Source organism: Desulfovectis peckii (genome assembly GCF_055391705.1).
On the sequence record NZ_AP042409.1, the window covers coordinates 1,323,206 to 1,553,891 of the forward strand.

Genomic DNA, 230,686 nt, shown 5'->3' on the forward strand with positions numbered 1-230,686 from the left:
CCGACAATGTTGCCGGTACCGACGGTAGCCGCCAAGGCGGTACAAAGGGCACCGATGCTTTTTATATCGCCGGAACCGTCATTTTTAGCAGTGACAATAAGTTTTAATGCCAGCGGCAGTTTACTTACCTGCAGCAGTTTAAGCCTAAATGTAAGTACAATCCCTGTCCCCACCAAAAGAATTAAAAGCGGCGGCCCCCAGATATAAGCGTCGATAGTTTGTAACAAATCCATAATGTTCATTGCCTCATCTCCTACTTTGTTGTTAAAAAATAAAAAAGCCAAATCAGAAATGATTTGACTCTTGAAAGCAACAGGCAAAGAAGCAATTAGTCAGCATTAAATTTACTAACTAATTGTATAGCCTCCTCTGTCCTTTTGCCTGAGAGATTGAACAGCTGTACAGACTGTTTTGCCCCTTCGGCGCCCTTATTATGTAAGGGTCTCTCCAGAGTCCTGTCCGCCGGTGGTTCCGCTTTTTAACAAAGCACCTGAGAGTTTAGCTCCTTCGGTGGGCCTTTCGGCCGCTCTCCCACAGGCATCATTCAGTGTCCATATGCGGTTGTTACGTAGGATATTATAATTCTAACTCTTGGAAATAGCAACAGTTAGAAGTAATATTCTAATATTCTGACTTTTATAAGTCTATAAGTCCCTTTTTGTATCTGCGGATACCAAATATGCTCCCCTCAAAGCCAAGGAGAGCACGGCAATATATTTTAAATAACCGTAACTGCTTATATTCTCTTAATAATTGAAAACATATGGTTTAATATATACCAATTTTGCGGAAAACTGTTATCCAGCTGCCAATAGCTTACCCCTCTTAATTGATATTCGTTAATTAGTTCCAGTTTGGCTTGAATGCTGCGAGCGTCTTCAAACCAAACAACATGGCTGCTTCCCTTTTCATCTGTATAATAAAAGTACGGCGCTTGTGCCTCTTCATCGTATTGAACGGTGGCCCCATATTGAGCGGCTAACTGCAACGCACTTATCGGAGTAACTCTAACCGCCCATTCGCCGCCCGGTGCATAAGGCAGTGTCCAGTCATAACCATACAGCGGTATGCCAAACATTACTTTTTCCGGTGGAATGACTGAAACTGCATAATCAAGCACTTCTCTTACTTCATTAATCGGGGCAACGGCCATGGGTGGGCCTCCGGCATATCCCCAATCATAGGTCATCAACACAACAAAGTCATTAATCCTGCCTTGAGCGGCATAGTCGTGGGCCCCATGCCATTCTCCGGTGGTTATGTCATAGGGTTTGGGAGCTAAATCTGTTGATAGCACATAATTTTCAGAATGTAAAAGGGCATAGGCTTTAGCTACAAAATCATTGTATAATTGCCTGTCTTCGGGCGGAATTCTTTCAAGGTCAAAATTTACTCCGTAATAACCCTTTGCCTTCAAAACCTGCAGGATGTTGCCAATTAAAAGGTCTTGAATGTTTTCATCTGACAAAATAGCATGAGCTATTTGGGGATCAAAGTTCCCTTCCCCTAAGTTCGTTAACACCATTAAACCTGCTACATTATACTCTCTCGCTGCCTCTATTACCGCTAAATCATCTAAAGGCTGTAAGCTGCCGTCCGCATTAACTTGATAACTAAAGGGGCTGATATAGGTTAAGGACGGTGCGGCTTCATCAATTAATCTTGGGTTTTGTTGATAATAACTTGGTTCCATCCAGGCATTAACTTCTATCGCCCGCAATTGATTGCCAGCATCACCGGGAATAATCAAAGCCATGCCGGAAATAAGATGGGGCAATTCATAGATTGCATTTATATCAATAATTCTTTGCATGTTAACTTGATATCTGTTGGCAATCATCTGTACTGTCTCCCCCGGTTGCACCACATGTATCAGCAATGCCCTCCCCCTTTCTCTTTTAAATACTGTATTATATTCATATCAAGGTGTATTGCTTTCGGTAATTGGCTAGGAAAGGAGAAAAGCTTACATGCAGGAAAGAGTTGTTTGCCGCAAATGCCGCTATTTCTATATCACCTGGGACAAGCGTTTTCCCAACGGCTGCAAGGCTTACGGTATCAAAACAAAATACCTGCCGTCCGTGGTTGTGCTCAGAACGACAGGTAAGGGCTGTGCCTGTTATCAGCCGAAATAACGGTTATTATTTAATCTTTTTTCAAACTTTTGTCTGTACTCATGTAGCTGCCGCTACCCTGTTCAGGGGCAAGGTTTTGTTCCGTCAGCCCCTTAACTTTAAAGGTCGGCGGATCATAAGAACTTATTTTTTCGTCATTTGCGCGCTTAACAGGTTTCCTTTTGCTCATCAAATCGCCTCCCGCAAATAGGATAACCGAAAAGCATAATATCTATGAAAACCTGTCTGCACAAAGAAAAGGCCCTGTGCTTTTTATTCCACAGGGCCCGGCAACAAAGATATCAGTGCTGTGTCTGGGATACCGCGCTATACAAGGTGCCAACAACAAACACAATCAAAGCGGGCACTACCCAGCCCAACCCCTGATCGTGCATGGGCAAGTAAACTAAGAGCTTATCCAGCCCAAGCTGAATGCCGAGTCGTTGGCCGATTGATGCCGCCAAGTTTACTAATGCTAATATTGTAGTAATGCCGACGGTAGTTACATAGACGATCTTTTTACCTTTAAATAGGTTGTGTATAATGCCCAGCAATACTAAAGCAATAACGATGGGGTATACTGTTACCAACAGCGGAACCGACACTTCCAAAATAGTGGCTAAACCCATGTTTGCCAGAAGTGCACTAACTAAAGTAGCAATTATACAAATCGTATTGTAGCTCACACGATTATTGGTTAACCTGCTAAAGAAACTGCCGCAGCTGGCAACCAGGCCAATGGCCGTTGTTAAACAGGCCAAAGCCATGCCTATAGCAATGGCAACTTTACCAAAAGAACCAAGTAAGTATTCAGACATGAAGGAAAGCAATTCCCCTTGGTTATCACCGGCATACAATGTACCGGTAGTAGCCCCAATATAGGCCAGACCGATATACACCGAACCTAAACCAACTGCAGCAACAATTCCGGCTATGATGGTTATTTTGGCGATTTCGTTATTATCGGTAACACCCTTGTTTCTAACCGAGTTGACAATAACCAAACCGAAAATTGTCGCCGCTAACGCATCCATCGTATTGTAACCTTCTAAAAAGCCTTGAATAAAGGGTGTGCTATAATTTGCTGCACCGATGCCTGCACCCGGGCTAACAATGCCTTTAAAAATAATAATACCGAGAAATAATAGTAAAAACGGGGTAAGTATTTTCCCCAAATTATGAATAATTTGACTGGGACGTAAAACAAACGCTAAAACAATACCAAAAAATATCACCGTGGTTATTGCTAAAGCCAGAGACGACATGCCGGGGCTTAAGTCACCTAAAAAGGGTGCCACCCCTACTTCATAAGTGGTAGCGCAAGTACGCGGAATGGCCAACAGCGGGCCGATACAAAGTACCACCACGGTAGTAATAATTTTACCGAACAAGGGGTTTACTCTGCTGCCCAGCTTTTCCAAGTCACCGCCTGCCATAGCCACTGCCGTAACCCCTAACAAGGGCAACCCTACACCGGTAACTATAAAACCAAAAACAGCCAGCCAAAGATCTTCCCCGGCCAGTTTACCTAACATTGGCGGGAAGATCAGGTTGCCGGCACCGAAAAACATAGCCAATAAGGCCAAACCGGTAACAAATATCTCTCTGTTACTTAACTTCATGAAAACCCTCCTCCATGCTGCAAAAATAAAGCTTGTCCAGGGTGAGTATCAAACATCTCGGCAGTACAATAACCTATATCCTAAACTAATTTACACCGAGTGTCAATTATTTATATTACTTTTCAAATTGTCTATATTTTTACACAACTTGATTGTGATTTGTACAAAAAATAAATTAAGCTTCATGCCGACGGCAGAAGCTTAATTTTGTTCGCTCGTTTAGTTTTACATGCTGTAAAAAGCTACAAAAGCTTGATAAACATAAAGATGATCTTTTACACCGGCCAATTCTCTTATTGAGTGCATCGCCAGCATGGGGTTGCCGATATCTACGGAACGGATGTTTAAATGCCTGGCTGTAATTGGCCCAATAGTAGAACCGCCTCGTAAATCCGAACGGTTAACAAAGGTTTGATAAGGAATGTTGTTTTCCCGGCAGATAGAAGCAAACACCGCCGTTGAATCACTGTCTGACGTATACCTTTGATTGGCATTGATTTTTATCACCGGTCCGCAGTTGATCCGGGGTTTGTTTACCGGGTCATGCCTTTCCGGACTGTTGGGGTGTACCGCATGAGCCATATCCGCTGAAATGAAAAATGAGTTGGCCACCGCGCGAAAATAATCTTCCCGGTGCTTACTGGATAGCACAATTTTATTTTTGTTCTCGGCTAATACAATTCTCTCCAACACTGTAGCCAGCAGCGGCGAATCCGCTCCCTGCTTGCTACTGCTGCCAACTTCTTCATTGTCAAAGCAGGCCAACACATTGACCCCGGACTTGGGCTTGGCGCCGCACAATGCTTTGAGCCCTGCATGCACCATAGCCAAGTCGTCAATGCGGGAAGCGGATATCAGCTGCTGATCACTGCCAATGATACTTCCCTTTTGATGTTCGTATAAAAACAGGTCAAAATCCAAAATATCCTCTTCCGGTAGGTCTGCTTCCCTGGCTAACAGTTTTAACAAGTAGTTTTGCGGCGTAAGTTGATCATTAATTAGCCTGATTATCGGCAGGGTGTCTTTTTGCGCGTTTAATTTTATCCCGTCGTTAACACTGCGATTTAAATGAACGGCTAAATTGGGAATAACCAGCAGCGGACCCTTGATGTTTACCAGCTTGCTTTCCGGCCACAGCGGATTATTACTGCGCACGGTAATCCGCCCGGCCAGGGACAGCGGACGATCTAACCAAGTGTTAATAATCGGGCCGCCATAGATTTCGGTATTGAGTTTTAAGTAACCGTCCGCCGACATTTCCGGATAGGGCTTAATGCAAAAAGTCGGGCTGTCGGTATGGGCCCCGATTATTTTAAAGCCTGATTCCGCAATACTGCCTTCCCCGATAACAAAGGCAATGCAGGCGGAAGAATTTGCCGTTACATAATATTTCCCCCGCTGCTTTAGGTCCCATTTATCCCTTAAATGCAATTTTTTAAAGCCGTTATTCTTTAAAACGGCTTCCATCTCACTCACGGCATGAAAGGCCGTGGGGCTGCGATCAATAAAATCAATTAATTCCGCAGCCAGCCTTTTTTCTGTCACCACCTGTAATTCTCCCCTCTTAATCATTCTTTGATCATTATAACCGAAACGGTGGTTTAAATGGGTAATTATAGATGTTTCCTTACAACCATGAATGTAACTTTTGCTAAAACATAAGCAGGGAACACCTTGGCCGTCCTGCATATCTGAAGCGGCAGCACTGTCAAGAGCGTTCCCTGCTTTTTAACGAAATATTATCTTTTCACCTAAAGGTGCTTTTCATTACTATCCTGGCGCCAGGCCTCTAACCGAAAGGTAAAGGCCGGCCCCAATTTCCATGCCCCACAGACATGTCCTTTTGTTCACAAATCTGGCTTTAACTAACCGAAAGGTCTTCCGTACACTCATCGGGGCAAAACTGCTTTTCGGACAATCTGATAATGTCATTGTAAACTACAATGCGGCCTAAAATTTTCAGCAGCTCATTTTTGGTGTCTTCGGCAATATCTAACCGCTGGATTCTCTTTTGCAAATGTACACACGAGGCATTGCAAATATTGTTGGCGTCTTCTAAAAATTCATCATCGTCAATGTTCCCGATTACCGTCACTGCGCTAATTGGCAGATTAATCAGCTGCATACAGGAGCAGCGCCACACATCTACGCTATCCTCATGTACCGACACCACCCGGCCGACTTTTTCTTTATGCAGTCCTACTTTTTGCGTAGGCTCCCAGATAACAATATCGTTTTCTTTTATTTTTTTCATGTTAATCCCCCTTTTCTTTGTAATTTTGTGATTGTGAAATCTATTGCAAATAGCATACCACTTATTGCTTAATTTTAAAAGGGGTTTTGAAGATATTTATATTTTAAGTTAATTTTTACAATTCATTATTGAGCATTTTTTGCCATTAAAAAATGCTGCCTGCACTTTCTGATTTTTTGTCCTGCCTAAAAGTTGCCTAGGGGCTAACTAAAAATAAAAATGCCCCTCCCATGGCAGAGGAGCATTTCCGTCATATTACTATGGCCCAAGGGTTTATTCTACCGCTGCCGTTTTTTCCAGCTCATCCAACAGCTGCCCAAACAGATCCAGCGCGTCCTGCACCGGTTGAGGCGAAGTCATGTCTACACCGGCAGCTTTCAGTAAGTTCAGCGGATAATCCGAGCCGCCGCTCTTTAGGAAGTTCAGATATCGGTCAACGGCAGGCTGTCCCTGTTCAATAATTTGGTTTTTCAAGGCGATTGCCGCCGACAGCCCGGTGGCGTATTTGTAAACATAAAAGGCGTTATAGAAGTGCGGTATGCGCGCCCATTCCAAATCAATATTTTTATCAATTACAATATCATTTCCGTAATAATCGACATTTAATTGATGGTAAATGGCACTCATTGATTCTGCCGTCAACGGTTCTCCCGCTTCCGCCTTTTCGTGGATAATCTTTTCAAACTCGGCAAACATCGTTTGCCGGTACAAGGTAGCTCTGATTGTTTCTAAATAATGGTTAATTAAGTACAGTTTTTTCTCTTTGTCATCTATGTTTTTCAGCAGGTAGTCCATTAACAGGGTTTCATTTAAGGTAGAGGCCACCTCAGCGGTAAAAATGGAATAATGAGCGTTGATATAGGGCTGCTGGCGGTAAGCGTAATATGAGTGCATCGCATGTCCCATTTCATGCGCCAGGGTAAAAAGGTCATTTAAGTTGTTATCGTAATTTAACAGCACATACGGATGCACGCCATAGGGCCCCCAGGAATACGCGCCGCTGGTTTTTCCCGGACGGTGATAGACATCCACCCAACCGGAATTCAGCCCGGCGGTTAAGTCCTGAATATAAACCTCTCCCAGCGGCTGCAGCGCCTTGGTAATCAAGTCTACCGCCTCGGGATATTCCACTTTCCACTGCACGTCTTTAACCAGTGGGACGTAAATATCGTACATGTACAGTTTATCTACACCCAGTATTTTTTTGCGCAAAGCAACATAGCGGTGTAACAGATCTAAATTAGCCCGTACCGTTTTAATTAAGTTATCATAAACCCCTGTAGGAACGTTATCGGCAAATAATGCCGCTTCCATGGCCGAAGGATGTTTGCGTGCCCGGGCATAGAAGATGTCCTTTTTTACACTGGTGCTCAATGTTGCGGCCAGCGTATTTTGACGGGCACGATAGGCGCTGTATAAGGCATTGTAGGCGTCTTTTCTCACCCGCCGGTCATAACTCAACATTAAGGTTTGATAATTGCCGTGGGTAATTTCCACATCCTTTCCCTTTTCGTCCTTAATGGTGGGAAACTTCATATCGGCAATGTTGAGCATGCGGAAAATTTTATCCGGCCCTTGCATCACCTCGCCTGCCTGAGCAAGCAGCAGTTCTTCACTTTCAGAAAGGGTATGGGGTTTCTGACGAATTACTTCACTTAAGAAAAACCGATAGTCTGCAAAATCCGGCCGCTGTTTATATTGATTTACGGTCTCCGTAGGCAAGGAGAGTAATTCCGGCAGAAAAAAAGAAATGGCGGCATTTACTCTGGTGTTTAAGCCGACGGCCCGATCCTTTAAGGCCTGGTATTTGGCATTGGTGTTGTCTTCGTCTAGGCGCATGCTGGCGTAGACAAATAACTTCTCGTTAAGCATTTGCAGTTGTTCAATATCCTTTAAGGCATTTAACAGGGTATCCGCCGACTCCCCCAACCTTCCCCGGTAGGCAGTAACTTCACCGATCAGTGCTTCTACTTTTTTAAAGTCCTGTTCCCACTTTTCATCATCGGCATAAATGTCCTCTAAATTCCAAGTGTATCGTTCATCAACCTTGTTCATTTCCGCATCCCCCTTTTTCCAAAAAAATGCATCCGTATAGGGCAGAGCAAAGTTTAACCCTATAAAGGTAAGCATAGCGGTGATAAAGCCTAAAAGAATTAACTTGCTATATCTTCTAATTTTTTTCAGTTTTTCCTGCCACTCCTTTATTTTGGCTTACACAAATAGTTATGCCAAATTCCCCCGATATCATGCAGCAAAAAGACAACAAAAAAGGCACTTCCCTAACGGGAAATGCCTTTCCGGTTTTTCTTCAAAGGTTACTGTATTTATTAAAGTACAACCACGTTTGCCGCTTGTGGACCGCGGTTGCCCTCGACAATTTCAAATTCTACCTTCTGCCCTTCTTGCAGCGTTTTGAAACCGTCCATCTGAATTGCGGAAAAATGAACAAAAACATCGTTGCCTTCATCAGTTTGGATAAAACCATAACCTTTTTCTGAATTAAACCATTTTACTGTTCCTTGCATTAAATTTGGCCTCCTTGAAATTTCTTTAAAAAGGGACTACCACAAAACATCTTTGAAACCTAACCCGCTAAAAGGAGGCCAAAGTGTTTCAGTGAAGTCATCCTTTTTAACAATTTTAATATTAGCATTAAATCTTCTAAATAGCAAGCAAATATCTAAAGGTGAAATTAATAGAATTTACCATATATTTCCGGGTTGGCTAACTTTTCCGGATATAAACAACAATTACTTCTATAATAATATTATTGTTGAAGGAGGTTAGAGCATTGGCAGTACTCGGACAACCCTTGGGCGTGCAATTGTTGGCAGAAATGTGGGATTGCAACCCGGATAAGTTAAACGATGTGAAAGGTATCGAAGAAATGATGATCGCGGCGGCCAAGAAATCTGAGGCCCAAATTTTAAAAGTGGTATTTCACCCTTTTGAACCTCATGGTGTAAGCGGTGTGGTTGTGATTGCCCAATCACATTTAACCATCCATACCTGGCCGGAATTAGATTATGCGGCAGTTGATATTTTTACCTGCGGTGACGATGTAGACCCTTGGACGGCATTAGAGAGTATTGCTCAATACTTAGATGCGGAGGACGCCCATGTAATAGAAATCAGCAGGGGTTTAAAGAATTTAAAGTTGCGGAAAAAAACCGCCGCAAATTAGGCAATAAAAAAGGCTGAAGCACTACGACACTTTAAATCGTTGTGCCACAGCCTTTTTTATTACTGTTCTTCTTGGTTGCCCGGGGCTTCGGCCAATGTTTCTCCCTCTTTGGTTACAGTAAGGGCAACATATTTATGGAAAAAGTACTCTGCCGCGGCAATAACCAAAGAGATAACCAACAGTCCGGTTAGGTTAATCGGATCCCGGGTCAGCACCGAGTTCATCAGCCAAATGGCGATAAACGCTATACCGGCATCCGCTACTGTGGCCGCAGTATTATTAAAGCTGGGCAAAATCCATAAGTCCCCAATCAGGTAAGCGGCAACGGTTAGTACCAATGCCGTAATTAATGATTCCGTTATAGTCATGGTGCTGATCGCCGGTAAAGCAATTGCTGATATTACCGCCAACGCGGCAAATTTAATAAGCAATGCTGTAGCGTGATTGAATTTCCCCAATTTCAATACCTCCTAGAAATATATCTAGGGGTATTATTCCATTTTTTGGTGAAAATAATACATTAAATTGCATTTTTTATATGTTCAAGGTAAGTAACATTGCCCTTGTGATCCAGCCCAATTGCCACTACATCAATGCGGCACTCCCGCTCCCCTTGATTTTCTTTTAACATATAGTACTGCGCTACTTTTCTGATCTGGGCTCTTTTTCGCGCTCCGATTGTTTCCTGCGGCAAACCGTAACCCTTGCTGCGGCGCGAGCGCACCTCCACAAACACCAGCACACCGTTGTCTTCGGCAACTACATCCAGCTCACCTAGCCGACAGCGGTAATTGCGGCAAATAATGCGCATGCCACATCTCTTTAAATAATTAACCGCCTCTTCCTCTCCCCGTTTGCCGGTTGCCTGCCTAAAAACAGTCATTTCCCGTCCCCTCTGCTTTGTTGTTTGCTCAACATTATACTCAAAATTTTCTTATCCGGTTAACAAAATTAACCATAATCAGAGAACCTTTTGGCAGGATTTTACTATAATGAATGCAAATAGGAGGCGATAAAATGCAAAATCATGATCCAATTACCGGTTTACCGCTGTGCAGTGCAACCTATGAAAAAATTGAGCAGGAAATTGCTGCCGCTGAAAGACAAAACTGCGCACTGTCTTTAGTCATGATCAATATCGACAATTTTGACGCTTTCAATCGGCAGTACGGTTATGAAAAGGGCAATAAACTACTGCTCCGTTTAAAAAACTTATTGCACGGTTTTACGCGTAATACAGACTTTATCGGTCGATGCCCACCGGCAGACTTTGTATTGGTGTTACCTTTTACTGACTTAAATGAATCCTACACCGGCGCACAGCGTATTGTTGACATGTTGGAAGCAACCCCCATTGACATTGACGGCTGCAAAGTAAAGTGCACCGCCAGTGCCGGCGTCAGTCAGTACTCTAAAAATATGAATGCAGAAACCTTTTTTAAAATGACAGAAAAAGCCCTGCTTTATGCTAAATACCGGGGTAAAAACCAAGTGCAATGCTAATGACTGCTTTATAGAGAGGATAAAAAAATGACTTGCATCCGGCTTTAAAACCGGATACAAGCCATGTTTTTTGCTTAGTGCAGGAAGAAAGTGCTAGCCGCAGTATTCAATATTTCCGCAAGGGGTTCGGGGTAAATACCGATAAACAGCGTACCAATCAAAGCGGCAATTAATACCACCGTGACGTTACCGGAAAGGGCAATGGGCGCCTCTTCTTTCGGCTCATCCCGATACATTACCAAGCACACCCGCAGATAGTAGTAAACTGAGATCATCGACATCAGCAAACCTAAGAGGGCCAGCCAGAAATAATCGGCAATAATGGTTTGGAACAGGTAAAACTTGCCGACAAACCCTGCCAGCGGCGGAATACCCGCCATGGAAAGCAGGCTGACGGTTAATACCGCCGCCAACAGCGGCGCCCGCTGGGCCAATCCGGCGTAATCCGCAATTTCCTCGCTTTTAATTTGATCATATACCACGGCTATCACAACAAAAGCTCCCATGACGGCAAACACATAAAGGAAGGTATAAAACATTACGCCCTTAATCCCTGCTTCAGTAGCCGCCACCAGGCCAACTAAAATGTAACCGGCTTGAGCAATGCTGGAGTAGGCAAGTAATCTCTTGATGTTTGTCTGCACAATGGCCACTAAGTTACCGATAACCATCGAAAGTGCGGCCAGCAGGGCAATTAACGGCATCCAAGAATCAGCAGTATAAATTAAGCCGCCGATAAACACCCTTAATAATATTGCCAGCGATGCAGCTTTAGAACCAACAGCCAAGTAGGCGGTTACCGGTACCGGTGCACCTTCATAAACGTCCGGTGTCCACATGTGGAAGGGAACTGCTGATACTTTAAAGCCCAATCCGGCAACTAACAATGCCAGTCCAAAGAACAGTACCGGAGATACCTGTCCGGATATAATAATCTCTGCAATGTCATAAATTATGACCGTCCCGGTCATTCCGTATACCAAGGAGATACCGTAAAGCAGCGCTGCCGAAGACAAACCGGCCAAAATGAGATATTTTAAACCGCCTTCCGCACCCTTTTTGTCCGTTTTGCGCAGGGCCACTAAAATTACAAAAGCAATGGTCATTAATTCCAGACCGATATACAAAGTGATAAAGTCACCTGCTGAAGCCATAACGCTCATACCTAATGTAGCAAACACCAGCAGGGAATAGTATTCGCCGGCTGCCCTCAAGCCGTCAACGTACTTGGTGCAGCCCAGGGTTACCAGTAGCGCCGCGGTTAGGCACAGAATTTTAAAGAAGCGAGCATATTGATCAACAACATACATGCCGTCAAATAATGTTCCCTGCTCATTCCACCCGGCAACGGTAACCCCCAGGGTGGCGAGCAATCCGAATATTGTTATCGCCCCCAGGCCGCTACGGGCATTTAAGGGAGCAATTAAGCCTAATATCAACACTGTCAGCCCTAATACAGCCAACATCATTTCCGTTGTCAGCAAGCTGTAATCAAACGGCATTTACAAATTCCCCCCAATCCGCATGGCGTCGGGAATATAGTCAGCAATGTGATTCAATATCGGTGTCACGCCGCTGTCAACCATATCAAAGAGCAGTGCCGGGAAGAAACCGCCAAGTACTAATACAAAGCCCAAAATTGCCAGCGGCACTGTTTCTGCCCCTTTGATGTCCTTTAAGTGATTGTATTCATCGCGCGGCGGCCCAAACAGCGCATTGGCCGCGGCACGCAGAACATACAAGGCGGTGATAATGATCCCGGCAATAGCGATCACCGCCATTGCACCAAAGCGTTCAAAGGAACCGACAAAAATAGTGAACTCGGGGATAAAGCTGATTAAACCCGGCAAACCCAGTGAAGCCATGGCAGCCATCATGAAACCGACAGTCAGCCGAGGAAGTTGGCGTGCCAAACCGCCTAATTCATGCACATTGCGCGTATGAGTTTTTTCATATATAAACCCAATCATGGAGAAGAACAATGCGGCCATCACACCGTGAGCAAACATATTAGCCACCGCACCGTTAACCCCAACTACACTTAATGTTGCTATCCCTAACAGCACATATCCCATATGGCTGACGGAAGAATAACCGACCAGGTATTTTAAGTCTTTTTGGGCCAAGGCCCCAAATGCGGCATAGGCACAGCCGGCCACGCCTAAAGCGGCAATCAGCGGCGCCCAGAAAACCGCACCGGCCGGCATGACAAACAAGGCTATGCGAATTAAACCGTAGCCGCCGATTTTCTTTAATACCCCGGCGTGAATCATCGATACAGCGGTCGGAGCACCGGCGTAACCGTCGGGTGACCAACTGTGAAGGGGAAACATAGAAAGCAGCGAACCAAAACCAATGAGCATTAAAAGGAACATCCAAATTTGGAACTGTTCCGGAAATTCCACCATACTTAGCCCATAAAAACTCATATCCGGGGCACCGGTTATTTCCACCGCCTTGACAAAGGTGGCAATCACTGCCGTCAGCAGAAAGGCCGACCCAATCAGCAAATAAATTGTCAGCTTCATGCCGGCATACTCTTTGGTTACCCGTTTGGAGCTACCCCAAATGATGACCAGAATGTAGATGGGAATAACTACAACTTCATAGAACAGCAGGAAAATAAACAAGTCTTGGGCAATAAAAGTGCCCATTACCCCGGTAATTAAAATCAGCAGTAACACAAAGAACTCCTTTGAGCGGTTGGGAACATTCCAAGAAGCAAATACCGCCGTAAAGCCAATTAAGTTTGTTAACAGCATCATGGGCAGCGATAAACCGTCTACCCCCATGAAGTAAGTTACACCTAGGTCTTCAATCCAGGGAATCCGCTGCACAAACTGCAGCCCGCCCTGTGATTGGTCGTAAGCAATATAGACATAAATACTGATGGCCAATGAAACAAAGGTACCGATGGCAGCAACCGCCTTATGCAGCCCGGCTTCATCTTTTGGTAAAAACATCAGCACAAAGGCTGCAGCCAGCGGAGACAATAACGCAACAGTCAGTATCGGGAAATTCATTATTTTACACCTCCCATGACCAACATAGCTGAGGAGGAATTATTATAAACCAACACTACAGTGATTACCAATACAGCTATAAAAAGTACCAACGCATAGGTCTGCATTTTACCGGTTTGCAGGTAACGTAAACCTGCACCGCTGCCGCGGGTTAACGCTGCCAAGCCGTTGACAATGCCGTCAACCACGTAAATATCAAATAAAGCAATCAGGCGCGCAGTGCCGTCCACAGCTTTGCGATTAAACCACTGATAGATCTCGTCAATGTAAAACTTGTTATACGACAGTTTGTACAAGCCGGGGAATTTGCCGGCTAACTCTTTTGCCAGTGCCTTTTCTTTATCTTTGTAATACATAAGGTAAGCCAAGCCAATACCGGCCACTGCCAGCAGTACCGACAACAACATCACGGCGATATTGACTTCCGGGTGATGCGGCAAGCCGAAGAAAATCCATTCCTGCCACAGGGGCATAAAAGGTGTGCCGACAAAGCCGGCGGTAATGGCGAAAAATGCCAGTACTACCAGCGGTATGGTCATGTTTAAAGGAGATTCATGCGGATGATTGTCCGGTTTTTCTTCGCCAAAGAAAGCCAGAAAAATGAGTCTCCACATGTAAAAAGCGGTTAAAAAGGCGGTAATGGCCGCCAGCAAGAACAGTACATAGTGGCCTTCTGCCCAAGCCGCCAGAAGAATCTCGTCTTTAGACCAAAATCCGGCAAAGGGAGGAATACCGGCAATGGCTAAACCGCCAATAACAAAGGTCCAGCCGGTAACAGGCATCTTTTTAATTAAGCCGCCCATTTCCCAAACGTCCGCCTTATCGTGCAGCGCGTGCAGTACCGAACCGGCAGCGAGAAACATCAATGCCTTAAAGAAAGCATGGGTCCATAGGTGGAAGAATGATGCGGTAAGACTGCCTACACCTAACGCCAGCATCATATAACCTAATTGGCTGACGGTAGAATAAGCTAAAATGCGTTTAATTTGGCGTTGGGTAATAGCAATAAGGGCAGCAAAAATAGCCGTAAAAGCCCCGATGACCGCTATCAGCTGCATTGCCGCGTCCACTTCAACAAACAGGAACATGCAGCGTCCCACCAGATACACACCGGCGACAACCATGGTGGCGGCGTGAATCAATGCGGATACCGGTGTCGGGCCTTCCATGGCATCCGGCAGCCACACGTGCAGGGGAAACTGACCGGATTTGCCAATCGGTCCGATAAACACCAGGACGGCAATCAGGGTCATCATGGCAGCTGTAGTATAATTTTCAAAGTTAGGTGCAATTTCAGCCAATTCTTGGAAATTGAGAGTACCGAAAATTATTTGAATTAACAGCATGCCCAAAATCAAGCCAAAATCCCCAATACGGGTGGTAATGAAAGCCTTTTTGGCCGCTTCCCGGGCAGATATGCGGTGGGAATAGAAACCAATTAACAAGTATGAACAAAGCCCCACCAGCTCCCAGAAGACAAACATTTGCAAAAGACTGCTTGATAAAACCAGCCCCAGCATGGAAGCTGCAAATAAAGATAAATAAGCAAAGAATACCGAGTAACCGGGGTCACCATCCATATAACCGGTGGAATATATCTGAATCAGTGATGCAACCATGGTAACCATAAAAATCATCATGGCTGATGAAGGATCCAACAGGGTACCGACATCAACATTCAGCCCCTCCATGCCAAACCAGCGTATGGTAGATACCAACGCTTCCTGTTTAAAAGCAACGTCGGTAAAAACGCCGTAGGCTGCCAGTGTAGCCACCGCAAATGAAGCCAGCATAAAAGTTATCGACACCGCTGAGCTTAACTTAGGCAGCGGCCGGGTAACAAACACGATCAGCAAAAAGGAGAGGGCAGGCAGTAGAGGCACCAGCCAAACATGATTCATCGCAAACTCTACCATTTATTCAGCACCTACCTCGCTTCAGATTCATAAAAGTTACCATTTAAGCCAATCAAAATCGTCTAAGTTAACCGACAGCTTGTTCCGATAAATTAAAATCAAAATTGCCAAACCCACGCCGATTTCGGCAGCGGCCACGGTAATCACAAATACCGAAAAGATTTGGCCAATAAATGCTTCCGGGGTAATAAACTTGTTAAAAGCCACCAGATTAATGTTTACGGCATTTAACATCATCTCGATACAAATTAACACCATAATGGCGTTTTTCTTGGTCAGCGCTCCAAAAAGGCCAATGCAGAAAAGCACCGCCGAGAGAATAACAAAGGGCAAAAGGCTAGTCATTGGCCTTCACCTCCTTGGCCAGGAAAACCGCTCCTACCAGTGCCACCAGCAGCAAAATTGCCGCCGCCTCAAATGGAATTACATATTTTGTCAACAGCAGCTCCCCAATGTGGGCAACGGTATCGGTAGGTACAGCGGTCCCGGACAGTAGCATGCCGTGAGCACTCAAATAAGCTAAAAGACCGGCTACCACAACAATGAGACCGACAAGGGGGGCGGCAATAAAAATCCGGTAGTTAAAGGGGTTGGTCTCTTTCATATTGCTGCGCTGGGTAAGCATCACAGCAAAGATAATCATAATCGACACCGCTCCCGCATAAATAAGCACCTGGATAACTGCCAAATACATGGCGTCCAGCATTAAAAACACAACGGCAACACCTAAAAAAACAATTACCAGCCACAATGTGCTGTGCACAATATTTTTACTGAAAATTACCAGTAGGGCACAAACTACAATTACTGCCGCCAGTATCCAAAATGCAAGTTGTTCCATTTACTTGCCCTCCTTTTCCCGGAGTTCAGCAGCAGCCGCATCTGCTGCCTTTTTAGCAGCTTTCTTGGCCTCCAGAGCTTTTTGGGCTTCTTCTTCCAAACGCTTCTTTTCTTCCTCCGGCAATGGCTCCCGATCAGCTAACACCAGCGGTATATTTTCTAAACGGTATTGAGACAATTCAAAGTCTTTTTCGCTGGCCAGTGCTTGCGTCGGACAGGCTTCAATACAAAAACCACAGAAAAGGCAGTACCTCAGATCCATCACGTACTTTAACAGCCGCTTTTTACGCGCCACTGTTTCTGATTCCAGCTGGATCACCTTATTGGGGCAGGCCCGGACGCACATTTGGCAGCTAATACACTTATCTTGATCGAGGGTAAACCGCCCCACAAAGCGATCCGGCAGCGGATATATCTCTTCCGGATATTGAACGGTTACTTTTTTCTTAAAAAATTCCCGTATTGTTACGCCTAATCCCTTAATTAAGCCTTCACCGTACATTCACATCACCATCCCATCCATTGAAAAGCCTTCATCGCCACGCCGGTGACGAAGATGTTAGCCAAGGTCAGCGGTACCAGCAGTTTCCAGCCAAAACCCATTAACTGGTCAACCCGAATCCGCGGAAAAGTCCAGCGGGCCCACATTTGAATAAAGATGAGCAAATACACTTTCAGAAGTATCCAAATCCATCCCGGAATAAAGGTCCAGCCAAAAGGTGCCAACCAGCCACCTAAGAATAATGTTGCCGCCAAAAATGATACCAATACCATGTTGGCGTATTCAGCCAAATAGAACATGGCATAAGCCATACCGGAGTATTCGGTAAAGGGCCCGGCAACAATTTCATGTTCCGCTTCCACCAGGTCAAAGGGTGCCCGGTTGCATTCCGCCAGGCTGGCAATGAAATATATTACAAAAGCCACCGGTTGCACAAAGATAAACCAAATATCCTTTTGGGCTTCAATTATTTCACTCATGTTTAATGAACCGGTAATCATTACTACCCCAAGAATGGCCAACAACATCGGCAGTTCATAACTAATCATTTGCGCTACCACACGCATGCCGCCGAGCAGCGAGTACTTGTTGTTCGACGACCAGCCGGCCATCCAGAAAACAACCGTGGACATTGATGCCACTGCCACAAAGTAAAGCACGCCAACGTTGAGGTCGTAAGCAACCATATTGTCCCCAAAAGGCACCACCAAAAATGCGAGAATCGGCGGAACAAAAATTAATATCGGTGCCAGCAGAAAGATTGGTTTATCTGCACATTTAGGAATAATTATTTCTTTGCCCAGTAATTTGATTGCGTCGGCTACCGTTTGCAAAAGTCCCCTGGGGCCGACACGGTTAGGTCCCAGGCGGCACTGGATAAACCCCGATACTTTACGCTCCATATATACCAGCCAAAGCACGTTAAGCAGTACAAATACCAGTATGCCTGCCAGTTTTACCACCATCATTACGGCGTCAGTTAATAACGGGGACAGCCCGGCGTTTTCCAGTACTGCGCGCAGCAAGCCGGCAATATTTACAAACAGGTTTTCCATGCCTATTTCCCCCACTTCAGATTTGTTATGCGTCAACTTCACCAAGCACAATATCAATGCTGCCCAATATGGCCACAAGATCCGCTATCTTCCAACCCCGGCACATTTCATCCAGCAGGGCCAGATTGATAAATGACGGACGGCGAAAGTGTACCCGATAGGGGTTTGTACTGCCGTCACTGACAACATAAAAACCGATAATTCCCTTCGCCCCTTCAATTTCGTGGTATACATCCCCCTTAGGAGGCTTGATTACTTTCGGCACCTTGGCCTTTACCGGCCCGGGAGGAAGTTCTTTCAGCTGTTCTAAAGCCTGCTCAATAATGCGATGGGACTGACGCATTTCTAAAATGCGACAGTAATAACGGTCAAAACAATCACCGTTTTCACCCAGCGGCACGTCAAAATCAAAGCGATCGTAAATACCGTAAGGACGAACCTTGCGCAAATCGTAATTAACACCGGATGCCCGCAGTACCGGGCCGCTGAAACTGTATTTAATCGCGTCTTCAGCCGACAACACCCCAACGCCCTTGGTTCTGGCTAAAAAAATCTCGTTGCCGGTGATTAGATCGTTATATTCATCAATACACGATGGGAATATTTTTAAAAATTTGTCTATCTCCGGGTAAAATTCATCCGGCAGGTCATAGGCAACGCCGCCGATACGCATGTAACTAAAGGTCATTCTTGCCCCGGAGATCATTTCCAGCATGTCCAACAGCCTTTCCCGCTCACGGAAGGTAATTAAAAAGGCGGTAACTCCTCCTAAGTCCTGAACGTAAGCGCCGGTAGCAAGCAAATGACTGGCAATCCTGGACATTTCGGCCACAATAACGCGAATATATTCCGCCCTTTCGGGCACCTCAACACCCATTAACTTTTCCACTGCCTGAACATAACCTAAGTTATTTAACATGGAAGCCAAATAGTCTAAACGATCGGTATAAGGAATCACCTGAGAATAAGTCCTTGATTCCGCCAGCTTTTCAATGCCCCGGTGCAGATAGCCCAAAATCGGTTCAACTTTTACCACCGTCTCTCCGTCAAGCTGCACAAGCAGGCGCAACACACCGTGAGTTGATGGGTGCTGTGGCCCCATGTTAATGGTAAACTCTTCAGTTTTCAGCAATACCTTACACCTCTCTTTCCAGCCGTTAATCCCGCCCGCCAACCCATGTAAAGTCCTTGCGCAGCGGGTAACCTTCAAAATCGTCATCTAGCAGTATCCGCCGCAGATCCGGGTGGCCGGTAAATTTTATGCCAAACAAATCAAAAATCTCCCGCTCCTGCCATAGGGCACCGGGCCACACTGCAAAAACTGACGGTACTTCCGGCTGTTCACGGTTAATATTTGTTTTTACCGTTAAAGTATTGCCGTCAGGCACCGCACAAATGTTGTAAACCAACTGAAAGTACTCCTTGTAATCTACGGCCGTTTCATTCGTCAGGTAATTAAAGCCATACTCCTCCCGCAGTTCTTTGAGCACGCATATCAGCTGCTCTGTCGGCACCAACAGGCAATCCCCGTCAACTTCCACGGCAGGGTATTTACTTTTTATCTGCTGCATTATTTGATTGCTTTCCATGGTTTTTCATCCACCACCTTGGGATTGGTTACCTTTTTCTTCAAAAGCAACATCCCCTGAATTAATGCATCCGGTCGCGGCGGGCAGCCGGGAACGTAGACATCAACCGGAACTACTTTGTCTGCCCCGGCGACAACGGAATATGAGTCAACAAAAGGTCCGCCGGAAATGGCACAGCTGCCCATGGCCACAACCCACTTAGGTTCCGGCATTTGCTCATAAATCCGCCTAATGTAGGGAGCCATCTTTTTGGTAATGGTTCCGGCAATGATCATTACGTCAGCCTGCCGCGGTGAAGCGCGAAAAACCTCATAACCAAAGCGAGACAAGTCATAACGCGGTCCGGCTGCGGCCATCATTTCAATGGCACAGCAGGCCAGTCCAAAAGTCATCGGCCAAAAAGAATTGGCGCGACCGATATTTAACAATTTTTCCAAAGGAGCCAGAAAAACGGTTCGCTTAACCTGTTCAGCCAGTGCGGCGTCATCTGTCAGCTCATCAATTGGGTGTTTTCCAGCGTCTGTGTTCTTTATTTCCATTCCAACGCTCCCTCCTTCCAGGCATACCAGAGGCCGACTACTAAAATAAAGATAAAAATTATCATTTCTAGAAATGCAAACAAGCCCATACTGTTAAACTTAACCGCCCATGGGTACAAAAATATTGTTTCCACGTCAAAAATCACAAACAGTAAGGCAATGATAAAATATTGAACTTTAAACCGTACCCATGTCGGTCCCTGAGTCGGCGGGCCACACTCAAATGTTTCTTCTTTAATTGCACTTTTACGGCGCGGATGAATTAAAAGTGAGGCTAATATACCCCCTAAACCAAAGATTAATCCGAGTACAAGAAAAATAAAAATAGCACCACCGGTGGAAAGCATACCTACTTACCTCCTTCCCATACTAATAATTATTATTTAATATTGTTTAACATAAAGAAACAAAAAAATATTACATCTTAATCCAAATCTTGTTTCAAAGTGTTATTATTAACTAATCTACTAGTAAATTGTATCAAAGTTTAATATTGTATATATTTTATTTATTGTTTGAATAATTATTTATTTTGGGTAATATTATAACATACTGTTTAAGCAATACAAAATGATATATATCAATTTTTGTTTTACATTTTGTGAATATTTTATTTAACATCTTTAGCTATAAATATTTTCAACTTACATTCAACTTTTGTTATCTAGTTATTTATATAACTTGGTACTTCAATACATTTCTGAAAAAATACTAAATTATCTATATAATTTATTACTTTGATACATCCTTGGGGAATAATAAACTATCTATATAATTTAGCACTTTAATACATCCCCGGATTTGGTACTTTAGTATATCTCTGGAAAATAATAAATTATTTATATATTTTGTCACTTTAATACATTTCTGGAAAATAATAAACCTGCAAGATTTACTTGCAGGTTTATCTTTGAATATATTTTTAAAACAATTTTAAATTAACAACTTGTTGTACCGGTGCAAAGCCGGTACGGTGAATGCTACATGGGCCATGCTTGGCAAGTGCTTCCAGATGTTCTTTGGTGGGGTAGCCTTTGTGTTTGTCAAAACGATATTGGGGGTATTTTTGGTGATATTCATTCATCAGGCGATCCCTGGTAGTTTTGGCAATGATGGAAGCGGCGGCAATAGAGGCACTGATACCGTCACCGCCCACTATTGTTGTACAGGGTATCGCCAGCTTCGGGCTGCCGCTGCCGTCAACCAGTGCGTGATCGGGCTTAAGGCTTAGGCTATCAACGGCTCTTTTCATCGCTAACAGGGATGCCTGATAGATGTTGTGCATGTTTATTTCTTCTACCGATGCCAGGCCTACTGACCAGCACAGTGCATATTGCTTGATTTTATCGGCCAGTTTCTCCCGTTTGGCGGCAGACAACTTTTTAGAATCATTTAACCCATAGAGCTTTACATTTGCCGGCAGTATTACCGCAGCGGCCACTACCGGTCCGGCAAGGGGACCTCTTCCCGCTTCATCCACCCCGGCAATGTAGCGCACTCCTTCACTGTACAGTTTTGCTTCGTATTTAAAGAGTTTTTCCAGCCTCATTCTTTCGCAGAGATCTTTTTCTCTCTGCCGCATTAAATCCTGATAAATTTTTTGTACACCGATACGTGAATCAGCGGCTAAAGCCTGCAGCAAGTTCCCGTCAACACTTTCAGCATCCAGCTCTTTGAGCAAATCCTTTATTTGTGAAACGGTAAGTTTGGAGATATCCATATTATTATTCACCTATATTGTTTATTTCCACGTCCTTTGGCCTTTCTAAGGATATGCGGCCAATTAAACCGGATTGAAATTCTTTGAGCAACAAAACTGCCGCCTTCTCGGTGTCCACAACCCCGCCGCTCTGCAGCAGCCCGCGCTTAAAGCCAATGTTTTCTAACAATACATAGGGATCTTCGGGCAAAGACTCTAACTTATATCTGGCGGCAATGCCGTTGGCTTGGCTTTGTTTCAGCAGGGTTTTTAGTAAATAAACCGTTACTTCTTCCGGGTTAAAAATAGTGTCTTTAATTGCTCCGGTAGCTGCCAGCCTGAAACCTACTTCCGGATCTTCAAATTTCGGCCACAGGATACCGGGTGTGTCCAGCAGCTCTAAATCCTTATGTATTTTGATCATTTGCTTGCCTTTGGTCACACCCGGTTTGTTGCCGGTTTGGGCCGATTTGCGGCGGGATAAGCGATTGATAAATGAAGATTTGCCGACGTTGGGTATCCCTACTACCATACAGCGCACCGCCCGCGGGCGGCGGCCGGATTTAATCAGTTTCTGCATTTTATCTGCGGCCAGCATTTTCACCAGTTTGGGCACTTCAGAAAAACCTTTGGCTTTTGTCGAATCCAGGCCAATGGCATTTATGTAAGGGCTTTTGAAAGTATGTATCCATTGTTCGGTTACTGTCGGATCCGCAAGATCCGCCTTGTTGAGCACCACTAACCGGGGCTTGGTGCCCAATATCTTGTCGATCATCGGGTTGCGACTGCTATAGGGTATTCTGGCATCCAGCAGTTCGATCACTACATCCACCAGTTTTAGGTTCTCTTGCACTAAGCGCCTGGCTTTAGCCATGTGACCGGGATACCACTGAATGACGCTTTGCTGCTCCAAAACCCTCACCACCGTATCAGTTGGCTAGGCCAACTCTGTTTATAGGCCAATAGATTAATACTGCTTTGCCGATAATGTTGTCTTCCGGCAAGGTACCCCAAAAACGGCTGTCCTCGCTGAAGTTCCGATTATCCCCCAGCATAAAGTACTCGCCTTCCGGCACCTTCAGCGGGCCGTAGTCCACATACTCCATCCCTTCCGGCAGGTAGTCTTCTTCTATCAGTTTACCGTTTATGTATAATTTACTGTCGCGCAGCTCTACCACTTCTCCCGGCTTGGCAATTAAGCGTTTGACAAAGTTCCGCGAAGGGTCTTTAGGGTATTTAAACACAACAATGTCACCCCGTTCGGGTTCGCCAAAGTTATAAGCCAGTTTGTTGACAATAATGCGGTCATTAATTTGCAATGTCGGTTCCATTGAACCGGAAGGGATATAGAAAGGTTCAATGATAAACATGCGAATGATTACCGCCAATATTACCGCTATGGCGATAGACTCAATTAGTTCCCGCAAAGAAGATAGCTGTTTTTTGGTATCTTCCCCATCTGTCGGTTCTTTTATATTTTTATCAAAGTCTCCCATTTTGACCCCCTTGCCCGCAGTTGGCGTTTTTTTATGTTTACCGGCTTAAACCGCCTGCGGTCATTTTATACCGGCATTTAGTTAAGTATAACAAAAAGAGGACTGCCTGCAAAAGCCAGTCCCCTTTGATTATTATTTTTTTCTGAGTTCTTTAATGCGGGCTGCTTTACCCTGTAACTTGCGCAGATAGTACAGTCTAGCCCTTCTTACGCGACCGCGGCGCACAACTTCGATTTTATCAATTTTTTGGCTATGCAGCGGAAAAGTTCTTTCTACGCCTACACCGTAGGAAACGCGACGAACGGTAAAGGTTTCGCTTAAACCGGAGCCTCTGCGCTTAATAACAACCCCTTCAAACACCTGAATCCGCTCGCGGTTACCTTCAATAACTTTATAGTGCACTCTAACAGTGTCACCGGCTCTAAATTGAGGAATATCATTTTTTAAGTATTCCTGTTCCAATGCTTGTATGAGGTTCATCATTGTCCCTCCTTCCGGCTGGACGTTCATACCTTCTATAAATTTTAAGGTAGCGGACCGCCCGTAGTCAAACAACGCTTATTATAACATAACCGGCATAAGCAAATCAACTTTTTCCCATATAATAGATAATATCCTTTAACTTTTCATACACTTCCTGCAGAATCTTTTTATCTTCGTCGGTTAGCTCCGCTTTTTGCAGTAATTCCGGGCGCCTTTCCAGTGTACGCAATATCGACTGGCGGCGCCGCCAGCGAGCGATATTTTGGTGATGGCCGCTCAGCAGCACTTCCGGTACCTTTAAGCCTTGATATTCCCGGGGTTTGGTGTAATGGGGGTGCTCCAATAAGCCGTTATAAAAGGAATCCTGTTCCGCAGAGGCCTGCTCTCCCAGCACACCGGGAATCATGCGTGCTACGGCATCAACCACCACCATAGCCGGCAGTTCACCGCCGGTAAGTACGTAGTCGCCAATCGATATTTCGTCAGTGACGTGTTTTTCAATAAAGCGCTCGTCAATGCCCTCATAATGGCCGCACACCAGCACCAATCTTTCCTCTTTAGCCAGTTCCTTTGCCAAGTTTTGACTAAAGGGAATCCCTTGCGGCGTCATTAAAATTACCCGCCCTAAATCCCCCTGCCGCTTTAGATGTTCAATTGCTTTAAACAGGGGTTCGGCCTGCATCACCATACCGGCACCTCCGCCGTAGGGGGTATCGTCTACGGTACGGTGTTTGTTTTGCGAGTAATCTCTGATGTTGTGCAAGTAAATTTCCAATATTTTTTTATCCCGGGCGCGTTTAATAATACTGGCATCAAAGGGCCCGACAAACATTTCCGGAAACAAGGTCAATATGTCAATACGCATTATTCCAGCAACCCTTCCGGTAATTCTACAACCATGCGGTTGTTGTCAATGTCAATTTCTTTAACTACCTTCTTCAAGGCCGGGATAAGAATTTCTTTGCCGTTTTCCGGCTGCACCACATATACATCGTTGGCACCGGTGCGCAGCACATCCCGCACCCGGCCCAGTTTTGTGCCTTGACCGTCATATACCTCTAAACCGACGATGTCAAATATATAGTATTCCCCTTCCTGCAAGGGCCAAAGCTGTTCCCGGGTTATTTGCAGTAAAGCGCCTTTCAGCTTCTCGGCGGCATTCATATCCGGAACTTCGGCAAACTTAATCACCACAAACTGCTTGTGCCGACGGACACTTTCAATGTGATAAACTTCTCGCCTGTCATTTAATAAAACATTGACTGCCCTTAGTGCGGCAAAACGTTCCGGAAAGTCGGTAAGGGGGAGTATGCGCACCTCTCCCTTATGCCCTTGTGTGTTGACAATTTCACCGATGGTAATGTATTCTTCTTTCATTTACGCTGTGCTACCTCCGTCGCTATCCGGCCGGCCTTGCCTGATCTCGATCACCACACCGTCCTCTACCAGTATTTCTACATTCATTACTTGGTTCCAGTTATCCCCCACTTTTATTTCCGTAAAACTCTCCACCCGGCCGTGAACAATTTCCGTTCCCGGTGCCAGCGCACCTATCTCTTTAATTCTGGCGATCAGTCTTTCTTTTTTTTGCCGGCGTTCGTATATTTGGCTTTCCAACTGTTGTTCGATGTAGGCCGGCGCCTGGGGGTTTTTTTTGGCTGCCTCGGCCGCCAATTTTTTCTTATGAAACTCTAAGCGCTGCAATTCTAAGTCCAGCTGCTGTACCGCCTTTTGCAATTCCGTCACGACAATTTTTTTATAGCGCTCGGTAACCTTTACTTTGACGACCACCGGCCTGGTTACTGTAATGCCCCGCATTGCTCAACACCTCATAATAATGAAATACTAAGGGGGCTTTCTGCCCCCTTAGATGATTTCTACCATTACTTTTTTCTGCTGTTTAGTTGCCGCCGCCTTCACCACCGTGCGAATGGCACGGGCAATGCGGCCTTGTTTACCAATGACCTTGCCCATATCTTCTGGAGCTACTCTTAATTCTATCACTACCATTTTTTCCTTTTCAATCATTCTTACGTCTACTTTGTCAGGCTGGTCAACAAGGGATTTGGCTAAAATCTCTACCAATTCTTTCATAATTATGAAAAACCCTCCCTAGTTATTACCCCCAATGGGCGTTACTTCTCCAGTATCCCAGCCTTTTGGAACAGCTCTTTAACAGTATCCGAAGGTTGAGCGCCTTTTTTCAGCCAATCCAATGCCTTCTCTTTGTTAATGTTGATCACAGCCGGTTTTTTGAGAGGGTCATAATAACCGATTTCTTCAATAAAACGCCCATCGCGCGGGGAACGGGAATCCGCCACTACCAGGCGATAAAACGGAGCTTTTTTAGCCCCCATTCTTTTTAAGCGAATTTTAGTTGCCATATTGTGTCACCTCCTCCTAAAGTCATGCCTTAATGTCAATCAGCTATTAAAAAGGAAAGGGTATTTTTAACTTTTTACCTTTTTTCAGGTTCTTCTCCATATCGCCAAACTGTTTGAACATTTTACGGGTTTGCTCAAACTGTTTTAAAAGCCTGTTTACTTCTTGCACGCTGGTACCGCTGCCTTTGGCAATCCGTTTGCGCCTGCTGCCGTTAATTTTCTCGGGATGCCGGCGCTCATAGGGGGTCATGGAATTGATAATTGCCTCGGCATAAATCAACTCTTTTTCGTCAATCTGTTCTTGAATGTTTTTAATTTTGCTCATCCCGGGAATCATCGCCAGGATTTGATCTAACGGCCCCATTTTCTTAATTTGATGCAGTTGATCCAAAAAGTCTTCTAAGGTAAAGGTGGCGGTTTTTAACTTTTTGCGCAGTTTTTCCGTTTCTTCGGCATCCAAATTCGCCTGGGCCTTTTCAATCAGCGTCAGCACATCACCCATACCTAAGATGCGATCTGCCATGCGGTCGGGGTGAAACACTTCCAAAGCATCCAGTTTTTCTCCCATGCCGACAAATTTAATCGGCGTACCGGTAACCTTGCGCACCGATAAAGCAGCCCCGCCCCGGGTATCTCCGTCCAGCTTGGTCATCACAATGCCGTCGAGACCAAGGCGTTGGTTAAAACTGTCCGCCACATTCACCGCATCCTGACCGGTCATCGCGTCAACGACCAATAAAATTTCATGGGGTTTAACGGCTGCCTTAATGCTTTCCAGTTCATTCATTAATTCTTCGTCAATGTGCAGGCGGCCGGCGGTATCAATGATAACCAGGTCGTGCCCCGTTTTATTGGCGTGGGCCACCGCCCCTTTGGCAATATCTACCGGATTTTGCTGCCCCATGGTAAAGACGGGAATATCCAGTTGCTTGCCCAGCACCTCTAACTGCTTAATGGCTGCCGGGCGGTAAATATCGGCGGCAACCAGCAGCGGACGCCGTCCCTGCTTGCGCAGCAAGTTGGCCAGTTTGCCGCAGGTAGTAGTTTTACCGGAACCCTGCAGGCCAACAAGCATCACAATTGTCGGCGGCTTAGGAGCAAGATTGATTTTGCTTTGTACGCCGCCCAGCAGTTCAATCAGCTGTTCGCGAACAATTTTAACAACCTGCTGGCCGGGAGTTAAGCTGGTCATTACGTCTTGCCCGACTGCTTTTTCCTTGACTTGAGCAACAAACTCTTTCACTACTTTATAGTTAACATCGGCCTCTAAAAGTGCCACCCGCACTTCGCGCATAGCCTCATTAACGTCAGCTTCGGTAAGGTTGCCCTTTCCTTTTAACTTCTTAAAGGTTTCCTGCAACCGTTCGGAAAGATTTTGAAACAAGGGGACACCTCCTGCCCACTGAGATTATTCGCTAAACTGCTTGTAAATCTCAGTCAGTATTTCTTCGATCCGATTTAGCTTATCGGGATTTTGGTCCTGGCGGAAATCCCTTAACAGTTCCAGCGCTTCAGTAACTTTTTTTCTTTCAGCCATGAATTTCTTGACTAGGCCCAGCTTTTGTTCATAATCGGTAAGAATCTTCTCTGCCCGTTTTAAGGTATCGTGTACCGCTTGCCGGGTAACATTGTATTCATCGGCAATCTCACCTAGAGATAAATCTTGGCCGTAATAAAGTTCAATGAAGCGCTGCTGCCGCTCGGTCAGCAGTTGGCCGTAAAAGTCGTACAACAAAGTAACCCAGATGACTCTTTCCATTTAAGGATGGCCCCCGTGCCTTCTTACTATAAAGGTAATCAGCTTTACAGAGAAGATTTTACTGAATAATGCTATCGCTGTCAAGTGCTTAACTATGACAATGGGGGTTTGAAACAAATTAAAAGCAGGGTATAATTTCTTTGGGAGGGTGAAAGATGGAACGACTAAATGAACAAGTCAATGAAAACAGCTTACCGGCGGGTGTTTTAACTTTAGACGAAGCGTTAAGTTTGAGCAGGACGGAGGTCAGGGAATATCATAAGAAATACATAAATTCCAGCTTGGCTACCATGCTGGGACTGTTGAATTTCGATAACCATTACGTTAAAGCGGCCGGTGCTTCCGTTTGGGACAGTGAAGGCCGGGAATATTTAGACTTTCTCGGCGGTTACGGTTCCCTTAACTTAGGCCACAACCACCCGAAAGTAATTCAGGCATTGGAGAAAGTCAACCAACTGCCTAATTTGCTGCAGGCTTCACTGGGCACATTGGCCGGTGCTTTGGCCGCCAACTTGGCTAAAATTACGCCGGGCAACCTGCAGCGCTGTTTTTTTTGCAACAGCGGTGCTGAGGCAGTAGAGGGAGCATTAAAATTAGCCCGGGCGGCAACGGGCAGACAGAAAGTGATTTACTGCCAAAATTCCTTCCACGGCAAAACTTTTGGCGCTTTGTCGGTAACCGGCAGGGAAAAATACCAAAAGGCCTTTCAACCGCTGCTGTCCGGTTGTATATCGGTGCCCTTCGGTGATTTAGATACATTAGCCGGGCTGCTCAAAGGTAATGACATCGCCGCTTTTATTGTTGAGCCCATTCAAGGGGAAGGGGGCATTCACCTACCCCCGCCCGGTTATCTAAAAAAAGCTTTAGAGCTATGCCACCGGTATGGTACGCTGTTCATCGCCGATGAGGTGCAAACCGGCATGGGCCGCACCGGTTACATGTTTGCCTGCGAAGGTGAGGACCTGGTGCCGGATATCATGTGTTTAGCCAAATCTTTGGGCGGCGGTGTTATGCCGATGGGTGCCTACATCACCACCGATGAAATTTGGCAGCGGGCATACGGCAGTTTAGAGAAGGCATATTTACACACTTCCACTTTTGGCGGAAACACTCGCGCCTGTGCAGCGGCCTTGGCGACCATAGAAACTATTTATAATGAAAATTTAATTGCCGCGGCCAAGGAAAAAGGCGAGTATTTCCTCAATAGACTTAACGAATTAAAAGAAAAGCACCCCCTGCTGGCCGATGTGCGCGGTCGGGGCTTGCTCATCGGCATTGAGTTTGCCCAACAAAAAGGTTTGGCTTATAAGGCCACTTTGGGCGCCTTAACCAAACTTTCTGAGGAATATATGGGCAGCCTGGTTGCCGGCGAACTGCTAAACAAATACGGCATTATTACCGCCTTTACCCTGAACAACCCCAACGTCATCCGCCTGGAACCGCCGCTTATTGTCAGCTACCGGCAGCTTGACCGGGTAATTGATGCGCTGGATGAAATTTTAAGCAGCCATAAAGGCTTTATCAGCATTGCCGCTTCCAGTGCCAAGACTATTCTAAAAAGCTTGAAAAAGAAATCGTAAAAAATTTTAAGGGCTGAAGTACAGCGCACCCTTAGTTGCGCAGTACTCCGGCCCCTTTTTTACTGTCTTTTTAGCAGCTTGGCGGCACATTCTTCCGTTTTCCTCATCACTTCTTCCTCATCAAGGGTCAGCACCCGGCGATCTTTCATCACCAGCTCGCCGTCAATGATTACCGTTTGCACATCCGCACTGTGGGCGGCATAAACCAGGTGAGCGTAGTAATCATGACGCGGGTAGAAGTGCGGCGCTTGGAGATTTACCAAAATAACATCCGCCAGCAAGCCCGGTTTTAACTGGCCTATTTTTCCTGCCATGCCCAACACCTGGGCCCCGCCGTAGGTGGCCATTTCCACCGCCCGATAGGCTGGCATGACGGTGGGATCCATATTGGCTAATTTGTGCAGCAGGGCGGCGGTGCGCATTTCTTCCAGCATATCCAAGTTGTTGTTGCTGGACGCTCCGTCTGTGCCCAAGCCCACTTTCACACCGGCATTGAGCATTTTGGGTACCGGTGCAATACCGCTGGCCAGCTTCATGTTGCTCTCCGGATTGTGAGCCACGCCGACCTTGTTTTCCGCCAAAATTTGAATGTCACGGTCATCTACATAAACGCAGTGGGCGGCCAGGGTGGGGTATTTAAACAAACCGAGATCGGCCACATGCTGAATGGGCGTTTTGCCGTATTGTTTTAGCATGTCGTTGTACTCCGTCTGGGTTTCCGCCAAGTGAATGTGCAAGCCTACTTTTAGCTCCTCTGCCGCCTCCATTACCTTCTCCAAATAGTCCGGCGGGCAGGTATAGGGGGCATGGGGCCCCAACATCGCGGTTATCCGCCCATTGGCGGTATTGTGGTACTGTTTAACAAACTCTTTGCTTTCCTCCAGCGCCTGCCGGCCGTTAGGGTTAACACCGATTAAACCGCGGGATAACACAGCCCGCATACCGCTTATTTCTGCGGCTTTGGCCACCTGCTCCATCATGTCATACATATCCACAAAAGTGGTGGTGCCGGATTTAATCATTTCCAGGCAGGCCAGCAGGCTGCCGTAATAAATGTCTTCCGGTATCATTTTGGCTTCTATCGGCCAGATTTTGTCATTCAACCACTCCATTAACGGCAGGTCGTCGGCATAACCGCGCAGCAGCGTCATCGCCGCGTGGGTGTGGCAGTTAATAAAGCCGGGCATAGCCACCATGCCGCTGCCGTCAATTTCTATTTCCGGGGCAAAGTCAGGCGGAATACAGCCTTGTTCCCCCACCGCCAGCAGCTTATTGCCGGAAATGGCTATCTCACCCTTGGCAATCACTGTCTTGTCACCGGTCATGGGCAGGATATCTACATTGCGTATAATTATTTTGGACACGGATCCACCTCCGCAGATTACTCTTTCTTTTGACCGTATTTATGCACATAAAAATCTCTCAAGCTGTTAACGTCCTGCTCACTTAGCGCAGCCGGGCTGCCGGCCTGTTTGGCCAGCAGATATATTTGCGCACAGCGTTCCACCATTTCACAAACCGCCAATGCTTCTTCCAGGGTCCTGCCTACACCGACCAGGCCGTGGTTAGCCATTAATACCGCATTGCCCGTTCCCAAAGCTTTTACGGTATTAATTGCCAGCTGCTCAGTTCCCGCCAAGGCATATTCCGCTACCGGCACTCCGCCGCCAACCAGTGCAGCCATGTCTTCCAATATCGGCGGCAGTGCAGAGCGGGCAACCGCCAGTGCGCAGGCATAAATACTGTGGGTGTGTACTACCGCCTGTACATCCGCTCTCCCTCGGTAAATTGCCAGGTGTACTTTCAGTTCGCTGGAGGGCTTTAAGTCACCCTGAACCACTTCACCCTGCATATCCACTACCACCGTCATATCCGGCCTAATGTGGGCGTAATCCACTCCACTGGGTGTAATTACCAGCAGTTTTTCTTTCGGCACCAGGCAGGAAAGGTTGCCCCAGGTACCCGGCACCAGTTGAGCGGCGGCCATCTTTTTTCCGTAGGCTGCCACGAGCCTGCGAGCTTTTTCTACGCTAAGGCCTGTCATAAAAGTCAGTCTCCTTATGGCTTATTCGGCGTGATTCCAGGCATTGATGTACTGCTTTTGCTCCGGTGACAGCTCATCGATCTTGATCCCCAGGGATTTAAGTTTAATGTTGGCCACATCGGCGTCAATTTCTTGCGGCACATTGTAAACCTGCCGTTTTAGTTTACTCCCATTTTCTAAAACGTACTTTGCCGACAGGGCCTGCAGGGCAAAAGACAGATCCATGATTTCCGCCGGGTGACCGTCACCGGCAGCCAAGTTTACCAACCGGCCTTCAGCCAGTAAATACAACCTGCGTCCGTCCGGCAGGGAATATTCTTGAATGTTGTTGCGCACGCGCCGGTTGCCGGTAGAAAGCCCCTCTAAATCGGGTTTGTTTATTTCTACGTCAAAGTGCCCGGCATTGCACATAATTGCTCCGTCTTTCATTACTTGATAATGTTTGGCGGAAAGCACGTCCTTACAGCCGGTGGCGGTAATAAAGATATCGCCGATTTTAGCGGCCTCAATACTGTTCATTACCTGAAAACCGTCCATATGTGCTTCGATGGCTTTGATGGGATCCACTTCGGTAACAATTACCTTTGCCCCCAAACCCTTCGCCCGCATGGCGATACCTTTGCCGCACCAGCCGTAGCCCATCACCACAACATTTTTGCCGGCGGCAATCAAGTTGGTGGTGCGCATAATGCCGGACCACACCGACTCCCCGGTGCCGTAGCGGTTGTCAAATAAGTGTTTACAGTAAGCGTCGTTTACCGCAATCATGGGAAACTTTAAGGCACCGTCACGCTCCAGTGCACGTAGGCGCAGCACACCGGTAGTGGTTTCTTCACAGCCGCCGATAACATTGGCCGCCAAGTCCTGCCGCTCGGTGTGGAGCAAATGAACCAAGTCACCGCCGTCGTCAATGACGATATCCGGCCCGTTGTCTAAAACGCGCAGCAAGTGGTCTTTATATTCCGCAGCGGTGGCGTTGTACCAAGAGTAAACCTGAATCCCTGCCGTTGCCAGGGCGGCGGCTACATCGTCCTGGGTGGAAAGGGGATTTGAGCCGGTGATGGAAACATCCGCCCCGCCTGCGGCCAGCACTTCCGCCAAATAAGCGGTTTTTGCCTCCAGGTGAATGCTTACCGCTATTTTTACTCCTTGAAAAGGTTTTTCTTTTTCAAAATCTGCCCGAATGGCATTTAATACCGGCATGTGCGCCCTTACCCAATCTATTTTCAACCGACCTTCCGGGGCCAGGTTGATGTCCCGTACCAAGTAATCAGTCATGTTTTATCCCCCTATTCTTGCATTGTTCTTGAGGCGACGGCTTTTGCACAATTTTTTTCAGGTTCTCAGTATAAGGCGGTTTAACTACCCCGCGCTCGGTAATAATGGCGGCAACCAAATTGTTGGGTGTGACGTCAAAAGCCGGGTTCCACACTTTCACACCGGCCGGCGCCACCTGCATTCCTCCGAATTTGGTCACTTCTTCTACATCCCGCTCTTCAATGGTAATCTGATCACCGGAAGGCAGACTTAAGTCCAGCGTTGATATCGGTGCCGCTACATAGAAAGGAATGTTATGGGCATGAGCCAGCACGGCCAATCCATATGTACCGATTTTATTGGCTACGTCTCCGTTGGCGGTAATGCGATCCGCGCCCACGATTACCAAATCCACCTTGCCCAAAGACATCAAATAACCGGCCATGTTATCGGTAATTAAGGTGACGGGAATTCCATCCTGCATTAATTCCCAGGCGGTAAGCCGCGCCCCCTGCAGCAGCGGGCGGGTTTCATCGGCATAAACTTGAATTTCCTTACCCGCTTGATGGGCGGCACGAATGACGCCTAACGCCGTACCGTAGCCGGCCGTGGCCAGTGCACCGGCGTTGCAGTGGGTAAGTATGGCCGCTTTTTGCGGCACCAGCTGCTGACCGTATGCACCCATTTGCCGATTGGCTTCCAGGTCTTCGCAAAAAATGGTATGCGCCTCTTCCAACAGCAGCTTTTTTATATCGGCAAGGTCTAAATCTCCACTTTCCCGGGCTTTGGCCAACATGCGGTCAACCGCCCAGCGCAGATTAACCGCCGTCGGCCGGGTTGTTGTCAGCTGATAGCCAATCCTGCCCAGTTCAGCTAAAAACTTTTCTCTGTCGGTGGCGGTAATGCTGTTGGCGCCCAGTACCATGCCGTAAGCGGCAGCCGCGCCGATTGCCGGTGCTCCCCGCACACTGAGCCGTTTAATGGCCTTTGCCACCGTTTCTACATCTTTAGCTTCGATATATTCAACACTGCCGGGAATTTTGGTTTGATCGAGAATATATAGCTTGTCGTCCTCCCAGTACATTGTTTTCATTTAGCGAATCATCCTTTCAACAGTTCATCCATCCGTCCTTCAATTGCTGAATGGCAGCGGCAGGTACGGTCAACAGACAGCTTGGCAATTGTACCCATTGCCAACTTGCGCAGGTTTGCCGAGTTTTGCGCCATCACATCCAGTACCTCTTTGTGGGTTAAAGGATATTCCGATATGCCGGCGGCAAAATTGGTTACCATGCAAACGGTAGCATAGCACATTTCCGCTTCTCTTGCCAAAACCACTTCCGGCACACTGGTCATGCCAACCAAGTCGCCACCCAGCAAACGGAACATTTTGATCTCCGCCGGTGTTTCGTAACGTGGGCCTTCAGTGGTGACATAAACACCGCCCTTATGATAGCTTAAATTCAAGCCGGATGCTACTTCAACCATTACTTTGCGCAGCTCGGGGCAGTAGGGGTCTGTTACGTCCACATGCACTACCCCATGCTCGCCACCTTCAAAAAAAGTGGACTTGCGGTTTTTGGTAAAATCTAAAAACTGATCTACAAAAACAAAATCACCTGGCTTCATGCTCGGGTTTAAAGAACCTACTGCCGCCGTGGCAATAATGCTTTTAACACCTAATTTTTTCAAGCCGGCAATATTAGCCCGATAATTCACCAAATGTGGCGGCACGGAATGGCCGGCACCGTGGCGATTCAAAAAGGCCACCGCCTTGCCTTGATATTCGCCTATTTTTACGGTGATATCACCGTAAGGGGTGCTTACACTTTCATCACGAATATTTTCTAGGATATTGGGGTCATATACCCCAGTGCCACCGATAATCGCCATTGAAACGGTCATTTTAATTTTCAACCTCCAATCTAATAGTAGTTACAGGCAAGCACATGCACCAATTATTCGCCTTATTGGCGGGAATTTCCTTTGCGCCAGATCCAAATTATGCACTATTTAACCCTCTTTCCGCCTCAAGGCAGGTTAGTCGGTTTTAAAGGCATTCCGTCGGTATAATACACCAATGCCGCCTGCTCTATACATATTAAAAAATGCCGGGAATTTAATGCTTACTAATTCGTTAAGAAAAAGTACCCAAACAGCATGGAAACGACAATTAAAAAGATGGGGTGCACTTTAAAATAAAAAAGCAGTACGAAGGCTACTAAGGCAATTACCCAGGTAACCGGTATGGGAAAAGATTTCAAGCCCATCTCCCACGCTACCTGAATCAACAAAACCACTACCACCGGGCGCACTGCCTTCAGCATTCCCGCCATTTGCGGGGTATCTTTGTATTTCATGTATATACCGGCCAAACCAACCATCGCAATGGCGGTGGGCAGTACGGTGCCGGCCAGTGCCGCCGCCGCCCCCAAAAATCCGGCCATTTTATATCCGACATAAGCCGACATTTTGGTGGCAATCGGGCCGGGCAGGGAGTTGCCCATCGCCAGGGCATCGGTAAACTCTTCGGTAGTAAGCCACTTATAATGATCTACCACCTCTTGCTGAATTAAGGGAATGGCGCTCGGCCCTCCCCCAAAGGCAAATATGTTTGCCCGGGTAAAGGCAATAAACAACTGCCAAATTAAAATATAAAAGGGTACGGCCGCCACGGCAGCAACTGCCGCCGTTTTTACTTCTTTTTTTCTGCCCTTGTTTTCATTACTTTGTTGTTCCACTTGATTGGCCATTGTCTTCATTCCTCCCTAACTCATCATCAGTAACACTGACAAGCTTTTTTATTTCTCTAAAATAAGCCCGTTTTGAATTTTCAATGTGTTCTCTGGCTACCCGCTCGGCCAGATCGCCGTCACGCAACTTAATTGCCTCCAGCAACTGGCGGTGTTCGTTGTTTGCCTGCCTTAGCCGCTCGGGATTGGAATAACCGATGTTGGCATACCTGATTACATAATCTGCCAGCGTGGTTACCATGTTATATAGGCGGGGGCTGCCGGCAGCCCGATAAATCAAATCATTAAATTCCCGGTGCACTTTATCCACATTAGCGGGGTCTTCAACGAGAGTTTTTTGCATTTTTTCATAAAGCAATTCCAACTCTGTTAGCCCTTCCGGTTCTATTCTTTCTGCGGCCATGCGGGCAGCCAAACCCTCCAGCACCGCCCGTATGCGGTATATTTCCAGTACTTCAGAATCGTCAATTTCAGCAACAACTGCCCCAATGCGCGGTTGATGGTATACCAAACCTTCCAATTCCAACATGCGGATTGCCTCCCGCACCGGCGTGCGGCTAACCCCTAACTGTTCGGCCAGTTTCCTTTCTACCAGGCGTTCTCCAGGCTTTAACCGCCCTTGAAAAATCGCCCGGCGCAAGCGCTGATAAACTTGATCCCGCATCTGCTGGGCATCGGTGACCGGTTTTAACTCCTCTTCCGCCACCTTGCCACCCTCCTTTTTTGGTATATGGTATACCACAATTTTAGCGGCTTTATTTTACCTGAGCAAGAGTTATACCGGCAAAATTTTCACTAAAATATCCCTCCAAAAAACATAAGGCCCGACAAAGCCGGCAAACTCCCCTTATTGTATGATTTTTCTTAATTACATTTAACCCACTTTATGTTTAAATAATATTAGTTGATTGCTATTACATTATGATTTTAAGACAGGAGGTAAAGATTTTGTCTGCATGCCGTTGCCATGATCAGGATCCGAAGCAGTTGGCAATGCAAACTGCTTTGCAAAAATACAAGGGCGAACCCGGGGCATTAATTCCGCTGTTACAGGAAGCGCAAGAAATTTACGGTTATTTGCCGGAAAGGGTAATAAGGCAAATAGCCCGAGAACTTAAACTGCCCCCCAGCAAAGTCTTTGGGGTAGCTACCTTTTACGCCCAGTTTCACCTGCAACCCCGGGGTCGCCACGTCATTCGCGTTTGTACCGGCACTGCCTGTCATGTGCGCGGTGCTGAACGGCTGTTAGAAAGCATTGAAAAAGCCTTAGGCTTGAAAAGCGGCGGCACCACTGAAGATTTGCGTTTTACGTTAGAAACGGTGGCTTGTCTTGGTGCCTGCGGACTTGCTCCCGCCATGATGGTAAACGACGATACCTACGGCCGTCTCACCCCGGACAAAGTGAAAGAAGTCCTGAAACAATATAAGTAGGAACGGAGGTTTTTTTGTTGCCGAACCCAACCGAACAATACCGACATACCCTATCCGTTTGTGCCGGCGGCTGTTCATCATCCGGCTCTTTAAAGGTACTGGAAAGTCTGCAAGCAGAAGTAGCAAGGCGCGGTTTAGACGGTCAAATTTTAGTTAAGCCAATTGGCTGTCACGGATTTTGTGAGCAGGGCCCCATTGTTACGGTGCAGCCCGGCAAAATATTTTACACCCGTGTCAGCGAAAATGATGCCGCAGAGATTATAGACGGGCTGCTTTGCGGCCGGCCGGTGGACAGGCTGTTATACACTGATCCGGAAACGGAAAATAAAATAAGATCCTATGATCAGGTGCCCTTCTACGCCCGCCAGCAAAAAATAGTGCTCAGCCGCTGCGGCATAATTAACCCTGAGGATATTGAAGACTGCCTCGCCCACGGCGGCTATCAGGCGCTGGAAAAAGTGCTGCACACCATGACCCCGCAGCAAGTGGTAGATGAAATAAAAAAATCCGGGCTGCGGGGACGGGGCGGTGCGGGATTCCCCACCGGCATTAAGTGGCAGGGTGCTTTAAATGCCCAAATCACTGATAAAAGATATGTCATTTGCAATGCCGATGAAGGCGACCCCGGGGCATTTATGGACCGCAACTTGCTGGAGGGCGACCCCCATGCGGTACTGGAAGGCATGGCCATCTGCGGTTATGCCACCGGATCCGATGAAGGATACATTTATGTGCGGGCGGAATACCCCGTTGCCATTAAAAGGTTAAAAATCGCCATTGAACAGGCGGAACAAAAGGGACTGTTAGGTAACAACATATTAAATTCCGGCTTTAATTTTCATGTCAAAATCAAAGCCGGGGCAGGTGCCTTTGTGTGCGGCGAAGGCACGGCACTGATGAGCTCTATTGAGGGCAATCGCGGTATGCCGCGGGTGAAAGTCGCCCGTTCCACCGAAAAAGGTTTATGGGGTAAGCCCACTACTTTAAACAACGTAGAAACCTTTGCCAACGTACCGATAATATTGTTAAAAGGTGCGGATTGGTATTCCGCCATCGGTACCGAAAACAGCAAAGGCACGAAAATATTTTCCCTCACCGGCAAGGTAGTGAATACCGGTTTGGTGGAAGTGCCAATGGGCACTACGTTAAGAAAAATTATTTTTGATATCGGCGGCGGTATTCCCAATAACGGCAAATTTAAAGCGGTGCAGGCCGGCGGGCCGTCCGGCGGCTGCATCCCGGCGGAGTACTTGGATTTGCCCATTGATTATGATTCTTTAAGTAAGGCAGGTGCCATGATGGGCTCCGGCGGCCTGGTGGTAGTGGATGACAGCACCTGTATGGTTGATTTGGCGCGGTTTTTCTTAAATTTTACCAAGAACGAATCCTGCGGCAAGTGCACCCCCTGCCGGGAAGGCACGTTGCGCATGCTGGAAATTTTAACTAAAATTTGTGACGGCAACGGTGAGCCGCAGGATCTTAATGACTTAGAGCGGCTGGCCAAGACGATTTGCAGTGCATCACTGTGCGGTTTGGGCAAAAGCGCCCCCAATCCGGTGCTCAGTACACTGCGCTACTTCCGGGATGAATACGAAGCCCATATCTACCAAAAACGCTGTCCGGCCGGCGTCTGCCCCAACCTGCTGCAGTATACCATCAACCCGCAATTATGCAAAGGCTGCGGTGCTTGCGCTCGCTCTTGCCCGGCCAATGCCATCACCGGGGAGCGAAAACAAGCCCATGTCATTAACACCGCAAGCTGTATTAAGTGCGGCAACTGTATCAGCACATGTAAATTCGGTGCCGTAATGAAGAAATAAACGCACCAAAGGAGTGGAAAATGTTGTCCAACGTTACTTTAACTATCAACGACCAAAGGGTCACCGTTCCCGCCGGAACAACAATCTTAGAGGCAGCTGAAAAACTGGGGATTTTCATTCCCACCCTTTGCCATGAGCCGGAATTAAGCAAGCCCGGTTCCTGCCGCCTGTGTGTTGTCGAACTGGCGGGGTCAAATAAACTGACTATCTCTTGTGCCACCACTGTAAAAGAGGGAATGGTGGTTTACACCGAGTCGCCTGCGGTGGTAGAAACTCGCAAAACAATCCTCGAACTTTTATTGGCCAATCATCCTCAGGACTGTCTTACCTGCGGCAAAAGCGGCGACTGCCGTCTGCAGGATTATGCCTTTAGATACAAAGTGGGCGGCCCGGGCTTTTCCGGTCAGCGCCACCAATATGAAATTGAAGAGGACAACCCCTTTATTGTGCGGGATATGAATAAATGTATTTTATGTGGAAAATGCGTGCGCATGTGTGCCGAGGTACAGGGCAAATATGTTTTAGACTTTGCCCACCGCGGCTTTCACACTAAGGTAACCACGGCAATGGATAAACCGCTGTCGCAATCGGAATGTGTGTTTTGCGGCAACTGCGTTGCCGTCTGCCCTACCGGAGCACTGCAGGAAAAAGAGTTGCGCAGCAAAGCCCGCAGCTGGGAAGTAAAAAAGGTAAAAACCATCTGCCCATACTGCGGCACCGGCTGTGGCATCGAGTTAAATGTTAAAGACAATCAGGTAGTGGGCGTTACTTCCGGCAGCGGTGAAGTCAACGGCAAAGCCCTTTGTGTGAAGGGACGCTTCGGTTATGGCTTCATTCACCACCCTGAGCGGTTAAAAAAACCGCTGGTGAAGAAAAAGGGCCAATTTGTGGAAATTGACTGGGATGAAGCCATAAAACTGCTAGCCCAGGGTTTTCGCACCGTTAAAGAGCGGCACGGCAGTCACGCTTTCGCGGTATTAAGTTCCGCCCGCTGCACCAACGAAGAAAACTACCTGCTGCAAAAATTTACCCGGGCGGTATTGGGCACCAACAACATCGATCACTGTGCCCGCCTGTGACACGCCCCCACCGTCGCCGGTCTGGCGGCTTCTTTGGGTAGCGGGGCTATGACCAACAGTATCGAAGAAATCACCGGTAGCGATTTTATCCTGGCCATCGGCACCAACACAACTGAAACCCACCCGATTATCGGGCTGAAAGTGAAAAAGGCATTAAGACAAGGTGCCCTCTTGGCGGTTGTCGATCCCCGACAGACGGAAATCGCCCAATTGGCCGATTATCACCTGCAGCTAAATGCCGGCACCGATGCCGCCCTTTTGAACGGTTTTGCCCGGGTTATTATCGCAGAAGGGCTTTGGAATAAAGAGTTTGTCGACACACATACGGAAGGCTTTGCCTTATTGCGCCAGGCGGTGGAAAAATATACTCCGGAATATGTAGAAGCAATCACCGGAGTGCCGGCGGAAACAATTGTTCATGTGGCCCGCAGTTACGCCCGGGCAAAAAATGCCACCATACTTTACACTATGGGTGTTACCCAGCATACCACCGGCACCGACAATGTGCTGGCGGTGGCTAACTTGGCAATGCTCTGCGGTCACCTGGGCAAAAAGCACAGCGGTATTTATCCGCTGCGGGGCCAAAATAACGTGCAGGGAGCCTGCGATATGGGTGCCTTGCCGGATGTTTACACCGGTTACCAAAAGGTTGCCGATGAAAATATCAGAATGAAAATGGCGGCAGCCTGGAATGTACCTGAATTGCCGGCCACTCCCGGTTTGACCGTCGGTGAAATGTTCGAACAGGCTGCCATGGGTAAAATTAAAGCGATGTATATTGTGGGTGAAAACCCGCTGCTCTCCGATGCCGACGCCAATCATGTCAAGGCGGCACTGAAAAAACTGGATTTTCTGGTGGTGCAGGATATTTTCCTTACCGAAACCGCCCAGCTGGCTGACCTGGTACTGCCGGCAGCAAGCTTTGCGGAAAAAAGCGGCACCTTTACCAATACCGAACGGCGCGTACAAAGAGTGCGGCAAGGGATTCCGCCCCTAGGGGATGCCAAGCCCGACTGGCAAATCATCTGCTTAATTGCCAAGGCATTGGGCTACCCGATGAATTACAGTTCACCTAAAGAGATTATGCAGGAAATAGCGGCCCTTACTCCCTCTTATGCCGGCATATCTTATGAACGCTTAGAAAAGGGCAGTTTGCAGTGGCCTTGTCCCAGTGCGGACCACCCCGGCACACCAATCCTGCATCAAGGCGGTTTTATGCGTGGCAAGGGCAAATTTCACCCGGTAGAGTACCGGCCGCCGGCGGAGATGCCCGACGAGGAATATCCGCTGCTGTTAATTACCGGCCGCCGCCTGCCCCACTATCATACCGGTACCATGACCCTGCGCACCAATGCCTTAGAAAAACAGTATGGGGGAGACTTTCTGGAAATCAATCCGACAGATGCCGCCCGGTTACAGTTAACGGACGGAGATACCGTTAAGGTAAGCTCCCGCCGCGACGCAGTCACTCTTAGTGTTAAAATTACGGATAGCATACCGGCAGGCACGGTGTTTACCTCTTTTCACTTTCCGCAAGTGCCCATTAACCGGCTGACCAATCCGCAGCGGGATCCGATAGCTAAAATACCGGAGTTGAAAGTGTGTGCGGTTAAAGTGGAAAAGATCAATTAAAAGCTTGGCAGCCTTTTCCGGGCTGCCGGGCTTTTTATGCCGGTTTAGATGCGCTTTTTAAACCTTATAACAGTGGTTGGAAACGGGAGGGAAAAATGGAGCTTTATAAGATTAACGGCAGCACGTATTACATTAGCGCCGCTACCAACATTGGGGTGTTTATCTTTAAAGACAAGTACACTTTGCTGGTGGATACAGGCGGCAACAATCAGCAAGGGAGAAAAATCAGCAACTTGATAACCGACAACGGTTATTTGATCAAATATATTTTTAATACGCACAACCACATAGATCATACCGGAGGCAACATCTTTTTTAAGGAAAATTACCCCGGCTGCGTACTGCACTGCTCAGAGCAGGAAAAGCTGTTTATTGAAAACAACTATCTTTTTCCGCTGTATTTATATGGCGGCCATCCGGTGAAAGAGCTGGCAAAAAACTATGTGAAAGCAAAAAAACAATCTATTGATTTGGTCGTGGCACCGGGGGTAAGTAAAATTAACAACGAAAAATTTACCTTCATCCCGCTGCCCGGCCACTCTCCCGGGCAAATGGGCGTGGCCACAAAAGATCGGGTTTGTTTCTTGGGCGACGCTTTGTTCAGCGAAGAAATAATTGCCAAATATTCCTTCCCCTTCTTGTTTGACATCGCAGAACAGCTGCAAACTTACCAAGTTATTGCCGAGCTGGACTATGATTACTTTGTTTTAAGCCACGGCAATAAAATTTACCGGCGGGATGAACTGGAGCAACTGATTGAGTTAAATAAGGACAACTTAAACAAGTATTTAAACTTGGCCTGGGAATTACTGGCCCAGCCGAAAACTAAAGAAGAATTATTAGAAGAAATGGCAATATTGACGGATCTGGCCCTTGATTTTAAAGAATATTATTTTAGCCTCTCTACAACCGGGGCCATGATTACCTACTTTTACGACCGGGATCTGCTGGACAGTCAAATTGAAAACGGCAGGCTTTACTATTACCGAAAGTAAGGTAAATAAAAAAGCACCAATTGCTCTGTCAGCCGCGGAACAGAATAATTGGTGCTTATTTTTTTAATTTGTCTTTTCCTCTAAGCCATACAGCGCGGCCACAAATTCTTTCGGATCAAAGGGCCTAAGATCGTCGATGCCTTCGCCGACACCGATCATTTTCACCGGAATGTGCAAGCCGGTCTTAATACCGATTACCACGCCGCCCTTAGCGGTCCCGTCCAGCTTGGTCAGGGCAATGCCGGTAACATTAACCGCTTCACTAAACAGCTTGGCTTGGCTGATCCCGTTTTGCCCGGTGGTTGCATCCAGCACCAATAAAGTTTCATGAGGGGCACCGGGCATTTCTCTTGCTACTATGCGGTGTATTTTCTTTAACTCCTCCATCAAGTTGCTCTTGGTATGCAGCCTGCCGGCGGTGTCAATGAGCAAAATATCCGCCTTTCTGGCCCGGGCAGCCTGCATGGCATCGTAGGCAACGGCACCGGGGTCGGAGCCTTCGGCATGCTTAATTACATCCACACCGACGCGTTCGCCCCAAATTTCCAGCTGATCAATTGCCGCCGCCCGGAAAGTGTCCCCCGCCGCCAAGATCACCTTTTTGCCCTGCTGCTTATAATAATGGGCCATTTTGCCGATGGTGGTGGTTTTACCCACGCCGTTGACACCGACAACCAGGATTACCGTCAAGCCGTCAGGGTTAATATTGATGGGCACCGTTTTATCGCCAATCAAATATTCAATCTCTTCTTGAAAGATATCTTTTAGTTTCGCCGGATCACTGACGTTGCGCAGTTTTACCCCTTCGCGAATCCGTTCCACCAATTCTAATGAAGTATTAACCCCCACATCTGCCTGAATCAGCACTTCCTCCAGTTCTTCATACAGCTCTTCATCAATTCCCTTGCGGTTGATTACCACTTTTTCCACTTTTTCTATCAAGCCCTTGCGTGTTTTGGCTAAACCCTTTTTTAGCCGGTCAAAAAATCCCATATTATTACCTCCTGTCATCTAGGATCAATTTGTTGCTGCCGCATCATTTTTGGCCAAGTCAATGGAAAACAGCTGAGATACACCGGAGCTACCCATAGTCACCCCATACAAAGTTTGGGCATGTTCCATCGTCCCTTTGCGGTGGCTGACCACAATAAACTGGGTAAGTTCGCTGAATTTAAGTAAATAGCGGGCAAACCTGTTGACATTTGTTTCATCCAGGGCGGCATCAATTTCATCCAAAATGCAAAAGGGGCTGGGGCTTACCCTTAAAATGGCAAAAAGTAAGGCAATGGCAGTCAGTGAACGCTCGCCGCCCGAAAGCAAGTTGATATTCTGCAACTTTTTGCCCGGCGGACAGGCCTCTATTTCAATGCCGGCGGTAAGGGGATTGTCACCTACCATGCGGATGACTGCCGACCCGCCGCCGAAAAGTTCTTTAAATACGTTGGTAAATTCTTTTTGAATTTTTTTAAAGGCCGACATAAAGTCTTTAGACATCCGCGCATCTAATTCAGAAATTAAGTTTAACAGCGACTTTCTTCCTTCGTCTAAGTCCTGCTTTTGTTTTTGCAGGTAGTTGCAGCGGTTGAGCACTTGGTTATACTCTTCCTCGGCACCCGGATTTACCGTGCCGATTTCCGCCAGCAGCCCATTTAATTCATTAATTCTTTCTTTGCATTGTTTAACATTAGTTACCGGCGGCAGGTTAATTTCTTCCGGCGAAGTTATGCCATACTCCTGCTTAAGGCGATTGATTAGTCCCTGATATTCCGTTTCTAAGCGCGCCTGCTGCAGTTGCAAAGCGTGCATCTTCTGCAGCTGTTTTTGCAATTCTTCCTCCGCCTGTTTTACCGCCAAGCGCAGCTCGTCCCGGCGTTTTTGAATAAAAAAACGCTCCTTTTTTACCTCTTGCATCCGGAGAAGGGATTGGTGCAGTAATTTTTCCAGCCTTTCCAACTCGCAAGTTTTATCAGTGATTTGCTGCTTCAGTTCCTCTTCTTTTTGGCGGATATTGATTAAGTCCTGTTCAAAGTTTTTAATTTGTGTCAAAAAGTTGTTTTTTTCACCCTGTAAACGGTTGATTAAACTTACCGTTCCGGCTTTTTGCTGCTCGCTGCCGGCGAGATCCACTCTGGCAGCGGTAAGTTTTTGCTCTAAATTTAAGCGCCTTTCCTTGAGCGCATTTAACTTTTGCTGCTGGGCCAAAATTTTTTCTTCCACCAGTTTTCGCTCAGCTTCCGCCTTTGCTACCTGACGGGCAAGGGCCAGCTGATATTCATCCTGGTCCTTTATTTCTTGCTGTAAATTAGTTATTTCATAATCATTTTCCTGGCTGCTTTGGCCGTAACGCTTGGCTGCGTCCTCTAATTGAACCGCTTCTTGCCTTTTTGTCGCCAGCGTCACTTGATATTCAACCACCCGGTCTCTTATCTCCGCCAACTGCCCTTCAGTTTGCTGTAAGCGCTCGCTGATTTCTTTCTCTCTTGCTAACGCTTCTTTTTCTCTTTTCTTCAGTTCATTTATTTTCCGCCCATATTCTTCTAATTCTCTTTTTGCCTTTAGCAGTCCGCGATTTTGACCGGCTGCCGTTCCCCCGGTCAGTGAACCGCCGGGATGAATATATTCACCTTCCAAGGTCACTAAGCGCAAGCGCTGTCCACTGGCTTTCGCCGCTTGCAGGGCCTGCTCGATATTTTGTACAATCAGCACTTTGCCTAACAGAAATTCCACTACCACTTGATACTGCGGATGACATTGAACTAAATCCGCCGCAACTCCAATCACACCCGGCATCGTTAAAGCTCGCCTTTCGATATCAGTGCGAGCCGCCGGGCGCAAAGTATTTAGGGGCAAAAAGGTAACCCGACCCAGCTTGTTTTTCTTGAGATATTCAATCACATTTTTCGCATCTATATCGGTACGGGTAACAATGTTTTGCAGCGCTCCCCCCAGGGCCGTTTCCACGGCGGTCTCCAGCTCGGCGGGCACGGCAATCAATTCCGCCACGCTACCGCAGATACCTTTTAAATCTACTTTGCCCATTTTTAAAGCCAGCAGGATCTCTCTGACACCCCGCTGATAGCCGATATAAGCATCTTGGCTTTCTACCAAGGAACGATGCCTGGACTGGGCAATGGTTAATTCTTCTCTAATTTTGCGCAGCAATTCCTGCTGCTTAGCCTTAAGGGCGCCAGTCTCCCGCCGCCGCTGTTCGGTGGCGACTAATTTTTTTTGCGTTTCTTCTAATTGCCGATTAAGCAGACTTATCTGTTTCTTTGTTTCATTGAGTTTATCTTTCAGCCTGGACTGTTCTAAAGCCGCATCTTGGGCGGCTTGGCGCAATTTAGAAAGCCGGCGCTCCGCCATGCTTTTTCGTTCTTCAGAGCGCTGCAGTTTGCTGCGGCCCTGGGCTTCCGCATTCATCAGCTCAATAACCTGTGACTTATCCTTGTCCAGTTCTGTTTCACACTCGTTGATTTCATTTAAGGTATCGGTTAGCTTGCGCTCAAGCTCGGCAAGCTGTTTTTTCTTCTGACTTATAGTGTCATTTAATTGCTCCAGCTTAGCCCCTTCCTGTTTGGCCTCATTTTCAATACTTTGCTGTCGCTCAGCCACTTCTTTTTTTTGCCCGCTGATGCGGTGATATTCTTGCCGGCAATTTTTCAGCCGTTCCCGGCTTAAATTTAAATCATTTTCTAATTTCGACTGTTGCGTTTTCAGCTCGTTAATTTGTTCGTTTAATTTTTCCAGTACGGCATCTTTTTCTGTTATTTCCTCTTCTAATTGCTGCAAAAGTTGGGCCTTTTGTTGTTCAGCCTGCAATTCCTTGGTGTCCAACTTGCTTAGCTGCTCGCCCAGAACTGTTAACTTTTCTTCTAAGCGTGCCAGTTCCCGGGCCAACAGCCCTAACTCCAACTCTTTGCGCTCGTCGTTATACTTCCGCCAGCGGCGCGCTTTTTCTGCCTGCTCAGCCAGCTGCTCCAGCCGGCCGGAAAGCTCATTGATGATATCATTTAAACGCAGTAAGTCCTGTTCGGTATCATTGAGCTTGCGCAAGGCCTCTTCCTTGCGATAGCGGTATTTCACAATACCGGCCGCTTCCTCAATAACCTGCCGGCGCTCATGGGGCTTGCTTTGCAAAATTTCTTCCACTTTCCCCTGACCGATGATCCCATAAGCGCCGCGGCCAATGCCGGTATCCATTAAAAGATTGTGAATATCCTTCAACCGGCAGGGTACTTTGTTGATCATAAACTGACTTTCTCCGGAGCGAAATATCCGGCGGGTAATGGTTATTTCCGAATAATCCAGCGGGAATATTTTTTTCGAGTTGTCCAGCGTTACAGACACATCGCACATGCCCACACTGCGCCGTTGATCACTGCCGGAAAAAATTATCTCCTCCATGCGGGCACCACGCAGTACACTGGTTTTTTGTTCACCCAGAGCCCAGTTAATGGCATCGGCAATATTGCTCTTGCCGCTTCCGTTTGGCCCGACAATTACCGTTAGGCCGGGGTTAAACTCAATTTGTACTTTATCTGCAAAGGATTTAAAGCCATGAATTTCCAGTCTTTTGAGCACCGTCCCGGCTCCTTTCAAGCTAAATCTGTTCTGCTTATCTGCCCAAGCTGCAAAGGGCAAAGAGCCTTCTACAGCAAGCCTGCAATTGATATGGCTGAAGCACTGTAATTTTACCGCGCTTCAGCCAAGCAGGACACATTTAATGCAGTGGCAGCAGTTAACTTTGCTTAGGTGGAATAAATCTCCTCATCTTTCGCTGGTGACCTTTACAGTAGTGAGGCCAGGCATGAGAGATGTACTGCAGCGCTTCTTTGGCAGCCTGCTGTTCCGCCTCTTTCTTTGAATGACCGGTGCCCCGGCCGATTTCTTTTCCCCGGTAAATCACACCGGCGGTAAATGTTTTGTCGTGATCCGGCCCTTCCTCTTTTAAGATCACGTAGTTTATCGGTTCGGGCGAATGCTGCTGCAACAGCTCCTGCAGTTCGGTCTTATAGTCCTTTTCTAAGCGTCCGGCAACCACATCATTAATTATCGGCTCCAGTTCCCTTAAGATTATTTTTCGGGCCACCTCTAAGCCTTTATCCATGTATATTGCACCCAAGAGCGCTTCAAAGGCATCGGCCAAAATACTGGGACGTTCCCGACCCCCGGAGCGCTCCTCACCTCGGCCCATACGCAGGCAGTATCCCAAGGCAAGTTTACGTGAAACCTTGGCTAAGGAGGGCTCACACACAACCGCCGCCCGGAGTTTAGTTAATTCTCCTTCGCTGCAATGTGGAAATTTACGGTACAAATATTCACTGATCACTAATTCCAACACCGCATCGCCCAAGAATTCCAGGCGCTGGTTGTGAGTTAGCCCTAAGTGTCGGTTTTCATGGGCACAAGAACTGTGGGTTAATGCTTGATAAAACAAGCTCGGGTCTGACCAGTCAATGCCCAGCCTTTGCTGCAAGCGGGCAATAAACATACTGGATTTGTACAACATTTTTCACCCGACCTTTAACCTTCATATTTTTTAAAGGCAATGGTTACGTTATGACCGCCAAAACCAAAGGAATTGGATAATGCCACTCTGACCTCTTTTTCCCTGGCTTTGTTTGGCACATAATCCAGGTCGCAATCCGGATCCGGTGTTTCATAATTAACGGTAGGATGGATGACACCGGTGACAATGGTTTGTATAGTAGCTATTGCCTCCACCCCACCGGCAGCACCCAACAGGTGTCCGGTCATTGACTTGGTAGAACTGATCGGAATTTTATAGGCATAATCGCCAAATACACGCTTAATGGCCATTGTTTCTATTTTATCATTAAGATCTGTCGACGTACCATGAGCATTGATATAATCAACTTCTTCAATACTGAGATTTGCGTCTAGCAGCGCTTCTTTCATCGCCCGTACCGCTCCGTTGCCATCCGGATCCGGCGCTGTGATATGGTAGGCATCACAAGTGCTGCCATAACCCACTATTTCTGCATAGATTTTTGCGCCACGATTTAAAGCGTGCTCTAATGTTTCTAAAATTAATATACCTGCTCCTTCCCCCATGACAAAACCGTCCCGCTGAGCGTCAAAGGGTCGACTGGCTTTTTGCGGTTCGTCATTGCGGGTGCTCAGTGCTCTCATGGCACAGAAGCCGGCTACACTTAAAGGAATAATCGGGGCTTCCGTTCCGCCGGTAACCACTATGTCTGCACCGCCGTGCTGCAGCAGTCTAAAGGCGTCACCAATGGCATTATTACTGGAAGCACAGGCGGTAATCGCGGTAATGTTCGGGCCCTGTAACCCGTAGGCAATTGCTACCTGACCCGCCCCCATGTTGGCAATCATCATGGGAACAAAAAAGGGACTTACCCGATCCGGCCCGCGGTTTAACAGTACCTGCGTTTGTTCCCACAATGTTTCCATGCCACCGATACCGGAACCGATAATTACACCGATGCGTTCCCTTTTTTCCTTTTCCAAATCCAAGCCGGCGTCTTTAATCGCCATGCCGGTGGCAGCAACGGCAAATTGCGTAAATCTGTCCATCCGCCGGGCTTCTTTTTTATTAATAAATTCCGTCGGATCGAAATCCTTTACCTCTCCCGCTATTTGAGATTTATACCCAGACGGGTCAAATTTTGATATTTTGCCAATTCCGGAGCTTCCGGAAACCAATGCTGACCAAAAATTATCCACTCCTATACCTACCGGCGAAATTACCCCCATGCCGGTAACTACAACCCGCTGTTTGCTCAAAGCTGCACCTCCAAGAAGATATATTTTTCTAAAAAAGTCCCGTGGAAAACCCCGGGACTTTTTGCTTCAGGTTATCGTTTTTATATAGCATCCTGAATATACTTAACAGCATCGCCAACAGTGCGAATTTTCTCTGCCTCTTCATCCGGAATTTGTAAATCATACTCTTCTTCCAAAGCCATTACTAACTCCACAATATCTAACGAATCAGCGCCAAGATCGTCAACAAAAGTACTGTTCATTGTAATCTGGTCGGCATCAATACCCAGTTGATCGGAAATAATTTCTCTTACTCTATCAAAAACTTCTGCCAACAGATTCACCCCCTCTCCAAAGTAAGTCCGCTGTTATTATTTCATAATTGTAGTTAAGCCGCCGTCGACAGCAATTACCTGCCCGGTAATGTAACCGGCCGCCGGGCTACACAAAAATACAACCAGCTCGGCAACTTCTTCAGGAGTCCCCAATCGCCCCAAAGCTATGCGGTTTAATAAATTATCTTTTACTTCCTGCGGCAAGCCAGCCGTCATCTCGGTGGTAATAAAGCCCGGAGCAATGGCATTAACGGTTATGTTGCGGGAGCCGACTTCACCGGCCAAGCTTCTGGTTAAGCCGATTATTCCTGCCTTAGCTGCCGAATAATTTACCTGCCCGGCATTGCCTCTTAACGCCACTACCGAACTGATATTGACTATTCGACCGCTGCGGGCTTTAATCATCGGACGCATCGCTGCCCGACAACAATTAAATGTCCCTTTTAAATTGGTATTTAATACCGCGTCCCAGTCTTCATCTTTAAGTCGCATAATTAGATTATCTCTGTTAATGCCGGCATTATTCACTAGAATATCCAACCGACCAAACTCTTTTACCGTTTGATCAATCATTGACTTTACCTGTTCGGCATCCGACACATCTGCTTGGATTACCAAAGCACGGCGCCCATTTTCCCTCACCATGGCGGCTGTTTGTTCAGCGGCTTCTGCCCGACCGGCATAGTTAACAACCACATCTGCACCGGCCTTAGCCAATGCCACAGCTACTGCGCGTCCGATACCGCGGGATGAACCCGTAACGACAGCAACTTTTCCATCAAGAACCATTTTAGCCAACCTCCTCAAGTTCCGCAAGAGCTTTTTCTAATGAGGATCGATCTTCCAAGTTTAGCGCAGTCGCACTCTTGACGGTTCTTTTAATCAATCCGGTCAGTACTTTCCCCGGACCGACTTCTATAAAAACATTGCATCCATCATTAAACAGCCGCCGCACACTTTCCTCCCAGCGTACCGGGCTGTACACTTGTTCAATTAATTTTTGTCTGACATCGGCCGCCTGTCGCACGTAGTCTGCTGTCACATTGGCCACCACATCAATTTGCGGATCATGAAATGTAATATTTTTCATCGCCTGGGCTAAATTCTCTCCGGCTGCACGCATATAACTGGAGTGAAAGGGCCCGCTAACCGCCAAGGGCACTACCCGCCGGGCACCGGCTTCCTTAGCCAACTGCATCGCGGCTTGCAGGCCGCTTTGACTGCCGGCAATTACCACCTGTCCCGGACAGTTGTAATTAACGGCTTCTACCCTGTGCCCGCCGGCAGATGCCTGAACACAAAGGTCATTTACGGTATCGGCATCCAAGCCCAACACGGCAGCCATACCGCCCGTTCCTTCCGGTGCCGCCTCCTGCATATACTTTCCTCTCAACCGCACCAGCTTTACCGCATCCGCAAAAGCCAATGCTCCGGCACAAACCAAAGCGGAATATTCGCCTAAGCTGTGGCCGGCGGCAGCTTGAGGAGTAACTCCCCGGGCCATAACCACCTTTAATGCCGCCGTACTTACCGTCAACAGCGCCGGCTGCGTATTTACCGTCTTATTTAATTCCTCTTGCGGCCCTTCAAAACAAAGCTTGGTAATATCAAACTGCAGTGCTTCGTTAGCTTGTTCAAATATCTCCCGGGCCTCGGCAAAGTTTTGATACAAATCTTTGCCCATGCCGACATACTGGGAACCCTGGCCGGGAAACACAAACGCCAGTGACAAATTGTTACCTCCCTTGAGACAGGTTCATTAGCACTTGATTTGCCCCGTCAATGATATCTTTAATAATGTCTGCGACCGGTTCTACTTTTTTAATCATTCCGCAAACTTGACCGGCCATTACCGAACCATATTCAATATCGCCGTCCACCATCGCCGCCCGCAGCTTGCCAACACCCAGTTTTTCCAGTTCCTCCGGAGGAGTGCCTAAGCTCTCCAATTCGATGAACTTCTTGGCCAGCTTATTTTTAACTACCCGCACCGGATGCCCGGTGCTGCGGCCGGTAACAACAGTATCACGGTCTCTGGCTTTGATTAAAACTTGTTTTACGTTGTCGTGAATGGTACATTCTTCAGCACTCATAAATCGCGTGCCCATTTGTACGCCTACCGCACCTAAAGCTAAGGCCGCTACCAAGCCGCGTCCGTCAAAAATACCGCCGGCAGCTATTACCGGTATGTTTACCGCATCAACTACCTGGGGCACCAAAGCCATGGTAGACAGTTCCCCCACATGACCGCCGGCCTCGCCGCCTTCGGCTATCACCGCATCAACACCGGCACGTTCCATACGCTGGGCCAACGCAACCGATGGAATTACCGGAATTACCTTAGTACCTGCCTCTTTCAGCCTGGGTATGTATTTACCCGGATTGCCGGCGCCGGTAGTCACCAGCGAGACTTTTTCCCGTACGACAATATCTATTATTTGCTCGGCATACGGAGACATGAGCATGACATTAACCCCAAAGGGTTTATCTGTAAGCTGTTTCACTTTGGCGATTTGTTCTTCCAACCATTCCGGAGGTGCGGTACCGGAACCAATCAAACCCATTCCCCCGGCTTCGGAAACTGCCGCCGCCAATTCGGCAGTGGCTACCCAAGCCATGCCTCCTTGGATAATAGGATATTCAATGCCCAGCAAGTCACATAATTTTGTTTTAAGCATCATTTCCCTCCTTAATTTATACCCAGCGTACCGCTGCCGCCGCCCAGGTCAGGCCGGCACCGAATCCAATCATCACCACATTATCGCCTGATTTAATACGTCCTTGCTGTAAAGCCTCATCTAAAGCAAGAGGTATTGATGCTGCACTGGTATTGCCATATTTGTCCACATTGGCAATTACCTTTTCATAGGGCAGGTTCAGCTTTTTTACCGCATGATCGATTATCCTGGTATTTGCCTGATGCGGAATATATACGTCAATGTCGGAAATGCTTAAACCCGCTTTGCTCAATATTTTTCTGGTCCCTTCTTCCATTATCCGCACCGCGAACTTAAACACTTCTCTTCCCTGCATTGTGATATAAGGCTTAACATTGCAGCACTTTCTTGAACCTGAACCGGGAAGCATAAGCAGGTGGCTACCCGCGCCTTCTGCACCCAAATGTCCGGCCAAAATTCCCTGTCCTTCCGCTACCGGGCCAAGCACCACCGCTCCGGCGCCATCGCCAAATAACACGCAGGTACTGCGATCCTGCCAGTCAACAACCCGGGAAAGCACTTCTGAACCAATTACCAGTGCATATTTAACAGCACCGGAAACGACAAACTGCTGGGCAGTTACCAAGGCATAAATAAATCCGGTACAACCTGCAGACAAGTCAAAAGCCCCGGCATTAACGCAGCCCAGCTTATCCTGCACTATACAGGCAGTGGCAGGAAAATACATATCCGGTGTGCAGGTGGCGACGATAATAACACCGATTTCTTTGGCGGAAATATTTGCGTTCTTTAACGCCTTTTGGGCAGCAATTACGGCTAAGTCTGATGCTGCCTGTTCCTCAGCGGCAATACGGCGTTCCTTAATACCGGTGCGTGATACAATCCACTCATCGCTGGTATCTACCATTTTTTCCAAATCGTAATTGGTCAGAATTTTTTCCGGTGCATAACTGCCTACACCCAATATTCCGGCCTGGAGCAGTTCCTTTGCCATTAATGCTGTTGCCTCCTTGAATTAAAATTTAATTAATGCTGTCTTTAATTGCCGTAACCAGGCCTTTTTCCACCGATTCTTTAGCAACCCTCACCGCATTTTTTATTGCCGGCGCCTGCGAGCTGCCATGACTGATAATACTTACCCCGTCAATGCCCAACAGCGGCGCTCCGCCGTATTCAGAATAATCAAGACGTCGTTTTATGTCTTTAAGCAGGGCATTAAATTCAGTTATATCTACTTTTTCTGCCATTGACGCCAGGCCTTGTTTAAGCAGCTGATAAAGAAATGCAGCCACACCTTCAATTGTTTTCAAGACAACATTGCCGACAAAGCCGTCACAAACGGCAACATCCGTGTCGCCAAAAAGCAGCTCACGGCCTTCCACATTGCCGGCAAAATTGATGCTTTTTGTCTCTTTTAATAATTGGTAAACGCTTTGCGCCAATTCATTACCTTTTCCTTCTTCGCCGCCGATATTAACTAACTTCACTCGCGGATTCGGTATATGCAGCACTTTCTCCGCGTAAATAGAACCCATCAGGGCAAACTGCTGCAGGTGGTGCGGTTTACAGTCAGCGTTTGCACCGGCATCTACCAACACCAATGAACCTTTAAGGGTGGGAAAAACGGTAGCGATAGCGGGGCGATCTATGCCCTTAATTCTGCCTAAACCAAACAGCGAGGCAGCCATCGCCGCGCCGGTGTTTCCCGCCGAGATCACTGCAGCGGCTTCTCCCTGCTTTACCAACTTGTTGGCAATCACAATACTGGCGTCCCGTTTGCGGCGAATTGCCGCCGCCGGATGTTCGCCCATTTCAATCACATCATGGGCATGTTCGATTGTAATTAAACCGTCAGCGTAATCACCCTTTAATTGCTTTTCAATCGTTGCTTTATCGCCTACTAAAACAATTTCTTGCTTGTACTCTTTGGCCGCCAACAGAGCACCCTTAACTATTTCATCCGGAGCGTAATCCCCTCCCATGGCATCCAATGCAATTCTCATACATTTGCCTCCTCTGTCAATGCAAATACTGTAAACATGCCTTCAAAAACAATTTTATCTTTTACTTTGGAAATTACCGATACCCGATGCTGGTTATCTCTCTTGGCAATGATGTTTGCATAAGCAACTACTTTGTCACCTAGCTTTACCGGGTGGCGAAAGGTAACTTTTGCCGTACCGGTAAGGGCAACGGTGGCGTCAACCAGTGCCACTGCCAGTGAATTGGCCTGAGCGAATAAGTGGTGACCGCGGGCCACTAAATTCTTTTTAAATACCATATCTCTGGTAATGGTAAGAATTGAATGGCCGTTTTTACCTACTACTATATCCACTAACTCTCCTACCAACTCACCCTGTGACAAAGATTTTAGCGGCGTCCTCTCCCCTCGGGCAACACTCTTTAAGCGTTCCCGATATTCGGGTATTTTTAATTCTGTCCGGTCAAGGCGAATGGTTTGAATGCTGACATTTAAAATTTCAGCCAAGTCTTCATCCGTTAAAAACGGATTGGTCTTGATGTATTCCGCCAACCGTTTTTGGCGTTCTGCCTTGGAACCGCTTTTTTTAGCCATCTCTATCACCTTATTTAGTACCTGGTACCAAAATAATTATACCTAAAAATGTAAAAAATGCAATAGATAACGATCTGATTCTTTAATAATTGTTTTAGATTCATAAAGCAGCGCAATTTAAGGTTATGCTGCAAAAAAGCGGGTGTAGAGCCGGCATTTTAAGCACAAAAAAGCTGCTGTACGTAAGCATTTTGCTTACTGCACAGCAGCTCGGTAACGCAATTGCATTATGCATTTACTTCTTTAACTTCTCTTTCTTTATAATGGCCACACTCCGGACATACACGGTGGGGCATAACTAATGCGTGGCAATGTGAACAACGCACCAAAGTGGGCGCGGTTAATTTCATCACTACCGCACGGCGGCGTCTATTTCTTGTTTTAGATCTTTTTCCCTTGGGCACTCCCATATCTCACACCCCCTTACCCAAATAGGTGTATATACATTATTTTTTCAATAGGTCCTGTAGCACTGCCATTCTGGGGTCAATATCTTCATCGGCACAATCGCATTTGCTGTGATTTAAATTCGTGCCGCATTTGGCACATAAACCTTGACAATCATCTCGGCAAACTTGCCGCATCGGAAGGGCCAAGCGGATGGCGGCCATCACTTCCGGCAGCAGATTGATGTGGTCTCCCTCAAAAGTTATGCAGTCTCGAAGATCCTGGTCGGTTCCTCCGGCAGCTTCTTTAGCCACATACTTTTCATTGAAATCTGCCGTCAAAGGATAGTCAAATTGTTCCAGACAGCGTCCGCATGTAAGCTTAACGACCGTTTTTACTGTACCTTTCGCTTCCAAATGGGTACCGCAATTGGTCACATCCAAAATAAGCTCGAGGGGCGCTATAAATTGAATTTCATCATCCAAGCCTTTTAAATGCTGCGGTTCCCTTTTTAAGTGATATTGCCTGGATTCTCCGACCGCTTTTTTTATTTCAGCTACATTAATATGCATAAGATACCCACCCCAACTTCAACAAAAATCATTATAGTAATCACAGCTTTATTTGTCAAGGTATTTTCGTTGATATGTTTATCTTGCCCCCATGGTCTAATCTTAATAAGTTCCATGTATATATTTTAAGAGGGACAAAACCGAGGTGAAAACACTTGTTTACCCTTTTATCCGTTATATTGATTAGTTTACTGATTATCTTTAGAAGAACACTGACAAATTTTTTAAGTTCCTTTCCTTTGAGCTACGGCAAATTATTTTGGAGCACCATGGTAATTTTTTTTATTCTGGCTATGGTCACCCAACCGGCGGTTGTTTTTGAAGGCGCCACGGTCGGCTTAAATGCCTGGTGGAATATTGTTTTTCCGTCGCTGCTTCCTTTTTTTATTGCTGCGGAATTGATGATGAGTTTCGGTATCGTTCACTTTATGGGCACCCTACTTGAGCCGGTAATGAGGCCGGTTTTCAACGTCCCCGGTTGTGGCTCCTTTGTCATGGTAGTGGGATATACATCCGGCTGCCCCATTGCCTCCATGATTACCGCTAAATTAAGGCGCGCCCGGCTGCTCACCCGGGTGGAAGCGGAGAGACTCATGTGCTTTACCAATAATTCCAGTCCGCTGTTTATGCTGGTAGCGGTATCCGTCGGTATGTTCAATAATGCCAATTTGGGACTGATTATTGCCGGCGCCCACTATCTGGCCAATTTAACGCTGGGGTTAATGTTAAAATATTACCGCAAAAACCACCGGGAAGCCGGCGGGGCTAATAACGCAAAAGGTAGAGTTTTTTACCGCGCTTTAGAGGAACTGGCAAAAATTCATCAAAGTGATCGCCGGCCGCTGGGAAAAATATTAGGTGATGCCGTAGTCAATTCCATTAACAATTTACTTAAAATCGGCGGATTTGTCATTCTTTTTGCCGTCATTATTCGTATTCTTACCGAAATGGGCTTTATCGGTTTAATGGCAAAAATCCTTGGCTACTGTTTATCTCCTTTGGGATTTGAACAAGAAATATTTAAAGCCATAGCCAGCGGTATTTTTGAAATGACACTGGGCACTAAACTGGCCAGCGAAGCTTCCGCTCCGCTGTTACAGCAACTGATTGCCGTTGCCGTTATTTTAGGTTGGAGCGGTTTGTCAATTCATGCCCAAGTTGCCAGTATGATTGCCGACACCGACATTCGCATCTATCCCTTTATTATCACGCGCACCGCCCACGCGTTCATCGCCGGATTATATACCTACATGTTATGGAAGCTGCAAAATAAATTTTCTGCCAATTGGTTAACGGTACCCACTTTAACTACCGAGCTGGGGAATATTCAATCTGTTTGGGCTGCTTCTTGGTATAGTTTCAAGCTTTTTATTTTGATTACTTGTTTAGTCATTATTTTCGGCTTTTTTACCCAAATGTTTCTGCAGTTCAAAAACTCTAAGGTTTAATAAAAGAACGGTTATAAAAACATTAAAACAAGGATAAGCTAAGCCCGATCCGGCATGCTAAATTTTAAGCAAAATTTATACAGATACTAAGGAGGAGTTATTACTCAATAGCACTAATATCTCACTAAAAATTACCTAATGCATCGTCGCTGAGAAAACAGTCGCTATTAAGATTATGTTTTAGGAATTTATAGAAAATTACCTAAATTTCATCTTTCTTGCCTAAATATACAGAATAATGTATTATAAATTATAAAAATAACAAAAAATAAGTGGCGGTGATTAGATGACTGTTTTAGCAGACTTTTTCAAGCCTAATTCGGTGGCAGTAGTAGGGGCATCCTCTAAACCGGGTAAAATTGGCAATGCTGTACTTAAAAACATTATTGCCAGTGGTTTTAAAGGGCAAATATATCCGATCAACCCCAAGGCAAAAGAAATTGAAGGGTATAAATGCTATCCAAGCCTTTCAGATATCGGTGCAAAAGTAGATTTGGCCGTTTTGGCTATTCCGGCCAAAGGCTGTTTAAGTGTTGCCGAAGAGGCCGGTAAACTGGGCATTAAAAACTTGGTGGTTTTAAGCGCCGGTTTCAAAGAAGTAGGCAGTGAAGGATTAGAGTTAGAAAAGAAACTGCGGGCTATTGTTGATCAGTATGGCATTAACATGCTCGGCCCAAACTGCGTAGGCTTTATTGACACGTCTATTCCGATTAATGCCTCTTTCTCTGCTGCCTACCCCAATAAAGGAAATATTGCTTTTATTTCACAAAGCGGCGCTATGATGCTTTCCATTATAGACTGGAGTTTGTCAACGGGTATTGGCTTTTCTCGCTTTGTCAGCCTGGGCAATAAAGCCCAGTTAAACGAATCCGACTTTTTTGAGGCAATGGCCAATGACCCAAACACCAAAGTAGTTATTGCCTATATTGAAGATGCTTCCAGCGGCGAAAGATTTATTGAAGCAGCGCAAAAAACTGCCTATAAAAAGCCGTTAATCATATTTAAATCCGGTACAAGCCAGGCCGGTGCACAAGCTGCCTCTTCCCATACCGGTGCATTGGCCGGCAGTGACTTAGCTTACAGTATCTCTTTTGAAAGAGCAGGAGTTATCCGTGCCCGCACGATGACCGAACTGTTTGACTTGGCAAACGCCTTTGCCAACCAACCGATCCCCAGCGGCAGAAGAGTGGCGGTCATTACTAATGCCGGCGGACCCGGTGTTATTGCTACAGACGCAATCGAAAACCATGAATTAAGTATGGCTAGGTTTACACCGGAAACCATTGAAAAATTAAGGGAGGGATTGCCGGCAGAAGCAAACATTTATAACCCGGTTGACGTACTGGGAGACGCCCCCACATCAAGATACAAGCTGGCGCTGGAATGTGCACTTGCCGACCCCAACGTTGACAGTGCGGTTGTTCTAGTCTGTCCCACGGCGGTAACGGAAGCCAAATCTATTGGTGAAACCGTGGTTGAGTTGCATAAAAAATATCCTTCCAAACCGATCTTTACGTCCTTCATGGGCGGGCCCTACCTAGAAGAAGGCATAAAAACAGTTGAGAGTGCCGGCATTCCTAACTTTATTTTCCCGGAACCGGCGATATACTGCATTAAAGGTATGGTCGATTACCATGAAGCTAAAATGAAACATGCCACTAAAGAAACATCTGCTCTGAAAAATTATAAAGATGTTGATCAAAAATCAGTTAAGGCAGTATTTTATGACGTTTACAGAGATAACCGACGCGTACTGTTGGGCAGCGAAACAGTGGCTGTGGCCGATGCCTACGGCATACCTGCAGCCCCTACAAAGTTAGCCACTACCGTTGAAGAAGCAGTTCAAATCGCTGAGGAAATAGGCTATCCGGTAGTACTCAAAGTTGCATCGCCAAAAATCTTACACAAAACCGACGTTGGCGGTGTAGCTGCTAACATTAACAGTGCCGCAGAAGTACGCGAAAAATACCTTAACATTATGGAAAGTGTTCAGCGTTACCTACCGGATGTAGTGCCTCATGGTATTGAAGTACAAAAGATGATGCCCAAAGGCACGGAAATAATCATTGGCATGACCAGAGACGTCAACTTCGGTCCGATGATTGCATTCGGTTTAGGCGGCATATACGTCAACCTGCTTAAAGATGTATCTTTCCGCTTAGCAAAAGATATTACCCTTCAAGAAATCGAAGAAATGATTAAGGAAACCAAGGCGTATACCTTATTAAAGGGCTATCGCGGTGCAAAGCCGGATGACATTGATGCTGTAATTGATACTATTGCCCGGGTTGCTAAACTTGTCGTTGATTTTCCGGAAATCACGGAAATGGATATTAACCCTGTATTTGTTTATCAAAAAGGCTTATCCGCTTTAGATATAAAAATTACTATATCGTGAGGTGTTTAGAATGCAAAACCTCTATATTACCGGTACAGCAGGTAGTGCCAAAACCGCTTTTGCCGTTGGCTTAGCACTCAAGCTTAAGCAAGAAGGTTATAAGGTGGGGTATTTCAAACCTGTTGGCACTACCGCTACAGGTAGCGTCGATGAAGACGGTTTGTTAATGCAAAAGGTATTAGATATCCCCAAACCTTTGGAAACCATTGTGCCTTGCATGACTAGCCCCTATTACATGACTCGTTATCATCAGCTGGCTGAAGTTGAAGAAAAAATTACTGCCGCTTTTAATGAGCTATCTGAAAATTACGAGCTGCTGCTCATTGACGGGGCTATTTTCCCCCATGCCATGGCAAGTAAAAACCTGGATGCAGCTTCTTTAGCCAAAAAATTTAATGCTGCCGTGCTCCACATGATTAAAGTGAAAAATGACTTTAGTCTGGACAAAGCAATGCTTTTTAACCGCTACTTTACCTGCCAGGGCCTTAAAGTAATCGGCAATGTCTTCTACAACGTACCGCGTCAAATTATGGCTAAATGTGAAGGCTTATATAAAGAAATCCTAGCAGAAAGCGGTTTTGACACTTTAGGCGTTGTCCCGCACCAAACCGAGCTAACCGCCCCCACTGTTGAACAATTCTATCAAGTGCTGGGTGGCGAAATCCTAACCGGAGAGGATAAACTGGACCGTCCGGTTGAGGAATCAGTAGTTGGAGCAATGACAATAGAAAGCGCTTTAAGCTACCTGCGGCGGGCAGTGAATAAAGCGGTAATTACCGGCGGGGACCGTGCTGATATGGCCTTGGCCGCTTTAGAAACCGATACTTCGGTATTGATTTTAACGGGAGGTTTATATCCCGACAACAAGGTTGTTGCCAAAGCAAAAGAAAAAGGAGTACCGGTTATTTTAGTTCATCATGATACTTTTGCCACCATTAGAAAAATGTCTGAAGTTTCCAGCCGCATAAAACCCAATGATCAAAACAGTATTGACATTGCCTTGCAAAATATTGAGCAGTATGTAGACTGGCAATCCTTGGTTAAGAAGTTAAGTTAAATTTTACAGTAGTATTTGGTTCTAAAAACCCGTGCAAAGAAACATGCTTCTACAGCTGGGAAAATCGGTGACATGTCACCGATTTTTCAGCACAAATTTTAACTTGGGAAAATCAACCGGCTGTAAGCACCGATAAAAATCATTTAACAAGTTAGAAAACAGCGTGTTAAACCCTCCCGGGCAACATTACTCAAACTTATAATCCGCAGTGCCCGGTGAACCTTCAAATTTTACATGCACTGCGGCCGACCGCAAAGGCCGAGATAAGCTTTTGCAGACTATAATAAAAAATCACCCTAAAAGGGTGATTTTTTTTATTTCATTTTTCTCAGCTCTTCTTGACCGGCCTTCACCTGTGCCAGTGTTGCATTTAAGCTATCCACAATCTTGCCTAAAACTTCTTCCGCATAGTCCCGGGCGCCAAATTTAAGTTCCTCGGCTATTCTTTCCGCATTTTGAATAATCTCATTGGCCCGCTGTTGGGCCATTTCTACAATTTCACTTTCCTCAGCTTGTTTGGCAATTTGTTTTTGTACATTCTCCATCAGCTGCTGTGCTTCTTTTTTAGATTCACTTAAAACTTTTTCCCGTTCTCTGATTAATAGCTTAGCTTGTCTTATCTCATCCGGCAACGAGGTTCGGATGCGATCGACATAGTCCAAAAGTTTGTTCTCATCAACCATAACTTTGCTGCTTAGCGGTAATCTGGGGCATCCCTCAATCATTTCTTCCAGCTCGTTTAAAATTCTCAGGAGCTCCATAATCTCCTCCCCCTAAAATTAATCCCTACTTAAATTTTTCTTTTAATTTATCTGCTACCAAAGGCGGAACCATACAGGTTACATTGCCTCCGTAAAAAACCACTTCCTTCACCGAACTGGAACTGATAAAAGAGTATTCTGAACGAGTCATAAAATAAACAGTTTCTATTTTAGGTTCCAGTTTTTTGTTAGTTAAAGCAAAAATAAACTCGTTTTCAAAATCGGTAATTGCCCTAAGCCCCCGGATAATTACCTGGGCACCTTGCTTTAAGGCAAAATTAACGGTAAGGCCGTCAAAGGATTCAACATAAACGTTTGGATAATCCTTTAAAACTGCTTCTAACATCTCCACTCTTTCTTCGGTAGTAAACAGCGGTTTTTTGTTCGGATTACTCGCTACCGCTACGATCAGTTTGTCAAATAAATTTGCCGCCCGTTCAATGATATCTAAATGGCCGTAATGAATCGGATCAAAGCTGCCGGGATATAACGCTACTCGCATAGACTGTTACTTCCTCTCCTGTTACAATGATTTCTGATAAAAGCTGATTACTGTATCTCCATAAGTTTGCCGTCGAAACAATGATAAACCTTGCACGCTTTCCGGAGGCATATCCTTTTTACCGCTTTCCGCGGCCACAATGCCGTCACTTGCCAGCAATGCATTTTGGGCAATTACTTCTAACACTTTTAAGTAATAACCGCTGTTGTACGGCGGATCAATATATATAATATCAAAACTGATATTTTGCTTTGCCAAAAGATTAAGAGCTTTAAAGACATCTTTGCCGATAATTTTGGCCTGATCGACAAGTTTCGTTTTTATCAAGTTTTCTTTAATTACCGCCAATGCCCTGGGATCTTTTTCCACCAATACCGCCTGTTCCGCCCCCCGACTCAGGGCCTCTATAGCTATACCTCCGCTTCCTGAAAATAAATCCAGAAAGCTGCAGCCCGGTATTTTAGGGGCTAAAATATTAAATACTGACTCTTTTACCCGGTCAGCAGTTGGCCTGGTATCAGTGCCCTTGGGGCCTTTTAGGTGAAATTTTTTAGCCTTTCCTGCAATAACCCGCAAAAAACACATTCCCTTCCTTCTTCGCGTTAATTATACCATATAGTGTAAAAAAAATCGATTTTTTTAGGATATTATTAAGCAACCTGCATAAATTTACCCCCTTGGGCAACAATAAAGGCAACATAGCAAAGGAAGGAAGTAGTTTATGAAACTGGATTTAAAATTCTTATCTTCCCTGGGAATTAATTTAGATTTGGCCCTTGAAGCCCAGGAAGTTGTGCGCGGTCAAACTGATCAAGAAATCCCTGGGGTAGCAATGGACAAAGAAACTTACGATAATGTGGTTGTCACTACCGTAAAAGTTTTAGAAAAATCCGCCGAAGAAATTATGGGAAAACCCCAGGGAACATATATAACAATTGAAGCACCGGCTATTAAAGATAACAACCGGCAAGAACATCAAAAAGTGGTGGAAATATTAGCTAAACATTTGAGAAAAATAATTAATATTTCTCCCCAAGGAAATGTACTGGTCGTCGGTTTAGGTAACTGGAACGCCACTCCTGATGCGCTGGGCCCTAAAGCCGTCGAACAAGTGATGGTTACCAGGCATATCTTCAATTACGCGCCAAGTGAAGTGCGTGAAGGCATGCGTTCGGTAAGCGCAATCGCTCCGGGGGTGCTGGGTATCACCGGTATAGAAACGGCAGAAATCATTAAGGGTATTGTTGACAACATCCAGCCGGAATTAGTCATTGCCATTGACTCTTTGGCTTCACGCAGTGTTAAGAGAATTGCCACTACCGTGCAAATCGCAGATACCGGCATTGCCCCCGGTTCCGGCATTGGCAACAAGCGCAAAGGCATTAATAAGGAAACTATGGGTGTGCCGGTGATTGCCATCGGTGTGCCAATGGTGGTACATGCCGCCTTTATTGCCCATGATGCCATTGATGCGCTTTTCAATCGCTTTCAGCACAACCCTGCCGTTTTACAGGTTTACCAACAGCAGGAGGTACAAGAAGCCTTAAACGAAATATTGGCTAACTTCGGCGGGCAATTAATGGTCACACCTAAAGAAATCGATACATTAATTCAAAATATATCTAGAATCATCGCCGGCGGGATCACCGCAGCCTTACATCGCAATATTTCTGCCGAAGAATTCAGCATGTACTTGCAATAAAAAGAGCCCAAACGGAACAAGCGGACGAGTCCCGTCCGCTTGTTCTACACCAACCTGCCAGAGCGCGCTCAGCATTTCAAGGGTGCGGTTGGGAAGGCACCCTGCGAATAGTTGGGGTGTTTGCATTTTAAGAAAAGTAATTACTGCCGAGGTTAAATTTGGCAAAACTGCCGTGATCTGTTTTAGTTAATGCATCTGCCCCGGTGAGAGGTGCTTTTAAACCCGGTACAGGCTGTTTTTTCCCTTCTAAACCTATTTCCTGGGCCACTTCAAACATAAAGTTTTGTTGATTGGCATTCATGGGAAACTCGGTTTTCCTTCTCTTTGCCATTTAAAGCACCTCCATGTTGGCCAACTGTGTTATTAATATTATCAAATAAAACACCCGCAACTATACCAGTAAGTTCAGACCATTTTATTTTCATTAATTATTTATTTTGATATTTTTATTGATCATTTATTCTGCTGTGCACGGTAGCAATTGTTTGCTCCTTTAATTTTTTCGCTTGAATTTTTATCTCTTCTTTTTCTTTTTTCGCCTGAGCGGCAAAATTTTGATCGGCAATTGCCGGAAGGTTAATGTCTACATTAAGCAGCACCGCGTTTATCGCCGCTTCAATGGTATAGGCGGCTACACCGGCGTCACTTATCACCATTTTGTTGCCAATTTTAGACATTCTCTCTGTTAATGATAATGCCTCCAACAGCACCTTGGCCGTTTGCAACGGCACCTTTGTCGCCGCCTTGGCAGCTTCCTGTAAGGCCGCTTCCCGCTTGGCTTTTTCCTGTTCATTATTGCGGGGCAGTTTGTAGGCAGCCATGTAGTTGTTAAATACTTCAATATCGGCAGCAACCATTTTTTCCAGCCGGTAAATGAGATAGTAAGCCATGCCGGTTATTTCTTTTGCTTCCCCTTCCACTGCCCTATATTTCTCTTTGCCAACGGTCAGGTTTCCCACCATGGCCGTCATGGCCGTGCCCAGCGCCCCAATCATGGCGGTTACACTGCCCCCTCCGGGTGTGGGAGCATCAGAGGCCGACATAGCCAATATTTTTCTAAAAGATTGATCAAATACATCGTTCATCACTTAGATCCCACCCTCTACTGCAATTATTAGCCTTTTTTCAGGCCACTGACTTTTAGGCTTGCGGTGCTTATGTCACCGCTTTTTCCGTTATCCAATATATAATAACGGAAATTATCAATAACCAGTGTCTTTAGTATGGCCAAATACTCGCGTGAAAAGTAATAAAATTTATCTTTTGCCGGTGTTTCTGCCGGTAAACAAAGTACGGTAAATCCCTGCTGCCGGGCAAGCATTTTTGCTCTCAGCATGTGAAAGTCACTGGTCAAGATAATAATTTTAATGTTTTTTCGCCCGTCAATTTGCGCCAGCTTATTTTTGGTAAAGAGGATATTTTCAAAGGTATTGGCAGATTTGTCTTCTATAATGATTTGCCCTTCCTTAATTCCGTGACCTACCAGATATCTTTTCATCGCCTCCGCTTCCGTTATTGTTTCCCCCGGGCCTTTTCCGCCGGAAACTATTACCTTTATTTGGGGATTTGTTTGCAGATAGGCTAAAGCTTTTTTCAATCTGCTTTCTAAAAGGGGCAGCGGCTTTTCCCCGCTAAGCCCCGCACCCAAGATCAGCATGTAGTCCGCTTTTTCCGAGTCTGCAGCAAATGGCCTTGTTCCGTAATAAAACAGCAAACCCTCAATCACAAAAAATGACAGGAGCAAAGCTGCCGCTAAATAGATCATAATTCGCCTATATCTCATATTTCACCTTTATATTAACCGATATGCAAAAAGTCTGCATTTTTGCCGTATCGCAACGACAATTCCTTAGCCAGCAATTGATGTTCAGGTTGCGCGAGCAAAGGATCTTTCTGCACGATGGCAAAGGCCTCAAATCTGGCACATTCCATCGCCTGTCGGTCACGGACAATATCGGCTATTTTCAATTCCGGCAGTCCCGACTGCCTGACACCGAAAAACTCGCCGGGGCCCCTCAGCCGCAAATCCTCCTCCGCCAGGGCAAATCCGTCAGCGGTATTAACCATTGCTTTCATGCGCATTTTGCCTTCTTCCGTCTTAGGTGTGGCCACCAAAATGCAGTAGGACTGCTGCTGACCGCGCCCCACTCTGCCCCGCAGCTGGTGAAGCTGGGCCAAGCCAAAGCGATCGGCATCCATAATGACCATTACCGTAGCATTAGGTACGTCTACCCCGACCTCAATGACGGTAGTGGAAACCAAAATCTTCATGCTACCCTGACGAAACGCGCTCATCACCTGTTCTTTTTCTTTTGCTTTCATCCGGCCGTGCAGCAAGCCAAGGCTATACTCCGGAAAAACCTTTTCCCTTAACTCGGCGGCAAAATCAACGGCTGCCTGTACATCAAGCACGTCTGATTCATCAACCAGGGGACAAACAAAATATGCTTGATTACCTTTTTTTATTTCCCGCTCAACCAAACGATAAACGTCATTTAACGCCTGTTCGGTAACATGATAGGTGCGCACCGGTTTTCTGCCCGGCGGCAAGCTGTAAATTACCGACATATCCAAGTCACCGTACACTGTTAAGGCTAACGTGCGCGGTATCGGTGTTGCCGTCATTACCAGCACGTCAGGATTGTTGCCCTTTGCCTGCAGGGCCATCCGCTGTTTAACGCCAAAGCGATGCTGTTCATCTACCACCACCGCCGCCAAATTGCGGAAAGTTACCACTTCTTGAATTAAGGCATGGGTGCCGATGACCACCTGCACTTCTCCCCGTTCAATGGCTTGGATTAATTCCTCCCGTTTTGCCCCTTTCACGTTGCCGGTCAACAGGCCCACCTTAATTCCCAGGGGTTCCATCCAAGCAGACAAGCCAAAGTAATGCTGTTCGGCAAGTATTTCCGTCGGCGCCATTAGCGCCCCCTGCAATCCCGCATCTACCGCTTTAGTGAGCATTAAAGCGCTGATTAATGTTTTTCCTGAGCCGACATCGCCCTGCAGCAGTCGATTCATCGGGTAGGGGCTGTCCATGTCTTGTTCAATTTCCTGCCATACTTTAATTTGGTCTAAAGTGGGCTTAAAGGGCAAAGCCCTTAATAATTGTTTAACCCTTTCGCCACTGCCGTTACGATAACTGTGTTTTTTTTGCTGCACCTTAATTTTTTGCCGAATTTTCGCCAGGGCCAATTGCATTAAAAAAAGCTCTTCAAAAATAAATCTACGCCGGGCATGTTTGACATCATTGATATTGCTCGGGCAGTGAATATGGTAAAATGCTTCAGCAAGTTTAGGCAGTTTATATTTGGTTAATAAATCCGCCGGGATAAACTCGGTTAATTCTTTAACATGGGCTAGACTGTTTTTAATGATCGTGCGCATCACTTTTTGACTGATCCCCTCAGTTAAAGGGTACAGCGGCACAATTTCCCCGCTGTCCAGCTCGGTATCCTTGACGGGTTCACACTCTACCACCTGCACTTGGGTTTCGCCGCGATAGCTCTTGTCCACTTTGCCGAAAACTAAAATTTTCGTTCCTGCCGGGTACTGCTTCAGCACATATCTTTGGTTAAACCACACCGCAAAAAAAACGCCCTGCCCATCGTCAACAGCCAGCTTAATAATAGTAAGGCCTTTTCTCGGTTTAAGTTCCTGCCCGTACAAAACCCGCCCGATGACCGTGGCCATTTCACCGTGCATATATGTATGTGCCGGGCGAATATTGGTCCGGTCCTGATAATCCCGGGGAAAATGATAAAGTAAGTCAAACAAAGTAAAGATATTAACTTTTTGCAGTGTTTTAGCCCGTTTGGGCCCTACCCCTTTTATAAATTGAGCTGGTTTTCGAAAAATATCGTTCATCAACGATCACCTATAATTATTGTAACATCTACAGACAATTTGTTATAATAACTGTCAAGGAATTTACTTTGAAAGAGCGATAAAAATTGCTTTTAAATAGGTTGTGTTTATGTTATACTATCCTAGTGAGACTTTGAAACAATTTTACCATCTTTTGGGCGGTATATAAAGGAGGTGTAGCGCAATGGCCAGAAAATGCGAAGTATGCGGTAAAAGTGTTGCTACCGGTTTTAAAGTAAGCCACTCCCATATTCGTTCTAAAAGAGTTTGGAAACCCAACCTACAACGCGTACGCGCCATTGTAAACGGCTCTCCCAAGCGTATTAAGGTGTGCACAAGGTGCCTCCGCAGCGGCAAAGTTCAGCGGGCCATATAATTTAAGTTAAAGCGGTATATAAAAAGCGGCTGAAGCCTACTAGCCAAAGGTTTGTAGCACTTCAGCCCTTTTTCGTTTAGATCATTCTCACCAAGCGATCTGTTTTTGTAATCCCGGGAATGCGTCCGCGTTTGGCAATCGGCTTGCCGTTGACTTCTTTAATATCCATCGTCATATTAATAGCACTTGCTCCGGATATGTAGCTGCCTACGCCGAAGGAATCAGCCCCCGCCTCTTTGAGCAGCCTAATGCGCTCCGGAGTTAAGCCTCCGGAGATGAAAATTTTTACGTGCTGATATCCGGCCTGATCCAACCTCGCTCTTACTTCCCTTACTAATTCCGGTGTCACTCCCCCTCTTTCGGAAGGAGTGTCAAGCCTTACACCGTCAAGCTTCGATTTTAATGCTTCAGCTACTCTTATAGCTTCTTCCGCCTCATCTTTAAAGGTATCTACCAGCATAATTACCGGGGAGCCTTCAGGCATGTACCGATGATATGCTTCCGCCACTTTTACGGTATCCCCGACAACCAAAAATACCGCATGGGGCACGGTACCGCTGGGCTCAATGCCGCCAAACTTTGCGCCCATAATATTGCTGGCTCCGGTTGCCCCACCGACAAGTGCCGCCCTTTCCATTACCGGCGATACCGCAGGATGAAGGTGACGGGAACCGAAACAAATCACGCTGCTGTCACCGGCCGCATCTACACACTCACGGGCAGCGGTAGCCCAACCGCAGGAGCTGGCTAAAATACCGAGGATAGCCGTTTCATAAATGCCAAATTTGCTGTACTTACCGGTAATGCGCATCACTACTTCTTTCGCTTCAAAAAACTGCCCTTCGGGCAGGGCAAGCATTTCTATCGGCAACCCCTGCAGCAAGTTTGTCACTTCTTTTGTTCCACACATTAACCCCGGTCGGCCGGCAAATATCTCCGCAACTACTTTGGTATCCTCCAGCCCAAGGTTTTTAATAATTTCCAGCGTCTTAATAAAATAAATATCGGTGGTGTAGCCGCTTCTTATTTCATCGTTGTCAGCGGAAAACAAGCGACCGGGAGAAAATTTCAGCTCGGATACTTCCTTCATGTTCGTGATGGGTTTGATATCCAAAACAACGCCCCCCAATTCAAAAGCGTAAATTTATCGGAAAAGGGCTTGAAAAATCAAGCCCTTTACTTGCAGCTATCCGATGGAACGTAACAGATTAGCCACTTCTATTGCACTTACTGCCGCATCATATCCCTTATTGCCGCTTTTGGTACCGGCCCGTTCAATTGCCTGCTCAATGGTATCGGTGGTAATCACCCCGAAAATTACCGGTTTGCCGCTGTCCAGGCTCACTTTAGCCACACCCTTAGATACTTCGGCAGCAACATAATCAAAATGCGGGGTGCTACCTCTGATTACCGCCCCAAGGCATATAACCGCATCATATTTATTCAAGCCAACCATGTGTTTGGCAGCCAACGGAATTTCAAAAGCTCCCGGAACCCATGCTATATCGATGTCATCTTCGTTAACGCCGTGCCTTTTTAAAGCATCTAAAGCACCGCTGAGCAACTTATTGGTAATAAATTCATTAAAGCGACCAACTACCACGCCAAATTTTAACCCTTCACCTATAAGATTCCCTTCATAAATACGGCCCATTCATATTTCCTCCTTGATGTAGCTTAATGGTGTTAAACTTATGCTTCTATCTTTTCTATTTTTTGTTCATCCACTAAGTCCAGCATATGACCGAGTTTATTTTTCTTGGTGCTTAAGTAAAATTTATTATTTTCACCCGGACAAATTTCTATCGGCACCCGATCTACCACTTCTAAATTGTAACCTTGTAAACCGGCTATCTTTCTGGGGTTATTGGTTAGCAGGCGGATTTTGGTTAGGCCTAAATCTTTAAGAATCTGGGCTCCAATCCCGTAATCCCTTAAATCGGCCGGAAAACCCAGGGCTTCGTTGGCTTCTACTGTATCCGCCCCTAAATCTTGTAATCTATAGGCGCGAATTTTATTCAAAAGGCCGATACCGCGACCCTCCTGACGCATATATAATAAAACACCGACGCCCTCATTTTCAATCATTTGCAAAGCGGCTTTTAACTGATCACCGCAATCGCAACGCTCCGAACCGAAAACATCACCGGTGAGGCACTCTGAATGAACACGCACCAGCGGTGCCTCCACGCTCTGTAAGTCCCCTTTTACCAGAGCGATATGACCTTTGCCGTCAAGCACGCTTTCGTAAGCCACTGCGGTAAAGTTGCCGTATTTGGTGGGCATGTTGGCTGTATCCACTCTTCTGATCAGCTTTTCCTTCATACGGCGATATTTAATTAAATCCGCCACGGTAATGATTTTTAGATTATGTTTTTTGCAGAATTCCATCAGATCCGGTACCCTGGCCATGGTACCGTCTTCTTTCATAATCTCACAAATTACACCTGCCGGATACAACCCTGCGAGGCGAGCCAAATCAACCGCCGCTTCAGTGTGACCGGCACGGCGCAGCACTCCGCCTTCTTTTGCCCGCAAGGGGAAGATGTGGCCGGGGCGGCGTAAATCACTGGGCTTGGTTTTGGGATCCAGCACTGCCTTTACGGTCATCGCCCGCTCATAAGCCGATATGCCGGTAGTAGTATTTTTGGCATCAATGGAAACGGTAAAGGCGGTACCATGTGAATCGGTATTATGAGTTACCATCTGCGGCAATTCAAGTTCATCCAGCCGCTTACCTTCTACCGGCATACAAACCAAGCCCCGGGCATGGGTAATCATGAAATTGATTGCCTCCGGCGTGACAAATTCGGCGGCAATAATCAAGTCGCCCTCATTTTCACGGTTTTCATCGTCCACTGCCACAATCATTTTCCCTTGTTTAATATCTTCAATTGCCTCTTCAATTGTATTGAACTTAAAGCTCATCTAAATACCCCCTTTGGCATTATGCAAATCCGTGTTTTGTCAGAAAATCCAATGTCAATTTATCCGCTTTCGCGGCTTCGGCGGATTGCTGATTTTGGCGGTTGGCGATAAATTTTTCAATATATTTGCCCAGCACATCAGCTTCTAAGTTAACCAAATCCCCCACCTTTTTGCTTCCCAAAACAGTATGATGAGCGGTATGGGGAATTAAAGATACTAAAAAGCTTTCCGCATTTACATCAACTACCGTTAAGCTTGTCCCGTCAACGGCGATTGAACCTTTTTTCACGGTATAATGCAAAACTTCCGGCGGTGCGGCAACGGTAATTAATATGGCGATATCCTGGCGCTCTATGCTGACGATTGTACCGATACCGTCAACGTGTCCGGTAACCAGATGACCCCCTAAGCGGTCACTGAGCCGCAGCGCTCTTTCTAAGTTTACTTTATCCCCCGGACCTAATTTATTTAAATTTGTTTTGGCCAGCGTTTCCGCCATCGCATCAGCTACAAAGCCGTTGCTGTCAAAGGCAGTGGCAGTAAGGCAGACTCCGTTTACGGCAATGCTGTCGCCGATGTTTATATCCTCCAGCACTTTGCGCGCATTAATATGTAGATGTGCAGAATCTGAGCCGCGGGTAATTTTTTTAACGGTGCCGATTTCTTCTACAATTCCGGTGAATATGTTTTGTCACCTCCTTTAACAACATAAGCTTCAATACAAATATCTTCACCAAAGCGTTTGACGGCAATGTCCTTTAATTTCAAGGCATCAACAAGTTTGGCAAATCCTTCTCCTCCCACCGCTCCGGGAGCAGCCGCACCGCCGATAATCAGCGGCGCAATAAACCAATACACTTTATCAACCGCTCTGCTTGCAATAAATGAGCCGTGTACTTCCGCTCCGCCTTCAACCAGCAAGCCGGTGATATCTCTTTTGCCCAGTTCCTTCAACAGTACAGCGACGTCAACTTTATTGTCCTGATCCGGAATAACCAGCACCTCTGCCCCGGCGGCCTGCAGCCGTTTAATTTTATCTGCATCCGCCTTCGGCGTGGTCGCAATGATGGTGCGAGCAGATGATTGTTGGGTAATTATTTTTGCATTCAGCGGCGTGCGGCACTTGCTGTCCAGTACCACTCTAACCGGGTCAATGCCGTTACCGTCAGGCAGCCTGGCCGTCAACGACGGGTCGTCAGCCAATACGGTATTTACCCCGACTAAGATAGCATCGTATTTATGCCGCAGGCGGTGCCCATATGCCCGTGATTCCGGCCCGGTAATCCACTGGGATTCCCCGGTGTAAGTTGCTATTTTGCCGTCCAGACTTACTGCAGCTTTCAATGCCACAAAGGGCAGCTTAGTGGTGATGTACTTTAAAAACACCTCATTTTGTTTGGCCGCTTCTTGGGCCAATACCCCGGTTGTTACTTCCACACCGGCATCTCTCAGTATCTTTAAGCCTTTTCCGGCAACTAACGGGTTAGGATCTTTAAGGGCGGTTACCACCCGGGCTATTCCGGCTTTAATTATCCCTTCCGTGCAGGGAGGGGTGCGCCCATAATGGCAACATGGTTCCAAGGTAACATATAAAGTAGCGCCTTTGGCTTCTTCGCCGGCATCATTTAAGGCATGTACTTCGGCATGTGGCGTGCCGGCTTTCATATGATAGCCCCGGCCGACAATTTTTCCGTTTTTAACCACTACCGCTCCCACTAAAGGATTGGGACTGGTATAACCTTCCGCTCGTGCGGCCAGTTCCAAGGCAATTTTCATGTAATGCTGATCTTGCTGCTCCAAGCTTATAATGCCCCCTCTGATAAAATAAACCCCCCAACAAATCGGGGGGTTTTTGGCAATGGGAAAATAAGCATCTAGCGCACGGAAACAGTATCTATGAAGATACCGTTTTTCGCTATCTGCACAGATTTACACACCTTCTCCCATCCAGACTTTAACTGTCGGCTTCGGATTCTCACCGAATCAACCCTGTTAAGGGCTCGCGGGCTTAGCTTCTAAACATCACCGCCGGTATGGAATTCCACCAATCCCCGAAGGTATCTATATTCAATTACACAAATTTTAGTTTTACTAAGTCAATTATACGCCCTATGTTATACCGTGTCAACAATAACTTGTGAATTTGCGGATCAAAGTTTCTTGTATATTTCCAAACCTTTGCGAGCGTTTTTTACCCTGCGCTCAGCCAATTCCGTTAGGGAAGGGTCATTTAGAGCATATTCATAGAATTTTTCCAGGTCAAACTCATCGGCCTGAGCTAAATTTTTATTTAAGTATGTCTCTAAATAGTTCACAAATACGATCATATCCAACTTAAATTTAAAAATGTCTGTCTCCGACATTCCTTCCGTTTCCAGTTGGGCTATAATTTTATCCACATCGGTGGTATCGACAAGATTGTATGCGCCTAAGTTAGTCAATCCAAACACCTCCCTGATTATTAACATGTCCTAGATCTATAATGTCCACCACATGGCAAATTTTACTCTTTTTTATTTTCTGTGTCAATGTCGGTAAAAGTGATGCGAAAATAAAAAAACTGCTGTAGCGTGAGGCTGTTTAGCCCACGGTACAGCAGTTTTTTTACTATGGCAGCCAGGCTTCTACTTTTTCGCTGTTGTTTTCCACCCACTTCTTAGCCGCCTCTTCCGGAGACATACCCTCTGCAATCATCATCATTACCTCTTCCATATCTTCATGTTCCCAATAGAAGTTGTCTAACAATTGGTATACCTCCGGCATATCTTCTTCCAATCCTAAACGGGCGGCACTGCCGATATATTCAGTATCGCCATAAGAGCCTTTAGGGTCATCTAAGTATTTCAGATCCCACTTGGCAAATTTCCAGTGCGGCGACCAGCCGGTAACGGCAATCCATTCATTGTTTTCAATGGCACTCTTTAAACTGGCTACCATTGCCGGGCTGCTGCTGGGAACTAAATTAAAGTCTAAACCGTAGTCTTTAATAGCCCTTTCCGTCGCCTTAACTACACCCGCACCGGTTTCAATACCGATAATTTCGCCGTTGAATTTGTCTTTAACGCTGTTTAGCTGCTCAATAGAGTCAATTTCTACATATTCCGGTACAACCAAACCTATGCGGGCATTTTCCAGGTTCGGTCCCAGGTCAACAAATTTGCCTTTCGTTTGCTCATAATAATCGGCATGAGTAACCGGTAACCAAGCAGCGACAATGCCGTCAAAATCACCGTTAGCCAAACCCTGCCACATAACGCCGGCATCTACCGCCTTTGCTTCTACTTCGTAACCCATTTTGCTTTCCAGCACTTCTTTAACTACGTGTGTGCTGGCAATTTCCGTATCCCATTCAACATAACCCAGCGTCACTTTAGCTTTTTTGTTACTCTCCTCACTGCCGCCGCAGCCCACCAGAGCAGCTGCCGTTAACATCACTGCCGCCAGTAACGCTAACAGCTTTGTTCTTTTTCTCATCCTTTTCTCCTCCCTATCTTATAATTTTATGTTTTCTTGCCGGCAATGCTTTGGGTAATGCGGTCCAGAATAATGGCAATAATGACGATTGAAAGGCCGGCTTCAAAACCCAAACCTACATCTAAGCGCTGGATGCCGCGCAACACCATACCACCGAGCCCGCCAACCCCAACCATGGCGGCAATTACCACCATGGAGAGAGCTAACAGTATGCATTGGTTGACCCCGGTCATAATGGTTGGCAGGGCCAAAGGCAATTGTACTTTAAAAAGTTTTTGCCTTTCCGTTGAGCCAAAGGCCTCCGCCGCCTCGATCAACTCTTTAGGTACTTGCCGGATACCCAGGTCAGTCAGCTTAATAGCCGGCGGCATGGCAAATGCCACGGTGGCAATCAGTCCGGGTACTTCTCCCACACTAAATAAAATCACCACCGGCACTAAATAAACAAAAGGCGGCATTGTTTGCATTAAATCTAAAATCGGCATTATTATTCTGCGTACCCAATCGTTGCGCGCTGACCAAATTCCTAAAGGTATGCTCATGATTAACGACAGTATTGTGGCAATTAACACCAAGGTGATGGTCTCCACAGCGGGTTTCCACATTTCCATGTTCCAAATTAAAAACAGTCCTAATCCTGAACCGATGGCTATTTTGGGGCCGGCCAGGCGCCAGGCAATTAAAATCACAATTATCAGAAAAAGCAGCGGATGAAGGCGCAGCAATAAATCTGTAGAACTGCCAATCATAAATTTAATTATAGTGGTAATCAAAGCAAAAAGTCCGCCCAAGTAGGTGTTTGCTGCATCCACCAGCCATTCCGTAGCTTCTCCGATCGGTATTTTAAGCATCTTCGTCAACGCCTCCCCCTTTCCTCAGCATGCCGGCCAGTACGGCACCGCGAACAATTACACCCATTAATTTTCCGTCATCACTGACTACAGCTACCGGAAATTTAGAATCGGCCAGCAGGGGAATGACATCGTTTATGTGGGTATCCGGCGTTACTTGGGGTACGTCGGTGATGATTAACCTCTTGATATCTTTGTAGCCGTTCACTACAGCGTCAACACAGCAGTCTGCGGTGACAATCCCCAAAAGCCTCTTATCCCTGGCAGTAACAAAGATACTGGATAACCCCTTATCTCGCATCATGCGCAGTGCCATTCTGGGACCGTGATTAATGGTTATTGTCACATTGGGATCTTTCATCACACCCTCTGCCGTCAACACCTTGGTCATGTCCACGTCTTCCACGAATCGCTCGACATAGTCATTGGCCGGGTTGGTTAAGATATCTTCCGGCGTACCAATTTGCACCACACCGCCGTCTTTCATCAGCATTATGCGATCGCCGATTTTTAGTGCCTCATCCAAATCATGGGTGACAAAAATAATTGTTTTGTTCATCTTACTTTGGATGGATATCAGCTCATCCTGCATTTCTTTACGAATCAACGGATCCAGTGCACTAAAAGCCTCATCCATAAGTAAGATGTCGGGATCGCTGGCCAACGCCCGGGCCAAACCAACCCGCTGCTGCATGCCGCCGGAAAGTTCCCGGGGATAGGAATATTCCCAGCCTTTTAAACCTACTAATTCCAGAGCGGCACCGGCCTTTTCCAGCCTGTTTTTTTCATCCATGCCCTGTACTTCTAAACCATAAGCCGCATTTTCAATTACCGTCCGATGGGGAAACAAAGCAAAACTCTGAAAAACCATTCCGAGCTTCTTACGCCTGATATTGCGCAACTGCTCTTTGCCGGCGGCGGTAACATCCTCTCCGTCTATCAACACCTGTCCCCTTGTCGGTTCAATCAAGCGATTCAGGCAGCGCAGCAATGTTGATTTGCCACTGCCGGAAAGCCCCATAATCACAAAGGTTTCCCCGGCATCAACTTCAAAACTGACATTATATACCCCGACGGTTTGCTTTGTCTTCTTCAGTATCTCCTCTTTGCTTTTCCCTTGATCAATTAATTGCAAAGCTTTTCTCGGATTGTCGCCAAAAATTTTAACTAAATCCTTAACTACTAATTTTTTAATGTTCGTTAACCCCCCTTCAAAGAAATTACTGACTATCGCGTACGGTAACCGGAGCACACAAGTTACCGGTGGATAATATAAATAAAAAAACCCCATTAAGCGGGGCTTACAGACATGACAAAGTAAGTATAATAATAAAACTCTTATTATACATTATACCCCTACAACGCTTACGAAGTTAGCTGACGGGTTCGGGTCGGAGCTAACCCTATGTGCCAAGATAATGAATATTCCCTTTCGGCACAATTCACCCCTATAACTTGGTTCCTCCGCTCTTCAATTATGAAGATTCAGCGCACTGTAAAAGCTATTCCATTTTATTATAACATAATAACAAAAAACCCCATGGTTGTCCATGGGGAGGTATGTAAAAAGATAATATTTTCCAATAAACCGACAAATTAGCTATAAGTGGGCAGACTGGCGCAGTTGATGAACCGCTGCCGCTATATCTTCTCCGCCAAAGATTGCCGACCCGGCAACCAACACATTTGCCCCGGCCTGCACAACAGCGGCGGCGGTTTGCGGATTAATTCCACCGTCAACCTGTATTTCCGTCTGTAAGCCCGCCTTGTCAACCGCTTCCCTTATACTTTTTATCTTCGGCAGTACTTGCGGAATAAATTTTTGCCCGCCAAAACCCGGGTTAACCGTCATTAGCAATACTAAGTCCAAAAGGGGCAGCACATGCTCAATCATAGCGATTGGTGTTGCCGGGTTTAACGCCACGCCTGCTTTCGCTCCCAATTCCTTTATTTGGGTTACTACCCGATGTAAATGCACACAGGCCTCGGCGTGAACGGTGATGATATCCGCCCCCGCCTGAACAAAGTCGGCCAAGTATTTTTCCGGTTCAACAATCATCAAGTGAGTATCAAAAGTCATCTTGGAATGGCGGCGCAGTGCTTTAACTACCGGAGGGCCAATGGTAATGTTGGGCACAAAACGTCCGTCCATGACGTCAATGTGCAAGTACTCCGCCCCGGCAGCTTCCACTTGGCGCACATCCTCCGCCAAATTAGCAAAATTTGCAGATAATATTGATGGAGCCAGCTTAATCATAGTATCTCCTTTCTCGTTCCAGCAGCTCGTTATAATAGTGCAAGTAAATTTGATACCTTCTGGTGTCGATTTGTCCCTTTTCTACCGCCTCTCTAACCGCACAATCCGGTTCCTGAGCATGAGTGCAGCTGACAAAACGGCACTTTTTTTGATGGGCGGCTATTTCAGGAAAATAATTGACCAATTCATTAGAATGTACTGCCGGCAGGTCTAAACTGGAAAAGCCGGGAGTGTCTGCTACCAAGCCACCGCCTGCCAGAGGCATCAACTCTACATGACGGGTAGTATGTTTGCCCCGGCCCAACTTTTTACTTATTTCACCGGTTTTTAACTTCAGCCCCGGCTGAATCGCATTTAGTATGCTTGATTTACCGACTCCCGATGGGCCGGCGAAAACGGAGGTTTTGCCGGCGAGAATTCTCCGCATGTCATTAATACCGATGTCCTTTTTTACACTGGTAGTAACAATCGGGTAGCCGATTTGACGGTAAATATTCAGCCAGTCGGGCATCGGGCCGTCAAGCAGATCAATTTTATTTAGGCAAATCACCGGAGTGACTTGAGCACTTTGGGCTAAGATTAAAAATTTGTCCAATAAATCAAGGTTGGGATCCGGGTTTTTAACGGCAAAGATAATGACCGCCTGATCAACGTTGGCAATGGGCGGGCGCACCAGTTCATTGCGTCTTTCCATTACTTCATAGATCATACCGGTATTTTTTTCTGCCGGCTTTAGCTTCACACGGTCGCCCACCAACACTCTCCGCTTCTCTAGGCGGAATTTGCCCCGCAGTCTGCACACCCATTGAGTGGCTTCTGATTGAACGTAATAAAAGCCGCTGTAGGCTTTAATTACAATTCCTTCAATCATTTCGCCATCCGCTTGATTTACGGTGTCCATTCTTCCACTAGCTCCCCGTCAACGTAAACTTTAATTACCGCCTGCCCATAGAAAGTTACATCTTGGTTGATCCTTTCGCCGGGCTCGTGAGTAGCGACATAAACAACTCGGTCTGTGCCCATAATGTCTGTCACGGTAATTCTTACTTCGTGCATTTGTTCATCGTCATCAAGCTTTAACTTCACCCGGGCACTCCGCTTTTCCGGCCCCGGCCCTTTACTGACGGTAAGGGTTACTTTGGTGCCTTCTTCAACTTTTTCATTGGGACCGGGTGTTTGCCCCATTACCTGGCCTTCTAAGTATTCCTTGCTCTCCCTGTACAATATCGGCTCGTTTAATACTAAGTTAAGGGAATTAATTTTGGCCTGGGCTTCATCTAACTGCAAACCGACTAAGTTGGGCATATCTACCGTTACCGGTTCTTTCCCCTTACTTACTAATAATTCTATCGTTGTACTCTTGGGATGTTTGCCGGAGCGAGGGTTTTGATCAATTACATTGCCCTGCGGTACTTCATCATGAAAGGCCGTCTCCACTACGATATTGTCAAAACCGGCATTTTGAAGCTCCATTTCCGCTTCATCTTGACTTTTGCCGCGCACATCCGGAACTTCAAGCATTTCCGGCCCTTTACTTACCACTAATGTAATCTCTCTACCCCGTTTTACTTTTTTACCCGGTTCCTCGCTTTGTGAAATTACTATCCCTTCTTCTACTTCATCGCTGTACTCTTCAGTAATAATTGCTTTTAAGCCTTTTTCTTCAAGGACCTGTTGCGCTTCTTCAACCGGCAGGTTCACTACATCCGGCACTTCTATCTCCGGCACATTCATATATTTGTACATGGCAAACAACACACCGGCAATTAAACTTAAAACCAGTAAGGCAGTTGTTATGGCTATTTTTTTGACATCCGGTTTTTTCTTCGGCTCATTTGGAAATTCTTTAGGTTCTTTATGGTCATCTAAAATCGTTGTATCTACGGGTCCGGGCAGTACCCGGGTGGCATAGTCATCACTTTCATCAAAATAGAGCGTACCCTTAACCGCCTCCAGCAAATCCGCACTGAACTGCGTTGCCGTTTGATAGCGCTGTTCCACGCTTTTATGCATGGCCTTCATCACTACACGTTCCAGTTGGCGAGGCACTCGGGGATTGATTTCACTGGGAAGTTTCGGTTGTTCCTGCACATGTTTTAAGGCCACAGCAACCGGGCTGTCACCTTTAAAAGGAAGTTCACCGGTAAGCATTTCATACAGTACCACACCAAGTGAATAAATATCGGATTGCGGGCCGGCTACTTCACCTTTGGCCTGCTCGGGAGAAATGTAATGAACAGAGCCCACAATAGTGTCGGTATTGGTGATGGTACCGGTAGAAGCCTCCAAAGCAATGCCGAAATCCGTTAATTTAACGCGCTCATTTTTAGTAATTAAAATATTATGCGGTTTAACATCGCGGTGCACAATATTGTTCTCATGGGCATGCTGTAAGGCATCACAAATCTGCCTGGCTATATTAACAATTTTATCCAGTGGCAAGTCCGGATGAGCCTTGAGATAATTTTTTAAGTTATCGCCGTCTACGTATTCCATGACCAGGTATTGGGTTTCGTTTTCTTGTCCTACATCATGAATGTTAACAATATTGGGGTGGGAAAGACTGGCTACCGCCTGTGCTTCCCTGCGAAAGCGGCGAATAAAATCTTTATCGGTAACATATTCCGGACGCAGTATTTTTATCGTCACCAAACGATTTAAAAATGTATCTTTCGCCTTGTATACAATAGACATTCCGCCGCCGCCCAATTGTTCCAACACTTCATAGCGGTTTCCCAACAGCTTGCCGATCATTATCATCTCACCTCAGCGCCTCTAATATCATCTGTCTGGCAATCGGTGCCGCCACTTCGCCACCATAACCTCCATTTTCAACTATTACCGCCAACGCTACCTGTGGGTTGTTTGCCGGTGCATAACCAATAAACCAAGCATGTGGTTCTTTTTTCTCAATGTTTTCCGCTGTACCCGTTTTTCCTGCCACCTGGATGCCGTCAATGGCAGCGCCCCCGCCGGTGCCTTGTTCTACTACAGCAACCATGGCCTGGCCGATCATAGCGGCAATTTCAGGGCTAATCACTTCTTTCATTACTTCAGGATTACTCTGCCACACCGTTTCTTTATTCGGATTTAATATCTGTTCTACCAAATAAGGTTTCATCATTTTGCCCTCATTGGCAATACAAGCAGCCACCATAGCCATATGCAGGGGGCTTACCAACAGTTCAGCCTGGCCGATGGCCGCATTGGCCAGCTCTACCTCATCAAAGGATTTGTCTTGGCTTATCGTACTGGCCCTTGTTTCTAAAGGCAAATCAAACTTTTGATTAAAACCGAAAGCTTCCGCATTTTGAATAAACTTATCCTTGCCCAGATTTAATCCCATGCGCGCAAAGTAAGTATTGCAGGAAACGGCCATTGCCTTGGTAAAGTTTACGCTGCCGTGCACTCTGTCTTGCAGCTTAAAACCGCTTACCTCTAAATATCCCGGACAATTTAGCGTATCGTTAACATTGATATTTGCCGCCAACCCACCGCCGGCAGTAACTACTTTCATAATTGATCCCGGAGGATAAGCGCCTTGGAAAGCACGGTTAATCAACGGCGCCTGTTGATTGTTGGCCAGTTGTTCCCACTGCTCATCCAAGTTGTTGGGATCATACGATGGTACAGAAACAGCCGCTAAAATTGCTCCGGTGCGTGGATCAATGAGCACAATTGAACCGTTTTTTCCGGTTTGACTTAACAGGGTGAATGCTAAATGTTGCAGTTCAGCATCTATCGTTAATACTAAATCATCACCGACCTGCTCCTTGCCGGTTAATTTCCTCAACAGATTGTTAACTTTTCCGTCAGCGGTTTGACCTAACAAATGGTTGGCATACGCTGCCTCCAGTCCGTTATTTCCGTATTTGTCAGACACATATCCAATTACGTGGGCAGTTTCCGCTGCCCGCGGGTAATATCTTTCACGACGGTTATCCGCCCAACGGGTTTCCGCCAACAACTGTCCGTTGCGATCATAAATGCTGCCCCGTCGGATATCACTCAGCGCTTCTGACATCCGGCGATTATTGGGATGAGTGGCCAGTTCCGGTCCTTTTATAAATTGCAAATAGGAGAGATAAAATACTAATACGATAAATAAAGCAAATAAAAAGAAGCCTAATTTGCGAATGTTGTTATTCATACCGGTTAACCGCCTTATGAGAAACGTTCAGCAAAAGCCCTAATATTATATAATTTACCACCAATGAGCTACCCCCATAACTGATATACGGAAGTGTAACACCGGTTAAGGGCAGTAACTTGATTACCCCGGCGATAATAATAAAAGCCTGCAGCCCCATCAGCGCCGTTAGCCCCGCTGCCAGTAGGGAAGAAAATTCGTCTTGAGCGGCCAGGGCAATTTTCAGTCCTCGATAAACCAATAAAATAAAGAGGATAATTACTCCGCCCCCGCCAAGTAACCCCATTTCCTCGCATACTGCGGAGAAAATAAAGTCGGTATGCACCGCGGGAATTAGGTTGGGATTGCCTGCACCCAGCCCCACACCTACTAGCCCGCCGCTGGCAATAGCAAATAATGATTGAATCACTTGATAGCCGGCGGTTTCAAATTGGGGCCAAGGATTAAGCCAAATATCCACCCGGGCCTGTACGTGGGAAAAAATATTGTAACTGAAAAAACCGCTTAAAATAAATATGCTCATTCCCAACAGCACATAGGAAGTGCGCGCGGTGGCAGTGTATACCATGGTTAAAAATGTGCCGAAGTAAATTAACGCCGTGCCTAAATCTCTTTGAAACACCAGCAATACCATGGCGATACCCCACATAAACACCAGCGGGCCCCATTCCCGAATAGTAGGTACCGAAATGCCAAACAAGCTAGCGGTACCTGTAGACAGTACTCTGCGGTTTTCCACTAAAAATGCCGCTAAAAACAGCACCAGTAATATTTTGGCAAATTCAGAGGGCTGCACTTGAAATATGCCAAAATCCAGCCAACTGCGAGAACCGCCTTGCTCTTTGCCCATAAAAATAGGCAACACCAGCATTACTGTACTCAGCAAAGCAAAGATATATTTGTAATCGGCAAGTACACGGTAATTGCGCAACACCGTAGTGGTTAAAGCCAAAGCCAGTAGGGCCACCATTAACCAAAGAAACTGGCGGATGCCATAATTGGGGTTTAGGCGCATTAAAAATATCAGTCCGGTTGATGTTAGCGCAGCGGTAATCGGCAGTAAATAGGGATCTACATTAAACTTGGTTAACTGCCAAAACAAACCTAAAGCGGCAAAAGACAATGACACCATTAAAACCGCTAACAAAGCAATCATTAGGGGAGGATTATCGATACTGCCGTTTAGGTACAGTACCAATACACCCACCAGCAGATAAATCGTACAATAAAACAGCAGTTTTCGCTCCTGCCGCCTGAGATATATATTAAATTGATCAGCATTAGTTGTGATCAATTTTTTGCCTCCTACTTTATACTTCAATTAATATTATTGACAGATTATCCGTTCCCCCCTGCTCCAAAGCGGCGTCAGTGAGAGCTCTCACTGCCTGTTCTAAGCTTGGGGCGGCAGTGACAATCTCTTTGATTTCATTTTTATATAAATGGGCAGTCAAGCCGTCTGTACATAACAAAATGCGGTCTTTTTTTTGCAGCGGCACATGATATAAGTCAACATTAATCTTTAAAGATACACCTACCGCTTGCGTCAGTATGTTGCGGTGAGGATGAACTCGAGCCAGTTCTTCACTGATATCACCGCTTTTAACCAGTTCCCCTACCAAAGAATGATCTTGGGTGATTTGGGTTATTTGATTATCCCGCAGTAAATAGGCCCGGCTGTCACCTACATGCACCACCAAGGCTTCATTTTGCTGCAGCAGGCAAGCCGTAACTGTCGTGCCCATACCTTTTAATCTTGTATCCTTGCCGGCCAACTCGTAAATATAGGCATTGGTTTCTTCCAGCGCCTCTACCAGCATCTGACTGACATTGCCGGTTGATTTTGGCAGCATTTGGCGCACTTTGCGCTCTAAGTATTGCAAAGCCTGTTGACTGGCTATTTCACCGGCTTGATGACCGCCCATACCGTCTGCCAGCATGAAAAATTTAATGTCAGGTGCCACTAATACACTGTCTTCGTTACCTGACCTCACTAATCCAACTTCACTTATTTGGCTCCACCTCATACGCCCACCTCACAAACTCAAAACTGGCTCCACCAATTCGCAGCAGGTCTCCGTTGGCTAACACCGCCGGTTTAGTAAGTCTGGTCCCGTTTAAATACGTGCCGTTAAGGCTGTCTAAATCTTCTACCCAATACTGGCCACTGCGATATTTAATGATCGCATGTTTGCCGGATACATAGTTCTCATTTATTCTAATATGACAGCCCGGCAAGCGACCAATTAAAGTATTGTTTCCCAGCGGTATAGACAACTCATTTGTATCGCTCAAAAAAATCAGTTTGGCCCCATCCCCGCCGCTGTCCGGCGCGATCCGGATACTGCTCACATCGGATTCTACATTTTCTACATTGCTCCTCACGGCATCAACGGGAGCCCGCAAATCGCGAAAAATTGCCAGAACCAGCTTAAACAAGAATAAGTAAAACAGCGCCAGAAACAAATAACGCATAACGCTAAGTAATAGATCTAACATCATCACTTACACCTTGTAAATACAAATTGTCGTACCAAAGGTTATAATGTCGCCCTGTTCCAAAGTTTTTTTCACAACTTTTTGCCCATTTACATACGTACCGTTTGTACTGTTTAAGTCGGTCAAGATATATTTTTCTTCCACCTTGTCTAACTGGGCATGTTTTCTGGAAACGCTGGGATCGTGTAAAACTATGTCACAAGTTTCCCGGCGACCGATAACATAATGATGACCCGTCAGCGTAAACTCTTTACCGGCATCATGGCCTTCCTGCACCACCAAATATGGTGTGGCCACCTCCAGCGTGATATCCTTAACAGGTTGAAATATTTGAGTATGCTGTTCTTCTTCCAACAATTCCGCTGCATTATCACTTTGCTCCTCTTCCCCTGGCAAAGGCAGCCCTTCACTAAAGTGTGATTCAATTTGAATATGTCCCTGTTCTACTTGTTCATCTTTTTCTAATATTACGACCGGAGCCGCAACAGGAGTATAACCCTTTTCTTCCGCCTTTTGCTTGATGTAATCCCGCAATTCTAAAGCAAGCAGCTTGTTAAAGGCGCCAATGTTCTCCCAATCTTCAGGGTGCAGCGTTACCTTATATTCATTAGGCACATAAATATTGTTCACGCTTACCCGGCGATTATCACGCATTTCCCTGGCTAAGCGTTTAGCAATTTCCACGGGTTGTACCCGTCCTTTAAACTTATCTTTAAAGAAACCTTCAATATATTTTTCCAAGCTATCTTCCAATCCGGAAAAAAGGCCCACCCTCTTCACCTCACAGAGATAACGCAGCTGCGCGGTTGGCCGCAGGCAGCTTCCGTATCGGTACCCATTTCCTTCCATAACACTAGAATTTTCTACAATATATGCTCCTGCCCCTTTTGCTAACTTGACTTCTTTATGATGGGCAATCAGCAGATATTCTCAAATGGCAGAAGTACAAAAACGGCAACCCATCCGACATCCTACCTGTGTGGATACACAGGCGGATCGCCCATAGGAATGCCGCATTAACCCATTAAAAGCTTTAAAGCAATCCCTCTACTTAAATTATAACCAATATTTGCAGTTGCCAACTTCCATCCTCCATAAATGTTCTACATTTTATCATTATATTCCTCTTTTTCTCATTTTAGCTATAAAAAATCCGTCTATACCGTGCACATGAGGCAAAAGTTGAATATAACCTTTTGCTACCGTTCGCTCTTTAGCCAAATTAGCAGGTAAGACAGGCGTTAAGTCCTCCAACACAAATTCTTCATGTTCCCTTAAAAATGCTTTAATTTGGCCTAGGTTTTCTTCTCTCGTGATCGTGCAAGTGCTGTACACCAAAACACCCCCGGGGCGCACACATTTGCTGACACTTTCCAGCATCTCCCGTTGTAATTTTACAATGGCCGGTATTTGATAAGCCTCTTTGCGCCATCTGGAATCAGGTCGTCTCCTTAAGACGCCTAAACCGGAACAAGGGGCATCAAGCAGCACATAATCCGCCCAATTATATAATTCTTCCGGCATTTGCCGTGCATCGCCGACTTCACAATTGATATTGGTAATGCCTAAGCGTCTGCAGTTTTCTTTAATTAATTCCAGTTTATGCGGATGCAAATCAACGGCCAGCACTTCCCCGGTATTGTTCATTAACTGCGCTAAATGGGTTGCCTTGCCCCCCGGTGCCGCCGCGGCGTCAATCACTCTGGACCCTTGAACAGGGTTAAGTACGTGGCCGACCAACATTGAACTTTCATCTTGAATTTGAAATAAACCTTCTTTAAAACTGGCCAGCGAACGGTACGACAAAAAGCCTTTAACTTCCAAACCTTCAGGTGCGTACTTTGTTTTCGTTGCCCGCACCCCTTCCTCTTTTAAGCGGGCAATCAATTCATCCCGGGTGTTGCGCAGCGTATTGGTGCGAATTATATTGGGGGGACTGACATTATTGGCTTTGCAAAGTTCAATGGTTTGATTCAATCCGTATTCCTTAAGCCATCTTTCTACCATCCAGGTGGGGTGGGAGTACTTTAAAGATACATGACTTACCGGGTCACTTTTAATGTCCGGATACTTAATATTATCTATGTTGCGGGTAATGTTGCGTAGCACCCCGTTTACAAATCTGACAACCCGGTAATTGGCATATTTTTTAGCAAGTTCAACGGCTTCATTGCAGGCAGCAGCGGGCGGAACCTTATCTAAAAACATGATTTGATAGGTACCCATGCGCAGTATGTTGCGCACCCAAACACTTAACGAAGCCAATGGCTCTCTTAAAAATCTTGATATTACCCAATCTAAAGTGTTCATTGTTCTCAGGGTGCCATAAGTCAGTTCGGTGGCAAAGGCCCGCTCCAGTTTGTTAGGTTGATATTTTTCCAACATTTTGTTTAAAGCCAGGTTAGCATAAGCCCCTTCTTCCACTTCTTTAAGTGCCAGAAGGGCTATTTCCCTCGCAGAGATATTTGCCATTATCTATCCACCTTTATAAAATATCTAATTGCTTCTTCTACGCGCGCCATCGATATTTGAGTATTAAAGCACGGACCATAAGGCCGTTCATTTAATACCCCCAAAACCGGTATCGGGGTGGCATCTTGGATGCCGCTGGCTAAATCTCGCTCACAGGCAATGGCGACAATTGCTTTCGGGCTGTATTCTTTGACATATTTTCTGGCCAATGTGCCTCCGGTAGCCAAACCGATATTGATTCCAAAACGTTCTTGCAGTTTTAACAGTTCATTTACCTGGCATCCCCCGCATCGCTTGCAATTATTTATGTCGGAGGTGATTTTATGCGGACAGCTGCTTTTTTGCAGGCAGTGCGGTGCCAATAACAGTATTTGGGCGGGTTTGAGTTTTAATTCTCTGGTCAAAACCAATTGATTGTTAACTTCAATAAAGGATCTTTTAATTTTGTCGGTATCAATTTTAAAAAGCCGCCCCAACCCAATAGCCAGCGGAAACAGCACACTGATTGCTATCCGCATTAACGGCTGCAGGGGAGTAATTGTCTTTGCCAACCAAATAGTAAGTACAATGCCGCCGATGCCGAAAGCTACAGCTACCATGGTCACTACAATGGCGCTGGCTAAAATTAGCAAGATAAGTTTTTGCAGCACAGTGGTCGGATGGGACAATAGGTACCACATTAACATCGTAAGCCCGCTGACAGCCAGTAAGCTTCCGGCTAACAAGCCGATAAACAATCGTTTCTTGCCCTGAGGCTGAATATATGAGTTGCTGATCATTTGTCCTCCTCCTCAGAGCCCAGCACTATACCCGGCGACAGCGGCCTGCCGCGCAAAAAATCTGCGGTAACCAATCGTTTTCCGCCCTGAAGTTGCAATTCCAACAAAGATACCATTCCCATTCCGGTTTGTACTAAAATACTGTCTTGTTCAACGGCGACAACGGTGCCCGGCTTATGAGGGGTATTTTTGTCAATTACATCAACCCGCCAAACTTTCAGCACCTTACCGTCTAAAGTAGTGTAACAACCCGGCCACGGGTTCATTCCTCTGACATGGTTTTTTATCTTTATCGCCGGCAGGGTCCAATCAATTCTTTCATGCTCGCGCTTTAGCATCGGCGCATAGCTAGCCTCGCCATCATCTTGGGGTATACGCGGTGCCTTTCCCTGCTCTATTAGCTTGAGAGTTTCTTCCAGCAATTCGGCACCTAATACGCTTAAACGATCGTGCAACTCGCCTACGGTAGCATCGGGATGAATCTCAATAGATTTCTTTAAGATCATATCCCCGGTATCCATGCCTTCATCCATATACATAGTGGTCACACCGGTTTGTTTTTCGCCGTTGATAATTGCCCAATGGAGCGGGGCGGAACCTCGATATTTAGGTAAAAGCGAGGCATGTACATTTACACATCCCAGCGGTGGCAGCGATAATATTTTTGCCGGCAATATTTTACCATAAGCCACCACGACAATCAGCTCGGGCTGTAGCGATTTTAAAAGCTTGTAAAATTCTTCGGTTTTAATTTTTTCCGGTTGATAAATTTTCAGCCCATGCTTTTGCGCGGCAAGCTTCACCGGAGAAGGCTGTAATTTACGTCCCCGCCCTTTGGGGCGGTCCGGTTGGGTGACAACCGCCGCCACTTGATGGCCCATTTGAACAATCTTCTCTAAACAAGGCACTGCAAAATCCGGCGTGCCCATGTAAACTATGCGCATTAAGCCTCTTCTTCCTTCCGCAAGTTAATTGCCTTATCAATAAATAAAATTCCGTCCAAGTGATCTATTTCATGCTGAAATGCCCGGGCAGCATAACCCTTTACCCGATATTCCATCATTTTACCTTCACGGTTGAGGGCTCTCACTACTATACTGGTCGCCCGCGGTACATCTCCGATTATTCCGGGAATAGACAGGCAGCCTTCCGCGCCGAGTTCCCTGCCCCGGGATTTAATAATCTCCGGATTAATCAATTCATACAGTCCGTCACCCACATCTACAACTACCACTCGTTTAGAAACACCGATTTGCGGTGCGGCCAAACCGACACCCTTAGCGGCATACATCGTTTCCCGCATGTTATCAAGTAATTTAATGATATTGGGGGTGATTTGGGGTACAGGCTTAGCCTTCTCCCGCAATATCGGATCACCGTTTTTCACTATATTATAAACAGGCAACAGGCAACATCTCCTTTTATTTTACAAGTAATAGCATAATGACCATAATTATCCCAGTATAATGCTTTATTATACTAAATAAGGTACTGTGGGTCTATGTCTACCGTTATTTTGACTTTATTTTTAGCGGCAGAATGTTTGTCCCATAAGCTAATTGCCAGCGCCGTCGCCTGACGCACTTCGGCAATTTGCCTGCCTTTTAAAACTATCTGCCAGCGGTATTGCTTTTGCATCCTGGCCAGAGGTGCCGGCGCCGGGCCGAGAATAATTAATTTATACGCCGGCAGGTTTTTTTCTAAAATTTGCCTAATCTCCATTGCCGCCCTCTCCGTTGTATCGGATTGCCTTCCGGATACCAAAATTCTGGAGAGATAGTAAAAAGGCGGGTATTTCAGTGCCCTTCTCAGCTTCATCTCTTGCCGGTAAAAGCCAATATAGTCATGTAACTTTGCATACCTAATACTATAATGTTCAGGGTTGTATGTTTGTATAACCCCTTCACCGGGTGTTTCTCCTCTGCCCGCTCTGCCCGCCACTTGGGTAAGAAGTTGAAAAGTGCGTTCAGCGGATCTAAAGTCCGGCATATACAACAGGCTGTCTGCGCTGACCACACCGACAAGAGTGACGTTGGGCAGATCCAAACCTTTAGCAATCATTTGCGTGCCAATCAAAACATCTGCCTGGCGATCTTTAAAGGCACTTAAAATCTCTTCATGAGCTCCTTTGCGGTTGGTCGTATCCCCGTCCATGCGCAGCACACCGGCCTGGGGAAATAACCGCCTTACCTCCTGTTCAAGCTTTTGGGTGCCGATACCTAAATAACCGATCTCCTTACCGCCGCATTGCGGGCAGACATTCTTTGCCCGTTCAGCGTAACCGCAGTAGTGACAGCGCAAAACATTATCATGATGATAAGTTAATGAAATATCGCAACTCGGGCATTTGATCACACTGCCGCAGGTTCGGCAAACTACAAAAGGAGAGTGACCGCGCCGATTTAAGAACAATACCACTTGTTGCTTACTGTTCAACCGTTCTTGAATTTTTTGTATTAAGGTATTGCTGAGTATTCCGCTGCCGGGTTCTTCGCGCATGTCTACCACATGCACTTTCGGCAGCAAGTGCTTTCCTACCCGTTTAGTCATGGTCAATAATTGGTAAGGGCCTTTAGGTTCAGCACGGCAGAAGCTCTCCAATGCCGGGGTGGCGCTGGCCATAATAACTACGGCATCAGCTAAACGTCCGCGGTAAATGGCCACATCCCGGGCATGATATTTAGGATTTTCCTCCTGTTTGTATAAGGGCTCATGTTCTTCATCAATAACGATCAGGCCTAATTTCGGCACCGGGGCAAAAACAGCGGAACGAGCACCTAAAACCACCTGCGCATCCCCCCGCTCAATGCGCAATCTCTCCCGGTATCTTTCCCCGGCGGACAAACGGCTGTGCAACACCGCTACTTTGTTGCCAAATCGGCCGCGAAATATGGCCACCATTTGCGAGGTAAGGGAAATTTCCGGCAGCAGTACAATGGCCTGTTTTTTTCTCTGCAGAATCATTTCAATAGCGTTTAAATACACTTCCGTTTTGCCGCTGCCGGTTACGCCATACAGCAGAAAGGCAGCAAAACGACCCCGATTTATGGCCGTTTTTAATTTGGCGACTACACTTTTTTGTTCAGCTGTTAACTGCGGAGGTTTGCTTAATTCCTCCGGGCCGGTAATCGGCGGTTCATCCCAAACAAGCAGTTTTTTATTTATTAAATTACCTACTGTAGAAACTGATACACCGGAAATTTTTGCCAGTTCAGTTTTTGACAAGCCGGGGTGATTAATGGCATTTAGCATTACAGAATGTTGTTTAGGGGTCAGGTTTATCTCAGTCAGTTGACTAATATTTAACTTAGAAAATATCCCTTTGGCAATCCTTTTTTTCTCTCTCCCCGGACCCATCACACATTGCAAACTTTCGGCTAAAGTGCATAGGTACTTTTGAGACATCCATTTGGCCAAATTCATTAAATCCGGTGTTAAGCTGCCGCCGATTACCTTAATTACTTCTTTAAGTGAAATGTTGCCCGGCGGTGTTGAGTATCCCACCACATATCCGGGTACCGTGCGTGAACCAAAAGGCACCAGTACCCGGCTGCCAACCGGCAGGGGCTGCAGATGCTCCGGCACCCGATAATGAAAGGGCCGGTCAACTTGTCGGCTGGTCACTTCCACAATAATTTCCGCATAATTACTCATTAGGCAATTTACTCCGATAAGAAACTATTTCCTCAAGAATACGCCGGGCAACTGCCTGCTTGCTCATCAACGGCAGTTCCAACACCGCACCGTCTCTGCGCATGATCGTCACAATATTTGTATCTACATCAAAACCCGCACCGGGCAAGCTGACGTTGTTCAGCACTAACATGTCCAAGTTTTTGCGTTGCAGTTTCTTTTTGGCATTTTCTTCTGCATTGTTTGTTTCCGCAGCAAAGCCTACTAAAATCTGATCCTTTTTTTGCTTACCGAGCTCAGCCAATATGTCAGGGTTTTTCTCCAGCTCGATTACTAAGCTTTCGTCGTCTTTTTTGATTTTTTCCTTAGCCACCGACTTGGGGCGGTAATCCGCCACCGCAGCGGCTTTGATGACAATATCGGCATCGTCGTAGTGGGCCATTACAGCATTGTACATTTGTTCTGCGGTTTCTACGTAAATAAGCTCCGCTCCCGCGGGAGCCGGCAAATTAACCGGACCGCTGATCAATGTCACTTCCGCCCCTTTTTCTAACGCTGCTTGGGCAATGCTGTAGCCCATTTTTCCTGAGCTGCGATTGGTAAGATAGCGCACCGGGTCCAGTGGTTCCCGAGTTGGCCCGGCGGTAATCAGCAGTTTTGTCCCCTTAAGTTCCCCGGGGGTAAGTATATTTTTAATTTGGGCCAATATTTCTTGCGGTTCGCTCATTCTGCCGGGGCCTGACGTTCCACAGGCCAGTTTTCCCGTATTCGGGCCCACAAACCAATAACCCAGCTGTTGCAGTTTTTTTATGTTTTGCTGCACCACTGGGTTGATGTACATTTGGGTATTCATTGCCGGGCAAAAGATCACCGGACATCCGGCAGCAATAATAACAGTGGATAGCAAGTCATCGGCAATTCCGTGGGCGGCCTTGGCAATAATATTAGCGGTGGCCGGAGCCACCACTAACAAATCTGTGTTTTGAGCCAAATCAATATGATTAACCCCGCCGATTTGCGGGGTTTGGAACATATCTGTATATACCGCATTATTTGTCAAGGCGCTAAAGGTTTGCGGGCTAATGAATTGCTGGGCTGAAGCCGTCATGATCGTCCTCACTTCAGCACCGTTTTTTACCAAGCTACTGGCCAGCTCAGCAGTTTTATAAGCAGCAATGCCCCCGGCAATACCCAATGTAATTTTTTTGCCGGTTAACATGCTTAAACCTCCTATTTTTTCTTATTTGTATCCACAATGCGTACTATATCGTTGGCAATTTCCTCTAATGCTATACTAACCGCTTTATGGCCCGGTTCTGTATTTTCGGAATCTTTATCCGCTTTTTCCAGTAATTCATCGGTTATTTCTCGGGCACGTTTGGCTGTTGCCACGGTTAAGCTGTACCGGCTGTCCGTCTTGTTTAATAATCTATCCAGTGAAATGCGATTCATGACAAGCCCCCTAACTGTAAATATTTCTCCAAATCAAAGCGCTTTGGTTTGCACTTCTCGGCAGTGATAATAGCCTTAACTTGATCCGTTGCTTCTTCCAGGCTATCATTAACCACAATATAATCGTAACGGGGAATTTCCTGCAGTTCGTCTGCTACACAGTTTAACCGTTTCTTGATCACTTCATTACTGTCTGTTCCCCGTCCGATTAACCGTGCCTGTAATTCATTAATTGACGGTGGAATAATAAAAATCAATACACAATCAGGATGCTTTCTTTTAATTTGCAGTGCTCCTTGAATATCAATTTCCAGCAGTACATCTTCACCGGCAGCTAATTTTTCTTCTACCCACTTTTTAGGCGTGCCGTAGAAGTTACCGTACACTTGGGCCCATTCTATCAGTTGGTCATTGTCTACCAATTGCTGAAACTCTTCTCGGCTGATGAAAAAATAATTTTTGCCGTGCACTTCGCCGGGTCTGGGAGGCCTGGTAGTAACAGATATGGACAAGTGAATAGATTTATTTTTGCGGATTAGTTCTTGACATATCGTTCCCTTGCCGGCTCCCGACGGGCCACTGAGTACAATTAAAATACCCTGTTTTGACATCTTTACTCAGCTATCTCTTCCTGATTGTTAGATTCTTTGGTAACCAAACGGTTAGCCACGGTTTCAGGCTGCACGGCAGATAAAATCACATGATCACTGTCTGTGATAATTACCGCCCGTGTACGCCGCCCATAGGTGGCGTCAATCAGAATACCGCGATCACGCGCCTCGGTAATAATGCGCTTAATCGGTGCTGATTCCGGACTGACAATGGCAATGATCCGGTTTGCCGAAACAATGTTACCAAAGCCAATGTTAATTAATTTAATATCCATGCAAGTGCCCCCCATATTTTTTTATATATTATTATTACTCAATGTTTTGTACTTGCTCTCGAATTTTTTCCAATTCACTTTTGGCCTCAACCACTGCGTTGCTAATCTCTAAATCATTGGCTTTAGAGCCAATAGTGTTAATTTCCCGGTTCATCTCCTGCAGCAAAAAATCCAGTTTGCGCCCTACTGCATCCCGGGATTTTAAACATTCTGTCATTTGTTTAAGATGACTGTCCAGTCGCACAACTTCTTCCGTAATGTTGGCTCGTTCCGCAAACAGTGCTACTTCGGCAGCCATTCTGTTCTCATCCAACATCCCCTGCCCCTGCCATTCCGCCAGTCGCTGGTTTAATCGTGCTTTGTATTCTTCTACCACTAAAGGAGCACGGTTTCTAATCATTTTATTCAGTTCGGCGATAATATTGACGCGTTTTTCAATATCACAGGCCAATCGCTCACCTTCTGCGGCACGCATATTTATCAGTTCATCTAAGGCGGCCTTTAATGCCGTTTCAATTGCCTGCCACAATGCTTCTATGTCTTCTTCCGGTTCCTCCAGCAAAACAACGTTAGGCAAACAAATTATGTCTCGCAGTTCGATATTGCCTGAAACCGGCAAAATTTGCTGCAATTCTTCCATTGATTTATAATATGCTACCGCTAATGCTTTGTCAACTTTTACCTGTGGTGTCCTATCAGCGGTATCTTCAATTGATATGTAAGCGTCAACGCGGCCTCTTTTAATACTTCCTTGAATCACTTTGCGGATGCGTTCTTCAAAAAAATTAATTATTCGCGGTACGCGCACAACAACTTCACAAAAACGATGATTTACTGACTTTAGTTCAACGACAACCTTTCGACCATCGGTATCGGCCTCACCGCGACCATACCCGGTCATGCTTTTCAGCAAGGGAATCACCTCAAGTATTACTGCTATATTATTAATTATTAACTATAATTTTTGTTTTTCTACTTAAATTTAAAAAATCCTTTTAAAAACTCAACGATGCTTAACAAAATAACTTAGCAGATGAAGAAAATCACCCTTTTTGCCAGGGTGATTAGTAACGGTTTGATTACTTATTTTAGTTCATGCAATAAGCTTTCCATGCGGTCTAATGCTTCCGTAATGGTTTGCATATCCGTGGCGTAGGAAAATCTGATAAAGTTATCATCACCGAAAGCAACGCCCGGAACTACCGCCACTTGCACCGCGTCCAGCAGAACATCGGCCAGATCCGTGCCGCTGTTAATTATTCTGCCTTGGTAGCTCTTGCCGAAATAAGCACTGACGTTGGGGAAGAGGTAAAATGCTCCGCCCGGTTTAGGGCAGCTGATCCCAGGTATGTTGAGCAGGCGCTGGTACATATAGTCCCGCCGTTTAACAAACTCCGCCCTCATTTCATCTACCGGTTGTTGAGTGCCATTTAGTGCCGCCACACTGGCTGCCTGAGCGATCGAGTTAGGGTTGCTGGTAGCATGACTTTGCAGGTTGGTCATTGCTTTTGCTATTTCCAGGGGTGCCGCAGCGTAACCAATCCGCCAACCGGTCATGGCATAGGCTTTGGAAACACCGTTAATGACCACGGTGCGTTCTTTTAACTGCGGGCTTAAGCTGGCAATACTGACATGTTCCAGCCCGTCATAAACTAATTTTTCATAAATTTCATCAGATATAATTATGATATCAGGATATTCTAAAATCACATCCCCCAGGGCTTTCAGTTCATCTTTGCTGTAAACCGCGCCGGTCGGGTTGCTGGGACTGTTAATTAACACCGCTTTGGTTTTCGGCGTAATCGCTTGCCGCAACTGTTCCGGTGTGATTTTAAAACCGTTCTCCTCAAAAGCCATAACCAGCACCGGCTTAGCGCCGGCAATTTTAACTTGTTCAATATGGCTAACCCAGTAAGGAACCGGGATAATTACTTCATCCCCTTCTTCTACCAGCACTTGAAAGGCATTGTACAAAGATTGTTTCGCCCCGGAAGAAACGACAATTTGCGCCGGCTGATATTCTAAACCGTTATCCCTTTTAAATTTCTCAATCACGGCTTCCTTTAACTGTGCCGTGCCGCCTACCGGCGTGTACCTGGTCATTCCGGCATTAATCGCCTCTATCCCCGCTTCTTTAATGTGTTGGGGCGTATCAAAGTCCGGCTCGCCAACACCAAAATTATATACTTTAATCCCGTTTGCTTTCATTTGTTTTGCTTTAGCGTCAATAGCCAGCGTCGGACTGGGGGCGATATTTGCCACTCGTTTGGCAAGTTTCATTTTAATCTCTCCTTAGATTTATTTAATTTTAAATATTTAAAGGCTTTAACCGCCTACTTTATAGCAAATTTTGTTTTACTTATTTGATTAGTATAACTTAACCGGGAATATCTTCCGCTATGCAGCATTTCCCTATTTAATAAAACGGCATTAAACTCGCTAAAGCCCGCTGGTAACCAGCGGGCTTAGCTACTATTTTTGACTTAGTATAACAATTTTTTAAAATGTTTTCAACGCAGCCATTAAAAGTATACTATATACCTAGTTCAGAACCCCGTAAGTTTTGGCATCGCGCCTTTGCCCTCATCATGGTTTTATCAAAGCGGCCCACGGTTCTAATCACACTTTTATATAAGAAACGCGGCGTTCCATTCTTCTCTTTAAATCCTTAATGACAATGCCTAACAACGTAGGCGTCAGAGTGATGGCCAGTATCACTGCCCAGTGCAGTGGGCCGAGTGGTACGGTTTTGAATATCGGCTGTAAAAAGGGCAGGTAGTTTACCGTTAACTGCAGGGCAGCGGATATCCCTACTGCCACTAGCAAATACGGGTTGCTAAGCAATCCGATCTCCAGTAGGGAGTGATGTTCTGAACGGCAGACAAAAACATAAAACAGCTGGAACAATACCAAAGTGTTAAATGCCATCGTTCTGGCCAGTTCTTCACTGCCCCATGACAGTCCCAGGCAGAAGGCCAGCAGCGTTCCAAAGGCGATTATCGTGCCGCTGTAGATGATCTTCCACCCTAACCCATGTGCAAAAATACTTTCCTGCGGGTGTCTGGGCGGTCGGCTCATAATGTCGCGGTCTGCAGGGTCCACACCTAAAGCCATAGCCGGCAGGCCATCGGTTACCAAATTTACCCACAAAATTTGAATCGGCACCAGCGGCAGCGGCAAACCGCCCAGCACCGCCAAAAACATAACCAGTACTTCCCCCACGTTGCAAGACAGCAAGTAGCGAATGAATTTCCTAATGTTGTCATAAATACCGCGTCCCTCTTCCACTGCATTGACGATGGTTTGAAAGTTATCATCGGCCAGTATCATAGAAGATGCTTCCTTGGTGACGTCGGTTCCCGTTTTACCCATGGCAATCCCAATATCAGCTTCTTTTACCGCCGGCGCATCGTTAACACCGTCACCGGTCATGGCCACCACATGGCCGTTAGCCTTCAGTGCCCGCACAATGCGCAGCTTATGCTTGGGGGACACGCGGGCATAAACGGTTACATTCTTTGCCCGCTGGCGCAGTGTTTTGTCATTCATGGCATCCAGTTCCGCACCGGTAAGTAAACCGTCACTGCTGTGCAACAGCCCCAGCTCTCTGCCGATTGCCTGAGCGGTAAGTTGATGGTCACCGGTAATCATCACCGTTTTAATGCCGGCACGCTGACAGGTATAGATTGCCCGCAGCGCTTCCGGCCGCGGCGGATCTATCATGCCGGCAAGCCCTAAAAAGACGAGATTTTTTTCTACCTTTTGTTCCGTGTAATCGGTGTCTTTATCCGGTAAATCTCTTACCGCAAAAGCCAGCACTCTTAATGCACTTTCCGCCATTTTAGCATTTTGCCGAAGAATACTCTGCCTAATATTTGCGTTTAGCGGTATCAGTTTGCCGTCCTGATAATAATGGGTACATAACTCCAACACTACATCAGGGGCACCTTTTACATAGGCGGTGCACTTCCCGCCGGGTTCGCGGTAAATAACGCTCATGCGTTTGCGGTCGGAGTCAAAAGGCAGTTCCGCTATGCGCCTTTCTTTTTTCTCAATATGCTGCCGCCACATCCCGCCTTTTGCCGCCATTACCAACAGCGCCCCTTCGGTAGGGTCACCGTTAATATCCCAATCCATGCGTTTTGTCAACCGGCGCAGCAAACCGCCAACGGTGATATTGCCCTTAGTAAGTACGGCATTGTTGCACAAGGCGGCGGTTTTTAATAATAAATCCAACCCTTTTTCATCTTTCCCTTTGATAAAATTAAATTCACCTTTGGGATCGTAACCTTCCCCGCTTACTTCTATCTCTGCAGCCGGAGTAACAATGCGGCGCACCGTCATTTTATTTTGTGTTAAAGTGCCCGTCTTATCTGAACAAATTACCGTAGCGCATCCCAATGTTTCTACCGCCGGCAGCCGGCGGATGATGGCATTGCGCTTAACCATGCGCTGCACACCGATGGCCAAAGCAATGGTCACAATGGCCGGCAAGCCTTCAGGTATTGCCGCTACCGCTAAACTTACCCCGGCTAAAAACATTTGATAAACAGGTTCTCCCCGGTAAACGCCCAGCAATACCACCAAGGCGCAAATCGCCAGACAAAAAGCTACCAACACCTTGCCCAAATGAGCTAAGCGCCGCTGCAGCGGCGTTTGCTTTTCGCCGACTTCCTGCATCATGCCGGCAATATGCCCCATCTCGGTGGCCATGCCGGTAGCAACGACAATTCCTTTTGCCCGGCCCCTGACCACCACCGTACCCATATAAGCCATATTGTGGGTATCCCCAAGGCTGACATGTTCCTGTGCCGACATCTTTTCGACCTGCTTTTTCACCGGTGTTGATTCACCGGTTAAAGCCGACTCTTCAACCTGCAAGTTAATTGCTTCCAGCAAGCGCAAATCGGCAGGCACCTTATCGCCGGTTTCCAGCAGCACTATATCACCGGGAACCAGCTTTTCAGCCGGTATCTTTGTTTCCAAACCGTTTCTAATTACTCTCGCTTCCGGTGCCGTTAAGCGCTTTAAGGCTTCCATTGACTTTTCCGCCCGAAATTCCTGCACAAATCCCAAAATGGCATTGATGACCACAATGATCATAATGGTAATGGCATCTGCCCATTCCTGCAAAAAGCCGCTGATTATCGTTGCTACAATGAGCACCATCACCATAAAGTCTTTAAACTGGTTTAAAAACATTACCAGCGGCGGAGTTTTCGTCACGCTGACCAATCGGTTAGGGCCAAGCTGTTCAAACCGCTGTTTTGCCTCTCTGGCATCCAATCCATCCTTTGGGTGGGAATTTAGCTTTTCCAACACTTCCTGCCGACTTAAAACGTGCCATTTCCCGGCCATATACTCACCTCTTGGTTTACCAAAATTATCCTGACTATTGATATAAATATTCATTGGACAGGCAAATATAACTTGAAGTTCTTAAATCATTACATTTGCCAAAACACTTGTGTTATAATTGACCGGGAAAGAAAGGAGAGCATTTACCATGCCTTACGACGGACTGGTCACCGCGGCAATATGCCAGGAACTGAATGAAAAACTGGCCGGTGGGCGGATTGAAAAAATATATCAACCGTTAAAAGATGAGATAATGCTATTGCTCAGTAAACAAGCCCGCTATCGCCTGCTGATATCCGCTAACGCCCAAAATGCCCGCATGCACCTGTCGAAAAACGCCAAACCCAATCCTGCTACCCCACCGCTGTTTTGCATGGTACTGCGCAAACACTTGGAAGGCGGACGGATTGTGGAAATAACCCAAGCCGGTCTGGAACGCATCCTGCAGATCATTGTCAATACACGGGATGAATTGGGGCAGCCCACATTAAAAAAATTAATTGTAGAAATTATGGGTAAACACAGCAACATTATTTTAGTAGACCATCAAACCGGTAAAATTATTGACGGCATTAAACGTTATTCTCATGCGGTGAGCAGGCACCGGGAAGTACTGCCGGGCAGAGATTACCTTGCCCCGCCCGAGCAGGGAAAAATACACCCGATAGGATTAAATGAAGAACGGTTCTTTCAATTGATTACATCCAAAGATATCGATTTGAAATTAACGGACATTTTACTGCAAACCTTTAACGGTTTTTCACCGCGCATTTGCCGGGAAATAGTTTACCGCTGCGGACTGCCGTTAGACATCAAGTTAAACTACTGCGGTGAGTATGAATTAAGCATGCTTTGGCAGCATTTTAACAGCCTCTGTACTGACTTGGAAAAAGGGAACTTTAACCCGACTTTGGTATTAAACCATGACGGTTCGCCAATAGATTTTGCAGCCTTTGCTCTTACCCAGTTTGCTGACCTGCACCTGGAACAGGGTAGCATGAGTGAGGTTTTAGATAGTTTTTATTTCCTTCAAGAACGGGATTGTCGCATACAGGCAAAACGGCAATCACTAATGACCATAATTAAGCGGGAAATCAACCGCCTAAAGAACAAAATTCCCAAACAGCGACAAAGCCTAAAGAAAGCGGAAAATTTTGAGCATTACCGGTTGTGCGGCGAGCTGCTCACCGCCAACATGCACCTGATAAAAAAAGGCATGGGCATGGTGGAACTGGAAAACTACTACAGCCCGGATTTAGAAAAAATAACCATAGAGCTCGACCCCCAAAAGAGCCCGGCAGAAAATGCCCAGTTTTATTTTAAACAATACGTCCGGGCTAAAAACACCGTGGAGGCGGTTAAACAACAGCTTGCGCAAGCGCAAGAAGAACTAAGTTATTTGGAAGGGGTAGAGTCTGCCGCAAGATATGCCGACTCCCTTAAGGATTTAGAAGAAGTAGAAAATGAGTTGGTCATGCAAGGCTACGCTAAACCCAGCCGGCAAAAAGATAAGGTAGATAAAAAGCAGGCAAATAAACCCCAGCCCCTTAACTTTCAATCAAGGGACGGCTTGGTGATACTGGTAGGAAAAAACAACCGGCAAAACGACTACTTGACCCTGCGTTTAGCAAAAGGGGAAGACATCTGGCTGCACACCAAAGATATACCCGGTTCCCATGTGGTCATTAAAACACAAGGCCGGCCCGTTCCGCCCACCACCTTAGAAGAGGCGGCGGTACTGGCGGCTTATTACAGTAAAGCCCGGCAGTCCAGCAAAGTACCGGTTGATTACACCTTGATTAAACATGTGCATAAGCCTAAAGGGGCCAAACCGGGCATGGTGATTTATGAAAATCAACAGACCATCTTTGTAGACCCGGACGAAAAATTGGTACAAAATCTTAAAACAACTGCCCAAAAAGCAGCGAATAAGAGGCACGGCTATTAACACCGTGCCTTAATTTTTAACAAAGGAATAATGCAGCGTTTTTTCAGCGGCAAAGTGGCCACCTGGGCCAAGGAATTCAAGGGCACAAGGGGACATCACTCGTACTGACCAACTGTCTACACTGACCGGCTGTTTTATAATATAATTTGCTAAAGTTTAATAAATTCTGAAACCCTTGACCGTTATTGCCCGCCTTATAGTAAACATTTTATTTTTTAAAGGAGGATGAGTCAGTTGTCCGGTAAAGCTTTAAAAGTTTTAACCGTCGGCTGCCTGTCAGCCGGTCTTTTGTTAAACCCCCTTGCCGCTGCCGCCCAACTGCAGGTAGGAATCAGTCAACCGGCTCAACAACAACACCATATGCCGGCGGTAAAAATCACCTTAGAACAAGCCATCGAAGCTGTTAAAGAAGCTTTTAACATCGGCAGTGAATACGACCGCTTTGAAAGCAGCTTAAATACCTATAACGGACAAATGGTTTGGTGGCTAAGCTGGAGAAAAAGCAGCGAACCTGCCAAGTCTATTAATGTCGGCGTCAATGCCGCCAGCGGAAAAATCGTCAGCATGGACTACTGGCAGGCGCCTCCGCCGGGGCAAAAACATTACGGCCTGCCGCAGTACTCTTATGACGAGGCGCAAAAGTTTGCCCAAACATGGGCAAAAAAATTAGCCGGCGATTATTACGCGCAAACTAAATTAATACCGAATGAAGAACCGCCGATTATTCCTCTGGGTGAACGGGGCCCGGCAGAGTACCATTATACTTTTGCACGCACCGTCAACGGCATCACTTTTCCGCAAAACAACATCAGCATTCGCATTGACGGTGACAGCGGAAAACTGCTCAGCTACAATTTAACCTGGGATGATAAGCTTAAGTTTCCCTCGCCGGCAAATAAAATATCCGCCCAGCGGGCAGAGCAAATTTTAAAGGAAAATGTAGAACTGACTTATTTTCAACCCCAGGTCTACACTGACGAAAAACAGCCGATTAAATTAGTTTATCGGGTAAAAAAAGGTTCCGGTTTATATATTGATGCTTTAGGCGGTAAGGTTATTGAAGATAGCGATTACGACTACTTAAGAAATGAAGCTGCCGGCAGTGGGGATCTGGTGCAAGTAAAGGAACTGTCTCCCCAGGAACAGGCAGAAATAGATAATATAAAAGATGTGCTTAGCGCAGAGAAAGCCCTGGCCAAACTTAAAGAAACAGTCAGCATTCCGGAAGCTTTGTCACTGCAAGAAAGCCGCTTGCACAAGCATTATTTTTCCGAGCAAAAAATTTGGAGCTTTTACTGGTCGGGAGAAAGGGGCAGCATGAATGCGCAGGTTGACGCTAAAAGCGGTGAGCTGCTTAGCTTTAGCAAATGGCTGAATGACAGCGGCAAAGGGGAAAAACAAAAACACACTCTTGACGCGGCCCGGCAAATTGCCGAAAACTTTATTAAAAAATTGCAGCCGGCCCGTTATCAAGAAGTGAGATTGGAAAATAAAGATCTTTACCGGCAACCCCTTAAAGAACTCAATACATGCAGCTTTAACTTTGTGCGATTAGTTAACGGTATTCCCTTTACCAACAACGGCTTTAATGTCACAGTGGACTTAAATAGCGGCGAGGTTACCGCTTATAGCATGAATTGGTGGGGAGACAGGTTTCCCGATCCGAGCGGTGTCATGGGCATCAACAAAGCAACATCAATTTTTACATCGGATAAGGGTTTAGCCCTAGAATACATTACTCTGCGCGGCAAGGAGCAAGAAGAGATAATTTATCTGGCCTATCATTTAAAAAATCGCCCCTCATATATCATTGACGCCAAAAGTGGTACATTTTTAAACTGGCGCGGCGAACCGATTGCGCCGAAACAAAGCACTAAGTTTTCTGACATCGCCGGGCACCCTGCCGAAGAAGATATTAAAATGTTGGCGGCAGCCAATATCATCACCGGTACGGAAGGTAAGTTTAACCCCAGTCAACAAATCAGGAAAATAGATCTGTTAACTTGGCTGGTAAAAAGCCGGGGTTACCATTTAGAAACTCCTGATGAGAAAAAAATTGTTGACGCGGCATTGCAATTAGGCATCATTGATGCCAACGACACCGGCAATTTGCACAAAGAGTTAACCCGGCTGGATGTGGCAAAATTGATGATTAATTATTTAGATTATGACGGAGTAGCTAAATTAAATAATCTCTTTAACTTTAATGTTCAAGATGCGGCCGCCGTTCCGGCAGACTTAAGAGGATACGCGGCCATCAGCGTAGCATTGGGTTTGCAAAACACCGCCCAAGGTTATTATCACCCAAACAACCCTGTCACCCGGGCAGATGCCGCCACTGCGGTAGTCAAGCTGTTAAACGTGCAAAAATAAATGTGAAAGCGTTCGGTGATAACGCCGAACGCTTTTTAATTACTTTACTAAATATTGCGGCTGCCCGGTTTTACGGCCGGTATTCCCTGTTTACACAGGGGACATTCTTCCGGTTGATATGTAGCCACCGTGGTGGTTAACAAGGCCTCGGTGCGCAGGCCTAAATCCACTTTGCCGCCGCTGCGGTCTACCAATACGCCTACCGCGACCACTTCCCCGCCGCAGTTTTTTACCAGCTCAATTACTTCCCTTACCGAACCGCCGGTAGTAATGACGTCTTCAGCCACCAAGACTTTTTCACCCGGCTTGATACTGAAGCCGCGGCGCAGGGTCATCACACCCTTTTCCCGTTCAGCAAATAAGCTGCGCACACCTAATGCCCGGGCCAGCTCGTAGGATACCAAAATCCCCCCCATTGCCGGACCAATTACCGTTTCTACTTCCATATCTTTAAAACGCCCGGCCAGTTCTTGGCAAAGCAAACTGCAGTATTCCGGGTACTGCAGTACCTGAGCACATTGAAAATAGCGATCGCTGTGTTTGCCGGACGTAAGTCTAAAATGCCCGCTGAGCATTGCACCTGTTTTTTCGAATATCTCAACAATCTGTTGCTGTGTTAGCATATGCCTTCCCTCACTTTTAAGAAATTAAGAAATTTCCGCGACAATCCCTTGTGCTGCCAGTACCGGATCTGTCGCCGCCGTTATGGGACGGCCAACCACCAGGTAATGGGCACCTAACTCTATCGCCTCCTTGGGAGTCATCGTTCGCTTTTGATCATTTTTTTGGCTGCCGGCCGGCCGGATTCCCGGCGTGATAATGGCAAATTGCTCCCCACAGGCCTGGCGGATGGCTTTGATTTCCCTTGGCGAGGCCACCACCCCGTCCAAGCCGGCCCTTTGTGCCAATTTAGCCCAGTGCACTACCTGCTCTTCCACCCTTTTGTCGATATTTAATTGACGGTTTAACGCTTCCTGGTCCAGGCTGGTGAGCACAGTTACCGCAATAAGCATCGGCGGCTCAATGCCTAAGGCAGCCGCTTCATCTTGCACTGCACTGCGGGCGGCCTGCATCATCGCCAGCCCGCCGCCGGCGTGAACGTTAATTATTGACGCCCCCAGCCTGGTCAACACCCGGGCAGCTTTTGCCACGGTATTGGGAATATCGTGCAGCTTTAAATCAATAAATACCTTGCCGCCTCGCTTTTGGATTTCCTGCACTGCTGCCGGCCCCACTGCGTTGTACAGCTCCATGCCCACTTTAAACATGCCCACATAGGGGTGCAGCATATCTACCAGCCGCAAAGCCTCGGCTATAGAATCAACATCCAGCGCTACAATTAATTTTTCTTTACTCATAATTCCTCCGGTTAATTTATTTGTGGGCCTTGCCCACCAGTAAATTAATATCTTCGATATCGTTGTCAATCAAATATTGCTCAATCCCGTCAATTATTTCCAAGGTCACCCGTGGGTTGATAAAGTTGGCGGTTCCGACCGCTACCGCCGTTGCCCCGGCCATAATAAACTCCAGGGCATCCGCCGCATTTGATATGCCGCCCATACCAATCAGCGGCAGCTGCACCGCCTGATAAACCTGCCAAACCGCCCGCACCGCCACCGGCTTCACCGCCGGTCCGGACAAGCCGCCGGTAAGGTTGGCTAAAACCGGGCGGCAGCGTTTAATATCTATGGCCATGCCTAATAACGTATTAATTAAAGATAAGGCATCTGCCCCCCCTTTTGCCGCCGCTTCCGCAATCTTGGTAATATCGGTTACGTTCGGTGAAAGCTTGACAATTAGCGGCAGTTTTGTCACCGAACGCACGGCAGCGGTCACCTCATAGGCCATGGCGGGGTCACTGCCAAAGGCCATCCCGCCTTTTTTTACGTTGGGACAGGAGATGTTCACCTCTAAACCGGCAATTGCCGGTGCTTTATCCAGCTTTTCCGCCACTTTGACATAATCCTCTACGGTATCTCCCGATATATTTACGATCACCGGTGTACTTAAAGTTTTAAAATAGGGCACATAATGCTCCAACAAATAATCTACCCCGGGGTTTTGCAAACCGATGGAATTTAAAATCCCCGCCGGTGTTTCCACGATACGGGGGGTGGCGTTGCCGTCCCGCGGTTTTAAGGTGGTCCCTTTGACGGTAATCGCTCCCAGCCGATTGACATCAAAATAAGTACTGTATTCTTGACCGAAGCCAAAGGTGCCGGAGGCGGTGGTGACCGGATTTTTCATTTTAATTCCGCCGATATCAACGGCCAGATTAGGCTTATTCATACCAAACCACCTCCTCGGCATTAAAAACGGGACCGTCGGTACACACTCGTTTGTAACTGTTGCCCTGAGCGGTTTTAATTTTGCAGCTGCAGGCCAGACAGGCCCCCACCCCGCAGCCCATTCGCTCTTCCAGTGAAACCTGCAGGGCAATACCCTTGCCCCGACTCATCTCAGCCACTTTTTTCATCATCGGATAGGGGCCGCAGGCATAAATACAATTAAATTTCTCTACATGTTCGGCCAGCAGCTCAGTTACCGAACCGCACCGGCCGGCACTGCCGTCATCGGTGGCCAAGAAAAGCTTAACCCCCAGTGCGGTAATTTGCTCTTTTGCCGGCAAATCAGCACTGCTGCGGGCACCGAAAAAAACTTCCGGTAGCAAGTCATGAGCAATCAGTTCTTCCGTCAGGAAAAAAAGCGGGGCGATACCGATGCCGCCGGCAACAATTGCTACTTTGCTGCCCGGCGGCGGCAGTTGAAAGCCATTGCCCAGGGGGCCGAGTATATCTAAGCTTTCCCCCGGCTTTTTCGCTGCCAAAAGCTTAGTACCCCGACCCACTGCCCGGTACAGCAGGCTAACGGTGCCCTTTTCCCGATTTACCCGATGAATGGAAATCGGCCGTCTTAACAGCGGATCCTGGGTCTCACTGCACTTTACATGCACAAACTGACCGGGCTTGGCAGACAAAGCCAGCTGTTTGGCGGTAAATTCTAATAAATAGTAACTTGGTGCAACTTGACATTGCTTGGTAATATCAGCAGCAGTTAAAAACATGCTATCTTCCTTTCTCACCGGCTTTTAAGTTTAATGACGGTATCCTTGCAGCGGGATAATGCGGGCGCTGCCGCCTTCTTTAATATAACGCAGGGCTTCAATCGTCGCCCAAATGGTGTCCATTGACGTCAAACAGGGGATACCGTGTTCCACTGCCGCCCGGCGAATGCGGAAACCGTCACGCTGCGGTACTTTGCCTCTGGTTAGGGTGTTAATTACAAAGTTAATCTTGCGTTCCCGAATTAACTCTGCAATATCCGGCGAACCCTGACCGATTTTATTTACTTTTTGCACTGCAATACCGTGTTTTTGTAAAAATTGCGCCGTGCCGGCGGTGGCGCACAAGCTAAAGCCCTGTTCCAGCAGTTCCTGGGCAATGAACACTGCCTCCGGCTTATCCTTATCGGCTACCGTCAGCAAAACATTTCCCTTAGTGGGAATGCTGATGCCGGACGCAAGCAAAGCCTTATACAGCGCCAGGTTGTACTTGTAATCTACACCCATCACTTCACCGGTAGATTTCATTTCCGGTCCAAGATATACATCCACATCCAGCAATTTGGCAAAGGAGAAAACCGGCACCTTTACACCAACAACATTGGGTTCCGGCGCCAGGCCCCCTTTGTAACCCATATCAACCAGTTTCTCTCCCAACGCACACTTGGTAGCTAATTTAACCATCGGTATGCCGGTAATTTTACTTAAAAAGGGCACGGTACGGCTGGAACGGGGATTAACTTCCAGCACATACAACTTCCCATTGTGCAGCACATACTGAATGTTAATCAATCCCTTGACATTTAAGCGTCTGGCCAGAAGGGTAGTGTAATCTACTATCATCCGTTTAACCCGATAGTTTATCGTTTGCGGCGGATAAACCGCAATGCTGTCACCGGAATGCACGCCGGCCCGCTCCACGTGCTCCATAATTCCGGGAATGAGCACCGTTTCACCGTCACTGACAGCATCCACTTCCAGTTCTTGACCGAACAAATATTTATCCACTAAAACCGGATGCTCGGGAGTTACTTTTACCGCAGAAGACATGTAGTTTAACAAATCTTCCCGGTTGTAAACAATCTCCATCGCCCGGCCCCCCAGCACATAGGACGGGCGCACCAATACCGGAAATCCAATGTCATTAGCAATGCTTTCCGCTTCCTCAACCGAAAAAGCGGTGCGGCCGGCCGGTTTGGGAATTTCCAGCTCGGTTAATAATTGGTCAAACCGCTCCCTGTCTTCTGCTGCATCAATGTCATCCACTGCCGTGCCGGTAATTTGATATCCGGCTTCAGTTATTGTCCGCGCCAGGTTAATTGCCGTTTGCCCGCCAAACTGTACCATAACACCGTCAGGTTTTTCTTTTTCCAAGATGTCAAGCACATCTCCCGCCGTTAACGGTTCAAAGTACAAGCGATCGGCGGTGTCGAAGTCTGTGCTCACCGTTTCGGGGTTATTGTTGACGATAATCGCCTCAATTCCTTCTTCCCGCAGTGCCCATACCGAATGCACCGAACAGTAATCAAATTCTATGCCCTGCCCGATGCGAATCGGCCCGGAACCGAGCACAACTACCTTTTTACGCTTACCGGGGGGTGCTTCGTCCTCCCCGCCGTAAGTAGAGTAATAATAAGGACTGGCAGCGGTAAATTTTGCGGCACAAGTATCTATCTTTTTATAAACGGGAGTGATTTGGTATTTTTCTTTTAGCTCTTTTAACTGCGGCAGTGAGATATTGGCTATTTGGGCAATATGCTCATCAGCCAGCCCTAATTCCTTTGCTTTTTTAAGCAAATCGGCATCCAGAGGGTGCCCTTGTTTAATGGCAGCACGTAATTCTTCGGTAAAATCTACAATGTTTTTAATGCCCTTTAAAAACCACCGATCTATTTGGGTTAAAGCATGCAGCTTTTCTGCCGGCCATCCCCGGTGAAAGGCTTCCGCCAGGGCAAAAATCCGCTCGTCATCAGGGTAATTAATTTTATTTTCTAATTGTTCAGTGCTAAGCTTCTTCATTTCCGGATGCTCCAAGCCGAGCATGCCGATTTCCAATGAACGCACTGCCTTTAACAGCGCCCTTTCAAAGGTGCGGTCAATAGCCATTACTTCGCCGGTAGATTTCATTTGTGTCCCCAGCCGGCGGTCGCCGGTATCAAACTTATCAAAAGGCCAGCGAGGGATTTTTACTACCAGGTAATCTAAGACCGGTTCATTAGCGGCATACGGTTCGCCGGTCACATCGTTGCGAATTTCCTCCAGCCGCAAGCCCAAGGCCACTTTGGCTGCCACTTTGGCAATTGGGTAACCGGTAGCCTTAGAAGCCAATGCCGATGAACGGCTTACCCGGGGATTAACTTCAATGACATAGTATTTTAAGCTGTCCGGGTGAAGGGCAAACTGAACGTTGCAGCCGCCTTCAATTTGCAAGGCCTTGATTATTTTCAAAGCTGCACGGCGCAGCATTTGATGTGCCTCATCCGATATTGTCTGTGCCGGTGCCACCACAATACTGTCACCGGTATGCACGCCAACGGGGTCGATATTTTCCATACTGCAAATGGCAATGCTGTTATCCGCCCCGTCCCGCATTACTTCATACTCAATTTCCTTCCATCCCGCTACACTGCGTTCTATCAACACTTGCCCTATCATACTGTGTTTTATGCCCCGCGTGGCAATTGCCGTCAGTTCTTCCTCATTGTTAGCAATGCCGCCCCCGGTGCCCCCTAAAGTATAAGCCGGCCGCACAATCAGCGGGAACCCTACTTTGCGGGCAAAAGCAACGGCATCATCAACTGACTCCACAATAGTGCTTTCCGGTACCGGCTCACCGATTTCTTCCATCGTAGCCTTAAATAACTCCCGATCTTCAGCCTTTTTAATTGCCGTAAGCTGGGTGCCCAACAGTTTTACGCCGGTGCGCTCCAGCACACCGTCTTCCGCCAGCTGCATCGCTATATTTAAACCAACCTGCCCGCCAAGGGTAGGCAGCAGCCCATCCGGCTTTTCTTTTTCTATCACGCGGGTAACAAATTCCGCGGTAATCGGTTCAATGTATACTTTGTCAGCCATGTGCGCATCGGTCATAATCGTGGCCGGGTTGGAGTTAATCAGCACTACCTCCAAGCCTTCTTCTTTCAGGGATCGACAGGCCTGAGTGCCGGCATAATCAAACTCTGCCGCCTGACCAATCACAATCGGACCGGAGCCTATCACCATTACTTTTTTAATATCGTCACGAAGAGGCATTAACGTTCTCCTTTCTCTTCTAAGCTATGTTTTTAATCGTAGTACCGTTGGCAAATGTTTTGTTTATTTATACGTTTATTTTTATAATTATACAGGGTAATTAATTAAACGTCTATCCTTCATTACCACTTCGCCGTTAACAATTGTCATCACCGGCAGTCCTTTTAACTGCATACCGCTAAAAGGCGTGTTTCTGCCCTTGCTGACAAATTCCGCCGGATCAACCTTTTCTGTAGCGTCAATGTCAATCACCGTTATGTCAGCAGGCATACCTACCGCCAATAAGCCCCCCGATATGCCCAGTATTTTAGCCGGATTTAAGCTCATTTTTTCAATCGCTTGCGTCACCGTCAGCACACCGGGCGACACCAGCTCGGTAAAGACCAAGCCCACTGCCGTTTCTAAACCGACAATGCCAAAGGGGGCATATTGATATTCAACCCCTTTTTCTTCTGCGGTGTGCGGCGCGTGATCAGTGGCAATGACATCTATAGTGCCGTCAGCCAAACCTTGTTTTATGGCTGCAATATCCCTATCCGTTCTCAGCGGGGGATTGACTTTGGTGGCGGTATTGTAATCGCCTACCGCCCGATCAGTTAAGGTAAAGTGGTGCGGGGTCACTTCACAGGTCACGTTAATGCCGCGCTTTTTTGCCTGGCGAACTAATTCTACCGAACCTGCGGTGCTGATATGAGCAATGTGCAAATGGCAGCCGGTGCTTTCCGCCAATATGATATCCCGGGCCACCATTATCTCTTCCGCCGCTGCCGGTATGCCCGGCAAGCCCTTTATGGTGCTCACATAGCCTTCATGCATCACCCCGTCTAAAACCAAGCTCTTATCTTCACAGTGGGAAATTACCGGCAAATCAAGCATAGCGGCATACTGCATCGCGCGACGCATCACGCCGGCATCGGCAACCGGCTGCCCGTCATCGGAAAGGGCCACTGCCCCGGCTGCCTTTAAATCCGCCATTTCGGTTATTTCTTTACCTTTAGAGCCCTTAGTAATGGCGGCAATGGGATACACTTTACATGAGCCTACTGCAGCTGCCCGGTCGTAAATAAACCGCACCACGGCCTTATTATCATTAACCGGATTAGTGTTCGGCATGCAGGCTACCGCGGTAAACCCGCCGCGGGCGGCCGCCGCCGTACCGGTGGCAATAGTTTCTTTGGCCTCGTATCCCGGCTCTCTCAAATGAACGTGCATGTCTATCAGCCCCGGACAGACCAGCTTACCTTTGGCATCTATTACCACCGCATCTTCCACTGTCAAATTCTCTTCCATGGCCGCAATTAAAGAGTCTTTCACGAGAATATCCAGCTGTGTTACGGTGTGTTTCTCCGGATCCACTAGGCTTCCCCCTTTAATTAACAGCTTCAATACTTTCACCTCCCGTTAACAAATACAGCAGCGCCATGCGTACCGCTACCCCGTTGGTTACTTGTTCATTAATTACAGACCGGCTGCCGTCTGCCACATCAGCGGATATCTCTACACCCCGATTCATCGGTCCGGGATGCAGCAACAAGGCATCTTTATCGGCCAGTGCCAAGCGCTCCTTGTTAATCCCGTATAACTGCGCGTATTCTCGCAAGCTGGGAAACAGGCCCTGTTTTTGTCTTTCCAGCTGAATGCGCAGCACATTAATCACGTCAGCGCCTTTAACGGCATCTTCAACATTGGTAAATACCTTAACACCCATTTTTTCCAGTCCCGGCGGCATTAATGTGGCCGGCCCGGCCACCGCCACTTCCGCTCCCAGCTTGGTCAGTCCCCAAATATTAGAACGGGCCACCCGGCTGTGTAAAATATCACCGATAATTGCCACCTTTAACCCTTGAATACTTCCTTTATGCTCTCTAATGGTAAATAAATCTAAAAGTGCTTGTGTGGGGTGTTCATGAATGCCGTCGCCGGCATTAATCACTGAACAGTTTACCGCCCGGGCCAGCAATTCCGCCGCCCCGGCAGCCGGATGCCGCAGTACGACCACATCCGCCCCCATCGCCTCTATCGTGCGGGCAGTATCTGCCAATGACTCGCCTTTTTGCACACTGCTGCTGCTTGCACTTACACTGACGGTATCAGCACTTAGATATTTGGCAGCCAGCTCAAAAGATGTGCGGGTACGAGTACTGTTTTCATAAAAAACGGTTACCACCGTACGCCCGCGTAAAGTAGGTACTTTTTTTATTTTGCGCCGGACAATATCTTTCATTGGCCCTGCGATATCCAATATATCGACGATTTGTTGTGCGCTTAAATGCTGCAAGCCTAACACATGCTTCATTGCCTTGCCTCCTCGCTAATTACCCAGATAAATAAAAAACCTCGACTGGAAAATCCCATGTCGAGGTCAACAATAAAAATCCGCAAAAAACACACCGGCTTTTCCTTTGTCGACCTCACGGGATCGATTTAAAAGGTTGCCCTATTTTTCCGGAGCTTCTATAATCACAACTCTATCCTGATTGTCAATTTCTTTAACCTGTACCGATACAATTTCTTTTTTGGAAGTCGGTACATTTTTGCCTACAAAATCCGCCCTGATGGGGAGCTCTCTGTGGCCGCGGTCGATCAAGACCATCAATTGAATTGCTTTCGGGCGGCCAATGTCGATTATTGCGTCAAGTGCCGCTCTTACCGTGCGTCCGGTATACAGCACATCGTCTACCAGTACTACCACCTTGTCTTCAATGTCAAAGTCTACTTTCGTCTGGTGCACCAGGGGTTGTTGGGCCAGTGTGGTTAAATCATCCCGGTACAAGGTGATATCCAATATGCCAACCGGAACTTCCGTTCCCTCTATCTCCTTGATTTTTTGGGCCAGCCGTTCAGCCAGCGGTACACCCCGGCGGCGAATACCCACTAAACATACATCTTTCACACCTTTATTGCGTTCAATAATCTCATGGGCAATGCGGGTAAGTGCCCGACGGATACCGCTTTCATCAAGAATTTGTGCTTTTTCCTTTCCTTCAGTCAACAAAGTCACCTCATTTCTAAACCTATATCCGGCCGTTCCCGGCTTTATCACTTATTGTATTAGGGTATTAAAAAAGCCTCTTACCATCCGGTAACAGGCATAGCTTGACCACTGTCAAACAGATTTATGTCCGCCTTACCGGTCTCACGGGACCAATTTAAAGGTGTCCTTGGCTTGTTACATTTTATTATGTCAATTGTATATCTGTCAAGATATTATTCGTTTTATTACCAAAGAGCAAACTTCTTGCCGAACTGATTAATTTTTGGATATTCCATAAAATATTAACGCCACCCCGGCTAAAATATAAACCATTTTGCCAAGGGATACTTTTCCGGCCAAACCTATTAAACCCAATGAAGTAACAATGAGGAAAACAGTTGGTCCGACCACCGCCAGCAAGGCATTGATTTTAAAGGCGGTTTCCACTTTGCCGAATTTAAGCATTAACATTGCTGCCGTAAACTCAATGCCGGAAGATAAAAAGCGCATTGCGGCCATACCGAAAACGATCTTATCAAAAACGTGAAACAACTAATTTTTCCTCCTTTGTTAAATTTACCCTACTTCATTTTATATGCCGACTTTTGTGCTCTAATGAATACCTTTAAACTTGCAGAGGAAAAATAGATTCGTGCGACTATTGAAAGGACGTGACTTGATGAAAGTTTCAAAATTCACTTTACCGGCATTGGCCGCGGTACCCCTGATTATGGTATTGGGAAACTCACTGTTAATACCGGTACTGCCGGCCATTCAAAGTGCGGTAAACGTATCTAAAGTACAGGTAAGTTTAATTATCACTTTGTTCTCCATACCAGCAGGCATTGTTATTCCGTTGGCCGGCTTTTTGTCCGATCGCTTTGGACGAAAAAAGGTAATCATTCCGGCACTCACTTTATACGCCTTAGGCGGGGTGGTAGCCGGTTTGGCAGCTATTTTCCTCAAAGAAAATTCATTTTATGTCATTTTAGCCGGTCGAGTGATTCAAGGTATCGGTGCGGCGGGAACCGCCCCCATTGCCATGGCCCTTTGCGGTGACCTATGGGAAGGAAAACAGCGGGCCAAATCTTTAGGGGTTATAGAGGCATCAAACGGTATGGGGAAAGTGATTAGCCCAATTTTGGGTGCAGCCTTGGGATTGATCTTTTGGTATGCGGCCTTTATTTTTTTTCCGCTGGTAATTATTCCGGTTATCATCGCCATTTGGCTGATAGTTAAGGAGCCGGAAAACAACGAAGAACCCCCTAAATTAAGGGCTTATGTTAATTCCGTCAAAACTACCGTTAAGAAAAAAGTACCCTTATTAATGTCCTGTTTTTTAGCCGGGGCGACGGCTTTATTGCTTTTGTTTGGCGTTTTGTTTTTCCTGTCGGATTACTTAGAAAAAGTATTAAATTACAACGGTATCCTCAAAGGGGCTTTGCTGGCTATTCCGGTGCTGTTTATGAGCAGTACTTCATATATCACCGGGCTTATAATTAAAAAGCAAATTTTACTGATGAAAATACTGGTACTGACCGGTTTGAGTTTAATTGCCGTATCTCTTGGGGTACAACCTTTTTTTGAAAACATTTACATGTTTTTTGCCGGTATTTCCGTTGCCGGCATCGGTACCGGCTTAGTGCTGCCCTGTTTAAACATGCTGATTACCAGTGCCAGCGACTCAGATGAACGCGGCATAGTCACCTCTCTTTACGGCAGTGTGCGCTTCTTTGGCGTTGCCTTTGGTCCGCCTATCTTTGGTTGGCTAATGGACAAAGGACTGCCGATAATGTTTTGGGCGGCGGCCGGCTTATCTGCATTTGCCGCGGTAATTGCCTTTTTCTTTATTAAAGTAAGGGCTATTAAAAAGAGTGCCGCCGAAGAAAGCAAGGAAAAGAAAGGAGAAAAATCTCAGGCTGCCGACAGCAAGCAGGCGGAAAATGAATTAAATGAAGGTTTACTGGTATATGTGTCGCCACAAGGCAGCACCACGATAATCAGCGCCCCTGCCAAAAAACCCCAGCTTAATAAACAAAACGAGGGCAAGGAAAATAATGGAGATGAACACAACCAGTAACCGATATCAGTTGTTGCGAATACACTACTGCATAAAGAAAGATTTCACGGGTTTGCAACAATTTGTGAGGGGGTGCCAGAAGTCATCTGCATTTTTGCAGATGATTTAACCCGTGAAAGGAGATGTGATAATGAACCATCCCGACAACTGCTGGTTGGAAATTTTAAAGTTTCCACTGGGTGAGCGTTCCACAAAACCACGAAATAACGGCATTACCATGGTCATTGATAAGGGAATGGGCCTGGGGGAAACCAGGGATTTACTTAATCTTGCCGGTAACTACATCGATTTTTTAAAGCTGGGGTTTGGTACCAGCGCCCTTTACAGCAGTGAGGTTTTGGAAGAAAAAATTAATTTAGTGCGTTCTTACAATGTAGATATCTACCCGGGCGGAACTTTTCTGGAAGTGGCAATTATACAGGATAAACTGGAAGAGTACTTACTTATGGCCAAAAAACTGGGGTTTACCGCCATTGAAGTGTCTGACGGCACGATTACTTTTGATCCCGAATTACGGCACAAGGCGATCTGTCTTGCTTCCGATATGGAGCTAAAAGTATTAACGGAAGTAGGCAAAAAAGATCCCAATACCCGAACCCCACTTAGTCAGTTAATCCGCCAAGTATTGGCTGACCTTAAATCCGGTGCCCACAAAGTAATTGTGGAAGGCAGGGAATCGGGCAAAAATGTAGGATTGTACGACTCATCCGGAAAACTGATTGTTTCAGAAATGGAAGAACTGGTATCAGCCCTGCCTGACCCGTCTGTGTTAATTTGGGAGGCACCGCTGAAAGACCAGCAATTAGAATTAATTATCCGTTTTGGCTGCAATGTAAACCTTGGAAATATTCTCGCCCACGAATTGTTGGCTGTAGAAGCGCTAAGAGTGGGGTTAAGGGCTGACACCTTAAAAACGGTTTGCAAATAATCGTCGCGCGATGGTGAGATACAAAGAACGGCTGCCGGCAGCCGATGGCAAACCGCCCTGGCCAGGCGGTTTGTCTCTATAAAACATAAATTTAACGCCAAGGCAGTAAAACTATTTACAGTTTTAAGCCTTGGCTTTTTTGTGATTATAATGGCATTTTTTGCATATAGATTAGGCAAAGCAAACTACCAAGAGGCGAGTTATCTTGAAAGGCGAAGTAATGTTAGTGGTATTATTGCTCGTTGGAATTGTCTCCCGTTCCAACATAATTGCAGTAGCTGCCTGCGTATTGTTAATTCTCAAGCTGTCTAACCTCACCTTTTTGTTCCCCATACTGGAAAAGCGGGGCTTAGAGCTTGGCTTGTTGTTTTTGTTGTTGTCAATATTAGTGCCGCTGGCTGCGGGTAAAGTAACGGGAAAGGATTTGCTTTACAACATCACTTCCCTGCCCGGCATTATGGCCATTATCGGCGGGGCGTTGGCTACCCACTTAAACCAGCACGGCTTGCGCTTAATGCAAATCGATCCCGAGATTATTTTCGGTTTGGTTCTCGGTTCAATTATTGGCATTGTGTTCTTTGACGGACAGCCGGTGGGACCTTTAATGGCAGCCGGTGTAGCGGCATTATTTCTGGAAGTATTCAGTATTTTAAGTAGATAAGCTGTTAAGCACCGCTACAAAATCTTCCGGCAGCGGTGCGGTAAATTCCATATATTTACCGGTTTTAGGGTGGTTAAACCCCAATACCGCGGCATGAAGCAGTTGACCCTGTAAATTAAAGTTCTTGCTTTTGCCTCCGTATTTAGGGTCACCGACAACCGGATGCTTAATATATGCCATATGTACGCGGATCTGATGGGTACGACCGGTTTCTAACCGGCATTCAACTAACGTATACTGTCCATAGCGGCGCTTTACCGTAAAATGGGTAACTGCAGCTTTCGAGTTCTTTTCGGTAACAGCCATTTTTTGCCGATCATGGGCATCCCGGCCAATCGGTGCATCTATTGTTCCCCGGTCATAAGGAATATTCCCGTGAACCAAAGCAATGTAGCGTCTAACCACACTGTGCTCTTTCAATTGTTTGGCCAAGTTGTTGTGGGCAGCATTATTCTTTGCCACCATAAGCAGCCCGGTGGTATCTTTATCGATCCGATGAACAATTCCCAAGCGCATTACCCCATTAATTACGGAAAGGTTACGACAGTGATAAAGTAAAGCATTAACCAATGTTCCACTGTAATTTCCTTCCGCAGGGTGTACCACCATGCCCCTTGGTTTATTTACTACTATAACATCGTCGTCTTCATAATATATGTCCAAAGGGATATTTTCCGGCTCAACGGCTAATTCAACCGGGTCCGGCTCTTCTAATACTATTTCATCCCCGGTTTGCACTTTGTAACTGGCTTTGGTTTTACTTCCGTTTACACTTACCGCCCCTTCATTAAGCAGCTTTTGAATGTAAGAACGGGTCAGCCCTTCAATTTTCTGAGCTAAATATTTATCCAAACGCACTCCTGACTCTGTTTCCTTTACTTCTAATCGGTATGTTTCCGGCATACACATTAAGCCTCCCTATCCTGCTCCGTTTCAGGGCGTCTTAATATCTGCCAAATCAAAAAGCCCACCCCAATAACAATGGCGGTGTCAGCTAAATTAAATACCGGCCAAATACGAAAGTCTAAAAAGTCAACTACCTTGCCATAGCGGATACGGTCGATTAAATTGCCCAGCGCCCCGCCAACTGCCATACCTAAAGCCAGCTGCACCGGCCAGGCTTCTTTGACAATTCTTTTATAAAATACCAAGACCGCAACGATAGCAACCGCCGCCACAATGATAAAAAACACGGTTTGATTGGGGAGCATACCAAAAGCCGCCCCCGGATTTAAGATATAAGTGAGGTGAAAAACACCTTCAATAACGGGGATCGATTGGTAAAGTTCCATATTTGCCTGCACAATATACTTACTTACTAAGTCTACCAGCAATACCAACAGGGCAGCTATTATCATCCACAATGAACTATGTCCTCCTATCTTTATACCAAATAATAACAATATAACAAAAAGCCCAACAAAAAACAAGGCACGCTGCGCCTTGTTTGAACAGTCTATGGTTTCTGCGGCTTACTGCCAAATTCCTCCGTCGGTTGATAGCTTTCATAAAATACACCGTCATCAACTTCATAAGGGACAGTTTCTACTTCCTCCACAGCACTTTGCAGCTCTCTTTGATCCCCTTCCGGATCAATGCTGTCTATTTCATATTCCGGATATATTTCATAACTTAAGCTGTGTCGGGCAACCTCCTGCCAGGTGTCTTCACCGTCATAAAAATTCTTATCTGTATAATCATTAAAACTGCGCTCAAAGGGAGGCTTCAGCACATCCTCTTCCACCGGGCGTGAGTGACCGAATTTGCTTTCATTTTCTGCCTTACAGTCTACGCAGACGGTAGTATAGGGTACCGCCTCTAATCTTTCGTAGGGAATTTCCTGACCGCACATCTCGCATTTTCCGTAGGTACCCTTTTCCATAGCGGCCAAAGCATTATCTATGGCCTGAATTACATAGCGCGCTTGCTCTTTTAAAACTAAATCTTTACTGCGTTCAAAAACCTCACTGCCGATATCCGCAGGGTGGTTATCGACGGTGGACAGCTCACCGAAAGAGTTGTCCATTGATTCACCCAAGCCGCCTTCATTAATTCCTTTTATTCTTTCCTGTTGATGTTTTCTTTCTTTTAACAATTTTTTTCTTAAATGTTCGATTTGTGCCTGATGCACCGGCAGCCACCTCCGACTTATATTTAGTATGTGCCCAGACGGATCTGGACTATTTCAACGATTTCAGCAATGTAGTTGCCAATAACCGGTACCGTTACCAGCGATTTTAATATATAAACTACCAATGCACCCAATATGGCAAACCCAACACCTATGCCTACGCCGCGCACAATGCCGCTTAAAAAATTAATCCAAATCAAGCGCCAGGGGCTTTGCAACAAACAAACATATTCGTCTATTTTAGATCTCTCCATATTTCGGGCTAATATCTCTACCTGCTTTTGCAAAGCTTGCAGGGTACGTTCACTGATATCCGCCATAATTGACCACCCTAAATTGCCTAAAAGTATATAAACCCTTTATTAATTTAACCTTTAACAAGCCTTTTTATCATTTTATAAATGTAGCTTAAAAAGGCAAAAAAATAAGGCGGTAAAGTTGCCCGCCAAATCTAACGTTTCTTTATTGGGACGGCGCAAACCGACCTCCCTATACATCATACCGATAATTTTGCCTTTATACTGTAAGGCAAGAAAAAGTATGCCGGTCCGTTCATACAAATGCAACCCTGCTTGTGGCGCCAAGGCATTTGACCTTATGCTTTCGATTAGCCGGCTAATTCAAAGAGCATTGCTAACGGAGGAACAGCGCCGAGGACTGTTTGAACGTCAGCGAGTTCACTTTCTTCTGAATTAAAAATTGAGGATGAAAGTACACTGCCGCCCGGCGCCGGAGGCGGCGGAGCTCGTTCATTTATAAGGCCGGCGTGTTTGCACTATCTAACTATCATATAAACTAAGGATGATAGTATAAGAAAACTATAGCTTCTGTCTGCGCCCTTTTGCCTTGCCAGAAGCTAAGTTTTCTATACGAAGGTAAATGCCTTGGCGCCCTTGACCCAAGTTGCATTTATTGTAACTTCTCTTCGAGCTGGTACGGGGATCGCTCCCTACTTCTCACCGAAAATTTTACCTTTACGAGATTTATTTAGTTTTTCAAACTATGAATCGGCGCCGGGATGCGGCCGCCGCGCTTGACAAATTGACTTGCTGAATAGCGGTTTACCGGCATTACCGGTGCATGTCCCAGCAAGCCGCCAAAGGACACGACATCCCCTACTTTTTTACCCGGTGCCGGAATAATTCTTACCGCCGTAGTTTTGGCATTAATCACACCGATGGCGGCTTCATCGGCAATAATGGCGGCAATTGTTTCGGCAGTTGTGTCACCGGGCACCGCAATCATATCCAAGCCAACGGAGCAAACACAAGTCATAGCCTCCAGCTTTTCAATCGATAATGCTCCTTGTTCCACGGCTTTAATCATTCCGGCGTCTTCACTGACCGGAATGAAAGCTCCTGACAGTCCGCCCACATAGCTGGAAGCCATGGCACCGCCTTTTTTAACCGCATCATTTAACAAGGCCAAAGCTGCGGTAGTGCCGTGTGCGCCGCAGCGTTCTAAGCCCATGGCCTCCAATACTTCCGCTACACTGTCGCCGACAGCAGGTGTCGGAGCTAACGAAAGATCCACAATGCCAAAGGGAACGCCCAGTTTTTCAGCAGCGGCTCTGCCCACCAGCTCTCCCATGCGGGTAATTTTAAAGGCAGTTTTCTTGATTGTTTCCGCTAATGTACCAAAATCCTGATCCTTTACTTTTTCCACGGCATTTTTCACTACACCGGGCCCGCTCACCCCGACATTAATCACACATTCCGGTTCTCCTACCCCGTGAAAGGCGCCGGCCATAAAAGGATTATCCTCTGTTGCATTGGCAAAAACCACCAGTTTGGCACAGCCCAGCCCATCCTTATCCTTGGTGCGCTGCGCCGTTTCTACAATTACCTGGCCCATGCGATATACCGCATCCATGTTAATACCGTCCCTGGTGGTAGCCACATTCACTGAAGAACACACTCTTTCTGTCACACTTAACGCTTCCGGGATAGAGGCCAGCAGTTTTTCTTCACCGCGCGTAAATCCCTTATGTACCAAGGCAGAAAAGCCGCCGATAAAATTAACACCGATTTGTGCTGCCGCCCGATCCATTGCTTGGGCAAACATCACATAATTATCTGTTTGGCTGGCTTCCGCTACTATCGAAATCGGAGTAACAGATACCCGTTTATTAACAATCGGGATACCGTATTCCCGCTCAATGCTCTCTCCTACTGCCACCAAGCGTTCCGCCTTGCGCACAATTTTTTCATATATTTTTTTACAGGCGACATTGGGATCAGGGTCTGAGCAATCGCGCAAGCTGATGCCCATGGTAATGGTGCGAATATCCAAGTTTTCTTCCTGTATCATGCGAATCGTTTCCATTACTTCCTGTAATGTTAACATAGCCGCTCCCCCTATATCCGGTGCATATAGTTAAAAACATCCTCGTGCTGCACGTCAATACGCACTGCCAGTTCCTGCCCTTTTTGTTTAAAGCGTTCCTTTAAAGTGGGCAAATCAACATTGCTGGCACTCATATCTCCAACCATAATCATGGTAAATAAATTCTGCATGATAGTTTGACTGATATCTAAAATGTTTACGTTAGCTTCCTTCATAATGGTAGCCACTTCGGCAATGATGCCTACCCGGTCTTGGCCGATTACTGACACAATGATCCGGTTACCGCCGGCATCCTTTTTGATGAAATTCATTACTCTTGCCTCCCCCTAAGTTGTTTTATAAAATCAGCAAAACGCGGGGTCTGCCCCGCGTTTTACTATTATATCTGTTTTTTAGGCGAGATGATATATATACTGGCAAATTTTATGCGGTAGCTACCTTTTTCTTACGCTTACTGTCCAGCATATCATACCACAGCGAGCAGGTAACAAACAGTGATGAGTAGAGGCCGGCAACTATGCCGATAATCAATATCAGTACAAAAGTCTTAATGGTAGATCCACCGAACAGGAACAGAGATACCAGCACAAACAATACTGCCAGTACGGTGTTAATTGAACGGGCCAGCGTTTGTCGTATGCTTAGGTTAATTAAATCAACTGTTTTCAAACCTCTTTTAAGCCGCATATTCTCTCTGATGCGGTCAAAAATAATAATGGTGTTATTAATAGTATATCCCACAATTGTTAAGATTGCGGCCACAAAAGCACTGTCAACTTCTAATTGCAAAATAGACACTATACCTAAAGTAACCAATACGTCGTGCACAATACCGACCATAACCGCCAGACCTTGTTTAAACTCAAAGCGCCAGGTAATATACAGCGTCATCAGCACCGCTGCAATAGCAAATGACAGCAATGCCTTTTGAGCCAGTTCCGCACCAATAGTCGGCCCTACTTTTTCACTGCGCAAAAGGGTCACGTCGCCAAGTTCTTGCTCTAATGCCTGCAATAACTCAGCGCTTTGTTTCTCATTTAGTACTTCCGTGCGAATTAAAAATATACCGTCCGCACTTTCCTGAATATAATTACTGGTTAACCCCTGAGCCTGCACGACATCACGCACTTGTGCCGTAGTTACGTTCTCCTTTAATTTCACTTCCGTAATGTTGCCGCCGGTAAAATCAATGCCCAAGTTTAGCCGTTGAGTAAACAACGAAATCAGGCCGCAAATAATTACAAGAGCAGAGATAATATACCATATTTTGCGTTTCTCAACGATTTTAATTACATCCATAATTATTTATTCCCCCCTTGGGCACCAAAAAACTTGTTGTTTTTAAATATCCTGGTATCTGCAGTTAAGTGTAATAACCAGCGGGTTAAGGTAATGGCAGTAAACATGCTCACCACAATACCGATAGACAATGTAACGGCAAAACCTTTCAGCGAGCTGGCTCCAAAATAATACAACACCACTGCGGCCAGCAAGGTGGTTACGTTAGCATCAAATACCGCCACAAAGGCCCGCTTAAAACCGGAATCAATGGCAGAACGTAAACTCTTACCGTTATTAAGCTCTTCTTTAAAGCGCTCAAAAATGATAATATTGGCGTCAACCGCAATACCAAGTGACAAAATAAAGGCAGCAACACCCGGCAGCGTCAGCACTACACCTAATGCATTGTATATTGCTAACACGATTAAAGAGTAAACCACCAAGGCAATGTTGGCAACAAATCCCGGTACTCGGTAGTAGAGAATCATAAAGGCGACAATCAATGCTAAACCAATAGCACCGGCATAAATTGATTTATCCAGTGAATCCTGCCCTAAGGTAGGACCGACCACACGTTTCTCCATGATGTCAACTTTTACCGGCAAGGCACCGGAACGAAGTAACACTGCAATTTCATGCGCTTCTTCAATGGTTTCGTAGCCGGTGATTCTGGCTTGTCCGTTTAAAATCGGTTCTTGCACAATCGGACTCTGTAACAACTCACCGTCTAAAACTATCATGAGCGGCTGGTTTATCAGCCTGGTAGTTGCTTCCGCAAACTTATCCGCACCTTCATCAGTAAACTCCAAGTTAACCTGTAATTGGTTTGTTTGCGGATCACGTGATTCAACCGCATCTTTTAAATCCGCACCGGTAAGAATAACATTTCCCTGGGGATCAAGAAATTCCAGGTATGCTGTTTTTACCAAGGTTTCTACAGCCGCATCCGGGTCATCAACACCGGCGATTTCTATCACCAGGCGATTACTTCCCTCCTGCTGAACAACCGGCTCTGATACGCCCAAGCCGTTAACCCGTCTTTCCATAACGGCCTTTAACTGGTTCATTTTTTCTTGATCAACCTTAATTTCTTCAGTATCCTGCGCTTCTAATACTACATGCACCCCACCTTGCAGATCCAGGCCAAGGTTGATATTGTTAGTTAGCGGTAACCAGGAAACCTTTCCATCCGGTAAGACCGGTACAAACGCCAGCACGGCAACAACGGCCAATATTGCCAGCAGGCTAACCAGCTTAATTACGCTGCCCAGTTTCATGCTCCAAATTTCCTCCTTTTATACAAATAAACAAACTTTATTATATACCCGCCAACAAAAATGTGTCAATTAACAAACCTTAACACTACTCGTTTTATAGTTAGCCTATTTGAATTAAATAAACTTTTTTATTCTAAATTATAAATATTAACCTGTGACATAATAAAAAAGGACCCCCCGTGACGCATATGCAGTCGTGGGAATCCTTTTTAGATGCTTATTCTATGCATTAAAGTAATTTTGCCCCGTTAATTACCAGTTCAAAGTTGCACCCCAGATGATTAGCCGCGCGGCGGCAAAGAATCATGCGGTCTAAAAATATTTCAAAATACTCCATTACCGAAGTAATGGAAATATCAATGGATAATTCCATAGTAACGGTGCGTTTTTCCTCATCTACATATATAAAAGCTTGTTCAGCCGCATAATTTACCCGATCATGAATATCAAAGGTAGCAAAATCTTCGTTTCTTACTCTTGACCGATGCACGTCTGATTTGTCAGCAAGAATCAGTGCCGCAGCAATGTGATTTACCGGATGTCCATATTGTTCTTCATGATTGGCAATAGCTGAGGAAACAATCGCCACTTCATCAGGCGGCATACCCATTTGTAAAAGAACATGAAAAGCAATGTTCGCTCCTGAAATACCGTGGTCATTACGACTGATAACATTGCCGATATCATGCAAATAGCCGGCTATTGCCGCTAATTCTGCGTCTCGTTCGGGATATCCTAATTTTCTGATTATCTCTTCGGCAATACTGGAAACCAAATTGACATGGCGATAGCTATGTTCAGTAAAGCCCATTGCACCTAAAAATTCATTCCCTTTGCGTATACAAGCGTCAATAATGGGGTTGGCTTTAACGTCTCTTAGGGTAATCAACAACCTCCCTCCTTTCTAAATCTAGAAAAAGAGTAGACATTGTCTACTCTTTAATCATCATCTTCTTCATTGGCTTTTTTTCTGACTTGGCCAATGGCATTTTTCAAAAATTCTGCCTTGACGTTGTCAGATAAGCGAAGAATTACAGTGTCTTCTTTAATCTTGAGCACTGTACCTAATATGCCGCCCACTGTTATTACTTCATCATTTACTTGTAATTCAGAAATCATTTTTTGATGTTGCTTTTGGCGTTTTTGCTGTGGGCGAATAAATAAGAAATACAGCAAAGCAAATAACGCCACTATGTAGATAATAGAAATTGTGCTTGAGCTCAAATACACACCCTCCTTATAAGAAATGTTAATTAAAGCACTTCAGACATATTCTTTACATAATGGGTAAATCCTGCCTGTATTTATTATTTTTAATTTATTTGGTATTTGGAAAAAAACTGATTGCGAAACTCAGGCAGGCAATCATTTCTGATTGCTTCTTTTATTTTGTCCATTAAACGCATAATAAAATACAGATTATGCCAAGTTGTCAACCTAATACCCAAAACTTCGCCCGCTTTAAGCAAATGCCGAATATAGGCGCGGGTAAAGTTGCGGCAGACATAACAATCGCAATCTTCATCGATTGGTCTGAAATCACGGGCATATTGGGCGTTGCGTACATTTAACCGGCCATATTGAGTAAACACCGTTCCGGTACGGGCAGTCCGGGTAGGCAGCACACAGTCAAACATATCTACCCCCCGTATTACGCCCTCAATCAGGCAGTCCGGTGACCCAACGCCCATTAAATATCTGGGCTTGTCTTTAGGCATTAGGGGAACGGTATGTTCCAACATCTCGTACATTATCGGTTTAGGCTCCCCAACGGATAAACCGCCGATTCCGTAACCGGGAAAGTCTAATTCCACCAACTCTTTTACACTTTGCTCCCGCAAGTCTTTATATACCGAACCCTGAATAATGCCAAATAAGGCTTGATCCTCTCTGGTGTGGGCTTCTTTACAGCGCCTAGCCCAGCGTGTGGTCAATTGCATTGATTTTTTTGCGTAATCGTAATCACACGGGTATGGCGCACATTCATCAAAAACCATCGCAATATCTGCACCTAAGGCCATTTCAATTTCCATTACTTTTTCCGGAGTAAACATGTGCTTTGAGCCGTCAATATGCGAACGGAACTCTACACCTTCTTCGGTAATTTTGCGCAGTTCTCCCAAACTAAAAACCTGAAAACCTCCGCTGTCGGTTAATATCGGCCCATGCCAATTCATAAAATTATGCAGTCCGCCGACCTCTTTGATTAATTCATGCCCCGGACGAAGGTACAAGTGATAGGTATTACTTAAAATCAGCCTGCCGCCTACTTCTTTCACTTCATCAGGGGTCATGGTTTTAACGGTAGCCTGAGTGCCGACCGGCATAAAGATAGGAGTTTCCACCTCTCCGTGTGGCGTTTTTAAGCGACCGATTCGGGCCCGGGTTCTGGTGTCTTCTTTTTCAACGGTAAATGTAACTGGCGTTTTCATCATACCTCCATATTTATATAATTAGCATGGCATCGCCAAAGCTAAAAAATCTATACCTTTCTTTTACTGCCTGCCGGTAGGCATTCAGTATCTTCTCCCGACCGGCAAAGGCAGATACCAACATCAGCAGTGTTGATTTGGGCAGATGAAAGTTTGTAATTAATGCATCTACCGCCTTAAATTTGTACCCCGGATAAATAAAAATATCCGTCCAACCACTGCTCGGTATCACCCTGCCTTTTTCATCCGCCGCCGTTTCCAAGGTACGCACACAGGTGGTACCCACCGCAATTACCCGCTTACCTTTTTCACGAGTAAGGTTAATCATATTGGCGGCATCAGAATCAATGCGGTAATATTCCGCATGCATAACATGCTCGCGGATATCATCCGCCTTAACAGGACGAAAGGTTCCTAAACCGACATGCAGCAGTACCTCGGCAATATTTACCCCTTTATGCTGCACCTCTTTCAATAATTCGTCGGTAAAATGCAGTCCGGCAGTCGGTGCTGCCGCCGAACCTTCTTTTTTGGCATATACCGTTTGATAGCGACTTTTATCTTTTAATTCTTTTTTAATATAGGGCGGCAGGGGCATAGTGCCAATTCGGTCCAATATTTCCAAGAACCTGCCGCTATAGAAAAATTCCACTATCCGCCCACCGGCATCAGTGCGATCAACAACATTGGCCTCCATTATTACCTGCCCGTCAGATTTAAACAGCAGTGTATCTCCTACTTTGGCCTTTTTACCGGGCTTGACCAAGACCTCCCAGCGGTTATCCGTCATTTGTTTAAGCAAAAGCAGTTCCACTTTCGCCCCGGTATTTTTGCGCTCTCCATAAATTCTGGCCGGCAACACTTTTGTATCATTGACTACCAGTGTATCCCCGGGCTGCAAGAACTCCAATATATCGCTAAAAATACGATGTTCTACGCCACCGGTATCTTTATGCAAAACCATCAGCCTTGACTGATCGCGCTTGGCAATCGGTTCTTGGGCAATTAATTCTTCCGGCAAATCATAATCATAATCTGATAACTTATACATAATAAACCCTTCAAGCTCCGTCCGTTTTTAGTACTCCGTAAGTATTATTACAAAATATGTTAACAGTTATAACTGCCCTCATGCTCATTCGACATAAACTACCAATTTCCTGCTAAAAAACGGTATTTATCCAGACTCAAACTTATATAGTTATCTTCTAAAAAAAATATTAGCCAGTATTGTAAGCAACAAGCTTAGCAATATCATACTAACTACCGGAAAATAAAAGGTAAAGTTTCCTTTTTGAACATAAATGTCTCCGGGTAGCTTGCCAAAATGAGAAATCTTTCCTAAGCCAATTATTAAGCCTCCGACAACAACTAAAAGCGCACCTAAAGCGAGTATTATTTTACCCATCGATTGCAAGGGATCCATCTACTTAGCTCCTTTCTTTTTGCTTTTGGGCATATAACGTTCCTTTTCACTATATATGCAACCGCAGTATTGTTGGGTATATTGGCCGGATGCTTTTGCTTTCATATAGGCATCTTTAAAACCGGGGCGAAAATCAACATAATAAAAGGGAACCCCATACTTCTCCGCTGCCGCTTCACCGATTTCTTTCAATAAGTCATGTTTTTGAAAAGGACTTACCAACAGCGTGGTAGTAAAGGCATCAAATTTACCGCGCCGAGCCAGTTGGGCGGCACGGTTTAAACGCATACTGTAACAATACCGGCAGCGATGGTTTTCACGGTGAACTACGTTTTGCAAAAAGCCCTCTAAATCGTAGTCATCTTCAATAATGGTTTTGATACCTTCCCCTTCAGTAAATTGTTGGTAATTATCTTTTCTTTTTTGCCATTCAGTATAAGGGTGAATATTGGGATTATAAAAATGACCGATAATATCAAAACCTTCCTTGCGCAGGTATTCAAGGGGGTAAACAGTACATGGACCGCAACAGCAGTGCAGTAAAATCTTGGGCATTGTTATCACCTGTTCTCATTAAGTTTTACTTAACATTCTTTCCTTAAATCCGTCTTACAAATCAAAACAAACTGCCTTGCTCGCTATTTTCTCCCGGTAGCGGCAAACCGAGGTGCCGATAGGCCATCGGTGTAGCCACTCTGCCTCGTGGTGTGCGTGCTAACATACCTAACTGCATTAAATACGGTTCAATTACATCTTCTACCGTTTCTACTTCCTCGCCGATAGAAGCGGCCAAGGTATCTAAGCCTACCGGACCGCCGGCAAATTTCTCAATTATTGTCAACAAAAGCCGGCGATCAGAACGATCCAGCCCTTTAGAATCTACTTCTAAAAAGTTTAAGGCTTGATTGGCCAATTGCGCAGTAATAACGCCGTCTGCTTTTACTTGGGCATAATCGCGCACACGCTTTAACAGCCGGTTTGCTACCCGCGGTGTTCCCCGGGAACGGCGGGCAATTTCCTCCGCACCGCCGTTGCCAAGTTCAACACGCAAAATGCCGGCCGAACGGCGCAATATTTCCGCCAGTTCTTCTGTCTTATAGAATTCTAAACGACAGATCACACCGAAACGATCGCGCAGCGGTGATGATAACAGTCCCGCTCGCGTGGTGGCTCCGATAAGGGTAAATTTGGGCAAATCCAGCCTAATTGAGCGGGCACTGGGCCCCTTCCCGATGATGATATCCAGAGCAAAATCCTCCATCGCCGGGTACAGCACCTCTTCCACTGAGCGGCTCAGCCGATGAATCTCGTCAATAAACAGCACGTCCCCCGGCTGTAAGTTGGTCAGAATTGCCGCCAAGTCACCGGGACGCTCAATAGCCGGCCCGGAAGTAACCCGCATGTCAACATTCATTTCGGCAGCAATAATACCGGCCAAAGTAGTTTTTCCTAAGCCGGGCGGACCAAATAATAAAACGTGATCCAGTGCCTCGCCCCTGGCTTTGGCCGCTTTAATAAAAATATCAATGTTTTCTTTCACTTTCTGTTGACCGATATATTCCTTAAGGCTTTTCGGCCTTAACCCGTATTCTATTTCGTTATCTTCCGTTTTTACCGCAGCTGATACAAGCCGTTCATCTCGTTCAATCATCTATATCACCGTTAGCCCTTCATTAAGTATTTCAGTGCCGCTTTAATCAGTCCGGCGGTATCCGAGTCGGCTGCCATGTTTTCTACCGCCCGCACCGCTTGATGTGCTTCTGACTGATTGTAGCCCAAAGCTATCAGGGCAGACTCAGCGTCTTTTAGTTTCGAGCCAAGTTTTTTCGCTGCCGGTGCCGCCTGTTTATATCCTTCAGGCAGTACTCCCAGCTTATCTTTCAATTCTAAAATTAACCGCTGGGCTGATTTTTTGCCAATACCGGGAACTCTCGTCAAAGCGGCAATATCTTCTTGGGCAAATATTGCCCTAATCCTAGCCGGTTGATAAACGGAAAGCACCGCTAACGCCCCTTTCGGGCCCACACCTTTTACCGTTAACAATGATAAGAACACATTAAGCTCATCTTCGGTCTTAAAACCATATAATTGTAGGCTGTCTTCCCTTACTACCAGATGAGTATAAAGAGTAACTTCTTCACCGATTGACGGCATCTCTATAAAAGTAGAGTTTGGCACTTGAATTTGATATCCGACTCCGTTGACGTCCAACACTATTGTATCTGTTAAGGCTGCAGCCAGTTTTCCTCGTAAAAAGGCAATCATAGCGACACCCTCCCTGCCCGATGAATATGATGAGCATGACAAACCGCTACTGCCAAAGCATCGGCAGCATCATCAGGCTTGGGCACCGCTTTTAAATTTAACAGGGTTTTAACCATATATTGCACCTGTCTTTTATCGGCACGCCCGTAGCCTACCACAGCCTGCTTTACCTGCAGCGGTGTATATTCATAGACGTCTAACCCGGCATTAGCGCCGCTGAGCAGGGCCACGCCCCGAGCATGCCCTACTGACAATGCAGTGCGGATATTCTTGTTAAAAAAAAGCTCTTCTACCGCAAATTGGTCCGGTTGATGACGGGTAATAATTTCCGTTAAATCCTGATACAAAGTATGCAGTCGTTTATATAATGGCAACCCCGCCTCAGTTGTGATTGCTCCGCATTCCACCAGTTTAAAATCGCGCCCGTTGTATTCAATCAGGCCATACCCGGTAATTGCCGTTCCGGGATCTACACCCATGATCAACATAATTAAATCCTCCGCTAACTAATTAAAGAACAATTGTTCCTTTATAGTATACCAAAAATAAGCACCTTAAAATAGAGAATCAGCCAACCCTTCAAACTATTAGTTGATTTCATCCAAGTTCTCCAAAACCGCGTTTAAAGCTTTTTCATTATTAAACTCCAATTCATTTCTAATTATGTTTTGATTTTTTTCATCAAGGTTGTTAAAATCCATTGCCTGATAAAGCATGTCCTGCCAATGTTGAGGCAAATCTTGCACCTTTTTACCCGGTACTAGCTGCTGCAAATCGGTATTTATCCCCAGCGGACCTTTAAATACCGCTAATTGATCTTGATAAATACCTAAGTGACGATACTCTTGATGTGTTGAACAAAAATTATCAACTTTTCGGGCCAATATTAACTCATTGGGTGACACAAATTTAACCTGCCAACCGTCTTTAGAGGTAAACATTTTCTCCAGTTCACTGTGGTTCATTCCCAATAAGGCGGTTAAATCCGTTTCTTTATCCAGGTTTTCGGTACAACCGCACAAATAAATATTTTGCTTGTACATAACGGTTTCCTCAGATACCGTCAAATCAGATGCATTATTTTCTTCTTTAGCCCATGACTTACTCAGTGTCATACTGTTTATCGGATTTAACATGCCGGTAGTAAATAAGTATGCTGAGCAAATAACCGCACCGGTTAAAAATGCGGCCAACATACTAATTGTCAGTTTACGCCAATCCATGGAAATAATATATCCTCCCCTGTTGTTTTATTTAGTTAGATATTATTTCCAAGGAATGATTTCTAAATACATGAATAAAATATATATTTATTTTTTTGACAAATGGTGTACTGATCGCATATATTAACTAATAGCATTAATAAAAATACTGAACAGGGAGAATAATAATATGTTAAAGTTTATTTCCAAATACCCGCTGCTAACCATTTTAGCCTGGCAGGTTAAGCGCGTATTTAAAAAAGCTTAGCGGTTAAAAGATTTTATTCCTTCGATACCTTCCCGCAAACGGATCACTATACCGCAAAAATTTACTCTTCTACGAAATATCAACCTTCCTTAGACATTAAATAAGTCCTAAGGTTCAAGACCTTAGGACTTCTCATTCCTTTAGTCATCTAGATCAAAATTTGTGTAAACGTCGTCAACGTCATCAAGTTCTTCCAGCATTTCAATTAATTTAATCATTTTATCTGCTTCTTCACCCTTAAGTTTTACATATGTCTTAGGCACCATAGTAATTTCCATTTCTTCCATAGGAATATTTTTCTCTTCAAATGCCGTTAACACCGCTTCAAAATTGTCAGGGTCGGTATACACTTCGTATACGTCGTCTTCTGATTGTACATCCTCCGCCCCTGCCTCCAAGGCTAACAACATTAAATCATCTTCATCCATGCCTGCTTTTTCTTTATCAATAACCAACAAGCCCTTACGTTCAAACATCCAAGATACGCAACCGGACTCGCCTAAACTACCGCCACATTTAGAGAAACAGTGCCTGACCTCGCCGGCGGTACGGTTACGGTTGTCAGTGGTAATATTCAACATCACCGCAACTCCCCCCGGTCCGTACCCTTCATAAACAACATTTTCCACGTTACTGCCGGTTAGCTGACCGGTACCCTTCATAATCGCCCTTTGAATGTTTTCATTAGGCAGATTGGCTGCTTTAGCCTTTTCAATAGCGGCTCTCAATCTCATATTGCCGGCAGGATCGCCGCCACCTAATTTTGCGGCTAAAGTTATTTCTTTACTCAGTCTATTAAAAATTTTGCCCTTTTGGGCATCCACTTTCGCTTTCTTACGTTTAATATTGGACCACTTAGAATGTCCGGCCATATTCTCACTCCTTAGAATACGCAAAAGCTAACAATTGCCAGAAATTGTATACGTTGAAATGATCTTATCATGAGAGGAAACGGTACAGACTGTGACGTCTGTACCGAGATTTTACATATAACTAAAAATTAGGCGGTATTGGAGGGGGAATTCTCTTATGAGCACTCTTACGATGGAGATTTTCAATAATTTCTCTCACATGGGGTTCCGCTTCACCGGTTTTTAAATACTGATCTAATTGTTTGTAAGTAATGCCCATTTCTTCTTCATCATCTTGATCATACCAAAGCCCCGCACTCGGCTTTTTGTCAATAATTGGTTGAGGCACACCTAAATACCTAGCTAACTCAAATACTTCTCCCTTTACCAAATTAGCAATCGGCAATAAATCTGATGCGCCGTCTCCGTATTTAGTAAAGTAGCCAACAGCTATTTCCGCTCTATTTCCGGTTCCTACTACTAAACCATTATATTTATTGGCATAAAAATAAAGAGTTGTCATCCGCAAGCGTGGCTTAATGTTTGCAAAAGCCATATTCTGTTTATTGTCCTCATAAGATTCATCGGTTAACTTAGAAAGCAAACAATCATATACTTCATCAAGTACTACTACTTTAGATTTAATATTAAATGCATCTGCTACCATTCGGGCATACATGGCATCATTCGGATGGCTGTGGCACGGCATTATGATACCATATGTATCATTAGGCAGAACCCGCGCACATAGTCCGGCAACAACAGCTGAATCAACACCACCGCTTAAGCCGACAATAAAGCTTTTACATCCTGATTCCTTCAATTTAGACTCCAGCCATGATGTCAGTTTGCCCGCTGTTTCCTTAATTAACAAGACAAACCCCTCCAACAATTAAGTCAATTTCAATTGATATCTTACCATATACCGTTATTAGAGTGCAAACAAAAATGCCATTTAGCTTGTCAGTTTTATAAGTCTGATTTTCATGCCAACAATTTTAACTTTATTATTTTTAACACAGATAAATTTAAAAAAAGAGGTTGCCAATTTTATCTACTGATAGTAAAATAATAAATAGTTGAAGTTTTTGAAAATTTCAAATTAAATATTAATTTCACAAATTAACATATTTTATAATTTGAATTCTAATTTTAAGAAATGTATCATAATTGTAAAAAAAGGTAATGTAAACCTTTAAACCATAATAAAATAACAACACCTAACTGAGTGATGCGATTAAAACACTGGCGAAAGGAGTGATCTTTTAAGAATTAATCAATTGATTAATTGAACACAAAAGCACAAGAGCGATACGTTATTTTGTGGGACACATGAAAGGGGGATCCGTTGCATGGGTGCAGAATGTAAATGCAACTGCCAAGGAGAAGCAAACAAAAAAGTTGATGAACTTATTGCTAAACACCGTGGCAACCCAAATTCTCTGATTGTTGTTATGGCAGGTATCCAGCAAGAATTAGGTTATCTGCCGCAGGATGTTTTAATTAGAGTGGCTGAAGAATTAAATGTTCCACTCACTGATGTTTATGGCGTTGCCACATTCTATGCGGCCTTTACATTGCGGCCAAGAGGCCGGCACTCTATTAACCTGTGTTTGGGCACCGCTTGCTATGTTAAAGGTGCTCCGGAGGTACAAAAAGAACTGGAAAAACAATTGAAAATTAAAGCCGGTGAAACAACGGAAGATCGCCGTTTTTCATTTGATGTAGTTCGCTGCCTGGGCGCTTGCGGTATCGCTCCGGTGATGACAATAGATGGCGAAGTACATCCTCGCATGACACCAGAAAAAGTTGCCGAAGTATTGGCTAAATATGAGTAGCACTTCCAGGGAGGTGAAATAATAATGAACTTTAGAGAACTGGAAGAATTAAGAGTAAAAGCAAAAGAAGCTCTTGCCGTACGTTTGGGCAAAGATCCCACTGATGAGTTCAAATATCACGTTTTAGTCTGTGGCGGCACAGGATGTCACTCATCCGGATGCCAAGAAGTCGCAGATGCATTGGCTAAAAGTATTTATGATGCCGGATTGGCAGATTCGGTTAAATTAATTCAAACCGGATGTATGGGTGCCTGTCAGCTGGGCCCGGTAGTAATGGTATATCCCGGTGCTTACCACTATTGCTCTGTTAAACCGGAAGATGTTGACGAAATTGTCAACAGCCATTTGAAAAACGATCAGTTTTATGTTGCCGTAGACGGATATGCTGCCTTAGCTAAAGTTTTAAGAGAAATGACACCGCAACAGGTTATTGATGAAGTTAAAAAATCAGGCTTGCGCGGCCGCGGCGGTGCTGGCTTCCCAACCGGCGTTAAGTGGCAATTTATGGCTGACCAAAAAGCCGATCAGAAATATGTAATTTGTAACGGTGACGAAGGTGACCCGGGTGCATTTATGGATAATGCAGTGCTAACCGGTGACCCCTTCTCAGTAATTGAAGCAATGACCATTTGCGGTTATGCTACCGGTGCTACCAAAGGTTATGCATATATCCGTTTGGAATACCCCTTAGCAATTAAAAACTTCAAGAAAGCTCTGGAAATTGCCCGCGAAAAAGGGATGTTAGGCGAAAATATTTTAGGCACTGATTTTAGCTTTGACATTGAAATTCGTGAAGGTGCCGGTGCCTTTGTATGTGGTGAAGAAACCGCGCTGATGGCTTCTACCGAAGGTAAACGCGGTGAACCAAGGCCACGTCCGCCCTTCCCGGCTGTATCCGGATTGTTTGGTAAACCTTCAAATATTAACAACGTTGAAACCTGGGCAAATATTTGTCCTATCATTCTCAAAGGTGCCGACTGGTATTCCAGCATTGGCATGAATAAATCTAAAGGTACTAAAGTGTTTGCCTTAGCCGGCAAGGTTGTTAACAGCGGCTTGGTAGAAATTCCGATGGGAACCACTTTACGGGAAGTTGTTGAAGAAATCGGCGGCGGCATTACCGGCGGTAAGAAGTTTAAAGCCGCTCAAACCGGCGGTCCTTCCGGTGGCTGCATCCCTGCCGAACACTTCGACACTCCGCTGGAATATGAAACCCTGGCCGCTTTAGGTTCTATTGTTGGTTCCGGTGGCTTAATTGTTGTTGACGAAGACACCTGTATGGTAGACTTGGCTAAATTCTACCTACAATTTACCCAAGATGAATCCTGCGGTAAATGTACACCCTGCCGCATCGGTACTAAACGGATGTTAGAAATTATGGAACGCATGACTAAGGGCTTAGGAAGAGAAGGCGACATCGAGCTGTTAGAAGAACTGGCTTACTTAATTAAGCAATCCGCTCTGTGCGGCTTGGGTCAAACAGCTCCTAACCCGATTCTCAGTACATTGAAGTACTACCGTCATGAATATGAAGCTCATATTAAGGACAAAACTTGCCCCGCAGGCGTTTGTAAAATTAGAGGCGCTAAAAGAGCCACCTCGTAAGATAGGAGGGGAAATTAGGCATGGCAACAGTAACATTAACCATTGATAATCAGAAGGTGGAAATAGAACAGGGTGCTACCATACTTGAAGCTGCCAAAAAGGTTGGTATTAACATTCCCACCCTCTGCTATTTAAAAGATATAAACGCCATCGGTGCCTGCCGCATCTGCGTGGTGGAAGTAGAAGGAGCCCGTGCTCTCCAGGCTGCATGCGTAGCTCCGGTAGCCGATGGTATGGTAGTTAAAACCAACTCGGAATTGGTGCGGAAATCCCGCAAAATGACTTTAGAACTTATTCTTTCCGACCACCCAACTGAATGTTTAACTTGCTTAAGAAACCAAAACTGCGAACTGCAGACCTTAGCAGAAGCTTTCGGCATTAAGGAAGTACGCTTTGTACGTCCTGAACAAAGTGCTACTGTCAAAGATATTGACGATTCCTCGCCGTCAATCGTACGCGACCCGCGTAAATGTGTACTCTGTCGTCGTTGTGTAGCGGTATGCGAAAAAATTCAAGGCGTCAAAGCCATTGGACCGGTTAACCGCGGATTTAATACAATTATTGCACCGCCCTTTGGCAAAAATTTAATCGATGTAAACTGTGCAATGTGCGGTCAGTGCGCATTGATTTGTCCTACCGCTGCCATTACCGAAAAAGACGACACTGCCAAAGTTTGGGAAGCACTGGCTGATCCCACCAAGCATGTTGTCGTACAAACCGCTCCGGCTACCCGGGTATCTTTACCTGAAGAATTCGGTATGCCGCCGGGAACTATCGGTACCGGTAAAATGGTTGCTGCACTGAGACGTCTGGGCTTTGACAGGGTATTTGATACCGACTTCTCAGCAGACCTGACGATTATGGAAGAAGGAAGTGAATTAATCGAAAGAATTACTAAAGGCGGCGTGCTGCCAATGATCACTTCCTGCAGCCCCGGTTGGATTAAATACATCGAACACTATTATCCGGATCTGCTCCCTCACCTCTCAACTTGTAAATCACCGCAGCAGATGATGGGTGCAGTAATTAAGACTTACTATGCTCAAAATGCCGGTGTTGATCCAAAGGATATCGTCAGCGTATCCATCATGCCCTGTACCGCTAAGAAGTTCGAGTGTCAGCGTGAAGAAATGGCTGACAGCGGCTTCCAAGACGTTGACATTGTACTGACTACCCGTGAGCTGGCCAGAATGTGCCGCAATGCCGGTATTGACTGGGATGCACTGCCGGAAGAAGAATATGACGATCCGCTCGGTAAATCCACCGGTGCCGCAGTTATCTTCGGCGCAACCGGCGGTGTTATGGAAGCGGCTCTTAGAACGGCCTATGAATTGATTACCAAGGAAACTTTAGAAAGTGTTAACTTTACCGATGTGCGCGGTATGGAAGGCATCAAAGAAGCCACTGTTAAAGTTGGCGACTTAGATGTGAAAGTAGCCGTTGCTCATACTCTGGGCAATGCTCGTAAGCTGCTTGACCTCATCCGCGCCGGTAAAGCTGACTATCACTTCATCGAAGTAATGTGCTGCCCCGGCGGTTGCATCGGTGGCGGCGGCCAGCCCATACCCACCAATCTGGAAGTCAGATTGGCACGTATTGCCGGTACCTACGAAGCAGATGAAAATCTGCCAATTCGTAAGTCCCATGAAAACCCGGCAATCAAGGATATTTACGAAAACTTCTTGAAACAGCCGTTGGGTGAGCTTTCCCACAAGCTGCTGCACACTCACTACATTCCGCGTGGTGTTTACCGCAAGCCTGAGGAAGCAGCCAACAAAGCAGAAAACTAATATAAAATCATGCTTGATAAGCCGAGGCAATGCCTCGGCTTATCAGTATACTTACCCTTGCTCATAAGGGCTTATTTTTTATCTAATGTGTCAGTAATTTGAACAACTAAATTGCAGGAATTTTGTAAATTTCGTCGAAACCAACATTTTATACAACTTATACAACCGTCACAGCTTTATCTACACCATTGGGAGGTGGTTAACCAAATTGTCCTTATAAATACACGAGCAGAAAATTATATTACATGAGGAGGTATATTTTAAGTGGGACAACGTGAAACATGGGGTACTCGAATGGGCTTTATCATGGCTGCCATCGGTTCGGCCATCGGCTTAGGTAACATTTGGAGATTCCCCTACATGGCTGTCGAAAACGGTGGCGGCGCATTTTATATTCCGTACTTATTTGCCTTATTAACTGCCGGTATCCCAATTATGATTCTGGAATTTGGTCTCGGTCACAAATTCAGAGGGTCCGCTCCCCTCACCTTTGCCAGGATAAGCCGCAAATGGGAATGGCTTGGCTGGTGGCAGGCATTAGTATGTTTCTTTATTTCTGTTTATTATGTAATCATCATTGCCTGGGCAATTTGTTATGTCGGTTTTTCCCTTACCCAAGCATGGGGTGACAATGCCTTAGGATTCTTCTTACACGATTTCCTTAATTATATGAATGCGGATCTCAGTGCTAAAACAGGCAGCCCGCTTGAATTCGTCGGTTTTCAATCCGGACTGTTGCTAGCTTTTATCATTTCTTGGGGTGTCACCTTCCTGGCATTGTACGGTGGCATTAGGGGTGGTATTGAAAGAGCCTGTAAAATCATGATGCCCCTTCTCTTTATCATGACTCTTGTCATGGTTATCAGAGGCGTTACCCTGCCGGGCGCGGCAGTTGGCATTAACTACCTGCTTGAACCGGATTTCAGCAGAATATTTGACGCCAAAGTATGGACAGCGGCCTATGGCCAAATTTTCTTCACACTAAGTATCGGTTTTGCCATTATGATTGCTTATTCAAGTTATTTGCCAAAGAAATCTGACATTGTCAACAACGCCTTTATGACCAGCCTGATTAACTGTGGTTACAGTTTGCTCGCCGGTTTAGCCACCTTTAGTGTACTGGGGCATATGGCTGTTACTTCCGGACAGGATGTGGCAGAAGTTGCCGGTAGCGGCGGACTAGGAATGGCCTTCTGGACCTTCCCCACCGCAATTTCCAGTCTGGGTAGCTTCGCCCCCATCTTTGGTGCACTGTTCTTTTTAACTTTGGTCTTTGCCGGTTTTTCTTCGCAGATTTCAATCTGTGAAGCTGCCATTTCATCCTTTATGGATAAGTTTAATATGGAGCGCAAAAAAGCAGTTATTATTTACACTGTAGTGGCAGTTTGCTGTAGTTTAATGTTCTTAGATGCAACCGGTTTAGACAGACTGGACTTGATTGATTACTTTACCAACCAGCTTGGCATCGTCTTCGGTGGCTTAATTGAAGTGGTGTTAATTGCCTGGTTCTTTAAACTTAAGACCATCCAAGACCATATCAACCCCATTTCTGAGTTCACTGCCGGAAAATGGTGGGTTGTGGCTATTAAGTACATTACCCCGATTGTCTTAGGTTATATGGCCATTGCCAAGACCTACAGCACAATAACCGAAGGTTACGGCGGTTTTACCACTACAGAACTGCTGGCATTTGGCGGTCTGACAATGGGAGTTATATTCTTCGGTGCCTTGATACTCTCATCCCTGAAATGGAAAGACGAGCAGTCTGTAGTTAAGGGGGTTGATATGTAATGACTACCGGAGCGATTATCGTGTTTATTTTTGCCGCCACCGTGCTGTGGGGTGGCGCAGCTTTTTGTATTTATCGAGCCATGAGTAGTTCGAAAAGAAATTAACCTTCCTCATACTGTGAGTGGGCGTGTCGCAATACTACCGGTTAGTTGTTGCCGACACGCCCTTTTAATTTTTCTTATTGACACAAATACCTACTACCTTTTACTTTCCACTGACTACTAAACAACTGATTACTATCTCGTAAAATCTATTTCCCTCCCAATAAGCCGTTAGGTATACTTACCCATGTATCGGGCACATCACCGACAATGACACTTTCCGTAAGGGGTACAATGGTATGTATATCAATATCGTTTTCATAAAAAGGGATTGCTATTCTAACCTTTGTTTTTATGTCCAGAGATATTTGATGCCGGATTTGATTAATACCGGTGGATTCAAATTTATCGGTAACCAATACATTGACACTTCCTACCGGCAGGATACTGACATTAATCCGTGGACCATAGTTAGCCAAAATGTGACTGCCCATAGCCTGACCTAAGGAAACTTTCAGCTCCTCTTGCTCAAGCAGCCTTAACTGGCGATCCACTTCCATGGTAATGTCGGTGGCTAACTGATTAATACCCACCGTATTGGCTTGCATCATCACTATTCTTCCTGCCGAATCCTTATGTATCTCAATCATATCTTGATAGCGCACATTTTTTTCGGCTATTTTCTGCTGCACTGACCTGCTGACCGCATCATTCACTAAAAGATTTGCCTGCGATTTGGCAATGGCAATCACTGTCGGCCGCAAATTGCGATCGACAACAATATAGATTAACAATACTGACAGCAAGAGAACAATAATAAAAAAGGCTGTCCCGGATATGCGCCGCCTTTTTTTAAACATTCATTCACCTCCATTACCAGCATATGCTCTATTATCTTCCGTTGTGAAACTTTCGCCGGCTCGGCATTTAGCCTAATTAGTTATATTCAATAAAAAAAAGAGTTAGTATTGCATATACCAACTCTTTTTTCCGCGGTTATATTAATTTGACAAATTTTCTTTTTCCTACTTTAATTACGGTTTGCGGCGAAAAATCAAATCTCAAGTTTGGGTCACTTACCGTATCCCCGTCTATTTTTACAGCATTTTGTTTCACCATTCTTCTGGCCTCACTGGTACTGCTTACCAGCTTTGCCGCTACCAACAGCTTAGGCAGTACTATTTGTCCCTTTTCCATTACTTCATCAGTTACCTTAAATTCCGGAATTTCATCCGGCAAGGCACGCTGCTGGAATACTTTCTTAAACTCTTCCTCCGCTTTTTGTGCCGCCTCGGTTCCGTGATAAATAGCAACAATCTCTCTGCCTAAGCGCATTTTTACGTCTCTGGGATGCAAACTGCCGTCCTTTAAGCCCGCTTCAATGGCACGCACTTCTTCCAAAGGCACCTGTGTAACAAGCTCAAAATACCTAACCATTAACTCATCCGGAATAGACATTGTTTTTCCGTACATTTCATTTGCCGGCTCATCGATGCCGATGTAGTTGCCTAAACTTTTACTCATTTTGTTTACGCCGTCAAGGCCTTCCAATATCGGCATCATAATGGCAACCTGCGGTTCTTGGCCGTATTCTTTTTGCAGGTGACGCCCTATCAGCAAGTTAAATTTCTGATCGGTGCCGCCCAATTCGATATCTGCTCCCAACGCTACGGAGTCATAGCCCTGCATCAGTGGATATAAAAACTCATGTATGCTGATAGGCAAACCCTGAGTAATGCGCTTATGAAAATCATCCCGTTCCAGCATTCTGGCTACCGTATATTTTGAAGTCAATTCCAGCACATCGGCAAAATTTAATTTAGCCAGCCATTCGCTGTTGAAAACTACCTTTGTCTTTTCTTGGTCTAAAATTTTAAAGATCTGCTGTTGATAAGTACGGGCATTGGCCAACACCTGTTCTTCCGTAAGCGGCTTTCTGGTTTCAGTTTTGCCGGAAGGGTCACCGATTCTTCCGGTATAGTCACCGAGAATAATGATCACTTGATGACCGAAATCCTGAAACTGACGGAGTTTTTGCAGTACCACGGTATGGCCTAAGTGAATGTCCGGTGCAGTGGGGTCTAAACCAAGCTTTATTTTCAGCGGCTTATTTTCTTTGATTGATTTCTTTAATTTTTGAATTAACTCATCCTCCGGAACAATTTCAGCTGTACCCCGGCGAATTACCGCCAGCTGCTTTTCCAGATCCTGCTCAATCTGTACCACTTAAATATATCTCCTTTCCCAAAGGATGTTTTTTGACAGTAAAAATGCTAAACATTAGTATTATAGCAAAATGTTTGAAGCTATGACAAGGGAGGATTTTTTATCTACAAAATACCGTCTGTACTGTGTTATAATCTAGTGGAGAAAGCCAAAAGGAGGTCTGGCCTTGGCGAAGAAAAAACGAAGAAAGTTAAATTTTGCCCGCTTGGCCTTAGCAATATTAATATTAGTTATCATGGCTGCCGGCGGTGCAGTTTTAGCACTTGTTTACAGCAGTGTTGCAAGTATGCCAGCCTTTAATCCCAATGAAATTGCCTTTGCTGCCTCTACCGAAATATATGATGAGAATAATCAACTAGTTACCAGAATTGGCCCGGAGAAAAGAATTCCGGTTAAATTAGAGCAAGTTCCGGAAATGGTACAAAACGCTTTTATTGCTATTGAGGACAATCGTTTCAGAAACCATAAAGGTGTTGACATCTACCGTATATTTGGCGCTGCCATAGCGGACATTAAATCGGGCAGCCTTAAAGAAGGTGCCAGTACAATAACTCAGCAGGTAGTACGCCAAGCAACGGATATTGGCACGGAAAAAACTTTTCAGCGTAAAATACAAGAAGCAATTTTGGCCATCCAAATGGAACGTCACTTTACCAAAGATGAAATATTAGAATTTTATCTTAACGGAATTTATTTAGGTGAAGGGGCATACGGTGTTGAAGCAGCTTCACAAACCTACTTTAATAAAAGTGTCAACGAGTTAGAATTGGAAGAAGCAGCCTTACTGGCCGGGTTACCGCAAGCACCCAGTGCCTACAATCCTTATGTCAATAAAGAGGCAGCTCAAAAGCGCCGCAACATTGTTTTGGATCAAATGGCTAAATACGGATATATTACCGAATCGGAAGCAGCCGCTGCCAAGGCAAAAGACATTGTGCTGGAACCCGGTGAAATCAGAGCGAACGAATATCCTTATCCTTTCTTTATAGATTACGTCATCCAAACCCTGACTCTGGAAAACGATAAATATAACCTAGATGAGTCAGAGATATATCGCGGCGGGTTAAAGATTTACACCACCCTTAACCCTAAAATGCAAACTGCTGCTGAAGAAGCAGTAGCTAACTTAAAACTGCCCGGCGAAACCAAAGATGAAAACGGCTACCTACAACCTAATGCGGCAGCGGTGATATTAGATCCGTATACGGGACAAGTAAAAGCGCTGGTTGGCGGTAGAAAACATATCGGTATGGGCTTAAACCGAGCTACTTACCGGCCGGGCGATCCCGGGCGGCCTCCGGGTTCAACCTTTAAGCCCATTGCCGCCTATGGTCCTGCCATTGAATACTTAAATAAAGGGCCGGCTTCCATTATAGATGACGCTCCCAGAGAAGGCGGTTGGCCGGCTAACTATGGGGCTTATTACGGATTAGTGACCATGCGTTTTGCCCTACAGAATTCTCTTAACGTAGTGGCTGTAAAATTAATGGAAGAAGTAGGGCCGGATAAGGCGGTGGCTTTCACCAAAAAATTGGGCTTTGAGCACATTGACCCCTATCTTTCTACAGCACTTGGCGCATTAAAATACGGGGTAACGCCTTTGCAGCTGGCTGCTGCTTACGGTGCCTTCGCTAATAAGGGTATTTATATCGAACCTTCAATCATTAAACGCATTGAACGCTTTGACGGCACGGTAGTATTCGAACATGAGCCTAAACAGCATCGAGCAATGAAAGAAACCACTGCCTTTTTGCTTACTGATATGTTGCAGACCGTGGTATCAAGAGGTACCGGTACCGCCGCCCAACTGCCCAATCGCCCGGTAGCAGGCAAAACCGGCACCGCAGACAATGAAAACGGTCGCACCAGTGATATTTGGTTTGCCGGTTACACGCCTAACCTGGTTGGCGTAACCTGGATAGGCAATGACCAAGACGGTACTCCACTGCCTACATCGAGTTACTTCGGTGGTGTATATACCGCACAATTATGGAGAGAAATGATGCTAAAAGCTCATGACGGCTTACCGAGCAAAAACTTCCCCGGACCGCCGTCCGGTTTAGTGCGGGCAACAGTAGACAGCAAATCCGGATTATTGCCGGGGCCGCTGACACCCGATGATCAAAAAGTAACTGATTGGTTTATTAAAGGCACCGTACCCACTAAAGAAGATGACATGCGTGTGGTCATGGATGTCTGTGCGGAAACCGGTCTATTGCCCAGTGAATATTGCCCGGAACGCATTCAAAAGGTAGTGCTTAAAGTGCCTTATTCCGTGTCACCCAATGTTCAAGACTATGGGCTGCGAGCGCCGACAGAGGTTTGCAATGTTCATTCGGAAGAAACATTAAGCGACTGGCTGCCTGATAACGGTGAGGAAAACGGCCCTTGGTTCCCTGAACCGAATGACGGTGAACAAGAGCACCAACATAACGGCAATGATAATTACACAGACAGTCGCCAAAATAATTCACTTAGTTGGAAAAAATGGCTACCGACTAACAATTAATCATTAATATAAAAATGCCCGCGGCTTAAACTGCCCGGGCATTTTATTATCATAACCATAGCTGTTTTAAAGCTATATCGTCTTGCAAAAAATGCAAAAAACAACGCAGCCGGCTAAAGCCGGCCGCAGCCGTCGAACTACTTTAGTTCCACTACCGTTATGCCGTCACCGCCTTCAGCGATTTCACCCAAACGAAAGCTTTTAACCCGCGGATACTTCTTTAACTCCCGATGCACCGCCGCTCTTAAAGCACCGGTGCCCTTACCGTGAATTAAACTAACTTGTTTTAATCCCACTAAGTAAGCATCATCCAAATATTTTTCCATTTCCATTAAAGCTTCATCAACTTTCATACCGCGCATATCCAAACTGCTGCTTAATTTCATTGCCTTATCCCGGATCACATTACCGATTTCGGTTTGCCCGGTCTCATGTTTTGTTTCTTTTACCAACTGCAATTCATCTTTCGAAACCGTCAGCTTTAATATTCCGGCCTGCACGGTAACTTGATTTTGGTCGCCAATTTCTAACACGTAACCTTTTTGATTATACCGGGGCAAATAAACTTCATCACCCGGTCGCAGTTTCTTTGGTACCTCAAATGTCTGTGCTTTTTTGATTTGCCGGCTGATATTTTTATTGTAAAGGCTGCTTAGTTTTTCCCGGGCCGCTTTAATAGCTTCTTCTCTTTCACGGGCAGATTGCTCGGAAAGTTTTTGACGCAGTTCTTTAATCGCTTCTTCTGATTCTTGTTCGGCCCGCCGAACAATTTGCTGAGCTTCTTCCCGGGCTTTACTTAATATTTCCTCCTTGCGTTCAGTAATCTGCCTTTCTAAGCGCTCGTAGCGTTCTTTAAGCTGTTCGCTTTCCCGGCGCATCTGTTCGGCTAAACGGCGCTCTTTTTCTGCCTGCTGTTGGGTAATTTCCAGCTTGCGCATCAATTCTGATACCTGGATTTGTTCCTTAGTTTGAAAGGCCCGGGCGCTTTTTACCAATTCTTCGGGCAACCCTAAGCGGGCAGCAATTTCAAAGGCATTGCTGCGCCCCGGCTTGCCGATAAGCAGGCGATAAGTCGGTCTTAGGGTTTCGCTGTTGAATTCCACACTGGCATTTTCAATACCCGGATTGGCATATGCAAAGTTTTTTAATTCACTGTAGTGGGTGGTGGCAATGGTGCGTGCCCCTAAATTGTGCAGGTATTGCAAAATCGCTTGCGCGATGGCGGCCCCTTCAGCCGGATCGGTGCCGGAGCCTAATTCGTCCAGCATAATCAAGCTGCGTTTATCGGCCTGTTTAATAATGTTTACAATATTGCTCATGTGGGAAGAAAAAGTACTCAGGGATTGTTCAATACTTTGCTCATCACCGATATCCGCAAACACTTGATGGAAAATACCCACTTCCGAGCCGGTTTCTGCCGGAATGTGCAGACCGGCCTGGGTCATTAATACCATTAACCCAACGGTCTTTAAGGTAACGGTTTTGCCCCCGGTGTTTGGACCGGTAATAATTAAGGTGTTAAATTCTTTACCTAACCAGACGGTAATGGGCACAACTTTACCGGTGATCAACGGGTGCCTGGCTTGCTTTAAATAAATTCTCGGCTCTTTTAACACCTGCGGCTGCCAGGCATCCAGCTTCCTGCTGTAAGCGGCTTTAGCCAAAACAAAATCCAAATATGCCAAGGCATCGAGACCGTGGCTCAAATCATCAACAACGCTTGCCGCCAAGTTGCTTAGTTTAGTTAATATGCGCTGTATTTCCTGCTTTTCCGCCGCAAGCATCTGCCGCACTTCATTATTGGCCTCAACTACCGACATGGGCTCAACAAACAGTGTCGCTCCGCTGGCGGACTGATCGTGAACAATGCCGGGTATCATATTGCGATATTCCAATTTTACCGGCACCACATAGCGGTCAGCGCGAATGGTCACTATCCCTTCCTGCAAATATTTTTGGTTCTCAGGTGAACGAATAATGCGCTCTAAACGCTCACGGACTTTCGCCTGGGCACTTACCTTGCGCCGCCGTATTTGAGCCAATTCCGGCGTTGCCCGGTCATCTATTTCTCCACCCGGAAGGATAGCGGATAAAATTGCCTTCTCAAGCTCCGGCAAAACAGCCAATCCCTCTGCTATCGCCGCCAGTGACGGATACTTCATCCTACGTTCCAATAAGTAGCGTTTAATTCGGCGCGACGCAGCCAGCGTTTCTCCGATAAAAAAGAGTTCTTCCGCTTGCAAAACAGCGTTTCTTCTTAAACGCAAAATTTGACCGCGGATATCATGCCAGCCCCCGAACTCTGCTGACGGTTCAAAACGCATCAGCTCCCGCGCCTGGGTAGTCTCTGCCTGCCAGGCCAGCACGGTATCCGGATCTTTACTGGGGCGCAATGCTAACGCCAGCTCTTTTCCCGGCGCTGAATGAGCATGTGCCGCTAATTGCTGCAGAACTTTGTCAAATTCCAATCTGGTATAAGTTTTTTCCTCCATACTTCTCCCCTTAAATTACTCCGCGGTAATAATGTCCTTTTGTAAAACCGGTTGTTTCCTTTTCTAATTCCGCTTTCCGGCTGACAGCCTTGTTTTTCCACTCTGCTAAGGGATATAAATCCAGCACTTGGCGGTAGGCTTCGGTGATACGCCCTACCCGGGCGGGCGAAACAATGCGTGCATCAATCCTTAAAACTGATATGCCGGCATCCGCTAAGGTTCCCAGGTCATCAATTAAACACAGCTCTTTAGAATTAAATATATGTTGATGGCAGTATTGATCTACTTCGATTGGAAATACAACCCCTTTGCGATCCTTTAAGCCACAGGATTGATTCCGACAGGGACCGGCACACTGATTAGTAGATGTCAAGCCGCCCATTAAGCTGCCCAGTGCGCAATATTCCGTAACCATCAGGGGCAGCGGGCCATGCACCAACAGCTCTAAGGGCAGTGTCCGGTGGGCGGCAAGTTCTTTAATCTGCACCATAGTCAATTCCGGCGAAAGTGTTATCCGCTCAACATTGAGGGCATTTAATGCCGCTACCGTGAAGCGATTAAATACATTTAACGAAAAATCACTAATTACCGACTTTGAATATTTTTCAACAAACAACTTCAGTAAACCCAAATTACCGATTAACGCCCCTTCGGTATAGGGCAAAGCCTTTCGCAAAAAACCGTCAAAGCCCTTCAGTTCATCGTCCTGCAGAATTCTGGGCGTGGACAGGATAAACTGCACTTTTCTTTGGCGACATAAATCACTTGCTTTTTCAATGTCCGAAAGTGTAATTGGTTTGCGGGAGCGGTAGCTTTCTCCACCAAAGTACACAATGTCGGCACCGGCTTCTACCGCTGCCTGCAGAGCAGCGTATTCGCTGACGTTGACGGCCAGTTTCGGTTTGCCGGCGCGCTGTTTGAATTTGCCGGCAATCGCGTTAAAATAGCCTTCCAGATTTGCGGCAAATTCTCTTTGATTTATGGGTGAACGCAGGCGCGCTTGCTGTCTTTGCTCTTCCAACCGTTTCAAAACCCGGCGGCGCAGTTCATTAATCACCCGCACCGGAAAGATCACTTCACCTTGCAGTTCGCAGTAAAGTTCCGTTAAAGCAAAAGGGGTATTGCCTAAGCGATTTAATTGATTTCGCAGGAATTCTTCAGTCAGCGGCCTATTTTCTGCCCTTTGGCCGGTTTCTTCGGAATATGCTTCCGCAACAAACCCGTCCCGGTCTTCCACCTGCATAAACAGCGGCTGACCGACCGCTGCACGCACTGTAAACCGCAGCGGAATTTTTCTGCTTTCTTTACTGGAAGTATAGGTAATCTTAGCCCGGTTCATCAGTTCCACATCGTGAGTTTTAAAAACCCGATCGCCGGGGCGCACCTTTCCGGGTATCGGCAGCGATACCGTGCTTCCGGCAGGAGCTTCATCAACCTGCCGGTTTTTGACAAGCAGTCGGTGCACTTCTACGCCCACCCGTCCGCCTTGGGTCACCCATACTTCAATCCCGTCACCTACCCGCAGCGGCTCCTGCAGCGTTATTTCTACCAAATCCTGATCTTTTCTGTATCTTTTTACCCGGCCAATCAACACCCCGCGATTGTTGGGACGCTTATAACTCATCAGCTCACTGCCCGGATTGCCGTAATAATAACCTGTGGAAAAATCCCGGTTAAATATTTGTTCCAGCTCTCTTTTTTGCTGCTCAGAGGGCTGAAAATCTTCTTTTCGCTCCAGCTCCAGCGCCTGATCAAGCAGTTCCCGATAAATGCGCACTACTGTCGCCACATATTCCGGACGCTTCATTCGCCCTTCAATTTTAAAAGAATCAATTCCCGCTTGAATTAAATCCGGTATATGTTCACTGAGATTAATGTCCCGGGGGCTTAACAAATACTCTCCAACCTTTGCCGCATCTACCAGCGGCCGTCCCTTCCGATCAACCAGCCGGTACTGCAAGCGGCAGGGTTGGGCACATTTGCCCCGGTTTCCGCTGCGCCCGCCAATCATACTGGACATTAAGCATTGCCCGGAATAACATACGCACAGCGCCCCATGCACAAAGGTTTCCAGTTCTGCCCCGGTAGTTTGTTTTATACGCGCAATATCTTTTAGGCTCATTTCGCGGGACAACACGATACGCTCGCAGCCCAATTGTTTTAGCAGTTCCACTCCCGGGGTATTGTGCACAGTCATTTGGGTGCTGGCGTGCAGCGGCAAGTTTGGCAGTAGTTTACGGGCAGCGGCGGCTAAACCTAAATCCTGAAGAATAACCGCATCCACCCCAATGTTGTGCAGAAAATGTAAAAAATGCAGTGCTTCTTCTAGTTCTTCATCCGCGACAATAATATTTACTGTGACGTATACCTTAACGCCCCGGACGTGACAGTACTCAACGGCCTGTTTAAGCTGCTCGTTATCAAAGTTGGCGGCAAATGCCCGGGCGCTGAAGGCTTTCCCGCCGAGATAAACCGCATCAGCCCCATTCTGCACCGCCGCCACCATGGCTTCCCATGAACCGGCCGGAGCAAGAAGTTCTGGCTTAAACATTAAAACATAACTTCCTTTCAGTTAGCGCTGATATCTAAGCAGTCCGGAAACCGGAATTATTTCTACACCCCGTGCCGCAATCTGATCAAGGATTAAATTCATCCCCAAGGAATCACTGGCCATATGGCCGGCATTTACCACATTAATGTGATTCTTTTCCGCTTCTTTGCGGTGTTTCTCGCCAATGTGCATTACCACCAGAGTACCAACGCCGGCTTGGGATAATTTGCTGTAGGCATCTTCCGAACCGCCGGTGCCGCCGGTCATGTCTACCATGATTTTACCGGCCCGGCGTTTTTTGTTGCCCACTACAATTGTCGGTCCGGCATTATAGCGAACCGCTTCCGCGTATTCCGGCTCTTCTTTCAGCATTTTTACCACGTCATCCAGGGTTTCCGGTTGGTGCTCGTCAAATTTCTTTTGCAGGTAATCAGTCACCATGTTATCTGCCGCCGTATGTATACACATGAGAGGAAAATCCAGCAATCTGGCAGCATCTACCGCCCGGTTGTAGTTAACCGGCATTAAATTGCGCTGCACTTCAGCAATGCGAGATGCCATAATACCCTCTGCCACATTAATCGGCACACCGAATTGGGCGAGAATATCTTCCTGTAAATGCATTACCTCATAAAGCCCGGTCAGCGCCCGTCCTTCCGGATGGTGAGCAATGATTAAATCAACAGCCCTGCCTTTTTCCGATAAGCGATCCGCTAACAGCACCTCACTTACCTCAATGTCAATACCCACTAACACCCGTTTAACTTCCCTCTCCGGATCGCCGCAAAGCAATCTGGTATCGGAAAAGGGATTAAAAAGTTTATCTTGATCAAATTCTTTCTTCTCTTCATCTTTTAACTCTTGGAAAGCCTTTTTATTTTTTTCAATTATTTTATTTACTTCATCAATCCCCCGCGGGTCATGACGCTTACCCATTTCTACGGCTAATTCATAAATCTCTTTAACTTTCATCCTTTTGCCTCCTGTGCTATTTTTTTGATATAAATTTATTGTCTTTTACATAAAAGCGCAGTGGCAGTTCTGCCCCTGCCTTAATACCGATGCGGGTGGTGGTGACAATATCCGGCACTTCCCAACCCCGATAAACCCTTATGGGGCCGGTTAATAAATCACTGCCGTTATGCTCCTTATTGATGCCCATGGCCTGCGTCAGCTTGCCCGGACCGGAACATAAATCCTTTAGCCGCTCTCTGCCCCGCCGCCGCTGCATCAATTCAATGCCTTCCTCCGGCTGCAGCGCTCTAATCAACACCGCATCACCGACACCTTCCGGTTGGGTAACTATGTTAAAACAATAGTGAGCGCCATAAGTAAAGTATACATAAGCATGACCCGGCGGGCCAAACATCGCTTTGTTGCGCGGTGTCATGCCCCGATGGGTGTGACAGGCAGGATCACCGTGCTGTAAGTAAGCTTCCGTTTCCACAATTACACCTGCGGTTAGTCCCTCCGGGCTGTAATGCACCAAATAACATCCCAATAAATCCCGCGCCACCTGCACGGTGTCACGATTATAAAATTCTCTGGATAAGAGTGGCAAATCATTAAACACCGTACTCATCACTTTAAGCTTTTTAGCAAGTCCTCCACTTCTAAAGTATTGACAACATCTTGCGGCGATAACCAAGCCCGCCGGGCCACTGATACGCCGTACTCTATTTCGTCCAATCGTTTTAAGTCATGGGCGTCGGTGTTTATCGCCAACTTGACGCCAAATTCCCTGGCCAGCCGCGCATTTTCTTCACTTAAATCCAACCGGTCAGGAGAAGAATTAATCTCTAATATCGTATCATACTTGGCTGCCGCTTCCAGCACCCTTTCCATATCCAGCTCATAACCGCTGCGTCGGGATAACAGCCTTCCGGATACATGGCCGATAATGTCAACATGCTCATGTTCAATTGCGGAAATAATGCGATTAGTCATCCTTTCTTTATCTTGTTTAAAAGCGGTATGTACCGAAGCAACGACAACATCTAAGTCAGCTAACACATCGTCAGGGTGATCTAGCCGGCCGTCCGCCAGGATATCGCATTCCACTCCGGTTAAAATTCGAAAATCATCCTGCTCTTCATTTAATTTTTCAATCAGCTTGCACTGCTGCTGCAGACGCTCATAGGAAAGGCCGTTGGCTATTTTTAATGAGGGGGAATGATCGGTAATCGCCAAGTAACTGTAACCCTTTTCCTTGGCTCGCTCCACCATCTCTTCCAGGGTAGCCCCCGCATCACTCCAAGTGGTATGGGTATGTAAATCTCCCTTGATATCTGCCAAGCTAACCAAATGGGGCAGTTGACCGGTTTGGGCCACTTCGATTTCTCCCTTGTCTTCGCGCAGTTCCGGCGGAATATATTCCATGTTCAAATAATTGTAAATGTCGGCTTCACTTTGCACTTCAAGCATATCACCGTTTTGATCAATCAAGCCTTGATGGCTTAATTTCCAACCTTTTTGCTCCGCTATTTTGGTTAAATGGCGATAATGCGCTTTGCTGCCGGTATTGCGGTGCCAGGTAGTAATAAATTTTTCCGGCTCAACTACCGATATATCAATCTCCACACCCCACATATTAAGTACCCGCAGGCGCTTTTCCTGCCGCTCTAAGGTTTTAGATATGTGGGGATAGGCAGCAATCCCATCCATCACTGAGTCAATGTTTTGGGCGGCGACTACCAAATCAATATCCGATACCGTTTCCTTCCACCTTCTGACGCCGCCGCCCGCTTCAACCCTTTCCACCCCGGGAATAGCCGAAATATAGTCTATTAAATCAGCAGTTAGCTCCCGGGCAACACCCAAAATTACCCGCTCATTACTTTGACGCAGCACATTTATGCTCCGCAGTATGTCAAATTCAAACCGCGCGCTCATGCCCGGCAGCTTGCGTATTTTGTGTTCTCTCGCTGCTGCCTCCAGTTGATCTATGGACACAATTCCCAATTTTTCATAGAGCAGTTTGGCTTTTTTGGGCCCAATGCCGGGAAGGGAACGTATTTCCAGCACTCCTTTAGGAATTTCCCGCAGCAGTTTTTGATGACTTTGACAGCTGCCAGTTTCTAAAATTTCTTTGATTTTAGCGCTTATTGTTTTGCCAATACCGGGAATTTCGGTCAGTTCTCCACGCTGCAGCAATTCTTTAACCGGCTTATCCAACCGGGAAATTATTTTGGCCGCATTGCGGTAAGCTCTTATTTTAAAAAAGTTATCGCCCTTAATTTCCAACAAGTCAGCCATTTCATAAAATATCCAGGCAATTTCTATATTTAACATATACAAACAGCTCCTGTAAACAATGACAATTATTTAAACAAGTATTAGTTTTTCCTTGACCGTAAAAAGTTATTTGAATGACAGTGAAAAGAAACACTCATGAAGCTGCTGTAAAAACACTTCATGAGTGTTTGATTACCTTGTAACGGTTATTTAGGATTTTTGGTATCCATTAACTTTACCAGATTGTCGTAATCCTCCTGCAGCTTGCTTAACTCATCGGCAATGTTAATGGCCGCCAGTACCGCAGCATTAGTCATCGAAAGCCGAGGGTTGCGGCTGATCAGCTGTTTCATTTTTCTGTTGACATACTGAGCAACCATTTGCATATACTCGGGAGATTCTTTGCCCCGAAGCATATAGGAAGCTCCGCATATTTCCACCTCTACCCGAGTTTCCTGATCAGACATTGCCACCCCTCCCGAATTATTACCTATTACCGTCACTTTCGTCATAATTTAGCAAAATCCTGCTGCAAGGTACTAAATAAACCTTACTTCCACGGCATTTTTAACTTCTTAATTTAGCGGCAAATTGCCTGTTTAATGCCTGATAAATTTTTTCCACCTGTTTTGCTACCTCTTCATCAGTCAAGGTGCGATCAACGGCCTGGAATAACAATGAAAATGCAATGCTCTTGCAACCGTCAGGTACTTGATTGCCTTGATAAACGTCAAATACCCGCACCTGCTTCATTATTTTTCCTGCCGCTTTATTAATCGCATCTACCATGTCTCCCGTAGGCACATCTTTATTGACAATTACCGCTAAATCACGCTCTACCGCCGGATGTTTAGAAAGCTTTTGATAACGTGGCGGCGTAAATTCTAACTCCGCTAAATCCTTTAGATCAATTTTAACGGCAACAACCCGGTGCGGTAACTGGTAGTTCTCTTGCACGTCGGGGTGCAGCTCTCCGATTACGCCAATCATTTTACCGGCTACTTCAATTCCGGCAACCCGTCCGGGGTGAAAACTGGGAGCGGTCATCCGTACATAACACACATCTTTTAAGCCAATCTTGGCAAATAATGTTTCCAGCACACCCTTGGCATAGTAAAAATCCATCGGTTCTGCTGCTTTGCACCATGATTTTTCGGTGCTGCCGGAAAATACCATGGCTAAATTAAAGCGCTCCTCCGGTAAATCCTGACCTTCTTTCGGATAAAATACTTTGCCGATTTCAAAGATGGCAACGTTAGAAACCTGCCGATTATGATTGCGCTGCACTACCTCCAGCAAATTAGGGATGGGAACGGTACGCATTACCGACTGCTCTTCACTGAGCGGGTTCTGCAATACCAATGCATTGCGGAAAACGCTGTCTGCAGGTAAATTCATTTTATCGAAAACCTTCGGGCTGAAAAAGCCATAGGTTACTACTTCCTTTAAGCCACAGCCGCTTAAAATATCCTTAATGTCATGCAGCAGCTGCTGCTGTCGTGTTCTTTTACCTTGAGTAGTGACGCCGTATATTAATGTGTCCGGAATGTTGTTGTAGCCATAAATACGCGCTACTTCTTCAATTAAATCGGCTTCTATACTCACATCGGGACGGAAGGTAGGCACGGTAACCAATAGGCCTTCATCACTCTCTTGTACTTTAAACTGCAGGGAAAGCAGAATGTTTTTTATCGTCTCGGTATCGATTTTAACGCCCAACAGATGTTCTACACGTTTGGGACGCAAAGTAACGGTTTTTTCTAACACCGGCTTGGGATAATTGTCAATCACACCCTTAGCCACAACGCCGCCGGCATACTGCTGCATTAAGTAAGCGGCACGTTCACATGCCCGTACACAGCCGCCGATATCAATCCCTTTTTCAAAACGGGAGGAAGCCTCGGAACGCAACCCCAAAGCCTTAGAAGTTCGGCGTACACTGACCGGATTAAAGTATGCTGACTCAATTAAAATGTTAGTGGTATTGTCGGTAACTTCACTTTCCAAGCCGCCCATTACACCGGCCACTGCCGTCGGACCATGCGGGTCACTTATCACCAGCATACTTTCATTTAATATGCGTTCATTTTCGTCCAGCGTTTTCAGTGACTCGTTATTTTTTGCCCGCCGTACAATGATATGATGATCAGTCAAGCGATCGTAATCGAAAGCATGCAGCGGTTGGCCCAGTTCCAGCATCACATAGTTGGTAATATCAACAACATTATTAATCGGCCTAATACCGGCTGCCCGCAGCCGCTGCTGCATCCAGATAGGTGACGGGCCAATTTTAACTCCTTTTACTATTTTCGCTACATAACGCTGGCATAAGTCAATTGCTTCAATATCTACTTTTGCCAACTCACCGGCCTCTGCCCCCTGTTCATTAAGGGCAATCTCAGGGTATTTCATTTCCAGATTTAATAAGCAAGCTACTTCCCGGGCTACACCAATCATGGAAAGACAGTCACCGCGGTTGGGTGTCAGATCCAGCTCTAAAATGTAATCATCCAAACCAAGATATTCTTTAATGTCTAAGTTCAGTGGGGCATCTTCCGGCAGGATCATAATACCGTCCTGCTGATCAGGCGGCATAAGTTTAGCTTCAAAGCCCAGTTCCTGCCCCGAGCATAACATTCCGCGGGATTCCACGCCTCTCAGCTTAGATTTTTTAATGGTAATCCCTCCGGGAAGCTTGGCCCCTTCCATAGCCACCGGGACTTTATCCCCTTCCCTGACATTGGTGGCACCGGTGACAATTTGAAGCCGATTCTCTCCGTCGGTAGTAACTTGGCAGATCACCAACCTGTCTGCGTTGGGGTGGCGTTCAATTTTTAAAATCTGTCCGGTAACCACTTTTTCAATTCCTTCACCTAAATAGTGGACTTTTTCTACAGCCACACCGGCCATGGTGAGTTTATCGGCTAATTCCTGCGGGGGTATGTTCACATCGACAAATTCCTGCAGCCATTTATATGAAACCTTCATTGATTATGTACCTCCTTAAAACTGGGATAAAAACCGCAAATCGTTATCATAAAACAGCCTTAAATCATCAATGCCGTATTTAAGCATAGCAATGCGCTCTACACCCATACCAAAGGCAAAACCGGTCACCTCTTCCGGATTATAACCGGACATCTCCAATACTCGCGGGTGAACCATGCCGCAGCCAAGTATTTCCAGCCAACCGGTATGACCGCATACCCGGCAGCCTTCGCCTTTACACATCACGCAGGAAATGTCCACTTCCGCACTGGGCTCGGTAAAGGGGAAATAGCTGGGACGGAATCTGGTTTTTGTATTCTCCCCAAACATCTGCCGGGCAAATATACTTAAAACACCTTTTAAATCACTAAATGTTATATGCTTGTCTATTGCCAAGCCCTCTATCTGGGTAAACATCGGAGAATGGGTAGCATCGTCATCCCGGCGGTATACCCTGCCCGGAACAATGATCTTCACCGGCAAATTGGGTGCCGTCCTCTCCATCGTGCGCACCTGAACAGGCGAAGTATGGGTGCGCAGCAGCACGTCAGAAGTAATGAAAAATGTATCCTGCATATCCCGTGCCGGATGGTCTTTCGGAAGGTTTAAAGCTTCAAAGTTGTAATAATCCAGCTCTACTTCCGGACCTTCGGCAATGCTAAAGCCCATTCCTAAAAATATAGATTCGATCTCTTCCTGGATTTTAGTTAACGGGTGTTTGTTACCTTTTTGAAACGGCCGGCCGGGAAGAGTAATGTCAATCGTTTCACTGTTCATACGCTGTTCTTTTTCTAATTCTTTCAGTTCTTGATTGCGTTTAGATATTAATACCTCTAAATCAGATCTGATTTTATTGGCCAGCGCACCAATTTTGGGACGCTCTTCAGGGGATAATGAACCCATTCCCCTTAAGATTGAAGTAAGTTCACCTTTTTTGCCTAAATACTTTACTCTTAAGTTGCTCAGTTCATTTAAGGTTTCTGCCTTTGCCAATTCCTCTTGGGCAGTAGCAGCAAGATTTCTCAGTTTTTCTTCCATAACGTACCTCCATATAAAATTTTCTACATTGTTATACACTAAATCATTTTACAATATAATTAAATTAATAACAAAAAAAATCCGCCCTCAAAGTAAGGGACGGAATTAATCCGCGGTACCACCCTTGTTGTTTACACCCAAAAGGCATAAACCACTCGTTAGTGTACTGAGAATGCTTTCTGATAACGGTTGAAAGACCGGCACTACCTAATGGCAACTGTTTTGCAGTTGCGTTCAGCGTGCAGCTCCGGGGTGAACTTCATGTTATTAATCCATAGGCAGACTTGCAGTCGATGATCTGCCCTCCCTGAAAAGATTAATCTAACACTACTCTCCCCTTCACGGCTTTTGTGATAATTTTTACAAAAAATAATTATAAACAGTATACTTATTTAATGCGTTACTAACCTTCTGTAAAGCATGTAAGCTCTGACGGATCCGGTTGCTTCAAACAGCCTCCAAAAGTAATCGGCGGTTAATGTCATTGATACACAACCTTTCCTCAGTATTTTATATCCGACTTCAATTATATCATAGAGCCACATGCAAAAACAAGGAATTTACAGATAATTTGCAATTAGGGCCTCTCCATCCTCTGCCTCACCGCTTCATACAACATAATGGCGCAGGCAACTGCCGCATTTAAGGATTCTGCATTTCCCGGCATGGGGATTGTTGCTGCCACATCAGCAAAATTAATAGATTCAGGCGACGGTCCGTTTGCCTCATTACCTACAACCAAAGCCACATCCTGCTTTAAATCAATCCCTTGGATTGTTCTGCCGTATTCAGGCTGCCCCAGCACTACCTTTACCTTGTACTGCTGCAAGATTTTCCAAACCGCCCGGTTGTCATTTAGCATGATAATCGGCAAGTGAAAAATTGAACCCATTGTGGAACGCAGGGTTTTGGGATTATACAAATCCACCGTTCCTTTAAGCAATATTACACCGCTTGCCTTTGCCGCATCAGCAGTGCGCACAATCGTGCCCAAATTGCCGGGATCCTGCACCCCGTCTACCAAAACTAACAACAATGGTCGTGGTGCAGAAAAGACATCTTCTAACCGATAATTGGGCATGCGTACCAAAGCCAGTATGCCTTGGGGATTATCAGTATGAGCTATTTCTTTCAGTAAACCGCTGGCAATTTGCCAACAAGGTATGTTTTGCTCCTTCGCTGTTTTTAACAGTGCCACACCGCGGGCATTATTCATAATTTTAGCCGAGTAAAACAAAGCTTCGGTTTGCCAACTTGAGTTTAACAATTCTTCAATAAACCTAATGCCTTCTATGATAAACTTCTGTTCCTTTTGCCTAAACTGACGGCGGGCAAGTTTAATTAAGTATTTAATTTTCGGATTTGATCTTTGCAGTTCCATCTTCATTCACGCCTGTATTACAGTTTATTGAGCGGTTAGAAGCGATCATCTCGGCCATTGGTTGCCGATACATATCATCACGGTACTTCAATATTCTAATTTTATACTTTCCGGCAGCAAAAATAAAGTGGGGTGGCAAATTGGGGTTCGGTTCCTGCCTGTTTTCGAAAATGTTTCTTTGACAACTACATTTACCGGCTAAAACAAAAAAGGCTGAAGCACTACCAGCCTTTGGCCGGTAATACTTCAGACCCTTTTTTAAAAGCTATCCTAGTTATGCTGTGCTTTAGCCACTTCTACTAATTTATTGAAGCTTTGAGTGTCATTCACAGCCATGTCAGCCAGCATTTTGCGGTTAATTTCAATACCGGCCTTTTTCAAGCCGCTCATGAAAGTGCTGTAGTTAATTCCATTCATCCGTGCCGCAGCGTTAATCCGGGCAATCCAAAGCTTGCGGAATTCACGCTTACGTACTTTGCGGTCACGGTATGCATAATGTAATGATTTCATAACTTGCTCGTTGGCTACTCTATAAAGTTTGCTTTTTGCACCGCGGTAACCTTTAGCAAGTTTAAGTACTTTTTTATGTCTTTTGCGAGATGCAACACTGGTCTTTACCCGTGGCATAAAACATTCCTCCTATCCAACTTGATGGTAATTAGAGCTTAATAAGGCAGTAATTTTTCCATTCTTTTAGCGTCTGCAGCGGAAACAATGGTGCTCTTACGCAGATTACGCTTACGTTTAGGTGATTTTTTGCCTAAAATGTGGCTATGATAAGCATGCATACGTTTAATCTTACCTTTAGCAGTACGCTTAAATCTTTTGGCAGCACCACTGTGGGTTTTAATTTTTGGCATAAATAATGCACTCCTTCCTAGTCGTGTTTATCTGTTTTTGGTGCTAAAACCATAACCATGTTGCGGCCTTCTAACTTCGGCTGCCTTTCTACATTACCTAAATCAGCCAAATCCTCGGCCAAACGTTTAAGTATTTCTTGGCCTTTAGGGGTATAAACTATTTCTCGCCCTCTAAACATAATAGTAGCCTTGACTTTATCGCCGTTTTTGAGGAAACGCATGGCATTACGCAGTTTTACCTTATAGTCGTGTTCCTCAATATTCGGGCGCATTTTTACTTCTTTAACATTAATCACATGCTGCTTCTTTTTGGCCTCTTTCTCACGCTTACTTTGCTCATACTTATACTTACCGTAGTCCATTAGACGACAAACCGGTGGCTTAGCCTGGGGAGCAATTTCAACCAGGTCAATCTGATATTCTTCTGCCACACGCAGGGCCTCCGAAAGACTAACCACACCTAACTGCTTACCGTCAGGAGCAATCAATCTAACTTCCTTGGCTCTAATTTCTTCATTAACGCGCAGATCTTTACTAATACAAGTCCACCCCCAAAAGATATTTGATATATAAAAATTAAATGCCGGCGTAACTTAAAAAGGGTGGCCGATCAGCCACCCTTTAATTACAGTTAAATTAATTAAAGACACAAATTGACCATCTTTAAATTAATTTATTACTCATAACCTTACTAACAACCAAATAAACAGGCGTCGTAAGGTGAGAAGCGGATGGCTTCTACTTGACATGATATGGTATTTTTAACGTTAGAATTATATCACACCGCATTCACGGTGTCAACCATTTATGCTTTAGAGTCAATTTCTTTGAGCAGTTTAGCCTCAAATTCATCCACTGACATTACACCCAGATCGCCTTCTCTGCGATGTCTTACCGCCACAGAATTTTGGTTCATTTCTTTATCGCCTACTACCAACATATACGGGATCTTTTGATTTTGTGCGTCTCTGATTTTATAATTCATTTTTTCATTTCTGGTATCTAATTCTACGCGGACATCCTTGCTGCGCAACCGTTCCATAATCTTTTCTCCGTATTCCGCATGTCGATCGGTAATCGGAATAATTCTTAACTGCACCGGTGCCAACCAAGTGGGAAAAGCTCCCGCATAATGCTCAGTCAGAATGCCGATAAACCTTTCAATACTGCCAAACACTACCCGGTGAATCATTACCGGACGATGTTTTTGACCGTCCTCACCGATATAGTTAAGATCAAATTTTTCCGGCATGAGAAAATCTAATTGGATAGTACCGCACTGCCAAGTGCGACCAAGACTGTCTTCTAAATGAAAGTCAATCTTCGGGCCGTAAAAAGCCCCGTCACCTTCATTAACCTTATAATCTATGCCCTTTTCTTCCAGCGCCTCACGCAAGGAATTCGTGGCCAGATCCCAAATTTCATCTGAACCCATTGCTTTTTCCGGCTTGGTAGAAAGTTCAACATGGTAGTGCAAATTAAATACGTCATAGAAGTAATCAAACAAATCAATGACACCGAGAATCTCATCTTTCACCTGCGAGGGCAGCATAAAAATGTGCGCATCATCCTGTGTAAAGCAGCGTACCCTCATTAATCCGTGCAAAACACCGGAAAGCTCATGCCGGTGTACCAAGCCAAGTTCAGCTAAGCGGATAGGCAGTTCCCGGTAGCTGTGAACTTTAGTTTTGTAAACCAATATGGCACCCGGACAGTTCATGGGCTTTACAGCATAATCGTTTTCGTCGATCTTAGTAAAATACATGTTTTCTTTATAGTGTTCCCAGTGGCCGGATTGTTCCCACAACGAGCGGTTTAAAATCATTGGCGTGCGGATTTCCTGATAGCCGCGTTTTTTATGTTCCTCCCGCCAAAAGTTTTCCAGTTCGTTGCGAATAATCATGCCCTTGGGATGGAAAAAGGGGAATCCCGGGCCTTCCTCTTGAATGCTGAACAAATCAAGTTCTTGACCTAATTTGCGGTGATCACGGCGTTTAGCTTCTTCCAAACGATGCAAATGTTCATCTAACATTGATTTTTTAGGGAAAGAAGTGCCGTAAATGCGCTGTAGCATTTTGTTCTTTTCATCGCCGCGCCAATAGGCGCCTGCCAAGCTCAATAGCTTTATTGACTTTAATTTGCCCGTTGACGGCACATGGGGGCCGGCACACAAATCCACCCAGTCTCCTTGAGAGTAACAAGATATTACCGCATCCTCAGGCAAATCTTCGATCAATTCCACCTTATAAGGCTCGTTCGCTTCTTTAAACCGCTTAATAGCTTCTTCTCTGGAAAGTTCAAACCTGGTAAAGGGCAGATCTTCCTTAATGATCTTATTCATTTCTGCCTCAATTTTTTCTAAGTCTTCCGGAGTAAAGGTGTGCGGTGAATCAAAGTCATAATAAAATCCGTCTTTAATAGCCGGGCCAATTGCCAGTTTAGTGCCGGGAAATAATCTCTGCACTGCTTGAGCCAGCACGTGAGATGTGCTGTGGCGATAAACGTTCTGGCCTTCTTCAGAATCAAAGGTTAAAATCTCCAGCTCTGCATCTTCGTTAATCGGATAATTTAAGTCCACCAGTTTACCGTTTACTTTACCGGCAAGGGCGGCCCGCGCTAAGCCGCCGCTGATATCTTTAGCGATTTCTGCAACGGTGACGCCCGGTTGATACTGACGCACCGAACCGTCTTTTAAGGTTATGTTAATCATTGTATTCCTCCTTACTTATTAACCTGATAAATAATAAAAACCCGTCCCTGAAAGATCAGGGACGGGATTGCTTCCCGCGGTTCCACCCTGGTTGGCAAAAATATTTTGCCCAACTTGGTTTGGCAGATAACGGTGCCTTCCGGTCGGCTTAATGGCCAAACAGCGGATGTTGTTTGCGTTCAGCCGACAGCTCCAAGGTGGTTTGTGACTTTAACAGTGCCAAAGGTGCTTCCAGCCAAGGCACCTTTTCTCTGGAGGATGTTACAGCCACTTTTCCTTGTCATCGCCAAATTTATATATTTCTCGTAAATTATATTTTACATCATCACTGCTGTCAACTTAAATAATCTAAAATTTGCATAAACAAAAACTGCAATAAACCGATAATAAAGCCAAGTACGGCGCCTAATTTTTCAATATGCTTTAACTCTCTGGCAGCAACGCTCACAATAATTCTTTCCACGTGGTCAATTGGATATTCATTTAATTTGCTTTCTACCAAAGCGGCAACATCAAACTGCTTTTTAATCTCACCACCCAATTGTTCCATTGTGCGGGTTAGCATAGTCGGCACCTGTCTATTGATCACTTCCGTGACTACTTCCAAAAGAACGTTTTTTAAAGCCGACGGCACCCAAGGCGGTACTCTTTCATCAATCATATTTTGTACCGACCGACGAATGGATGCCAGTAACTTGCCTAATAATTCAGGAGAGTGTAACACCTTGACAATATCATCAGAAGTAAGCAATTCTTGTTCCACTACCTGCCCTGCTCTTCTAGCCAGTTCAGCACGCCGTTTCGGCACCAAACCTTGAATGGTGTAAGGCAGTAACGGTATTTTTCTAGGTTGATGCGGCCTAAATATTAAATGTATTGCCAGTTTATTGGTAACCCAACCCACAAAAGCCGCTACCAGCGGCAATATAATAAGTTGAATAATCATAAGCATAATATATCAATTTTCGTTTTTTTCAGCAACATATCAATAAAAAAAGCCGAAATTAACTTGTAAACGTTAATTTCAGCTTATGCTTTTATTTAACTTCATTCTGACACCATTCACACCCGGTGCAAGTTTCCACTCGGCCCACAAATACCTCTTTAATAGTCTTAACAGTACTTGCCGGAAAATTATTTTCTTGATAGTGAAATACTATTTTACGGGGTGATATTGAAATCAAGGCACTGATTAACAAATCTTCGTAACTGATTTCATTGTCTATCTGCATGACTACATCTTCAAGGTAATCATTGCTGATATTCTGCTTTTTATCGTCATAAAGACAAAAATGCCCATTAGACTTTGCTACCACATGAGTAATATCCACGCGGGGATCCTGGATTTCTACAAAATAGCGTAACAGTTGGATAAATTCTCCATACTCTTTTTCCATTAAAAAGTCATCAACGGCGTTTTCAATGGCATTTCTTAATTCACTGATGTATTCTTTTAACCGAAAACGAATAAATCCTTCAACCACCAATTGATCGTTTGTGTTTAAAAACTCACAAAGTCGCTGATATATCTGGTTGCGGCGGAGCACATTTCGCGATATACCGTTGGCACCGTTGCCCTGAATGTATTTTTGCACGTTTTCTAAAATCAATCTTCTTTCTGACTCATCAAAGTAGTAATAGTTATCGCGTATAATATCATTAATAATAATTGACTCCCACTTGTTTAGAATGACATCTGATACAACACTGGCCACATAATTTTTAAAAATTCTATAACCGTTTTCTCCATGTTTTTGGGGGGAATCTTTATTTAAACAGCACTGAAGAAATGTATATTTGCCGCGGGGCAGTTCGTTAATCTCAACCTTCAGACCGTCTCTTTCCAACACCCGGAATTGCCTGGATAAACTGTTTTTTAATAAATCTATATTTTGAGAAGCTCCGATAGAAATGTGCGCATTCAAAATTTTCACCCCTTCCAAATACAATATATGTTTATTGCTAAAATTGTTTGCTGTTTTATTTCGCTAAAAAGGAGTATTGGCTATTTATCTTTTAGCTATGCCTTGTAATTTATAAGGGCTCAACCATTATGTTGAACTTTGCCCAACATATTTTTATTGCTAACATATATAAAATATTTTTAAAAGTATAAGCATGGTGTTTGTAATTTACACTCAGTCATTAATATGGCAAAATTTGCTTATTTTTTTTAATTTTGTGTTTTTGACAATACTAGGTAACAATTTTATACTTTGGTTATATGTATAGTTTATAAATTAGCGCAACTGTTGTTGTTTAGTTAGCTAAAAACCGCTCTGGGAGCATGGGAGGTTGAAAGATTTGAGCGTGATCAATATTGCTACCCTAGACCCTACATTTAAAGATGAAGTTATTTCTAAAATGTGCACGGAAAAAAACCCCTTTGATTTTAATAACTGCTTGACTTGCGGCATGTGCACCGCCGGCTGCCCTTACAGTGATGTTCACGACAACGCTGATCCGCGAAAATTTTTAAGACAAATTGCCCTTGGTATGAGAGAAGAAGTTTTAAATTCTAAGTTCATTTGGGCTTGCACCATGTGCGGGCGCTGTACCATGGAGTGCCCGATGGGAGTTGATGTGGCCACAGTTGTGAGAACAATTCGCGGAAACTTTGGATTAACGGCTCCCGGGTTTTTGCAAGAGGTCGTTGATGCACAAATCAATACCGGTAACCAAATGGAAGTAACAAAAGAAGACTATCTTGACACGCTGGAGTGGATGGAAGAAGAATTACAGGCGGAAGTTGGCGACCCCAATGCTAAAATTCCCGTCGATAAAGAAGGCGCTGAGTTTTTATTCCTGTGGGACCCACGGGAAATTAAGTATTATCCTCAGGATGTACAAAGCATTGCTAAAATCATGTGGTATGTCAAAGCAGACTGGACCTGCGATAGCGTCAAGATACTATGGGTTTTTTAAAGAAAAAAGTATTCCTCTGTTTACCTTCCAGCCTTAAGCGTAACTTATTGACTTAAGTAACTGGGAAGTACCAGTTCTTTTACCAATATTCAAAATAGTTATGTTACCGATGGTTTCGTGCGATCCGGCAAGCTTTCGTTTTCTGATAATTTCTTGGTCTATTTTTACCTTCCTTGCTTCATTTATGGCTGTTTTCTTTCTTTTTATAAACAATTCATATACATTACCACCATTTGCTACAAAAACTCTTAATCTGGCCATCTGGTCTACACCTGTTTTACTCCAAGCCAAGGGCCTTGAACTTAACCTAGACGACAAAATATGGCTAACATGGCCTTCTGCACTGCAGCCAACATAATCCGCATCATATTGCCGCATTATACCTTCCCAGTTGCCCAGTATGTACCTTCTTGCTTCCTGCACCGCCCTTCTCTTTGTTTCCGGTTCGGTTGCACAAATGATTGCCTTAAATAACTCTTTTACGCTATCCTTGTCTCCCGCATTTATATAATCCCACATAATTGGTGTGGTGTAGCTCATATGTGCTGTAGCTTGTGTTACATACTTTGATAAGTGGTAACGGTCCAACACATAGATGCTTCCCTTTATCCAGCCTAGTCCATTCTTTATCCAAGGTGCCCCATCCCCTGATAGGTATATCTTTTCTATAGCATCCATGTCATAAGCCTTATCTATATAGTCTAAAACTTCTACCCATAATTCATCAGTGTTTGTATAAACACCACTAAAATATCTTGCATTCAATAGTTTCCAGCGATCTTTACCAATCCTTTTTCTGCCCTCATGCACATATACAAGCTTTGGCTCTATATAACCTCCGTTCTGAAGCGCCACATGATCTTCATCTGCTTCTATGTAGAGTACCTTTACAGTCTTTTTAGCTTGTTTAATCTCTACTAAATTATTTTCGACACGCCCAAGCTCACGTATACTGTTCATTACTGTCTGTGATGTTAGAGTTACTGCTTCAGAAACTTTTTCTCCGCTTTTGCTGTAAGGCATATATACTGCTTCTTCTATCAGTTTTGCCTTCAGCGAAGCGTCTAGCTTGTCATGGGCTGATATGCCCACTGCCTCATCCGACAAGTAGCTATATTCACCTGTATTTTTGTTCCTGTAATATGTTCTTTTATACCTGACTTCGCCAAATATTGTAGCAAGAGTCTTTTTAGCTGCTTTTTCTTTTACTGTCCAGCACCGTTTACGTTCTTTGCTGTTTTTATATACCTGATCTACTGTTTCCAAGGCTTCAGCAACTAAGGTTACTCCAACTTCATCCAACGTCTTCTTAATAGCGAGAATGAACTCGGATATATCTTTTCCTTCTCTTATTAGGTTTTCTAGCTCTTTTTCAAAACTACCAATGATTTTTTGTACTATTTCCTGTATAATTGATTCCATAAGAGTATCTCCTTTTCTGTGGTTGTTGTGTTTCTTGGCAAATTCATGATATCACAGAGGAGATACTCTTTTCTTTTATTTTGTGGTTTTTCCCAAAGTAATTTTACGCTAACTGGACCTGCAGCAGTCGCTGGTGGGATGCCACTCACTACGGTTTATTTAGCGGCAATGATGAACACTCTAGAATTTTAATAGAAAGAATCGGTGAAGAAGTTAAACGACTAAAGGTAAAATATGTAGTGGTCACCGAGTGTGGACATGCTACCAGAGCACAAAAATGGGGGCCTAAGGTGTGGACCAAAGACCCCTTCTACCCGGTTTACAGCCTGTTAGAAATGATGGTTAAATGGATTAAGGAAGGCAAATTAAAAGTAGATAAAAGTATCAACAACGAAAAAATTACTTTGCATGACCCTTGCAACGCTGTGCGTAAGGAAGGCTTGATTGAAGAACCAAGATTTATCTTAGAAAATGTAGTTGAAGATTTTGTAGAAATGAATCCCCATGGCAAGCATAATTACTGCTGTGGCGGCGGTGGCGGTCTATTGGCCATGGGCAATGAGATTTACCCCTACCGTATGGCCAAAGGCAAACTAAAAGCCGAGCAAATTAAGGCCACCGGTGCCAAATTAGTGGCCTGCCCCTGCCACAACTGTTTTGACCAATTAACTGATATTATTAAGTATTACGAATTAGATGCCAAGGTCGTCCATATTCACCATTTAGTCAGTCAAGCACTGATATTGGATGAACGGCCTGAATAATAAACTTTTTCGCAGCAAACCTTATATGTTACTCCCCTTCTTAGGCCGGTAGGCTTTAAGTGTAGCCTTCCGGTTTTTTGTTTATTGCACTGCCTGTGACGGTTGATCATACCTGACCAATTTACGACTGGTGGCCATGATCATTGTAAACATAATTGCCGCTCCCAATAGATACGGACCGTACATATAGCTTTTGTAAAACCAACCGCCGATTACCGGTCCTAAAATTCTTCCCAAACTGCCAAAGGACTGCATAATACCTAACGATAACCCTTGCCCGCCGGTAGCATTTTTAGTCACCAAGCTGGACGAACAGGGCCCCATTAAAGCATTACCTATACTGAAAACAGCCACACTTACAGCCATCGTTAAGGAGTTAGAGGACAAAGTAACCAATAGCATGCCGGTCGCAGAAATAACTACACCGTATTTAACTAAATTAGCATCACCGAAGCGGGCGACAAGTTTGCCAATAAAGAATCCTTGAACGATAACCGACACTAACCCCATAACAGCAAATATCGTGCCCATCGTAGCTGAGTTAAAACCTGCTTTATCCGTTGCAAATAAAGGAAAAGTTCCTTGAAATAAAGCCATGGAAAAGTGTGTAAGAAAAGCAACCACAAAAAGCAACAACAGCGGATGATGAATACTTTTTACTAAATCTTTACCTTGCGGTTTAGCAGCAACCGCTTTCCGCTCTTTTAAGGATTCCGGTAAAAAGATAAAAGCAAACGGAAAAGTTAATAATGCAAAGCCCCCGGCAACAAAAAATGGCAGTGAAAAGCTAAAATGCCCTAACCAGCCGCCTAAAACCGGTCCGAAAACCATGCCGACCCCCATTGCTGCCCCCATCAGTCCGATATTTTTAGAACGGGCCTCCCCGGTGGTAATATCGGCAATATAAGCCATGGCAGTAGGCAGTACAGCCGATGAAAAAATACCGGCCAGTATTCTGGCAGCAAAAAGCATTTTCAAACTTTTGGCTAAACCAAACAAAATAAAGGTTATTCCAAAGGTGATAATTCCTATCATAAGTACCGGGCGGCGGCCAATGCGGTCGGATAACCGTCCCCAGAACGGTGTAAATATGAGCTGCATTAAAGAAAACAGCGCCAAAAACAAACCGTATGTAATCGACCCACCGCCTAATTCCTCAATATAAAAAGGCACGATAGGAATAACCAGGCCAAAACCGGCCATCACTAAAAACAACGAAATAAACAAAATGATAATTGCTTTCTTTTGCTCTTTTATCACTATATCCCTACCCTCTATATAAAATAAATAATTAAACAATTAATTAATTTAGTTATTAAATTATATTGTTAAAAAAATTTACTAATAATTAAATCATAATATTTAAATTACACTGCAATAAAGTAAAAAACCCTCCACAAGCTGTGTCGGGTTAATATTGGTGGGACGTACTGGAATCGAACCAGTGACCTCTGCGATGTCAACGCAGCACTCTAACCATCTGAGCTAACGTCCCCTAATATAAAAACTTAGCCGCCCGCTTTACGAGGCATATTTTATTATGCCCTAACGGGCGGTAAATGTCAAGACCGAATTTTTAACTGGCGGTTAACCGCTCCCAAAATTTTAAAATTCTCCCCTTTTCCTGCACATCCTCTGCTGCCACCAAAGGTACTTGTGCAATCTCTTGTTCGCCGGAAATTATAGCTAGCCATCCCAACTGCTGATCTTTTTTTACCGGTGCAGTGATATTACTAGGCAGCTGCACCTTTAAATTTACGTCTTCTATGTCGGGAGGCAGCTGTACTTTTAAATCGCTTTTAACCGCCGCCGGCACTGATGCTTTTCTTCCGTCCGCCACTGCTAGTTCACCGAAAATTTGCCCCTGCTCGGCAACGGTGTGTTCTTGATGAGCAAAGCCGTATTCCAGCAATTGGGCGGCATCCTGATACCGGTTTCTGCTGTGCAGCACTACCGCTATCAGTTGTCGGTTATTACGTGTAGCGGAAGCAATCAAGCAATTTCCCGCCCGGGCGGTTGTACCGGTTTTAACGCCGTCTACCCCGGGATAATCGTTTTTTAACAGCCGATTAGTATTGCGAATGACCTTTTTCCGATCGCTGTCATACCAATGAACGGTGGTTTCTTTTGTACTAACCCACTTGGCAAAGGTGGGATTTTGTAAAGCATAGCGGGTAATCCTGGCCAAATCATAGGCGGTGCTGTAATGGTTGGGCACTGAATATCCGTTGGTATTGACAAAATTGGTATTGAGCGCCCCCAAGGCTAACGCCTTTTGGTTCATTAGTTTCACAAAATGGTCATGATCCCAGCCTACATGCTCCGCTATCGCTACTGTGGAGTCGTTGGCAGAATATATTAACGCTGCTTTGATCAGTTCACTTAAATAAATTTTTTCCCCCTCTTTAAGATAAATCTGCGAACCGACATAAATATTTTCTGCCCGTTTGCTTATAGTAACAACATCTTGAGGATTTCCTAATTCAAGGGCCAAAATAGCTGTCATTATTTTGGTTAAACTGGCCGGCGAGCGCCGTTTATCAGCATTTTTGCTGTAAAGAACCTGTCCGGTTTCTGTATCAAGCAGCACTGCCGCATCTGCAGTAACTCTAGGTGCTGCGGCATCCGCCAAGCCGGGATTAAACGTTATTGTTAAACATAGCAGGCAGATATTAATCAGTTTTTTTATCATTTATTTTTACCCCCTGGTTTTTTATTTTGACTTTACAGGAGGTAATTTATTTAAAAACCGGATACCAATTTTTTACACTAACATTTAGTGCTAATCAGCGAGTTAACAAAATATGTATAACTTAGTAAAAAAATATTTAGGTGGTGAGATTTTGAAGGTATGGAGTATTAACTTATACAAGTGGCGCAAACGACTGCCCTTTTTAGCCGCTTGTTTGGCAGTAGCGGTAGTATTCACAGTTGTTGCCACACGGCTGCCCGATGCACTCCCTACTGCGGGTGAAAAAGCTGTAGAACCCCAAAAAGCCGCTCACTATATGGTAAAAACCGACGAAAAAGTTGTTGCCCTTACTTTTGACTGGAGTTACGGAACGGAAGTAGCTAATCCGGTGCTTGATATTTTAAAAGAAAGAAATGTTAAATGTACATTTTTTATCTCCGGCCCGGCAGCTTTAAAATACCCGGAAATCTCTAAACGCATTGCCGCTGAAGGCCACGAGGTTGCCAGCCACGGGCATGAGCATGTAGATTTAGATAAGCTGTCTAAAGAACAAGTTAAAGCTAACATTATGAATGCACATAAGAATATCAAAGAAGCTACCGGCAAAGATGCAAAATTAATTCGCTGCCCTAACGGGGCTTGGCGCGGTTCCGTACTGGAAGCCGCCAATGAGCTTGGTTACACCGTCATCCAATGGGATACCGACTCACTGGACTGGTTTAAAGACCGCAGTGCCGCACAAATTGCCGAGCGTGTGTTAAGCAACGTCCATCCCGGAGATATCATTTTAATGCATGCCAGCGACGTTTGTGACCGCACCCCGGCAGCTTTGCCCACCATACTTGACGGCTTAGAAAAAGAAGGCTATAAGTTGGTAACCGTTTCGGAATTATTAAAATACGGCCCCGGAATAACAAATTAAAGTAAAATAAAAAGGATCACTTGGCTAAGGTGATCCTTTTGGTTTTTATTATATTAGCGGTGCGAATAACTACCTCACCGCAGATAATACCAAACAGCGCGCCAAATAATACATCGGTAGGATAATGCACCCCCACATAAATACGGGAAAACCCAATGGCCAGAGCAATAACTACCGGCAGCCACTTTTGCGTGGGCCACAGCTTGGCAATTACATAAGCACAGGCAAAGGAGGTAGCGGTATGCCCCGACGGAAAGGAATAGGATTGTTCCGGTGGCACTAAAATTATAATATCTTCTAAACCGACAAAGGGCCGCGGGCGAGCCACCAAAGCTTTTATCCATTCTTGACACAACAGGTAACTAAAAACTAAAGCGACCAGTGTAATTACAGCTACCTGTTTGCCTTGTGCTTTGCCAAAGAAAAATAATAAGGCGCACCAAACAAGCCAAATTAAACCACCGGTGCCTAAATTAGTAATTACAGGCATTATCTGGTCTAGCAGCGGATGGTGCCGCCGGTAAACCTGCATAAACAAATCCGTATCAATCAGTTGAATTGCGTTGAGTAATTCTGCCAGCATAATTATCTCCATTCTTACTTAATGCGGGACCGCCGAACAAACCAATAGAAAAATAATAATAAAATTCCTATTATCACTACAATGTCCAGCCGGTGAAACCATGGTTTTATAAGCTGCCAATTTTCACCCAATTTCAATCCCACATAAACTAACAAAATGCTCCAAGGAAGCGAGCCAAGAAAGGTATAAACGACAAACCTTTTAAAATTCATTTGGGCTATTCCGGCAGGCAAGGAAATAAAAGTGCGCACAACGGGCATCAGCCGGGTAAAAAACACCGTTGCCTCGCCATATCGGGCAAACCAGCGATCCGCTACAATTAGGTGCCTTTGGTTTATCCCGATGTATCTGCCGTACTTTATTAATAACGGCCGTCCGCCGTAATAGCCTAAGTAATAAGATATGATTGAACCGCAGGTACCGCCTACGGTACCGGCCAAAACCGCACCCCAAAAAGTAAGATGCCCAGCAGATACTAAATATCCGGCAAAGGGCAGAATCAGTTCGCTGGGCAGTGGAATGTTGGCGCTTTCTATTGCCATCGCAACCGCAACGCCCCAGTAACCGAGGCTGATGATGAAATCAGTAACCCAGGAAAAACTGCGTTCTATTATAGCATAAATCTCATTAAGCATTAATACACCTCCTATGTAAGCCTATGCATATGAAGCTTGTATTAATGCTCAGAGACAGTGATAACTTGCGGTTGGACACTGCATTTAAAACCTAATTTTGTTAAGTCTTCCACCGAAATATAACTTAAACCGTCAATCATGATGCTTTCCGATGAGGAAATAAATTTTTGTTGTTTTCCGTTGTTTATAATAATGCCGTTGCCTTTGACATCCCAATTAACTTCATAGCCAAAAATCTCCATTGTAGCCCGCAGCGGGAGATAATAAGTATTATTTTTTTGCAAAACTGAACTCGACATCAGCGGAAGCTCTTGGCCGTTTACATTAACGCTGTTTTTACCCACTGTATATTGTAGCGTATATTTAACGGTAGGTTTAAGCAGTTTTTGTGCGGCATACAATTCGGCACCCGGCGTCAAAACCGGCCGGTCAGGGTCTATACCTACACCGTCGATAAATTCCCCTTTCGGAAGTTTATATTTTGCCACGGTTAGCTTCAAAGCACCGCCGTTAGATAAATTATATATTGCTTGCACCGTGCCCTTACCATAGGTTTGACTGCCCACTAAAGTAGCCACACCGTAATCCTTTAGCGCTCCGCTTAAAATTTCTGCCGCACTGGCGGTGTTGCTGTTTACCAAAATCACTACCGGCATCTCTGCCGCCCAACCGGTACCGAATGTGCGATAAAATTCTTCCTCGCCGTTACGATCCACCAGGGCCACTACCTTTGTCCCGGAGGGTAAAAATTCACCGGCCATGCGCACCGCCGCCATTAGATAACCGCCGGGTTCATCTCTTAAATCTAAAATAAAGGCGCTAGCCCCTTGACTGCGTAAACTTTTTAAAGCGGCACTGAACTCCAAGGCCGTATTGCTGCCAAAGCTGTTAATATCGATATAACCGATATCATTATGTAATAATTCTGCTTCTACCGTCGGTATATCTACAACGGAACGGGTTAGTTTAGAGCTAAACTCCCGTTCACCGCGCTTTACGGTTAAAGTAACGGCAGTGCCCTTCTGCCCACGAATTTGCATTGATACTACACTGAGGGATTCTTGATAGGTGCTCTTTCCATCCACCGCAACGATCAAATCGCCAACCTTAAGTCCCGCCCGCTCAGCAGGGGAATTTTTGAAAATTTCCACAATCACAGGATAATCCCCTTGCATTTGTATGCTTACACCTATGCCTACATAGTCACCTTCCAAGGAATTTGAAAATTCCTCCAGCGACTCTTTATTCAAATATTCGCTGTGGGGATCGTTTAGGATGTTAAATATTCCTTCTATTGCCCCATTAACTAAAGTATCTAAATCCGGCTGAGCAACATGATTTTGCAGCGTTAAATCAAGCACCTCTTCAATAGTAATCGCTGCATCCACAAAATTATCGTCAGCAAAAGCAGGCAGGGCAAACAACAATGAAAAACAGAGAGTTATTAGCACAACATATTTACGCAGCAAAAAATCACCTCATATTCCCTTTGTTTAACAGTTAATTCGTTATTGATTTTGCGAATTCCTTCCAGGCAGGTATTACAGACAACAGTGGTGAAAATAATAAGAAAGATAAAATGAGGCAGGTGCTTTTTGTGTCACTGGATACCTTAGTAATAGTTGACGGCAACAGTTTAATCTATCGGGCCTATTACGCCATCCCCATGTTAACTACTTCCCGCGGATTGATTACCAATGCCGCTTACGGATTTACCAACATGCTTTTTAAAATTTTAGAAGAGGAACAACCCGGCCTAGTAGCCGTTGTTTTTGATAAAGGAAGGGTTACTTTCCGCACTAAAGAGTACAGCGAGTACAAAGCCAACCGGGCAGCCATGCCGGATGAACTGCGCCCGCAGCTCCCGATAGTAAAAGACATATTAAAAGCCATGCGCATTAAAACATATGAATTGGAAGGCTACGAAGGAGATGACTTAATTGGCACTATCGTGGCCAAAGCCGAACAAACCGGTCTTTCTACACTGATTGTCACCGGGGACCGGGATGTCCTGCAGTTGGTATCGCCGCGCACCAAGGTGCTGTTCACCCGCAAAGGCATCAGTGAACTAGAAATTTTTGATGAAGGTAAAGTATGGGAACGGTTTGGAGTGCATCCCAATCAGTTTACTGATTTTCGTGGGTTAACCGGCGACAGTTCGGACAATATTCCGGGAGTGCCGGGTATTGGAGAAAAAACCGCTGCCAAACTGCTGCAGCAGTATGCCACTATGGAAGAAATTTTAGCACACACGGCAGATTTGCCTAAGCGACAGCGGGAAAACTTAGAGAAATATCGGGAGCAGGCACTGCTGTCTAAAAAACTGGTTACCATTGAGCAAAATGTTCCCATTGATATAGATTTATCTGAATGTGCTTATAGTGGGCCGGATTATCCCAAAATGCTGGAACTGTTTTCTAAGCTGGAATTTAAATCCCTGATTAAAAAACTGGTTGCCGGAAACAACCGCTCAGACAAAAGAGACGCTAAGCAACAAAATGATTTGCCAAAGGTGGAAGCTTATAGTGTCGGTTACCAACGGGTTACTAAATCCGAGCACATAGAACAAATTAAACAGCAGCTGGCTACAGCCGACAGTATTGCCATTGCTTTGGAAGGCACCAAAGAAACCGGCTTATCTGCAGCAGCCTTGGCCGTCAATGACAAGCTCTATTATTTGCCGGTTGAAAACCAGCCGTCACTGTATCTGCCGTTGCTAAAAGAAATCTGCGAAAGCGAAACCGGTAAATTACTGCACAACGGCAAAGAAGCCATTTGGCTTTTGCACTGCCATGATATTGCCCTAAATAACTTAGCGTTTGACACCATGGTGGCCGCTTATTTGCTCAACCCCACTGCCAACAGCTATGATTTAGAAGAACTGGCACTGCAGTATCTGGGTACCGTGTTGCCCGGTCAAGGGGAAACGGCACTGCCGGCCAGGGCGGATGTGCTGCAAAAAATTCTGCCGCTGCTAAAAGAAAAACTTGCCGAACAACAAGAAGAACGCTTGTTTTATGATGTAGAGCTACCGCTGGTCAGCATACTGGCGCAAATGGAAATAGACGGGGTTGCGGTAGACAAATCCATTTTAGAACAAATGTCCGCTGAATTAGGCGAGCGTTTAGCCGCCCTGTGCCAAGAAATTTACGCTATTGCCGGTGAAGAATTCAACATTAACTCACCAAAACAGTTGGGCTATATTCTATTCGAAAAACTGAAACTGCCGGTAATTAAAAAGACCAAGACCGGCTATTCCACTGATGCCTCCGTACTGGAAGAACTGGCGGCAGAGCACGAAATTGTAACCAAGATACTGGAACACCGCCAATTATCGAAACTTAAATCTACTTATGCCGATGGCTTAAAAGCGCTGATCAACAAAAAAACGGGGCGTATTCACACGACACTGCACCAAACCGTTACCGCCACCGGCAGGTTGTCCAGTTCGGATCCCAACTTGCAGAACATACCAATTAGGTTGGAATTAGGCCGCAAAATTCGCCGGGTATTTGTACCCCGCCATAAAAATAACTTAATTGTCACCGCCGATTACTCGCAAATTGAGCTGCGGGTATTGGCCCATATTGCCGGAGATAAAAACTTTTTAGAAGCTTTTAACCGCGGTCAGGACATTCATGCCCGCACTGCCTCTGAGGTGTTTAATGTACCAATTGAACAGGTAACAGCGGAAATGCGCGAAAAGGCAAAAGCGGTTAACTTTGGCATTGTTTACGGCATCAGCGACTTTGGCCTGGCCAGAGATATTAAAGTCAGCCGGGCAGAGGCTCGCCGATATATCGACCATTTCTTTGCCCGCTGCCCCGGGATAAAAGATTATATCGATCGGACAGTGAAAGAAGCAAAAGAAAGGGGTTACGTCACCACATTGCTAAACCGCCGGCGCTACTTACCTGATTTGTTCAGCCCCAACCGCATGAAGCGCAGTTTTGGCGAGCGCACGGCAATGAATACCCCAATTCAAGGCAGTGCCGCGGACATTATCAAACTGGCCATGATTAGAATAGCCAAAGAGCTGCAAAAAAGGCAGATGAAAACCAAAATGATTTTGCAAGTGCACGACGAACTGATCTTTGATGCGCCAAAAGAGGAACTTGATACGCTGGTAGAAATCATAAAAGATTGTATGGAAAACGCCGTTACCCTAGATGTCCCCCTGGTGGTAGATATTAAAGCGGGGCCAAGCTGGTACGACACTAAAGCCATTAGTTTATAATAGATACGGGAGATGCAAGCATGCCGGAATTACCTGAAGTGGAAACGATTAAACGCTCATTAGAAAAAAAGATTACCGGGCAAACAATTGCAGATGTTGAAGTTTTCTACCCCAAAATTGTGCCAACCCACCGGCCGCATCAATTTAAAGAACAGTTGGTAGGACGCACTATCGAGAAACTCGGGCGGCGCGGAAAATACCTGCTGGTTCACTTAAGCGGCGGCTTCACATTGGTTATGCACCTGCGCATGACCGGCAGGCTGGTATTAATTAAAAACCGGGAACAGCTGCCAAAGTACACCCATGTTCTTTTTCGTTTAGGCAATCAAACCGTTCTTGCCTTTGCCGATATGCGCAAATTCGGTCGCATTAATCTTGTGTCTTCCGAGGAATTAAAGAACCTAGCGGGCTTAAAGGATTTAGGGCCGGAACCCCTGGGGGAAGAATTTACTTTAGAATATTTAACCAAAGAATTAAACCGGCGCCGAACAAAAATTAAGCCGCTACTGCTAGACCAAACTTTTGTGGCCGGCTTAGGCAATATTTATGCCGATGAGGCACTGTTTTTGGCCAAAATTCACCCGGAACGCCCGGCCGGTGATTTAAAACCGCAAGAGATCACCGCCCTATATCATGCTATAATTGAGGCTCTGCAGCAGGGAATTAATAACCGCGGCACCTCAATTAGCGATTATGTTGACGGCGAAGGCAACATCGGTAATAATCAAAATATGCTTAACGCATATAGTCGTGAAGGCGAACACTGCCCCCGTTGCGCAGCCATCATCACCCGAAAAAAGGTAGCCGGGCGCAGTTCATATTTTTGTCCGAAATGTCAAAGGCTGTAAGCAGTTAGAGTGATAATTAATATGCACCAAAACATTCTCGCTCCCATACCCTAAAAGCAAATGCAACAGTATGTGGGGAGTGAGATTGTTTGGAATTATTTACTATACTGTTATTTGCCCTAGCTTTAAACATGGATGCTTTAGCTACCGGTGTTGCTTACGGTATAAGAAAAATTAAAATACCCTTTACTTCCGTTATCATTATCAGCCTAATGTCTGTGCTGTCTATCACTGTTTCTATGCTTCTCGGCCGGTTCTTAGCAGACATGATATCGGAATCTTTTGCCCACCGTTTAGGCGGGATTATTTTAATCGGTATCGGCATTTGGGTGTTATATCAATCCTGGCAGGAAAGACATCTTTCAGACGGCAAACCGGCAGAACAAAAAACGCTAATGCAAATTCGCATTAAATCCTTAGGATTGGTTATTCAGGTACTGCGCGAACCTTCCAAAGCCGACCTGGATAAATCCGGTATAATCAGCCCCCGGGAGGCAATCTTGCTTGGCTGTGCTTTGGCCATGGACGCCTTTGGCGCAGGTTTTGCGGTATCTATGATGGGTTTTGATCCCGTCCTTACTGCCTCTGTAGTCGGTATTGGCCACATTTTGCTGACCTATATGGGCTTAGCTATGGGCAGCGGCTTTGCCGCATCCGCTATTGGCTGTAAAATGGCGGTATTACCCGGCTTTATTCTAATAGCGCTGGGATTATTTAAAATATATTAACCGTTACTAAGAAAAACAGCTTTTTAGGTGATTAATAATGGCCGTAATCGGATTAACCGGCGGTATTGCCAGCGGCAAAACTACCGTCAGCAATTATCTCGCAAAATTGGGAGCAGAAATTATTGACGCAGATATTGTAGCCCGGCAAATAGTTGCTCCCGGCAGTCCGGCATTAAAAGAAATTACCCTTGCTTTTGGGACAGGCATTTTACATGCTGACGGCACGCTAAACAGAAAAAAACTGGGTGAATTGGTTTTTAACAACCCGGCAGACTTGCAAAAATTAAATCAAATCACCCACCCGAAAATTTACGAGATTATAAAGCAAAAAATTAACCTTTACAAAAGTAATAATACCAGGCACAAACCACCGCTGGTTTTAGTCGCTCCTTTATTAATTGAAGTAGGATTGCACAAATTGGTGGACAAAGTGTGGGTAGTGGTAATTGATTTGCCCACCCAAATACAGCGAGTGATGGCCAGAGATAACATAAGCCGTGAACTAGCTTTAAAAAAAATCAACTCGCAACTCAGTAATGAAGAACGACTAAAATATGCCGATGCAGTTATTGATAATTCACGCTCTTGGGAGTATACCAAAGAACAAATCCTAAAGTTGTGGGCTCTGCACTGCAACTGTTATTAGCACTAAAATAATTGCATATATTTACCATAGTAATTATCATGGAGTGATCATATTGGCTCGCTTGGTCCGCCGACTTTTTATTTTAATATTATTATTGCTGCTGCTTTTTAAAGTTGATGACGTAGGAAGAAAGTTATATCCCTTTCCCTATCGGGAAGCAATTACCCACCACGCAATAGCCAATGACATTGATCCTTACCTGTTGGCTGCAATCATAAAAGTAGAAAGCAATTTTAACCCCAATGCCACCTCACCTGCCGGGGCCAAAGGCTTATTACAAATCATGCCGGAAACCGGCGAATGGATAGCCAATGAAATGGGAAAAGGGGACTTCACCACTGATCAATTATACGACCCGGAAACCAGTATAAAAATGGGCGCTTGGTATCTGGCCAATTTAAAGAAGGAATTTGTCGGCGATCATGCACTGTTACTGGCGGCCTACAATGCCGGACGCGGCAACGTAAAAAAGTGGCTGGAAGAAGAGCACTGGACGGGAGAAGAAAAAACAATTGATCAAATCCCTTTTCCGGAAACAAGACATTACATAAGGAAGGTATTATGGAACTATAAAGTTTATCAGTTCTTGTATGACGGCACATAGGCCCGTTATTTTAAGATTAATGCATTTGTGAGGCTTCTGATAAACATATAACAACAGCACAACAGGCTGCCGGAAGATATATTTTGCCATAGTAAACATGGACGAATGCGCAGTCACATATGTTTGACTTCTCTAGGGTTGACGCCGCCACTGAATAAAAAGCTCTTGCAGCGAAGACAACACTGTGCTATAATAACATTTGTCAGCGAAACATGTCGGAGTGGCGGAATCGGCAGACGCGCACGTTTGAGGGGCGTGTCCGAAAGGGTGCGGGTTCAAGTCCCGCCTCCGACACCAATAACCCTTAAAAACCACAGACTTTTCCGGATTTACCGGAAAAGTCTGTTTTGTTTTGTAGCTTATTATCTGCTAAGGGAGCGACTCCATGGCAGGGCTTGGTAAATTTTAGCTTTTCGCCGCGTTGACATACCCTCATTTTTACGGATATAATCAAGCCTCAGCCTAGCTTCATGGATGTACTGCTGGAGCTCATCATTAGTTAAGCCATTAATTTTGATCATATCAATGAAATTTTTAATAATATCTTCCTTCATGCCTAAATCATTTGGAAATTTTTCTTCGCACTGTTGTCTAATATCTAATGCCCGATGCATAAGTTCCATTGCTTCATAAATATTGGCTTCTATTCTTTTCTTAAACCTGGCACCGGCGTGAACCTGCTGTGGGGACGGTGCTTTTGGCAAGTCGTGGCAGTCTACCAGCCACAAGGAACGTCCCCGTGGCAGTTGCTGCTTATAAACAGTAACGAACTAGTAATCCAATAACTAGCCCAATGACAACAGAAAAAAGAAAGCGATTAATGATTTTATATGTAATTGCTGTGGCCAAACAACCGATAAGAACAGGAACTGAAACGCCTAATTGTCCATCAGTTGGTACCAAGATTTGTTTGATAACCAATGCGGCTATAATAGCCACCGGAACATAATTAAAATATAAACGCATGGTGGGACTCATTTCTCGCCCAGCCATCATTTCGAGGCCAATGATTCGTGATGTATAGGTAGAAACTGTTAATAGTCCGATTAAAATCCAGTGATTAAGCATTTTGTGATACCCCCTTCTTTAAATAAAGACCTACAAACGGTGATAAAACACCGGCAATAATGATAGTAAAGTCATTTCCGGGTACTAAATATTCAAGGCCAATGGCGATTAAGGCCGCAGTGAGGGCGGTAACAATTGCCGGTTTATCTTTTAGACTAGGGATTAGCAGTGCCACAAAGGTAATTGGAAACATTAGGTCTAGTCCCCATTTCATTGGGTCAATTTGGTTACCTATTAAAGCACCTATTGCTGAGGTAATAAGCCAAGCGGCATAGAACATACCGGTAACCACCCCAAAATATAGTGGGTCCGGTCCATGTTTTTTAAACCGGGCACTACCTAAAACAAAAGATTCATCAGTCACGCCATAAGCTAAAAACAACTTCCACTTTTTAGCCGGGGCTAAACCTTCAGCCAAAGCAGCACCGTATAACAAATTGCGCAAATTTAACAAAACCGAAGCAAATAAAATACTGGTCAGCGTTGCGCCCGCCATTAACATGGCCACTGTTACCATTTGTAACGATCCGGAAAACACAAACGCTGACATAGCCATAGTTTCAACTAAGGTAAAATCCGCTTGAGTGGCCAGTACACCAAAAGGTAGGCCGTAGCCCCCAATGGCAATGGCTAGGGGTAAAGCCTCGGTAAAAGCAGCTTTGATTGTGTTGATTTTTGTTACCATCTAAATAACAACTCCTCAACTGATGTAAAAGTGACGGTATATAAACTCTAGTCAATTATAATACACCGCAAGGTTGGGGATATATATATTGGCACAATTTCACAGTAAAATAAAAAGGGTGTGTCGCAAAACTACTTTTTAAAGTAGTTAGCAACACGCCCTTTTATTTTCTGCCTGTATTACAGCTTTCAATGCCTTGCTACCCAGTTATCCCGCCAGACTATGGCTAAAGTCGTCTTATTAATTCATTAAATGACCTTGTTTACTCTGTTCACCATTTATATTATCAAATAAACAACTAAAGATAAGTCATACTTTCTATTAACTATATCGCTAGTCCAACAACAACAACTCGCGATGTAAAATATCAATGAGTCTCTTTGCCATCTCTTTATCAAACTGTATTGACTGGCTTACTTTATCTGGCATAAGACGTTCAGATGTTCCATATGTATCAATTTGAAAATATTTCTTTCCATTAATTTCAAACACACTAAATGTTGCAGTAACAGGTTTATGAACATTGTTTCGGTTTTTTTCTATTCTGTCAAACTTGTCAGCAGTAATTAATGCCATAAAGTAACTTTCCCCCTACACCACACTCTTTATCTTATTAACTGCCATCGGGACGGTACTTTTGGTTAGTTTGGTTGTAGTAATGGCTTAAAGCAACCATAACAACTTGCATAGGCTTCTTCTCCTCCATACTCTCACCCATTTTTAATTGTCCCTTTTTTCCTCCCAAAGCCGTGTGCGTTCTTCAAAACTCACTTCTTTGTGTACCTGGTGCAGCATCCATAAATAGCCGAAAGGATCGCTAAATATGGCGTTTGATACGCCGTAATCAGGTATTTCTGTCACCGGTTGCACCTCGGTACAGCCGGCGTTAATTGCCTTTGAAAATGTTTCGTTGATGTCAGGGACAAGGATGTTAAACCATATAGTTTTGGGTTGATCTGGGGTCGGCGCTATCAGTTGGAATTTCGGGTTTTCATCCAACATATGAAAGCGCACACCATATAGGTTGAAAACAACTTCATTTTCACCTTTGGGGAAATCTGTAACCTCAACACGCTCGATATCAAATATTTTTTCGTATAATTCTAAAGCTTTCAAGCTGTCAGTAACAACCATATCAATTTCTACGCCGACCATTAGAAATCACTCCTTTATAGATCAGCTGCCATATTATTTAATCATAGCACAATTTTACTATCTTTAAGAAAAACTTATACAATGCAGTTTCAAAACTACATGATAATGTTCATATGATTTCTCTTTACGGAGCTTTATATCCTGAATCAAAGATTGTCTTCTAGTAAATAATAAGTGCAAAATAGGGGGTGGTTAATATTCACACAGTTAGCCATTTAAGGGAAGCCTTAAATCAAAAGGAGCAAGCACTTATTCAATATGTGCGGTATATGAGGGAATCGGAAGACAGTGAAAATCATGATATAGCGGCACTCTTTGCTGATTTAGCAAAAGCGGAGGAAAAGCATATCACCGTAATTAGAAATCAATTAGCAAAATATGCCGATAAAAATTTGCTTAATAAGTATGAAAGCATTAATGAGTATAATTCCCAGCACTCAACATACCGAGATGCACCCGAGCATTAAATATACTAAATCAATCACCTGCTATAAGAATCTCCTCCGGGGCCATAGCATGGTCACATACTTTTTAAAAAAACACCTGCCACAAGAACCGTCCCCGTGACAGGTGCGTATTAGTGCGGATAAATAGTTGCCGCATATGTAGGTCCGTCAGGGGTGTGGGCGTAGAATTGAACGGTTTTACCGTTTATATTGTAAGTAAGAGTGTAATCCCCCCAACCGGGATCCTGCATTTCACTAATTGGTTCACCCAAAATGTTTTTAATCTGGCGAAAATTCATTCCAAGCTGCACACCTAATAACTTCGATCCTTCTCCTAAAAATATACTACTGAAGGAACGTCACTGTTAAAAACAATTCTTGCATCGTTGTACTCAATAAATATGTATTCCATAGTGCCAACGTTACCAATATCATCGGTTACTTCTGTTATTTCCTTTTGTATCGGTTTTCTGGTTTGTTTTTGTACGGTGCTGATATCCTTGCCGGCCAAACTAAATAGCGGATCGTTGCTTAACAGTTCATCTCTGATTGCACTCTTAGCAGAGGCCAAATCATAGTACAGCTTGTTTGTTTTGCCGTCAATATACCATGTAACAGTGTCATGCGTAGACTTTTCAGTTAGGGTAAAAACTCTGCGGTCAAAAACATTTTCATAGTTAAGTTCTTTTATATTAAATTCGTTCAGTATGCCATCAAGAAATTCGTTATATACCGCACCGGTGTCAGCAGAAACATAGTAAGCGGTGGCTGCGCCTTTGCCTCCTAGGGACACTTGTTCAAATTTATAGAACTGCTTGTTGTTAATTGTTACGGTGTCTGTATAGCCTAAGCGGTAATCATTAATATCTATGTAACCCTGCTCTGCAATTTCATTAATTTTTTCCGGTTCATAATTGATTTCTTTGAATTTTAACAAGGCCTGAAACGCTTTACCTTCCGGGATTAATTCTGGTTCAGCCGCTTTTTCTTCCGCTGCTTGCCCAGTCTCTTTAGCTTTCTCTTTCGCAGATTTGTCTGCACCGGTAGATGAGTTTCCACAACCGGCCGCAAAAACCAAAACGGCTAAAATAGCTGCTACTAAAAAAAATAAATTTTTTTGTTTGAACATATCATGCCCTCCAATAAATCTAGTAATTTTTTCTCATAGCAAACTTCTTGAAATTAGCAGTATTTTCCTGCACAAAATTAAATTTAAAAACATTTTTAGACATTAGGTTAGTTAAAAATAAAAACGCTCCCCTAAAGGCAGCAGATTTTCTGCTGACCTATGGAGAGCATTGTAGTTTAAGATAACTTTATTAACCCAATATTTTATTCGGGTTGGCTTCTTGTTCCGCCTTATAACTCTCACGTAACTAAACAACCACCCAGCGATTTATAGATGTAAAATAAAGACCGGCTTCTGCTACTTTAGTCTTGGTTATACTTTCCCAAAAATCTTTGTACATTTTAACTTGCGGAGAATAGTATTTAACTAATTTTTTTAGGTGCTCATCGTTCTCTACCGTATCGGTTTTATAATCCGCAATCACCCAGCCGGCCGCTTCCCGAAACACCAGGTCAATCACCCCGGAGACAACGGTTTCTGACTCACCGTCAGGCTGAGTTTTTACCGAAAACGGCAGTTCGGCATACTTCTGCCTGCTTTGTAGCACGCGCTGCCAAAATGCTGATTTTGTTACTTTATCAACCAAGCGTAGCACTTCCGGCGCTTTTTCCGGATCTTCCCCTTCTTCGCTCAGAATGCTGCTTACTAACAGTTCTGCATTTTGCGGCGGTTTTTTTACGTACGCCGCTAACACTCGGTGAATGATCTTGCCCCACAATGCCCCTTTACCGCTTTGGGATACGGGTAGTTCGCCGCCGGCTTCCGTCAAAGAACTAACGGATGTGGTTTGGTAAGTAGGTTTATTTACCGGATGATCAACATTAAAGAAGCTACTTTTATCTTTTTCCAAGTCATCTTTAGCCAAACTAACCGGTTCCGGCTCATCGCTATACTCATACCCTGGACAATCCTCAAGCTGTTGCACTTCCGGCAAATGTTCTATTATAGGGTACCAAGGGCTTAACTGGGGCTTGCCGTCATAAGTGCTGATGATTAATAAATTTTTGGCCCTGGTAGCGGCAACGTAAAGTAATCTTATCTCTTCGGCATCGAGGTATTTTTGCTCAATGTCAGCATAATGCCGCCAGTTAACCGGTTGCCCGAGTACCTCACTGCCATGTTTTTTCTTTTTCTCGATCACAAAATAACCGCAAGGTTCCACACCCACCCGGTCAATATGCACAGTGGGTAAAAAATCCGTTTTGCCTGCCGGTTTAGCCAAAAATACTACCGGCGCTTCTAAACCCTTGGCCTTGTGCAGGTTCATTAACCTTACGCAGTCGCCTTTCCAAGGGGCAATATTTATTTCTTCTTCCACGCCTGATTTTATCAATAAGGTTAAGTAATCTACTAAAGATGAAAAGCCGGCTGTTCCCTTCCGTTCCGCTGCGGCAACAAATTCCAGGCATTGCAAGATATATCCTGAACGGCTTTTGCCCAGCTCTCCGGTAAGGGTGTAGGGAATAATGCCTAAATCCGTTAATATTTTTTCCAAGGCGGTACTGCCGGGTAAGTTCAACACCCAATTTCGGTATGTTTTTAGTTTGCCGAAAGCCCACTCAAAAGCCTCTTTGTCCCTTGGATCAATGCCTTTCGGCACAGCGCTGTAAATATTAAAATGTCCGCCGGCTCGCTTAAATTGCCAAAACTGCCGGTCGCTAAAGCCAAAAAATCTTCCCCGCAAAGCGGCGGCCAGCATCACCCCATCATCGGGATCAATTATTGCTTTAAATACTTTAATCAGTTCAGCCATTTCTTCAGAGTTAGCCAAGCCTTCCCCGCCGGCAATCTGAAATGGAATACCGTACTTTTCCAGTGCCTGGGCATAAACATTGAGATATTTTTTCTTGCGCAGTAAAATCATAAAGTCGCCCGGCCGGGCCTGCTCAGTTATGCCGGCGGCCTTTTCCTCCGGCGTGCGGGTTAACTTCAGGTTGCCGTCAACGGCCCATCTAATCCAGCGGGCTATCTTTGCCGCATCAATTTTAACAATATCTTCTTGCTTATTTCGCTGTACCTTAGGTACGGCAATGGTTCTAACCCCACAAAGCCCTTCACCGTTACTTCTTACCGTATCTACCGGGGCAAAGGCCGCCTGATAACAATCGGGCTTTTCCGGCAATAGCTTTTTAAAAGCGGCATTAACTGCCTCTCCAATAGCCTGTACTGAGCGGAAGTTCGTCGTTAGGTACAGCACTTTTCCGCCATGTTGGGCAATTAGGTTTTTCACTTCGTTATAAGTATCAATGTCGGCACGCCTAAAGCGATAAATGGCTTGTTTGGGATCGCCGACCACAAACAGGGAGCCGGGTTTCGGCACCAGCCGGCGCCAATCTTTCTCATTGACATCTTCACCGGTAAGATAAAACATAATTTGGGCTTGAATGGGATCGGTATCTTGAAATTCATCTACCAGCAAATGGGTATACCTTTGTTGAAAATAACGGCGCACTTCCGGGCTATTCTTTAGCAAATCGGCAGATAGCATTAGCAGGTCTTGGTAATTTAATTTAGATTGTTCCATTCTGCGCCCTTGATAAAGTTTAACTGCCGGCAGGACAAAATTTACCAGCCGGGCATGCCGGTACTCATACCATTTTTCCAACACCGGATTGATGTGATTAATCCTTAGCTCTTCAAACCACCTTTCTGCCTGTTTTGCATTATCTGCATCCGGCCAGCGGTTTAGGGTTACCTTTTTGTTTTTATTCAACCCAGCCAACAGGCGCAGCAATGTTAAATCGTCGTTTAGGTCAAAAACTCTGCGCCAGCGCAGTGCTTTGCGCAATAATTTTTGCAGCTCGTCCCAGCCTTTCGGCGGCACTTTTTGGGGCAATACCTGCTGCACCCAGTTTAAATAATCGTTCAGCTCTGCCCGCACAAGTTTTAATTCCGGTGGAGGAATTTCCTGGCACACCACTTGCACATCGGGATAGAGAGAAAGGTTAATGTAGCATTCTTTTAAGTCTTGGGGCGAAACATCTATCTTGCGCAAGTCATCGATTTTGCTTAACTCTTCAGTTTGCACATAAAGTAAATACTCTTCCCAAACTTTATCTCTCAGTAGCATGTCTTCTAATTCATCCAGTTCCTGAAACTCGGGATCTAACTCCGCTTCTATCGGGCGCTCTCTAAGGATTGCCGCACAAAAAGAATGTATAGTGCCTAAAAAACAGCGGTCCAGCCCGCTGAGCGCTTCAGCCAGCCTTTCCTTTTTAATGGGATTTGTTTCTGCGGCAAATGCTTTTTCTAAAGCCAGTTGAAATCTCTCTTTTAGTTCGGCAGCGGCTTTTCTGGTGAAGGTAACTGCAGCCAGCTTATCTATTCCACACTTGCCTTCTTTAACTAAAGCCACCATTCTGTCTATCAAACTGCGAGTTTTGCCGGAACCGGCCCCGGCCTCTACCAAGATACAGGTATCTAATTCTTCTACAATTGCCCGGCGCGCCTGTTGATCTTTAAGGGTAAAACTAGTCAATATCCGCCAACCTCCTCCAGGGGTTTAAACAGCTACTGCCTGCCAAAAGCAACTCTTTGGCCCGCTGCACGGCAACCTGCGGGTTGCATATTTCGGTATAATCGCAGATGTCGCATTTTTCTCCGTCGTGAGCGGCGATAAGTGAGCCGGTTGCTAAGATATCGAAAAGACAGTTTAACACCTCAATCACCGCCCCTTTGTTGTCTTGATTGCGAATAATCCTCTGCCCTTCCCCTTTCACGGTGGGAAAACAATAACCGGAATATTTTACTTTAATATCCTCCTTGGTAACTTTTGCCTTGATTATTTCTTCAGCCGCCAGGGCATATAAGGCGTGTTGAATTTGCCGCCCCCTATCCAAAAACTTGTTATCTTCGTAGCCGTAGGTGCTGCCGGTTTTGTAGTCCCAAACGGTATAGGTACCGTCACTGTTTTTATCTATGCGGTCAATTTTTCCCATCAACCTAAAACCGGTATCTGCAGTGAGTTTAATTTCTATCGGGTTTGCCAAGCCAATACCGCCACATTCTTTAACGGCATCAACACCATAGCCAAAGGGCACCTCAAAAAAGGCGGGCCTAATATCAGTTAGCTGTTCTTCCGCGTTTAAAAATACCTCGCAGCAATTGTAGATATCTTGCACTTCCTGCTCAAACACCGCCTCGCTGGGCGGGGGGATTAATTCTTTGTATTTGGCAATCAATCGGTCGGCTATTTCAATAATAAGCTTGCGGTGCACATCTGCTTTTACCCGCTCTCCCTTTTCTTTCACGGTGCGCATAAACTGATAATATATTTCATGGAGCAATGACCCGCGGGATAGCGCATCCAGCCAACAAAAGGGATCGCGGATTACCTCTTCTAGCGGATACAAGCCCAGCACATACTTTAAGAAATACGCATATGGGCAGGAAGCCAAATATTCAATTCTGCTGCAAGACATCACTATATCTTTGTTTTTGCGGGGGTCAAGTTCCGGCGTTTTTTGTGGGATTAGCCCGTCAAATTCCGTTGGCTCAATGCTTTTTCTGGCCTCATAAGCAATGCTGCCGCGATTAATAGTTTGATAGCACTGCTTGACCAAATCCCTGCCGTTGATTACCGCATAGTTTAGAACTTTATTCATCCACCATTCTGTTTCATCCAGTGCCGGTTTGCCTTCTTGCGGGCAAAAGGCAGCCGGTTTGCCTAAATAATTTATCAGGTTTGAATAATCCAAGGTATGATCGTTCATTAATAACCGGTAAGCCTGCAGCAGGATAAATGACGGGTACATACCCCTGTTTTCACACAGGTTAAAGGAAGAATAGCTCAAGACAATATTCCCCCGGCAAGAAGCAAGGGCGGCAGATAATGCCCGGCGGTTATCCTCCGGCTTGTTTCTGCCTAAAGGAAGGGCACCGCTGATACGCACCCGTTCCACATCCAGCAAAATCGGATCCTGGCGGCCGCTACCGGGAAAAGTGTTGGCATCCAGCCCAACAATATAGGTATGGGGGCGTGCCGTCCAAATTAGGTTTTGATAACTCACCACATGCAGGTGCCCCGCTTTAGATGCCGCAGGGTTCACTTTGCAGCCGGACAATATATTCTCCATTCTCTCTAAAGCTTCGTTTATATCCAGTTTAAAAGTTGCCATTTGGCCGGTTTCTGTCAAAAAAGAAACAACAACCTTTAGTGCCACGGCATCATCTTCATCTTTAATTCTGGTAAAGCGGGCCAGTACCTCGGCTATGCCGCCGGTAAAATCGCGGAAGTTTACTCGATTGTCATTGTCAGCCGCAGGAATGTAACTAAACAGCCTTTGCATAACGGCACTGATTTGCTCAACCAGCTTACTTAGTTTTAAATAGTACTCTTGTTTGCCCGCCTCTTCTGCCGATTCCGCCGTTACTAAATATTTTTGCGCTAATTTATCCAGCAAATAATAACGCTCTCTTCCCCACCCCACGCCGGATCCTGTCAGTATGCGGGCAGCTAAATTAAGGGAAATTTCTTCTTCACTTCCTTCACCTTTAAGGCAAAAGTCTCCGCTAAGCAACAAATCTTTAAAAACCGTTATTGAATAATTTTGTTTTATCCACTCAATGAGCGCTTTTAACACGCGGCCGGGAGAGGTGAAAAACACCGGCAATCCTTCAGCAACAGTAAGTTTTATCCCCAACTGCTTAGCCAGCGAATATATTACCGGTATGTAATCCTCTGAGGTATAGGCAATGGTGGCGGTATCTAAATGCACATTGTTAAATTGTAGCCGCCGTATTATTTCTTTCACTTCGTTTTTTATGCCGTAGGCGTGGAATAGCGAAAGGGAAGCGTTAAAGCCGGAATCTTCTAATGAATCGGCATCCACTACTTTTAAATTGCCTGCGGCAATGCGCTCTAAAAGCTTACGTTCAACAGTGCTTAGTTTGATAAAAGAGGGCAGGATGTATATTTTCTTATCAAGGGCTGTGGCGGTTTGGGCAATTTCAGCGGCTAAGGTGATTAATCCGGGGTAATCAATATAGCCCTGCTCGACAAGGTGTTTTTCGTACTCCTTTAATATGTTCTTCATGTCCCTTCCCTTTTGCGGGTCAACAAAATCCGCCGCATTTAATTTCTCGCTTGTCACACCATATAGCCGCAGCTCAAACACCGTGTTTGCCAGCGCCTTTACCAAGCCGGGGTAAACTTTCCTTTTGTTGAAATAGTGTAGTGCTTTTTTACGGTGTAATTCTCTGATTACTTCCTCTACAATTGTCGTCGCCAAGGTGCTGTTTAATAAGGTAATGTTATGACCGGCCAAATACTCAGCGGCTATTTTGTTAGCAAGGCCGCCGACAGTTTCGGCATATAAGTTTACCCATCCCCCCCTTGTTCTGGCCAGCGCCTCACATAACTCGTGCCCGGCACTATAAGAAGGTACAATCAGTACTTTCTCATCCAAAGGATAATCTTGGCAGATGTCAGCCACCGAAGAAAGCAGTTTGTTCAATATTGCTCCCCCTTCAAAAATCAATTAATAGTAAAATTCAAGTGCGGTAAGCCAAATCCTGCCAATAAAAATATCTTGCCAACATCTAAAGTAAGTTATTTAAAATGCCGGCCACCGGAAGTTTAACTGTTGCAGTAATTGTTTTCCAAATCATCAGTAATATTAACGAAAAAGGCGGAACGGCAATAATATAAAATATGAACAATTATTCATGTAACATATTGACATAAAGTTTTAGAAGCAGATATAATTAAAACGCAACACATGAATAAGTGTTCAATTGTTCATTTTTAACGGAGGTATTTACGTATGAATAATGATAAAATAATTGAGCGCTGCGACTGTAAAGTGATTCATGAAGAGGTAGTAAACTCAGTAAAAAACAGCATGCCGGATGAAGAAAATTTATATGATTTGGCGGAACTGTTTAAAGTTTTCGGCGATACCACCAGAATTAAGATTCTCTACGCCTTGTTTGCTTCTGAAATGTGTGTATGTGACATAGCCGCCCTGCTCAACATGACCCAATCGGCAATATCCCATCAACTGCGGGTACTGAAGCAAGCAAGGCTGGTGAAGTATAGAAGAGAAGGCAAGATAGTATATTACTCATTAGATGATGACCACGTTAAACAAATATTTGAACAGGGTTTGCATCACATTACCGAAAAACACAACACATAAGGAGACACACCATGTTTAAAAAGGAATTAATTTTAGAGGGCCTAGACTGTGCGAATTGTTCAGCTAAAATTGAGTCTGAGGTTAATCAAATAACTAACGTCAATGCATCTATGAACTTTATAACTAAGACACTAACTATAGAAACGGAAAGCAAACAGGAATTAGATGATGCATTGGCGCAAGTTAAATCCATTGTGAATAAACATGAGCCAAAGGTAGTTGTAAAAGAGAAAATTAAAGGAACAGTAAAATCATATATTTTGGCAGGTCTTAGTTGTGCCAGCTGTGCCGCCAAAATAGAAGGGCAAATTAAAAATTTACCCGGCGTTAATAGTGCTACCGTTGATTTTGTATCTAAAAAGCTGATTATTGAAGCAGAAAGTAAACAGCTAGACACAATTATCGGTCAGGCAACCGCTATCGTAAAAAGTATTGAGCCGGATGTAAACTTAGTCAGCGAAGAAAATAAAGGCAAAACAAAAAATAACAATACCGAAAAAGCAAGCAAGAAAAAAATAATGCAAATTGCCGTCAGCGGCGCTTTGTTTGTTCTGGGCTTAGCTTTAAACTTACCCCACCGGGCGGAACCGGCAGTGTTTTTACTCAGTTACCTCATTGTAGGCGGCGAAATTATTTTCCGGGCATTAAAAAATATACCCCGCGGCAACTTTTTTGATGAAAATTCCCTGATGACTATTGCCACTATCGGTGCCTTTTTGATCGGCGAGTACCCGGAAGGGGTTGCGGTAATGCTTTTTTATCAAGTAGGCGAGTTCTTCCAAGACTTAGCCGTCAACCGTTCCCGCAGATCAATCGGCGCCCTGATGAATATCCGCCCGGACTTTGCCAACCTCAAAGTCGGCGATAGCTTAAAAAAAGTGTCTCCGGAAGAAGTAAAGATCGGAGATATCATCCTTGTCAAGCCGGGGGAAAAGGTTCCACTGGACGGTAAAGTAATTGCCGGCACATCTATGGTTGATACATCGGCTTTAACCGGTGAATCTATGCCTCGGGAAGTAGCAGCCGGCGATGAAATATTAAGCGGTTTTATTAATAAAAACGGTCTGTTAACCGTTGAAGTTACCGCTGAATTTAGCGCCTCCACCGTGTCTAAAATTTTAGATTTAGTGCAGAATGCCGCCGCCAGAAAGGCGCCCACCGAAAACTTTATCACTAAGTTTGCCGGATATTACACGCCGGCAGTGGTTCTTACCGCCCTGCTAATTGCTTTAATTCCCCCCTTGGTGCTGCCGGGGGCATTATTTGCCGATTGGCTGTATAGGGCTTTGGTATTTTTAGTAATCTCCTGCCCTTGTGCCTTGGTTGTTTCCATCCCGTTAAGTTTCTTTGGCGGCATTGGTGCCGCATCTAAAAAAGGGATCTTAGTCAAAGGCAGCAATTATTTAGAAGCTTTAAACCAGGTAGAAACAGTGATTTTTGATAAAACCGGCACATTAACCAAAGGCGTATTTAATGTCACGGAAATTAACCCGCACAATAACTATTCTAAAGAAGACCTGCTTAAGTACGCCGCCTATGCCGAAAGTTATTCTAATCACCCGATTGCCGTTTCCATTTTAAAGGCTTATCAAAAAGAGGTAGATAAGGCGAAAATTGAAAGCTATCAAGAAATATCCGGTTACGGCGTTAAGGTTAAAGTTCAGGGGATTAATGTGCTTACGGGCAACGCCAAGCTAATGAAAAAAGAAAACATTAATTACCCTGAGGTTGATTCTGCAGGCACCGTGGTGCATGTGGCAGTGGAACACACCTATGCAGGTTACATTGTCATAGCTGATGAAGTTAAAGCGGATTCCTCCAATGCCGTTAAGGCATTAAAGGCATTAGGGGTAAAAAAAGCCGTTATGCTTACCGGCGATGCTCTGTCTGTCGCTAAAAGAGTAGGCAACGCGTTAAAGTTGGATGAAGTATATGCCGAGCTGTTACCTAATGAAAAAGTTGAAAAACTGGAAATGCTGGACCGCCAAAAATCAGCCAACAAGAAACTGGTTTTTGTCGGTGACGGTATCAATGATGCCCCGGTATTAGCCCGGGCAGACATCGGCATTGCCATGGGCGGCTTGGGCTCAGATGCCGCCATTGAAGCGGCGGACATTGTCATCATGACGGATGAACCCTCTAAAATTGCCACCGCGATAAAAATAGCACAAAGAACCCGCAAGATAGTGTGGCAAAATATCATTTTTGCCCTAGGTGTAAAGCTTATATTCCTAACCATGGGTGGCTTAGGCATTGCCTCCATGTGGCAGGCGGTATTTGCCGATGTAGGTGTTACCCTGATTGCGATCATTAATGCGATGAGGGTATTGAGCGGAAAAAATATATAAACTATCTTTAGAACTGCGGGGCGGCTAACGCCGCCCCAAGTTTTTTGTTTTTTAGTTACCTTATCAATTTTTTCAAGGGGTTTTTCTTTGGCATGTCTTTGGGCATTGAAAATAATATCATGATATGAGTAGCCATAGCTGCAGCTGTTTTCTTAAAAATCTAGATAAACTCATGATCACAGTAAACTTAAAATGGTTTTTATTGTTTAATAAAGTCGGTGGGTTTACGTAATACTAAGCGCTTCCTAAATTCATTATCATTTTCAGGATGTTCAATTTCGAAATATCTTGTCCGTTCTACCCAGTTAGGTAATTCCGTATTTCTCCAGTCTAGCATTACTTTTAATTGTTTAAGTCTTTCTGTCTCCCACAAAGTATTAGCATTACCTCTTTCATCTTCATCGATATTGTCTAAAATATACTTTTCAAATTCTTTAATATATGGCTTCATTTCATGTTTTTCTTCAGCTAAAGCAAAGTTAGTAAAATCATCTGTAAACAATCTTTCGTATCTTTTGATTCTATCGATTAAGTACAATTCTGGAGTAATCTTAACCGAACCTAAGCCTAACGGTTTACTCATACCAAGTTTATGATAGTGGTATTCAGGCAAGTCAAGAACAAAAAGCAATGCACCTAATTCAATTTTAGAGAGGTTTTCAAAGCGAATACTTCCTTTAAATTTAACACCACTTCTTATAGGAATAATCTCTGTGTGCAGTTTAGTAAGTTTTTTGCTTTCTTCTTCCCATTTTATATTATTTCTATGCCAATATAACTTATGACCTCTTATTTCTGCATCTGAATTCCAATGATTCATATATTTCTTGTTATCTGTACTCTGCTCAAGATAATGTTGAAAGGACGTAGGCTTAGGTGAAGACAATATCTTTGGAAAAGCTTTATTTAACAGTACATTATTTTGTTCTGGTAAAATTTCCGCATCCTCAAAGAAAACTCTAGTGGCAAAACTTGATTCTTTGCCGAAAATTGCGTCTGCTATATCAAGTATATTTTCATCTTTGTGAATATCAGGTAAATGGTCACAAATCGTTTTTTTGTATGCAAGACGAAAATATCTGGTATGTCCAAATGAAATTCTGTCCTTTCCAGTTTCATCCTTCCAATATACATAAAAACAAGGAACTAACTCTTTTGGATTTAAATCTAATTTTTTAAGCAAATCGCCGTCTTCTGTTCCATTCTCTTTTTTATCAGAATATCTGTTGAAATCATTTCTGTATGCCTGTATATCTTCATCATCAATAATAACAAATTCGGCATCAAAATCAGGTTCATTAATTTTCCATTTTGATTTACTCATTGCCCCTGGAATAACTATATACGAACCATCACTTTCTTTTCTATAGCTGAACTGTATATCTTTATCACTTTCGTCTTTTTTTATTTTCTGGAATTGTTTTCCATGCAATTTCTTAGCAGGTATTATAAAATAATTAAAACCATCTTTCTTTAGGTAACCAGCATAAATTGTGCTATTTGGCGATTGACTTTTGTCACCATATGAAATATTTTTTTGATATTCTTTTCTGACAGATTCACATTTGTCTGCCAATGTTCTGTAAAATAACAAAGTATTATCTATATATTTGAGTTTACTCCAACTAACTATTTCTACAAGTGTTCTGATTAGACCTCTAATACTACTACCAGGTATCTTTATCTTTTTACCCGGTGAAAAGAAATCAGGGTTATCATTATTTTCCTTTTGTGCATTATTATTCGTATCCCTAATATATATTGGTGTAATTGTTTCAAGAACATATTTAATGTAGCCGGACAACTTTTTTGTATCACAAGAATTATTTGCATGATAAGAATTAAAGGTAGGCAAATTTTCCGGCAGTAAGTATTCCGATGCAACTATTTTTTTATTTAGCGGTATAAAATTATAAGGAGCCTTAGCTTGTTCCCTGTGAAAACTTCCTTTTACACTGCTGGTTTTTAATGATGTCTTACGGTTATTTTTAATATTATTTTCCCTTTTGTGTTTATTATTTAACTGTTTAGCTTCTTGACGCGGCAACTCTTTGCCGTCAATGATTACTTGAATGATTTGCCCAGTTTCATTCCTTTTTACCTGACATTGTTTATTATTAAGATTCTCATCAAGTTTAAATCCTGTTAAATGCATTTTTTTGCCATTGTCAAAAATAACTTCACCAATAATTTTCCCTTTTTTATTTTTGGATACGGTTAATTTAGCATTATCCATCATAATCCCCCTCAATACTGACAAAACGGCTATCAAAGTAACCAGCCTGTCCCACTTCATTGGCACAAATGTAGTTTCGGGTTTTTAGCTTAAGCCGCTTTTTACCCTTGTCCAGTTCCATACCCTTTAAGGGAAGAATAAGTTCGGTTCCTCTGGCTTCATACACTAAGCTCCAACCGTTATCTAAAGAAACTACATCTGTCCCCCATAAAATTTGACCGGCATCTACCACATCCAATAATTCACCTACTCCATCTACTCGCAGCCTAGCATTATAAGTCTCATTTTTAAGCCAAAGTAACAGTTCTTTGTTTTCATTGAAAACACGCAATCTTTGCAGCTGTTTAATCTCAAAGCTTTGATCTTTGTAAAAATACAGGGTTTCATTTTCGTATTTACCAACTAATACAGTGTAATTTAAATACGCTACTGCTATTCCTGGATCAACAAAAGTTTTTCTTATAGTATCTATTAGTCCCTGATAATCATTTATAGCTAGCTTATTAAAAAACTCAGATTTTGTTTTAATTTTTCGCAGTATTAACTCATTTTTAGCCAATGCTAATCCCTTCTTCCCTACATTTATCAACAAACGCTTTCACATAATTTTCCAATTCTGTTGCATCACCATCAATCTTAATTTTATCGTCGTTAATTCTAGTAATAGTAAGTTTTTTGTTCCCGTAAATTAATTGCACCCCATTACCTATCAACAATCCGCGACCAATGCTTTTTTCCCCACCAATTGCCAGATCGCCACTCCATAAATCTTTAAAAATAAGGAGCAACAACCCAACTTCCCATGGTTGATAATCTTTAACAGTTATTTTGATGTTAACCATTCTTTGACTACCTGCAAGGGGCCACAAAGGCATACTATCAAAAAGTGAACCACGCATTACACCACCGGTAAAACGATCTATTTTGATTCGTGTTTGAATTTGTCTTTCTATGTTTTTTATCTCAGTTTCTTCTACAATCACTCGGCTTTTATACTTGACTGTGTTTTTTCCTTCGTCATTAGCCCAACCAAAAAGCTGCTTTACTAATTCCTCCCCTTTCGCACCAAGGGTATTGGCAATTTTAATTGCTCTACTTCTTAAGGCGCCTTTAACAGAGGTTCCAGGCAAAACCGGTTTCCCGTTACTTTCTATATGAACGGCATCCGGTTCAGTCGGTCTACCGGTGTAAGATCTCACTAGCAAAGAATTTTTAATATCAAAAAATGAATCAATAATAAACTCTTTATTTTTCATCTTAAAAGTATTATTAACATCCAATGTTGATGGTTTTAGTTCATCAATATTTCTGCTTAACCAGGCAATCACATCCTGCTTATTGCAAAAATCCAATTCATAATACTGTTCATTAGTCAATATACATCTACCAAAACCCTTTGTAGTCATTGCGCCAATAAATATCTTACTATTTTTAAGCGCTTGCACTAAAAAGGCAAGTATTTTAACAAATGTATCTTTTTGATGCTCATCTCTAAAAGTGATTTCCATTTTTAAATTAAACTTTGCACCCGGTTCAACTATTTCATAGTCAAACTTATTTTTTTCCTGAGCAATACCTAGTTCATTATTTATAGCAACTCCATCTCTAACTTTTATCTGCGCATCATTAACCAAGGTTAAATCGCTGATATACAATGCACTTTGACAGATATTATCATCATTTTGAAAGTAATCTGCCCCCCAGAAATAACGAAGATGTGTTTTATCTACTTCTTCAACATCCGCATTTTGATAAAAGTAATGTCTTAACACGCCAGCCATTGATGTTGCAGGAATGTACGGATTTCCTTTTTCGTCTTTAACAACAACAATATCTACATCATTTGTTTTTCCCTTACTACCGATAATTAAGGGGGTTTTTATTGTAATATTTCCTTTTATCAATAATTTCCCAAGAATTGAATCTGAAGCCACTTAGTTACCCCCCTTTTTTATTAACTTACGTAATGTACTAAAGAAAGTAAACCAATATACTCTATATAGTTCTTCACGAAATTTTTGATCGTTTTTATAATCAAAAGATGCTTTTTGTGCTAAGTTTTCTATTTTTTCACTCAATCTATTTAACAAAGCTACAAAATTAGGTTCTTTTTTGGCAATTAGTACGTCATAAAGTGTGTCTTGTTTGGTTACACGGCAAGCCTTTAATTTATCATTGGCATTTTTTCTTAGCTCCTTGATATAGTTAATAAAATCATCTGATGTTAGACTGTCTTTTAACATTAGTTCAAGTCTACCTATAATACTGGTATTTAATTTTTTTAAAAATTTACTTTCAATATCTTTAGCATTTTGAATTGCTCTTTTTTCCGTTAAATTTATAATGTCTTTTCTGACTACATTTGTAAAGATATACTTAACCGTTTCCGGCGGTTCACTAGTTGGCATATCCGCTTTCTTTTCATATATTTCTAATGGTTGATATTTTTCTTGTTTGACAGCGTTTAAAACGATTCTTCCATAACCTTCTATTTTTCTTTCCCCAATTCCATTAATTACTAAGTTTTTAAGTTTGCTACTTAAATCGTTATCAATCCAACTATTAAAAATAATTTTAAAAGTTGAACCTATATCAAAAGCTCTCATTTTAGGCCTCTTCATTTTCCAAGCCGAAACAAAAGTTTCAACATCTAACACCTTTGCAAAACATTTCTCAATTTTGAAATCCACATATCCTAAAGCTTCCTGCAGATAATCATGAAGTAAATTTATTGAAGCCTCTGGATAACCGTATTTATTTTCTAATATTAATGGTGAAACACAGGTTATTAAAACCTCATTATCGTGATCTATTTCAGGATCTATTTTCTCAATATCTAATAGATTAATTTGCACATCTCCATACTGGGCGTTCTTTGAACGTCCCAGTTTATAATGTTTCTTCTTACTAAAAATTTCTTTAAATTTAAAAAGTTCTCGGTAATCGCCCCAAATTTCTCCGTAAAAAACTTGTCCCTCTGACAATGATTCGTAATTAAATATCATCTTTTCTTTATTATTTTTTTGTTTTATTCGATCTGGCTGGTAATGATGAAAGAATACTTGCTTTTCTGGATAGAATGTGCCAATTTCTTCATCTTCATCTTCTATTTTCGAATAACCGCCAATTGGTTTAGTTTTTTCATTTGTATCTGTCTCAGCTAAGTTAATGATCAAATCTTCATCTTTATTAGTTTGAATTGATAAAGGAGTAGGAATTAAAGTAAGGAAACCATTTTCACTTTCTATTGATAAATAGGCATTATTATAAGTTAAGTCTCCTTTTAAAAACCATTTATAAAATGTTTCATCCTCATGTATATTTTTGTTTTTACCGAGCAACTTAATGTATTCATTAGCAAAGAGACCAAGAATAGAGCTACCAGAAATGTAATCCATAGTCGCTGTAAGGTTTGTATCTCCACTCTGTGTAATTATCACAGGGGACAGTGTTTTTATTTGATATGCCAGCTTATACACCGTAACTCCCCCTTTTTAAACTCTCTATAGCTTCTTGTGTTAAATTGTCATCTTTATCCCAAAGAGTGCAGAATACTTCACCTAAACCACGTGTACGTTTGCTCCCTACATGCCTTAAATTTGCGCAAGCCAATGCTAACAGTTCAGAAGTTCTTTTACAGTCTTCATAAACTTGTATTACGCCTTGAAATACATACTCGGGCTTTAATACTCTTATTGTTCTTAAACTGCCTTCATCGGCAATCCCATGTTCATTTATAGCAGTGCATTGACGAATTTCAGTAAAAGTTTCTAATACTGTATCTTTAGATAAAACTGCACTACAATGCTCAAAACCCCATTTTAGCCATTCGATAATTTCAAAATAATCTTTAAGATATAAATTTTTAAAAACCACAGCCGGTCCATCAAAACTGCCTTTTTTGCCAAAAATTTCATCGATATCTTCATCAGAATAATTGCGTATTTTTGCCAATGAAAGCATCTCTTTGACTTCTTTTGCACTTTCCCTCAATAGCCCCTTTAATCTTCTTGCCGGAAAGTATGGTAATCCATATTTGTCATAAACAATATCTGTATCTATAATTGAGCTCTTCCCTTCAGCTGAACCCAACAACAGAGGGGATTCAGTTTTTATAACAATTAAGTACTCTTTCACTTTCCTTTCCCCCTAAATATTTTCTAAGAAAATTTGCGGATAAAACTCCATTAATTGAATCATATCGTAATAGGGTGTGCGTGAGTTATCCCAGCCTTCTATATCGTAATTACCGTATACTTTTGGCAAATGAAGATCTCTAATTTCTAAATCTGTAATAAACTTTTTTGTGGCTACTTTACCTAGAAGCAAGGTAGAATGTAGTTCTTTAACTTTACTGCGTGGCCAACTAGTTAGTTGTTTTATACCTCGTTTCAATCTTATAATACTTTTTTCATTATCCTTATCGTTTATAAAATAGGGGCCAAAATACAATTTGCCCTCCTTAACTCTGTAGTGCTTTTCTCTGATCTGTGTCAAACTGCCAGAGTAACCACTTACAGCAATATAAAAGTCAAGCATTGATTTATTGTTATTTTTTCGTGACTCCTTTTTGGCAAAACTACAGAGTTCTTCCGCTAATTTATAACCTTGAAAGAAAGGAGATTTTGTCTTTATTATTGCTATACCAGCACACGCTGTTAGAAGTTGACTATCAACTTTCTGTTTTTCCAAATATTCAATAAACTTCTCAGCAAAGTGTACACCCAATCTTCCGTCAGTCACAAACGTGATGTCATCACCTGCAATAACAATCGGGCGTATTGGTAAAATGCACTTACCATCTTCTTCATGTATTTTAAAAGCATTGTCTTCCTTTAACAGTGGAATTTGTTCAATAATATACGTCAAAAGATTTTTAAAAGATTCAACAGTGGCTTTTTCAACATTACACGAAAGTTTTCTTATCGCCTTAAGAGTTGGGCATTTAGCAAACCGCTCACCCATTGCGTTACCATCGATGTGCACAATCGCCAAATAGTTTTCTCCTTCTTTTTGCCCCAACTGATCAATTCTGGCAGTAAACTTATATTCATCACCTAATTCATTATTAAATAATCTTTCTATGTTTTTTTGTGATTTTTCAGCAGCATCTAATTTAGTTTTTAGCACTGACGAAATATACTTGTATTCACCATCATCTTCGTCTTGAATACAAACTTCTGCTGTTAACCCGGAAAATGGGCAGTCAGCAGTAATGCCGTATTTGGCTAACACAGTATTAGGAAAATATCTATTTTTGTTTTCATTCAACTGTCTATACAATCTTTCTAAATCTTTTTGATAACTTGTAAAATTAAATTGAGAAATTGCCACCGCTGTTTGTAAACCCGGAGCATTAACAAGTAACCTTTTGCTCCAGTTATAAATAAATTGCTTAGCTATATCTTCGTCAGCAAAAAATAACAAGGCATTGCCACCACCGATATAGCCAATTTCACATTTTACCTCACCGTTTAACATTTGTATTTCTTCCGGTTTCTGCTTCCATTGATGTATATTTATATCTGTACCAATTGTCTCATGCAATGCTGCACTTAATTCATCTTGATAAATATCTGCAACTAATTGCGATGCGCCCAAGTTTTCTTTTAGCCTATTGCTGGCAAAAACATACTTCTGTATTGAAACCGTGTCTATTAAAACTGCTGTTACCATAAAATCTAACCTCCTACCCCCAAATGTGCTTTTTAATTTCCTGCCATAACAAGTCTTCTTTTAACTTTTCTACGCCAATTACCAATAGTTTATCTTCCAGTGAACCAGTCACCGTTGCTAAATCCTTCTGAATTTGTCTAGCAGTCTTATCTGGGGCACAGGTTATCAATATTGCCTTTGACTCCTCGCCGCCAAACTGATTAACTCTATGCAGCACTTCAAATCCCTTCATTTTAGAACCGCTATTTTGCATCGTAGTGCAAGAAATACCACAGAGTTGATAGCCGTTTAGCACGATCAAATCAATTTCAAAATTTTTTTCTATTTTAGGTTTACGACTTCTTTCTATGGTATTAAGTTTTTTATCAAAATCACTTTGATTAAAGTTTTTTTGCATAACAGAATATACATAACTCTCTAGCCATTTACCATGTAAAAAATCTTCTATTGATTTTTTAAGCCTGTTCTCAAACTCTTTATTAGATGTATTCATATCAGGAAGCCACATTTGATTGTCATCGTCAAGCAGTGAGTGTTCAGCAGGGATGCGTTTTAAGAGCTCAAAAACTTCTGTGGGGGTATCTTTCTTAAATTCTTGCCTAATTTTTTTCATTTTTTCTATATCTAACTTTTGATTCTCATTAACTAAACAATTGTGTTTTAAAAAACTATTTTTTTTATTAATAAATTTCCCTTTATTGTTATAATAATATTTATTTAAAACTTTTTTAGCCCATTCTAAATATACAGGTAGCCTGTCTGTATCTATAAGATATTTAAAGTATTCCACTGCTTCAGGCCAGTCTGGGTTGTCATCGCTACCACCATCATCATAACCATGTAATTTCATTAATTCAGGCGAAGAAATAGTTATTTGTTTCCTTAAATCATCAGTGATAAATTCTTCATTATCAAATTTAATTTTGTAATCCCTTGCATCTAAATAAGAAAATGTGCATTTATGTCTTAAAGCCTTTTCCAGTATTCTGTACACATGTACTGACATAGCTTTAGTACCGCCCGTATAATTAAGATGAACCTCATGCCTATTGTTAATTTGGTTTAAAAACTTATTCCGTATATCATTTTCAATAGCTTTTGATGAGCTTACATCTGACAAGGCAACCGGTCGCATATTGTATTTATTGCCATACTGTCCTTTAATAACTTTTTCTATATTTTCAGCAAATTTAAGCGTACCATTTTGATAGCCTTCAATTTTTTCCGAATGCACCAGCCATATGTTTTTAAGCTTGCTGTTATTTTCTATAAAGTACTTGGCAACAACGTAATTAGGTAACGGATTGGTTCCCACTAATAATACTAGTTCTGAAAATTCTAAACCTAACACGTATTACACTCACCACCCTATCAAAATATTTTGACTATTGCATAATTAGCAATAATTATACATATTAGTTAATTTTTCCTTCTCAATGTGCAAAAAATTACTTGCTTAACCTAAAACTCTTTGTCAAAAAAACAATGTCATAAAAATGCAAATACCCCATGCTGTATGTGCATTTTAGCATGGGGTGTTTATTTACTCATATGAGAGCTTGTTATTTTATTTTCAGCAACATATCGCCACTAAGTCAAATCTAAGTAGTCGTCTAAGGCTTGCATAAAATCTTCGAAATTATGCATTACTTTGGCCCCACTTGGCAAGGCGTCTAACACTGTTTTTTCCCAGGCTTTGCCCAATACCGGTTGTAATATGGCAATTGCTCCCCGGTCTTGCCGGGTGCGGATTAGCCGGCCGCAGCCTTGTTTTAATTTTAGGCCCATTTCCGGATAATCCACTGCCGTCAGCGGGTTCTGTCCTTGTTCCTTTGCTTCCCGTCTGCGGGCATCTATTAACGGATCTAAGGGCGGAAAGGGCAGCTGCCACACTACCAGCAGTGATAAGGCTTCGCCCGGTACATCAATTCCCTCCCAAAAGTTCGCACCGACAAGCACTGACGAGGTTACTTCCTTAAATCTGCGCACTAAATATCCGCGCTCGGCACTGTCTTCCCAAAGAAACTCATATGGCAGCTGATACGCTTTCAGGGCACGGCGAATTTTGCCTACTTCCGACGGAGCATTTGTCAGCACCAGAGCGCGTCCTTTGGTCATCTCCAGCAATGACACTAACTGTTTTATAGCATAAGCAAATCCGCCTTCCTGCTCATCTTCGGGAAACCGCTGCGGCAGATAAATTACTGCCTGCTGCCGGTAATCAAAGGGGCCGTCAACCGTTGAGCCGGAATAGTCTTGCAAGCCAAAGGTTCGTGCCAAATAAGTGAAATCCCCGCCGGTACTTAACGTTGCCGAAGAAAACACAACCGGTATTTGCTTGGCAAACAGGTGCTTTTTTAACAGGTGGCGCAGGTTGCGGGGCACTACCCAAAAAATTTGTTCTTCTCGCTGGGCCCAAAAAATTACATCCCTTCCTTTATTGCGGCTAAATCTGCTCAAGGCAACTGTCGCTCGCTCCAGCCGAGACTCAAACAGCTGTATTTGTGTAGGCGATAAAGATTCAGTGTGCAGCTCTTGCTCGCTTTGTAGCTGAAAGAGCAACTCGTCAAGGGTACGCCGTAAAACATCTGCAGATTTAAGCAGTTTTTCGCTTACTTGCACCGTCAAGCGATCAGTGCGTTCATCATCCGTTGCCGTATCATACAAAAGCTTAAAGAAACAAGCAGCAGCCCCATCTGCAGCCAAAGCGGCAGAAATCAATGAACTTCTGGCCCCCTGCACCCTCTCAACGGTCAGCAGCATATCGGCAATATCATCTCTGACCACTTGTCGGCCTGCTTTTAGGGCAGCCGGCAACAATATTTTATGCCCTTCATCAAAGATTACTGCCGAGTAATCAGGCAAAAGGGGCAGCTTACCGTCAGCAAGCCGCTCTTCCCTTGTCCATAAGTCGTCAAAAAACAAGCCGTGGTCACAGATAATTAAATCCGCTGCCGAGCGATAATTTTCTCTTGCTTTTACTAACTTGCAAAATCCCCGCTGCCAGCACGCTTCACAATCCATTGCCTCATCCCACGCTACCTGGGCCCATATTTTATCTGACACTTCCGGTATTTCCGAACGCTCTCCCCGCTTGCTGCTTTCCGCCCACTCCAGCAATCTGCTAAGTTCGGGGCTGGATTCATAGTAAAGTTGATTTATTTTTTGGTCACAAACATACTGCCGGGGATCCTTGGCCATGCCGATATCAATCTGCAAATTCAAGAGAGTTGACAGCTTTTCTATGTCCCCTTCCGGGCCGGCCAGCTGTTCTTGCAGCGCGGTAGAAGCACAGGCAATAATGGCCGGTTTTTTCTTAAAGCGGGCATAGGCCAGTGCGGTAAGTAAATAGGCAAAGGTCTTGCCGGTACCCAGGCCGGCCTCGGCAAAGTGTACCTTTTCTTTGCAAACCGCAGTGGCCATCTGCAGGGCGGTATAAATTTGTTCCTCCCGCACTTCATAGCCGTACTGCGGCAAAATATCGTAAAATACGTCGGAAATCCATTCCGCAAGCTTCCGCGAAAAATCTTTTTTACTCTGATACTCAAAAGGTAGCGCAGACAAGGTCGTCATAAAAGCTTCCTCGCTTTCAACATATCAAATTGCCGTTTATTACAAATAAAGCCGGCAAACTTCCTCATTCTTGGCTAACAAAATATTCCTCTATATCTTAAATATTGCCAAAATATATGTTTAGTATAAAAATGAGCTGTAAGTTTATCAACCCACAACTCATTTTTGTCATATTTAAAACCGTTTTGCCACAAGTTATTATTATAAAGTAATCTTGTGTAACAAGAAGGGTAACCACTATACTATATACTATGGTAAGACAAACCAACCTTTTGGGTAAGTTAGCACTAACCAAACAGACTATCTATCCAAAACGGTGAGATATAAAAATAACCTCCGGGATTTTACCCGGAGGTTATTGCTAGTCAATTAATACAATTGGTTTAATTAAATCGCGCGGTTTGTTAACCATCAGTTTAAATGCATCCTCAATGGCCTCTAAACCTTTAAATCTATGGGTAATCATCTTGCCGGGATCAACGCGGCCCACTTCCACTAAAGCCAGTAATCTTTCCATCCTCTTTCTTCCGCCGGGGCACAAGCCGCCGCGCAGCGTCTTGTGTCCAAGAAAGCCGGCAGTGACATCAATCGGGAAGTTAAATGACGGAATTTCCGTCCAAACGTTAATGTTGGCAATATTGCCGCCTTCTTTAGTCACGGCAAATGCGGTGTAGAAAGTTTCTAAGTTCCCTCCGGCAACGATGGCAGCGTCAACACCCTTGCCTTTGGTAATTTCCATAATTTGCTCTTTAATGTCGCCTTCTTTATAGTTAACAATATCAGTAGCCCCGTATTCTTTAGCCAGTTCCACACAATTCGGCCGTGAGCCCACGGCGATAAGTTTGGCGGCTCCCATTAGTTTTGAACCGGCAACGGCCATTAACCCCACCGGACCGATACCAAAAACAACTACGCTGTCTCCAAATTTAATTTCTGCCAGCTCAGCGCCATGAAAACCGGTAGTCATCATATCGGTAACCATACATGCTGTTTCAGGCGAGATATTTTCCGGCAGCAAAGCTAAATTCATATCCGCCGATCTAATTTTAATTTTGTCTGCAAAAGTGCCGTCTTCATAGTTAGAAAAGTTGATACCCGCGTTCAAACCGCCGGCATGCTGGTGAAGGCCGTCTTGAATATCTGGATGTTTCCAGGTCGGTGTAGTGCAGGGAATTACTACTTTATCACCGACTTTGAAATCCTTAACATTGGAACCGACTTCGATAATTTCGCCAACGCACTCGTGACCCAGTATCCTGTTTATCAGCCATGGGCCTTCCAATTCATATGCCGAGTGCACATCCGATGTACAAGGAGCAAGTGCTATTGGTCGGGCAATAGCATCATCCGGACCGCAAAGGGGATCCGGCTTTTCCATCCAACCCACCTTACCTTTTTCCAATACACCAAAACCCTTCATCACTTTACCCCATTTCTTTTGTTATTGTTAAATATTTGCAATAAGGCAAGTATACAGCCTTAATATTGCAAATATTTTAACTTTTGTGAATTATTATTACATTTTAAAAAATAACTGTCACCATAAGGTCAGGTAGTTTTAACTGCCCTGAAAGGCCGTTTTCTCACCCGGCACTGTTACCCAAACAGATTAGTTAAGTGTTAACCGTCTGGCTAACAAAAACTTGCTTAATAGGTGGTTCAAGCTTACTTATTTGGTATGACGGTCTAAACAATATTCACTTAAAAATTCATCACCCAGTCCCCTTTGAAAACACGGCGTTGTATAATTATTTTTACGGAAACTATATAATAGACGATAATCAGCTCAGTAACCAACCGGAGATGAGCACATGATTAAACTGTTTAGACTTTTAAAACCATATACATTGCCGCTCGTTGGCATTTTGATACTCACTTTTATCCAATCAATTTCCCAGCTTTATCTACCCACGTTGATGTCAGATATAGTCGACATCGGCATCGTTAACGGCGATATTGATTACATAATTGAAATCGGCGGGCTGATGTTGTTGGCAACAATTGCCGTTACCCTTTGCACGGTTTGCGCTGTTTTTTTGTCCGCCAAAACCGCCGCCGGCTTTAGCAAAGGGCTGCGCCACATGATGTTTTCCAAAATAGCAAACTTTTCCCTGGCTGAGTTTGAGCAGTTTGGTACCGCCTCATTAATCACCAGAACAACCAACGATATAACGCACATTCAGCATGTACTGCTCATGCTGTTGCGCACGGTAGTCAGTGCACCGCTGATGATTATCGGCGGCATTATCATGGCGGTATCAAAGGATGCTGTGCTTTCCCTGTTGATTGTTGCCGCTGTGCCAATAATTACCGCCGCTGTTTTAATCTTTGGCAAAAACACACGGCCCCTTTTTAAACAATTGCAAGAAAAAATAGATCAGTTAAACCTTATATTAAGGGAAAATTTAAACGGTATCAGAGTTATCAGGGCTTTCAACCGCACGGATTACGAAATAAACCGCTTTCAGGATACCAACCTTGATCTGTTCAATACCGCCCTGAGGGTAAACAGAATACTCGCCGCAACCATGCCGTTAATGAGTATAGTACTTAACTTTACTATTATCGCGGTAATTTGGTTTGGCAGTATCCGCATTGATGCCGGTTACCTGCAGGTTGGGGATTTAATGGCTTTTATTCAGTACATTATGCTCATTATGTTTTCGGTAATCATGTTTTCCATGATCTTCATGGTTATGCCTCGCGCCTCTGCCTCGGCGGCAAGAATTAATGAAGTGCTGGAAACCGCACCTCAAATCAATGACCCCCACATCGCAAAAGCTGCTGAGCAAAATAAGCAAAAAAAGGGCTGTGTTGAATTTAAGAATGTTACTTTTCGTTATCCGGGCGCAGAAAAACCGGCCCTCAGCAACATTTCATTTATAGCCCGTCCCGGAGAAACCACAGCCATTATTGGCGGCACCGGTGCCGGTAAAACCACACTGGTTAATCTCATCCTCCGTTTCTATGATGTCGACAGTGGCAGCCTGCTGGTTGACGGCATAGATGTGCGCCAAATACCTCAACAGCAACTGCGGGCAAAAATCGGTTTTGTCCCTCAAAAAGCGGTATTGTTTACCGGAACCGTTGCCGATAACATTCGTTACGGCAAAGAAGACGCCACCATTGAGGAAATTAAACACGCCGCAAGAATTGCTCAGGCCAGCGAGTTTATATCCAACATGAAAGACAAATATAATGCGGTAATTTCTCAAGGCGGGACAAATATTTCCGGCGGACAAAAGCAGCGCCTGGCTATTGCGCGGGCACTGGTAAAAAAACCGGAAATATATATTTTCGACGACTGTTTTTCGGCACTGGATTTTAAAACCCACGCCAAGCTAAGGGCGGCATTAAAAACGGAAACCGCCCATGCCACCACCATCATCGTGGCTCAAAGAGTAAGCACCGTTATGAATGCCGACCAAATAATTGTGTTAAATGACGGGCGTATTGTCGGCAGCGGCAAACATCAAGAACTGCTAAAGTCTTGTTCCTTGTATCAAGAAATTGTATCCTCGCAGCTTGCCAAGGAGGATTTAGCATGAGCCGACCACTTTTCCATCACCGGCCGGGTCACCGGGGTCAACATATGAGAATGCCGGCAGAAAAAGCCAAAGATTTTAAAGGCACGTTAAAAAGGTTGCTAGCTTACCTGAAACCCCATAAAGGCCAACTGTTTTTAGTCATGCTGGCGGCAATTTTAAGCTCTATATTTAACATACTCAGCCCAAAAATTATCGGTTTGGCAATTACCAGTTTGTTTGACAGCCTAATGATGAAGCTAAAAGGGGTCCCCGGTGCCGGCATTGACTTTGCTTACATCTTGCAAATATTGTTTATTTTAGCCGGTTTATATATTACCAGTGGGGTATTTTCTTATGTGCAACAATATATAATTGTCGGCGTTACCCAAAAAGTTATTTTCACCCTGCGTAAAAACGTCAATGAAAAGCTGGCCCGCCTGCCGCTGAAATTTTTTGACACTCATACCCACGGTGAAATACTAAGCCGGGTAACCAATGACATAGAAAACATCAGCACCACACTGCAGCAAAGTGTTACTCAAATGATAACGGCCATAGTAACCCTGGCGGGTGTCATAATCATGATGCTCACTATCAGTCCTTTATTAACCTTGCTGGTGATTGCCACCCTGCCCGGCTATGCTTTGGTTACCAAATTCCTGGCTTCTGGTTCACAAAAATATTTTGCCGAACAACAGAAAGCGCTGGGCAATTTAAGCGGGCATGTAGAAGAAATGTATACCGGCCACCAAATTGTGAAAGCTTTCGGCCGGGAAAACAAAGCCATTGAAGAGTTCGAAAACATTAATGAAAGACTGTACCATGTCAGCTGGAAGGCCCAGTTTATTTCCGGCAGCATTATGCCGCTGATGAACTTAATCAGCAATATCGTTTATGTGCTTATTTCAGTAATCGGCGGTATTTTTGTTACCAAACAGGCCTTGAAAATCGGGGATATTCAAGCATTTATTCAGTACTCCCGGCAGTTAACTCACCCCATAGCCCAAACCGCTAACATTGCCAATATTATTCAATCTACCATTGCTTCGGCAGAACGGGTTTTTGAACTGCTGGATGAAGCGGAAGAATTGCCGGATAAAACCAAAGTTGCCTATATTGATCACCCTAAAGGAAGAGTGGAATTTAAAAACGTTTCATTTAGTTATCAGAAAGGTGTTCCGGTAATCCAAAATATGAGTATGGACATCAAGCCCGGACAAACCGTTGCCATTGTCGGGCCGACCGGTGCCGGTAAAACCACGCTGATTAACCTTTTAATGCGCTTTTACGAGCTTGATGCAGGCAAAATCACCGTTGACGGTGTAGATATCAAAGACCTGAAACGCGAAGATTTGCGCCGTATGTTTGGCATGGTGCTTCAAAATACCTGGCTTTTTAAAGGCACAATCAGGGATAATATTGCCTATGGCCGCAAAGACGCCACCGACGATGAGATCCTTCAGGCGGCAAAGGCCGCTTACGCCGACCACTTTATCAGAAAGCTTCCGCACGGATACAACACTGTGCTAAATGAAGAGGCTTCAAACATCTCACAAGGGCAAAAACAGTTAATAACCATTGCCCGGGCCATACTGGCCAACCCAACGATCTTAATACTGGATGAAGCAACCAGCAACGTGGACACCCGAACGGAAGCCCAGATTCAGCGGGCCATGAAAAAATTAATGAAAGGGCGCACCAGTTTTGTCATAGCGCATCGGCTGTCTACCGTACGGGATGCGGATTTAATTTTGGTCATGAATGAAGGGCGGATTATTGAAAAAGGTAAACATCAAGAACTGTTGAGTAAAAACGGTTTTTACGCCGAACTATACCATAGTCAATTTGCCAATGCGTCGGTGTAACTAAATGCTCAATGCCGGCATAAAAAAAGCCGGGGCAAACAGCCCCGACTTTTATTTTACTTTTATAATATTAGAATAAGCCTGTTACTTTACCGGTTTCGGTGTCAACATCAATTCTGCGAAATGCCGGGTCAGAGCCCGTACCTGGCATCATCACTACCGATCCGGCCATCGGGCAGAGGAATTTTGCTCCCGCATAAACCAATACATCCCGTATTGGCAGTATCCAACCCTTGGGCACACCCTTAAGATTAGGATCGTGAGACAAACTTAAGTGGGTTTTTACCATCATGGTGGCAAAATCGGCATATGCCGGGTCAGATTCAAACCGTTTTGCTTTCGCCTCTGCTTCCGGTGTCCAGGATACGCCGTCAGCCCCGTAAACTTCTTTGGCAATTAGTTCCACTCTTTGTCGCAGTGGCATGTCCAGCGGGTAGAGAAATTTAAAGTCCACTTTTTCATTGCAGGCATCGATTACTGCATCGGCCAATTCCAGTGCACCTTCCCCACCCTTAAGCCAGTGTTCGGATACTGCACAGCGTGCTCCGGCCTGCTCAACATAGCGGCGCACCATGGCAATTTCTTCTTTGGTATCGGTGTAGAAGGAGTTAATGCATACAACCGGAACGACACCGGATTTTTTAACAATAGAAATATGATGCAGCAGGTTGGGAATGCCTTTTTCCAGCAGCTCCAGGTTTTGCTTGGTATATTCCTCAGGCAGCGGCCGACCGGGCACTACTTTCGGCCCGCCACCGTGCATCTTGAGGGCGCGAATGGTCGCGGTAATAACGGCCACATTAGGTGTTAACCCGCTAATACGGCACTTAACGTTCCAGAACTTCTCAAAGCCGATATCGGCGGCAAAGCCGCTTTCCGTTACATGATAATCAAACATCTTCAGGGCAATGCGGTCGGCAATAATTGAAGACTGACCGATCGCAATATTGGCAAAGGGGCCGGCATGCACTAAAACCGGCTGGTATTCTGCCGTACTGATCAGCGTCGGGTTAATGGTTTTCACCATAAAGGCAGTCATGGCGCCGTCAACTTCTAAATCGGCAGTGGTAACCGGATTGCCTTTCTTATCATAGGCAACAATAATCTTACCAATCCGCTCCCGCAAATCCTTCAAATCCGTCGCCACTGCCAAAATAGCCATCAGCTCAGAGCTAACGGCAATGTCAAACTGCGACTTCATCATATAACCATCCATGCGGCCGCCAATACCCATAATGATATTGCGCAAGCCTTGGGCACAGAAATCAATCACCCAGTGAAGCTGCACATTAGTGGGATCGATATCTAAACGTTTTAGATTCCTTTTAGCCAACTCTGCATCGTCATAATTTCTTTCATGCTGCATGCGGGCATTAAGGGCCACCATGGCCAAATTGTGGGCGTTCATAATATCATTAATGTCACCGGTAAGCCCCAGCGAAAACTCCGTCATCGGAATAGCCAATGCATTGCCGCCCCCGGCAGCGCTACCCTTTACATTCATTGTCGGGCCGCCCGAAGGTTGGCGAATGGCTGCCCCGACATTAACCCCTCTCTTGCTCAGACCTTCCACCAAGCCTATGGTAGTGGTAGTTTTCCCTTCACCCAAGGGGGTGGGGGTAATGGCGGTAACATCAATATACTTGCCGTTAGGACGATCTTTCAGACGGTTAAAAATCTTCATGAAATCAAGTTTAGCAATTCTGCCATAGGGAATAATTTCATCTTTTTCTAGCCCAAGTGTTTCCCGCCATTGTTCAGGTGTTGGCATGTTTTTTTCTGCCAATTCAGCTATTTGGTAGTCTTTAAGTTTTGTCGGATCGTAAGCCACGCCTCTAAAACCTCCCTGCTTTATATCTTTATGTATATTATTAGCACTTTAAACAAAAACCGCTAAAAATAAAAAGACAGATTTATACCTCATGCCGGTATAACCCTGTCCTGTTGACTTAAGACGGCTATTAGGCTTCCTCTTTGCTGTCGATGCGTTTCAGTGAGCAAGTACCCTCCAGAGTTACGTCCGGTTACAGTACTTAAGCCACCGCTTATAAAAACCGGTTTGCCCTAATGACGCCGAATACGGCCTCTTTCCAACCGTTATCCGTTGCCTAATACGTTTATTCTACTTTTTTTGAGATTTTCCTGCCGGCACAAAGTCCTTTGCTCAATATTTTTAACCGATAAAGTTTTAGAAAAACAAGCAGTGAAGCGCTGCAAACCTTTTAAAGCATCACTAAAAATAAGGCAAGCAGCTTATACCCAGACAAATGAACTAGGTGTAATCAGTCCGTCAATTTTAATATCCCTTTCTTCCGTCGGCACTTGATCTAACACTTGAAAATCGTAAGCCAAGGCTATTTTAGGCACTTTTTTATTTAGCTTGGCCAAAAAGCGATCATAGTATCCACCGCCGTAACCAATTCTGCCGCCCCTGATATCAAAAGCCAAACCGGGCATCAGGATTAAATCAATGTCATCGCCTAAAACTTGCTTACAGCCCTCCACCGGTTCCAAGATATGATAGTACCCTTCTTTTAAATCCTGAAAGCCGTTGATGCGATAAACCACGATACCTTCTTTTTTTGACACTATTTTGGGTACACCGATAACTTTTCCCTCTTTTAAAGCATGATTAATAAATTGATGGGTATCTATTTCCGAGCCAAAACTGACATAGGTAAATATAGTGTTGGCCTCTTGATATAACTTACTGTTAATCAGTTTGTTAAAAATTTTCTGGTCCCATTCCTTTTTTAAGTTGCTGTTTAACGCATTTCTTTTTTCTAAAACAGCCTGCCGCAGACTTTTTTTGTCTTGGTATAGCAAGAGCTCACATCCCTTAACAATTTTTACTACATATTATTGGTAATTTACATATTAAATTATCGCATATTTTTAAATAACCGTAACTATTGCCTTCGGCCTTTATATAAAATTTAACAACCCGGAAGGAAAGAGCAACCGCTTCTCTTCCGGGTTGTCGGTTTCATCAGTGAATATGGGCTTGATAACCCGCATCTGTCAAAACCTGTACCGCTGCCAATTGATCTTTTTCGGTGGCAAATGCCAACCGAATGGTCCCGCCTTGGCCTTCCCGAACCCGCAGTATCTCTATATCGGTGATGTTGATATTATGCTCGCCCAACAAAGTACTGAAGTTAGCAATTACGCCCGGCCTATCCGGTGCGGTGAGCAGCACTTCAAATAATGTAGGTAAGTAACCGATGCTGCGTTTGGGTAAGGACAGCCTATTCTCCCTTGCCCGGGCGAATTCTCTCTCCAATTGAGCGGCGCGGGCGGTAACAATCATCTTTCTGTAATCATCTAAAATTGACTGCAAGCGGTCTAAGGCTTGCAGTACATGATGGCTGTTGGTTTGAAAGATATCTCGCCACATCACCGGACTGCTGGCAGCAATTCTGGTCATATCGCGGAAACCGCCGGCTGCCAGCGTAAGCACCTCATTTTTGTTCGGCACTCCTTCCAGATTATTTGCCAGCGCGCATGCCATTAAATAAGGCAGATGACTTACCACTGCCACGGCGGCATCATGCTTTTGCGGGCTCATTTCTACCACCCGGGCACCGATGTTTTCGATCAGTCTTCGTACCTTTTTCAGCGCCGACCGGTTGGTCTGAGGCGTAGGTGTTAGCAGGTAATAAGCATTTTCAAAGAGATAAGGATGGGCACCACGCATACCCACCACCTCAGAGCCGGCCATGGGGTGACCGCCGACAAAATACACCTCCGGTGGCAGCACTTTTTCAGCCACGGCGGTAATCCTTTCTTTGGTACTGCCGACATCGGTGATAATCGTGTTTGGCTTTACCCTGTCGGCTATTTGGCCAAGCAGCTTTTCTATGGTCAGTATGGGAGTTGCCAGCACCACTAAATCTGCATCTTTAACGGCATCATATAAATCAGCGGCTGCCTTATCTATTGCTCCCGCAGACAGTGCTAAAGAGATATTTTCATCATCAAGATCAAATCCGGTTATCTCATCAACTAAATGACGATGTTTTAAAGACAACCCCAACGAGCCGCCGATTAACCCCACACCGATAATAGCCACTTTTGCGATCAACTTACTCATTCCCCTTTAGCGACAGTTTTTTCCATTACCTTGGCAACGGCGTTTACTTCCGTCATCAACAGTTGGAAATTCTCCGGTGTTAGCGATTGAGAACCGTCACAAAGTGCTTCTGCAGGTTTGGGATGCACTTCAATCAGCAGTCCGTCTGCTCCGGCAGCAATTGCTGCCCGCGACATTGCCCGAACAAACCGCCAATTGCCAATGGCATGACTGGGGTCAACAATGACCGGCAAGTGAGAAAGATACTTGATAACCGGAACGGCGGTTAAATCCAAGGTATTGCGAGTAAAGTTTTCAAAAGTCCTAATGCCTCGCTCGCACAAAATAACGTTATTGTTGCCGCCGGCTAAAATATATTCCGCCGCCAGCAGCAGTTCTTCAACGGTAGCTGCCGGCCCACGTTTTAGCAGCACCGGCTTATTGCGTTTAGCTACTTGTTTCAGCAGGTTAAAATTCTGCATGTTGCGGGCCCCGATTTGTAATATATCGGCATAGGCAGATACCAAATCCAACTGGCTGATATCCATTACTTCGGTCACTACCGGCATGCCGGTTAATTCCCGTGCCTCAGCCAGTAGCTTTAATCCCTCTTCGGCCAGCCCTTGGAAAGAGTAAGGAGAAGTGCGAGGCTTAAAGGCGCCGCCTCTTAAAATAGTCGCACCACAAGCTTTCACCTGTTTAGCGGTTTCCAGTAACTGCTCGCGGCTTTCCACCGCACAGGGGCCGGCCATTACCTGCACCTGGTTGCCGCCGATTTTTAAATTGCCGACTTCAACTACCGTATCTTCTTCTTTAAATACCCGGGAAGCCAGTTTATATGGGTGCATAATCGGGACTACTTTATCCACCCCGGGCATGGCTTCAATAGCTAAATCCCCCAACTGGGTGCGATCTCCGACCGCACCGATAACGGTACGTTCTACGCCCTGGGATAAGTGTATGCGGAAACCGGCTTGTTTCAACTTGGCATTAACCGCTTCAATCTCGCGCTCACCGGCCCGATGGTTCATGACAATAATCAATTTAAACCCTCCTCTGAGATAATATTACCGGTCAAAAGGCAAAAAAACGCTCTCAGAGGAGCGTTAAATGAACAAAAAGTACCATATTAATCCCCCCTACCGTACTACCATACTGCTTTGTCAAAACATTCTTCCGCAAACGCCACAGCGGCTACCATCCTACACATCCATCTTAACAGATAAACCGATAGTTGACAATAATCTCTTTAATTGGGATAAGCTTTATTTTAATGTATTTTCGGTTAATAATCATCGCCTGTGATTCGCTATACAGATTAGCTATATTTTAAATTTATCAATTAAATTTTTCAGTTGTTCGGAAAGACCAGACAGCTGTTCCGCCGAAGCGGAAACCTCTTGTATTGCCGCCGTTTGCTCTTCCGTTGTTGCCGCCGCATTGGATACGTTATCAGACATTTGTTCAACGGCGGTTGCCATTTGCTGTATTTGCAAGTTCAGATTATTAATCGAAGCAATAATCTCATTAAAGTTGCCGCTCACTTTATTTACTATTTCCTTGCCGGCATCAACTTGCTGTGTGCTGTTCGCCACTGCTGTCACCACATCTTCAGTTTTACTTACAATGATACGGGTTATGCCGTATATTTCTTGTACGGCGGCGGCAGATTGGTCAGCCAGTTTTCTTACTTCATCGGCGACAACCGCAAAGCCACGACCGTGCTCACCTGCCCGTGCCGCTTCTATCGCAGCATTAAGGGCTAATAAAGTGGTTTGTTCGGCAATAGCGGTAATTAGCTCTAATATTTTGTGAATTTTCCGGGTATCGGCATCCAGTTCTGCAATGGTTTGGGATACTTGATGGGTGGTGTCAAAAATGGTGTTCATTTGTTTTGTAATTGTTAACACGCCTTCTTTGCCCAGCCTTGCCTGCTCTGTTGCATAGCGGGAGCCGATAGATATTTCTTTTATGTTAGAAGAGGTACTTTGTACGGCATCAGAAATCTCGCTCATCGTATTGGCTGTTTCATTAGCCCCGGCTGCCGTCTGTTGGGAAATTGCTGACAGCTGTTCTGCGGTGCGAGAAAGTTCTACGGCACCGTTATTTACTTCTATCATAATCTCTCTTAAATTAGCGATAAATTTGTTAAAGGCAGCGGCCAGCGCCCCTAACTCATCCTTGGTAGAGATTTCAATTTGCTGGGTTAAGTCCCCCCCTTTTTCCGCTAAAGCTTCCATTTTATTTTTTAGAGCATTTAAGGGTTTTGTTATTTGACGGGTAATCACAACAGCTAACAATACCGCAATCACAATACTGACAGCAGTTACCGCTATTAAAGCGGTAAAGATGTATTTATAAAGATTATTTGAGTAATTAACGGCTTGCCGCACTTGCTTAGAAGAAAACTCTTCAATTTGTTGCACAATATCATCTATTAATTCAGTCGGCTCCCGGTTTATTCCGCTGACCAACTCATCAACCACTTGATAGCTCATGGGGTCTTCCGGATTAAAAACACTAAGGGTTTCTCTGTATCTGGCACCCATGTGCTCATGTACCTGCAAAGCCAGTTCAATCTTTTTCGTATCCATACCCCGGTCTTTTGTTAAAACTAACAAACTGTTAAGTTCTTGCCGGACGGCATCTTCTTCTTGGTTAAAATTAGATAAGTGTTTTTCAAAGCTATCCGGATTTTGCCCGCGCATCAGAATGTTCTTATATTCTTGAACTTGCGCCTTTAAATGTACTTGTGCACTCCGGGCCGAATTTATTGCTTGTTGTGACTGTTCAGCGGTTTCTAAGTTGGCTTTGATGTTTTCATGCAGCATAAAAATACTATAAGCCCCCGCACCGCCCAATAATACTAAAAAAACAATCATTACAACAGCCAGCAGCTTTAACTTGTCGGCAATTTTCAAAATATGTAACAATTGCTTTCCGCCCCTTTGTCTGCTATATTAAAAATTAATCTTAAATGATTAGACAACTTGATCATTTTTCCCTGTATAAAAATGCAAAAAGATTATTTTATAAAATTTTTAAAAACAAGCAGGAATATTTTATTTATGCTGGAATATAAGTTAGAGTAATTTAAAAAAGCATAATATTTGTTCTCCGAGCCATAACACCTACGGCAGGCGGCTATGGTGTTACGGCCGATAGGGTTAATTGGGAAACCGGTTAGCCTCCCCCTTTGGAAAGGAGAGCTGATTTTTAGCTGCGCACAAAAGGGGATTTTGATCCCCTTATTCTTTTGTGTTGTTCTTTTGTGCTTTCAGCTGGATAGCATTACCTTGCCAAAGGGATGTTATCCAGCTTTTTAATTGCTGTAGGTCGAAAGCTTGCAGCGCAAAAGGCAAAAAAATCGCCCGCTTCTGCTAGGGCATGCGGGGAATGGATGACAAGCTTTGTTTAAGTCTCGTCTGCCCTGAGTTTAACCCCCTTAGGGCATTATCAATAAAAATAGGCGGACATAAATCTGTCCGCCTATTTTTTTTATAATTTTATCGATTGGGTAACATCGGCAGCATGATAAGAGCTCCTAACCAACGGGCCGGAAGCAACATATTTAAAGCCCAACCGGTAACCGATTTCTTCATATTTTTTAAATAGATCAGGATGTACATACTCTATTACCGGGTGGTGTTTTGGGGAAGGAGCCAAATACTGTCCAATGGTCAGCAAATCACAATCTACCGCCCTTAAGTCTTTTAGCAAAGCCACCACTTCTTCTTCCCTTTCCCCTAAACCTACCATGATGCCGGATTTGGTGTAGACAGTGTTATCCATTTCTTTGGCATTTTTCAGCACTTCAAGGGAACGAGCGTAGTTGGCCTTCGGGCGTACAGCCGGATACAGTCGCGGCACGGTTTCCAGGTTATGATTAAGTATGTGCGGCTTTGCAGCCATTACTAATGCAAGTGCTTCCACACTGCCCTTAAAATCGGGAATCAGCACTTCCACCGTGACGTCAATCTCCCGCAGTTTGTTGATCACCGCGGCAAAATGCGCTGCCCCGCCGTCAGGCAGGTCATCTCTGGTAACCGAAGTAATTACCGCGTGTTTTAATCCCAGTTCTCGCACTGCTTCAGCTATATGCATCGGTTCATCGGGATTAACCGGCTCGCCGTGACCTTTTGTTACATTGCAAAAGGTACAGTTGCGGGTACATATGCTGCCTAAAATCATAAAAGTAGCCGTGCGGCGGCCAAAACACTCTATTATATTCGGACAGTTGGCCTCTTCACACACCGTATTCAAGGATAATCGGTTGAGCATTTTTTTAATATGGGTTAACTTTTCCGCTCCCTGCAGGCTAATCTTCAGCCAGTCCGGTTTGCGCTTTTGCTGCATGTCGTCCACTCCCTGCATATTAAATAATCAGTTACTGATACTGGTGCGAAGTAACAAAAATCTATCATGATCATAACACTTTTTTCACTCTTGTGTTAATAAAATTAGATTTCTATAATTTACATGTTCTTTTTAAGCTTATGGTTGCCGCTTTGACCGGTTGATTTATTCATTGTAAAATATTTTTATAATCATTAACAGGAGGGCAAAATTGAATAATAGTTATTTAAAGGAATTCGAGATTCACTATTACGAAGTTAACCGCTATCAAGAAGCCACCCCGGTAACGATTTTAAACTATTTAGAAGAAACCGCCATTGCCCACTCAGAAAATGTGGGGTTAGGGGTAGAAAAATTAAAATCCGACGACATTGGCTGGGTATTGCATAAGTGGCTGTTAAACATTAATCATTACCCCACCCGCGGGGAGCTAATAACCGTAGAAACCTGGCCAACTAAATTTGAGCGTTTTTATGCCAACCGGGAATTTCGTCTATTCAGTAAAACAAATAACGAGCTGATTGGCACCGCTACCTCTCTCTGGATTTTTTTCAACATCAATAAAAGGCGGCCGATGAGAATACCTGATGAAATTATTGCCGCCTACGGTACCAACCCGGAAACCGTTGCCCACTGTCCTTTTTTAAGTACATATCCGGCAGGTTCTCACGAAGTTGTCCAGGAATTTTCGGTGAGAAGAAGCGATATCGACACCAATGAGCATGTCAACAACGCTCGTTATGTTGAATGGATTTTAGAAACCATCCCCGGCGAAATTTATGATCATTACATGTTAACGGCTTTAGAAATTGACTACAAAAGAGAAACTAATTACGGAACCACAGTTAAAGCCAGTAGCTCTCAGGTGTACAAAGAGCAAAACAACAGGTATCATTTTATCCACACAATAACCGCTGCCGGTGAAGACAAGCCGGCAGCAATGGCGAAAACCATTTGGCAAAAGCGAAAGTAGTTACTGCTTATAAAAGCCAGATAAAACGGGCTGAAGCACTACGGGCAAAAAGTTCGTAGTGCTTCAGCCTCTTTTAATTGCTTACAGTGCTTTTTTCCAGTAGTCGTGAATGATGCTGTGTCCGTAAGTGGTGCCGGGAACCGCCCAGTTAGCATTTAAACCAAGCCAGGTGGTGGCAGAACCGCGATTGACGTAGATAAAACGCGGATCATAAAGGGTTTTACCTTTAGGCAGGGGCTTGTCAGTCGCATAGGCATACAAATGCTGGATATGCGCTTCCACACCGATTTCCGGTGTGGCAAAAATCGCCCCGTGCACTCCTTCTTCAAACCACACTGCCTCAGGATCAGCACCGTTTAACGGTTCTTTGCCGCTGTTTGGCGAGCCAACCGCCCATAGGCCGCAGTAGTTATTTTGCCAAGGCTGAACATGACCGGTGAAATTAAAGTAACCTGTTTCCTTCACTGCCTGTGCAAAAGCTAAATCTCCGCGAATGCCGTACTCTTTTCCGATTTCAAGGTATAGCTCAACTATATTCTCCGGAACATTTGAGGTATCTATGCCTCTCTGGCGCATTTCTTTATACAGCCAGTTAGTTAACTGTTCAGCACTGGCAATGGCCTCACCTTGAATGGTAATGTCGGCAATTGACCACACTCTGCCATCAGGCAATGTAACCGTTTTGGGGTATCTTTGCAGCAGCTGATCCATTTTTCTAAATTCTTCAAGCTGCTCTTTGGAGAAACTTGCCGGAGCATATTCCAGCAAATCTTTAGTGTTAATTTTTGTCCCGTCAAGTAATCTAATATTAGTGCGGTACTCAGCCAGTTTGTAAACAATGGGATCATGCTGAACAGGAGATTGTTCGTCAGGATCTTCACCGGGCTCATTATTGGGATCAGGTATATAGCTTCGCTTGGAATTGACAATTACTTCCCGACTGTCTTGCAACCAATTAACTTCGCAATTCAATGCCTCCCCTACCGCTCGCAGCGGAATCAAGGTCCGTCCGGTTTTTTCCGAAATAAAGGCTTGTCCCATATCCGGGGGAATATCTAATACGCTGCCGTCAATCACAATCTGCACGCCTTTTTCATTGTCAACCCGGGCAGGTACAGGTGCAGGGTGACCTTTAACCGTATTGATCACCACCTGCTTGCTTTCCGAAAGCCAAGTTACATCATAGCCCAATTCTTCACCAATCAGGCGAAAAGGCACGTAAGTACGCTGATTGACAATAATTGGCGGTTGATCTCCGCTAACCTGTTTATTGTTAATATACAACTTAATGTCCGCAGCGGCTGCGGCGTGGGCCGGCATAAGGGCACCGGCAGCTAAGAATAAACCTAAGCACACTCCGAACAGGGATTTCTTAAAATTGAATTTAAGCAACATCCTCCATCCTTTCCGTTAAGTATTATGCAGCTTTTATTAAACTGCAGTGGTAATTTCCACCGCATACAAAGATTATACCAACTGACATCAAATAGTTAAATAGTTAAATTAGTCCCAGAAGTTGGATATTACTGGCATTATTGAATTGCTTGCTCAAATTGTTGTATAGTGTCTATGTCTAATATATTGTGGTTATCTTTTATTGCAGGAGGGATAAAATGAATATCAATGACTGGCACAACGAAACACTGGGGCAAAAAGTAGTACAAGCATTACAAAAAAACTATTTTGATGCCATTTATTTTCCTAACCGCAGTGAAGCGGCCGAATATGTATTAAAGTACATCTCCAATGGCAGCAAGGTTGGTTTTGGCGGTTCAGTTACAATTAAAGAACTGGGTATTGCGGAAAAAGCTTTAGAAAGAGGGGCAAAAATTTTGGATCACAATCAACCCGGTTTAACCGCCGAGGAAAAAAATGACATCCGCCGGCAGCAATTAACCAGCGACTTGTTCTTATGCAGTACCAATGCCGTTACTTTAGACGGTTATCTGGTCAATATAGACGGTGCCGGCAACCGGGTGGCGGCAATGACTTTCGGCCCAAAGAAAGTGATTATTGTCGCCGGCGTGAATAAAATTACCGCAGATGTGCATACGGCACTAAAAAGAATTCAAAACGTGGCCTCCCCGAAAAACAACAAACGATTAAATACATCCAATCCATGTGCCGTTTCCGGCCTCTGCTCTGATTGCCAAAGTAAGGCCAGAACCTGCCGGATTTATTCAATCATGAAAAGAAAGCCCCTGTTTTCTGACATCACGGTGGTCATTGTCGGTGAAGAATTGGGATATTAACTAAAAACAGCTGCCTTAAAGCGCAGCTGTTTATTACTTTTATTCCACCGTTTGCAAATTAAGTTCTTGTCGCAGCCAATCCAAGGCAGCACTTACCGCTTGCCTTCTAATTTTGTTTCTTTCTCCAAAAAGATTTAACTGCTTTGTTTTAACTTCCCCCTTTATATATAGACCTAAATATACCAGGCCAACCGGTTTTTCTGCACTGCCTCCGGTAGGCCCGGCAATGCCGGTTGTAGATAAGCCGATATCCGCTCCTGAGGTTAAGGCTATTCCCTTGGCCATTTCTGCCGCCGTTTCGGCACTGACCGCTCCATACCGTTCCAGGGTTTCTTTTTTTACATTTAGCCGGCGTATTTTAGCCTCGTTGCTGTAAGTCACCGCCCCTTCCAAAAAAACTGCCGATATGCCGGGATAATTGACCAGAGTAGCAGCCAGCATACCTCCGGTACAGGATTCAGCCACGGCAACGGTCAATTGTTTTTCCGTTAGGCCCCTGCCTACCACTTCTTCTAAACCGGTATCCCCTACTCCGTAGATAAAGCGACCTAAACGAGCCCTGATTTCACTTTCTATCGGAACAATTAATTGCTTGGCTTCTTCAAGATTTTTTCCGCGGGCGGTTAATCTTATGGTTACATCGCCTTCTTTAGCATAAGGAGCAATTGTCGGGTTAGTTTGACTGTCTATTAAATCGGCAATTTCTTCAGCCACAACACTTTCGCCAATGCCGCACAAATGCAGTACTCGGGAAAATAAAACGCCGTCCTGGTATTTTAAGAGATGAGGCACCGCCCCGTTTTCAAAAACATATTTCATTTCCTGAGGCGGCCCGGGCAGTAAAATGGCGATTTTGTTATCCTGCTCAACTATGCAGCCTGGAGCGGTACCAATTTTATTTTTTAAAACAATCGCTCCTTCAGGAAAATAAGCCTGTTTTTTATTGTTTTCCGTCATTACCCAATTATGTGAACTAAATACTTGGTTTATAAATTCCAGTGTAGGTGGGTGCAATATCAGTTTGCGGCCGAAATATTCGGCGGCAATTTCTTTTGTTAAATCATCTTCTGTAGGACCCAGCCCGCCGGTGGTAATAACGATATCCGCACTTTTAAATGCACTGTGAAAAGCTTCTTTTAATCTACCAGGATTATCACCGACAACGGTTTGTTTATATACAAAAATACCCATTTCCGCTAATCTTTGACTTAAATACTGGGTATTGGTATTTAATATTTCACCAAGCAACAGCTCTGTTCCCACCGACAATATTTCTGCCTGCATACAATCACCTCTACATCTTAATTTATATTATTTGCTAACCCATGACAACAAACTTATATCCCATGCCGGCATTTTATTACCTATGATTAAGTAATCCCCGGCAGGAGTAATTAACCGGTTATGTCGAATTATATTTTCAGCCACTATTTAATTCAAGGAGTGCAGAATCATTGACTAAACCATATAAAGTAAAAGTTAAAGTAAAAAAACTTAGCGAACAGGCGGTAATCCCCAAAAAAGCCACTGCTGGCAGTGCGGGTTTTGATTTACACTGCACCGGCCGCTTTTCCATCAGTCCCGGCGAGCATGTTGCCGTGCCCACCGGTTTGGCTTTTGAAATCCCCCCAGGTTATGTTATGCTAATTTACCCGCGCAGCGGAAATGCAAAAAAACATGGCCTAACCTTAAGCAATGCGGTAGGAGTGGTTGATTCCGATTACCGAGGTGAAGTCATGGTGTTATTGCATAATGCCGGAGATCATCAAGTATTCATTGAACCCGGTGATAGGGTTGCCCAAGCAATCATTCAAAGAATACCGGAAGTAGAATTAGAAGAATGTGAGAACTTAAGTGATACCCAAAGAAGCAGCGGTGGTTTTGGCAGTACCGGCAGATAAAAAAATTTAGGGAGTATTATGGCAATGAAAATTAATCGAGCGACCAAACAAATTTTTTGGCATGATACTGCTAAGGTAGGAGCAAAAGGAGGCAAATCATTTTCCAACCAACTGAATTTAGCCAGTCAAGAGCATACCAAACAACAAATCAAGCAAATGCTAAAAAAAATTAACACTATCAGCTGCCGATTAAAACAGCAAATTACCGAGTCGGACATCCAGCAATATAAAATGTTAATTAAGGAATATTTATCCTACATTTTAAAAAACTATTACAAAATTCGCCGTACCCGCAGCATTGATTACAGCAGCTTATATACACGGATCGAAATTATTGATCAAGAGGTAGAGCAGTTAACAAAAGACTTTTTAACCCAACAAAGTGATACCATCAGTTTAATCGCTAAAATAGATCACATTAACGGGCTGCTTTTAGATATTTATCAGTAAATACAAAAAAGCACCGCCTTCTTACGCGGTGCTTGCATTTCACTTTATTTCAATCAACAAACACTAAGAATTGGCTTGTCCAATTAGCCTGCCCGGCCATTACCGGCAAATCTTAGCTTATTGTATTCATTTAGATAAACATCCAACTTCTGGCTTACCCGCACCACATCTTTGTGGGCCAGTCCCTTTTCTGCCGCTAAACGGTACATCTCTTTGCGCAACCTTTCCATCTTAATAATCAGTTGAGAAAAATCTTTCATCTTACTCCCCTCTCACACAATGGTTATAATTTTAGCATATAACTGCCCACAAACATGTCGAAAACGGTCAGCAAGATAAAATTTTTTAAAATCAGCGGGGGTTTATTAAAAGCAAAAAGACACCGTCCTTTTCAGACAGTGTCTTTTATTATTCCCACTTTTCAGGGTTTAAAAAACACAGCATTTCTTAACTAACCTTAGCCTCAATGCGCAGTTTATCCGCTACCATGGCAATAAATTCACTGTTTGTAGGTTTACCCCGCTCTAAGTTGATGGTATAACCGAAAAACTTAGTCATCATTTCAATGTTGCCGCGATCCCAAGCCAATTCAATGGCATGCCTAATGGCCCGTTCTACCCTGCTGGGGGTGGTGTTGTATTTTTGTGCAATCATTGGGTATAACTCTTTGGTTACCGCACCTAATAAGTTTACATCGGCAATAACCATCAGGATGGCATCCCGCAGATAATGGTATCCTTTGATATGAGCCGGCACACCCATTTCATGGATGATATTGGTCACAGCAACATCTAGGTTCTTGGTTTTTGCCGGAGCAACGTAGGTATTTACTTCCACACCTTTAGCCAATTGCCTAATTCTGGTAGCCAGTACTGAAAAATCAAAGGGCTTTAATATATAGTAATCCGCACCTAATTCGACCGCTCTTTGAGTTACACTTTCTTGGCCGAAAGCGGTCAGCATAATTACCTTCGGTTTAACAGAAGTTGCACCCGTAGATATCTTTTCCAGTACGCCGATGCCGTCCAAGTGCGGCATGATTATATCTAAAACAACTACCTCTGGCTTTTGTTGATCGATTAAATCTAATGCTTCTATTCCGTTGTAGGCAATGCCCGCCAGAGTCAAATCTTCTTGAGAATTAACAAACTCTTTTAATAGTTCACAAAACTCCCGATTGTCATCTGCAATCAACACTTTAATAGCCATATAATATACCCCGCCTCCATTTCATCTTTTTCCATTTCCTGTATTTTTATCTACGTGATTATCATTCGACAGTCAAATGGCAAAGTCCTCTTTGTCATCACTAAAAATTATAATAAGTTAAAAAATGCCTATACTAGACAATCTAATTGGATTATAAATAAATTTTTGCTAAATATTTTGATATATCTCGTTTTTTCGTCACGTTACAAAAAAAAGAACGTCTACTTGTAGACGTTCCTTTTTGTTGAGTTTTTATTCCGGCCTGCTTTATCATCCATTCAGCCATAATAGCATATCCTTTAGTATTGTCTTGTAAAAATACATGGGTTACTGCACCCACTAACATCGGTTCACCGTTGTCCCGATATTGAATTATCGGACTGCCGCTCATTCCCTGCACAATTCCGCCGGTTTTTTGCAGTAACTTGGGATCTGTTATTTTTATAATCATACTTTTGCTGTCCGGTTGCAGTTGACGGGAAACTTTTTCTATATTTACTTTAAACTTCTCCATTTTGTTTCCTTCTATCACGGTAATAATTTCTGCCGGACCTTCTTTCACGTGACTGGCTAATGCAACCGGAATAGGTTCTTCAAATAATGGGTGGGGAAGCTTTTTTGATAGTTTTCCGTAAATACCGAAATTTGTATTTTGGGTAATGGTACCGAATATTTTTCCATTATTATCTAACATTCCTACCTTTTCACCGGGCATTCCCTGCTGCCCGCGATTTATTTTTTGAATGGAAGCACCTACAATTCTACCGTCAGATATATTAATTTTTTTGCCGGTATCTGAATCGGTAATTACATGCCCCAGTGCACCATATATTAAACTGTTTGGCTCGTAAAAAGACAAGGTTCCCACACCGGCGGCACTGTCCCTTACCAGTAAGCCTAAGCGATATCGTTTTGTTTCCGCGCAATAAGCAGGATTAATTTTTTTGGAAAAGGTTTTGTTATCCCGTTTTATTTGTACGGTAACCGGTTTGTTGCTGTTACCGGATTGGGCAATGATATCACGAACCTGTTCTTCAGTTTCCACCGGCACACCGTTAATTTTAACTAAAACATCGCCAACTTTAATGCCCGCCTGAGCAGCAGGGTTATGTTGATTGCCTTGGGGATCTTGTATGGTGGAAAGTCCGACGATCATTACACCTTGGGAGTGCAGCATCACGCCGATGGAATGGCCGCCGGGCATTACTTTTACTTCCGGTACCACATCTACTGTAACCTGACGAAGCGGTATTATTCCAAAAAGCTTGACAGAAAGATCAACCTGACCGGGGGTAGTAATTACAGGTGCACTGTCATAGAGGGAAAATTTAAAATTTGTACTGGTATCTGTTTTTAAATCCACATGTAAGTACTTTAAAAGCTCTTGCTCCGGGTTAAAGCCTAAATCCAGCGTTTCCCCGGCTAATATTTTCTTTTGTAGGGGCAATGTTCCAAGATGCATAACCTGATTATTGAAACATACTATGGCTAAAATAATAATCGTAAAAAAACAAAAACTTTTTATTCTGTTTTCCCGCTGCAAGTATACCCCTCCTTTTTCACCTCCGTTTAAATTGCTAAAATAAAGAAATTTAAAGAAAACTAATCAAAAAGTACGTAATATTAAAATAACCTTGTTAAACTACAATTATTAAGCACAATTATGCCGAGAATTGCCAAAAGCAATATCTAAGCCGAATACAGCGAATATGTAATTTTTGAGTTCATAATAAAAAAAACCCGAAGCAGCGCTTCAGGCTTTAATTAAGCACTTGGGCATTTTTTAAAAGTTTTTCTGCGTGTTCTCCTTCAATGCCATCCGGTTGTTGGCCGCCTAACATCCGCGCCAGCTCACTCACCCTTCCCTGATAATCAAGCTTGCTGATGCGCGTAAAGGTACGGTTGCCAACTACCTCTTTTTTAATTAAAAAGTGATTATTGGCATAACAGGCTACTTGAGGTGCGTGTGTTACAGTAATAACCTGTCTTTGCAGAGCAATTTGGGCCATTTTTTTGCCCACCGCAGTTAACGCTTGTCCACCTACTCCGGTATCCACTTCATCAAAAATTAATGTTGGCACTTTATCTACCCCTGCTAACAGGCATTTTATAGCCAACATTATTCTGGAAAGCTCCCCTCCGGAAGCAATTTTTTGCAGCGGCTTTAAAGGTTCACCCGGGTTAGGAGAAATTAAGAAGTATATATCATCAATCCCTTTGGCACTGGGTTGGGTTAATCGTTCAAAACCCACTTGAAAAACAACCTTATTCATCTCTAAATCCGCCAATTCTGAGAAAACGGCTTTTTCTAAATGCTTGGCAGTTTTGCGCCGCAGAGCTGACAGCTGTTCGGCCTGCTTTTTCCATGATTCTAAAGCTTTTTTCTCTTTATCTTTTAGCTCAGCAATATTTTCTTCGCTGTAAGAAAGCTCGTTAAGCTGCTCAACAACTTTTTGACGGTAAGCCAATATTTCTGCTACCGTAGCGCCGTATTTCTTTTTTAATAGGTTGATTTCATTTAACCGCTTTTCAATATAGTCTAAGCGCAACGGATCAAATTCTAGTTTGCTCAGATAGTCGGAAACCTCTCTGGCGGTATCTTCCAGTGTATAGAGAGCACTTTCCGTTGCCTGCAGTAAAGCTTGAAAACTTTGATCATAATCAGTTAACTGATGCAAAGCATTAACTGCTTCCCCAATTAAATCTACCGCAGAATTAGGGTATTTAACGCTGCCGCTGTACAGGCACTCTTTAACGGTATTAGTCAAATTAGCGATCTTCTCGGCGTTTGCTAAAATGTTTCTTTCTTGTTCCAGCTGACTGTCTTCGTCGGCAGTTAACTTAGCCTTTTCAATTTCCTGAGCTTGAAACTGCAACATATCAATTTGCCGGGCAATATCGCGGGAGGTTTCCTGCAAGCGCTGCAACTTAGTTTGCAATTCCTTCCACTCCCGGTAATACTCCGCCGTTTTCTGCCGACACTCCAGAAGCTCTTTGCCGCCGTAACTGTCTAACAATTCTAAGTGGTAATCACTGCTTAAAAGGGATTGCTGCTGGTGCTGACCGTGCATATCCACCAAACCGGCAGCGGCTTGCCGGTACATATTTAATGTAACAACTTGACCGTTAATCCGACACAGATTGCGCCCGCTGCGACTGAGCTCCCGCGATAATATCAGCATGCCATCTTCAGAGGGCAGAATACCCAAATCATTTAATCGCCGCTCGATATCATTAACAGCAAAGGCAGCCTGTACCACTGCCTTATCTGCTCCCGCCCGGATAAATTCAGTGGATGCACGTACTCCCAACGCCACTTGCAGTGCATCTAATAGAATGGATTTACCGGCCCCGGTTTCTCCGGTCAATATATTTAGCCCCGAACCGAATTCAACGGCAATATCGTCAATCAGGGCAAAGTTTTTAATGTAGAGTGAACACAGCAAGGCCAATCACTCCTTGACCAGTTTATTGAACCTGTTGAGCACGGTAGTGACGGCTTCTTTGGGTTTCACAATAACCAGTATGTTATCGTCGCCGGCAATAGTGCCGATAATTTCCGGCCAATGAGCATTGTCCAGGGCAGAAGCCACACCCATAGCTTCCCCCGGCATTGTTTTTAGCACAATCAGATTTTCACAGTAATCAAAATTGATCACCGATGTTTTTAAAAAGCGCTTTAACCTCTCATCATTGTGGCGCACTACCGGTTCATTGGGCATGGCATACTTTGATATACCGTTCTCGCCCGGTATTTTAATTAAGCCCAGCTCTTTGATATCCCTGGATACGGTTGCTTGGGTTACTTCAAAACCGGCTTTCATCAACTCGTTTACTAATTCTTCCTGGGTTTCAATTGACTTCTTCTTCACTATTTCTTTGATTATTAACTGACGCCTGGCCTTAGTCACCTAACCCACCCTTTCTAATTAGGAATAAAACCGGGGCAGAAGTACGGTTAACAAATTCAATCTTAATTGCCCAGTACATACGTGTATCAAGTTGCGCAATAAATTTTTCTACGGCCGCCAATTCTTGCAACCCCCCTTGGTGGCCAATGTAAACGGCAACGCTGATTTTTCCTCCCTGCTTTAGTAATTTTACGGCACCCTCTAATGCCTTTACCGTACTTTCCGGTTTAGTAACGATGCTGTGATCGCCACCGGGCAAATAGCCCAAGTTAAACATCACTGCATCCAGCGGTTCTTGGATGTGGTTGACAATATTTTCATGGCCGTCATGTATAAGTTTTACATTGGTATGGAGCATATTTTCTTTCAGCAGTTTGGCCGTCTGCTCCAATGCTTCTTTTTGTATATCAAACGAGTAGACCTTCCCTTTACCTTTCAATTGTTGTGCTAAAAACAAGGTGTCATGGCCGTTACCGGCTGTGGCATCGACTACTACAGCATCCACCGGCAAGGAATCGGCAATGAATTCCTTTGCCATTGCTACCACGCTGTGAGCCTTAAACATCAGGGTTGCTCCACTCCTCCAATTTTCTTCTCAATACATCGTAATAACTTTTGTTTTGCGTGCGAATAAATTTAACGTTGTGCGGTGCACGCTGCACTTGCACGATGTCGTTTTTGTTCAGGCGGTAACCGTACTGTCCGTCCAAGGTTAACATATTTTCTCCTGATGTTTGGATAGTTACCGTGACCACGTTATCTGAGGCAATAACCAGTGGTCTGACCGACAATCGGTGCGCACAGATTGGAGTAATCACCATTAAATCTAAATTTGGTTCCACCAACGGGCCGCCTGCGGATAAGGAATAAGCCGTAGAACCGGTGGGACTGGCAATAATTACACCATCGGCATGATAACTGTTGACAAATTCTTCATTAATATCAATCTTTAGCTTAATCATGCGTGAAAATGTTCCGCGGGAAATTACCGCATCATTTAAACTGATCGCTTTTCTAATCATTTTATCGTCTCGATATACTTTAGTCTGCAGCATCATCCGTTGTTCTATAGTATATCTCCCGGTTAAAAGCCGTTCTAAACCGGAAAATAAATCAGGGATGTCAACTTCACTTAAAAAACCCAGCCTGCCTGCATTCACACCGTACAGCGGTATCCCCAATGGTGCTGCAGTCCTTGCCGCGTTAAGAATGGTTCCGTCGCCACCCCATACAATAATCATGTCGGATGATTGGGCTAGTTCTGTTAAAGGGTAACCGCTTTCCGGTCGGCCTAGCACTTCAGCGCATTCGTCACTCAACAAAACGTGAACCTGGTGTTCTTGCAGCCAGTGATATACTTTTTCTACCACCGGGCCAAACTGATATTTTTGTTTGTTTAATACCAAACCGATGGTTTTCAAAAAAAGCTTCCTCCCTTAACAAGCAGTAATGTCACCAGTCCACCACACAAAAATACTAATAGGTAAGCAAAAAAGTTGATGGATCTATAAAACGGTAGTTTTGCTTCAAATTCTACATTGTGAATAGTTTCATTCTCCATGTCAACCAGTAACACGCCATTCACACGATAGATCAAGTAATATTCCAGCAGCTGCCTTCTAATGTCGGCTGACGTGGGACGTGCCAGTTGTTTTCCGGTTTTAACATCCGCTACATATTTGAGCCCGTTCTTTTTGACAATAAAGTCGGCCTGTACGTGGTTTTTATAACTACGACCGTCTATTTTTGTGATAATCGGCACTCTCTTTTGCATGGCCACAATGGTATAACCTTGCCTAATCAGCAGCTCTCTTGCCAGCCTTTCTGCTTTTTTGGCATTTTTTGACTGACGCTGCAATTTATAACTATTAAATAACCTGATTAAATAGTAAACGAAAAGGGCACCAATGACAACGCCCAGTATCAAAAGATCTGAGGGTTTCATCATTTTAGCTCCGCATGTGCATTTTTTACAATCTCATCTACCGTTCCGGCATTTATTTCCGGCCCGATACCGGTATTGCAGCGGGTAAAATGAAGTAAATATTCAATGTTTCCCTCCGGACCCTTGATTGGCGAATATGTCAGGCCAATGGGACGCATTGCCAATTCCTTGGTTGCGTTTAACACACCGTTAATTACATCGACATGCACCGCCGGATCCCGAACAACACCTTTTTTGCCCACCCGTTCCCGTCCTGCCTCAAATTGCGGTTTAATCAAGGCCACACCGACAGCGTCATCAGTAGTCAGTTCCACTACTTTAGGCAGTACTTTTGACAAGGAAATAAAGGAAACATCAATGGAAACAAAGTTAGGCAATTCATCCAATTGTTCCGGAGTTAAATAGCGAATATTGGTGCGTTCCAGCACTACTACCCGCGGATCCTGCCGCAGCGACCAAGCCAATTGACCATAACCCACATCAACTGCATAAACCTTTGCGGCTCCCCGCTGCAATGCACAATCGGTAAAGCCGCCGGTTGAAGCACCAATATCAAGCATAATTTTACCGGTTAAATCAATGTTAAATACCTGCAAAGCCTTTTCTAATTTTAAGCCACCCCTGCTGACATAAGGAACAGGGTTTCCTTTTACTTCAATTACGGCATCAGCAGGAACTTGAAATCCAGGCTTGTCAACCCGCTGCCCGTCAACAAAAACTAAACCCGCCATCACTGCTGTGCGGGCTTTTTCCCGGCTTTGATAATGGCCCCGGGTTACCAGCAATTTGTCTAATCTACTTTTGCCGGCCATAACTACCTCCAATGCAATTATTCCTGCGCTACTCTTAATTTCGGTCTTTTGCCCACTAAGTTCAAAGCCTTTTCTACCGTCCCCTGTACCGTTAAGCTATATTTCTCATGAATAATTGCCGCGTTGCCGTGTTCTACAAATACATCCGGAATGCCTATACGCACAACTTTAACATGGTTTAATCCTTTATCTGCCAGCAATTCCAGCACGGCACTGCTAAAACCACCGGCCAAGACATGTTCTTCCAGTATAATCAATCGTCCGGTTTTTTCTGCATAGTGACAAATAGTCTCTTCATCTAACGGCTTTAAAAACCGGGCATTGATAACCGTAGCCTGTATCCCTAAAAGGGCCAGTTCTTCTGCAGCCTTACCGGCAATATTCACTGTGCTGCCAATCCCTAATAAGGTCAAATTGCCGCCACGGCGCAGCACTTCTGCTT

At 44.6% G+C, this 230,686-nt stretch carries 217 protein-coding genes, 2 tRNA genes, 4 riboswitches and 2 other annotated features (2 of these 225 cut by a window edge); of the genes, 42 read left to right on the plus strand and 177 right to left on the minus strand.

From position 1 onward, the window contains the following. Positions 1-242, minus strand: partial view of an alanine/glycine:cation symporter family protein gene (locus ACZ5NG_RS06570; protein WP_464251028.1) — the beginning only. 1,150 nt of this gene lie to the left of the window's left edge; only the first 242 of its 1,392 coding nucleotides appear in the window; the start codon lies at positions 240-242; its stop codon lies beyond the left edge, outside the window. Positions 243-359: 117 nt separating this feature from the next. Continuing rightward, a riboswitch (glycine riboswitch) is annotated at positions 360-461 on the minus strand. Positions 462-736: 275 nt separating this feature from the next. Next, positions 737-1,879 (minus strand): glycosyl hydrolase family 18 protein, encoded by a 1,143-nt coding sequence (locus ACZ5NG_RS06575; RefSeq protein ID WP_464251029.1) that lies wholly within the window; start codon positions 1,877-1,879, stop codon positions 737-739. Positions 1,880-1,970: 91 nt separating this feature from the next. On the opposite strand from ACZ5NG_RS06575, the gene ACZ5NG_RS06580 reads away from it, so the two are divergent. Next, positions 1,971-2,135 (plus strand): uracil-DNA glycosylase, encoded by a 165-nt coding sequence (locus tag ACZ5NG_RS06580; RefSeq protein WP_464251030.1) that lies wholly within the window; start codon positions 1,971-1,973, stop codon positions 2,133-2,135. 10 nt (positions 2,136-2,145) lie between these two features. Here ACZ5NG_RS06580 and ACZ5NG_RS06585 read toward each other — a convergent pair whose 3' ends face one another. The 6 genes from ACZ5NG_RS06585 to ACZ5NG_RS06610 form a co-directional block, all read right to left on the minus strand. After that, positions 2,146-2,304 carry a hypothetical protein gene (locus ACZ5NG_RS06585; RefSeq protein WP_464251031.1) on the minus strand — a complete coding sequence of 53 codons (159 nt, stop codon included), beginning with the start codon at positions 2,302-2,304 and terminating at the stop codon, positions 2,146-2,148. A 112-nt stretch (positions 2,305-2,416) separates the two neighbouring features. Next, a complete protein-coding gene (gene brnQ / locus ACZ5NG_RS06590) occupies positions 2,417-3,736 on the minus strand; it encodes a branched-chain amino acid transport system II carrier protein (protein ID WP_464251032.1) in 1,320 nt (439 codons plus the stop codon). Positions 3,737-3,961: 225 nt separating this feature from the next. Then, complete coding sequence (locus ACZ5NG_RS06595) at positions 3,962-5,284, minus strand: M18 family aminopeptidase (protein ID WP_464251033.1); 1,323 nt, start codon at positions 5,282-5,284, stop codon at positions 3,962-3,964. A 313-nt stretch (positions 5,285-5,597) separates the two neighbouring features. Then, complete coding sequence (locus ACZ5NG_RS06600) at positions 5,598-5,990, minus strand: hypothetical protein (protein ID WP_464251034.1); 393 nt, start codon at positions 5,988-5,990, stop codon at positions 5,598-5,600. A gap of 273 nt (positions 5,991-6,263) precedes the next feature. Beyond that, on the minus strand, positions 6,264-8,045 hold the full coding sequence (pepF, locus tag ACZ5NG_RS06605; protein ID WP_464251035.1) for an oligoendopeptidase F: 1,782 nt from the start codon (positions 8,043-8,045) through the stop codon (positions 6,264-6,266). Between the two features lie 272 nt (positions 8,046-8,317). Further along, entirely contained in the window at positions 8,318-8,515 is a 198-nt protein-coding gene (locus tag ACZ5NG_RS06610) for a cold shock domain-containing protein (RefSeq protein WP_464251036.1), read from the minus strand. Between the two features lie 266 nt (positions 8,516-8,781). On the opposite strand from ACZ5NG_RS06610, the gene speD reads away from it, so the two are divergent. Continuing rightward, positions 8,782-9,174: an adenosylmethionine decarboxylase gene (gene speD / locus ACZ5NG_RS06615; protein ID WP_464251037.1), complete on the plus strand. Its 393-nt coding sequence runs from the start codon at positions 8,782-8,784 to the stop codon at positions 9,172-9,174. Positions 9,175-9,233: 59 nt separating this feature from the next. On the opposite strand, the gene ACZ5NG_RS06620 is transcribed toward speD, so the two are convergent. Both ACZ5NG_RS06620 and ACZ5NG_RS06625 read right to left on the minus strand, forming a co-directional pair. Then, positions 9,234-9,632 carry a DUF2512 family protein gene (locus ACZ5NG_RS06620; protein WP_464251038.1) on the minus strand — a complete coding sequence of 133 codons (399 nt, stop codon included), beginning with the start codon at positions 9,630-9,632 and terminating at the stop codon, positions 9,234-9,236. Between the two features lie 62 nt (positions 9,633-9,694). Beyond that, positions 9,695-10,057 (minus strand): YraN family protein, encoded by a 363-nt coding sequence (locus ACZ5NG_RS06625; RefSeq protein WP_464251039.1) that lies wholly within the window; start codon positions 10,055-10,057, stop codon positions 9,695-9,697. A 134-nt stretch (positions 10,058-10,191) separates the two neighbouring features. On the opposite strand from ACZ5NG_RS06625, the gene ACZ5NG_RS06630 reads away from it, so the two are divergent. Beyond that, positions 10,192-10,677, plus strand: a complete 486-nt coding sequence (locus ACZ5NG_RS06630; RefSeq protein ID WP_464251040.1) for a GGDEF domain-containing protein — start codon at positions 10,192-10,194, stop codon at positions 10,675-10,677. Between the two features lie 74 nt (positions 10,678-10,751). On the opposite strand, the gene ACZ5NG_RS06635 is transcribed toward ACZ5NG_RS06630, so the two are convergent. From ACZ5NG_RS06635 to ylxM, 22 genes are all read right to left on the minus strand, one after another. Continuing rightward, the gene (locus tag ACZ5NG_RS06635) at positions 10,752-12,179 is read right to left on the minus strand and encodes an NADH-quinone oxidoreductase subunit N (RefSeq protein ID WP_464251041.1); all 1,428 of its coding nucleotides are present in this window, start codon (positions 12,177-12,179) and stop codon (positions 10,752-10,754) included. Further along, complete coding sequence (locus ACZ5NG_RS06640; RefSeq protein ID WP_464251042.1) at positions 12,180-13,700, minus strand: complex I subunit 4 family protein; 1,521 nt, start codon at positions 13,698-13,700, stop codon at positions 12,180-12,182. It abuts the gene before it with no gap. Beyond that, positions 13,700-15,616 carry an NADH-quinone oxidoreductase subunit L gene (gene nuoL / locus ACZ5NG_RS06645; protein ID WP_464251043.1) on the minus strand — a complete coding sequence of 639 codons (1,917 nt, stop codon included), beginning with the start codon at positions 15,614-15,616 and terminating at the stop codon, positions 13,700-13,702. The genes ACZ5NG_RS06640 and nuoL overlap by 1 nt, the downstream gene beginning before the upstream one ends. A 36-nt stretch (positions 15,617-15,652) precedes the next feature. Then, the gene (nuoK, locus tag ACZ5NG_RS06650) at positions 15,653-15,961 is read right to left on the minus strand and encodes an NADH-quinone oxidoreductase subunit NuoK (protein WP_464251044.1); all 309 of its coding nucleotides are present in this window, start codon (positions 15,959-15,961) and stop codon (positions 15,653-15,655) included. Then, positions 15,954-16,457, minus strand: a complete 504-nt coding sequence (locus ACZ5NG_RS06655; RefSeq protein WP_464251045.1) for an NADH-quinone oxidoreductase subunit J family protein — start codon at positions 16,455-16,457, stop codon at positions 15,954-15,956. The genes nuoK and ACZ5NG_RS06655 overlap by 8 nt, the downstream gene beginning before the upstream one ends. Continuing rightward, positions 16,458-16,958: a NuoI/complex I 23 kDa subunit family protein gene (locus ACZ5NG_RS06660; RefSeq protein WP_464251046.1), complete on the minus strand. Its 501-nt coding sequence runs from the start codon at positions 16,956-16,958 to the stop codon at positions 16,458-16,460. 5 nt (positions 16,959-16,963) lie between these two features. After that, complete coding sequence (gene nuoH / locus ACZ5NG_RS06665; protein WP_464251047.1) at positions 16,964-18,013, minus strand: NADH-quinone oxidoreductase subunit NuoH; 1,050 nt, start codon at positions 18,011-18,013, stop codon at positions 16,964-16,966. 25 nt (positions 18,014-18,038) lie between these two features. Then, positions 18,039-19,115, minus strand: a complete 1,077-nt coding sequence (locus tag ACZ5NG_RS06670; protein ID WP_464253117.1) for an NADH-quinone oxidoreductase subunit D — start codon at positions 19,113-19,115, stop codon at positions 18,039-18,041. Positions 19,116-19,170: 55 nt separating this feature from the next. Then, complete coding sequence (locus tag ACZ5NG_RS06675; protein ID WP_464251048.1) at positions 19,171-19,602, minus strand: NADH-quinone oxidoreductase subunit C; 432 nt, start codon at positions 19,600-19,602, stop codon at positions 19,171-19,173. Next, entirely contained in the window at positions 19,584-20,141 is a 558-nt protein-coding gene (locus tag ACZ5NG_RS06680) for an NADH-quinone oxidoreductase subunit B (RefSeq protein WP_464251049.1), read from the minus strand. Before ACZ5NG_RS06680 ends, ACZ5NG_RS06675 begins: the two co-directional genes overlap by 19 nt. Beyond that, complete coding sequence (locus ACZ5NG_RS06685) at positions 20,132-20,488, minus strand: NADH-quinone oxidoreductase subunit A (protein WP_464251050.1); 357 nt, start codon at positions 20,486-20,488, stop codon at positions 20,132-20,134. Before ACZ5NG_RS06685 ends, ACZ5NG_RS06680 begins: the two co-directional genes overlap by 10 nt. A 575-nt stretch (positions 20,489-21,063) precedes the next feature. After that, the gene (locus tag ACZ5NG_RS06690; protein WP_464251051.1) at positions 21,064-21,861 is read right to left on the minus strand and encodes a ribonuclease HII; all 798 of its coding nucleotides are present in this window, start codon (positions 21,859-21,861) and stop codon (positions 21,064-21,066) included. A 4-nt stretch (positions 21,862-21,865) separates the two neighbouring features. Continuing rightward, a complete protein-coding gene (gene ylqF / locus ACZ5NG_RS06695; RefSeq protein ID WP_464253118.1) occupies positions 21,866-22,714 on the minus strand; it encodes a ribosome biogenesis GTPase YlqF in 849 nt (282 codons plus the stop codon). A gap of 55 nt (positions 22,715-22,769) precedes the next feature. Then, positions 22,770-23,336, minus strand: a complete 567-nt coding sequence (gene lepB / locus ACZ5NG_RS06700; RefSeq protein WP_464251052.1) for a signal peptidase I — start codon at positions 23,334-23,336, stop codon at positions 22,770-22,772. Between the two features lie 132 nt (positions 23,337-23,468). Beyond that, on the minus strand, positions 23,469-23,816 hold the full coding sequence (gene rplS, locus ACZ5NG_RS06705) for a 50S ribosomal protein L19 (RefSeq protein ID WP_464253119.1): 348 nt from the start codon (positions 23,814-23,816) through the stop codon (positions 23,469-23,471). A 106-nt stretch (positions 23,817-23,922) separates the two neighbouring features. Beyond that, complete coding sequence (gene trmD / locus ACZ5NG_RS06710; protein ID WP_464251053.1) at positions 23,923-24,684, minus strand: tRNA (guanosine(37)-N1)-methyltransferase TrmD; 762 nt, start codon at positions 24,682-24,684, stop codon at positions 23,923-23,925. Continuing rightward, positions 24,684-25,196 (minus strand): ribosome maturation factor RimM, encoded by a 513-nt coding sequence (gene rimM / locus ACZ5NG_RS06715; RefSeq protein WP_464251054.1) that lies wholly within the window; start codon positions 25,194-25,196, stop codon positions 24,684-24,686. Before rimM ends, trmD begins: the two co-directional genes overlap by 1 nt. Next, positions 25,197-25,637 carry a YlqD family protein gene (locus tag ACZ5NG_RS06720; RefSeq protein WP_464251055.1) on the minus strand — a complete coding sequence of 147 codons (441 nt, stop codon included), beginning with the start codon at positions 25,635-25,637 and terminating at the stop codon, positions 25,197-25,199. Between the two features lie 48 nt (positions 25,638-25,685). Beyond that, on the minus strand, positions 25,686-25,913 hold the full coding sequence (locus ACZ5NG_RS06725) for a KH domain-containing protein (RefSeq protein WP_464251056.1): 228 nt from the start codon (positions 25,911-25,913) through the stop codon (positions 25,686-25,688). A gap of 41 nt (positions 25,914-25,954) precedes the next feature. Further along, entirely contained in the window at positions 25,955-26,203 is a 249-nt protein-coding gene (rpsP, locus tag ACZ5NG_RS06730) for a 30S ribosomal protein S16 (RefSeq protein WP_464251057.1), read from the minus strand. A gap of 46 nt (positions 26,204-26,249) precedes the next feature. Then, complete coding sequence (gene ffh / locus ACZ5NG_RS06735; RefSeq protein WP_464251058.1) at positions 26,250-27,587, minus strand: signal recognition particle protein; 1,338 nt, start codon at positions 27,585-27,587, stop codon at positions 26,250-26,252. Positions 27,588-27,611: 24 nt separating this feature from the next. Next, complete coding sequence (gene ylxM, locus ACZ5NG_RS06740; RefSeq protein ID WP_464251059.1) at positions 27,612-27,962, minus strand: YlxM family DNA-binding protein; 351 nt, start codon at positions 27,960-27,962, stop codon at positions 27,612-27,614. A gap of 155 nt (positions 27,963-28,117) precedes the next feature. On the opposite strand from ylxM, the gene ACZ5NG_RS06745 reads away from it, so the two are divergent. Beyond that, positions 28,118-29,542: an aspartate aminotransferase family protein gene (locus tag ACZ5NG_RS06745; RefSeq protein WP_464251060.1), complete on the plus strand. Its 1,425-nt coding sequence runs from the start codon at positions 28,118-28,120 to the stop codon at positions 29,540-29,542. 59 nt (positions 29,543-29,601) lie between these two features. Here ACZ5NG_RS06745 and ACZ5NG_RS06750 read toward each other — a convergent pair whose 3' ends face one another. From ACZ5NG_RS06750 to ACZ5NG_RS06780, 7 genes are all read right to left on the minus strand, one after another. After that, positions 29,602-30,906, minus strand: a complete 1,305-nt coding sequence (locus ACZ5NG_RS06750; RefSeq protein WP_464251061.1) for an amidohydrolase — start codon at positions 30,904-30,906, stop codon at positions 29,602-29,604. Positions 30,907-30,923: 17 nt separating this feature from the next. Then, on the minus strand, positions 30,924-31,586 hold the full coding sequence (locus ACZ5NG_RS06755; RefSeq protein WP_464251062.1) for a class II aldolase/adducin family protein: 663 nt from the start codon (positions 31,584-31,586) through the stop codon (positions 30,924-30,926). 21 nt (positions 31,587-31,607) lie between these two features. Beyond that, entirely contained in the window at positions 31,608-32,864 is a 1,257-nt protein-coding gene (locus tag ACZ5NG_RS06760; RefSeq protein WP_464251063.1) for an adenosylhomocysteinase, read from the minus strand. Beyond that, complete coding sequence (mtnA, locus tag ACZ5NG_RS06765; protein ID WP_464251064.1) at positions 32,857-33,936, minus strand: S-methyl-5-thioribose-1-phosphate isomerase; 1,080 nt, start codon at positions 33,934-33,936, stop codon at positions 32,857-32,859. Before mtnA ends, ACZ5NG_RS06760 begins: the two co-directional genes overlap by 8 nt. 8 nt (positions 33,937-33,944) lie before the next feature. After that, a complete protein-coding gene (gene mtnP / locus ACZ5NG_RS06770) occupies positions 33,945-34,748 on the minus strand; it encodes an S-methyl-5'-thioadenosine phosphorylase (protein WP_464253120.1) in 804 nt (267 codons plus the stop codon). A gap of 224 nt (positions 34,749-34,972) precedes the next feature. Next, positions 34,973-35,596: a chromate transporter gene (locus tag ACZ5NG_RS06775; protein ID WP_464251065.1), complete on the minus strand. Its 624-nt coding sequence runs from the start codon at positions 35,594-35,596 to the stop codon at positions 34,973-34,975. Continuing rightward, positions 35,568-36,302, minus strand: a complete 735-nt coding sequence (locus ACZ5NG_RS06780) for a GntR family transcriptional regulator (protein ID WP_464251066.1) — start codon at positions 36,300-36,302, stop codon at positions 35,568-35,570. The genes ACZ5NG_RS06775 and ACZ5NG_RS06780 overlap by 29 nt, the downstream gene beginning before the upstream one ends. Before the next feature lie 287 nt (positions 36,303-36,589). On the opposite strand from ACZ5NG_RS06780, the gene nuoE (ACZ5NG_RS06785) reads away from it, so the two are divergent. From nuoE (ACZ5NG_RS06785) to ACZ5NG_RS06800, 4 genes are all read left to right on the plus strand, one after another. Beyond that, complete coding sequence (gene nuoE / locus ACZ5NG_RS06785; RefSeq protein WP_464253121.1) at positions 36,590-37,027, plus strand: NADH-quinone oxidoreductase subunit NuoE; 438 nt, start codon at positions 36,590-36,592, stop codon at positions 37,025-37,027. A gap of 14 nt (positions 37,028-37,041) precedes the next feature. Continuing rightward, on the plus strand, positions 37,042-38,847 hold the full coding sequence (locus ACZ5NG_RS06790; RefSeq protein ID WP_464251067.1) for an NADH-ubiquinone oxidoreductase-F iron-sulfur binding region domain-containing protein: 1,806 nt from the start codon (positions 37,042-37,044) through the stop codon (positions 38,845-38,847). A gap of 23 nt (positions 38,848-38,870) precedes the next feature. Continuing rightward, positions 38,871-41,558, plus strand: coding sequence for a formate dehydrogenase subunit alpha (gene fdhF / locus ACZ5NG_RS06795; RefSeq protein ID WP_464253122.1), 2,688 nt, complete (start codon positions 38,871-38,873; stop codon positions 41,556-41,558). A gap of 95 nt (positions 41,559-41,653) precedes the next feature. Then, complete coding sequence (locus ACZ5NG_RS06800) at positions 41,654-42,553, plus strand: MBL fold metallo-hydrolase (protein ID WP_464251068.1); 900 nt, start codon at positions 41,654-41,656, stop codon at positions 42,551-42,553. 63 nt (positions 42,554-42,616) lie between these two features. On the opposite strand, the gene ftsY is transcribed toward ACZ5NG_RS06800, so the two are convergent. The 13 genes from ftsY to ACZ5NG_RS06865 form a co-directional block, all read right to left on the minus strand. Continuing rightward, positions 42,617-43,546 (minus strand): signal recognition particle-docking protein FtsY, encoded by a 930-nt coding sequence (gene ftsY / locus ACZ5NG_RS06805; RefSeq protein ID WP_464251069.1) that lies wholly within the window; start codon positions 43,544-43,546, stop codon positions 42,617-42,619. Between the two features lie 24 nt (positions 43,547-43,570). Next, positions 43,571-47,134 carry a chromosome segregation protein SMC gene (gene smc, locus ACZ5NG_RS06810; RefSeq protein ID WP_464251070.1) on the minus strand — a complete coding sequence of 1,188 codons (3,564 nt, stop codon included), beginning with the start codon at positions 47,132-47,134 and terminating at the stop codon, positions 43,571-43,573. A gap of 157 nt (positions 47,135-47,291) precedes the next feature. Further along, positions 47,292-48,062 (minus strand): ribonuclease III, encoded by a 771-nt coding sequence (gene rnc / locus ACZ5NG_RS06815; protein WP_464251071.1) that lies wholly within the window; start codon positions 48,060-48,062, stop codon positions 47,292-47,294. Positions 48,063-48,076: 14 nt separating this feature from the next. Next, positions 48,077-49,291 (minus strand): beta-ketoacyl-ACP synthase II, encoded by a 1,215-nt coding sequence (fabF, locus tag ACZ5NG_RS06820; RefSeq protein WP_464253123.1) that lies wholly within the window; start codon positions 49,289-49,291, stop codon positions 48,077-48,079. 110 nt (positions 49,292-49,401) lie between these two features. Beyond that, on the minus strand, positions 49,402-49,635 hold the full coding sequence (gene acpP, locus ACZ5NG_RS06825; protein ID WP_464251072.1) for an acyl carrier protein: 234 nt from the start codon (positions 49,633-49,635) through the stop codon (positions 49,402-49,404). Positions 49,636-49,671: 36 nt separating this feature from the next. Beyond that, a complete protein-coding gene (gene fabG, locus ACZ5NG_RS06830) occupies positions 49,672-50,424 on the minus strand; it encodes a 3-oxoacyl-[acyl-carrier-protein] reductase (protein WP_464251073.1) in 753 nt (250 codons plus the stop codon). Position 50,425: 1 nt separating this feature from the next. After that, positions 50,426-51,367, minus strand: coding sequence for an ACP S-malonyltransferase (gene fabD, locus ACZ5NG_RS06835; RefSeq protein WP_464251074.1), 942 nt, complete (start codon positions 51,365-51,367; stop codon positions 50,426-50,428). Positions 51,368-51,371: 4 nt separating this feature from the next. Further along, positions 51,372-52,313, minus strand: coding sequence for an enoyl-[acyl-carrier-protein] reductase FabK (fabK, locus tag ACZ5NG_RS06840; RefSeq protein WP_464251075.1), 942 nt, complete (start codon positions 52,311-52,313; stop codon positions 51,372-51,374). 16 nt (positions 52,314-52,329) lie between these two features. Beyond that, positions 52,330-53,307 (minus strand): beta-ketoacyl-ACP synthase III, encoded by a 978-nt coding sequence (locus ACZ5NG_RS06845; protein WP_464251076.1) that lies wholly within the window; start codon positions 53,305-53,307, stop codon positions 52,330-52,332. 28 nt (positions 53,308-53,335) lie between these two features. Next, positions 53,336-54,316, minus strand: coding sequence for a phosphate acyltransferase PlsX (gene plsX, locus ACZ5NG_RS06850; RefSeq protein WP_464251077.1), 981 nt, complete (start codon positions 54,314-54,316; stop codon positions 53,336-53,338). Beyond that, positions 54,313-54,888 carry a transcription factor FapR gene (gene fapR, locus ACZ5NG_RS06855; RefSeq protein ID WP_464251078.1) on the minus strand — a complete coding sequence of 192 codons (576 nt, stop codon included), beginning with the start codon at positions 54,886-54,888 and terminating at the stop codon, positions 54,313-54,315. The genes plsX and fapR overlap by 4 nt, the downstream gene beginning before the upstream one ends. 227 nt (positions 54,889-55,115) lie before the next feature. Further along, positions 55,116-55,298 carry a 50S ribosomal protein L32 gene (rpmF, locus tag ACZ5NG_RS06860; RefSeq protein ID WP_464251079.1) on the minus strand — a complete coding sequence of 61 codons (183 nt, stop codon included), beginning with the start codon at positions 55,296-55,298 and terminating at the stop codon, positions 55,116-55,118. A 36-nt stretch (positions 55,299-55,334) separates the two neighbouring features. Beyond that, positions 55,335-55,847, minus strand: coding sequence for a YceD family protein (locus ACZ5NG_RS06865; protein WP_464251080.1), 513 nt, complete (start codon positions 55,845-55,847; stop codon positions 55,335-55,337). Between the two features lie 269 nt (positions 55,848-56,116). On the opposite strand from ACZ5NG_RS06865, the gene ylbJ reads away from it, so the two are divergent. The 3 genes from ylbJ to ACZ5NG_RS06880 all read left to right on the plus strand — a co-directional run bounded on the left by ylbJ (position 56,117) and on the right by ACZ5NG_RS06880 (position 60,750). Beyond that, a complete protein-coding gene (gene ylbJ / locus ACZ5NG_RS06870) occupies positions 56,117-57,295 on the plus strand; it encodes a sporulation integral membrane protein YlbJ (protein ID WP_464253124.1) in 1,179 nt (392 codons plus the stop codon). A 286-nt stretch (positions 57,296-57,581) separates the two neighbouring features. Continuing rightward, positions 57,582-59,693, plus strand: coding sequence for an acetate--CoA ligase alpha subunit (acs, locus tag ACZ5NG_RS06875; RefSeq protein ID WP_464251081.1), 2,112 nt, complete (start codon positions 57,582-57,584; stop codon positions 59,691-59,693). A 10-nt stretch (positions 59,694-59,703) separates the two neighbouring features. Continuing rightward, positions 59,704-60,750: a phosphotransacetylase family protein gene (locus ACZ5NG_RS06880; protein ID WP_464251082.1), complete on the plus strand. Its 1,047-nt coding sequence runs from the start codon at positions 59,704-59,706 to the stop codon at positions 60,748-60,750. Positions 60,751-61,064: 314 nt separating this feature from the next. Here the strand turns inward: ACZ5NG_RS06880 and ACZ5NG_RS06885 are convergent, their stop codons facing one another. The 3 genes from ACZ5NG_RS06885 to rsmD are packed head-to-tail and all read right to left on the minus strand — an operon-like array spanning position 61,065 to position 62,598. Next, complete coding sequence (locus ACZ5NG_RS06885; RefSeq protein WP_464251083.1) at positions 61,065-61,511, minus strand: ATPase; 447 nt, start codon at positions 61,509-61,511, stop codon at positions 61,065-61,067. A gap of 25 nt (positions 61,512-61,536) precedes the next feature. Then, the gene (gene coaD / locus ACZ5NG_RS06890; RefSeq protein ID WP_464251084.1) at positions 61,537-62,013 is read right to left on the minus strand and encodes a pantetheine-phosphate adenylyltransferase; all 477 of its coding nucleotides are present in this window, start codon (positions 62,011-62,013) and stop codon (positions 61,537-61,539) included. A 21-nt stretch (positions 62,014-62,034) separates the two neighbouring features. After that, entirely contained in the window at positions 62,035-62,598 is a 564-nt protein-coding gene (gene rsmD / locus ACZ5NG_RS06895; protein ID WP_464251085.1) for a 16S rRNA (guanine(966)-N(2))-methyltransferase RsmD, read from the minus strand. A 136-nt stretch (positions 62,599-62,734) separates the two neighbouring features. Here rsmD and gpr point away from each other — a divergent pair, with 136 nt between their 5' ends. Beyond that, entirely contained in the window at positions 62,735-63,715 is a 981-nt protein-coding gene (gene gpr, locus ACZ5NG_RS06900) for a GPR endopeptidase (RefSeq protein WP_464251086.1), read from the plus strand. A 127-nt stretch (positions 63,716-63,842) separates the two neighbouring features. Here the strand turns inward: gpr and ACZ5NG_RS06905 are convergent, their stop codons facing one another. From ACZ5NG_RS06905 to recG, 4 genes are all read right to left on the minus strand, one after another. Beyond that, entirely contained in the window at positions 63,843-64,046 is a 204-nt protein-coding gene (locus tag ACZ5NG_RS06905; protein WP_464251087.1) for a hypothetical protein, read from the minus strand. 115 nt (positions 64,047-64,161) lie between these two features. Beyond that, the gene (locus ACZ5NG_RS06910; protein WP_464253125.1) at positions 64,162-64,800 is read right to left on the minus strand and encodes a cyclodeaminase/cyclohydrolase family protein; all 639 of its coding nucleotides are present in this window, start codon (positions 64,798-64,800) and stop codon (positions 64,162-64,164) included. A gap of 29 nt (positions 64,801-64,829) precedes the next feature. Further along, entirely contained in the window at positions 64,830-65,498 is a 669-nt protein-coding gene (locus tag ACZ5NG_RS06915; RefSeq protein ID WP_464251088.1) for a YdcF family protein, read from the minus strand. 14 nt (positions 65,499-65,512) lie between these two features. Beyond that, a complete protein-coding gene (gene recG / locus ACZ5NG_RS06920) occupies positions 65,513-67,582 on the minus strand; it encodes an ATP-dependent DNA helicase RecG (protein ID WP_464251089.1) in 2,070 nt (689 codons plus the stop codon). Positions 67,583-67,766: 184 nt separating this feature from the next. On the opposite strand from recG, the gene rpmB reads away from it, so the two are divergent. Next, positions 67,767-67,958: a 50S ribosomal protein L28 gene (gene rpmB, locus ACZ5NG_RS06925; protein WP_464251090.1), complete on the plus strand. Its 192-nt coding sequence runs from the start codon at positions 67,767-67,769 to the stop codon at positions 67,956-67,958. 76 nt (positions 67,959-68,034) lie between these two features. Here the strand turns inward: rpmB and ACZ5NG_RS06930 are convergent, their stop codons facing one another. The 29 genes from ACZ5NG_RS06930 to ACZ5NG_RS07070 all read right to left on the minus strand — a co-directional run bounded on the left by ACZ5NG_RS06930 (position 68,035) and on the right by ACZ5NG_RS07070 (position 98,697). Next, positions 68,035-69,072 carry a nicotinate phosphoribosyltransferase gene (locus tag ACZ5NG_RS06930; RefSeq protein WP_464251091.1) on the minus strand — a complete coding sequence of 346 codons (1,038 nt, stop codon included), beginning with the start codon at positions 69,070-69,072 and terminating at the stop codon, positions 68,035-68,037. A 72-nt stretch (positions 69,073-69,144) separates the two neighbouring features. After that, positions 69,145-69,612: a 6,7-dimethyl-8-ribityllumazine synthase gene (gene ribH / locus ACZ5NG_RS06935; protein ID WP_464251092.1), complete on the minus strand. Its 468-nt coding sequence runs from the start codon at positions 69,610-69,612 to the stop codon at positions 69,145-69,147. 38 nt (positions 69,613-69,650) lie between these two features. Beyond that, the gene (locus ACZ5NG_RS06940; RefSeq protein ID WP_464251093.1) at positions 69,651-70,886 is read right to left on the minus strand and encodes a bifunctional 3,4-dihydroxy-2-butanone-4-phosphate synthase/GTP cyclohydrolase II; all 1,236 of its coding nucleotides are present in this window, start codon (positions 70,884-70,886) and stop codon (positions 69,651-69,653) included. Between the two features lie 19 nt (positions 70,887-70,905). Beyond that, positions 70,906-71,571, minus strand: a complete 666-nt coding sequence (locus ACZ5NG_RS06945; RefSeq protein WP_464253126.1) for a riboflavin synthase — start codon at positions 71,569-71,571, stop codon at positions 70,906-70,908. Beyond that, positions 71,553-72,686 (minus strand): bifunctional diaminohydroxyphosphoribosylaminopyrimidine deaminase/5-amino-6-(5-phosphoribosylamino)uracil reductase RibD, encoded by a 1,134-nt coding sequence (gene ribD, locus ACZ5NG_RS06950; protein ID WP_464251094.1) that lies wholly within the window; start codon positions 72,684-72,686, stop codon positions 71,553-71,555. Before ribD ends, ACZ5NG_RS06945 begins: the two co-directional genes overlap by 19 nt. 131 nt (positions 72,687-72,817) lie before the next feature. Continuing rightward, positions 72,818-72,949, minus strand: a riboswitch (FMN riboswitch). A gap of 87 nt (positions 72,950-73,036) precedes the next feature. Next, a complete protein-coding gene (locus ACZ5NG_RS06955) occupies positions 73,037-73,327 on the minus strand; it encodes a hypothetical protein (protein ID WP_464251095.1) in 291 nt (96 codons plus the stop codon). A gap of 166 nt (positions 73,328-73,493) precedes the next feature. Beyond that, positions 73,494-74,360, minus strand: a complete 867-nt coding sequence (locus ACZ5NG_RS06960) for a glycine betaine ABC transporter substrate-binding protein (RefSeq protein WP_464251096.1) — start codon at positions 74,358-74,360, stop codon at positions 73,494-73,496. A 26-nt stretch (positions 74,361-74,386) separates the two neighbouring features. After that, on the minus strand, positions 74,387-75,211 hold the full coding sequence (locus ACZ5NG_RS06965) for an ABC transporter permease (RefSeq protein WP_464251097.1): 825 nt from the start codon (positions 75,209-75,211) through the stop codon (positions 74,387-74,389). Further along, positions 75,204-76,406, minus strand: coding sequence for a quaternary amine ABC transporter ATP-binding protein (locus tag ACZ5NG_RS06970; protein ID WP_464253127.1), 1,203 nt, complete (start codon positions 76,404-76,406; stop codon positions 75,204-75,206). The genes ACZ5NG_RS06965 and ACZ5NG_RS06970 overlap by 8 nt, the downstream gene beginning before the upstream one ends. A 152-nt stretch (positions 76,407-76,558) precedes the next feature. Next, positions 76,559-76,712: riboswitch (cyclic di-AMP (ydaO/yuaA leader) on the minus strand. 99 nt (positions 76,713-76,811) lie between these two features. Then, complete coding sequence (gene rpe, locus ACZ5NG_RS06975; RefSeq protein ID WP_464251098.1) at positions 76,812-77,468, minus strand: ribulose-phosphate 3-epimerase; 657 nt, start codon at positions 77,466-77,468, stop codon at positions 76,812-76,814. After that, on the minus strand, positions 77,461-78,369 hold the full coding sequence (rsgA, locus tag ACZ5NG_RS06980) for a ribosome small subunit-dependent GTPase A (RefSeq protein WP_464251099.1): 909 nt from the start codon (positions 78,367-78,369) through the stop codon (positions 77,461-77,463). The genes rpe and rsgA overlap by 8 nt, the downstream gene beginning before the upstream one ends. Next, positions 78,357-80,222, minus strand: a complete 1,866-nt coding sequence (gene pknB / locus ACZ5NG_RS06985) for a Stk1 family PASTA domain-containing Ser/Thr kinase (protein ID WP_464251100.1) — start codon at positions 80,220-80,222, stop codon at positions 78,357-78,359. Before pknB ends, rsgA begins: the two co-directional genes overlap by 13 nt. 7 nt (positions 80,223-80,229) lie before the next feature. Beyond that, positions 80,230-81,618 (minus strand): peptidoglycan D,D-transpeptidase FtsI family protein, encoded by a 1,389-nt coding sequence (locus tag ACZ5NG_RS06990; protein WP_464251101.1) that lies wholly within the window; start codon positions 81,616-81,618, stop codon positions 80,230-80,232. Continuing rightward, positions 81,611-82,909, minus strand: coding sequence for an FtsW/RodA/SpoVE family cell cycle protein (locus ACZ5NG_RS06995; RefSeq protein ID WP_464253128.1), 1,299 nt, complete (start codon positions 82,907-82,909; stop codon positions 81,611-81,613). Before ACZ5NG_RS06995 ends, ACZ5NG_RS06990 begins: the two co-directional genes overlap by 8 nt. A 19-nt stretch (positions 82,910-82,928) precedes the next feature. Beyond that, positions 82,929-83,645 carry a Stp1/IreP family PP2C-type Ser/Thr phosphatase gene (locus ACZ5NG_RS07000; protein WP_464251102.1) on the minus strand — a complete coding sequence of 239 codons (717 nt, stop codon included), beginning with the start codon at positions 83,643-83,645 and terminating at the stop codon, positions 82,929-82,931. Further along, positions 83,623-84,120 (minus strand): FHA domain-containing protein, encoded by a 498-nt coding sequence (locus ACZ5NG_RS07005; RefSeq protein WP_464251103.1) that lies wholly within the window; start codon positions 84,118-84,120, stop codon positions 83,623-83,625. The genes ACZ5NG_RS07000 and ACZ5NG_RS07005 overlap by 23 nt, the downstream gene beginning before the upstream one ends. A 3-nt stretch (positions 84,121-84,123) precedes the next feature. After that, positions 84,124-84,888, minus strand: a complete 765-nt coding sequence (locus ACZ5NG_RS07010) for an FhaA domain-containing protein (protein WP_464251104.1) — start codon at positions 84,886-84,888, stop codon at positions 84,124-84,126. A gap of 345 nt (positions 84,889-85,233) precedes the next feature. After that, complete coding sequence (gene rsmB, locus ACZ5NG_RS07015; protein WP_464251105.1) at positions 85,234-86,589, minus strand: 16S rRNA (cytosine(967)-C(5))-methyltransferase RsmB; 1,356 nt, start codon at positions 86,587-86,589, stop codon at positions 85,234-85,236. Then, positions 86,589-87,368, minus strand: coding sequence for a DUF116 domain-containing protein (locus ACZ5NG_RS07020; protein ID WP_464251106.1), 780 nt, complete (start codon positions 87,366-87,368; stop codon positions 86,589-86,591). Before ACZ5NG_RS07020 ends, rsmB begins: the two co-directional genes overlap by 1 nt. Next, positions 87,365-88,312, minus strand: a complete 948-nt coding sequence (gene fmt / locus ACZ5NG_RS07025; RefSeq protein ID WP_464251107.1) for a methionyl-tRNA formyltransferase — start codon at positions 88,310-88,312, stop codon at positions 87,365-87,367. The genes ACZ5NG_RS07020 and fmt overlap by 4 nt, the downstream gene beginning before the upstream one ends. Continuing rightward, positions 88,312-88,773, minus strand: coding sequence for a peptide deformylase (gene def / locus ACZ5NG_RS07030; RefSeq protein WP_464251108.1), 462 nt, complete (start codon positions 88,771-88,773; stop codon positions 88,312-88,314). The genes fmt and def overlap by 1 nt, the downstream gene beginning before the upstream one ends. A 74-nt stretch (positions 88,774-88,847) precedes the next feature. Next, positions 88,848-91,022: a replication restart helicase PriA gene (gene priA, locus ACZ5NG_RS07035; RefSeq protein WP_464251109.1), complete on the minus strand. Its 2,175-nt coding sequence runs from the start codon at positions 91,020-91,022 to the stop codon at positions 88,848-88,850. Then, on the minus strand, positions 91,015-92,220 hold the full coding sequence (coaBC, locus tag ACZ5NG_RS07040; protein ID WP_464251110.1) for a bifunctional phosphopantothenoylcysteine decarboxylase/phosphopantothenate--cysteine ligase CoaBC: 1,206 nt from the start codon (positions 92,218-92,220) through the stop codon (positions 91,015-91,017). The genes priA and coaBC overlap by 8 nt, the downstream gene beginning before the upstream one ends. A gap of 11 nt (positions 92,221-92,231) precedes the next feature. After that, positions 92,232-92,453, minus strand: coding sequence for a DNA-directed RNA polymerase subunit omega (rpoZ, locus tag ACZ5NG_RS07045; RefSeq protein ID WP_464251111.1), 222 nt, complete (start codon positions 92,451-92,453; stop codon positions 92,232-92,234). After that, positions 92,450-93,064, minus strand: coding sequence for a guanylate kinase (gene gmk / locus ACZ5NG_RS07050; protein ID WP_464251112.1), 615 nt, complete (start codon positions 93,062-93,064; stop codon positions 92,450-92,452). Before gmk ends, rpoZ begins: the two co-directional genes overlap by 4 nt. A gap of 2 nt (positions 93,065-93,066) precedes the next feature. Next, a complete protein-coding gene (gene remA, locus ACZ5NG_RS07055; protein ID WP_464251113.1) occupies positions 93,067-93,339 on the minus strand; it encodes an extracellular matrix/biofilm regulator RemA in 273 nt (90 codons plus the stop codon). A gap of 34 nt (positions 93,340-93,373) precedes the next feature. Beyond that, entirely contained in the window at positions 93,374-94,252 is an 879-nt protein-coding gene (locus tag ACZ5NG_RS07060) for a YicC/YloC family endoribonuclease (RefSeq protein WP_464251114.1), read from the minus strand. 170 nt (positions 94,253-94,422) lie between these two features. Continuing rightward, a complete protein-coding gene (locus ACZ5NG_RS07065) occupies positions 94,423-95,619 on the minus strand; it encodes a pyridoxal phosphate-dependent aminotransferase (protein ID WP_464251115.1) in 1,197 nt (398 codons plus the stop codon). A 339-nt stretch (positions 95,620-95,958) separates the two neighbouring features. After that, positions 95,959-98,697: a calcium-transporting P-type ATPase, PMR1-type gene (locus tag ACZ5NG_RS07070; protein WP_464251116.1), complete on the minus strand. Its 2,739-nt coding sequence runs from the start codon at positions 98,695-98,697 to the stop codon at positions 95,959-95,961. A 148-nt stretch (positions 98,698-98,845) separates the two neighbouring features. On the opposite strand from ACZ5NG_RS07070, the gene ACZ5NG_RS07075 reads away from it, so the two are divergent. Continuing rightward, a complete protein-coding gene (locus tag ACZ5NG_RS07075) occupies positions 98,846-100,645 on the plus strand; it encodes an Rqc2 family fibronectin-binding protein (protein ID WP_464251117.1) in 1,800 nt (599 codons plus the stop codon). Between the two features lie 225 nt (positions 100,646-100,870). Beyond that, positions 100,871-103,018 carry a YcdB/YcdC domain-containing protein gene (locus ACZ5NG_RS07080; protein ID WP_464251118.1) on the plus strand — a complete coding sequence of 716 codons (2,148 nt, stop codon included), beginning with the start codon at positions 100,871-100,873 and terminating at the stop codon, positions 103,016-103,018. A gap of 47 nt (positions 103,019-103,065) precedes the next feature. On the opposite strand, the gene pyrE is transcribed toward ACZ5NG_RS07080, so the two are convergent. From pyrE to ACZ5NG_RS07125, 9 genes are all read right to left on the minus strand, one after another. Further along, positions 103,066-103,641 carry an orotate phosphoribosyltransferase gene (gene pyrE / locus ACZ5NG_RS07085; protein ID WP_464251119.1) on the minus strand — a complete coding sequence of 192 codons (576 nt, stop codon included), beginning with the start codon at positions 103,639-103,641 and terminating at the stop codon, positions 103,066-103,068. A gap of 24 nt (positions 103,642-103,665) precedes the next feature. Further along, positions 103,666-104,376 carry an orotidine-5'-phosphate decarboxylase gene (pyrF, locus tag ACZ5NG_RS07090; protein WP_464251120.1) on the minus strand — a complete coding sequence of 237 codons (711 nt, stop codon included), beginning with the start codon at positions 104,374-104,376 and terminating at the stop codon, positions 103,666-103,668. A gap of 16 nt (positions 104,377-104,392) precedes the next feature. Beyond that, on the minus strand, positions 104,393-105,310 hold the full coding sequence (locus ACZ5NG_RS07095; RefSeq protein WP_464251121.1) for a dihydroorotate dehydrogenase: 918 nt from the start codon (positions 105,308-105,310) through the stop codon (positions 104,393-104,395). Beyond that, positions 105,303-106,085 carry a dihydroorotate dehydrogenase electron transfer subunit gene (locus ACZ5NG_RS07100; RefSeq protein ID WP_464251122.1) on the minus strand — a complete coding sequence of 261 codons (783 nt, stop codon included), beginning with the start codon at positions 106,083-106,085 and terminating at the stop codon, positions 105,303-105,305. Before ACZ5NG_RS07100 ends, ACZ5NG_RS07095 begins: the two co-directional genes overlap by 8 nt. A gap of 30 nt (positions 106,086-106,115) precedes the next feature. Beyond that, a complete protein-coding gene (carB, locus tag ACZ5NG_RS07105; RefSeq protein WP_464251123.1) occupies positions 106,116-109,334 on the minus strand; it encodes a carbamoyl-phosphate synthase large subunit in 3,219 nt (1,072 codons plus the stop codon). Positions 109,335-109,421: 87 nt separating this feature from the next. Continuing rightward, the gene (locus tag ACZ5NG_RS07110; protein ID WP_464251124.1) at positions 109,422-110,720 is read right to left on the minus strand and encodes a dihydroorotase; all 1,299 of its coding nucleotides are present in this window, start codon (positions 110,718-110,720) and stop codon (positions 109,422-109,424) included. After that, positions 110,704-111,630, minus strand: coding sequence for an aspartate carbamoyltransferase catalytic subunit (locus ACZ5NG_RS07115; RefSeq protein ID WP_464251125.1), 927 nt, complete (start codon positions 111,628-111,630; stop codon positions 110,704-110,706). Before ACZ5NG_RS07115 ends, ACZ5NG_RS07110 begins: the two co-directional genes overlap by 17 nt. Before the next feature lie 141 nt (positions 111,631-111,771). Continuing rightward, positions 111,772-112,326: a bifunctional pyr operon transcriptional regulator/uracil phosphoribosyltransferase PyrR gene (pyrR, locus tag ACZ5NG_RS07120; protein WP_464251126.1), complete on the minus strand. Its 555-nt coding sequence runs from the start codon at positions 112,324-112,326 to the stop codon at positions 111,772-111,774. A 258-nt stretch (positions 112,327-112,584) separates the two neighbouring features. After that, complete coding sequence (locus ACZ5NG_RS07125; protein WP_464251127.1) at positions 112,585-112,860, minus strand: YqhV family protein; 276 nt, start codon at positions 112,858-112,860, stop codon at positions 112,585-112,587. A gap of 127 nt (positions 112,861-112,987) precedes the next feature. On the opposite strand from ACZ5NG_RS07125, the gene ACZ5NG_RS07130 reads away from it, so the two are divergent. The 3 genes from ACZ5NG_RS07130 to ACZ5NG_RS07140 all read left to right on the plus strand — a co-directional run bounded on the left by ACZ5NG_RS07130 (position 112,988) and on the right by ACZ5NG_RS07140 (position 115,977). Continuing rightward, a complete protein-coding gene (locus ACZ5NG_RS07130) occupies positions 112,988-114,388 on the plus strand; it encodes an MFS transporter (protein WP_464251128.1) in 1,401 nt (466 codons plus the stop codon). 130 nt (positions 114,389-114,518) lie between these two features. Then, positions 114,519-115,316, plus strand: coding sequence for a phosphosulfolactate synthase (comA, locus tag ACZ5NG_RS07135; RefSeq protein ID WP_464251129.1), 798 nt, complete (start codon positions 114,519-114,521; stop codon positions 115,314-115,316). Between the two features lie 220 nt (positions 115,317-115,536). Further along, on the plus strand, positions 115,537-115,977 hold the full coding sequence (locus ACZ5NG_RS07140; protein ID WP_464253129.1) for a DUF441 domain-containing protein: 441 nt from the start codon (positions 115,537-115,539) through the stop codon (positions 115,975-115,977). Here ACZ5NG_RS07140 and ACZ5NG_RS07145 read toward each other — a convergent pair. From ACZ5NG_RS07145 to nadE, 20 genes are all read right to left on the minus strand, one after another. Further along, positions 115,966-116,880: an RluA family pseudouridine synthase gene (locus tag ACZ5NG_RS07145; protein ID WP_464251130.1), complete on the minus strand. Its 915-nt coding sequence runs from the start codon at positions 116,878-116,880 to the stop codon at positions 115,966-115,968. The two genes, ACZ5NG_RS07140 and ACZ5NG_RS07145, sit on opposite strands and share 12 nt — an antisense overlap. A 5-nt stretch (positions 116,881-116,885) precedes the next feature. Next, on the minus strand, positions 116,886-117,335 hold the full coding sequence (gene lspA, locus ACZ5NG_RS07150) for a signal peptidase II (protein ID WP_464253130.1): 450 nt from the start codon (positions 117,333-117,335) through the stop codon (positions 116,886-116,888). Positions 117,336-117,433: 98 nt separating this feature from the next. After that, positions 117,434-118,108: a TraR/DksA C4-type zinc finger protein gene (locus ACZ5NG_RS07155; protein WP_464251131.1), complete on the minus strand. Its 675-nt coding sequence runs from the start codon at positions 118,106-118,108 to the stop codon at positions 117,434-117,436. A gap of 23 nt (positions 118,109-118,131) precedes the next feature. Then, complete coding sequence (locus ACZ5NG_RS07160) at positions 118,132-118,428, minus strand: DUF5665 domain-containing protein (RefSeq protein ID WP_464251132.1); 297 nt, start codon at positions 118,426-118,428, stop codon at positions 118,132-118,134. 667 nt (positions 118,429-119,095) lie between these two features. Next, positions 119,096-120,454: a DUF711 family protein gene (locus tag ACZ5NG_RS07165; protein ID WP_464251133.1), complete on the minus strand. Its 1,359-nt coding sequence runs from the start codon at positions 120,452-120,454 to the stop codon at positions 119,096-119,098. An 11-nt stretch (positions 120,455-120,465) separates the two neighbouring features. Next, on the minus strand, positions 120,466-120,765 hold the full coding sequence (locus ACZ5NG_RS07170) for an ACT domain-containing protein (protein WP_464251134.1): 300 nt from the start codon (positions 120,763-120,765) through the stop codon (positions 120,466-120,468). A 112-nt stretch (positions 120,766-120,877) separates the two neighbouring features. Next, positions 120,878-121,753 carry a protein translocase subunit SecF gene (secF, locus tag ACZ5NG_RS07175; protein ID WP_464251135.1) on the minus strand — a complete coding sequence of 292 codons (876 nt, stop codon included), beginning with the start codon at positions 121,751-121,753 and terminating at the stop codon, positions 120,878-120,880. Between the two features lie 2 nt (positions 121,754-121,755). Continuing rightward, positions 121,756-123,012: a protein translocase subunit SecD gene (secD, locus tag ACZ5NG_RS07180; RefSeq protein ID WP_464251136.1), complete on the minus strand. Its 1,257-nt coding sequence runs from the start codon at positions 123,010-123,012 to the stop codon at positions 121,756-121,758. A 229-nt stretch (positions 123,013-123,241) separates the two neighbouring features. Next, entirely contained in the window at positions 123,242-123,904 is a 663-nt protein-coding gene (locus tag ACZ5NG_RS07185; RefSeq protein ID WP_464251137.1) for an HD domain-containing protein, read from the minus strand. A 47-nt stretch (positions 123,905-123,951) separates the two neighbouring features. After that, positions 123,952-124,242 carry a preprotein translocase subunit YajC gene (gene yajC, locus ACZ5NG_RS07190; protein ID WP_464251138.1) on the minus strand — a complete coding sequence of 97 codons (291 nt, stop codon included), beginning with the start codon at positions 124,240-124,242 and terminating at the stop codon, positions 123,952-123,954. Positions 124,243-124,325: 83 nt separating this feature from the next. After that, complete coding sequence (gene tgt, locus ACZ5NG_RS07195; protein WP_464251139.1) at positions 124,326-125,447, minus strand: tRNA guanosine(34) transglycosylase Tgt; 1,122 nt, start codon at positions 125,445-125,447, stop codon at positions 124,326-124,328. Positions 125,448-125,457: 10 nt separating this feature from the next. After that, positions 125,458-126,495, minus strand: coding sequence for a tRNA preQ1(34) S-adenosylmethionine ribosyltransferase-isomerase QueA (queA, locus tag ACZ5NG_RS07200; protein WP_464251140.1), 1,038 nt, complete (start codon positions 126,493-126,495; stop codon positions 125,458-125,460). A 150-nt stretch (positions 126,496-126,645) separates the two neighbouring features. Beyond that, on the minus strand, positions 126,646-126,870 hold the full coding sequence (locus tag ACZ5NG_RS07205; RefSeq protein WP_464251141.1) for a DUF2905 domain-containing protein: 225 nt from the start codon (positions 126,868-126,870) through the stop codon (positions 126,646-126,648). Further along, positions 126,871-127,425 carry an epoxyqueuosine reductase QueH gene (locus tag ACZ5NG_RS07210; protein WP_464251142.1) on the minus strand — a complete coding sequence of 185 codons (555 nt, stop codon included), beginning with the start codon at positions 127,423-127,425 and terminating at the stop codon, positions 126,871-126,873. 61 nt (positions 127,426-127,486) lie between these two features. Continuing rightward, a complete protein-coding gene (gene ruvB / locus ACZ5NG_RS07215; protein WP_464251143.1) occupies positions 127,487-128,521 on the minus strand; it encodes a Holliday junction branch migration DNA helicase RuvB in 1,035 nt (344 codons plus the stop codon). A gap of 11 nt (positions 128,522-128,532) precedes the next feature. Next, positions 128,533-129,135, minus strand: coding sequence for a Holliday junction branch migration protein RuvA (gene ruvA, locus ACZ5NG_RS07220; protein WP_464251144.1), 603 nt, complete (start codon positions 129,133-129,135; stop codon positions 128,533-128,535). Next, positions 129,132-129,623, minus strand: a complete 492-nt coding sequence (gene ruvC / locus ACZ5NG_RS07225) for a crossover junction endodeoxyribonuclease RuvC (RefSeq protein WP_464251145.1) — start codon at positions 129,621-129,623, stop codon at positions 129,132-129,134. The genes ruvA and ruvC overlap by 4 nt, the downstream gene beginning before the upstream one ends. A gap of 99 nt (positions 129,624-129,722) precedes the next feature. Then, complete coding sequence (locus tag ACZ5NG_RS07230) at positions 129,723-130,358, minus strand: hypothetical protein (protein WP_464251146.1); 636 nt, start codon at positions 130,356-130,358, stop codon at positions 129,723-129,725. A gap of 387 nt (positions 130,359-130,745) precedes the next feature. Further along, positions 130,746-131,477 (minus strand): YebC/PmpR family DNA-binding transcriptional regulator, encoded by a 732-nt coding sequence (locus tag ACZ5NG_RS07235; RefSeq protein ID WP_464251147.1) that lies wholly within the window; start codon positions 131,475-131,477, stop codon positions 130,746-130,748. Between the two features lie 121 nt (positions 131,478-131,598). After that, positions 131,599-132,330, minus strand: coding sequence for an NAD(+) synthase (gene nadE / locus ACZ5NG_RS07240; protein WP_464251148.1), 732 nt, complete (start codon positions 132,328-132,330; stop codon positions 131,599-131,601). A 478-nt stretch (positions 132,331-132,808) separates the two neighbouring features. On the opposite strand from nadE, the gene nuoE (ACZ5NG_RS07245) reads away from it, so the two are divergent. The 5 genes from nuoE (ACZ5NG_RS07245) to ACZ5NG_RS07265 all read left to right on the plus strand — a co-directional run bounded on the left by nuoE (ACZ5NG_RS07245) (position 132,809) and on the right by ACZ5NG_RS07265 (position 138,584). Then, entirely contained in the window at positions 132,809-133,294 is a 486-nt protein-coding gene (nuoE, locus tag ACZ5NG_RS07245; protein WP_464251149.1) for an NADH-quinone oxidoreductase subunit NuoE, read from the plus strand. A gap of 24 nt (positions 133,295-133,318) precedes the next feature. Next, a complete protein-coding gene (locus ACZ5NG_RS07250) occupies positions 133,319-134,899 on the plus strand; it encodes an NADH-ubiquinone oxidoreductase-F iron-sulfur binding region domain-containing protein (RefSeq protein ID WP_464251150.1) in 1,581 nt (526 codons plus the stop codon). Positions 134,900-134,919: 20 nt separating this feature from the next. After that, positions 134,920-136,689, plus strand: a complete 1,770-nt coding sequence (locus ACZ5NG_RS07255; RefSeq protein ID WP_464251151.1) for an NADH-dependent [FeFe] hydrogenase, group A6 — start codon at positions 134,920-134,922, stop codon at positions 136,687-136,689. A gap of 264 nt (positions 136,690-136,953) precedes the next feature. Further along, on the plus strand, positions 136,954-138,480 hold the full coding sequence (locus ACZ5NG_RS07260; protein WP_464251152.1) for a sodium-dependent transporter: 1,527 nt from the start codon (positions 136,954-136,956) through the stop codon (positions 138,478-138,480). Beyond that, a complete protein-coding gene (locus ACZ5NG_RS07265; RefSeq protein ID WP_464251153.1) occupies positions 138,480-138,584 on the plus strand; it encodes a MetS family NSS transporter small subunit in 105 nt (34 codons plus the stop codon). Before ACZ5NG_RS07260 ends, ACZ5NG_RS07265 begins: the two co-directional genes overlap by 1 nt. A 146-nt stretch (positions 138,585-138,730) precedes the next feature. Here the strand turns inward: ACZ5NG_RS07265 and yunB are convergent, their stop codons facing one another. Next, positions 138,731-139,381, minus strand: a complete 651-nt coding sequence (gene yunB / locus ACZ5NG_RS07270; RefSeq protein ID WP_464251154.1) for a sporulation protein YunB — start codon at positions 139,379-139,381, stop codon at positions 138,731-138,733. A gap of 136 nt (positions 139,382-139,517) precedes the next feature. Further along, positions 139,518-140,747, minus strand: a complete 1,230-nt coding sequence (gene tyrS, locus ACZ5NG_RS07275; RefSeq protein WP_464251155.1) for a tyrosine--tRNA ligase — start codon at positions 140,745-140,747, stop codon at positions 139,518-139,520. Positions 140,748-140,913: 166 nt separating this feature from the next. On the opposite strand from tyrS, the gene ACZ5NG_RS07280 reads away from it, so the two are divergent. Further along, entirely contained in the window at positions 140,914-143,256 is a 2,343-nt protein-coding gene (locus ACZ5NG_RS07280; protein WP_464251156.1) for a transglycosylase domain-containing protein, read from the plus strand. Positions 143,257-143,393: 137 nt separating this feature from the next. On the opposite strand, the gene ACZ5NG_RS07285 is transcribed toward ACZ5NG_RS07280, so the two are convergent. The 15 genes from ACZ5NG_RS07285 to ytxC form a co-directional block, all read right to left on the minus strand. Beyond that, complete coding sequence (locus ACZ5NG_RS07285) at positions 143,394-145,748, minus strand: endonuclease MutS2 (protein ID WP_464251157.1); 2,355 nt, start codon at positions 145,746-145,748, stop codon at positions 143,394-143,396. Between the two features lie 10 nt (positions 145,749-145,758). After that, positions 145,759-148,299, minus strand: a complete 2,541-nt coding sequence (locus tag ACZ5NG_RS07290) for a U32 family peptidase (RefSeq protein ID WP_464251158.1) — start codon at positions 148,297-148,299, stop codon at positions 145,759-145,761. 21 nt (positions 148,300-148,320) lie between these two features. After that, positions 148,321-149,271 (minus strand): NGG1p interacting factor NIF3, encoded by a 951-nt coding sequence (locus ACZ5NG_RS07295; RefSeq protein ID WP_464251159.1) that lies wholly within the window; start codon positions 149,269-149,271, stop codon positions 148,321-148,323. A 16-nt stretch (positions 149,272-149,287) separates the two neighbouring features. After that, positions 149,288-149,881, minus strand: a complete 594-nt coding sequence (locus tag ACZ5NG_RS07300) for a DNA-3-methyladenine glycosylase (protein ID WP_464251160.1) — start codon at positions 149,879-149,881, stop codon at positions 149,288-149,290. Beyond that, positions 149,881-151,590 (minus strand): DNA polymerase/3'-5' exonuclease PolX, encoded by a 1,710-nt coding sequence (polX, locus tag ACZ5NG_RS07305; RefSeq protein WP_464251161.1) that lies wholly within the window; start codon positions 151,588-151,590, stop codon positions 149,881-149,883. The genes ACZ5NG_RS07300 and polX overlap by 1 nt, the downstream gene beginning before the upstream one ends. 149 nt (positions 151,591-151,739) lie before the next feature. Beyond that, positions 151,740-152,000 (minus strand): cell division protein ZapA, encoded by a 261-nt coding sequence (locus ACZ5NG_RS07310; RefSeq protein ID WP_464251162.1) that lies wholly within the window; start codon positions 151,998-152,000, stop codon positions 151,740-151,742. 100 nt (positions 152,001-152,100) lie between these two features. After that, on the minus strand, positions 152,101-154,521 hold the full coding sequence (gene pheT, locus ACZ5NG_RS07315; protein WP_464251163.1) for a phenylalanine--tRNA ligase subunit beta: 2,421 nt from the start codon (positions 154,519-154,521) through the stop codon (positions 152,101-152,103). Positions 154,522-154,536: 15 nt separating this feature from the next. Continuing rightward, the gene (pheS, locus tag ACZ5NG_RS07320; RefSeq protein WP_464251164.1) at positions 154,537-155,559 is read right to left on the minus strand and encodes a phenylalanine--tRNA ligase subunit alpha; all 1,023 of its coding nucleotides are present in this window, start codon (positions 155,557-155,559) and stop codon (positions 154,537-154,539) included. Positions 155,560-155,651: 92 nt separating this feature from the next. Further along, positions 155,652-155,911 (minus strand) — a binding site (T-box leader). Between the two features lie 225 nt (positions 155,912-156,136). After that, a complete protein-coding gene (locus ACZ5NG_RS07325; protein WP_464251165.1) occupies positions 156,137-156,940 on the minus strand; it encodes a TrmH family RNA methyltransferase in 804 nt (267 codons plus the stop codon). 270 nt (positions 156,941-157,210) lie between these two features. Further along, on the minus strand, positions 157,211-157,567 hold the full coding sequence (rplT, locus tag ACZ5NG_RS07330; protein ID WP_464251166.1) for a 50S ribosomal protein L20: 357 nt from the start codon (positions 157,565-157,567) through the stop codon (positions 157,211-157,213). Positions 157,568-157,605: 38 nt separating this feature from the next. Then, the gene (rpmI, locus tag ACZ5NG_RS07335) at positions 157,606-157,800 is read right to left on the minus strand and encodes a 50S ribosomal protein L35 (protein WP_464251167.1); all 195 of its coding nucleotides are present in this window, start codon (positions 157,798-157,800) and stop codon (positions 157,606-157,608) included. A 17-nt stretch (positions 157,801-157,817) separates the two neighbouring features. Beyond that, positions 157,818-158,339: a translation initiation factor IF-3 gene (gene infC / locus ACZ5NG_RS07340; protein WP_464253131.1), complete on the minus strand. Its 522-nt coding sequence runs from the start codon at positions 158,337-158,339 to the stop codon at positions 157,818-157,820. Positions 158,340-158,605: 266 nt separating this feature from the next. Further along, positions 158,606-160,510, minus strand: a complete 1,905-nt coding sequence (gene thrS / locus ACZ5NG_RS07345; RefSeq protein ID WP_464251168.1) for a threonine--tRNA ligase — start codon at positions 160,508-160,510, stop codon at positions 158,606-158,608. Between the two features lie 54 nt (positions 160,511-160,564). Next, positions 160,565-160,803, minus strand: a binding site (T-box leader). 41 nt (positions 160,804-160,844) lie between these two features. Continuing rightward, complete coding sequence (locus ACZ5NG_RS07350) at positions 160,845-161,456, minus strand: DUF445 domain-containing protein (protein ID WP_464251169.1); 612 nt, start codon at positions 161,454-161,456, stop codon at positions 160,845-160,847. 91 nt (positions 161,457-161,547) lie between these two features. After that, positions 161,548-162,435, minus strand: coding sequence for a putative sporulation protein YtxC (gene ytxC / locus ACZ5NG_RS07355; RefSeq protein ID WP_464251170.1), 888 nt, complete (start codon positions 162,433-162,435; stop codon positions 161,548-161,550). Positions 162,436-162,820: 385 nt separating this feature from the next. Between ytxC and ACZ5NG_RS07360 the strand changes: the two genes are divergently transcribed. After that, positions 162,821-163,435: a 4Fe-4S dicluster domain-containing protein gene (locus ACZ5NG_RS07360; protein ID WP_464253132.1), complete on the plus strand. Its 615-nt coding sequence runs from the start codon at positions 162,821-162,823 to the stop codon at positions 163,433-163,435. 33 nt (positions 163,436-163,468) lie between these two features. Here the strand turns inward: ACZ5NG_RS07360 and ACZ5NG_RS07365 are convergent, their stop codons facing one another. Continuing rightward, positions 163,469-164,857 (minus strand): ISLre2 family transposase, encoded by a 1,389-nt coding sequence (locus tag ACZ5NG_RS07365; RefSeq protein ID WP_464251171.1) that lies wholly within the window; start codon positions 164,855-164,857, stop codon positions 163,469-163,471. A 290-nt stretch (positions 164,858-165,147) separates the two neighbouring features. On the opposite strand from ACZ5NG_RS07365, the gene ACZ5NG_RS07370 reads away from it, so the two are divergent. Continuing rightward, positions 165,148-165,621, plus strand: coding sequence for a heterodisulfide reductase-related iron-sulfur binding cluster (locus ACZ5NG_RS07370; protein ID WP_464251172.1), 474 nt, complete (start codon positions 165,148-165,150; stop codon positions 165,619-165,621). An 81-nt stretch (positions 165,622-165,702) separates the two neighbouring features. Here ACZ5NG_RS07370 and ACZ5NG_RS07375 read toward each other — a convergent pair whose 3' ends face one another. From ACZ5NG_RS07375 to ACZ5NG_RS07385, 3 genes are all read right to left on the minus strand, one after another. Then, positions 165,703-166,881, minus strand: a complete 1,179-nt coding sequence (locus ACZ5NG_RS07375) for an MFS transporter (RefSeq protein WP_464251173.1) — start codon at positions 166,879-166,881, stop codon at positions 165,703-165,705. A gap of 158 nt (positions 166,882-167,039) precedes the next feature. Further along, positions 167,040-167,116, minus strand: a tRNA-Val gene (locus ACZ5NG_RS07380). Positions 167,117-167,197: 81 nt separating this feature from the next. Continuing rightward, on the minus strand, positions 167,198-168,313 hold the full coding sequence (locus ACZ5NG_RS07385; protein ID WP_464251174.1) for a D-alanyl-D-alanine carboxypeptidase family protein: 1,116 nt from the start codon (positions 168,311-168,313) through the stop codon (positions 167,198-167,200). A 151-nt stretch (positions 168,314-168,464) separates the two neighbouring features. Here ACZ5NG_RS07385 and ACZ5NG_RS07390 point away from each other — a divergent pair, with 151 nt between their 5' ends. Then, positions 168,465-169,235 (plus strand): polysaccharide deacetylase family protein, encoded by a 771-nt coding sequence (locus tag ACZ5NG_RS07390; RefSeq protein ID WP_464251175.1) that lies wholly within the window; start codon positions 168,465-168,467, stop codon positions 169,233-169,235. A gap of 16 nt (positions 169,236-169,251) precedes the next feature. Here ACZ5NG_RS07390 and ACZ5NG_RS07395 read toward each other — a convergent pair whose 3' ends face one another. The 3 genes from ACZ5NG_RS07395 to ACZ5NG_RS07405 are packed head-to-tail and all read right to left on the minus strand — an operon-like array spanning position 169,252 to position 171,922. Further along, positions 169,252-169,818, minus strand: a complete 567-nt coding sequence (locus ACZ5NG_RS07395) for a phosphatase PAP2 family protein (RefSeq protein ID WP_464251176.1) — start codon at positions 169,816-169,818, stop codon at positions 169,252-169,254. Positions 169,819-169,832: 14 nt separating this feature from the next. Continuing rightward, positions 169,833-170,453, minus strand: a complete 621-nt coding sequence (locus ACZ5NG_RS07400) for a DedA family protein (protein WP_464251177.1) — start codon at positions 170,451-170,453, stop codon at positions 169,833-169,835. Positions 170,454-170,494: 41 nt separating this feature from the next. Beyond that, on the minus strand, positions 170,495-171,922 hold the full coding sequence (locus ACZ5NG_RS07405; protein ID WP_464251178.1) for a S41 family peptidase: 1,428 nt from the start codon (positions 171,920-171,922) through the stop codon (positions 170,495-170,497). 128 nt (positions 171,923-172,050) lie between these two features. On the opposite strand from ACZ5NG_RS07405, the gene polA reads away from it, so the two are divergent. The 6 genes from polA (at position 172,051) to ACZ5NG_RS07435 (ending at position 177,813) form a co-directional block, all read left to right on the plus strand. Next, complete coding sequence (gene polA, locus ACZ5NG_RS07410; RefSeq protein ID WP_464251179.1) at positions 172,051-174,690, plus strand: DNA polymerase I; 2,640 nt, start codon at positions 172,051-172,053, stop codon at positions 174,688-174,690. 20 nt (positions 174,691-174,710) lie between these two features. Further along, complete coding sequence (mutM, locus tag ACZ5NG_RS07415) at positions 174,711-175,538, plus strand: DNA-formamidopyrimidine glycosylase (RefSeq protein ID WP_464251180.1); 828 nt, start codon at positions 174,711-174,713, stop codon at positions 175,536-175,538. An 89-nt stretch (positions 175,539-175,627) separates the two neighbouring features. Then, positions 175,628-176,266 carry a sporulation membrane protein YtaF gene (gene ytaF / locus ACZ5NG_RS07420; protein ID WP_464251181.1) on the plus strand — a complete coding sequence of 213 codons (639 nt, stop codon included), beginning with the start codon at positions 175,628-175,630 and terminating at the stop codon, positions 176,264-176,266. Positions 176,267-176,303: 37 nt separating this feature from the next. Then, positions 176,304-176,912 carry a dephospho-CoA kinase gene (gene coaE, locus ACZ5NG_RS07425; RefSeq protein ID WP_464251182.1) on the plus strand — a complete coding sequence of 203 codons (609 nt, stop codon included), beginning with the start codon at positions 176,304-176,306 and terminating at the stop codon, positions 176,910-176,912. Between the two features lie 52 nt (positions 176,913-176,964). Continuing rightward, the gene (locus ACZ5NG_RS07430) at positions 176,965-177,516 is read left to right on the plus strand and encodes a lytic transglycosylase domain-containing protein (protein ID WP_464251183.1); all 552 of its coding nucleotides are present in this window, start codon (positions 176,965-176,967) and stop codon (positions 177,514-177,516) included. A 214-nt stretch (positions 177,517-177,730) separates the two neighbouring features. After that, positions 177,731-177,813, plus strand: a tRNA-Leu gene (locus ACZ5NG_RS07435). Positions 177,814-177,878: 65 nt separating this feature from the next. On the opposite strand, the gene ACZ5NG_RS07440 is transcribed toward ACZ5NG_RS07435, so the two are convergent. The 5 genes from ACZ5NG_RS07440 to ACZ5NG_RS07460 all read right to left on the minus strand — a co-directional run bounded on the left by ACZ5NG_RS07440 (position 177,879) and on the right by ACZ5NG_RS07460 (position 180,424). Beyond that, positions 177,879-178,244 carry a hypothetical protein gene (locus ACZ5NG_RS07440; RefSeq protein WP_464251184.1) on the minus strand — a complete coding sequence of 122 codons (366 nt, stop codon included), beginning with the start codon at positions 178,242-178,244 and terminating at the stop codon, positions 177,879-177,881. A 25-nt stretch (positions 178,245-178,269) separates the two neighbouring features. Then, positions 178,270-178,584 (minus strand): AzlD domain-containing protein, encoded by a 315-nt coding sequence (locus ACZ5NG_RS07445; protein ID WP_464251185.1) that lies wholly within the window; start codon positions 178,582-178,584, stop codon positions 178,270-178,272. Beyond that, entirely contained in the window at positions 178,577-179,269 is a 693-nt protein-coding gene (locus ACZ5NG_RS07450; RefSeq protein WP_464251186.1) for an AzlC family ABC transporter permease, read from the minus strand. Before ACZ5NG_RS07450 ends, ACZ5NG_RS07445 begins: the two co-directional genes overlap by 8 nt. 333 nt (positions 179,270-179,602) lie before the next feature. Continuing rightward, a complete protein-coding gene (locus ACZ5NG_RS07455; RefSeq protein ID WP_464251187.1) occupies positions 179,603-179,845 on the minus strand; it encodes a methionyl-tRNA formyltransferase in 243 nt (80 codons plus the stop codon). A gap of 144 nt (positions 179,846-179,989) precedes the next feature. Beyond that, the gene (locus ACZ5NG_RS07460) at positions 179,990-180,424 is read right to left on the minus strand and encodes a VOC family protein (protein WP_464251188.1); all 435 of its coding nucleotides are present in this window, start codon (positions 180,422-180,424) and stop codon (positions 179,990-179,992) included. A 188-nt stretch (positions 180,425-180,612) separates the two neighbouring features. On the opposite strand from ACZ5NG_RS07460, the gene ACZ5NG_RS07465 reads away from it, so the two are divergent. Next, entirely contained in the window at positions 180,613-180,891 is a 279-nt protein-coding gene (locus ACZ5NG_RS07465) for a hypothetical protein (RefSeq protein ID WP_464251189.1), read from the plus strand. Between the two features lie 110 nt (positions 180,892-181,001). Here the strand turns inward: ACZ5NG_RS07465 and ACZ5NG_RS07470 are convergent, their stop codons facing one another. From ACZ5NG_RS07470 to ACZ5NG_RS07485, 4 genes are all read right to left on the minus strand, one after another. Beyond that, the gene (locus ACZ5NG_RS07470; protein ID WP_464251190.1) at positions 181,002-181,169 is read right to left on the minus strand and encodes a hypothetical protein; all 168 of its coding nucleotides are present in this window, start codon (positions 181,167-181,169) and stop codon (positions 181,002-181,004) included. A 35-nt stretch (positions 181,170-181,204) separates the two neighbouring features. Further along, a complete protein-coding gene (locus tag ACZ5NG_RS07475; RefSeq protein WP_464251191.1) occupies positions 181,205-181,999 on the minus strand; it encodes a hypothetical protein in 795 nt (264 codons plus the stop codon). 247 nt (positions 182,000-182,246) lie between these two features. Beyond that, entirely contained in the window at positions 182,247-185,477 is a 3,231-nt protein-coding gene (locus ACZ5NG_RS07480; protein ID WP_464251192.1) for a UvrD-helicase domain-containing protein, read from the minus strand. Continuing rightward, positions 185,470-188,454, minus strand: a complete 2,985-nt coding sequence (locus ACZ5NG_RS07485; RefSeq protein WP_464251193.1) for a PD-(D/E)XK nuclease family protein — start codon at positions 188,452-188,454, stop codon at positions 185,470-185,472. The genes ACZ5NG_RS07480 and ACZ5NG_RS07485 overlap by 8 nt, the downstream gene beginning before the upstream one ends. A 309-nt stretch (positions 188,455-188,763) precedes the next feature. On the opposite strand from ACZ5NG_RS07485, the gene ACZ5NG_RS07490 reads away from it, so the two are divergent. Together ACZ5NG_RS07490 and ACZ5NG_RS07495 are read left to right on the plus strand one after the other, a co-directional pair. After that, positions 188,764-189,138, plus strand: coding sequence for an ArsR/SmtB family transcription factor (locus tag ACZ5NG_RS07490; protein ID WP_464251194.1), 375 nt, complete (start codon positions 188,764-188,766; stop codon positions 189,136-189,138). An 11-nt stretch (positions 189,139-189,149) separates the two neighbouring features. Further along, a complete protein-coding gene (locus ACZ5NG_RS07495) occupies positions 189,150-191,486 on the plus strand; it encodes a heavy metal translocating P-type ATPase (RefSeq protein ID WP_464251195.1) in 2,337 nt (778 codons plus the stop codon). Between the two features lie 199 nt (positions 191,487-191,685). Here ACZ5NG_RS07495 and ACZ5NG_RS07500 read toward each other — a convergent pair whose 3' ends face one another. The 9 genes from ACZ5NG_RS07500 to ACZ5NG_RS07540 form a co-directional block, all read right to left on the minus strand. After that, positions 191,686-193,725 (minus strand): TIGR03986 family type III CRISPR-associated RAMP protein, encoded by a 2,040-nt coding sequence (locus ACZ5NG_RS07500; RefSeq protein ID WP_464251196.1) that lies wholly within the window; start codon positions 193,723-193,725, stop codon positions 191,686-191,688. Further along, a complete protein-coding gene (gene csx19 / locus ACZ5NG_RS07505) occupies positions 193,715-194,281 on the minus strand; it encodes a type III-D CRISPR-associated protein Csx19 (protein ID WP_464251197.1) in 567 nt (188 codons plus the stop codon). The genes ACZ5NG_RS07500 and csx19 overlap by 11 nt, the downstream gene beginning before the upstream one ends. Continuing rightward, the gene (locus ACZ5NG_RS07510; protein WP_464251198.1) at positions 194,274-195,656 is read right to left on the minus strand and encodes an RAMP superfamily CRISPR-associated protein; all 1,383 of its coding nucleotides are present in this window, start codon (positions 195,654-195,656) and stop codon (positions 194,274-194,276) included. Before ACZ5NG_RS07510 ends, csx19 begins: the two co-directional genes overlap by 8 nt. Continuing rightward, the gene (locus ACZ5NG_RS07515; protein ID WP_464251199.1) at positions 195,657-197,201 is read right to left on the minus strand and encodes an RAMP superfamily CRISPR-associated protein; all 1,545 of its coding nucleotides are present in this window, start codon (positions 197,199-197,201) and stop codon (positions 195,657-195,659) included. It lies immediately after the preceding gene. Beyond that, positions 197,194-197,859 (minus strand): RAMP superfamily CRISPR-associated protein, encoded by a 666-nt coding sequence (locus ACZ5NG_RS07520; RefSeq protein ID WP_464251200.1) that lies wholly within the window; start codon positions 197,857-197,859, stop codon positions 197,194-197,196. Before ACZ5NG_RS07520 ends, ACZ5NG_RS07515 begins: the two co-directional genes overlap by 8 nt. 12 nt (positions 197,860-197,871) lie before the next feature. Continuing rightward, entirely contained in the window at positions 197,872-199,398 is a 1,527-nt protein-coding gene (locus ACZ5NG_RS07525; protein WP_464251201.1) for a Cas10/Cmr2 second palm domain-containing protein, read from the minus strand. A gap of 13 nt (positions 199,399-199,411) precedes the next feature. Beyond that, the gene (locus tag ACZ5NG_RS07530; RefSeq protein ID WP_464251202.1) at positions 199,412-200,749 is read right to left on the minus strand and encodes a PDDEXK family nuclease; all 1,338 of its coding nucleotides are present in this window, start codon (positions 200,747-200,749) and stop codon (positions 199,412-199,414) included. Between the two features lie 239 nt (positions 200,750-200,988). Continuing rightward, entirely contained in the window at positions 200,989-202,971 is a 1,983-nt protein-coding gene (locus tag ACZ5NG_RS07535) for an ATP-dependent DNA helicase (RefSeq protein WP_464251203.1), read from the minus strand. Between the two features lie 361 nt (positions 202,972-203,332). Beyond that, a complete protein-coding gene (locus tag ACZ5NG_RS07540; RefSeq protein ID WP_464251204.1) occupies positions 203,333-204,391 on the minus strand; it encodes an NAD(P)-dependent alcohol dehydrogenase in 1,059 nt (352 codons plus the stop codon). A 391-nt stretch (positions 204,392-204,782) separates the two neighbouring features. Here ACZ5NG_RS07540 and ACZ5NG_RS07545 point away from each other — a divergent pair, with 391 nt between their 5' ends. Together ACZ5NG_RS07545 and ACZ5NG_RS07550 are read left to right on the plus strand one after the other, a co-directional pair. Then, a complete protein-coding gene (locus tag ACZ5NG_RS07545; RefSeq protein WP_464251205.1) occupies positions 204,783-206,519 on the plus strand; it encodes an ABC transporter ATP-binding protein in 1,737 nt (578 codons plus the stop codon). After that, on the plus strand, positions 206,516-208,363 hold the full coding sequence (locus tag ACZ5NG_RS07550) for an ABC transporter ATP-binding protein (RefSeq protein WP_464251206.1): 1,848 nt from the start codon (positions 206,516-206,518) through the stop codon (positions 208,361-208,363). The genes ACZ5NG_RS07545 and ACZ5NG_RS07550 overlap by 4 nt, the downstream gene beginning before the upstream one ends. A 70-nt stretch (positions 208,364-208,433) precedes the next feature. Here the strand turns inward: ACZ5NG_RS07550 and ACZ5NG_RS07555 are convergent, their stop codons facing one another. The 6 genes from ACZ5NG_RS07555 to lipA form a co-directional block, all read right to left on the minus strand. Next, complete coding sequence (locus ACZ5NG_RS07555; RefSeq protein WP_464251207.1) at positions 208,434-210,194, minus strand: formate--tetrahydrofolate ligase; 1,761 nt, start codon at positions 210,192-210,194, stop codon at positions 208,434-208,436. 422 nt (positions 210,195-210,616) lie between these two features. Further along, positions 210,617-211,189 (minus strand): 5-formyltetrahydrofolate cyclo-ligase, encoded by a 573-nt coding sequence (locus tag ACZ5NG_RS07560; protein WP_464251208.1) that lies wholly within the window; start codon positions 211,187-211,189, stop codon positions 210,617-210,619. 163 nt (positions 211,190-211,352) lie between these two features. Beyond that, positions 211,353-212,456 (minus strand): prephenate dehydrogenase/arogenate dehydrogenase family protein, encoded by a 1,104-nt coding sequence (locus ACZ5NG_RS07565; protein ID WP_464251209.1) that lies wholly within the window; start codon positions 212,454-212,456, stop codon positions 211,353-211,355. Beyond that, positions 212,453-213,478 carry a 3-deoxy-7-phosphoheptulonate synthase gene (aroF, locus tag ACZ5NG_RS07570; RefSeq protein WP_464251210.1) on the minus strand — a complete coding sequence of 342 codons (1,026 nt, stop codon included), beginning with the start codon at positions 213,476-213,478 and terminating at the stop codon, positions 212,453-212,455. Before aroF ends, ACZ5NG_RS07565 begins: the two co-directional genes overlap by 4 nt. A 279-nt stretch (positions 213,479-213,757) precedes the next feature. Further along, positions 213,758-215,368, minus strand: a complete 1,611-nt coding sequence (locus tag ACZ5NG_RS07575; protein ID WP_464251211.1) for a methyl-accepting chemotaxis protein — start codon at positions 215,366-215,368, stop codon at positions 213,758-213,760. 170 nt (positions 215,369-215,538) lie between these two features. Continuing rightward, positions 215,539-215,658, plus strand: a riboswitch (molybdenum cofactor riboswitch). Between the two features lie 275 nt (positions 215,659-215,933). After that, positions 215,934-216,791 (minus strand): lipoyl synthase, encoded by an 858-nt coding sequence (gene lipA / locus ACZ5NG_RS07580; protein ID WP_464251212.1) that lies wholly within the window; start codon positions 216,789-216,791, stop codon positions 215,934-215,936. Positions 216,792-217,002: 211 nt separating this feature from the next. Between lipA and ACZ5NG_RS07585 the strand changes: the two genes are divergently transcribed. Continuing rightward, on the plus strand, positions 217,003-217,764 hold the full coding sequence (locus ACZ5NG_RS07585) for an acyl-[acyl-carrier-protein] thioesterase (RefSeq protein ID WP_464251213.1): 762 nt from the start codon (positions 217,003-217,005) through the stop codon (positions 217,762-217,764). 81 nt (positions 217,765-217,845) lie between these two features. Here ACZ5NG_RS07585 and ACZ5NG_RS07590 read toward each other — a convergent pair whose 3' ends face one another. After that, positions 217,846-219,159, minus strand: coding sequence for a stalk domain-containing protein (locus ACZ5NG_RS07590; RefSeq protein ID WP_464251214.1), 1,314 nt, complete (start codon positions 219,157-219,159; stop codon positions 217,846-217,848). 218 nt (positions 219,160-219,377) lie between these two features. Between ACZ5NG_RS07590 and ACZ5NG_RS07595 the strand changes: the two genes are divergently transcribed. Beyond that, entirely contained in the window at positions 219,378-220,016 is a 639-nt protein-coding gene (locus ACZ5NG_RS07595) for a lactate utilization protein (RefSeq protein WP_464251215.1), read from the plus strand. Between the two features lie 39 nt (positions 220,017-220,055). On the opposite strand, the gene ACZ5NG_RS07600 is transcribed toward ACZ5NG_RS07595, so the two are convergent. Then, positions 220,056-221,300 carry a competence/damage-inducible protein A gene (locus ACZ5NG_RS07600; protein ID WP_464251216.1) on the minus strand — a complete coding sequence of 415 codons (1,245 nt, stop codon included), beginning with the start codon at positions 221,298-221,300 and terminating at the stop codon, positions 220,056-220,058. A gap of 170 nt (positions 221,301-221,470) precedes the next feature. On the opposite strand from ACZ5NG_RS07600, the gene dut reads away from it, so the two are divergent. Both dut and ACZ5NG_RS07610 read left to right on the plus strand, forming a co-directional pair. Next, positions 221,471-221,917, plus strand: a complete 447-nt coding sequence (gene dut / locus ACZ5NG_RS07605; RefSeq protein WP_464251217.1) for a dUTP diphosphatase — start codon at positions 221,471-221,473, stop codon at positions 221,915-221,917. 24 nt (positions 221,918-221,941) lie between these two features. Continuing rightward, a complete protein-coding gene (locus ACZ5NG_RS07610) occupies positions 221,942-222,367 on the plus strand; it encodes a YaaR family protein (protein WP_464251218.1) in 426 nt (141 codons plus the stop codon). A gap of 83 nt (positions 222,368-222,450) precedes the next feature. Here the strand turns inward: ACZ5NG_RS07610 and ACZ5NG_RS07615 are convergent, their stop codons facing one another. The 10 genes from ACZ5NG_RS07615 to dxs form a co-directional block, all read right to left on the minus strand. Then, a complete protein-coding gene (locus tag ACZ5NG_RS07615) occupies positions 222,451-222,627 on the minus strand; it encodes a Spo0E family sporulation regulatory protein-aspartic acid phosphatase (protein ID WP_464251219.1) in 177 nt (58 codons plus the stop codon). A gap of 187 nt (positions 222,628-222,814) precedes the next feature. Beyond that, positions 222,815-223,576: a sporulation transcription factor Spo0A gene (spo0A, locus tag ACZ5NG_RS07620; RefSeq protein WP_464251220.1), complete on the minus strand. Its 762-nt coding sequence runs from the start codon at positions 223,574-223,576 to the stop codon at positions 222,815-222,817. Between the two features lie 151 nt (positions 223,577-223,727). Next, positions 223,728-225,119 (minus strand): SpoIVB peptidase, encoded by a 1,392-nt coding sequence (spoIVB, locus tag ACZ5NG_RS07625; RefSeq protein ID WP_464251221.1) that lies wholly within the window; start codon positions 225,117-225,119, stop codon positions 223,728-223,730. A gap of 217 nt (positions 225,120-225,336) precedes the next feature. Then, positions 225,337-227,022, minus strand: a complete 1,686-nt coding sequence (gene recN, locus ACZ5NG_RS07630) for a DNA repair protein RecN (protein ID WP_464251222.1) — start codon at positions 227,020-227,022, stop codon at positions 225,337-225,339. A gap of 6 nt (positions 227,023-227,028) precedes the next feature. After that, positions 227,029-227,487 (minus strand): arginine repressor, encoded by a 459-nt coding sequence (gene argR / locus ACZ5NG_RS07635; protein ID WP_464251223.1) that lies wholly within the window; start codon positions 227,485-227,487, stop codon positions 227,029-227,031. Beyond that, complete coding sequence (mnmM, locus tag ACZ5NG_RS07640) at positions 227,480-228,052, minus strand: tRNA 5-(aminomethyl)-2-thiouridylate-methyltransferase MnmM (RefSeq protein ID WP_464251224.1); 573 nt, start codon at positions 228,050-228,052, stop codon at positions 227,480-227,482. The genes argR and mnmM overlap by 8 nt, the downstream gene beginning before the upstream one ends. Further along, positions 228,045-228,908, minus strand: coding sequence for an NAD(+)/NADH kinase (locus tag ACZ5NG_RS07645; protein ID WP_464251225.1), 864 nt, complete (start codon positions 228,906-228,908; stop codon positions 228,045-228,047). Before ACZ5NG_RS07645 ends, mnmM begins: the two co-directional genes overlap by 8 nt. Beyond that, positions 228,905-229,435: a hypothetical protein gene (locus ACZ5NG_RS07650; RefSeq protein WP_464251226.1), complete on the minus strand. Its 531-nt coding sequence runs from the start codon at positions 229,433-229,435 to the stop codon at positions 228,905-228,907. The genes ACZ5NG_RS07645 and ACZ5NG_RS07650 overlap by 4 nt, the downstream gene beginning before the upstream one ends. Further along, entirely contained in the window at positions 229,432-230,244 is an 813-nt protein-coding gene (locus ACZ5NG_RS07655; RefSeq protein WP_464251227.1) for a TlyA family RNA methyltransferase, read from the minus strand. The genes ACZ5NG_RS07650 and ACZ5NG_RS07655 overlap by 4 nt, the downstream gene beginning before the upstream one ends. 17 nt (positions 230,245-230,261) lie before the next feature. Next, positions 230,262-230,686, minus strand: the end of a protein-coding gene (dxs, locus tag ACZ5NG_RS07660) for a 1-deoxy-D-xylulose-5-phosphate synthase (protein ID WP_464251228.1). It continues 1,471 nt past the right edge of the window; the window shows 425 of its 1,896 coding nt (coding positions 1,472-1,896); the start codon falls outside the window, past its right edge — the gene reads right to left on this strand; its stop codon occupies positions 230,262-230,264.

Bases quoted from the DNA above. Each gene is read 5' to 3' on its own strand.
- mtnP (WP_464253120.1), bottom strand. From the start codon at position 34,748: ATGACCGTTTCAATGGCGATTATCGGTGGCACTGGGGTATATGACCCC.
- queA (WP_464251140.1), bottom strand. From the start codon at position 126,495: ATGTATAAGTTATCAGATTATGATTATGATTTGCCGGAAGAATTAATT.
- carB (WP_464251123.1), bottom strand. From the start codon at position 109,334: ATGCCTCTTCGTGACGATATTAAAAAAGTAATGGTGATAGGCTCCGGT.
- ACZ5NG_RS07020 (WP_464251106.1), bottom strand. From the start codon at position 87,368: ATGATCAGCAACTCATATATTCAGCCTCAGGGCAAGAAACGATTGTTT.
- ACZ5NG_RS06680 (WP_464251049.1), bottom strand. From the start codon at position 20,141: ATGGAAATAAAGAACACAGACGCTGGAAAACACCCAATTGATGAGCTG.
- ACZ5NG_RS07545 (WP_464251205.1), top strand. From the start codon at position 204,783: ATGATTAAACTGTTTAGACTTTTAAAACCATATACATTGCCGCTCGTT.
- mtnA (WP_464251064.1), bottom strand. From the start codon at position 33,936: ATGAAAACAATGTACTGGGAGGACGACAAGCTATATATTCTCGATCAA.
- ACZ5NG_RS06745 (WP_464251060.1), top strand. From the start codon at position 28,118: ATGGAACGACTAAATGAACAAGTCAATGAAAACAGCTTACCGGCGGGT.
- ACZ5NG_RS06630 (WP_464251040.1), top strand. From the start codon at position 10,192: ATGCAAAATCATGATCCAATTACCGGTTTACCGCTGTGCAGTGCAACC.
- ACZ5NG_RS07655 (WP_464251227.1), bottom strand. From the start codon at position 230,244: ATGGCCGGCAAAAGTAGATTAGACAAATTGCTGGTAACCCGGGGCCAT.
- gpr (WP_464251086.1), top strand. From the start codon at position 62,735: ATGAAACTGGATTTAAAATTCTTATCTTCCCTGGGAATTAATTTAGAT.
- remA (WP_464251113.1), bottom strand. From the start codon at position 93,339: ATGGATATTAAATTAATTAACATTGGCTTTGGTAACATTGTTTCGGCA.
- ACZ5NG_RS07590 (WP_464251214.1), bottom strand. From the start codon at position 219,159: ATGTTGCTTAAATTCAATTTTAAGAAATCCCTGTTCGGAGTGTGCTTA.
- ftsY (WP_464251069.1), bottom strand. From the start codon at position 43,546: ATGGGATTTTTTGACCGGCTAAAAAAGGGTTTAGCCAAAACACGCAAG.
- ACZ5NG_RS06635 (WP_464251041.1), bottom strand. From the start codon at position 12,179: ATGCCGTTTGATTACAGCTTGCTGACAACGGAAATGATGTTGGCTGTA.
- ACZ5NG_RS06600 (WP_464251034.1), bottom strand. From the start codon at position 5,990: ATGAAAAAAATAAAAGAAAACGATATTGTTATCTGGGAGCCTACGCAA.
- priA (WP_464251109.1), bottom strand. From the start codon at position 91,022: ATGAGTAATTATGCGGAAATTATTGTGGAAGTGACCAGCCGACAAGTT.
- rsmB (WP_464251105.1), bottom strand. From the start codon at position 86,589: ATGGCAAATATCTCTGCGAGGGAAATAGCCCTTCTGGCACTTAAAGAA.
- nuoL (WP_464251043.1), bottom strand. From the start codon at position 15,616: ATGGTAGAGTTTGCGATGAATCATGTTTGGCTGGTGCCTCTACTGCCT.
- ACZ5NG_RS07255 (WP_464251151.1), top strand. From the start codon at position 134,920: ATGGCAACAGTAACATTAACCATTGATAATCAGAAGGTGGAAATAGAA.
- ACZ5NG_RS07470 (WP_464251190.1), bottom strand. From the start codon at position 181,169: ATGAATTTTCGCCAGATTAAAAACATTTTGGGTGAACCAATTAGTGAA.
- pepF (WP_464251035.1), bottom strand. From the start codon at position 8,045: ATGAACAAGGTTGATGAACGATACACTTGGAATTTAGAGGACATTTAT.
- ACZ5NG_RS07650 (WP_464251226.1), bottom strand. From the start codon at position 229,435: ATGATGAAACCCTCAGATCTTTTGATACTGGGCGTTGTCATTGGTGCC.
- ACZ5NG_RS07070 (WP_464251116.1), bottom strand. From the start codon at position 98,697: ATGGCCGGGAAATGGCACGTTTTAAGTCGGCAGGAAGTGTTGGAAAAG.
- coaE (WP_464251182.1), top strand. From the start codon at position 176,304: ATGGCCGTAATCGGATTAACCGGCGGTATTGCCAGCGGCAAAACTACC.
- ACZ5NG_RS06655 (WP_464251045.1), bottom strand. From the start codon at position 16,457: ATGGAACAACTTGCATTTTGGATACTGGCGGCAGTAATTGTAGTTTGT.
- lepB (WP_464251052.1), bottom strand. From the start codon at position 23,336: ATGGGAGACTTTGATAAAAATATAAAAGAACCGACAGATGGGGAAGAT.
- ACZ5NG_RS07000 (WP_464251102.1), bottom strand. From the start codon at position 83,645: ATGAGGTGGAGCCAAATAAGTGAAGTTGGATTAGTGAGGTCAGGTAAC.
- ylbJ (WP_464253124.1), top strand. From the start codon at position 56,117: ATGGTAATTTTTTTTATTCTGGCTATGGTCACCCAACCGGCGGTTGTT.
- ACZ5NG_RS07230 (WP_464251146.1), bottom strand. From the start codon at position 130,358: ATGGATTGGCGTAAACTGACAATTAGTATGTTGGCCGCATTTTTAACC.
- secD (WP_464251136.1), bottom strand. From the start codon at position 123,012: ATGAAACTGGGCAGCGTAATTAAGCTGGTTAGCCTGCTGGCAATATTG.
- ACZ5NG_RS07350 (WP_464251169.1), bottom strand. From the start codon at position 161,456: ATGATTATTCAACTTATTATATTGCCGCTGGTAGCGGCTTTTGTGGGT.
- ACZ5NG_RS06725 (WP_464251056.1), bottom strand. From the start codon at position 25,913: ATGAAAGAATTGGTAGAGATTTTAGCCAAATCCCTTGTTGACCAGCCT.
- ACZ5NG_RS07100 (WP_464251122.1), bottom strand. From the start codon at position 106,085: ATGTTTTTAACTGCTGCTGATATTACCAAGCAATGTCAAGTTGCACCA.
- ACZ5NG_RS07140 (WP_464253129.1), top strand. From the start codon at position 115,537: ATGTTAGTGGTATTATTGCTCGTTGGAATTGTCTCCCGTTCCAACATA.
- ACZ5NG_RS07265 (WP_464251153.1), top strand. From the start codon at position 138,480: ATGACTACCGGAGCGATTATCGTGTTTATTTTTGCCGCCACCGTGCTG.
- trmD (WP_464251053.1), bottom strand. From the start codon at position 24,684: ATGCGTATTGACATATTGACCTTGTTTCCGGAAATGTTTGTCGGGCCC.
- ACZ5NG_RS07130 (WP_464251128.1), top strand. From the start codon at position 112,988: ATGAAAGTTTCAAAATTCACTTTACCGGCATTGGCCGCGGTACCCCTG.
- lipA (WP_464251212.1), bottom strand. From the start codon at position 216,791: ATGCAGCAAAAGCGCAAACCGGACTGGCTGAAGATTAGCCTGCAGGGA.
- mnmM (WP_464251224.1), bottom strand. From the start codon at position 228,052: ATGTTTAAGGCTCACAGCGTGGTAGCAATGGCAAAGGAATTCATTGCC.
- ACZ5NG_RS06640 (WP_464251042.1), bottom strand. From the start codon at position 13,700: ATGAATTTCCCGATACTGACTGTTGCGTTATTGTCTCCGCTGGCTGCA.
- ACZ5NG_RS07235 (WP_464251147.1), bottom strand. From the start codon at position 131,477: ATGGCCGGACATTCTAAGTGGTCCAATATTAAACGTAAGAAAGCGAAA.
- polX (WP_464251161.1), bottom strand. From the start codon at position 151,590: ATGTTAAATATAGAAATTGCCTGGATATTTTATGAAATGGCTGACTTG.
- ACZ5NG_RS07460 (WP_464251188.1), bottom strand. From the start codon at position 180,424: ATGGTCGGCGTAGAAATTGATATGGTTGTTACTGACAGCTTGAAAGCT.
- coaD (WP_464251084.1), bottom strand. From the start codon at position 62,013: ATGCGAGTAGCGTTATATCCCGGCAGCTTTGATCCGATTCATTACGGC.
- ACZ5NG_RS06775 (WP_464251065.1), bottom strand. From the start codon at position 35,596: ATGGCCAATCAAGTGGAACAACAAAGTAATGAAAACAAGGGCAGAAAA.
- fapR (WP_464251078.1), bottom strand. From the start codon at position 54,888: ATGGCTAAAAAAAGCGGTTCCAAGGCAGAACGCCAAAAACGGTTGGCG.
- ACZ5NG_RS06625 (WP_464251039.1), bottom strand. From the start codon at position 10,057: ATGACTGTTTTTAGGCAGGCAACCGGCAAACGGGGAGAGGAAGAGGCG.
- ACZ5NG_RS06660 (WP_464251046.1), bottom strand. From the start codon at position 16,958: ATGTACGGTGAAGGCTTAATTAAGGGATTAGGCGTAACAATACGGGAA.
- ACZ5NG_RS07615 (WP_464251219.1), bottom strand. From the start codon at position 222,627: ATGAAAGATTTTTCTCAACTGATTATTAAGATGGAAAGGTTGCGCAAA.
- ACZ5NG_RS07165 (WP_464251133.1), bottom strand. From the start codon at position 120,454: ATGTTAACATTACAGGAAGTAATGGAAACGATTCGCATGATACAGGAA.
- rplT (WP_464251166.1), bottom strand. From the start codon at position 157,567: ATGCCACGGGTAAAGACCAGTGTTGCATCTCGCAAAAGACATAAAAAA.
- yunB (WP_464251154.1), bottom strand. From the start codon at position 139,381: ATGTTTAAAAAAAGGCGGCGCATATCCGGGACAGCCTTTTTTATTATT.
- rpoZ (WP_464251111.1), bottom strand. From the start codon at position 92,453: ATGAATCGCATTTCACTGGATAGATTATTAAACAAGACGGACAGCCGG.
- lspA (WP_464253130.1), bottom strand. From the start codon at position 117,335: ATGATAATAGCTGCCCTGTTGGTATTGCTGGTAGACTTAGTAAGTAAG.
- fabK (WP_464251075.1), bottom strand. From the start codon at position 52,313: ATGCTTAAAACAAAATTATGTGACTTGCTGGGCATTGAATATCCTATT.
- ACZ5NG_RS07290 (WP_464251158.1), bottom strand. From the start codon at position 148,299: ATGTTTAAGCCAGAACTTCTTGCTCCGGCCGGTTCATGGGAAGCCATG.
- ylqF (WP_464253118.1), bottom strand. From the start codon at position 22,714: ATGGCTAAAGCCAGGCGCTTAGTGCAAGAGAACCTAAAACTGGTGGAT.
- secF (WP_464251135.1), bottom strand. From the start codon at position 121,753: ATGGATGTAATTAAAATCGTTGAGAAACGCAAAATATGGTATATTATC.
- ACZ5NG_RS07400 (WP_464251177.1), bottom strand. From the start codon at position 170,453: ATGCTTAATGAGATTTATGCTATAATAGAACGCAGTTTTTCCTGGGTT.
- ACZ5NG_RS07365 (WP_464251171.1), bottom strand. From the start codon at position 164,857: ATGGAATCAATTATACAGGAAATAGTACAAAAAATCATTGGTAGTTTT.
- nuoH (WP_464251047.1), bottom strand. From the start codon at position 18,013: ATGGAAAACCTGTTTGTAAATATTGCCGGCTTGCTGCGCGCAGTACTG.
- ACZ5NG_RS07495 (WP_464251195.1), top strand. From the start codon at position 189,150: ATGTTTAAAAAGGAATTAATTTTAGAGGGCCTAGACTGTGCGAATTGT.
- ACZ5NG_RS06610 (WP_464251036.1), bottom strand. From the start codon at position 8,515: ATGCAAGGAACAGTAAAATGGTTTAATTCAGAAAAAGGTTATGGTTTT.
- ACZ5NG_RS06960 (WP_464251096.1), bottom strand. From the start codon at position 74,360: ATGAGAAAAAGAACAAAGCTGTTAGCGTTACTGGCGGCAGTGATGTTA.
- ACZ5NG_RS07210 (WP_464251142.1), bottom strand. From the start codon at position 127,425: ATGCCCAAGATTTTACTGCACTGCTGTTGCGGTCCATGTACTGTTTAC.
- fabG (WP_464251073.1), bottom strand. From the start codon at position 50,424: ATGGTTCTTGATGGAAAAGTTGCTGTCGTTACGGGTTCATCCCGCGGT.
- rnc (WP_464251071.1), bottom strand. From the start codon at position 48,062: ATGTTGTACAAATCCAGTATGTTTATTGCCCGCTTGCAGCAAAGGCTG.
- ACZ5NG_RS07610 (WP_464251218.1), top strand. From the start codon at position 221,942: ATGAAAATTAATCGAGCGACCAAACAAATTTTTTGGCATGATACTGCT.
- ACZ5NG_RS07145 (WP_464251130.1), bottom strand. From the start codon at position 116,880: ATGCCGGAAACATACCGATTAGAAGTAAAGGAAACAGAGTCAGGAGTG.
- ACZ5NG_RS07385 (WP_464251174.1), bottom strand. From the start codon at position 168,313: ATGATAAAAAAACTGATTAATATCTGCCTGCTATGTTTAACAATAACG.
- ACZ5NG_RS07095 (WP_464251121.1), bottom strand. From the start codon at position 105,310: ATGAATAAGCCTAATCTGGCCGTTGATATCGGCGGAATTAAAATGAAA.
- ACZ5NG_RS07540 (WP_464251204.1), bottom strand. From the start codon at position 204,391: ATGAAGGGTTTTGGTGTATTGGAAAAAGGTAAGGTGGGTTGGATGGAA.
- mutM (WP_464251180.1), top strand. From the start codon at position 174,711: ATGCCGGAATTACCTGAAGTGGAAACGATTAAACGCTCATTAGAAAAA.
- thrS (WP_464251168.1), bottom strand. From the start codon at position 160,510: ATGATTAACATAACCTTAAAAGACGGTTCGGTGCGTCAGTATCAACCG.
- ACZ5NG_RS07160 (WP_464251132.1), bottom strand. From the start codon at position 118,428: ATGGCGGATATCAGTGAACGTACCCTGCAAGCTTTGCAAAAGCAGGTA.
- acs (WP_464251081.1), top strand. From the start codon at position 57,582: ATGACTGTTTTAGCAGACTTTTTCAAGCCTAATTCGGTGGCAGTAGTA.
- ACZ5NG_RS07455 (WP_464251187.1), bottom strand. From the start codon at position 179,845: ATGGCATTAATTACTGCTGACAAGTTTGACAGAATAGAAAAAAACCGA.
- fabF (WP_464253123.1), bottom strand. From the start codon at position 49,291: ATGGGGGTAATTTCGCCGGTAGGTATAGGAGTGGATAATTTTTGGTCA.
- tgt (WP_464251139.1), bottom strand. From the start codon at position 125,447: ATGATGAAAACGCCAGTTACATTTACCGTTGAAAAAGAAGACACCAGA.
- ACZ5NG_RS06585 (WP_464251031.1), bottom strand. From the start codon at position 2,304: ATGAGCAAAAGGAAACCTGTTAAGCGCGCAAATGACGAAAAAATAAGT.
- ACZ5NG_RS07300 (WP_464251160.1), bottom strand. From the start codon at position 149,881: ATGAGTACGGTGTTTAATGATTTGCCACTCTTATCCAGAGAATTTTAT.
- pheT (WP_464251163.1), bottom strand. From the start codon at position 154,521: ATGAAGGTTTCATATAAATGGCTGCAGGAATTTGTCGATGTGAACATA.
- ACZ5NG_RS07525 (WP_464251201.1), bottom strand. From the start codon at position 199,398: ATGGTAACAGCAGTTTTAATAGACACGGTTTCAATACAGAAGTATGTT.
- ACZ5NG_RS07205 (WP_464251141.1), bottom strand. From the start codon at position 126,870: ATGGATCCCTTGCAATCGATGGGTAAAATAATACTCGCTTTAGGTGCG.
- ACZ5NG_RS06990 (WP_464251101.1), bottom strand. From the start codon at position 81,618: ATGAATAACAACATTCGCAAATTAGGCTTCTTTTTATTTGCTTTATTT.
- ACZ5NG_RS06690 (WP_464251051.1), bottom strand. From the start codon at position 21,861: ATGGATATCTCCAAACTTACCGTTTCACAAATAAAGGATTTGCTCAAA.
- recG (WP_464251089.1), bottom strand. From the start codon at position 67,582: ATGAACGATATTTTTCGAAAACCAGCTCAATTTATAAAAGGGGTAGGG.
- pheS (WP_464251164.1), bottom strand. From the start codon at position 155,559: ATGGAAGAAAAACTGAGAAATCTTGCTGCTACTGCCCAAGAGGAATTG.
- ACZ5NG_RS07285 (WP_464251157.1), bottom strand. From the start codon at position 145,748: ATGGAGGAAAAAACTTATACCAGATTGGAATTTGACAAAGTTCTGCAG.
- ACZ5NG_RS06910 (WP_464253125.1), bottom strand. From the start codon at position 64,800: ATGAACGATGTATTTGATCAATCTTTTAGAAAAATATTGGCTATGTCG.
- pyrE (WP_464251119.1), bottom strand. From the start codon at position 103,641: ATGCTAACACAGCAACAGATTGTTGAGATATTCGAAAAAACAGGTGCA.
- ACZ5NG_RS07600 (WP_464251216.1), bottom strand. From the start codon at position 221,300: ATGCAGGCAGAAATATTGTCGGTGGGAACAGAGCTGTTGCTTGGTGAA.
- pknB (WP_464251100.1), bottom strand. From the start codon at position 80,222: ATGATCGGCAAGCTGTTGGGAAACCGCTATGAAGTGTTGGAACAATTG.
- ACZ5NG_RS07075 (WP_464251117.1), top strand. From the start codon at position 98,846: ATGCCTTACGACGGACTGGTCACCGCGGCAATATGCCAGGAACTGAAT.
- nuoK (WP_464251044.1), bottom strand. From the start codon at position 15,961: ATGACTAGCCTTTTGCCCTTTGTTATTCTCTCGGCGGTGCTTTTCTGC.
- ACZ5NG_RS07170 (WP_464251134.1), bottom strand. From the start codon at position 120,765: ATGAATTTCATCAAAAAGGATGCCGGCGGTAACCGGATCATTGTGTCA.
- pyrF (WP_464251120.1), bottom strand. From the start codon at position 104,376: ATGAGTAAAGAAAAATTAATTGTAGCGCTGGATGTTGATTCTATAGCC.
- ACZ5NG_RS06845 (WP_464251076.1), bottom strand. From the start codon at position 53,307: ATGGCAAAGGAACTGCTCCAGGCCGGAATATTGGGTGTAGGCAGTTAT.
- ACZ5NG_RS06760 (WP_464251063.1), bottom strand. From the start codon at position 32,864: ATGACTGATTACTTGGTACGGGACATCAACCTGGCCCCGGAAGGTCGG.
- ACZ5NG_RS06675 (WP_464251048.1), bottom strand. From the start codon at position 19,602: ATGGAAAGCAATCAAATAATGCAGCAGATAAAAAGTAAATACCCTGCC.
- ACZ5NG_RS07325 (WP_464251165.1), bottom strand. From the start codon at position 156,940: ATGGAACTGCAAAGATCAAATCCGAAAATTAAATACTTAATTAAACTT.
- brnQ (WP_464251032.1), bottom strand. From the start codon at position 3,736: ATGAAGTTAAGTAACAGAGAGATATTTGTTACCGGTTTGGCCTTATTG.
- ACZ5NG_RS06685 (WP_464251050.1), bottom strand. From the start codon at position 20,488: ATGCTTTCCACCGGTGGTGCTATTTTTATTTTTCTTGTACTCGGATTA.
- ACZ5NG_RS07080 (WP_464251118.1), top strand. From the start codon at position 100,871: ATGAGTCAGTTGTCCGGTAAAGCTTTAAAAGTTTTAACCGTCGGCTGC.
- rpsP (WP_464251057.1), bottom strand. From the start codon at position 26,203: ATGGCAACTAAAATTCGCTTAAAAAGAATGGGGGCTAAAAAAGCTCCG.
- ruvB (WP_464251143.1), bottom strand. From the start codon at position 128,521: ATGATTGAACGAGATGAACGGCTTGTATCAGCTGCGGTAAAAACGGAA.
- plsX (WP_464251077.1), bottom strand. From the start codon at position 54,316: ATGAGAATTGCATTGGATGCCATGGGAGGGGATTACGCTCCGGATGAA.
- coaBC (WP_464251110.1), bottom strand. From the start codon at position 92,220: ATGTTAACCGGCAAAAAAATTACATTGGGTATTGCCGGGGGCATTGCT.
- ACZ5NG_RS07065 (WP_464251115.1), bottom strand. From the start codon at position 95,619: ATGAAACTTGCCAAACGAGTGGCAAATATCGCCCCCAGTCCGACGCTG.
- ruvA (WP_464251144.1), bottom strand. From the start codon at position 129,135: ATGATTGCCTTTTTACGAGGAAAACTGGCTGCAGCCTTAACAGATACA.
- ACZ5NG_RS07565 (WP_464251209.1), bottom strand. From the start codon at position 212,456: ATGAGTAAGTTGATCGCAAAAGTGGCTATTATCGGTGTGGGGTTAATC.
- ACZ5NG_RS07550 (WP_464251206.1), top strand. From the start codon at position 206,516: ATGAGCCGACCACTTTTCCATCACCGGCCGGGTCACCGGGGTCAACAT.
- ACZ5NG_RS06940 (WP_464251093.1), bottom strand. From the start codon at position 70,886: ATGAGCTTTAAGTTCAATACAATTGAAGAGGCAATTGAAGATATTAAA.
- ACZ5NG_RS07445 (WP_464251185.1), bottom strand. From the start codon at position 178,584: ATGCTTAATCACTGGATTTTAATCGGACTATTAACAGTTTCTACCTAT.
- ACZ5NG_RS07595 (WP_464251215.1), top strand. From the start codon at position 219,378: ATGAATATCAATGACTGGCACAACGAAACACTGGGGCAAAAAGTAGTA.
- ACZ5NG_RS07500 (WP_464251196.1), bottom strand. From the start codon at position 193,725: ATGATGGATAATGCTAAATTAACCGTATCCAAAAATAAAAAAGGGAAA.
- ACZ5NG_RS07490 (WP_464251194.1), top strand. From the start codon at position 188,764: ATGAATAATGATAAAATAATTGAGCGCTGCGACTGTAAAGTGATTCAT.
- ACZ5NG_RS06755 (WP_464251062.1), bottom strand. From the start codon at position 31,586: ATGACAGGCCTTAGCGTAGAAAAAGCTCGCAGGCTCGTGGCAGCCTAC.
- ACZ5NG_RS06905 (WP_464251087.1), bottom strand. From the start codon at position 64,046: ATGGCAAAGAGAAGGAAAACCGAGTTTCCCATGAATGCCAATCAACAA.
- rpmB (WP_464251090.1), top strand. From the start codon at position 67,767: ATGGCCAGAAAATGCGAAGTATGCGGTAAAAGTGTTGCTACCGGTTTT.
- rsgA (WP_464251099.1), bottom strand. From the start codon at position 78,369: ATGGACACCGTAAATCAAGCGGATGGCGAAATGATTGAAGGAATTGTA.
- rpe (WP_464251098.1), bottom strand. From the start codon at position 77,468: ATGATTAAGCTGGCTCCATCAATATTATCTGCAAATTTTGCTAATTTG.
- ACZ5NG_RS06915 (WP_464251088.1), bottom strand. From the start codon at position 65,498: ATGAGATATAGGCGAATTATGATCTATTTAGCGGCAGCTTTGCTCCTG.
- ACZ5NG_RS06880 (WP_464251082.1), top strand. From the start codon at position 59,704: ATGCAAAACCTCTATATTACCGGTACAGCAGGTAGTGCCAAAACCGCT.
- ACZ5NG_RS07450 (WP_464251186.1), bottom strand. From the start codon at position 179,269: ATGGTAACAAAAATCAACACAATCAAAGCTGCTTTTACCGAGGCTTTA.
- ribH (WP_464251092.1), bottom strand. From the start codon at position 69,612: ATGGGCCGTATTTATGAAGGGAATCTTATAGGTGAAGGGTTAAAATTT.
- fmt (WP_464251107.1), bottom strand. From the start codon at position 88,312: ATGCGCATAGTTTACATGGGCACGCCGGATTTTGCAGTGCCTTGTTTA.
- rpmF (WP_464251079.1), bottom strand. From the start codon at position 55,298: ATGGGAGTGCCCAAGGGAAAAAGATCTAAAACAAGAAATAGACGCCGC.
- ACZ5NG_RS07115 (WP_464251125.1), bottom strand. From the start codon at position 111,630: ATGAAGCATGTGTTAGGCTTGCAGCATTTAAGCGCACAACAAATCGTC.
- spo0A (WP_464251220.1), bottom strand. From the start codon at position 223,576: ATGGCTATTAAAGTGTTGATTGCAGATGACAATCGGGAGTTTTGTGAA.
- nuoE (WP_464253121.1), top strand. From the start codon at position 36,590: ATGCAAACTGCTTTGCAAAAATACAAGGGCGAACCCGGGGCATTAATT.
- nuoE (WP_464251149.1), top strand. From the start codon at position 132,809: ATGGGTGCAGAATGTAAATGCAACTGCCAAGGAGAAGCAAACAAAAAA.
- rsmD (WP_464251085.1), bottom strand. From the start codon at position 62,598: ATGTGTTTTTTGCGGGTTATTGCAGGAAAGGCTAAAAAATTTCACCTA.
- ACZ5NG_RS06965 (WP_464251097.1), bottom strand. From the start codon at position 75,211: ATGCTTAAAATACCGATCGGAGAAGCTACGGAATGGCTGGTGGATGCA.
- ACZ5NG_RS07295 (WP_464251159.1), bottom strand. From the start codon at position 149,271: ATGAAAGTTAAAGAGATTTATGAATTAGCCGTAGAAATGGGTAAGCGT.
- ACZ5NG_RS07250 (WP_464251150.1), top strand. From the start codon at position 133,319: ATGAACTTTAGAGAACTGGAAGAATTAAGAGTAAAAGCAAAAGAAGCT.
- rpmI (WP_464251167.1), bottom strand. From the start codon at position 157,800: ATGCCAAAAATTAAAACCCACAGTGGTGCTGCCAAAAGATTTAAGCGT.
- ACZ5NG_RS06865 (WP_464251080.1), bottom strand. From the start codon at position 55,847: ATGCATATTAATGTAGCTGAAATAAAAAAAGCGGTCGGAGAATCCAGG.
- ylxM (WP_464251059.1), bottom strand. From the start codon at position 27,962: ATGGAAAGAGTCATCTGGGTTACTTTGTTGTACGACTTTTACGGCCAA.
- ACZ5NG_RS06720 (WP_464251055.1), bottom strand. From the start codon at position 25,637: ATGCGGGGCATTACAGTAACCAGGCCGGTGGTCGTCAAAGTAAAGGTT.
- gmk (WP_464251112.1), bottom strand. From the start codon at position 93,064: ATGTCAAAACAGGGTATTTTAATTGTACTCAGTGGCCCGTCGGGAGCC.
- ACZ5NG_RS07310 (WP_464251162.1), bottom strand. From the start codon at position 152,000: ATGTCTGATCAGGAAACTCGGGTAGAGGTGGAAATATGCGGAGCTTCC.
- ACZ5NG_RS07535 (WP_464251203.1), bottom strand. From the start codon at position 202,971: ATGACGACCTTGTCTGCGCTACCTTTTGAGTATCAGAGTAAAAAAGAT.
- ACZ5NG_RS06800 (WP_464251068.1), top strand. From the start codon at position 41,654: ATGGAGCTTTATAAGATTAACGGCAGCACGTATTACATTAGCGCCGCT.
- ACZ5NG_RS06580 (WP_464251030.1), top strand. From the start codon at position 1,971: ATGCAGGAAAGAGTTGTTTGCCGCAAATGCCGCTATTTCTATATCACC.
- ruvC (WP_464251145.1), bottom strand. From the start codon at position 129,623: ATGTTGATCATGGGTGTAGATCCCGGAACGGCAATTACCGGGTATGGC.
- ACZ5NG_RS07475 (WP_464251191.1), bottom strand. From the start codon at position 181,999: ATGTTCAAACAAAAAAATTTATTTTTTTTAGTAGCAGCTATTTTAGCC.
- rimM (WP_464251054.1), bottom strand. From the start codon at position 25,196: ATGAAAGAAGAATACATTACCATCGGTGAAATTGTCAACACACAAGGG.
- ACZ5NG_RS06885 (WP_464251083.1), bottom strand. From the start codon at position 61,511: ATGGAGCTCCTGAGAATTTTAAACGAGCTGGAAGAAATGATTGAGGGA.
- ACZ5NG_RS07395 (WP_464251176.1), bottom strand. From the start codon at position 169,818: ATGCTGGCAGAATTACTCAACGCAATTCAACTGATTGATACGGATTTG.
- ACZ5NG_RS06670 (WP_464253117.1), bottom strand. From the start codon at position 19,115: ATGGGGCCACAGCACCCATCAACTCACGGTGTGTTGCGCCTGCTTGTG.
- ACZ5NG_RS07005 (WP_464251103.1), bottom strand. From the start codon at position 84,120: ATGATGTTAGATCTATTACTTAGCGTTATGCGTTATTTGTTTCTGGCG.
- rplS (WP_464253119.1), bottom strand. From the start codon at position 23,816: ATGAACCTCATACAAGCATTGGAACAGGAATACTTAAAAAATGATATT.
- comA (WP_464251129.1), top strand. From the start codon at position 114,519: ATGAACCATCCCGACAACTGCTGGTTGGAAATTTTAAAGTTTCCACTG.